The following is a 224,906-nucleotide window of genomic DNA, read 5'->3' as shown; positions in this document are numbered from 1 at the left end:
CGCCGGCTGGTGGCCGGGAGCCTGCTCGGCGGCGGCGTGGTGCTGATGCTGCTGGCCGACGTGGGCTACGAGCTGGGCTGGATCGACGACACGGCCGCGCTGGGACGCTTCGCCTTCTATGCGGGGGCGGGTCTGGCGGCGCTGCACTCCTCGATGAACTTCCTCAGCGTGCCGGCCGTCGAGCCGCCCTCCGAGCGGGGCCGCCTGCGGGTGGCGCTGCTGGCGCTGGTCGCGCCGGCCGTGCTGTTCGCGGTGGGGCCGACCGTGGTGGCGGTGCTGAGCGCGATCACGTTCCTGCTGGTGCTGCTGCGGATGGCCGGCACGATGGCGAACCACCGGCAGGCCCTGGCCCGCGAGCGTGGCCTGCGGCAGGCGTCGGCGGCGCTGGTGTCGGCGGCGGACGTGGACGCGGTGGCCGACGCGGTGCGCACGGCGGTGGGGCAGTTGCTGCCGCCGCACACCCCGCACGGGGTGGTGCTGGCGCGGGCGGTCGCGCAGGAGGGCCCGGCGGTGCGGCGGACCGCCGGCATCGTCCTGACCCGCGACCTGGATTGGGCGGTCGCGGTGCGGCTCACCCAGTTCAGCACGACGCTGCGCTGCCCGATGATCTTGGCGGACCGGCCGGTGGGCGAGCCGCTGGTGGGTGTCCTGCACGTGGGCGCGCCGGAGAAGGCGCTGCCCGGTTTGCAGCGTGCCCTCGAGGTGCTGGCGGGGCAGGCCGCGCTGGCCTTGGAGCGGATCGAGCTGGGCCAGGAGGTGACCCGCCGCGACAGCGAGACCTATTTCCGAACATTGGTGCAGAACACGGCCGATGTCATCCTAATTCTCGACGACCTCACCATCCGGTATGCCAGCCCCTCGGCGGTGCGGGTATTCGGCGGCGACCCGACCGGCGGCGTTTTGTCCGACTTGATCCACCCGGACGACCTGCGCCTGCTGTCCCACGATGGCGCCGATCTCCGCGGCCCCGGCGACATCCTGCTTGAAATGCATATGTCGGATTTGTCGGGTGAGCCGACCGTGGCCGGCATGGTGATCACGCTGCGGGACGTCACCCGGCAGCGCCGCCTCGAGCAGGAGCTCACCCACCAGGCGTTCCACGACGCGATGACCGGGCTCGCCAACCGCGTGCTGTTCCACGACCGGCTCGAGCACGCGCTGGCCCGGGGCGCCCGCGACGGCTCGGTGGTCGGCGTGCTCTTCATCGACCTGGACGACTTCAAGATCGTCAACGACACGCTCGGCCACGCGGCCGGCGACGCGCTGCTGATCGGGGTGGCCGACCGGATCGCCGGCGCGCTGCGGGCCGACGACACGGCCGCGCGGCTCGGCGGCGACGAGTTCGCGGCGCTGATCGAGAACGTGCAGGACCCGGGCGCGGTGGAGGAGACCGCCAACCGCATCCTGGCCGCGCTGGCCGAGCCGATCGTGATCGACGGCGAGACCTCGCTGAACGCGGTGGCCAGCATCGGCATCACCACGACCCCCGAGGCCGACAGCGCCGACGAGCTGCTCCGGCAGGCCGACCTCGCGCTCTACGTGGCCAAGGGCGCCGGCAAGAACCAGTGGCGGCGCTACCAGGCCCACCTGCACGGCGCGATGGTGGAGCGGCTGGAGCTGCGGTCGGCGCTGGATCACGCGGTGCACGAGGGGCACTTCCTGCTCGCGTACCAGCCGATCGTGGACCTCGGCTCGGACGAGCCGGTGGGCTTCGAGGCGCTGGTCCGCTGGTTCCACCCGACCAAGGGGATCGTCGCGCCGGCCGAGTTCATCGCGGTCGCCGAGGAGAGCGGGCTGATCGTGCCGATCGGCCGCTGGGTGCTGCAGCAGGCGCTGCACACGGTCGCGCAGTGGCGCCGCGCGCTGCCGCCGGACCGCCTGCCGTACGTGAGCGTCAACGTCTCGGTGCGGCAGTTCCGCGAGGCGGGCTTCGTCGACGAGGTTCTGCAGGCCCTGGCCTACGCCGACGTGCCGCCGGCGGCGTTGATGATCGAGCTGACCGAGACGTTGCTCGCGGGCGATCACGAAACGGTCTGGCGTGACCTCGCGCTTCTTCGAGACCATGGCGTACGGGTGGCGATCGACGACTTCGGGACGGGGTACTCGTCGCTCGGCTACCTGCACCGGCGCCCGGTCGACGTCGTGAAGATCGACAAGATGTTCGTCGACGACATGGTGGACAGCCCGCAGCAGCTGGCCCTGGTGACCGGCATCGTCGGGCTGGCGCAGACGCTCGGCCTCACGGTGATCGCCGAGGGCATCGAGTCCCCGGTCCACCGCGATCTGCTGGCCCGGCTGGGCTGCCCGTTCGGCCAGGGCTACCTCTGGTCGAGCCCGGTCGACGGCACCGAGGCCCTAGCTCAAATGTCATATGTGCAGGGTGGGCAGGCGGCGTAACGTCCGCCGGATGAACATCACTTCCCTGCGCGGTCCCCGCCGGGTCGCCGTGGCCGCCGTGGCCGTCACCGCGGCGGTCCTGGGTGGCGCCGGCGTCGGCTGGGCCGCGGCCACGAGCACCGCCCAGCCCGCGATCAAGACGATCACCCCGCGTTCCGAGAAGGACGTCACCAACATCGACGTCCTGCGTCAGCAGCTGCGCAACTACTACGGCGACCCGCTGGGCACCGGGCAGTTCGCGGCCGACGGCAACTATGCCCGCGAGGCCTCCGGCGTCGCCTCCGACGGCGCGCGCTACCTCAGCCACTACCGGGCGCACGGGCACGCCACCAAGGCGATCGTCCTCGATGTCGACGACACGACGCTGGCCACCTGGAACTACGAGGTGTTCAGCAACTGGGCGTACAACCCCACCACCAACGCCGACTACGTCAACGGCCAGAAGTTCCCGGCCGTGCCGGGCATGGTCGCGACCGTCAAGGCGGCCGAGCGCGAGGGGTACGCGATCTTCTTCCTGACCGGGCGCCCGACCTCGCAGGAGCAGGCCACGCTCGGCAACCTCACCGCAGACGGCGTGGGCGTGGACGCCGGGTACCCGAAGCCGACGGCGCTGCGCGACGGCGAGGACGGCCTGTTCACCAAGCCGGACGTGAGCGCGTACCCGGCCTACTTGAAGACGGCGTGCGCCGCCGACCCGGACGGCAAGTGCACGACGATCCACTACAAGTCGGCGACGCGGGCGCACATCGAGTCGCTCGGCTACGACATCGTGGCGAACTTCGGCGACCAGTACAGCGACCTCAAGGGTGGCTACGCCGACAAGACCTTCAAGCTCCCGAACCCGAACTACTACCTGCCCTGACGTTTCGTACCCATCGCCAGCATGACCTCGTGGACCTGCTGGGGTGACAGGGGCGCGGCCGGCAGCTCGTTCATCGCGGCTGCCGGCCGTAGCCCGTCCAGCGTGAACGCCAGCGCCCGGCGCCAGACCTCCGGCGCCGTCCCCGCCGTCGCGCGCACCACGGTCGAGGTCGTCCACAGCAGCAACGGCAGGTCCTCGGCGGTGAAATCGGCCCGCAGCCGGCCGGCCGCGTGCGCCTTGGCGATCAGCCCGCGCACCCCGTCCATCTGCGCGTCGCAGATCTCGGTGAGCCGCCGCGCGTCGGCGTAGCGCCGGCTCACCGCGTCGCCCACCGCCAGGTCGCCGGCCGTCAGCTCGCACAGCAGCGTGACGTAGAGCGCGAAGCCGTCCCACGGGTCGGCCTCGGCCTCGGCGCGGCGCATGGCGTCGCGCACCTTGGCCTCCACCACGTCGGGCATCACGGCGTCGATCAGCGCGTCCCGGCCGCCGAACCGGTTGTACAGGGTGCCGGCGCTGACCCCCGCGGCCTTCGCGATCTCCTCGAGCGGCGCGTCCAGCCCCCGCTCCCGGAAAACCTCCCCGGCGGCGGTGGTCAGGCGCTCGACATTGCGCCGGGCGTCGCGGCGCAGGGGTTGCTCCATCCCGCCAGTATAGAAAGTTGACGTCGACCTCAAGTTCTTCTAACTTGATGCCACCATCAAGTTGGGAGCGAGCGATGTCCAAGACGGTTGTGGTGTTCGGTGCCGGGACGGGCCTGGGGACGGCGGTGGCGCGGCGGTTCGCCCGGGAGGGGTATCGGGTGGCGCTGGTCGCGCGCGACGGCGGGCGGCTCTCCGGGCTGGCTTCGTCGCTCGACGGTGAAGCCGCCGCGTTTCCCTCAGACTTGCGGGATGTTTCGGGTATTCCCCCGCTGATCGCCGACATTCGCTCGCGTTTCGGGCGGATCGACGTCATCGAGTACGCCCCGATCACAACCGATTTATTCACCCGCGCGACGGAATTGACGGTCGAGAAGGAGCAGGAATACCTGAATCTGTTCCTGCTCTCGCCCATCGCGGTTGTGCGCGAAGTGCTCCCGGATATGCTGGCCCGCGGCGACGGCGGCATCCTGCTCGGCCAGGGCGTCTCGGCGATCCGCCCGATGCCGGGGCTGAGCGGTTTCGGCCCGGCCATGGCGGCGGCCCGCAACTACTTCCTGTCGCTGCACGCCGAGCTCGCCCCGCAGGGCGTCTACGCCGGCGTGCTGCACGTGGCCGCGATGATCAGCGGCAGCGCCGGCCATGCGGCAGCCGTGTCGGGCGAGGTGCCGATCGACGTCACGAAGATCCCGCTTGTCGACCCGGCCGACCTGGCCGAGGCCATGTGGACGATGCTGGCCGAGCGCGACCGCGCCGAGGACGTGGTGCCCGCCGCCTAGAACCGGGGCCGGCACCACGCTGCCTCTCAGGGCGTGAGCAACAGGGTGTCCCCGACGACGAAGGAGTTGTCGAAGGGGGCGGCCGCGTTGCCGACCAGGCGGGCCTGGGGCTGAAGCAGATCGCCGGACCGGCCCGCGGTCGCGGCGGCCGGCACCGAGAAGCTGAACAGGTTGTCCCCGGCGGCCGGCCAGTTGGCATCACCGAAGTTGCCCACGGTCTCCTGGGAGTCCAGCAACGTCGGGTTGGTGATGTCGGTCAGCGTGAGGCGGACCCGATACCTGCCGCCGGTGCCGAACAGGGTCCCGCCGACCTCGGCCCGTACCTTCAGGTTGATCGCGGTGCCGGCCGTGAAGTCGTCGTTGTCGCTCTCGATCGTGATGACGTTGACGTCGTTCTGGGCGATGGTCATCGTTGTTCTCCTTGATCGTTGGATTGTTCGCAGGCGCCTGCTGTCTCCCAGAGTCGGCGAGCGGCCCCGGCGGCGAATCGTGGAGCGCACCACGAGAATTGGCCTGACGGGTGGCCGACCGTAGCTGGACACCTCGCCGCGGCCGGAAACAGACTCACTACGTGCCACGGGATTTGCTGGACCGGCAACGGGAGATCGCCGCCCTCGAGCGGCAGATCCGCATCGTGCGAGCCGGCGCCGGGCGTCTGATCGTGGTCGAGGGCCCGGCCGGCATCGGCAAGTCGAGCCTGCTCGGCGCGGCCGTCAGAAAGACCCGGACGGCCGGCGTGCGGGTCCTGCGGGCGTGGGCCGCCCCGCTCGAGCGCGACGCCGGCTGGGCGGTCGCGCGCCAGCTCTTCTCACCCATCCGAGCCGGCCCCGAGTGGCCCGAGCTGGCCGTCGGCGCGGCCGCTCTCGCTTCGCGGGCGCTCGACCCTCCGCCGCAGCCCCGCTCGCTCTCCGGCGACGCCGCCCACGCGGGCGCCCACGGCTTGATCTCGCTGGCCTGCGCCCTGGCCGAGCGCTCACCGACCCTGCTGGTCATCGACGATGCCCATTGGACGGACGTCCGCTCGCTGCGCTGGCTGGTGCGCCTGATCCACCGCACGGCCGGCCTGCCACTGGGCGTGATCTGCACCGTCCGCTCCGGCGAGGCCCCCACCGAGCCCACCGTCTTCACCGAGCTCCTGGCCGCGGCGCCCGAGCCGCCCATCCGCCCGCGCCCATTGGACGCCGCCGCCGTCGGCACCGTCATGCGCGAGCGGATGCCCGCGGCCGGCCCCGCTTTCGCCGCCGCGGCCCACACCGCCACCGGCGGAAACCCGTTCCTCGTCGGCGCTTTGCTGGACCACCTCATCGCCGAGCGCATCGACCCGACCGACGAGCTCGCGGCGTCGCTGGCCGCCGTCGCTCCGGCCCAGGTCACGCGGAGCGTGCGAGCCCAGCTCGGCCGCCTTCCGGGTGGTGCCGACGCGCTTGCCCGGGCCTTTGCCGTCCTTGGCGGTCGCGCGCCGCTTCGCCACGCGCGTGAGGTCGCGGAGATCGGCGCCGTCGAGGCGGCGCGGCTGGCCGACCACCTGCGGGCCGCTGGGCTGATCGACGGCGAGGGCGCGAACTGTGGGCTGACGCATCCGCTCGTGGCCGGCGCGCTCTACGGCGGCATGGCGGCGGGGGAGCGGTCCCTCCGGCATGCGCGGGTGGCCGCCCTGCTGCGGCGGGAACGTGCCGACCCGGAAGCGGTCGCCGCCCATCTCGTGCACAGCGAGCCCGCGGCCGAGCCGGCGACGGTCGCGATCCTCCGGGACGCGGCATGCCGGGCCGAGCTGCGCGGGGCGCCGGAGGGTGCCCTGGCCTTCCTCCGGCGCGCCCTGGCCGAGCCGCCCGCGGATCCCGCCGTCGAGGCGGAGGCCCGCGGCGAACTGGGACTGATGCTCGCGGCCCACGGGCAGGCCGGCGCCGGCGCGTACCTGGACGGCGCGGTGCGCTCGGCCGTGACCCCGGCCCAGCGAGCCCGCATCGCCCTCGCCGGCGGACGCGCCCTTGCCCTGGACGGACAGATCGAGGAGTCGATCCGGCTCTGCCGCCTCGGCCTCACGCACTCGGCCGAGGACGACAACGAGCTGGAGGCGGAGCTCGTCGGCGCCGCGTGGCTCCGGGCGTCGACGGTGGCCGAGGCCCGCGAGCGGCTGCACAACCGCATGGCCGACCCGCGGAGGCCCGCGCTCTGGCTGGTCCACGCGGCCTGGGAGTCGGTGTGCGACGCCCGGCCCGCCACCGAGTCGAGGAGTCTGCTGGGGCCGGCCGCCGCCGATGACGCCGGCTCGATGCTCGAGACCTTCGCCACGCTCACGCTGATCGCCTGTGGAGAGTTCGAGGCCGCGTGGGCCGACGGCGGCGCGACACCTTCGGGACGCCGGTTGCCGGCTCTCGCCCATGAGCGGGCCCTCCGGGCGATGGCCGAACTGCACCTGGGCCGGATCACGGAGGCCGAGGCCGATGCGCGGTCCGCCTTCGAGCACGCGTCGTCGGGGTGGGCGCTGGTCCCGCTCGTCGACGCGCTGGTCGAGCTGGACGAGCCGGCGGCGGCCGATCTTCTGCTGGAGTCCGCCGATCCGCAGCCGGATCTCCTCACCACCGCGATGCTGCTGGAGCGGCGCGCCCGCCTGCGGCTCGCCCAGCATCGCCCGGTCGAGGCACACGACGACTGCCTCGCGGCGGCCCTCGCGTGGCGGCGGCTCGGCGTCGAGCATCCGGGCATCGCCGGCTGGCGCGTCGACGATTGCGCGGCGCTCGCGGCCCTCGACGACATCGGCGGCGCCCGCAAGCTCGCCGAGGAGCACTTGGAGCTGGCCGAGCGGGTCGGCCTGCCCGGTCCGCGCGGCGCGGGCCTGAGGGCTCTGGCGCAGACCGGCGATCGCAGCGAGGCGATCGACCTCCTGCGGCAATCGGTGGACCTGTTGGCGGAGACCCCGGCGCGGCTGGAGCACACCCGATCGTTGCTGGCGCTGGGATCCGCCCTGCGCCGGGCGAACTGCCGCGCGTCCGCCAAGGAACCGCTCCGGAAGGCGCTCGAGCTCGCCGACCGTGGCGGGATGCGGCGGCTGGCCCGCCTGGCCCGGCGCGAGCTCTACACGGCGGGCGCCCGCCCACGGCGAGCCGCGGTGTCCGGATGGGACGCGCTGACGGCGGCCGAGCAGCGGGTGGCCGAGCTGGCGGCCGCGGGCTGGAGCAACCCGCAGATCGCCGAGCGGCTCTACATCACCCGCCGGACGGTGGAGACGCACCTGACGCACGCTTTCCGCAAGCTGCGCCTGGAGACGCGGCAGGAGCTCGCGACATTCTTCCCGCTACGCGCGTCGGACGGCACGGCAGCCATCGCGCGGGACGATGCGGGCGTCGGGCCTGACCCCGGACCGTGAGGCCGGGCCGGGCGGGTTAGGGGCGGGGTTTGCGGGCGGCGCGGCCGGCGTAGAGGCGGTCGGCCAGGAACGGCATCGCGGTCGCGGCGACGATCGCGGCTCGGTATTTGAGCGGGACCACTGTGCGGCGGCGCGGGCGGCGCAGGGCGCTCTCGATCGCGGCGGCGACGATCTCGGGGCCGGGGAGGTTCTTGCGGTTGTTGAAGCCGGTGTCGATGAAGCCCGGCTCGATCAGCGTCACGCCGATGCCGGTGCCGATCAGCTCCCGCCGCACGGAGTCGTTCATGCCACGCAGGGCGAACTTCGTGGCGGAGTACGTGCCGCCCAGGCCGATCTCGCCGGCCACCGAGCCGATGTTCACGATCGAGCCGGCGCCCTGCTCCCGCATGATCGGGACGACCGCGCGCATCAGCCGGATCGGCGCCACCAGGTTGACGTCGATCATCTGGGTGACCACGTCGTCGTCGGCGAGGATCGAGGAGTCGCCGCCGATCCCGGCGTTGTTGACCAGGCCGTCGATGCGCCCGTCCACCTCGAGCGCCCGCGCGACCAGGGCCTCGATCGCCGCCGGGTCGCGCACGTCGGTGGGCACCGCGACGGCCGTGCCGATCTCCGCGGCGACCGCTTCCAATTTGTCGGTGCGCCGGGCGGCGAGCACCACGGTGTAACCGGCGCGGCCGAGCCGGATCGCGGTGGCGCGGCCGATTCCGCTCGATGCTCCGGTGACGATTACGACCGGCATGGCTCTCCCCTTTGCGAGAAAAACGGCGCCGCCGAGGATCGGGCGACGCCGTTTTATGCGGCGATGGGGATCAACCTATCGCTTGCTGTGGTACGCCTCGACGATGTGGCTCGGGATGCGACCGCGCTCCGAGACCTCGTACCCGTTCTTGTTCGCCCACTCGCGAATCGCCTGATTCTGGTCGCGGCTGGCCCGCCCGGTGCTGGCCGGCGAGCTGCGCCGGGCCGGGGAGACGACGTTGCTGCGGCCGACCCGGGTAGCCGCGTTCAGGAACGGGTCGAGCGCCTTACGCAACTTGCCGGCGTTCTTCTCGGAGAGGTCGATCGTGTAGTTCACACCGTCGAGTCCGAACTCGACGGTGCGGTCGGCCTCTCCGCCGTCGATGTCGTCGGTCAGAAGGGTTATTACCTGCTTGGCCATGGTGTGCCTGCTCCTACAACGATGTCATTTGAGTGACGACTATGCGCACGCGGCGTGGCGCCGCGAATGTCGATACGCTTTCATTCTGTCTCTCTGCAGTTCTCAGTGCAAATTGCCGCTCTGCATGTCGCAATTCTCTCGGCGCGCGGGGGCACCCAGGCGGGTTCTTCGGACGTTGTCGGTGACACCTACTTTTCAGCTTCGTCAATGTCCTGTAACGTGTCGTGGGAGCGCTCCCACCACCCGTCCCCGCGGGATCCCCTCTCAAGGAGCTTCGCAATGAGACGTGCCATCCGCGCCCTCGCGGCCCTCGGCCTTCTGGCCGGTGCGGTCGTGACGGCCTTCGCCGTCGCCGGACCAGCGGCGGCCGACACGCAGATCTGCGAGCAGTACGGCAGCACCACCATCGGCGGCCGGTACGTGGTGATGAACAACCGCTGGGGCACCTCGGCCCAGCAGTGCATCAACGTCACCAGCACCGGCTTCTCCATCCAGACCCAGCAGGGCACCGGCAACACGAGCGGCGCCCCGGTCTCCTACCCGGCGGTCTACCTGGGCTGCCACTACACCAACTGCTCGCCCGGCACCAACCTGCCGATGCAGGTCAGCGCGATCTCCAGCGCGACCAGCAGCATCAGCTACCAGTACGTCTCGGGCGCCACCTACGACGCCGCGTACGACATCTGGCTGGACCCGTCGCCCAAGAAGGACGGCGTCAACCAGCAGGAAATCATGATCTGGTTCAACCGGCAGGGCTCGATCCAGCCGATCGGCTCGGTGGTCGGCAACGCGACCATCGGCGGCCGCAACTGGGAGGTCTGGCGCGGCAGCAACGGGTCGAACGCGGTGGTCTCGTACGTGGCGCCGTCGCCGATCACGAGCTGGAGCTTCAGCGTCCTGGACTTCATCAACGACACGAAGAACCGCGGCGCCATCACCAGTTCGTGGTACCTGACGAGCATCCAGGCCGGTTTCGAGCCCTGGATCGGCGGCGCCGGCCTGGCCGTCACCAACTTCTCGGCATCGGTGAACGGCGGCGGTCCCACCGGCCCGACTACCCCGCCCACCACGCCGCCGACGACCCCGCCCACCACGCCACCGACCGGCGGCACGTCGGCCTGCCGGGTCACCTACGGCACGAACGTCTGGAATTCGGGCTTCACCGCGAATGTGACGGTGGCCAACACCGGTTCCAGCGCCATCAACGGCTGGAATCTGGGCTTCACCCTGCCGAGTGGCCAGTCCATCACGAGTTCCTGGAATGCCACGCTCACCGGATCGAGCGGCGCGATCACGGCGCGCAATGTTTCCTACAACGGCAGCATCGCCCCGGGCGCCAACACGTCCTTCGGTTTTCAAGGAACTTACTCCGGCAGTTTCGCCAACCCGCCCTCTTTCACGCTGAACGGATCGACCTGTTCCCGAGCGTGAGAGCTCAGACCCGAGCCGCCTCGTCGCCGATTCTCCGGTGCCGGGGCGGTTCGTCCAATTCAACGGAGAGCGGCCGGCGCGCCTAGCGGAACGACCGGGCTTCGGGGTGCGACCGACTCCAGTCGTTCATATTGTGAACCGAGTGGCGGGCGCTGATCCTCTTCGCCCTTGTTCGGCCAGAGGGACATCGCCCGCTCCGCCATCGCCGTGATCGTCAGGGACGGATTCACACCCAGATTCGCCGGAACGGCCGAGCCGTCGACCACGTGCAATCCGTCATACCCGTAAACGCGGTGATACGGATCCAGCACGCCGGTGTCCCAGGAATCGCCGATGGTCGCGCCGCCGAGAATGTGCGCCGTCATCGGAATGTCGAAGATGTCGCCGACCGTCCCGCCCGGGAAACCGCCGATCTTCTCGGCGATCCGGCGGACCGCCTCGTGGCCCTGTGGAATCCAGGTCGGGTTCGGCTCGCCGTGCCCGGGGGCGGTCGTCAGCCGGCCGCGCTTGGTGCGGCGCACGGTCAGCGAGTTGTCCAGCGTCTGCATGACCAGCGCGATGATCGTGCGCTCGCTCCACCGGCGCACCGAGAGCGAACGCGCCAGGACGTACGGATGCCGCAGCGCGTGACCGAGGAACTTGACCGGACGGGGCACCCGGCCGCCGCCGTCGACCAGCAGCGTGGCGAGCAGGCCCATCGCGTTGCTGCCCGGGCCGTAGCGGACCGGCTCGATGTGGGTCGTGGCGTCGGGGTGGAACGACGACGTGATCGCCACGCCCCGGGAGAACGGCTCGGCGGGCACCGCGCCGGCCTGCGCGCCGAGCAGGGCCTCCGAGTTGGTGCGGGTCAGCGAGCCGAGCCGGGCTGAGATCCCGGGGAGCACGCCGGTGTCGCGCATGGCGTGCAGCAGCCGCTGGGTGCCGAGCGCGCCGGCCGAGAGGATCACGTGATCGGCGGTGAAGACGCGGTTGCCGGCCTCGACGATCCAGCCGGTGTCGCCCGGGCGCACGGCGGTCGCCTCGGTGTCCGCGTACACGATGGCCCCGGCCTTTTCGGCGAGGTAGAGGTAGTTGACGTCGAGGCGGTTCTTCGCGCCCACCTTGCAGCCGATCATGCAGTTGCCGCATTGGGTGCAGCCGGTCCGCTCGGGGCCCGCGCCGCCGAAGAACGGGTCGGGCACGGTCTTGCCCGGCTCCCCGAAGAACACACCCACGGGCGTACGGCGGAAGGTCGCACCCACCCCCATCTCCTCCGCCACCTGCTTGATGACCACGTCGGACGGCGTCATCGTCGGCTGCTCGGTGACGCCGAGCATGCGGGAGGCCTGGTCGTAGTGGGGTGCGAGCTCGGTCGCCCAGTCGGTGATGCCGGCCCAGTGCGGGTCGTCGAAGAACGTGGCCGGCGGGCGGTACAGCGTGTTCGCGTACACGAGCGAGCCGCCGCCGACCCCCGCGGCCGACAGCACCACGATGTCCTTGAGCAGCGTGATCCGCTGGATGCCGCGCAGGCCCAGGCGCGGCGCCCAGAGGAAGTTGCGCAGGTCCCACGACGTCTTGGGAAGCGTCGCCGGGGTGAAGCGCCGGCCCGCCTCGAGCACGCCGACCCGGTAACCCTTCTCGGTGAGGCGCAGCGCGCTGACGCTCCCGCCGAAGCCGCTGCCCACGATCACGACATCGAAGTCCGCCATCGACCCACCCTGTCATTACCGATCGGTAACCGGAAGGGCCCGGGTCTCTCATTTAAGGCCGGCACGGTGACGGCATGAAGAACGAACCGCTGAGCCGGCCGGCGGTCGAGCCGCCGACCGTGACCCGCAGGGGACCGAGAACCGAGAGGGAGAACTCAGCCGCGCGCGTCAAGGAGCACCTTGATGTGCTCGCCCGAAGCCGCGTCGGCGAAGGCGGCCGCGGCCTCGTCGAGCGGGCGTACCGCGGTGACCAGGTCGGTGACGTCGACGGCCCCGGAGGTGAGCAGGTCGATCGCCTCCGTGAAGTCCTCCGGCAGGTACGTCGCGCTGCCCTGGATCCGCAGCTGGCTGTCCTGGATCATCGGCAGCGGGATCGTCACCGGGGCCGGCGGGACACCGACGACCACCACCGTGCCGCCCTTGTCGGCCATCGCGAGGGCCTGGTCCATCGTGGACTGCTCGGCGACGCAGTCGAAGACCACGTCGGCGCTCTCGCCCAGCGCGTCCCGCACGAGAGCCGCCGCGTTCGGGGCCGTCGCGTCGAGGACGGCGTCCGCGCCGAACTTGGTGGCCCGATCCCGGCTGCGCGTCGACCGCGCGGTCATCACGACCCGCGACGCGCCCTGGACGCGGGCCACCATCAGCGTGAGCAGGCCGATCGTGCCGGCGCCGAGGATCGCCACGGTCTTGCCGGACAGCCCGCCGGCGAGCCGCGACGCGTGCACCGGCGTGCCGAGGGGCTCGATGAACGCGGCCTGCCGCCAAGTGAGCGAGTCAGGGATGACGTGCAGCCGCCGCTGGTCGACGGTGAAGTAGTCGGCCATGCCGCCCTGGTCGTGGGCGCAGCCGAAGAAGCGCAGCCGCTCGCAGACGTTCTGCCGGCCGGCGCGGCACTGCTTGCACTCCCAGCAGGGCAGGAACGGCTCCATCGCGACCCGCGTGCCGACCGCGAGCGACACCCCCGGCCCGACCGCCTCGATCGTGCCGCTGACCTCGTGACCGGGCGGATAGGGGAGCGTGATGAACGGGTGTTTGCCCTGCAAGGCGTGCACGTCGGACCCACACACGCCGGCTACCGCGACGCGTACGAGAGCCTGATTTTGATCTGGCTCTGGAATCTCGGCGTCGACGACTTGCACTCCCGAAGGAGTCACGACGACCCGCCTCACGGCAGGTATCCCAGGCGGCGTGCGGTCACAATCGTCTCCATCCGTCGGTGCGTGCCCAATTTGCGCATCGCGTTGCGCAGGTAGCTCTTCACCGTCTCGGGCAGCAGGCCCAGCCTCCGCGCAGCCTCCGCGTTGCCGCATCCGACCGCCACCATCGCCAGCACGTCGAGCTCGCGCGGCGAGAGCGGGTTGATCTCGCCTGCGGCGGGCCGATGCGCGACCAGGCGGTCGGAGATCTGCTGGAGACGCGCCTTCAGGTCCGGGTCCGAGGTCTCCGCAGCCAGCGTACGGAGATCCGCGTGGGCCAACCGCACTTCCTCCCACTCGCCGGCGGTGGCGTCGGGCGCGCCCCGGACGGCGGCGGTCTCCAGCTCGGCCATCCGGCGGGCCACCTCGCGGCGGACGGTCACCTCGGTGCCGAGCCGGACCGCGACCCGGCTCATCGCCTCGAGCGCCCGGCCGCCGACGGCGATCGGCTCACGGGTTCCGGCGTAGAGAACGGCGAGCACCGACCCGCCCATCGCGACCGGGACGGCGGCGATGGCGCGCAGGCCCTCGGCGCCGACCGGCGCGTCGTATTCATGACTGATCCGCGGGTCGGCCGCGTAATCCTCGACCCGGCCGGGGCGGGCGGTGGTCACAACCCGGCCGCCGAGCCCGTGGCCGGCGCTCACGATCAGGCCGTGCAGGGCCAGCGTCGACGTGCCGGCGAAATCGGAGAGCCGCAGGTGGCGGCAGTCTGTCGCGACCACGCCGCCGAACGCGACCGGGAGGCCGGTGACCCGGCGGATCCGGCCGAGCGCGGCGGGCAGGTCGGCTGTTTCGAGCACGTGGACAGCATGTCATCGGAGCTCTACCCCCGAACAGGGGTGGCGTGATTGCCGTCACGGGGTCAAGCTGCGGAAATGTTGTCCTACGCGTCAGGCACCAGCACCGCGCCCCTGCTCGGCGAGACGATCGGGGCCAACTTCGAGCGCGCCGTCGCGCTCTTCGGCGACCGGGAGGCCCTGGTCGACGTCGCGGCCGGACGGCGGTGGACCTATGCCGAGCTCGACGCCGACGTCAACCGGCTGGCTAGGGGGCTGCTGCGGCGGGGGATCGCCAAGGGGGATCGGGTCGGGATCTGGGCGCCCAACTGCGGGGAGTGGGTGATCACGCAGTACGCGACGGCGAAGATCGGGGCGATCCTGGTCAACGTCAATCCGGCCTATCGGACGCATGAGCTCGAGTACGTCGTGAAGCAGTCCGGGCTTTCGCTGCTGATCAGCGCTGTTTCCTTCAAGAGCAGCGACTACCGTTCGATGATCTCCTCGATCGGTTTTGACGCCGTGGCCTACATCGGTCATCCCTCATTTGAGGATTTGTCTGTTTCCGGCGACATGTCGGAGATTTCCGCGCGGGCTTCCACGCTGGCCTTCGATGATCCGATCAACATTCAGTACACGTCGGGGACCACCGGCTTCCCCAAAGGCGCGACGCTCTCGCACCACAACATCCTCAACAACGGCTACTTCGTCGGCGAGCTGATCAACTACACCTCGCAGGACCGGGTCTGCCTGCCGGTGCCGCTGTACCACTGCTTCGGCATGGTGATGGGCAACCTCGGCGCGACCTCGCACGGCGCCTGCATCGTGCTGCCCGCGCCCGGCTTCGACCCCGCCTTGACCTTGGCGGCGGTTGCCGCCGAGCGGGTCACCTCGCTCTACGGCGTGCCCACGATGTTCATCGCCGAGCTCGGCCTGCCGGACTTCGCATCGTACGATCTGTCCTCTTTGCGCACGGGCATCATGGCGGGCTCGCCCTGTCCCGTCGAGGTGATGAAGCGGGTCGTCGCCGAGATGAACATGGCCGAGGTGGCGATCTGCTACGGCATGACCGAGACGTCGCCGGTCTCCACGATGACCCGCCCCGACGACAACCTGGCCCGCCGCACCGAGACCGTCGGCCGGGTGATGCCGCACCTGGAGTCGAAGGTCGTCGACCCGGCGACCGGCCTGGTCGTCCCCCGCGGCGAGCCGGGCGAGCTGTGCACGCGCGGGTATTCGGTGATGCTCGGCTACTGGGAGCAGCCGGACGCCACCGCCGACGCGATCGACGCCGCCCGCTGGATGCACACCGGTGACCTGGCCACCATGGACGAGGACGGCTACCTCAACATCGTCGGCCGCATCAAGGACCTGGTGATCCGCGGCGGCGAGAACGTCTATCCCCGCGAGGTCGAGGAGTTCCTGTACGGCCACCCCGACATCGCCGACGTCCAGGTGATCGGCGTCCCCGACGCGAAGTACGGCGAGGAGCTGATGGCCTGGATCGTGATGCGCCCGGGGACGGAGCCGCTGACCGCCGAGGCGGTCCGCGCCTACTGCAACGGCCGGCTCACGCACTACAAGATCCCGCGCTACGTGCACGTCGTCGACGGTTTCCCGATGACCGTCACCGGCAAGGTCCGCAAGGTCGAGATGCGCGAACAGGCCGTCGACATCCTGGGCTTGCAGGAGGCCGCCCGTATCCGCAACGCCTGACCCGGCTCGCGCCGCGCGACCTTGATGAGTTGGCGCGCGCCGTGAACGCCAACTCATCAACGCCGCCCGCCGCCACGCCCGCCGCCGCCCGCCGCCCGCCCGCGCCTGCCGCAGCCGCGAGCCTTGATGAGTTGGCGCGTGCTGTGAACGCCGACTCATCAACCTCGCCCGGTCGCGGGGAGGGTGCTGGCAGCTTGATGACCTGGCGCGCGCTACCGACGCCAACTCATCAGCGCCGCCCGGTCGCGTGGAGGGTGCCGGCAGCTTGATGACCTGGCGCGCGCTGTCGACGCCAACTCATCAGCGCAGCCCGGTCGCGGGCGGGTGCCCGGCGGCTTGATGAGTTGGCGCGTGCTGTGTGCGGCAAGTCATCAGGGCCCGGATGCCGTCGCTCGGCCGGGCGCGGGCTGCCGCTGGCCTTGATGAGTTGATGCGCGGTGCGAGCGCCAATTCATCAGGCTGCGCGAGTGCGCCGGGGTCAGCTGGGCATGACTCGGGCGACCTTGATCGAAGTGCTCGTGGCGCCGGCTGCGGGGTAGGCGGCGCTGCCGTCCGCGTACGGCTTGAAGGCCTGGTAGTTGTGGTCCTTGACGGCGATGGTGAGCTGTTTGCCGGACGCGGCGCCGGTGGCGGCGTCGTAGACCTGGGCGCGCATCGACGAGCCCGAGCCCCAGGCCAGCAGCATCTTGCTGGTGCCGTAGGCGACCAGGTGCGGGTGCTGAGTGGCGGCCGACGTCGTGACCGTCTTGCTGGCGGCGGAGCTGCCGGAGAAGCGCGAGAGTCTGGCCTTGCCGCCCTGGCTCCACGCGGTCCAGTAACCCGACGACTTGGCCAGGACCAGGTCGCCGCCGAAGAGGGTGCCGTCGCAGGTGCCCGCGGCCACCGTGCGATAGGGGTTGGGCTGGGCGATCCGGCAGTTGTTGTCGGTGGCGCAGACCATGGTGAACTTCTTGGCGCGCGGATCCCAGACGATGCGGGACGTCCAGGCGTGGCTGCAGCCGACCTCGAAGCTGCCGTGCCCGCCGACCAGGGCACCCGACTTGCTGACCACCTGCATGCGGTCGCCCTCGTGGATGTCGACGCAGTTGCCGTTCTGGACGGTGATGGCGACGCCGAAGTACGCGGCGTAGTTGCTCCCGTCGGAGGCGAGCCGGCCGTGGTGCTGGTACCACCAGACGAACCGGGCGCCGTCGTCGTAGCCGCCGCGGGCGCCGGTGAGGTTGGTGACCTGGCGCTCCCAGACCTGGTGGCCGGAGTTGTCGAAGCGGACCATCCACATGGTGTTGCACGGGCTGGACTCGCCGCCGCAGAGCGGGCCGGTGTGGCAGTCGCCCTTGCGGGTGACCAGCAGGACGCCGCCGGTCGCGTCGGCCTGCACGTCCTGCAGGTCGATGCCGGTGAAGCTGGTGGGGGCGCCGGCCAGCTTGTCGTCGCAGCCGAGCTTGCCGAGGTGCACCTTGCCGTCGGTGCCGAGCCAGGCCAGCCACGAGGTGCCGCCGGGGGTGCCGGCGATCGCCATCGGCAGGGGGTCGGTGTCGCCCTCGCCGCCGTAGCCCTTCACGCCGGAGCCGACGCTGACCTGCGTGACCTTGGTGACCGGGGTGGCGCCGACGGGCCGGGCGCAGGCGCCGGCGGTCTTGGGCGCGGCGGAAGCCGACGGGGAGACCGCGGCGGAGGCGGCGGCCGACGGCAAGGCCGCGGCGGCGGAGGCGGCGACAGCTCCGGCGCTCGCAGCGGAAGCCGGCGCCGGGGACGAGGACGAGGACGAAGACGAAGCCGCGAAGAGCGTGCCCGAGGGAAGGACGAGAGCCGCGATACCCACGGCGACGACCACTCCCGCGGCCACACCGATCAGGGCGAGGCGGTGCGCGGACCCCGGCCTGCGGTGACCGGCCGGGTTCGTCGGCGGAGGCAGAGCCGGAGGCATAGGCGGAGGCGGGGGCGGAGAAGTGCTCATCAGCGCGAGACGTTACTGGGCACGCTCCCACGCCGTCATGCCCAAGATCTTTGGACAGACTTAAATTCAGCGCCGATAAATGGTGATGGAGTACCCGACGTTGTCGATCTCCTGGCTGGAGTCGATGAGCTGCTTCAACTTGCCCTTCGCCAGCGCCACCCTCGAGTCCGACACCACGAGCAGCCCGCGCACCTGGTCATTAGGCACCGCAAGCGGATTTTTCCCCAAAATCCCGTAATAGGCGGGGACGCCGGCTCCCTTGTAGACCAGCCACACCGGCTGGCCTGGATATCGATCCCGCAGCCGATCCGAAAGCCGAGGCAAATCCTGCCCCCAGTCCACGTTCGAATCGTGCAGATTCCGATGCGTATGAGACGTCCCCCCGAACGCCTCATTCGAATACGGGAGATAAAACGGAAATGTCCGAACCGAGCTGACCGCCACGAACGCGACTAGCACCGCAGTAACCGCATGCGCCCACCGGAACCGGATCACCACCACGGTCCCCGCCACCACGGCCAGGAAGATCGGCATGAAGATCACGTACCGGCTGCCGTAGTCCCGGGCCCCCGTCATCGCCACCAGCAGCAGCACCCCGGCCGGCACCAGCAGATACAGCGTCGCCACCCGCAACGCCGGCTTGACCAGCATGGTGATCGTCCCTGCCAGCCACAGCGCCATCATCCCGAGCGGCGTTTTGATCAGCAGCGCCGCCGGCGCGTAGTACCAGAGCGACCCCCGATAGGCCTCCCCAAAGAGGAACCCGTTGAACGTCCGCGCCTCGAACCGGAACTGGATCAGCACCCCGTCCCGATAAGCCTTCGGGAACGGCAGCAGATCAACCGCCAGCCCTTTCAGCCCACCCGGATTCGTCGCCAGCGCCGGTGTGCTCCACCGCAGCCGAGGATCAACCGCGAGATACACGATCCAGACCATCGCCGTAGCGATCAGCCCAACCCCGATCGCCCCCACCACGCGCCAGGCCATCTTTTTCCACCAGCTGCCCGGCTTCCCCACCATAAAGGGCGACAAAAGCGCTAAGAGCATCACCATGGGTACGGCGGGAAGCACACTCATCCGCGTCGCGAGCGCCGCCCCGAGCGCCACCCCGGCCAGCGGAAGATAGAGCCGAGGCCGCCGACGGGACCGCCACAGCATCCAGAACGTCGACAGCAACAGTCCCGCCGCCGGAACGTCCAGCGTGGCCAGTGACCCGTGCGCGATCACGTCCGGCGAGAAGGCGTAGAGCGCCAGCGCCACCAGGCCAGCCCACGGCCCCGCGAGATCCCGGGCGAACCCCAGCACCACCAGCCCGAACAGCAGCGTCAGCACGATCATCGGCAACCGGGCCGCGAGCATCAGCCGGAACGGGTTGTTGCCGGTCTCGTACAGGACATGCCGGCCCAGATTGGTCTGGTTGCCGGTGAACGCCGGATCGAGGTACGGCTTCTCGAACGCCAGCCCGGCCGCCATCACCAGCTTGCCGAGCGGCGGATGCTCCGGGTTGTACTGAAGGCTGTGCTGCTGCGTGAGCACCTCGGCCGTGCCGACGTAAACCGGCTCGTCGATCGTCGGCGACTGCTGCACGGCCGTGGTGACCATGGCGAACGCCATCCCACCCAGCAATGCCACGACAACGAGCAGGTAAGCCAGGCGACCACGGGACACCGCGCAACGTTAGCCGGTGAATTCCCCCTCCGGCCGGAAGGTGGGGTCGGCGTGCTTCTCCTGTTCAGCCGCTCGTAGCTCGACACGGCGGATCTTTCCGGAGATCGTCTTCGGCAGCTCGGCGAACTCCAGGCGACGGATCCGCGCGTACGGCGGCATGTGCTCCCGCGCGTACGCGAAGATTGTCTCCGCGGTCTCGGCGGTCGCCGAAAATCCTTCCGCAAGCACGACGTAGGCCTTCGGCACGGCCAGCCGCAGCGGGTCGGGCGACGGTACGACGGCCGCCTCCACCACCGCCTCGTGCTCGATCAGCACGCTCTCCAGCTCGAACGGCGAGATCCGGTAGTCGGAGGCCTTGAACACGTCGTCGGTGCGCCCGACGTACGTGATGTAGCCGTCGTCGTCCCGGGAGGCGACGTCGCCGGTGTGGTAGTAGCCGCCGGCCATCCGCTCCGCCGTCAACGCGTCGTCGCCGTGGTAGCCGACCATCAGCCCGGTCGGCCGCGGGTCGAGCGCGACACAGATCTCCCCCTCGGTCGCGGCCTCGCCGGTCAATGGGTCGATCAGCTCGATCGTGTAGCCCGGCACCGGGCGTCCCATCGAGCCCGGCTTGACCGGCTGGCCCGGCGTGTTGGCGATCTGCACGGTCGTCTCGGTCTGCCCGAAGCCGTCCCGGATGGTCACGCCCCAAGCCTTCTGCACCTGGTCGATGACCTCGGGGTTGAGCGGCTCGCCGGCGCCCACGACCAGGCGCGGCGGGGTGCGCAGCGCGGAGAGGTCGGACTGGATCAGCATCCGCCAGACGGTCGGCGGGGCGCAGAAGCTGGTCACGCCGCACCGCTGCATCTCGGCCAGGAGGCGGCCGGCGTCGAAGCGGGTGTAGTTGAAGATGAAGACGCAGGACTCGGCGTTCCAGGGGGCGAAGACGTTGCTCCAGGCATGCTTGGCCCAGCCCGGCGAGGAGATGTTGAGGTGGACGTCGCCGGGGCGCAGGCCGATCCAGTACATCGTGGAGAGGTGGCCCACGGGGTAGGACTGGTGGGTGTGCTCGACCAGCTTGGGCCGGGCCGTCGTCCCCGACGTGAAGTAGAGCAGCAGCGTGTCGCTCGCGCGCGTAGTCCCGTCCGCCTCGAACCCGACATTTCCGGAATAGGCGTCAGAGAAGGAGTGCCAACCCTCAACCGGCTCGCCCACCGCGATCTTGGTCACGGATACGGCGTCGAACTTGGCGGCCGCCGACGACAGCGCGACCACGTGCGCCGCCCCGCCCCGGGCCACCCGGTCGGCGGCGTCGGCCGGGCCGAGCAGGGGAGTGGCGGGAATGAGCACGGCGCCGAGCTTCATCACGGCCAGGATCGTGTCCCACAGCTCGACCTGGTTGCCGAGCATCAGGACGATCCGGTCGCCGCGCCGCACGCCCTGCTCGCGCAGCCAGTTGGCCACCTGGTTCGACCGGCGGGACATCTCGGCGAACGAGAGCCGCTGCTCCGAGCCGTCCTCCTCGACGATCCACAGCGCGGGCGCTTCGTTTCCCTCGGCGATCACGTCGAACCAGTCGAGCGCCCAGTTGAACTCGTCGAGCGAGGGCCACTCGAACCCGGCCGTGGCCGTGTCATAGTCCGAGGAGTGCTCGAGCAGGAAGTCCCGCGCTGCCCGGAATGCCGCCGTCGTCATCCCCACAGCCTGCGCCTTCGTTTCCCGGACGCGCCACCCCCGGAAGGGGGTGCCTAGATGGTGACGGTCCGGGTCGCGACCAGGCCGCGCCGCACGTCACCGGTCACGCACGCCATCTCGACGGCCGCGCCCGGGTGACCCTCGAAGGAGGCCGTCCCGCTCGCCTTGGCGCAGGCGTCGGACGGTAGCAAGATCTCGGCGGCGTGCAGCGGCGACGCTTCACCCAGGGCGACGCTCGGGTAGACCTCGACGTGCAGGCGCGGCCAGGCGCCCTCGTGCGAGCCCGGGAAGACGCTGGTGAAGCGCACCCAGCCGGCCGAGTCGGCGACCTGCACCCCGCGCAGGTAGTTCTCGTTCTCCAGGCCCGGCGAGTGCAGCGAGTAGTTGCCGTCCGGGTCGCAATGCCAGAGATAGACGGCCTGCCCGACCAGGGGACGACCGGAGTTCGCGCTGGTCAGCCGCACGCGGATGTCGAGCGGCACGCCCCGGGCCACCCCGTTCGCCGTACCGAAGCCGCGCCGGATGTCCCCGCGCACGATGCCCGAGCGGGCGATCGGGCCGGCCTCCGCGCCGAGGGTCGACACCGTGATGCCGCGGGTCAGCCCCATCATCCGGCGCCGGCGCACCAGCGTGAAGTCGTTCGCCAGTCCACCGTCGCGTCGCGTCCCCAGTTCGAGCATGAATCCATTGGGCCCGTGGTGGGTTGCGCGGGTGCACCGGTCGCGGTTTCAGATCGGTTGTTTTGCCTTGTGTTCGCTTACATCCCGCTTGGTACTGTCCACCCATGGGCGGTGATCGATATCAAGCGGGGACCGACGACCCCCCGGCCGTTCACTACGACGACGAGGAGCTGCCCGCTCGCAACCTCACCGGCCGCATCGGGCTCGGCGTATCGATCGTGGCGTTCCTGGTTGCCGTGCTCGTGCTGTGGCAGGTCTTCCGCCCCCTCGCCCGGGGCAGCCAGTTCTACCTGATCATCTTTCTGGCCGGCACGTTGCCGCTGGTCTTCCTCGCGTACAAGTCTCGTCTGCCGTTCTTGAAGAAACCCGGCAGCGACCGGCCGACGCTGCCCGACTGGCTCCTGGCCGGCGCCGCCCTGATCGTCTGCCTGTACCCGGTGAACCCGCTGCGCGGCGGCTACGACGGCTTCCTCGACCGGCAGGGCCTGCTCGAGCCGATCGACATCGTCTTCGGCGCCGTGCTCCTGGTGCTCGTGGTCGAGGCCTGCCGGCGCACGACCGGGGTCGCGCTGCCGATCGTCTGTCTCGCTTTCCTCGCGTACGGGTACTACGGCGGCCTCCTGCCCCAGGACTGGCCGATCGCGCACGCCGGGCTCGACTTCTCCCAGATCATCGACGCGCTCTACAACTCGGGCAGCGGCTTCTACGGCACCCCGCTCGACGTGGCGGCGACGTACATCGTGCTGTTCACCATCTACGGCGCGGTGCTCGACCTCTCCGGCGCGAGCCGCTTCTTCGTCGACCTGTCGGTGGCCGCCTTCCGCAAGTCCCGCAGCGCCGCCGGCCGCACCGCGGTGGCCGCCGGCTTCCTGCTCGGCACCGTCTCCGGCTCGGGCACCGCCACCGCGGTCAGCGTCGGCGCGGTCACCTGGCCGATGCTGCGGCGGGCCGGATACCCCGCGGAACAGGCCGGCGGCATGCTCGCCGCGGCCGGCGTCGGCGCGATCCTCAGCCCGCCCACGCTCGGTGCGGCCGCCTTCATCGTCGCCGAGTACCTCGACGTCTCCTACCTGACCGTCCTCGGCTGGGCCACCATCCCGACGCTGCTCTACTACCTAGGCATCCTGCTCGCCGTCGAGATCGACGTGCGCCGCTTCCGGGTCCGCGCCCTCGACACGCCGCCGGCCAGCGCGTGGCGACTGCTGCTCCGCTTCGGCTACCACTTCTCCTCGCTGATCCTGATCATCGTGCTGCTGGCGCTCGACGTCAGCGCGACCCGGGCCGTCGTCTACGCCACGCTGGCCGCGTTCCTGCTGTCCTTCCTCGACCGACAGGCGTGGATGACTCCCAAGCGCCTTTTCGTCGCGTTGTCGGCCGGGGTCCGCGGCGTGCTGCCGGTCGTCGCGGTCTGCGCCGCCGCCGGCATCATCACCGCGATCACCACCAAGACCGGCCTCGGCGCGCAGCTGGCGTCGCTGCTGGTCTCCGGGGCCAAGGCGGTCACGTCCAACCCGACCGCGATCCTGGCGCTGACCGTGGTCCTGGCCGCCGTCGCGCTGGCCATCCTCGGCTTGGCCGTGCCGGTCACGGCCAGCTTCATCATCGGCTGGGTCATCATCGGGCCGGCCCTGCTCGGGCTGGGCGTCCCCGCGCCCGCCGCCGCGATGTTCGTCTTCTACTACTCGGTGCTCTCCGAGGTGACGCCGCCGACGGCGCTGGCCGCGGTGGGCGCGAGCGCGATCACCGGCGGCCGGACGATTCCGACGATGTGGCAGGCGCTCAAGTACGCGCTGCCGGCGTTCCTCGCGCCGATCGCCTTCGTGCTGACCGACAACGGCTCGTTCCTGCTGGGCCGGGGCTCGTTCGTCGGCATCGTGTGGGCCACGGCGGTCGCGATGCTCGCGGTGCTCGGGCTGGCGGTGGCCACCGGCGCGTGGTTCCCCGGGATCGGGCCGGCGCCTCTGCCGGCTCGCGTGCTGGGCGCCGCGGCCGGGTTGCTGCTGCTCTATCTGGAGCCGCTGACGATCGTGCTCGGAGTGGGCGCGCTCGCGGCGGCCGCGCTGTGGACCTTCGTGACTCGCCCTTCTCGTGAATCGGACAAATCGCCTTCTCCTCCTCCAATCAAGGAAGAAACGGGGACGACATGAGACGAACGGCATCAACCCTTGCGGCACTCGTACTCGTCGGAGGTCTTGCCTCTTGTGGCGGCCGCCAGGACGCCGCCTCCACCGACGCCGGCGGCGACGTCAATTGTGAGGTCACCAAGGACACCCGGGTCGGCATCGCCACCGGCAACGCGACCGGCGTCTACTTCGCGCTCGGCAACGCCTACGCCGAGCAGATCGGCACCGCCGGCGGCAAGCTCAAGGCCACCGCCGCCGAGACCGGCGCCTCGGTCCAGAACATCCAGCAGGTCGTCGCCGGCACCTACAACGTCGCCTTCTCCCTGGCCGACACCGCCGCCGACGCCATCAACGGCACCGGCAGCTTCACCGCCAAGCAGCCGATCGCCGCGCTGGCCCGCATCCACACCAACTACACCCACGTGATCGTCCGCTCCGGCGCCGGCATCAAGGACGTAGCCGGCATGCGCGGCAAGCGCGTCTCCACCGGCTCCCCGAAGTCCGGCACCGAGGTCATCGCCAACCGCATCCTCAAGGCGGCCGGCCTCGACCCCGCCAAGGACATCAGCGCCCAGAAGCTCGACCTCACCAAGACCGTCGACGGCATGAAGGACGGCTCGATCGACGCCATGTTCTGGTCCGGCGGCCTGCCCACCCCCGGCGTCACCGATCTGCTCACGACCGCCGCCGGCAAGGTGCAGTTCCTGGACGTCACGCCGCTGCTGCCCGACCTGCAGAAAATCAATCCCGTGTACGAGGCCGGCACGGTGCCCGCCGCCACCTACAAGACCCCCGCCGACGTCCCCACCATCATCGTGCCGAACTTCCTGCTGGTCCGCGAAGACCTCGACCCGGATGTGGCCTGCGTCCTCACCAGGGTCCTGTTCGACCGCAAGGCCCAGCTCGAACAGGCCAACGCGGCCGCCAAGGAGATCAGCCTCGACACCGCCCGCAAGACTGAGCCGGTCCCGCTGCACCGAGGCTCGGTCAAGGCCCTCGACGACCTGAACGCCCCGAAGTAGCGCCGTCGCCGCCCGGGATAATGGCTTGCCGGATCCCGGGCGCGCGGCCATCCTGATCACATGAGCATCTCTCGAAAGGGCGTGCGCGCCCTCGCGCTTTGACCGCCCCCGCGCGGCGCCCCGCCGCGCTTCCCCCGCAGCCTCCTTCGCTGCCGCCGCATACCGGCTCGCTTTCCCCGCACCACCCGTGGTCCGCCGCGCTTTCGCGGCAGCTCGGGCGACACGCCCCGCGTAGGCCGGACTACTGGCGCCAGGCCGCGGAGATCCGCCAGGAGTGGCAGGAGATCGGCCTTTCCACCGACCCGGCCGACCGTTCTGCCGCCGAGGAAGCAATCGCCTCGATCTACGCCCGGCACCGCCGCGCCCGCCCCGAGTTCCACTGGGTGGAGTCGCCCCCCGCGGCCCTGCCCTGCCTGGCCGGCTTCCCCACCCACGAAACCTTGCGATCCTGGGTGGACACCCGCCGCCCACCCGGACACCCACCCATCGCCAGCGACATCGCCGCCGGCCTGTCCCGCCTGCGGTCGGAGTTGGCCGAGGGCTTCGTCGAGCCGGCCACCGACCGCCCCTTGATGAAGCGCCCCAAGAACAAGCCGTGGCCCAGCCTCCCACCGCCCGAAGCGCTGGACGCCAGCCTGCCCTTCCAGGAGCTCCTACGGCAGGGAGTCCGCGACGCCCTGTTCCGCAGCCTGGCGGACGGCGTCTACCTCCCCATCCGCGCGGCCCTCGGCCCGATTCCCGTGGGCTGGTACGGGCATCAGGACGCCGCCTGGGTCGGGCACCTCGATGTGCTGCGCCGGCTGGGGCTGGTGCCGGGCGGGCAGCGCGCGTCCTTCGACGCGTGGGTGACGCTCGCTCGCGCCGGGGGCTGGTGGTGGCCCGGCGAGCACGTTTGCGTGCTTGTCGAGAGGCCGGCCGTTATTCGCGTCGAGCCGGTTCCTGGATCCTGGCACGGCGAGATTCGGCTGCGGCGTGATCCGGGCATCCCCGCGGTCGAATATCGCGACGGCTGGGCCATTTGATCCCGGCCTCTAAATTGCACGCGTAAAAGGATTGTCATTCGTGGCGCGCGTCGACTACTGTTTGAGGGGTCCGCAGGGAGCGCGCACGAAAGGGGATCGAGATGATGTGGCAGGCCGCCAGTCGGGTCGACCTCGCCGCGCGTGGTGCGACGTTCGATCGTGATGGCATGGCCGAGCCCTCGGGCCGGTGCATGCGACGAGCGACGAAGTGGCGCTCCCTGGGAGAGAGCTGGCGAAACGGCTGACGCCGTCACGGTTTCCGCCGCCGCCCTCCCACCTCGGGAGAGGCGGCTTTCTTCGTCTCGAAGGCCTCGCCTCTCCGCGAAGCCCCGACTCCGCGTGGGGCCTCGTTCAGGGGTCTCGTCCAGGAGCTTCGTCTCGAGGGTTCGTTTCTGGGCTCGGATGGTCCGGGTCGGGAAGGCCTCGAGGAAGGTCTGCGGAGTTCCAGAGAAGGGCGGGCGGAATTCGTGCGATATTCGACTCACGGGCGTAGCTCAATTGGTAGAGCAACGGTCTCCAAAGCCGTCTGTCGCGGGTTCGATTCCTGCCGCCCGTGCGTGCCATTGAATAGCGATTTCTGACATCCCCAAGAATGGGGCGAGGAGCGGCGGTCACGCGGGCCGGCTCGGTGGGTGAGGCGACCACCGGGCTCGCTGGACGGGAACACTTGCGCTACCCGGCCAACGCGGGCGCCGCCGCCCTCGCCCCAAGCGACCATGGCAGCCAGTCGCACGCGTTGCCGGCTCCGCGGTCCAGAGGGCTCGTAGCTCATTTGGTAGAGCGCCCGCCTTGCAAGCGGGAGGTGGCCGGTTCGAGCCCGGCCGGGTCCACGTCAAGCAGCACGTCGTCGTAGCTCAGCGGTAGAGCGCCGCCCTCATAAGGCGGAGGCCGGATGGTTCGACACCACCCGACGACACACCCCCGTGGCGCAACGGGACAGCGCGCCGGACTACGAATCCGGAGGCTGGGAGTTCGAATCTCCCCGGGGGTACTGGCAGGGTGGAGCAGCTCGGAGTGCTCGCGGGTTTCATAGGCCCGAGGTCGTGGGTTCAAATCCCACCCCTGCAACCAAAGCGAATAACCTCAAGACATGGTGTACGTGGTCAGAGCTCTCGACCCGTCGACCTGGGACGCCTTCGCCGCGCTGGTGGAGCGGAACAACGGCGTCTTCGGCGGGTGCTGGTGCGTGGGGTTCCACGGCGAGCTGTCGCGGACCGACGCGGACGTCAACCGGGCCACCAAACTGCGGCGCGTGCGGGCCGGGACGAGCCATGCCGCGCTGGTCTTCGACGGGGACGACTGTGTGGGGTGGTGTCAGTTCGGCTCGCCGGCCGAGCTGCCCGCGATCAAGAGCCGGGCCGCGTACGAGAAGGGGCGCGTCGGCGAGCTGCCGGACTGGCGGATCGCCTGCTGCTACGTGGGCAAGGGCCACCGGCGTCAAGGCGTGGCCACCGCGGCTCTGGCGGGCGCGCTCGAGTTGATCGCGGGACTGGGCGGCGGCACCGTCGAGGGTTACCCGGAGGGGGCGGACTCGGTGCCGGCGGGCTTTCTCTACAACGGGGCGCTCTCGACGTACGAGAAACTCGGTTTTGAGAAAGAGCGCCCGATCGGCAAGCATCGCTGGGTCGTGCGCAGGGTCGTCGAACCGGCCCAAGTCGCACACCCTTTCTCCGCATCTGATCCCTAACGTGCGGGGTCATGCGCGTGACGATGATCCTGCCCGCCCTCACCGAGGCGACCAGCCCGCTGTTCCGGCCGATCAAGTACTCGCTGTTCCCGCCGCTCGGGCTGGCAACCCTGGCCGCCTACCTGCGTGATGACGACGAGGTGCGGATCGTCGACGAGCATGTCGAGAGGTTCGACCCGACCGACGAGCCCGACCTGGTGGTGATCCAGGCGTATATCACCTCGGCCCGCCGCAGCTACGAGATCGCCGACCGGTACCGCGAGCGCGGCGTCTTCGTGGCGATGGGCGGCCTGCATGTGACCTCGCTGCCGGAGGAGGCCGCGCGGCACGCCGACGCGATCTTTCTGGGGCCGGGCGAGGACACGTGGCCGCGCTTCCTGGAGGACTTTCGCAAGAAAAAACCCATGCATACGTACGTGTCGGCAGAGCGCACCCTGCAGGGGCTGCCGCCGGTCCGTCGCGACCTCATCAAGCGGGAGCGGTACCTCGTACCCAATTCGATCGTCGTCTCGCGGGGGTGCCCGCACCACTGCGACTTCTGCTACAAGGACGCGTTCTTCGAGGGCGGCAAGTCCTTCTACACGCAGGTGGTGGACGACGCGCTCGCCGAGATCGATCGGCTGCCGGGCCGGCATCTCTACTTCCTCGACGACCACCTGTTCGGCAACCGGCGGTTCGCCGAGGCGCTCTTCGACGGCATGGCCGGCATGGGTCGCGTCTGGCAGGCGGCGGGCACGGTCGACACGATCCTGGCGCCCGGATTGCTGGAGAAGGCGGTCGGCGCGGGCCTGCGCAGCATGTTCGTCGGCTTCGAGACGGTCAACGCCGCGAACCTGGCCGAGCAGCGGAAACGGCAGAACGTCGGGCACAGCTACGAGGCGGTGGCGCGGCGGCTGCACGACGCGGGCGTCATGGTCAACGCGAGCTTCGTCTTCGGGATGGACGGCGACGGCCCGGACGTGTTCGAGCGGACCGTCGCGTGGGCGGTCGCCAACGGCCTCGAGACGGCGACGTTCCACATCATGACGCCCTATCCGGGGACCGCCCTCTTCAAGCGGATGGAGACGGCCGGCCGGATCGTGCACCGGGAGTGGGATCTCTACGACACGAGGCACGTCGTCTACGAGCCGCGCGGGATGACGCCCGAGCAGCTCGAGGCCGGCTACTGGCGGGCGTACCAGGATTTCTACCGGTGGGGCGCGATCTGGCGCGGCGCCCAGGGCAAGCCGCGCGCGGAGAGGTTGCGGCATCTCGCGTACGCGGGCGGGTGGAAGAAGTTCGAGCCGGTGTGGGACGCCCTGATCCGCTCGAGGCAGGTGCTGCGGGCGCTGCCGCTGCTGGAGAAGGCGCTCGCGCTCAGGTCGTGACGTTCAGCCAGCCGCCGTCGACGTAGTAGGTCGAGCCGACCGTGTACGACGCCCGGGCGGAGCACAGGAAGACGAACAGGTCGGCTACCTCCTCCGGCGTCGCGAAGCGGCCGATCGGGGCGTTGTCGTCGGCGATCTTCTGGAGGTACTGCTCCCAGGTCTGGTCCGTGCCCTCGGTGAGCAGCTTCGCCGTCTTCACCCAGTCGCCGGTCATCACCAGGCCCGGGTTGACCGCGTTGACCCGGATGTTGTCGCCGATGAGCTCGTTGGCCAGGCACTTCGAGAACATCACCAGCGCCGCCTTGGTCACGTTGTAGATCGGCTCGTAGCCGAGCGGCTGGGTCGCGCAGATCGACGCGTTGTGCAGGATCACGCCGCCGCCGCGCTCGCGCATGCCGGGCGCGAGCGCGCGGGCCAGCCGGACCGCGGCCATCACGTGCAGCTCCCAGTAGAGCTGCCAGCGCTCGTCCGGGGCGGTGAGGATCTTCTCCTCGCTGCCGGCGCCGGCGTTGTTGACCAGGATGTCCGCCCCGCCGAACTCCTCGGCCACGGCGGCGGCCAAGCGGTCGGCGCCGTCGGGGGCGGTGAGGTCGGCGGGGACGGCGATGACCCGTACGCCATGGATCTCGGACGCCGCGGACCGCAACCGCTGCTCGTCGCGTCCGCACAACACCAGATGCGTGCCCTCGGCCGCCAGGCCGTGGGCGATCGCCAGGCCGATGCCGGCGCTTCCTCCGGTGACCACCGCCACCTTTCCGGCAAGTCCGAGATCCATGACGCAACTGTCCCACGACTCGGCCGGCGGTTACGCCACCTTGGCGCGGCGCAGGTCGGCGCCGACGTCGTGCAGGTGGCGCAGGGCCTGGGCGTAGGAGTCGGTCAGGGAGGTCATCTCGTAGGACACCCCGATCTCGTCGCAGAACTGCTGGACGATCGGCTGGGCCTTGCGCAGGTTGGGCGACGGCATCGCGGGGAACAGGTGGTGCTCGATCTGGTAGTTCAGCCCGCCCAGCGCGACGTCGACCAAGTAGCCGCCGCGGACGTTGCGGGAGGTCAGCACCTGCTTGCGGAGGAAGTCCTCGTCGCCGTCGGGGTGCGGCATGCCCTTGTGGTTAGGGGCGAACGTCATGCCCAGGTACACGCCGAAGACCGCCTGGTGCACCACGAAGAAGGCCAGCGCCTGAAGCGGGCTCAACACCAGGAGCAGGGCCGACACGTACGCGACGATGTGGGTCGCCAACAGGATGCTCTCCATGCGGCGGTGCTTGACCGTGCCGTCGAGCAGCGCGCGGATGCTGTCTTTTCGCAGCGACAGGCCGAGGAGCGTCAGCAGGGGAAAGAAGAGGTACGCCTGATATCTGGTGAGAAATCCCTTGCCGCGGGCGTCTTCCCGGTTCCACACCAGCACGCCGGGGCCGACGTCGGGGTCGAGATCGTCGTGGTTCGGGTTGGCGTGGTGCTTGGTGTGCTTGTCCATCCAGTAGCCGTAGGACATGCCGATGCCCAGATTGCCCGCGATCAGGCCGGCGCGGCGGCTCGGCGCGTTCGTCCGGAAGACCTGGCGGTGGGCGAGGTCGTGGGCGACCAGCGCGAGCTGGGCGAACACCACGCCGAGCAGCACCGCCACCGCGAGCGTCCACCAGGAGGCGCCGACCAGGAAGAACGCCGCCCAGCCCCCGGCGAGGGCGGCGGCCACGAGGCTCAGCCGGACCGCGTAGTAGGCCGGCTGTCGTTGCAGGAGGCCGGCTGCGTTGATCCGCCGGCCCAGCTCCGCGAAGTCGCTCCCGGCCGCCCGCGGCCGCTCTGCCATTGTCGTCATGCCGTACAAGGCTTCCGGAACGGCGGGCCGAAGTCAGGAAAGCCAGGTCTACTTCTGGGAGTAGTGCTAGCCCTACCGCGTTCTTGGGGATGGTCGGTCACCATGGTGGTCATGGAGACCAGGGACTGGATGCGGGACGGGCTGCGGGCGGTGGCCGGCGGCGCTCTCGCCATCGTCCTGTCGATCGCCAATTTCGCACTGTTCGTGCTCTTTGTCTTCGCGCTCGTCATGACGCCCGTGCTGGGCTTCGGGCTGGTGCTGCTGCCGCTGGTCACGCGGCTGGTCCGGCTGCGCGCCGACGTCGGCCGGCACATCGGCCGCTGGTGGGACGTGCCGATCGCCCGGCCGTATCGTCCCCGGCCGGAAGGCGCGCTGCCGGTCGGCTGGGGCGCCTTCCGCTGGATCATCACCGACCCCGCCACCTGGCGCGACTTCGCGTGGCTGCTGCCGGGCGCGATCATCGGCCTGGCGCTCGGCTTCGGCTCGTTGCTCATCCCGCTCTACGGCCTGCAGGGCATCGTCCTGATTCCACTGTGGATCTGGCTGGGCACGGGGGAGTACGGCTACGGCGTGATCTGGCCGATCCAGAGCGTGAGCGAGGGCTTCCTCTCGCTCCCGCAGGGCGCCCTGATCCTGGCCATCGGCCTGGCCTCCGCGCCCTACCTGCGCCGGGTCGACGCCCAGTTCACGCGGCTGTTCCTCGCCCCCACGCGCAACGCCGAGCTGCGCCTGCGGGTCACCCAGCTGACCGTCACCCGGGCCGACACGGTCGACGCCCAGGCGGCCGAGCTGCGGCGCATCGAGCGCGACCTGCACGACGGCGCGCAGGCCCGGCTCGTCTCGCTCGGCATGACGATCGGCCTCGCCGAGGAGATGGTCGAGCGCGACCCGGCGACCGCCCGCAAGCTGCTCGCCGAGGCGCGCGAGGTGAGCACCACCGCCCTGGTCGAGCTGCGCCACCTGGTGCGCGGAATACACCCGCCGGTACTGGCCGAGCGGGGGCTCGACGGCGCGGTGCGGGCGCTCGCGCTCAACCTGCGCGTGCCCACCAGCGTCGACTCCGAGGTGACCGAGCGGCTCGACACGCCGGTCGAGTCGGCGGCGTACTTCGCGATCGCCGAGGCCCTGGCCAACGCGACCGCGCACAGCGGCGCGACCTTCGCGTACGTCATCATCAAGCGGGGCGACGACCGGCTCTTCCTCGAGGTCGGCGACGACGGTCACGGCGGCGCCGACCCGGCACACGGCACCGGCCTGCGCGGCATCCAGCGCCGCCTCGCCGCTTTCGATGGCACGATGGCGCTGTCCAGCCCGCCGGGCGGACCGACCATCGTGACCATGGAGTTGCCGTGCGTGTTGTCATCGCCGAGGACCATGCTCTCCTCCGGGACGGATTGACCCGGCTGCTGGAGGCCTTCGACTTCGAGGTGGTCGCCACCGTTGACAACGGCCCGTCACTGCTGCCGGCGCTGATCGCCCACAAACCGGACGTGGCGGTCGTCGACGTACGCCTGCCGCCGACCTTCACCGACGAGGGGCTGCAGGCCGCGATCGCCGCCCGCACCGAGATTCCCGGGCTGCCGGTGCTCGTTCTCTCCCAGCATGTCGAGCCGCTCTACGCCCGCGAGCTGCTCGGTGACCGGGTCGGCGGGGTCGGCTACCTCTTGAAGGAGCGCATTTCCAACGTCGCCCAGTTCGTCGACGCGGTCCACCAGGTGGCCGCCGGCGGAACCGTGATGGACCCCGAGGTCGTGGCCCGCCTGCTGGACCGCAGCCGGCCGCTCGACGTGCTGACCGTCCGGGAGCGGGAGGTCCTGGGGGAGATGGCCGCGGGGCGTTCCAACGCGGCGATCGCCGCCAAGCTGTTCGTCACCGAGAAGGCGGTCAGCAAGCACATCAACAACATCTTCACCAAGCTCGACCTGCCCCCGTCCGACGACGACAACCGGCGGGTGCTGGCCGTCCTCGCCTACCTCAACTCCTGACCGGCGCGAGTGCGGATGCGGCCGCCTGGCGGATGCCTCGGCTGAACGTGGCGGTCACGGCGGAGACCACGACGGCGGCGGCGAAGAGCAGGATCGCGGCGGGGGCCGACCAGGCGGCCACGACGACGCCGGCGAGGATCGGGGCGGCCGCGGCCATCGAAGTCGCCACGACCATCACGATGCTGATGACGCGGCCCTGCAAGCGGTCGGGGGTGATGGCGGCCTGGGCGCCGAAGAGCGCGGCGTTGCAGGCCGGGCCCAGGAAGACCGTGAGGCCGAGCGGGATGGCGGCGGCGACGCCCGGGACGAGCAGGGCCGAGACGGCCAGGAGCGCGGCGGCCGTCCAGCAGATCGCGCGGGTCAGGGCGGGCAGGCTCAACCGGCTCTGGATCGCCGGGGCGCAGAGGGCGCCCAGCAGGCCGCCGGCGGCGACGATCGTCTCGGTGAGGCCGATGATCGCGGGCGGTGTGCCGTTCTGCTGCAGCGCCACGATGACGGTGAACAGGATCCCGCCGACGGCGAAGTTGAGCGGCACGGCGACCAGCAGGACCGCACGCAGGAACGCGTTGGCGAACACGAACCGGAACCCCTCGGCGAACGCGGCGCCGTACGGCTGCGGCTTCTCGATCTTGCCTTGGAGCGGCTTGCGGATCAGCAGCACCGCGACCACGGACACGACGGAGGAGACGGCGTTGCCGAGGAACGGCACGGCGTGACCGAGGCCGAAGAGGAAGCCACCGAGCGGCGGTCCGGCCAGCGAGGCGCCGTACGAGCGGGCCTCGTTGCGCGCCACCGCGGCCGGCAACTGCGCGACCGGGACGATGCTGCGCAGGGCCGCGTCCTCCGCCGTACCGAACAAGGCGCCGGCGGCGGCGTCGACCACCGCGACCACGACGATCAGCAGGAAGCCGGCCCGGCCGGCGAAGACCGCCAGGGCCAGCGCCGCGAAACCGGTGAGCCGCACCAGATCGCAGGCCACCATGACGCGGCGGCGGTCGATCCGGTCGACGAGAACGCCGGCCGGGAGCCGGAAGGCCAGCCGCGCGACGTGGCTGAGCGTGCCGGCCAGACCGGCACTGACCGCGGAGCCCGTCTCGGCCGGGACGAGCAGCGCGAGTGCCAGGGACGCGACGCCGTCGCCCAGGTCGGAGAGCGACTGCGAGCCCCAGAGCAGGTTGAACTCGCGGTTGCGCCGCAGGCTCGTCATCGCAGCGGGTAGGTGTGCAGCACGACCAGCACCTTCTCCGCGTCCGGGTCGTCGGCCTCCCGGATCAGCCGCTCGATCTCGGCGTTGAGGCGCTCGAGCCGCTCGGGAGTGGTGCGGATGACGTAGTCGGAGCTCGCGGCGGCCCGCTGCCACGCGGGGCTCCACCGCTGCCGGGCGACGTCGGCGTGGTAGGTGTCGATCGCCTGATCCCAGACGGCCCGCGCGGTGCGCTGCACGACCGTCGCCGCCTCGGCGCCGCCGACGCCGAGGTCCGACCACAGTGTCGAGTCGTGGACGGCCTTCCACCAGCGTTCCCGGCCGTGGGCGCCCCGGCCCTGCTCGGGCGCTTCCTCGACGAGGCCGTAACGGGCGAGCAGGCGGAGGTGGTGGCTGGTCTGGCCGGTGTCGGTCTCGAGCCGCCGGGCCAGGATCGCCGAGGTGGCGGGGCCGTCGACCCGCAGCGAACCGACGATCCGCATGCGCAGGGGGTGGGCGAGCAGCCGCATCATGCCGGCGTCGGCGACCAGAGCATTCTCCATAGCCCGACGATAGGGGCGCTGAGATTCTACGCAACCATCTATGCATAGAACCTCTGCATTTAGCATGACGGTATGCGGATCGGGGCCTGCCAAACGCCGGAGATCTTGGGGGACGTCGATGCCTCCCTGCGCGTCATCCGGGAGTTCGCTGACGCCGGCGACGTCGACCTGCTGCTGTTCCCGGAGTGCTTCCTGCAGGGATACCTGGTCACCGAGCAGCATGTGCGCGAGCACGCGCTGGAGCTCGACTCGGCGGTGCTGACCGAGCTGGCCGGCATCCGGCCGACGGTCGTGCTGGGCATGATCGAGCGGGAGGGCGACCGCTACTTCAACACCGCGGCGGTCGTGCGCGATGGACGGGTCGTCGGGCGATACCGCAAGACGTTCCTGGTCCCGGGCGAGTCCGTGTTCACGGCCGGCGACGACTATCCGGTCTTCGAGTGCGGCGGCATGCTGTTCGGGATCAACATCTGTTACGACGCGCAGTTCCCGGCGGCCGCCGCGGGGGTCGCGGCCAACGGCGGCCAGGTGTTGCTGCTGCCGGCGCAGAACATGATGCGGCGCGACAAGGCCTTCGAGTGGCAGCACCGGCACAACGCGATCCGGGCGGAGCGCGCCCGCGAGACGGGCATGTGGCTGGCCTCCGCGGACGTCACCGGCGAGCGTGGCGACGACCGGATCGGCTTGGGGCCCACGTGCTTCCTGAACCCGGCCGGCGAGGTGATCGCCCAGGTGCCGGCCGGGAGGAGCGGCATGGTGGTAGCCGAGATCTAAATGGCCGGCTTTGACGGGGTGTAGAGCCACGCGGTGAACAGGGCGCCGAGGTCGCGGCCCGAGATGCGCTCGGCGAGGGCGATGAATTCCGCCGTGGACCCGTTGCCGTTGCGGTGGATCTGGGCCCACGAGCGAAGGATGCGGAAGAACTTGCCGTCGCCGACCGCCAGCCGCAGCGCGTGCAGCGTCATGGCGCCGCGGTTGTAGACGGCGCCGATGAAGAGGTTGGGCGGACCCGGGTCGGCGACCTTAGACTTCCACAGCGACGAGGTGGCCGGGGTGGCGTACCGCCGATCGAAGATCTGCTGCGCGGTCTCCAGGCCCTCGTGCTCGCTCCAGAGCCACTCGGCGTACGAGGCGAAGCCCTCGTTCAGCCAGATGTCCCGCCAGCGGTGCACGGCCACGCTGTCGCCGTACCACTGGTGGGCCAGCTCGTGGACCACGACGCTGTCGCCGTCCTCCTGCGAGCCGAAGTCCTGCGGCGTGTAGATCGGGCGGCCCTGATTTTCCAGCGCGTAATCCCACTCGCCGTCGGCGTCCACGATGCCGCCGGCCGCGCGGAACGGGTACGGTCCGAAGTAGCCCGACAGGAACTGGAGGATCTCCGGCTCGCGGGCGAAGGACTTGGCCACCCGGGCGTACGTCTCCGGCGGAAGCGCCGGGTCGATCGCGTCCAGGAACTGGATGCCGTTCTTCCGGTACGACTTGACGTCGAACTTGCCGATCGCCGCCATCGCCAGGTACGTCGCCATCGGCTCGGTCTGCGCCCAGCGCCACGTCGTCCAGCCTCGCGCGGTCGAGTGGCCGGCCGGGAGGCCGTTGGAGATCGCCCGCAGGTCCTGGGGGACGGTCAGCGCGATCGAGAAGGACGCCTTGTCGCTCGGGTGGTCGTTGGACGGGAACCACGCCTGCGCGACATCCGGCTCGCCCAGGATGACCACGCCGTCGTCGGTGGCGAAGGCGCCGCCGTCGCCGAGGTCGGGGTCGCGGATCACCTTGGGCACGCCGTCGTAGACGATCCGGGTGTCGAACGTGTGCCCCTTGCTCAGCGACCGGCGCGGCGTCACGGTCAGCTCGGTGCCGTTGCGGGACCACCGGGCCGGTCGTCCGTCCACCGTGACCGAGCGGATCGTCAGGCCGTCGAGGTCGAGGTTGAACGCCGAGAGGCGCTGCGTCGCCCGGGCATGGATCTTCACCACGCCGGCCAGGGCGTCCGACGCCGGCGCGTATCTGATCGCCAGGTCGTAGTGCTTGACGTCGTACCCGCCGTTGCCGTCGAGCGGGTAGTACGGGTCGCCGATGCCGGCCGAGCCGGGCGTCGCAGGAGAGTAGGCGGCGTCGGCGGGCGTGCCCGAGAGCACGACGGACGTCGAAACCGCGAGGACCAGGGCCAGGGCCAGCTTCCGCGCCATGCAGAACAAGCTATCCGTCGCGGCCGATCAATGCACGGGCGCGATCGGCGCCGCCGTGAGCCCGAGTGCCGGGTCGGTGGGCACCGGCCCGGCACTCGGCTAGCACCGCGTCAACTGCAGGCGGCGCCGTTCAGCGAGAAGCCGCTCGGGGCCGCGCTGTTTCCATTGTGGGTGGCCTGGAAGCCGATCGTTGTCGAGCCGCCCGGTGGGATCGCGCCGTTGTAACTGACGTTTGTCGCCGTCACCGCGCCGCTGGTCGGGGAGTACGAAGCGCTCCAGCCCGAGGTGATGTTCTGGCCCGATGCCAGGTTGAACTTCAGGCTCCAGCCGTTGATGGCGGACGAGCCGGTGTTCTTGATGGTGATGTTGTCGGTCAGGCCGTTGTTCCAGGCGCTCACCGAGTTGGTCACCTGGCAGGCGCCGCCACCGCCCGGGTTGGTCGGCGGGGTGGTGGGTGGCGTCGTGGGCGGGGTGGTCGGCGGGGTCGTGGGCGGGTTGGTGGGGGTCGAGCCCTCGCTCACGGTGAGGTTGGAGCTGACGTTGCTCTGGTAGCCCTCGGTCGCCATGATCTGGTAGTCGTGGCTGCCGAGGTTGAGGCCCAGGTTCTTCCACGCGTTGAAGTGGTTGGCGGTGGTGATGGTGCCGCCGGTGCGGTGTGACTGGCGGACGCTCCAGTACTGGTAGAACGTCGCGGTGCCGATGATCGACGGCTGGTTGACCCGCTGGGTGCGGTAGATGTCGTAGGTGCTGCCGTCGGTGGTGACCGAGCCCAGCCGCTGGGCGCCGGAGCTCGGGTTGTAGTTGCCGAAGTTCTCGACGACGTAGTACTCGATCAGCGGGTTGGTGGTCCAGCCGTACAGGGCCAGGTAGCAGTTGCCGCCGCAGTTGAAGGAGCCCGAGTAGTTCACCGTGTGGGCCGAGCCGGGCTTCCAGCCCTTGCCGACGACCGAGTTGTTGATGCCGTTCATCGAGACGCTGTAGCTGCCGCCGGCGCCCAGCGTCATGGTGACGTTGCCGTTGTCTTTCCAGTACGAGAAGAAGTAGCCGTTGTGCGTGCCGGTGGTGTTCGAGGTGACCGTGCGGTCGGCCTCGGCGTGGGCCACTCCGGAGACCGCGACCGAGGCGGCGGCCAGCAGGACGGCGCTGGCGGCACTGACGATTAACCGGGTGAGCCCGCGACGCTTCGGGGGAACGGGGGAATTCACGCGCGTGCATCCTTCCTGGAAAAGGGAGGAGGGAGCGCGGCCAGGGTGGAACCAGCCCGACCCTCCACGATGAAGTCCATCGATGGATGAAGTATTGGGCGGGCTGATCCGCACTGTCAACAACTTCCGGAAAGTCAGCGAAACAGTCGCCGACATATGCGCAGGTCAGCGGATCAGGAGATCGAGAGCTGCCGAAACTTGGGCCGAGCTATCGGTCACGATTCCGAAAGTTCCGGTGCTTATCCCGTACGATGAAAGGGTGTTAAATCGCGATAAAGCGCGAGTTGTCGACGGCCATGGTCCGCACCTCGTCCTCTTTGAAGCCTGCCTCGAGGAGCTTGTCGGCGAAGAGCGCGAGCCCGTCCTCGACCGGCGGATTGAACGGCTGCCCGAGGTCGCTCGACAGGATCGAATGCTCGACGCCGACCGCGCGGATGTTGTCGAAGAGGTCCTGCCACGAAACTTTTCCGGTGAACGGCGTGGTGAAGCAGCGCTCGAGCAGCGCCCCCTGCTCCGCGAGCTCCTGCTGCTGCGCGACCGTGAGCCGCTGCGACGTGAACTCGGGATGCGTGACCACGATGCGGCGCACGCCCTCCTCGCGGGCCGCGCGCACGACCGCGAGGATCTCCGGCGCCGACAGATGCCCGGTGGCCAGCACCATGTCGTGCTTCGCGATCACTCGCAGCACCTTGCGCACCTGCTCGAGCACGCTGCCGTCGCCGCCGACCACCTCGACCACGTCCGGCACGATGCCCTGCGCGTGCAGATCGGCCTGGAGCGCGCCCCACATGGCCGGCTTGCTCCCCGGGAGATCGGTGGCGGTGGTCGACCGCTGGTTGCGCGAGTCCACCGTGGGCATCCAGACGATCCGCGCGCCGAGTCGTCCGGCTATTTCGACCGCCGCCGGATTCATCCCGCCCATCGACCCGTTGAGGGTGATCGCCCCCAGCACGTCGACGCCCGGCACCGCCGCCCGCACCACGGCCGCTCGCTCCGCGGTGGTCACGTAATGGGATTTCAGGATAAATCCGGCGAGTCCGTTTTGCTGAAAAAGTCGTGCTAGCGACAAGTCGTCGATCCGCCGCTCCATCACATCCGGCGCGATGTGGACATGTGTGTCGTAAGCCCCGGCAACCAGCGAGCGCGCGGCCGACGAGGGAACGGGGTGGCTCATGACTCTCCCATGATGCGACGGTTGGTGTGTGACAAAGCTGCCTCGACGTGCCCGAGGTGGTGGCGCATCGCCTTCTCCGCGGCCTCCTCGTCGTGGCCGGCGATGGCCTCGACGATCGCCGTGTGCTCGGCCAGCGAGACCGACGCCCGCCCCGGCACGAGGATCGTGCGGAACTGGAAGCGCACCAGCTGCGCCCGCAACCCGGTGATCAGCCGGGCCGCCGTCTCGTGCCGTGCCGCCGCGATGATCGCCGCGTGCAGGGAGGCGTTGCCCTCCGAGTAGCCGAGCAGGTCGCCCTCGTCGAGCTTGCGGCTCATGCCGCCGAGGATGCGGCGGATCCCGGCGATCTCGCGCGCGGTGGCGTGCCGGGCGGCCGACCGCGCGGTCAGCGCCTCGAGCACGGCCCGCGCCTGCAGGATCTCGACCGCCTCGGCGTCGGTGACGACCCGGACGCGCGCGCCGCGGTGCGGCGTGAGGAGAACCACACCGTCCTGACCCAGGCGGACCAGCGCGGTACGCACGATCGCGCGGCTCACCTGAAGTCGCTGGGCGAGGTCGGCCTCGACCAGGCGCTCGTTCGGCATCAGCTCGCCGCTGTAGATCAGGTCGCGCAGTCGCAGGTAGGCGTCGTCGGCGGCGGGCGACGTCAAGGGAGTCCTCTCCAATACGGGAACGGATTGCTCACAATCTTGTGCACAGTCGAGCTTCTGTCAACCAGGTCTTGACCTGCGTAGATGTCCATTTCGGACGTGGAAAGGCAGTATACGGCGACCGATTTGGCAGGAAAAGAGCGCCATGACACGGCAACGAGGCTGATCTACGATCTCGTCCGGACGCAGGGCCGGACGGACGGGCGTCCATAGACGAATAGTCAACGGAGGCTTGGATGATCAGACGATCTCGTGTGCTGGCGGCGACGCTGCTGGCCGCAGTGCTCGTGACCGCGAGCGCTTGCTCGAGTTCGGACGATGACAGCAGCAAGGCAAGCGGTGGCAGCACGGGCTCGTCGGGCGAGCTGAAGAAGGTCACCTACGTGACCGCGTTCGGCGCGGTGGGCCGTGACTCCTTCGCATGGGTGGCGAAGGAGAAGGGCTACTTCAAGGACGCCGGTCTCGACGTCACGATCCAGAAGGGTGCCGGCAACGCCCAGATCCTCGGCCTGATCAAGGGCAAGCAGGCCGACTTCGCGGCCCTCGACTTCACCGGCGCCGAGATCCAGGCGGGCAAGGGCGCGTTCACCAACTGGCGCGCGATCGCCGCGATCCACCAGCAGACGCTGGTCTCGATCATGACCACCGCCGACACCGGCATCACCAAGCCGACCGACCTCAACGGCAAGACCGTCGCCACGGCGTCCGGCTCGGTGAGCGAGCTGCTCTTCCCGGCGTACGCCAAGCTGGCCGGCCTCGACCCCAAGAGCGTGAAGATCCAGGGCGCCCAGACCACCGCCCTAAACACGCTGATGGCGCAGCGCAAGGTGGACGGCCTGAGCACGTTCCTGCTGTCCAAGAAGGCGCTCGAGACGGCCTCCAAGAAGGACGTCGTCGTGATGCCGTACAGCCAGTACCTGTCGGACCTGTTCGGCAACGCGATCATCGCTCGGGACGACCTGATCAGCAGCGACAAGGACATGGTGAAGAAGTTCACCGAGGCCGCCATGAAGGGTCTGCAGTACACGATCGACCACCCCGACGAGGCGGCCGAGATCATGCACAAGGACCAGCCGACCGCGGCCGTTCCCGCCGCCGTCGGTGAGATCAACGCGATGAAGCCGTACGTGTCGCCGCCCAACGGCGCCCCGCTCGGCCACCTCGACCAGGAGCGGGTCGCGCGCAGCATCGCGATCCTGCAGGGCAACGGCCTGATGCCGGCGGGCCTGACGCCGGACAAGGTCGTCGACTTCAGCTTCATCCCAGCTAGCTGATTGATGGTGCGGGGCGGGTAGCATCCCGCCCCGCACACCAAATCGGACGGAGCAACATGACCGACATCGAGGCGGGCTCCCGCGGGGCGCGGCTGTGGTCCAACGCGGTGCTCCCCACCCTCGGCGTGGTCATCACGGTCGCCGTGTGGTGGCTGGCGACCGTGGTGTTCCACATCGACCCGTTCTACGTGCCCTCGCCCGCCGACGTCGTCGACAAGTTCATGGAGATGCCCGGCTTCCTGCTCCAGGAGTCGTGGATCACGATTCAGCGCGTCCTGATCGGATTCGTCATCGCCGTGGGCGGTGGCCTGATCATCGCGGTGACGCTGGCCGCGTCCCGCACGGTCGAGCGGATGGCGATGCCGGTCCTCGCGGCGGTCAACGCGATCCCCAAGGTCGCGCTGGCCCCGCTGCTGCTGGTCTGGCTGGGCTTCGGCGACACTCCCAAGATCGTCATGGTGGTGCTCGTCAGCTTCTTCCCGGTGATCGTCTCCACCATGGCCGGCCTCACCTCCACCCCGTCCGACCTGCGCGAGCTCGCCCGCTCGCTCAAGGCGTCGTGGTGGCAGACCTTCGTGAAGGTGCGGCTCAAGTGGGCGCTTCCGCAGATCTTCGTGGGCCTCAAGGTGGCGACCCCGCTGGCCATCATCGGCGCCGTCATCGGCGAGGTGGTCAACCCCGACCACGGCCTCGGCTCGGTCATCGCGGGCTCGAGCGCCTCCAGCGACACGACGCTGGCCTTCGTCGCGCTGGTGCTGCTGGCCGTCATCGGCGTCGTCCTGTTCTATCTGGTCGCCGGGCTCGAGCGGCTGCTCGTCCCGTGGTCCAAGGGGGTTTGAGATGATCACCATCGACGCGGTGTCGCAGACGTTCAAGGGAAAGTCCGGCCCGGTCGAGGCGATCCGGGACATCTCGCTGACCATCGGCGACGGCGAGTTCCTGACCATCATCGGCCGCTCGGGCTGCGGCAAGTCCACGTTGCTGCGCATGATCGCCGGCCTCCTCAAGCCGACCCGCGGCACGGTCACGGTGGCCGGTGAGGTCGTCCGCGCGCCCCGCCGCGACGTCGCCATGGTCTTCCAGAAGTCGGCCCTGCTCCCGTGGCGCTCGGTCGAGGACAACATCATGCTGCCGGTCGAGATCTTCGGCTGGCGCAAGTCCGAGTACCGCCCGAAGGCCGAGCACCTCCTCGAGATGACCGGCCTCACCGGTTTCCGCAAGCGCCTGCCCCACGAGCTCAGCGGCGGCATGCAGCAGCGCGTCTCCCTCTGCCGGGCGCTGATCCAGAGCCCGAAGGTCATGCTCATGGACGAGCCCTTCTCGGCCCTGGACGCCCTCACCCGCGAAGAGTTGGCGGTCGAGCTGCAGCGCATCCACATGGACCTGGGCACAACGATCGTCTTCGTGACCCACTCCATCCAGGAGGCCGTGCTGCTGGCCGACCGGGTCGCCGTCCTGAGCTCCCGCCCCGGCCAGCTACGCCGGCTGGTGGAGATCCCGATCCCACGCCCGCGCACCTTCGGCCACAACGCCCACATGGACCAGGTGGCCGGCGTTTCCGCCGAACTGCATTCCCTCCTGCTGAGCGACGAGCACCTGCCCGCGTCTCGTTAGCCGCTCACAGGCGCTCGAGCAGGTCCTTCGTTTCGTGGACGTCGCCGAAGCGGGGCAGGATGACGGTCAGCGCGTGCTCGTGCTCCACTGCGGTCATCCCGCTCATCGCGTCGGAGGCGAAGAGCACCTCGAAATCGTGGTCGGCGGCCGCCCTTGCCGTTGACTCGACGCCCATGGTCGTGGCCAGTCCGGCCATGATGACGGTGTCGATGCCGCGGTCGCGCAGACGTTCGGCCAAGCCGGTGCCGTAGAAGGCGCCGATCGTGCGCTTCACGATCACGATGTCGCCATCCTGCGGCTGCAGCTCGGGAACGAAGCCGCTGCCGGGCGGCTGCGAAGCCACCCTCGGCCGTTCGGCCCGCACCAGGACGACCGTGCCGCCGGCCCGTCGCAGGGCGGTGGCCAGCGCGACCGTCCGGGCCACCACGTCGGCGCCGCGATGCGGGCCCATATCCTGCTCCACGATGCGCGGCATCAGGTCGACGGCGATCAGGGCGGTGCTTGCGGCGACGAGGTTCATGCCGCGAGCGTACGGAAGCTTGACCTTGACCTTGGGGTAAGGCTCAGCGTGTGGTGTGCCGGTCGCGTGGCCGGCACGAGGAGGATGACACCGTGGGGCTGGTGACGATCGGGGCGTTCGCCCGCGCGGCGAAACTCACCCCCAAGGCGTTGCGGCTCTACGACGACCTGGGCCTGCTGCCGCCCGCCGCCGTCGACGCGGAGTCGGGATACCGGTTCTACGACCTGGACCAGCTGGGCCGGGCCGGGATGATCGCGCGGCTGCGGGGGATCGGGATGCCGCTGGCGGAGATCCGAGGGGTCTGCGACCTGGAACCGTCCGCGGCGGCCGAGGCGATCACCGCGTACTGGGGGAAGGTCAGCGCCGAGACGGCCGGGCGCGCCCACAACGTCGCCCTCCTCGTCGAGCACCTGTCTCAGAAGGGGGCAGTCATGTCCGACACCAGGTTTCGGTACGCCGTTCGCCGCGACGCGGGCCGGGGACGCGACACCAATGAGGACGCCGCCTATGCGAGCGATCGGCTGCTGGCGGTCGCCGACGGCACCCGCGGTAGCGGCGACGTGGCGGAGAGGGCGATCGACACCCTCCGCGCGATCGAGCTGACCGACTCGCCGGCGGCCGAGTTGCTGTCCCGCCTGGCGGCAGCCGTGGAAGACGCCAACCGGGCCGTGCGCGCCGGTCGGGTTGGGGATGCCGGGCGCTTTGGCGACGCGGGGCGGGCTGGCGACGCGGGGCGGGCTGGCGACGCGGGGCGGGCTGGGGATGCGGGCCGGGCTGGGGATGCCGGCCGGGCTGGGGATGCCGGCCGGGCTGGGGATGCCGGCCGGGCTGGGGATGCGGGGCGTGCTGGGGATGCCGGCCGGGCTGGGGATGCCGGCCAGCTGGACGCGGCCACCACGCTGACCGCGATTCTGCGACGGGGCACGCAGCTCGCTCTGGTCCACATCGGTGACACGCGGGCCTACCTGTTGCGCGGCGGTGAGCTCTCGTTGCTCACGCAGGACCACACGTGGGTGCGGAACGAGGTCGAGCACGGGCGTCTCAGCGCCGAGGAAGCCGCCGCCCATCCGCAGCGGGCACTGCTCACGCGCGCGCTCGGCATGAGCGCGCCGCTGGTGGAGGCCGATCTCGCCCTGCGCACGGCGCTGCCCGGCGACCGCTATCTGCTCTGCTCGGACGGCCTCTCCGCGGTGGTCGCGCGTGCCGAGCTGCGGGCCGCCCTGGCCGACAGCGCCGAGGTGGCCGATCCCGAGGCCGCGGCCGACCGGCTGGTCGAGCTCGCCTACGCGCAGGGCGCACCCGACAACATCGCCTGCGTCGTGGCCGACGTAATCACCGGGTGAGCGTCGGTGGCCGATGTGATCACCGGGTGGGCCTCGGCTGGTCTGCGTCGTCGCTGATGTGGTCGCCGAGTGCGCGTTGGCTGGTCTGCGTCGTCGCTGATGTGGTCGCCGAGTGCGCGTTGGCTGGTCTGCGTCGTCGCTGATGTGGTCGCCGGGTGAGCGTCGGCCGGCCTGCGTCGTCGCCGGGGTGATCACGCTATGAGCGAGTCGCCCCGGCTGGTTCGCCGGTAGAGCACCGAACGCCCGCTCCTCGCGCGGGTCACCAAGCCCGCGTCGCGCAGGACCGCGAGGTGGTCGCCGACCGCGCCCAGGCTCATGCCGAGGGTCTCGACCAGGTGGGTGGTGCTGGCCGGGTGATCGAGCGCGCGCAGCACGGTCGCCCGGGAGTGGCCGATCAGGCGGTCGAGACCGTCGGGCCGGGCCGGCTCCTCGGCGGCGGCGACGCCCTGAGCGGGGTAGAGCAGCGCCGCCGCCCGGGGCAGGTCGAGGCTGAGCCAGCTGCCGCCGAAGCTGTTCGGCACCAGGACGAGCTGCGCCCCGCCGATCTCGTACGGGCGCCACTCCCAGTCGTTGATCGAGAGCTGGCCGTCGGGCAGCCAGCGCAGGTGCGGGCGCAGGCCCTCGAGCGCGTCGGCCAGACCGTAGGTGGCGAGCCGGCCCGCTCGCTGGATGACATCCCGCTCGAGCACGGCGCGTAGCCGTCCCCACTCGGGCTCGATCACGCGCTGCCACAGACCTTCGACACCGTCCGCAATGGACGGCACCACGTCGGCTACGTCGAGTGACGCCGGCAGTGCGCCGCCGACGCTGACCATCAGGTCGCCGCGGGCGCGGATGCCGTTGGTGGCGCGCACCGCGGCGATCTCGTCGGCGAAGCGGGTCTCCACGCCGGCGGGCGGCGGCGCCACGAAGTCGGGCATCCACGTCGTTCGCCCCACCAGATCGGCGAACGCCGCGAACGTCGGGTCGGCGTCGCGGAGCGCGGCCAGCGCCGGGCGGTGGCGGGAGACCCACTCGGCCAGCCAAGGCTGAGCGGACCGCCCGGCCAGCAAGGCCAGCGCCGCGACCGTCTCGGCCAGCGGCGAGATCGCGAACCTCGTCGTGGTCTCGTGATCGACCCGGAGATTAGTCATGTTTCGCTCCTGAGCGAAACTCTAGCCTTCCGGCGCGGAAGATCCGAGGGTCGGCGTCATGACCACCTATCGGGCGCTCTTCGCGAACGGCGAGTTCCGGGCACTGTTCGCGGGCAACGCCGCCACGGTTGCCGGCGGCACCATGCAGGGCCTCGCGCTCTCCGCGCTGATCTACGCGACCACCGGATCCCCGCTGCTCTCCGCCCTGGCCTTCGCCGGCGCGCTCTTCCCGCAGGCGATCGGCGCGATGACCCTGCTGTCGCTCACCGACCGCCTGCGGCCGCGCGCCTTCCTGGCCGGCTGGACCCTGGTCAAGGCCGCGGTCGCCGCCGTTTTCGCCCTCGGCGCGCTTCCGCCGTGGGGCATGCTCGCCCTGCTCATGGCGGTCGGAGTCGTCGACTCGATCACCGGCGGGATGCGGGCCGGCATCATCGTCGACATCGCGCCGGGGAACTTTGTGCTCGGCCGCTCGGTCCTGAACGTCTCCGTCGGCCTCATGCAGATCCTCGGCTTCGCCACCGGCGGCCTCGTCATCACCGCGCTGGGCCCCGGCCGGGCGCTGGCTGTCGCGGCTGCGCTGACCGCGATATCGGCTTTGTTCTTCCGCTTCGGGCTCGCCGACCGCCCGCCCCGCGGAACCGGCCGCGCCGGCATCCGGGCGACCTGGCACGCCAACAAATCGCTGCTCGGCGACCCCGTCACCCGCCCGCTCCTGCTCGGCGCCTGGCTCCCCAACGGCCTGATCGTCGGCGCCGAGGCGATGTACGTGCCCTACGCCGGAAACCACGCCGCCGTGCTCTTCGTGGCCGCCGCCCTCGGCATGCTGACCGGCGACGTCGTGGTCGGCCGCTGGGTTCCCGCCGCCCAGCGGGCACGGCAGGTCAACGCGCTGCAGGCATTGCTGGCGTTGCCCTACCTGTTCTTCTTCCTTACGCCGAGCGTCTGGGTCGGGGCGGCGCTGGTCGCGGTGGCGAGCTTCGGCTACAGCGGCACGCTCGGACTCCAGCAGCGCCTGGTCGACGCGATCCCCGAGGGGATCCGCGGGCAGGCGCTGGGCCTGGACAGCAGCGGCCGCATGACCTTCCAGGCCGTCGGCGCGTTCGTGGTCGGCCTGATCGCCGAGGTGGCCGGCGCCCCCGGGGCGATGACCCTGGCCGCGATGGCCTCGCTCCTGGTCAGCGCGATGCTGTGGCGCCCACTGCGCAGTCACTTCACGACCGGCGCCCCGACCGCCGTCGCTGTCGGCGTCGGCGCCGGGGTCGGGGTCGGGGTCGGCCGATCATGATGAGTTGGGGTGCGGCGCGAGCGGCAAGTCATCAAGGCTGCGAGGCGCGGGCCGTGAGGGCGCGGGGCGTGAGGGCGCAGGGGCGCGAGGCGGTGATGAGTTGGCGTGCGGAGCGGGCGGCAACTTATCAAGGCCGCGCGGCGGGAAGCGGGGGGCGCGGCGGAGTTGGTGAGTTGGCGTGCGGAGCGGGCGGCACTGATCAAGGCCGCGCGGCGCGAGGCGGGGGCGCGGCGGAGTTGGTGAGTTGGCGTGCGGAGCGGGCGGCAAGTCATCAAGGCTGCGAGGCGCTCGCGGGAGCCGCGTCGGGGTTGCGGGCGACCGCCGGCGAGAGCCCGGCGGCCGCCCGGCGAGGTCAGTGCCAGGAAAGCTTGGCGACCCGGCCCTGCGCGCCCGACGCCCAGCAAGCGCCGTCCCCCGCGCACAGCACGGCGTCGAAGGTGCCCGTGTCGAACCGCTTCCAGTTGCGCCCGCCGTCATACGAGATATCGCTCCCGGTCGGCCCGACCGCCAGCGCCACCGGCCCGCGCCCCACCCAAGCGGCGCCCGACCGGTATTCGCCCGGCACGGTCCGGGCGACCTTCCAGACCCGGCCCGACAGATACGCAGCCCCGGACGGTGCCGACGTAGGCGTCACATAGTCGCCGCCCACGGCCAGCCCGTGCGACGCGTCCCGGTACGCCAGGCTGTAGATCCCCGCGCTCGGCCCGCTCGGCACCGGCGTGTCCGTCGCCGACCACCGCAGCCCGCCGTCGCGCGAGGTGAAGACCCGGGCCGACGCCCCGCCCCCGGTCGCGAAGAACGCCTTGCCGCCCGCCGAGACCAGGCACGTGCCGCTGGCCGCGAACGCGAACTCCCCCTCGAGCGCCGCCGGCATCCCCGCGGTCGGCAGCACCCGCCACGACCGGCCGCCGTCGCTGGTGCGCAGGATCCGGAACTTGCCGTCCACCGGGTCCGACAGGGCCAGCCCGTTGCGCCGGTCGAGGAACGTCATGCAGTCGTAGAACGCGTTCGCGTCCTGGTTGACGAACGCCGACCGCCAGCTGCGGCCGCCGTCCGAGGTTGTGTAGATGCGGGAGTCGGCCCCGTTCCCGATGGTCAGCGCCACCGCGTTGCGGGCGTCGAACGCCTCGATGTCGCGGAACTGCAGCGCCGCGGCGTCCGCCGGGCCGACCGAGGCCCAGTGCCGGCCGCCGTCGACGGTTCGCAGGATCGTGCCCTCGGTGCCCGCCACCCACGCGACCTTGCCGCTGACCGGCGCCAGGCCGCGGAACTGCGCGGTCACTCCGGTGTCGGTGAGCTGCCAGTGCGGCCCGTGCCCGGTGAAGCCGGCGGTGGCGGCGAGCACGGCCACCCCGGCGATCGCGATCGACAACTTTCGCTGCAACATCATGAACCGGAACGTACCGCTATCGATCGAGCAGGTCACGCAGCCGTACGGTATCGGCGGTCGTCCATCCCGGCGGCGGGGCCAGCGCCGCCCAGCCGTCGACCGTTCCGGACTTGTAGACGTGGCCGTGCCCGGTCGGCGCCTTGTTCGCGAAGATCAGGTCGACGGTGGTCTGCCAGAAGGTGATCACCGGGTACCAGTGCATCGCGGGGGTCACGTCGGGGCCGCGCTCGCCGTGCAGCCATTCCGGCCGGTGCCAGAGCAGGTTCGGGTTCACCCACACCACCGGGTCGGACGAGTTCTGCATGTAGACGACCTTGGGTGGCGGCCCGGTGCGATCGCGCAGCTCCGAGGCCTGGCTGGCGAACTCGATCGGCAGCGCCGGGTACGACGGGTCCCACACCGTGGTGCCGTCGGCCCGGTCACGGGTGAGCTGCTGGTGGATCGGGTTGGCGAAAGTCGGCCCCTCGAGCAGGATGCCGTCGGCGCCGGCGACCATCTTCTCCGCCGTGCCGAACGTGTGCTCGGTGCCGTACGTCCCCAGGCTCTCCCCGAAGATCAGCAGCTTCGGCCGGGCGGTGGCGGGCATCGCGGCCCATCGGTCGTGCACCGCCGTGATCAGGGCGGATGCCGCGTCGACGACCTGGGTGCGGCCGAAGAGGAAGCAGAGCGCGCTGGGCAGGTACGAATACTGCATCGACACCAGCGCGGTGTTTCCGCCGTACATGTACTCCAGCGAGCTGGTCACGTCGTTGTCGACCCAGCCGGTGCCGGTCGGGGTGAAAACCGCCACGACCGCCCGGTCGAACGCGCCGGTGCGATCCATCTCGCGTACCAGCAGGTCGGCCCGCTGCCGCACGTCGCCGGCCGAGGCCAGCCCGGCGTAGAGCCGGATCGGCTCGGTCGACGGCTTGCCGGTGAAGTCGGTGATCTGCTGCTGGGTCGGCGCCTTGGTCACGAAGTTGCGGCCCTGCCGGCCCAGCGAGTCCCAGCCGACCAGGGAGCCGGGCCCGCCCGAGCGCAGTGCCGACGCCGGCCGCACGACGCCGGCGCCGGTGCCGCTGTCGGTGATCGCGGCCGAGCGGTCGGCGGTGGTGTAGAGGTTGTCGACCAGCAGGCCGTCGAACGCGCCGTAGCTGAGCACGGTGACCAGCACGAAGCCGGCGCAGTAGGCGGCCGACTCGGGCACCAGGCGCTCGAGGAGCCGGGCGATGCCGTGCGCGGCGAGCCGCAGCAGCCGGGCGGTCAGCAGGAGCAGGGCGAAGGTGAGCAGGCTGACGCCGACGGTGCGCATCGCGTCGTACTCCTGCTGTGGCTCCATGCCGAGGCGGACCCGCAGGTCGCGCTGCCATCGGGTGCCGAGCCAAAGGAAGATCAGGATGAGCACCGGGACCAGCGCGAACAGCAGGCGCCAGGCGATCAGCTCGACGCGGCGGCTCGGCCACCAGCGCAGCCGTACGAGCGCGCCGATCGCGGTGCCGGCCGCGTACCCCAGCGCGGCGGTGAGACCGGCGACCACGCCCTGCAGGAACCAGGAGCGGGGGAGCAGCGAAGGGGTGAACGAAAGGCAGTAGAAGACGGCCGAGAGGCCGAAGCCGGTCACGCTGAGACCGCATCGGACGACCCGCCGCCGCGGGAGCGTGCTTTTCACCGGTGAAGGGCTGCGCCGCTGCGCAGGAATCCAGCTGCGTCGCGGCGCGGACGTGTCCGGCGGAGCCGTCACCACCAGCCTGCGCATAGGCGCTCCCCCAAGCCGCTCGGCCGAACAGATCGAAGGATCGTCCGATCCCCACGACGCCGCAACTACGTTCCGCCGTAACTCCTCCATCTTCTGCCACAGGGGCCACCACCGCACTGCCATAAATCCGTCAAGGTCGGACATTTGCGGGCGTTGCAAGGGATCTTCCCGGGGAAACCCCTAAGGAGGCGCATTTCCCTGAAGGTTTCGGCCCGGGTGCCGATGACAACCGGTGGAAGGGGTGGGACATGCGGTTGCGCAACTGGATTGCCGTGGTGGTCAGCGCGTTGCTGCTGGCCGCCGCCGGCACCATCGGCATCCTGGTCAACCGCTCGGCGCTGCGCGCGGCCGACACGGTGCACCGGGCCGACTCGCAGGCGCTCGCCGTCAACAACGGCACGCTCACCCGCCAGCTTCAGCTGCTGACGGCCGGCGAGCTCGCCGACTTCGTCACCGACCACGTGCTGCATCTGGGCAGGAATAGCGTGACCGACCGGCAGGCGCTGGCCACGCTGGTCGCCAAGAGCGAGACCTTCGCGTACGGCGCGCTGATCACCGACCTGAGCGGCAACGTGCTGACCGCGACCCGCGCCGACGGGCTGCCACCGGCCGACGACGCCGGCTGGAAGCCGCTGCGCGCCCTGCTCACCGCCGGCCAGCCCGGCTTCTCCTCGGTGATGAATGTCGACGGCGTGTTCCTGCAGGCGGTCGCGGTGCCGATCATGGTGGGCTCCAGCCCGGCCGGCATCCTGATCGGCCTGAACGCGGTCGCCTCCACCTCGCTGCAGCGCTACCTCGAGGGGCTCAAGGACAGCACCCACACGACCAGCGTGATCGACTCGACCGGCACGATCGGCGCCACCGACCAGGACAGCAACGTCGGCAAGAAGGTCGATCCGGCGATCCGGGCGGCGATCGCGCAGGCCCCGCGCAGCGGCACGTTCGTCGAGTACGACAGCGACGGCACGGCGATGCTCGCGCTGGTGGTCGGTCAGCTGCCCGGCGGCTGGGCGTACGTGCGGGTGCAGTCGAAGTCGTCGTTCGACGGCGCGGTGCACAGCAAGAGCCAGACGCTGAACCTGACCCTGCTCGCGATCATCCTGATCGGGGTGACCGCGGTGTCGATCCTCGGCTACCGCACGATGGTGCAGCGCCGCCGCAACGACGAGCGGTTCCAGGCGCTGTTCCAGCACGCCCCCGACCTGGTGTCGGTGCTCGACGCGAACGGGAAGATCGCGTACTCGAGCCCGAGCGCCGGCAAGGTGCTCGGCTTCGGCAGCGGCCATCTGGTCGGCACCAGCGTCTTCGACATCGTTCATCCCGAGGACCGGCCGTACATGCTGCACCACTTCTCGCAGCTGCTGGGCGAGCGGGACGCGGTCATGCGCCTGCAGTGCCGGGTCAGGCCGGCCAGCGGCGAGTACCGCTGGTTCGAGTTCACGGCGTCCAACCAGATGCACAACCCCGCGCTCAACGGCGTCGTGATCAACGCACGGGACATCTCGGACACCCGGGAGTTCCAGGAGCGGCTGGCCCACGAGGCGGCGCACGACGCGCTGACCGGCCTGCCGAACCGGCGGCGCATGCAGGACGCCCTGGGCGCGTCGCTGCGCGACGACGCGGTCGCGGTGCTCTTCGTCGATCTCGACGGCTTCAAGCCGGTCAACGACGCGCACGGCCATGAGGCCGGCGACGAGCTGTTGCGCCAGGTGTCGCAGCGACTGAGCTCATGCGTACGGGAGAACGACGTGCTCGCCCGGGTCGGCGGCGACGAATTCGTCGTCCTCATGCCCGGCGTGCACGACCCGGCCGACACCGAGGCCATGTGCGCCCGCATCCGCCAGGCCGTCGAGTCCCCGTTCGAGATCGACGGCGCCGAGGTACGCATCGGCGCGAGCGTCGGCGTGCACCTCGCGCCGCTCTCCTGCGACCCCGACGAGGCCCTGCGCGCCGCCGACCACGCCATGTACACGATCAAGAAGTCCCGCACCCGGCCCGCGCTCGCGAGCGCCATGCCGGGCCGCCCCGGGCGGCACCGCGCCGAGCCGTAGCCCTACGGCACACTGGAGGTCTCTGGCCCGACTCGCGAACGGCGGTGACCGCGTGTCCCGGATCCTGTCCCGGCGTGACCTCGACTTCCTTCTCTACGAGTGGCTCGACGTCGAGGCGCTGACCGCGCGGGAGCGGTTCGCCGAGCACTCGCGCGAGACGTTCGACGCGTTCCTCGACGTGTGCGCGCGGATAGCCGAGCGCGATTTCGCCCCGCACAACCGCCGCAACGACCTCGAGGAGCCGACCTTCGACGGCGAGCGGGTGCACGTCATCCCCGAGGTGGCGGCGGCGCTGAAGGCGTTCAACGAGGCCGGCCTGACCGCGGCGACGATGGATGAGCGGTACGGCGGCTCGCAGCTCCCGGTCGTGGTGGCCCGGGCCTGTTTCCTGTGGTTCCAGGCGGCCAACATCGGCACCTCGTCCTACCCGATGCTGACGATGGCCAACGCGCACCTGCTGATCACTCATGGCAGTCAAGAGCAGATCGACACGTACGTGCGGCCGATGCTCGAAGGCCGGTTCACCGGGACGATGTGCCTGTCCGAACCGCAGGCCGGCTCCTCGCTGAGCGACGTGCTGACCCGCGCCGTGAGCCAGGGCGACGGCACTTACCGGGTGACCGGCAGCAAGATGTGGATCTCGGGTGGCGACCACGAGCTGAGCGAGACGATCGTGCACCTCGTGCTGGCCCGCGTGGCCGGCGCGCCGGCCGGGGTGAAGGGCCTGTCGCTGTTCGTCGTGCCCAAGCACCTGGTCGCCGCCGACGGCACGGTCGGCGAGCGTAACGGGGTCGCGCTGGCCGGCCTCAACCACAAGATGGGCTACCGCGGCACCACCAACGCGGTCCTCTCCTTCGACGACGCCACCGGTTACCTGGTGGGGGAGGAGGGCAAGGGCCTCGCCTACATGTTCCACATGATGAACGAGGCGCGGATCGGGGTGGGCGCCGGCGCGGTGGCGCTCGGCTACACCGGGTATCTGCACGCCCTCGCCTATGCCCGCGAGCGGTCGCAGGGCCGCCCGGTCGCGGCCAAGGACCCGGCCGCCCCGCCGGTCCCGATCGTCGACCACCCCGACGTGCGCCGCATGTTGCTCGCCTCCAAGTCGTACGTCGAAGGGGGTCTCGCTCTTGTGCTCTTTGCCGCGAAACTCCTCGACGAGCCCTCGGCGGAGAACAACCTGCTGCTCGATGTGCTCACGCCGATCGTGAAGGCGTGGCCCTCGCAGTGGTGCCGGCTGGCCGACGATCACGCGATCCAGATCCACGGCGGGTACGGCTACACGAGGGAGTACCCGGTCGAGCAGTTCTACCGCGACAACCGGCTCAACTCGATCCACGAGGGCACCGACGGGATCCAGGCGCTCGACCTGCTCGGCCGCAAGGTCGTGATGCGCGACGGCGCCGGCCTGCAACTGCTCCTCTCCCGAATCCGTGAGACAGCTCTTGGCGCGCCGCAGGACCTGGGCGAGCCGGTGCTGGCCGCGGCCGACCGCCTGGCCCGCACGACCGCGAAGCTCTGGGCCGGCGGCGATCCGACCGTCGCGCTGGCCAACGCCACCGCTTACCTGGACGCCGCCGGTCACCTGGTGATCGCGTGGCTCTGGCTGTCGCAGCTGAGCGCCGCCGGCGACAAGTCGGGCGACTTCTACGAGGGCAAACGCATCGCCGCGCGCTACTTCATCACGCACGAGCTGCCGCGCACCGGCCCGCTGTTCGATCTGCTCGACTCCCGGGACACCTTGATGGTTGATCTGTTGGATGCCTGGTTGGGCTAGGTTGGGCCCATGGCGTCTCCAGCGACGCAGGTCGAGGTCGGTGACTACGAGGTCCGCGTCTCCAACCCGGGGCGGATCTACTTCCCCGATCTCGGCCTGACCAAGCTCGACCTGGTCAACTACTACCTCTCGGTCGGCGACGGCATCGTCCGGGCGCTGCGCGAGCGCCCGTGCATGCTGCACCGCTTCCCCGACGGCCTGGCCGGCGAGAAGGTGCATCAGAAACGGGTGCCGAACGGCGCGCCGCCGTGGCTCGAGACGGTCCGGGTGAAGTTCCCGCGCTACAACCGGCACGCCGACGAGCTGTGTGTCACCAAGCTGGCCGACGTGATCTGGGCGGTGCAGATGTCGACCGTCGAGTTCCATCCGTGGAACTCGCGGCGTGCCGACACCGAGCAGCCCGACGAGTGGCGCATCGACCTCGACCCGATGCCGGACTGCCCGTTCGATCGCGTCAAGCGGGTCGCGGGCGTGGCGCACGAGGTCCTCGACGAGCTCGGCATCACCGGCTATCCGAAGACGTCCGGCGGCCACGGCCTGCACATCTATGTGCGGATCCGGCCCGACTGGCCGTTCGGCGAGGTGCGGCGGGCGGCGCTGGCGTTCGCCCGCGAGGTCGAGCGGCGCGCCCCCGACGACGTGACCACCACCTGGTGGCGCAAGGACCGCGACCCGGCGAAGCTGTTCGTCGACTACAACCAGAACGCGCGCGACCACACGATCGCCAGCGCGTACTCGGTGCGCGGCGTGCCCACCGGGACGGTCTCCACCCCGATCGAGTGGTCGGAGATCCCCGACGTCGACCCGCGCGACTTCACGATCAAGACCGTGCCCGCCCGCTTCGCCGAGCTGGGCGACCTGCACAAGACCATCGACGACGAGGCGTTCTCGCTCGCCACGCTGCTGGAGTGGGCCGACCGGGACGGCCTGGACCTGTCGGAGGACGAGGCATGAGGCTGACCATCGAGCTCCAGCGCACCGGCGGCAACACCACCGGCTTCGAGATCCCGTCCGACGCGGTCGAGGAGCTGGGCGGCGGCGGCCGTCCCAAGGTCACCGCGGTGGTGAACGGCTTCACCTTCCGGTCGACGATCGCCAAGATGGGTGGCAGCTACTGGCTGGGCGTCAGCGCCGAGCGGCGGCAGGCGGGCGGCCTCGAGGGCGGCCAGGTCTACGACCTCGACATCGAGCTGGACACCGCGCCACGGGTGATCGAGACGCCCGACGACCTGCGCGCGGCGCTGGAGGGCGCCGGGGCCGGCGACGCCTGGCAGAAGCTCTCCTACTCGCACCAGCGCCAGCACGTGGAGGCGATCAACGCCGCCAAGACCCCGGCGACGCGCGAGCGCCGCATCGCCAAGGCGATCGAGATGATTTCTAGCCCGGCCGATAGGCGGTAGCCGGGTCGAGCAGCCGCACCCAAACCGGCCGCCACGCCATGGCGCGGGCCTCCATCTCCTCCTGCAGGTTGGTGCGCCACGGCCCGGAGACGCCGTCGTCGGCCCACCATTCGGGCCACGAGTCGTACCGCCGCTCGATCCGCACACCCGACGCCGTGGTCTCCACCCGCAGGAACAGCCAGCGGCCGTACCGCGGGTCGGCCTCGGCGTGCCGCAGCCGGCGCACCAGCTCGTTCAGCTCGTGGAAGGCCTGGTAGCGCTGCTCGCCGTCGCGGTCGGCCGGCGGGCGCTCGCCCGGCTGCACGCTCATGCTGGTCGCGTCGGCGTACGCCAGGACCGTGCAGCGGCCGTCGCCCGACGGTGACCGCTCGCGCATCCAGCCGGCCAGCGCGTCCAGCTCGCCGGTCGCCGGGGGAGCGGGCCGGCGCAGCTCGCCGGCGTCGTGCATCGCGGCCCACACCAGGCGGTCGTGCTCGCCGTGGCTCAGCTTGCGCACCCGGCGCATCGGCGGCCGCTCGCCCGGGGCGATGCGCGGCGGGCGGGTGCCGGAGGTGATGCCGCCCCGCCCGGCCGCGAACATCGCCGCCCGCAGGTCGAGCCGCGGCTCGGTGAGCCGGCCCAGCAGCCGCTCGAACGCGCCGCCGCCGGCCTCGCCGCGCACCGCCGCCCAGAGCAGCTGCTCGGAAGCCTCCCGCACCTCGTCCCGCTCGGCCGGGGTCTCCAGCGGGTGCTGCCCCCACTCCTCGACCACCGCGGCGAGCTCGCGCAGCGTGTTCTCGCTGCTCAGCACCGCGCCGACGACGTCGACCAGGCCGTCGGCGACGCCGTCGGCGTAGCGGCAGCGCGACCAGCGGCCCTGGTCGTGCCACACCACGAAGCCGAGCCGGTCGGCCTCGGCGAGCGAGGTCAGATCGTCCCAGGGCAGCCAGCCGGGCGCGCCGGTGAGCACGTCGATCGGCGGGTCGGCCGAGGCGGTGGCACTGTGATCGCGGTCATAGCCGAACAGCACGGCCCGGGCGCCGTCGAGCAGCGCCAGCCGGGCCCAGCTGCCGCCGTGATCGTCGTGGTGGGCGCCGCGCTCGTCGACGTACCAGACGTCGGCGAAGCCGATGCCGGTCAGCGACGCGGCGAGGGTCGCCCAGCGCGTCCACAGCAGCCCGGGCGCGGGCAGGTCCACGTCGGTCAGCATCCGTCCACTGTGCCAAACCGCCGGCCGCCGATGTCACCCGCCCGGCCCGGTTATTTGCTCAGTGCGAAAGGTTGCAGCTCGGTGGTAGCGCGCGGATCCCGGTAAGGACGGGCGGCGGCCGGGCGAAGGGACATTCGGCCCTGACCCCGACCGGAAACGGATCATGCTTACCCACGCCCTCGGCTGCCTCGGCGCCGCGCTCTCCATGTCCCTGTCCTGGCCCCAGGTCTACAAGTCCTGCGTACAGCGCCGCACCGGCGGCCTGTCATCCACCGCGAGCGCGCTCGGCGTGGCGCTGCCGCTCGGCTGGATCACCTACGGCCTGCTCAGCGGCGAGCGCATCCAGATCGTGACAAATGTGGTGACCGGCACAGCGGGCCTGGCCATCCTGGTCGCCCTGCTGGCGACGCAGCCGTCGCTGCGGTCCGGCCGCGCGCTGCGCCTGAGCGGCGGCGCTTTCGCCGGCGTCCTGACGGTGGTCCTTCTGAGCGGTCTTGCCGCTGCTCTTCCGGGTGTACGGGGTCAGCAGGTCGCCCCGCTGCTCGGGCTGGCGCTGGCCGCCGTCTCGGTGCTCTCCGCGATTCCTCAGCCGCTGTCCCTGCTGCGCGACCGCCACCAGGACCTCTCGGGCCTCTCCCCGCTCCGCTGGCGGATGGGCGCCGGCGCCTGCGCCTCCTGGTTCGCCTACGGCCTCGGCACCGCCCAGCCCGCCGTGTGGGCGTCCGCGAGCGTCGGCCTGATCAGCGCCTCGATCGTCTGCACCATCATCCACCTGCGCACCGACCGCACCGCCGCCACCGTCATCGATCACGACGCCGCCCGCTGGCGCCACTCGATCACCACCCGCAACCTCGCGATGGCCGGCATCTGACGCTAGGTTTCCTGGCGTGGTCGCGTTCCTCTTCCTGCTCGCCCTGGGGTCGATGACCGACGCCGACGACCGGTGCACGATCGCCTCGCCGGGTAGCCACCCTTCACCCGGTGGGGTGACGAGCCTGTGGCCACTGCACGACACCACCTGCGGCCCCGAGCTCGTGCCTGCCTTCACGAACCCGCTGGTGATCGCGTCGGCGGCGTTGTGCCTGGCGCTCGTCGCCGCCTCGTCCTATCGACGGTGGCGTCATGACTGAGGCGAGGATGGCGCCGGATTTCGTCGAGGCCGCCGAGCCGTTCCGGCGCGAGCTGTTCGCGCACTGCTACCGCATGCTCGGCTCGATCGAGGACGCCGAGGACGTGGTGCAGGAGACGTACCTGCGGGCCTGGCGGTCCTACGGCGGCTTCGAGGGCCGGTCCTCGGTGCGCACCTGGCTCTACCAGATCGCCACCAACCGCTGCCTGACCGAGCTGGCCAAGCGCGGCCGGCGAGTGCTGCCCTCCGGCCTCTCCGACCCGGAGCTTGACCCCGACGCGCACCTGGAAGAGGCCGGCGCCGAGGTGAGCTGGCTGCAGCCGGTGCCGGACGCGCTGGTGCTCCCGGAGTCGGCCGATCCCGCCACGATCGTCGCCGCCCGCGAAGGGGTGCGGCTGGCCCTCGTCGCCAGCCTGCAGTACCTCCCGCCGAAGCAGCGGGCGGTGCTGCTCCTGCGCGACGTGCTGGCGTTCCCGGCCACCGAGGTCGCCCAGATGCTCGGCACCACGACCGCATCGGTCAAGAGCGCGCTGCAGCGCGCCCGCGCCCGGTTCGAGGAGTTGGCCCTGGCCGACGGTCAGATCTCCGAACCGACCGCGCCGCAGGCCCGCGCGATTCTCGACCGCTACATCGCGGCGTTCGCGAACGCCGACGCCGCCGCGCTGGAGCGGCTCCTGCTGGCGGACGCCGTGCTGGAGGCGACGCCGCTGCGCACCTGGTTCGCCGGCCGCGCCGTCTGCGTGCCGTTCCTGCGCGACCACCTGCTGGGCGCGCCCGGGGACTGGCGCATGGTGGCGACCAGCGCCAACGGTCAGCCCGCCGCGGTGGCCCACCTTCGCGACCCGAACGGCATCTACCAGCCGTACGGAATCTGTGTCTTGACCGTCACCGACGCCGGCATCCGCCGGATCTCCTCTTTCGGGGATCCGGAACTGGTCGGCGTCTTCGATTCCTTTGCCGGCGGCGCGGGGTCTTCCTGGGTGTAGGCAGGCACCCGAGCTAAGGAACCGATTGCCATGCGCGCCCTTCAGCAGACATCCCTCGACGGCCCCCAGGACCTGCACCTGATCACCGACGCACCGGTGCCGACTCCGGGCCCGGGCGAGGTTCTGATCCGAGTCACCGCCGCCGGCGTCAACTTCGTCGACATCTCACAGGCCCGCGGCACCTTCGCCGGCGGCCCGCGACCGCCGTATCTGGCGGGCATCGAGGCGGCCGGAGAAGTCACCGCCGTCGGCGCCGGAGTGACCGCCCCGCGGCCCGGCGCCCACGTCGTCGGCGCCGGGATCAAGGGCGGCGCCTTCGCCGAGTACATGCTGCTGCCGGCGGCCGCCGCGGTCCCGGTGCCGGCCGGCTGGGCCGATGAGCAGGCCCTGGGCCTGGTGGTGAACTGGCCGACCGCGCTGGCCGCGGTCAAGACGCTGGGCGAGGTCACCGCCGGGCAGACCGTCCTGATCCAGGCGGCCGCCGGCGCCACCGGCCAGGCCGCCGTCCGGATCGCCAAGCACTTCGGCGCCACGGTGATCGCCGCGGCCTCGCCCGGCAAGCATGAGATCGTCCGAGCGCTGGGCGCCGACCACGTCATCGACTCCGGCGCCGACGTCCTGCGGCTGACCGAAGGCGCCGGCGTCGACCTGGTCCTGGAGTCGGTCGGCGGCGCCACCTTCGAGGCCGGCTTGGCGGCGGCCAAACGGGTCACCGGCCGGGTCGTCGTCTACGGCCTGGCCGGCGGGGCAGCCAAGATCAGCAACTGGGACCTGGTGTACAAGCACCAGATCCACCTCATCGGCCTGAACATCGGCGTCCTGATCCAGACCGTGCCGCAGATCTTCGGCGAGCTGTCCGGGCTCGTCGCGGCCGGGGTGCTCGGCCCCGGCCGGCCCACCGTCCATCCGCTCGCTGACGGCCCCAAGGCCCTCGCCGAGTTGGAGGCGCGGGCCACCGTCGGCAAGCTGGCGCTGAAGCCCTGAAACTTTTCTTTGTCGAACTGTCGATAACGCCGCGCCCGATCGTCGCCATAGTGAAAGCGGCCATCTGACATGAGGGAGACCGTCATGCGCTACCTGTTGCTGATCTACAGCGAGGAAACCACCGCCGCGCCCGACCCGGCCGAGGGCGAGAAGGTGATGAACGAGTACTGGGCGTACAGCAACGCGATCAACGAGGCCGGCGCCAGCAGCGGCGGCGAGGCCTTGCAGGACAGCAAGACGGCCACCACCGTACGGGTCAAGGACGGCGAGCGGGTCGTCACCGACGGGCCGTTCGCCGAGACCCGGGAGGTCCTCGGCGGCTACTACCTGATCGACGTGCCCGACCTGGACGCGGCGATCGACTGGGCGGCGAAGTGCCCGGGCGCGAAGTACGGATCGGTCGAAGTCCGGCCGATCATGGAATTCAACTGATCGCGGAGGTCACCGGTGGGTACGGCGGCCGACTCGGTCGAGGCGGTCTTCCGCGAGGAGTGGGGCCGCCTGCTGGCCACGCTCGTCCGTACCCTCGGTGACCTCGACCTGGCCGAGGAGGTCGCGGCGGACGCCGTCGCCGCCGCGTTGCAGCGGTGGCCGCGCGACGGCGTGCCCAACCGCCCGGCGGCGTGGCTGCTTACCACGGCCCGCCACCGGGCGGTCGACCTGCTGCGGCGGGACAAGGTGCTGGCCGCCAAGCTGGCCCTGCTCCAGGTGGAGGCGGATCGCTACGAGCCGCCCCCACCGGAGCCCGCCGACCCCGACGACGTGCCCGACGAGCGGCTGTACCTCTTCTTCACCTGCTGCCACCCGTCCCTGGCGCTCGAGGCGCAGACCGCGCTGACGCTGAACTGCCTGGGCGGCCTCACCACGCCGGAGGTCGCCCGCGCGTTCCTCACCCCGAACGCCACCATGGCCCAGCGGCTGGTGCGCGCGAAACGCAAGATCCGTGAGGCCCGCATTCCCTTCCGCGTGCCAAGGGCAAATGAGCTTCCCGTACGCCTGCCGGCCGTGCTCCGGGTGATCTATCTGATCTTCACCGAGGGCTACGCCGCGACCAGCGGCCCCGCCCTGATGCGCCCCGAACTGGCCGATGAGGCCGTTCGGCTGGCTCGGATCCTGCACCGCCTCATGCCCCGGCAGCGGGAGGCGGCCGGCCTGCTGGCCCTCATGCTGCTCATCGACGCCCGCCGCGACGCGCGCGTGGACCTCCGCGGCGACCTGGTGCTGCTCGACGACCAGGACCGCTCCCGCTGGGACGCCGCCAAGATCCAGGAGGGCCGCCGCCTGGTGGTCGAAGCGCTGACCGGGGGCCCGCCCGGCCCGTACGCGCTGCAGGCCGCCATCGCCGCCGTCCACGACGAGGCGGCCACGGTGGCGACCACCGACTGGCCGCAGATCGTCGCCCTGTACGACGTCCTGCGCACGGTCGCGCCCTCGCCGCTGGTCGACCTCAACCGGGCGGTGGCGGTCGCCATGGTCGACGGACCCGGGGCCGGGCTCGCGCTGCTGGACGCCTTGGCCGCCGACCGCCACCTGGCCGGCTATCACCTGCTGCCGGCCGCCCGCGGCGACCTCCTGCGCCGGATGGGGCGCGCGTCGGAGGCCGCCGAGGCGTACCAGCAGGCGCTGGATCTCGCCGGCAACGGGCCGGAGCGAGCGTTCCTGCAGCGCCGCCTGCGCTCGCTTTCCTGAGAACCGCTTCTGCTCAGCCGGCGCAGTACGCGTATCCGTAGGTCACGCTGCCGCCGGCGTCGCCGGGTTCCGCGTGGGCGTACGCGTAGATGGTGATCTGTCCGGCGGTCGGGGTGAAGGTCGCCTGTGCCGTTGCGGTGGCGTCGGCCGTGACCGTGCCCTCGGCGAGGAACAGGCCGTCGCCGTAGACCGCGTAGTGGAACGAGTCGACGTGGTTCATGCCGCCGTGCATGGTGAAGGTGACCGGCGTGCCGGCCGTGCACTCGCCGATGGTGACCTCGGGCGCGTTGCCGACGCCGATGTGCCGCTCCACGGCCGGTGAGAGCGTGCCGTCCTCGTACTGCGCCCGCACGCTCAGCACGTTGTCGCCCTGGTGCTGCGGCCGGAATTCGGCCACGCCCGAGCCGGTCGCGTCGGCCGGCGTCGTGATGGCAGGGCCGCCGTCAACCTGCCAGATGTACGCGGTGACGCCCTTGTCCACCGGGCTGGTGAAGGTGAGAACGCCACCCACGTCGACGCCGGCCCAGCTGTCGCCGCCGCCCGGGCTGAACACCCCGATGTCCTGGGTGACCGGGGCGAACTGGTAGTGCCGTGGGCTGCTGACCGTGCCGTCGGCGCCGACGCTCGACACCATCAGGTCGACCAGTCCGGTGTCGGCGGGCGTGTAGGTGGCCTTGCCGGTGCCGTCCGCGCCGGCCGCCACGGTCCGGACGTCGCCGCCGTTCACCGTGTAGCGGTAGCTCGCCACCCCGGACCGGCCGGGCGTGAAGGCGAGCGTGCCGGCGAGCCCGACGACCGGCGTGCCGCCGTACGGCGAGGTCGCGGTGACGAACGGCGCGTCCAGCACGTCGATCGTGACGGTCCGCGTCGGCGTCGCGGTGCCGTCGTCGAACTGCGCCCGGACCGCGATTGTCATCGGCCCGCTGTGCGTGGGCGTCACCTGGATCGAGGTCGACCAGTCGCCGGGAGTGAGGTCCTGCTCGGGGCCGCCGTCGACGCTGTACACGAAGTGGAACGGCTGCCACTGGTCCAGCGAGAAGTACACGTTGAACGGCACGCCCACACCGTCGGTGCGTGGGTCGGCGTCGGTGTCGATGTCCGTCCACACCGTCGGCCGGGTGTCGGTGATCGTGTACAGGTACTGGGTGGCTGCCGAGGTGGCGCCGTCCGCCCGCACCGACGACACCGTGAGGGTGTAGTACCCGCCGGTCTCCGCCGTCCAGTCGAGCACCGCGGTGCCGTCGGCCGCGGCGTCGATCCGCTGCTGCTTGCCGTCGCCGAAGTCGTACACGTAAGCGACGACACCCGTCTCGCGCGGGCGGAAGGTGAAGCTGCCGCTCGTACCGAATGGCTGGTCTTTGTCCCAGCTGAAGACGTCGGAGCTCACGTCGGGGGCGTTGCTGACGCCGACCTGCTGCGTCTGCTCGCCGACCAGCTTCTTGCCGTTGTAGGCGCGGATGCGCAGGGCGAAGGAGCCCGCGTGCGGGAAGACAATCGAGGTCGTGGCGATGTTGTTGGTCGCCGGGAGCCGGACCTCGTCGTCGCCGCTCTCCAGCAGATACGTGTACGAGGTGACGGTGATCCCCGTCGCGGCGGAGAAGGTCACCGGGCTCTCGATGCCGACGCCGTTCACGGTGATGGTGGCGTAGGGGCCGGTGCGCCGGACGACGTACGAGTAATCGGTTGTCGCACCCCGGTTGCCGGCGCCGTCGATCGCGGTGACGTGCAGGGTGTCGCTGCCGCCGTACTGCGGCGTGACGACCACCCGTGCCTTGCCGCCCGGGTGGTTGGTCGTCACCTGGGACGGAACCTTGGCGTAGAAGTCGTCCCGCAGCGCGAACGCCACGATGTCGCGGTCGCCGGCCGCGTCGAGCACGAACGTGCCCGGCACACCCTCGCCACCGGTGCCGACGCCGTCCGTCGAGGGCGCGTACTTGGTAGAGGTGACGATCGGCTTGGTTGCCGGCGCGGTCTTGTCGACGGTCAGGTAGCAGACCTTGCTCCACGCCGACGAGTCCTGGCTGTCGGCCGCCTGCGCCTGCCAGCCGACAACCGTGCCGTCGGCGTAGCCGTTCAGGTACGGGTTCGCGGTGGCCAGATCCTCGAAGTTGACGCTGTTCGAGTAGGTCGTCCGCTGGTCGGGCTGGTCGACCGGCCACACCGCGAAGTTGGCGGTGTTGTAGTCGTCCGGGTCCGCATCGGACACCTTGACGGTCAACTGCGGGTGCACGGCGGTGGGGTGCTTCGCGAGCGTGCCGCACGCGGTGCCGGAGGCATAACGCACCTGCGGCGTCGACACCTTGGGTACGGCGTTCGACTGCACGAAGAGCGTCAGCGGCTTGAACGTACGAGCCACCTGGGCGTCCTTCTCGGCCGAGTCGGCGATCCGCACCTCGAAGGAGAGCGTCTTCTCGTGCCGGGCAAGCGCCGCCTGGATCTGAGCGGTGACATCGGTGCCGACGTACGCGCCCGGGCAGATGATCCCCTTGCCGAGCGTGGCCTGGCGGACGAGCTCGAGCTCGGCCGGCGCCTTGTGCCAGGTGGTGGTCGCGCTGACGGCCCTCGTGCGGTAAACCTCGACCGGCGCCTGCACGTCGCAGCTCTCGACGGAGGTCTCGCTGGTGTAGAGGTTCACCAGATGCGGCACGCGCCCGGCGAGCCCGCTGATGTCGTAGGTGAAGTAGCCCCGGCGGGTGTGCCTGATCCCGGTGCCGTCCCGGAACGTGCCGACCGGCATGTTCCCGGCGGGATTCAGGACCGGCGCGTCCGGCTGCCCCGAGTCGGTGTAGGTCCACGCGATCACGGGCAGGTTGCTGCCGATAGGCGCGGCCTGGGCGGCGGTGCTGAGCCCGACGATGGCGGAGGCGAGGCCGACCGCGGCCGCAGCCACGATGCGCAGTCCTCTGGTGGAAGTTCTCATGTGACGCTCCCCGATTGACCCGCACGGAAAGCGGGCGAGCGGATCTTAGGACCGCAAATCCATCGGGAGCAATTATTTAGATAGATTCGTAAATACGTTGTCCGAGCCCGCGTTTCAGTGCTCACCCGATCCGAGTACGCCGACTCAGGCGCCGGGCCGTTCGGGCGGCGAGGCTGAGTTCCCAGTCGATGAAGAGGGGAACCAGTCGTGACGTTCGTGCGGCAATGGGCGCTTCGGGTCAGCAGCTTCGGGCTGACCTGGCTGTACGCGATCTATCGCGTCCACCCGGCGGTGTGGCGCCTGATGGCCCGCAACTACCGGCCGTGGATGGCCCGGTTCGCCCGCCTGCACGCGTGGATGACGTGCCAGTTCGCCGCCATCGACGTGCCCGCCTACGGTGACTTCCTGCGCCGCAACGGCTGGCAGTTCCGCTGGTTCGATCTGGCCTCCTACCCGCCTACCGACAAACAGTCCTATGTGAACGCGTACTCGCAGGAGCAGCGCTGCCGGCACGGCCGGTTCGAGATCGCCGGCAGCGTCGTGGACGAGTCGTCCGGGTCGTCGGGCCGGCCGTACAGCTGGGTCCGCGGCCGCCGGGAGCTGCGTACGGTGCACAAGAACCTCGCCGGCTACACGACGCTGGTCTTCCCGTCGAAGCGGCGGTTCGTCATCAACGCGTACTCGATGGGCGCCTGGGCGACCGGCACCAACACCGGCATCGCCATGGCCCGGGTCGCGATGGTCAAGAACACCGGTCCCGACCTCGACAAAATCATCGACACCCTGCGCCAGTTCGGCCCCGGCTTCGACTACATCATCACCGCGTACCCGCCGTTCCTGAAGCACTTGCTCGACCGGATGGACGCGGTCGGCTTCGACTGGGCGCCGTTCCGGCTGTCGGCGCTCGTCGGCGGCGAGGGGATGACCGAGGCGCTCCGCGACTACCTGGAGCAGCGGTTCGTGAAGGTCCGTTCCGGCTACGGCGCCAGCGACCTGACCATCGGCATGGGCGGCGAGACCGACCTCACCGTGTGGCTGCGCCGCCGCCTGCGCGCCGACGAGCGGCTGCGCGCCGCGCTGCTCGGCCCCGGCGAGCAGCGGCTACCGATGATCTTCCAATACAACCCCCTCGAGACGTACCTGGAGACCACCGCCGACAACGAGATCCTGTGCACCATCAACACCACCGCGGTGCTCAACCCCAAGGTGCGTTACAACATCGGCGACGAGGGCAAGCTGATCTCGTACGACGAATTGGCGTCGCTTGTTCACATCGGCCCCGGAAAGGCCGACCGGATGCGGCTGCCGCTGCTTTTTCTGTACGGCCGCAAAGACAGCACCATCTCGTACATGGGCGCGAACATCTACCCGCAGGACGTCGAGAACGGCTTGTATCGGGACAACCCGCTCGCGCACCAGATCGAGAGCTTCTGCCTGACCCTCGACGAGCACACCGATCTGGAAAGCCGCGCGGTGGTGCACGTCCAGCTACGCGCCGGCATTCCGCCGACCGGCGCATTCGCCGACGCCTGCCGCGGCGGCGTGGTGAGCTACCTCGCCGAGGTGAGCCGCGACTTCGCCGAGTCCCTTGCGGAGGACCCGAGCGCCGCGGACCTGCGCATCCGCCTCCACGAGCATGGGACCGGCCCGTTCGCCGGCGGCACCGGCAAAATCAAGAACGTCTACCTGGCGAGGAGCGCCGCGGCATGAGGACCACCGACTTCTCGAAAGTGCCACCGGTGGGTCAGGCGACCGCGATGTTCGTCGGCGCCACCCGGTACCGGGGCGTGCGCTCGATCGTCGCTCTCACCTTCACCTGGTTCCGCATGGTGCGGCAGATGCGGCGGCTGCCCGGTTACTGCTGGCACACCGTCTACTGGCAATGGCCGTTCACGCTCGGCACGATCGCGTTCTTCCGCGACCGGGACGCGCTGCTGAAATTCGCCCGGACCAAACACCACCGCGACCTCATGTGCTGGATCACCGACCACGGCACCCGCAACGCCACCGGCGGCTACATCCGGCTCTACAACGCCGAAGAGAGCGGCTACACCAACGGCGTCTGGCGGGCCGAGGACAACAGCATGGCCCACATCGAGACCTACACCGCCCTGTCCGGCGAAGCCGACGGCCCGAGCGTGCACCGGCGGCCCGCGCCATGACCGTACGCGTCTCCGCCGTGACCGACCGGGCCGGGCTGCGCGACTTCTGCGACCTGCCGCTGCGGCTGCATCCCGTGGACCGGTATGTGCCCCTCGCCGACTCGGTCATCGCCCAGTGGTGGCGCGGCGACGACGTCGAGCTGTTCCTCGCTCGCGACGCGGCCGGCACCGCCGTCGGGCGCACGATCCTGCACCGGAACGCCAAGTTCGACGCCAAGCTCGGCCGCCGGCACCAACTGTTCGGTCTCACCGAGTTCCGCGACGACGAGGCCGCCACCGCCCTGCTCGGCCTCGTCGCGCAGCGCGGCCGCGACGCCGAGGCGCTGTTCGGCCCGGTCGGGCTGCTTCCCAACCAGACCGGTGGCGTCATCACCTTCGGCTTCGACGAACGCGGCTTCCTCGACTCGGCCTGGAACCCCGCCCACTACCCCGGCACGTACGAGCGGCACGGCTTCGTCCGCCGCTTCGAGGCCGACACCTGGCTCTGCGACCTGCCGGACACCGACTCCGGCACGCTGTTCCCGTTCGACGACACTCGCCTGCCCGGCCTCGTCATACGGCACGGCTCACGGCGCCGGTTCGCCGCGCAGCTGCCGATCCTGCGGGCGATGCTCAACGCCTCCTTCGCGCAGCTGGGCTACTACACCGAGATCGACGCCGACGAGCTCGCCGCGCAGACCGACGGCCTGGCGTACCTGCTCGACGAGGCGCTGCTGCTGTGGCTGGAGAAGGACCGCAGGCCGGTCGCGTTCGTCGTCACCGTGCCCGACGTGTCGGAGTTCTTCATGCGGGTCCGCGGGCGGCTCGGCGTGCTCAACCAGCTGCGGCTGCTCGCGACCCGCAGCCGGTACCGCCGCGACGCGGTGCTCATCATCAAAGGCACGGTCCCCGGCGAACAGGGTCGCGGCTACCTGACCCTGCTGTCCCGGGAACTGCACCGCAACCTCCGCGCCGGCGGGTACCGCACCCTGCGAAGCACGTTCGTGGAACGCGACAACCCGGCATCGGCGTCGCAGTTCCGCCGGATGGGCGGCCGTCCGCTGCACGGCTACACCTTCTACGAGCGGGCCGTTCGATGAGCTGGGTCAATTCCTTCCGTACGCACGAGGACACCTGCCGCCGCGCCCCGAGCGCCCACAACACGCAGCCGTGGGTCCTGCGGTACGCGGACGACGCCGTCGACGTGCACTGGGATCCTTCGCGCGCGTTGCCGGGCTCGGACCCGACCCGGCGGGACCTGTTTCTCTCGCTGGGCGCCTTCATCGAGACGTGCCTGATCGTCGCCGCCTCCGCCGGTCTGCCGGTGCGCCCGGAAATCGCCGTCGAAGACACCACGCTGCGGGCCGCCCGCCTCGTCCCGGCCCCTTCGCCGTACGACACCCCGTTCACCGTCGGGTCCGTGCAGCGGCGGCGCTGTGCCCGCGGTGGCTACGCCCCCGGCCTGCTCGATCCGGCGACCCTGACCGCGCTGACCGCGTTCGGCGCCGACCTGAGACAGGTACCGGCCCGAGAGCTCGTAGCACCGCTCGCAGAGGCGGACAGATGGATGTTCGGCACGCCCGCGGTCGTCAGCGAACTCCGCGCGTGGATGCGGCTCTCGCCGAAGCATCCGCGCTACCACCTCGACGGCCTCACCGACCGGGCCATGACGCTGTCCCGGATCGAGGCCACCGGCCTGGCCGCGTTGATCGCCCCCAGCGCCTACCCGGTCACCAGCCGTCTCGGCGGCCCGGCGCTGCTAGCCGCCGCCTCGAAGGGGACGCTGCGGTACGACGGCAGCGTCCTGGTCCTCATCGGCAGCGCCGACACGCCGGAAGCGGTGATCGAGCACGGCCGCGCGCTCGTCCGCGTCTGGCTGGCGTTGTCGGAGCGTGGCCTGAGCGTCCATCCGCTCAGCCAGTTACTGGACTGCGCGACCACAGCCGCTCCGCTCGCCGCGCAGCTCGGCCTGGCCCCCGACGAGTCGCCGCTGGCGGTCTTCCGCACGGGCCGGCCCCTCGAGACCCCGACCCGCTCCGCCCGCATGCCGGCCACCCCGACCTGATCCCCGCGCAGCTCAGGAACGCAACTCCGCCAGGGTGGCTCCGGCAACGATGCGTGCGATGTTTCCGTCGTGGTCACGGTCGGCCAGTCGCCGGGCGACGTCGTCGAGGTCGGCAAAGTCGCCGTATCTCGCCCGTAGGAGAGCCCGCATCCCCTCGACGCGGCCCTGCTCCAGGCCTTGCTCCAGGCCTTGCTCCAGGCCTTGCTGTCGGTTTTCGCGGGCGATCTCGCGGCCCGTCTCCGTCTGCCTGAGAACGTCGGTCATGCCTCTCCTTCGCAGTGCGTCGAGAACCTGGGCCGCCAGGGAACCTCCCACGAGCATACCCAGCTCGATCTGGACCAGCTGTTCCTCGAGCGCACCGGTTGCGGCGATCCGATCGGCGACCCGTTCCGCGAGGTCGGGCGGTGGTTTCTGGGACCACAACGCGAGCGGCGCGAGCGGGCTGGCCAACAGCGTTCCGGGGTCGAGGTCGTCGGGCACGTTGATCGACCGGTAGTCGAGCCGGACCCGGTCACGGCTGAAACGGCCCGAATACCCGCCGCCCAGTGGCCAGAGCACGACCTGATGGATGCGATGCTCCGCCCGGCGATATTTGAGTGCCAGGGACGCCCAGTAAGCCACCATCCGCTCCTGGAAGTCCTCGGTCCGCTTGACCTGAACCTCGACGTGGTAGATGTCGGCGGGCATCCCGTCGTCATGCCGGACCAGGAACACCTTGTCGCGCTGACGGCTGCGTTGCCGCGGCTGTTCGGTCGGCCCGTCGAGGACCACCGCCTGCCCGTCGAGTCGCGCACCGCACAACAGGTGCAACGCGTCCCGGGGATGGGCCTCCAACAGCGCCTTGTACAAGCCGTCGAAGTCACGTGCCGGCGCCGACGCGACCTCGGAAGGCACACTGCCCGTCATAGTTCCTCCTTCCGCGCCTGACTTCGACGCGAAAGCAGCTTCCCCTACGGCATGACTACTAGTCAAGAGACCGGTTGTCACAAGCCCAGGGGTCAGGGAGAATGGCTTGCGGTCGGAGGGCCGGTGCCCGAACCTCGTCGTTTACGGAGTGGTGTCTGATGGCAGCGTTATCGGTGCAGACGGTGCTCGGTGAGTTCCGGCGCCCGAACGAAGGCGCCGAGTTTCAAGGTCGACTCGGTGATGTGGCAGTCGTGCTCGACGCGGACGAGGAGTTTCCGGCGGCCGAACTCGCTGAGCGCGTGAGCATGACGGTCGGTGAACTGGCAGGCTTCGCCCGGCGGATCGCGGTCGAACTGGCGGACAGTTTCTCCCCGGAAAGGCCGGGCGAGGTGGAGGTCTGGGAGAACGGCGAGACCGTCATCAGCGCCGCCGAGTTCGCCCGCCGGCTCCGTCTCGATTGCATCACCGCGGCGGGTGAGGACGACATCGAGCTCTACTTCGATGACGACGGCATGTTCGGCGGGCACAGCATTCGCGTCTGGGTCGATGACGTTGGCTCGATGACCGACGCCCAGATCGCCGGCTAGCGCTACGTCGCGGCGGTGAACAGTGCGCGGAGGTCGTCGATCGGGGTGGCGGTGTCGCCGCCGAGGGCTCTGCCCAGCACGCCCAGCCGAGGATCGACGACTGCGGGATTGTCCACCAGGCAGCGGGTCATGAGTGCAGACCAAAGCCGGCGGGTGCCGGCGGAGTCGGTGTCGCGGCGGGCGAACAGCAGCGAACGGGGACGTCGCCGCCACGGTAGTTCCGGGTCGGTCAGCACGGCGTCCAGTTCCTCGACCAGAAGGGCCGCCAACGCTGCCGAGGCCGCGGTTTCCGCCGACAGCAGGAGCACCGCCAGGGTCAGGAACATCGGCGAGGACGGCTCATCGCGCCAGTCGCCCGGTAGGTTCAGCCGGCACCAGGCCAGAAAGCGCACTGCGGCGTCGCGGGCCGGTTCGCCGAGTTCCCATGCCGAGTCGACCAGCGGCGCGAGGGAGTCCACCGGGTTGCCGTCGGCGGTCGCCGCCCGGACCAGGAGCGTGCAGGCGAACAGCCGCTGGAGGTGGCCTTGCCGGCCGGTCGGCGTTGTCCACCGGGTCAGGGCAAGGACCTCACCCGGGTTCCATTCCAGGTTGTCGGGCAGCCAGGGGCTGTGCACCAGCTCGGTCAGTTCCCGGCGATATCGCGGCACGTCGACGCCGTAGTCCGCCGCCGCGATCTCTTCGATCGCGGCGGCGTCCAGCTGCGGGGCCACCCAGGCCAGCAGCGCGCGTTCGTCCGGGCCAAGAGATGCGAACAGGTCACGGTCGGAGCCAGCCACCGGCCGATGATGCAGCCTCGAACCCATCGACGTCCACGACATATGCGCGGACGCCGGCGCTGCCCTCCTAAGCGGGCACAGCGGCGAATCTGGGCACGCCAGTGCGTTGCGGAAGGACAAGGATGGCGCGCGCAGCGGCAGCCAGAACGTGCCGGTCCTGGGGATGCCTGGCGCCCCAGGGGCCGTGACGTTCCGCCGTTGCTCTCGTGGAGCCTGACCGGAGGCTTTCGTCCGCCTCCGAGATGTCAGAAGTGTGCCATGGGCTTCGTGCCATCGCGAGGGCTGGCAGAACTTTGACATCGCTGCTTCTTGCGTCTCCGCGTATTTCCAGCGCAATCGCGTCTCGATCGGTCCGGCGGCTACAGAGTTGGAACATTCAAGAAATGTCAGAGTAATGACTCGCGGTCACTCTGCTTTCACTACCAACAGCAGCCGGCGGCACGGGGCGGGGAGCTGGACGACGGCGGCTCGCCCTGGACATTTTCATCCGCACGATCGGCCGTGCCGCGACCCCGGCGTCACGCCGCCTTCAGCAGGAACGGAGTTCTCGCATATGTTCACCACCAGTAAGCGGATGCGCGCGCTTGTGGCTACTGGCGCCATCGGGACGACCGTGGCCCTCGTGCTCGCCGGCTGTGGCGCCCGAGCCGGCGACGACACGGCCACCGCCGGGTCGTCCGCGGCAGCCAGCTGCGTCGACACCTCCGGCAGCACCATCAAGCTCGGCTTCCTCAACTCCCTTACCGGTGGCATGGCGATCTCCGAGAAGACCGTCTCCAACGTGCTGCACATGGCCACCGACGAGATCAACACCAGCGGCGGCATCCTCGGCAAGAAGATCGAGTACGTCCAGGAAGACGGCGCCACCGACTGGCCCACCTTCGCGGAGAAGACCGAGAAGCTGCTTACCCAGGACTGCGCCGCCGCGATCTTCGGCGGCTGGACCTCGTCCTCCCGCAAGGCCGTGAAGCCGGTCGTCGAGAAGCTCAACGGCCTCTTCTTCTATCCGGTGCAGTACGAGGGCCTCGAGTCGTCGCCGAACATCTACTACACCGGCGCGACCACCAACCAGCAGATCATCCCGGCGATGGACTTCCTCGCCTCCAAGGGAGTGAAGAGGCTGTTCCTCGCCGGCAGCGATTACGTCTTCCCCCGCACCGCGAACGCGATCATCAAGCTCTACGCGGCCAAGCTCGGCATCCAGATCGTCGGCGAGGAGTACGTACCCCTCGACAAGGACGACTGGACCAGCCAGGTGGCGAAGATCGTGGCGGCCAAACCCGATTTCATCTTCAACACCATCAACGGCTCGTCCAACGTCGGGTTCATCAAGGCGTACTACGACGCCGGCCTCACCCCCGCGAAGACGCCGATCATCTCGGTGTCGATCGCCGAGGAGGAGGCGCCGGCCATGGGCCACGCGGTCACCGGCAACTACGCGTCCTGGAACTACTTCCAGTCGCTCAAGACCGACACCAACCCGAAGTTCATCCAAAGCTGGAAGGCCTACCCGAACAGCAGCGGCGTCACCTCCGACCCGATGGAGGCCGCCTACATCTCGCTGTACCTGTACAAGGAGCTCGTCGAGGCGGCCGGCTCGTTCGACGTCGACGCGATCAACGCCGCGGCGAAGACGCACACCATCACGTTCGACGCGCCGGAGGGCAAGGTCACGCTCAACGGCAAGAACCACCACATCTCCAAGCCGGGCCACATCGGCGAGATCAACGCCAACAACCAGTTCGACATCGTCTGGGCCTCCGACAAGTTCATCGAGCCCGACCCGTACCTCGAGGGCTACGACTGGTTCCCGGCGGACATCCGCCAGCAGCTCGTGGACGCGGCGGGCTGATCGCCCCACCCCTACCCGGACGCCGGGTCGCATGTCGCCGAAGGCGTGCGGCCCCGCGCCCCGGACCGAATCCGCACAGAGAGCGATAGCACGTGGACGCAGTGATCCCACAGCTGCTGAACGGCAGCGCACAAGGTGCGCTGCTCCTGCTCGCCGCACTGGGCCTCTCGCTCACCTTCGGGCAGATGGGCGTGATCAACATGGCCCACGGCGAGTTCCTCATGATCGGCGCCTTCAACGCCTACCTCGTCCAGCAGGTCATCGTCGCCAGCGACCTGTCGATCCCGGTCGCGCTGCCGGTCGCGTTCGTCGTCGCCGGCCTGTTCGGCCTCCTGCTGGAGGTCACCATCATCCGGTGGATGTACCGCCGGCCGCTCGACACCCTGCTCGTCACGGTCGGTGTCAGCCTGATCCTGCAGCAGGCGGCACTGCAGATCTTCCCGTCCCAGGGCGTACCGGTGGAGAAACCCAGCTGGCTCGACGGGCAGCTGAACATCCTCGGCTACGAATGGCCGCTGCGGCAGCTGTTCACCATCCTGCTCGCGGCCGTCTGCGTCGCCGCGCTGTCGGCCTGGCTCAAGTACACCTCGTTCGGCCGCCGCATCCGGGCGACAGTGCACAACCGGGACCTCGCCGAGACCACAGGGATCTCCACCCGCACCATCGACCGTCTCACCTTCTTCGTCGGGTCGGGTCTCGCCGGGGTCGCCGGCGTGGCCGCGTCGCTCATCGGCGGCACGAACTCCCAGATGGGCGCGCAGTACATCATCCCGGCCTTCCTCGTCGTCGCCGCCGGTGGCATCGGCCAGCTCAAGGGCACCATCATCGCCGCGTGGGCGGTGGGCGTCGCTCTCTCGTTCTTCGCCTACTGGACGACCGGCAGCTTCGCGCAGGTGCTCGCCTTCATCCTCGTGATCGTCTTCCTGCAGCTACGCCCGCAGGGCCTGTTCACGGTGCGAACCAGGAGTCTGGCATGACCAAGCTGAAGCCATGGATCTCCCTCAGCGGCATCGGGGTGGTCGCCGTCCTGCTCCTCGCGGTCGCCCCCCTCGTACTCACCGATCACTGGCTCAACAACCTCGGCAAGTACTGCTGCTGGGCCATCGCCGCCGTCGGCATCGGCCTGGCCTGGGGCCGGGGCGGGATGCTCGTGATGGGGCAGGGGGTGTTCTTCGCCCTCGGCGCCTACTCGATGGCCATGCACCTCACGCTGGAGACCGCCGGTGATCGAGTCCCGGGGTTCATGGTTCTCTACGACCCGCTCGCGCCGCTCCCGATGTTCTGGGAACCGTTCCGCAGCGCAGGGTTCACCCTGCTCGCGATCGTGCTGCTTCCGGTGGTCGTGGCCGGCGTCCTCGGCTACGCGCTGTTCAAGCGCCGGGTGAAGGGCGCGTATTTCGCGATCCTGACGCAGGCGCTCGCCGTCGCGCTGGCCACCCTGATCAGCTCCACGATCCGGGAGACCGGCGGCGACACCGGGCTCAGCGACTTCAAGTACTTCTTCGGCTTCGTGCTCAACGATCCGGCGAACAAGGTCATGGTGTTCCTCATCGCGTCCGCGCTGCTCATCGTGTGCCTGCTCGCGGTGTGGCAGCTCTACCGCAGCCGCTTCGGTGAGCTCCTTGTCGCCACCCGGGACGCCGAGGAGCGCGTGCGCTTCCTCGGCTACGACCCGGCCAACGTCAAGCTCGTCGCCTTCGTCGTCTCCGCGCTGATGGCGAGCATCGGCGGAGCGATGTTCGTGCCCATCGTCGGCATCATCACCCCGGCCGAGATCGGCGCCGCCGCCTCGATCCTCATGATCGCGGGCGTTGCCTTCGGCGGCCGCGCGTCGCTCTTCGGCCCTGCGCTCGGCGCGATAGCGGTCGGATGGGGGCAGTCGAGCCTCGGCTCGACCTGGCCCGACGGCTGGACCTACATCCTCGGTCTGCTGTTCATCGTCGTCATCCTCTTCCTGCCGAACGGACTGTCGTCGCTGCCGGCCAGGTTCACGGGGTGGGCGCGCCGGAGCCCGGCCGAGCAGCCCGCCCCGGCGATTGCCGCCCCAGAGCTCGAAGAGGTGCGGTCATGACCGACGCTTCCCTCGTTGTCACGGATCTCCACGTCGAGTTCTCGGGGTTCGTCGCGGTCGGCGGGGTGTCCTTCGACGCGCACCCCGGCGAGGTCCGGTTCCTCATCGGCCCGAACGGCGCCGGCAAGACGACCTGCATCGACGCCATCACGGGGCTGACCAAGGGCACCGGGTCGGCGAGGCTCGGCGAGACAGAGCTGCTCGGCAAGCAGGTGCACAAGATCGTCCGCCTCGGGGTCGGCCGTACGTTCCAGACCGCGAGCGTCTTCGACGAGCTCACCGTGCTGCAGAACCTCGACATCGCCGCCGGGCTCCGCCGCTCCTCAGTCTCGCTGCTGCGGGCCCGGCGCGGCATCGACCCGTCGATCGAGCAGGCGCTGCAGGAGACCGGGCTCGGCGGCGAGCTCGCCACGCCGGCCGGCATCCTGTCGCATGGCCAGAAGCAGTGGCTGGAGATCGCGATGCTGCTCGTGCAGGACGCGAAGGTTCTGCTGCTCGACGAGCCCGTCGCCGGGATGAGCCACGACGAGCGCACCGCCACCGGCGACCTTCTCCAGCGCATCGCGGCAAAGCGCATCGTGCTCGCGGTCGAGCACGACATGGACTTCATGCGCCGCTTCGCCACCCGCGTGACGGTGCTGCACCAGGGCAAGGTGCTCTCGCAGGGCACGGTGGCCGAGGTTCAGGCCGATCCCAAGGTGCAGGAGGTCTACCTCGGCACCGCGGGCGCCGCCACCACGGCCGCCATGTCGGTCGTGCCCACCGTGCCGGATGACCGGCTCGCAAGCTCGCCGGACGTGGTGGCCGCGACGCTGAAGCCGACGGAGGACTGACATGCTCGAGCTCACCGACATCGAGGCCGGTTACGGGCGCACGCGGGTGCTGCACGGCGTGACGGTGCCGACCGGCAAGGTGGTCGCCGTGCTCGGCCACAACGGCGCCGGCAAGACGACCCTGCTGCGTCTCGCGATCGGCCTCATCAAGCCGTCGAAGGGCCACGTGCTGTTCGACGGCGAGGACATCGCGTCGCTTGCCCCCAACCAGCGCGTTGCTCGCGGCATGGCGTACGTGCCGCAGGGTCAGCAGGCGTTCGGCCAGCTCACGACGTTCGAGAATCTACAGCTCGTCGCCGACGGGCGCCGGCGCGGCAAGGCTCTCATCGACGCACAGATGTCCCGCTTCCCCGCCCTGCAGAGGTTCGCCACCCGGAAGGCGGGCCTGCTCTCCGGCGGGCAGCGCCAGCAGCTCGCGATCGCCCGCGCCCTCATCACCGAGCCGAAGCTGCTCATCCTGGACGAGCCGACCGAGGGCATCCAGCCCACGATCGTCGCCGAGATCGAGCAGACCATCATGCAGTTGGCCGGCGAGGGCATCGATGTGCTGCTCGTCGAGCAGCACATCGGCTTCGCCCTCGAGGCCGCCGAGCGCTACGTCGTGCTCGCCTCGGGCTTCGTCACGCAGACCGGTGATGGTGGTTCGGCGGCCGCCTCCACCGTGCGAGCCGCCATGGCGATCTGAGGCGATGTGACCCACCTCGGCAATGTCGTCGTAACACCGGACAGCGACGATTCCCCAACGCAAGGTGCCTTAGGGGATGCCACTGTGTCGACGGACAACGCGCGCGCGGCCGCAGAGGACAGCCTGGAGGACTACGCCTTCCGCTATGTGCCGCGCACGTTCCGGCGCTGGAGCGCGGCCTCCGTCGGCGCGACCGCCCTCGGGTCCATCGCGTTCCTCGCCGACTTCTCGATCGGCGCGAGCATCGGCATCGACCACGGCACCCCCAACGCCGTGCTCGGCATCGTGTTCGCGTCGGTCATCATCCTCGTCGTCGGTGTGCCCGTCGCCTACTACGCCGCCCGCTACAACCTCGACCTCGACCTCATCGCCCGCGGCTCGGGATTCGGCTACTACGGCTCCATCATCACGACCGTGATCTTCGCGGGCTTCACCTGCATCTTCTTCGCCCTGGAGGGCGCCATCATGGCGCAAGGGCTGCAACTTGCGACGGAGCTGCCGCTGTGGCTCGGCTATCTCATCTCGACCGTCGTCGTGATCCCGATCGTCATCTACGGCATGCGTGCGCTGGAGCGCCTGCAGTTCTGGACCACGCCGCTGTGGCTCGCCCTTGCCCTGCTGCCGCTGCTGTGGATTCTCGTCTCCGACCCCGAGGCAGTGCGCGCCTTCACGTCGTTCACCGGCAACTCCGACGGCTCGATCAGCTTCGGCGCCATCGTCTCGAGTGCGGCCGTGTGCTTCGCCCTCACCCCGCAGCTGGCGGAGCAGATCGACTACATCCGCGCGATGCCGCCGCGCACGCCGTCGAACGCCCGCTCGTGGTGGACGTCGTTCGTGTTCTCCGGCCCGGGCTGGGTCATCTTCAGCGGCACCAAGCAGGTGATCGGGGTGTTCCTCGCCGTTTACCTCCTCGTGAAGGTCGAACCCTCTCTCGGGCACCACGCGACCGAACCGGTCAAGCAGTTCGTCGGGATGTACCAGACCCTCGTCCCCAACTGGCTCGCGATCGTCCTCGCCGTGGTGCTCATCGTGGTCGCGCAGGTGAAGATCAACGTGACGAACGCCTACTCGGGCTCACTCGCGTGGTCGAACGTCTTCACCCGGGTGGCGAAGCACTACCCGGGCCGTACGATCTTCGTGCTGTTCAACCTCGTGATCGCGTACGCGCTCATGATGTTGGACGTCTTCACCCTCATCTCCTTCGTGCTGAGCCTCTATGCGAACGTCGTCATGGCATGGCTCGTGACGATCGCCACCGATATCGCGATCAACAAGCGGGTGCTGCACATCTCGCCGCGCTTCCCCGAGTTCCGCCGCGGCATGCTGCACGGCTGGAACCCGGTGGGGCTCGTGTCGGTAGGGCTCGCCTCGGTGCTGTCGCTGCTCGCGTTCGCCGGGTTGCTCGGCGCCGCTGTCAAGCCGTTCTCGGTGCTCATCGCGATCGGCGTCGCGTTCGTGGCCACGCCGGTCATGGCCTTCGCCACGCGGGGGCGCTACTACCTGCGCCGCCGCTCCGACGGCATCGACTCCCCCCGGTTCGACGAGCACGGCAACCCCTCCGGCGAGCGGCTCCGCTGCCATGTCACCGGCTATACGTTCGAGCGGCCGGATATGCTGGCCTCGGCCGAGAGAGGACCGCGCGGCGAGGTGCAGTACGTCTCGTCGCTGGCGCTCACGCTCGTCGATTCCGATCGCTACGTGCTCCCGCCGGAGGTCGCCAGGCCCACGCACTGGGCGACCACCCGAGGGAGGGGGACGTGATGGAGGAGCCGGTCGACACCGCGACCGCGATTCTCGCGAGCGCCGCGGTGCTGCTGCGCGAGTGCACGTTCGACGACATCTCTTATCGTGCCCTCGCCGACGAGGTCGGCATCTCGGAGCGCACGATCTACCGCCAGTACCCCACGCGCGCGCACCTGCTCGCCGCACTCTCGAACTGGATCGAGCAGACCTTCTTCCCGTTGCCGCCGTTCGTGACCGTGTCCGATTTCTGTGCCGCCGTGCACGAGCGCTTCCGCGCCTTCGACGCGTCGCCCGCGTACGCGTACGTCGGCGCGCGGGCGTCCGCGATCTCGCCGACGCTCGACATCGAGCCGGCCTACATCACGCGTGCGATCGAGGCGATGCTCGACGTGGCGGCGCCGACGCTCAACCGGCGGGATCGGCGGCGGGTCGCGGCATCCCTGCGCTACTTCTCGTCGGCGATGTTCTGGGCGCGGCTGCGCACGGGCTTCGACCTGGACGCCGGCGAAATCTGTGACGCGTTCGATCGAGCCATCGACACTGTGCTCGCCAAGCTGCCCGGCGCGACGTGGGCGCAGCCGTGACCGGGCCGACGGCCGTCCCGGCGCTGAGCGGCACGCAAGTGGCGATCCTCGCCGCCTACGCCGGACTGATCGAGGAGCTAGGCAGCGACGACGTGTCGAACCGGGTCATCGCGCGCCGGGCCGGCATCGCCGAGCGCACGGTGTTCCGCAACTACCCCACGCGGATCGACCTGCTGCTGGCGACCGCAGCGTGGATCGAGGCGACGGTGTTCGCCCGCGAGGAGTCGCACTCGATCTTCGACATCCCCCTCGCGATCCGCGACGCGATGCAACGGTACGACGCACGGCCGGAGCTCGCGCACGTCGTCGCCGAGACGGCGATGCGCGGTGTGAGCGGCGTGGCGCCGTCTCCCGGCCGGGCGCAGCTCGAGCGGCTGCTGGATGCCGAGGTGCCGTCCCTCGACGCGGCGCAGCGCACGGCGGTCATCGCGGCGCTGTCGCACCTCGACTCCGTCGGGGCCTGGGTGACGTTCCGCCGCGAGTTCGGTATGGACCGGCGAGACATCGCCGACGCCGCCGCGTGGGCGGCGGAGGCGGTGCTCGATAGCATCCGCGACCGCGTCGCCCCGTAACGGGGGCGCATAAGCCCGGCTCGCGGGGGTGTTCGCCAGCGTAGACCTCTAGTTGGCCGGTGTTGCTCGATCGGTTCTGGACAGTTCGGGCGTACCGGTCCGGAGTGCCTGTTCATGGCGTCCCGATGCCAGGACGTTTGACCGGGTCACAGATGCGCAGCGATGCGCGTTGAGTTTCGCGGCAGCCGTATTGGCGGCTCAAGCGGCATCAGATGAGCTGCTCCGGTATCGCGGGTGACCGGACCGGGGGTGCGCAAGGTTTAAGGTGGCCAGGTGGGCCGCCTGACCATCAAGGACGTTGCCCGGGCGGCTGGGGTGCATCCCGCGACCGCCTCGCGGGCGCTCAACCCTCTGCTGCCCGGGCGCATCAGCCGGGAAACGACAGAGCGGGTGGCGCGGGCGGCCGCCGAGCTCGGGTATATAGCCGACCCGGTCGGGCGTTCACTGCGTACCCAGCGGTCCGGGACGGTCGGGGTGTTGGTGCCCGACCTGCTCAACCCGTTCTATCCACCGGTGCTGCGCGGGGTACAGAACGAGTTGCGGGAGAACGGGTTCGAGGGCCTGATCGCCAGCACCGACAACGACCCTGGGCGGGAAGCGGAGCTGCTGGACGTGTTCCGCGCGCGGCGGTGCGAGGGCTATCTGATCGCTTCGGCGACCCGGCGGGACGACGCGATCTCGGCGCTGGTGGCCGAAGGCGTACCGGTCGTGTTGATCAACCGTCTTGCGGATGTCGCCGCGCCCAGCGTGACCAGCGATGACGCCGGCGGAATCGCGCAGGCCGTGCGACATCTGACGGGGCTCGGGCACCGCCGGATCGGCCATCTCACCGGCCCGGCCGGAATCTCGGTGACCGGGGCGCGCGAGACTGCCTACCGCGATGCGCTGCGCGAGGCCGATATCACGCCCGCAAGGTCCTGGATCGTGCGGGCGGGCCACTACACAGCCGCAGCCGGCGAGCGCGCCGGGAAGACGCTGCTGGACCGCGGCGAGGTTACCGCGGTCCTGGCTGGTAATGACATGCTCGCGATCGGGTGCTACGCGGCACTCGCGGAGCGGGGATTGCGCTGCCCGGAGGACGTCTCACTGGTCGGGGTCAACAACATGCCGCTGGCCGAGTGGCTGCGGCCGCCGCTGACGACCGTTGCCATCGACCAGGAGGAGTTGGGCGCGCGGGCGGCCCGGCTGGTCCTGGCCCGAATCGCCGATTTGCCGGTCGCCGACGTTGCGCTCCCTACCAGACTGATCGTCAGAGGATCCACGGGTCCAGTTCGGCCCGCAGCGCACCATCCGACCTGAGCCCGTGCACCCGATGGACCGGCTCGCCGTTGACGAACAAAATCAGAGTTGGCAGCGCGGTTACTCCGTATCGGGCGGTGCCTGCCGGGTTCGCGTCCACGTCCACCTGGACGACATGGGCCCGGTCGCCCCACCCAGCGGCCAGCCGCTCCAGGACCGGGGCCAGTTGATGGCAGGGCCCGCACCAATCGGCGCGGAAGTCCACCAGTACGGGGCCGCCCCCGCCGATCACGCTGTCGAAGTCCGCGTCGGTAACCACCTTCATGACGACACCATCGTGGCGGCGACGTCTGGTGCCAGGCCTGCGGTGTTGTCCCGGCCGAGCTCGCCGTGCTTGATGCCGAGTGTCTTGAGAAACTTCTGCTGCCCCATAGTGAGCCCGATGAAGTAGCCGAGCTCGACGATCTCCGGCTCGGTGAAATGCTCGTGCAGCTTCGCCCACACGTCGTCGTCGGCCATCTGCGGATCCCATGCGATCGCTTCGGCCAGCAGGAGGGCGGCCTTCTCCCGCTCGGTGAACCGCTCAGACTGCCGGAAGTCGATGAGGTCGTCCACCTCCCCCTCGTCGACATCGGCGAGGTGGGACCGCTGTCCGGCGCAGTAGCCGCAGTCCAACGACTTGGCCACGAAGACCCGAGCCAGTTCCTTCACCTTGTGGTCGAGTACGCCTTCGCGGAAGACCTGCTGCCAGGACTGGTTGAAGGTACGCAACACGGCCGGCACATGCGCGCGGATGGCTTGGCTCTCCAGTCGCGGTGTGCCGTACTTCCGGGAGTCGTCGAGATAGCCCACAAGCTCCGGATCGGTGACCGAATCCGGATCGACGTAGCTGATCCGAGGCACGAGATCCCTCCAGGTTGGCAATCGATTGCCAAACCATCGTGCGCCTCTCGTCCGCGCCGGTCAAGTGCGTCAGAGTGGGACCCATGATCTGTTTGAGGTCAGATTCGTCGACTCGGCTCGGCGTGGCTCGCGCAATGCCGCAATCGACCACGCGGGTCAAGCGCCCACGCTCGACTTCCGAGCAGACCCGCGCGCCCGACCATCGGTCTTTCGCCGAGGCGCAGCGTGACGGGCCCCGCCCGGCGCGCCCACCGTAACGTGGGGTCTGGGGGCGCCCCCAGGGTAAATGGAGTGGACCGGACGTTGCACCATGCGAACCGCCGCGCTGTTGTCCTGGGCGACCCGCTGGCGGATCGTTTCACCAGTTCGCGAAGCGATGGCTGAGCCGAGAGTCATCTGACGGCCGATCGCGGGGTTACCGCCGCTGGTTAGGCGGCAACGACGTAGTGGGCGCGTCCGGCGACGTCTCCAGTTCGGCCACGCGGTGAGCAAGTCGTTACGGCGCACGACTGCCATCCCGGCTACCCGGACCGTCGACCATGGTGCGGTGGCCCCAGAAATGTGACCGTCACGACGTCAGGCCGGTGACCGTCTACCAGCGTGCGAACAGTCGTATACTGCACCGATGGGTGCACTATCGCGAACGCTGGACGCGACGTTCTTCGCGCTCTCGGACCCCAAGCGGCGGGGCATTCTCGATCGCCTGGGCCGCGGTCCCGCGACACTGAGCCAGCTGGCCGGACCGTCAGGCCTGACCCTCAACGGGATCAAGAAGCACGTGGGGATCCTGGAGCTCGCCGGCCTTGTCGAGACCGAAAAGGTGGGCCGGGTGCGCGAGTGCCGGCTGGGCCCGGCCACGACGCTCGGTGAAGCGGGCGAGTGGATCGAGGCCCATCGCCGCGCCTGGGAGGGCCGGTTGGATCGGTTCGGACGCTTCGTGGAGCGCGCGCCGTGAGCCGCGAACTCCGCTACGAGCGCCTGGTCCAGGCGTCGCCAGCTCGCGTGTTCGATCTGTTCACGAGCCCAGCAGGCCAGCGCGAGTTTTACGGCAACGACGCGCCGGGCTGGGTCGTCGACTCGCGCTGCGAGGTGCGCGTCGGCGGCGCCTGGGAGATCACCTTCGGTCCGTCACGGGGCGAGCTCTACCGGCATCTGCACGTGTTCGAGGCGATCGAGCGCCCCCGCCGCCTGCTGCTGGCCACGACCGAGACCCGCCCCGATGGGTCGAGCTTCTCCTTCAGCACCGAGTTCATGTTCGCGCCCCGAGACGGGGCGACCCTGATGACGATCGTCCAGTGGGGATTCCCGTCCGACGAGCTGCGCGACGAGCACGGCCGCGGTGTGCCGCACGCGTTCGACCGGCTGGAACGGGCGCTATCCCCCTGAGGAAGGAGGCCAAGGCGATGTCCAAGGTGTGGTTCGTGACGGGAAGTTCCCGAGGTCTGGGTCGCGCGCTCGTCGAGGGCGCGCTCGACGGGGGTGATCGCGTGGTAGCGACGGCGCGTAACCCCGAGCGGTTGCAGAACCTCCTCGACAGGTACGGCGACGCGGTGCTTGTCCTGCGGCTCGACGTGACCGACTTCGACGCGGCCGCGCGTGCGGTCGCTCAGGCCCAGGAGAAGTTCGGGCGCATCGATGTCGTCGTCAACAACGCCGGGTATGCCGATCTGGCCTCGTTCGAGGACACCGCGATCGATTCGTTCCGGACGCAGATCGATACCGACTTCTACGGTGTCGTGAACGTTTCGAAGGCCGTCGTGCCGGTCCTGCGCGAGCAGGGCAATGGCCACATCTTCCAGGTCTCCTCGCTCATTGTCCGCTTGTCCGGCGCGGGCCTGACTGCCTACCAGGCGGCGAAGTGTGCCGTCGCCGGGTTCTCCTTCGGTCTCGCACAGGAGATCGCTCCATTCGGGGTGAAGGTCACTGTTCTTGAGCCGGGCGCCATGCGCACCGACTGGGGTGGCTCGTCGATGACGATCCCGCACCCCAGCGGTCCGTACCAGCCGACGATCGGAGCGTTCGCCGAGGCGCTGCGCGCATTCTCTGGTCACGAGCCGGGCAACGCCCGTCGGGTCGCTCAAGTGGTGCGGGACCTCGTCGGTCGCGAGGACGCACCTCTGCGTCTGCTGCTCGGCACCGATGCTGTCCCGCTGGCCCGGCAGGCGGCACAGGAACTCGCCGCCAGCGACGAGGCCTGGCGAGAAGTCAGTTTGAGCGTCGCCGGCGAGCATTAAATCCCCGCCGGGCCCCGAAGGGGCAATGCCTGCGTCAGACCCAACGCCACGCGGTCAGACGCTAAGGGCTGGACCCGAAGCGGCCCCATCCGTGCCGGAAACTAAGGAGATCGCAGTGAGCAAATCCGTCCTGTACATGTCGATGTCGCTCGACGGGTTCATCACCGGCCCGCACGACGGCCCGGGCAACGGGCTCGGGACCGGCGGCCTCCGGCTGCACGAGTGGCTCGGCGCGCCCGTCTCTGAGCGGCCGCACTTCGAACCGCCGGGGCTGAGCGCGCAGGTCTTCGCCGAGGCGATGGCGACGGGTGCGGTCGTCGTCGGCCGCCAGACGTTCGACTACGCCGGTCACTGGAGCGGCGACCACCACGGCGTGCCGATCTTCGTGCCCACGCGCGGCACTCCGCCGCAGCCGCAAAGCGGCTGGGTCCACTACGTGCCCGACGCCGCGACCGCGATACGCGAAGCCAAGGCGGCCGCCGGCGAGCAGGACGTGATGGTGCACGGCGCCGGGCTGGCGCAGTCGCTGCTGCGCGAGCGCTTACTCGACGAGCTGGAGATCCACCTGATCCCGGTCGTGCTGGGCGCCGGGCGGCGGCTGTTCGACGCAGACCGCATCGAACTCGAGCTGACGCGCGTGCTCGACGCGCCCGGCGTCACACACCTGCATTACCGGGTGGCGTCATGAGATGCCGGTGTCGTACCGCGAACACCGTGGCGTCGTCGCGAACATGGGAGCGCATCGCCCGGTGAGGGCAGCGAGAACAACGCCGTGCCCAGCCTCGACCGGACCGTCTAGGGCGACCATCGGACCGTGGGGCCTGGGGGGTCGCCCCCAGGCCAGTACCGTGGGGGGAACGAGACTCGAACCCCTGGCATCTGAAAGTCCAGCGCCGGTGGCGACGGGCGGGTCGCCACCGGCCGATGGAGAGCGGCGTCAAGCAGCGATCTAGCAGCTGCCGTTGCAGGCCAGCACCCTGAGCCGGTCGAGGGCGCCATTCCACTGGTTCGAGTCGCCGGCGAAGGGGCCGGTCGACGAGTACTGCCAGAACGACCATGTTGGAGCGCCGGCCGGCAGCATGCCCGGGGCGCTCGCGTAGCGGGCCAGCCACAGTGGTGAGTTGGCCCAGAAGCCGCTGTAGTTGCCGGTGCAAGTGGTCCACCAGTCGGTGGTGGTGTAGATGACTGCCCATCTGCCCGTACGGTCGTGGTAGCGGTTCAGGAAAGCTGAGATCCAGGAGCGCATGCTGGCCTGGGAAAGGCCGTAACAGGTGGCGCCGTAAGGGTTGTACTCGATGTCGAGGGCGCCGGGCAGGGTCTTGCCGTCCGCGGACCAGCCGCCGCCGTGGGCCACGAAGTAGTCGGCCTGGGTGGCGCCGCCGGCGCCGTTGGGTAGGGCGAAGTGGTAGGCGCCGCGGATCATTCCCACGTTGTACGAGCCGTTGTACTGCTGGGCGAAGTACGGGTTGGTGTACGAGGTGCCCTCGGTGGCCTTCACGTAGGCGAAGCGCGACCCGGCGCTCCACTGTGCCGACCAGTTGACGTTGCCCTGATGGCTGGACACGTCCTGGCCGTAGGTGACCGTCGCGGCCTGCGCGGGTGAGGAGATCACGAGGCTGGCCAGCAGGGCGGCCGCCACGGCCAACGACGCTGTCCGAAGAGCGCGGAATGTCACGACCGAACCTCCGTTAAGGTGGGGAGCTCGGTCGATTCATTCATAGAAGACCTTGGATATCAAGTGGTGTGGCGGAAACCCTCGTGGCTGGGTTTCCAGTCGGCGCTGTCGCGGGAGTCGGCGACCCGTCCGGCGATGGAGAAGGCGGTGATGACCAGGAAGAAGATTGCAAGCGCGATAGCCATGACACAGAGTCTTCTCGGGTTCGCTCATGGTCGACAGTGGCAGGGATGCCATACACCTTCAAAATCCTGCCAAGCGGCCGTATGCTGCGTCACATGCTTCGTAACGTCGCCGTGATCGCGCTGCCGGAGGTGGCGATCTTCGAGCTCGGGGTGCTCTGCGAGCTGTTCGGATACGACCGTACGGCGGAGGGGCTGCCGAGCTACGACTTCGCGCTGTGCTCGACCGACGGGCGGCCGGTGCGCGGGCACGCGGGCTTCGAGGTGGGCGTCCAGCACGACATCACGCGGGTCGACGACGCGGATCTGGTGGCGGTGACGCCGTACGGGTACCGCGAGCACGAGGTGCCGGAGGTGGTCATCGACGCGTTGCGCCGGGCCCACGAGCGAGGCGCGTGGGTGATGAGCGTGTGCACGGGCGCGTTCGCGCTGGGCGCGGCGGGGCTGCTCGACGAGCGGCGCTGCACGACGCATTGGCTGCACACCGCCGAGCTGGCCCGGCGGCACCCGGCGGCGAAGGTCGACCCGGACGTGCTCTACGTGCAGGACGGCAAGATCCTGACGAGCGCGGGGACGGCGGCGAGCGTCGATGCGGGGCTTCATCTCGTACGGCAGGAGCACAGCTCGGCGGTCGCGATGATGATCGCGCGCCGGATGGTCGTGCCGCCGCACCGCGACGGTGGTCAGGCGCAGTACATCGAGACCCCGGTGCAGCCGATCGAGTGCGAGACCCTGCAGCCCGTCCTCGCGCTGGTGCTGGAGACCCTCGACCGGCCGCACAGCGTCGAGACGATGGCCGGATTGGCGCACATGGCGCCCCGCACGTTCGCCCGCAAGTTCCGCAGCGAGACCGGCGCGACGCCGCACGACTGGCTCACCAACCAGCGGCTGCTGCTCGCCCGGCGGCTGCTGGAAGACTCCGATTTGGGGGTCGACGCGATCGCCGAGCGCACCGGCTTCGGCAGCGCCGCGACCCTGCGCCACCACTTCGCCCAGCGGCTGAGCACCACCCCGCAGGCCTACCGCGGGACGTTCCGGTCACACTCGGTGTGAGGCCGCCGCGGGGCGGGCAAACCCCCGGGTCATGACCGTGTTCGTGCTCTTCGGCGCCACCGGCGACCTGGCCGCCAGGATGGTGCTGCCGGCGTTCTGGACCCTCGCGAACGAGGGCCTTCTTCCCGAGAACTGGACCCTGGTCGGCAACGGCCGAGGCGACGTGTCGCACGAGAACTTTCGCTCACGCGTACGGGAAAGCCTGTCGGAATTTGCGGAAGTGCCCCCGGGCAAGGGTCCGTGGCGGGATTTCGCCAAGCGGCTGCGGTTCGCCGGCGGCGGCTTCAACAGCGACTCGCCCGGCAGTCTGCTCGACGTGATCGAGGAGGCGCGCCAGGACGCGGGCCGCAACGCACAGCTCGTGCACTACCTCGCCATCCCGCCGGTCGCGTTCCCCGAGACCACCAAGGCGCTCGGGGTGCACGGGCTCGCCAAGGGGTCGCGCGTGGTCTACGAGAAGCCGTTCGGCACGTCGCCGCCGGGGTTCCGCACGCTCAACCGGCAGGTGCACGCGGTGCTGGACGAGTCGCAGGTCTACCGGATCGACCACTTCCTCGGGAAAGAGGCGACCCAGCAGCTGCATGCGATGCGCTTCGCGAACCAGGCGCTCGCCGCGATCTGGAGCCGCGATCACGTGGAGAGCGTGCAGATCGACGTGCCCGAGACGCTGGGGGTCGCGAACCGGGCGGTGTTCTACGACGAGACCGGCGCGACGCTCGACATGCTGGTCACCCACCTGTTCCAGGTGGCGGCCGAGGTGGCGATGGAGCCGCCGGCCTCGCTCGGGGCGGCCGACCTGCAGGCGGCGCGCGAGACGGTGATCCGCAAGTTCCGCCCGATCGACCCGGCCGAGGCGGTGCTCGGGCAGTTCGCCGGCTACCGCGAGATCAAGGGCGTCGACGCGAAGTCGCGCACCGACACGTACGTGGCGGCCAAGCTCTGGATCGACTCGCCGCGCTGGCGCGGCGTCCCCTTCCTGCTGCGTACGGGCAAGCGGATGGCGGCCGGCGAGCAACGGGTCAGCCTCGTTCTGCGTACGCCCGCGAAGCCGTTCCCGAAATTGCCGCCGCAGGCGAACGTGCTGTCGTTCTCGCTGGCCGGGGACGGGGAGGTCGACCTCTCGCTGCTGGCGAAGAAGCCCGGCATCGCCGAGAACCTCGAGCCGGCCTCGGTCTCGCTGCCGCTGGCGAAGCTTCCCGAGGCGGATCCGCTCCCGCCGTACGCGCGATTGATCCACGACGTGCTGGAGGGTGACCGCGCGCTCTTCACCCGCCCGGACGGCTTGGCGGCCGCCTGGAAGGCGGTCAAGCCGCTGCTCGACGCGCCGCCGCGACCGATCTCCTACGAACCGGGCTCGTGGGGGCCGGCGAAGGCCCGCAAGCTGGCGGCGCCGCACCGGTGGCTGTTGGGCCAGTGATTAGTCAGTCAAAACTTGTCAGTCTGAACTGAAGAGTTCTAGCCTAAAAAAGTGACCCAAACTCCCGCATCGGCGATCCGGGCGGCCGGCGAGCTGCGGACGGTGTTCAGCCGCCTGCGCCGCCGGTTCCGCGAGGTCACCGACGTGGGCGACCTGACGCCGTCGCAGACGTCGGTGCTGAGCCGGCTCGCCAAGAACGGCCCGGCCACGGCCACCGAGCTGGCCGCCGCCGAGCGGGTCCGCCCGCAGTCGATGACCGCCATCCTCGTCGCGATCGAGCAGCACGGTTACCTCGAGCGCACCCCCGACCCGCACGACGGCCGCCGGCAGCTGATCTCGCTGTCCGAGGCCGGCGTCGAGCTGGTCGTGGGCACCCGCCGCGAGCGCGAGGAGTGGATCGCCCAGGCGCTCGCCACCGACTTCACCGAGCCGGAGCGGCAGACCATCCTGGCCGCGCTCGCCCTGCTCGACCGGCTGGCGGAGAAGTGACGACGGCAGTCGCCGTCAAGACCTTCGATCGGCGTCTCATCCTGCCGCTGGTTCTCGGCGCGATCCTCAACCCGGTCAACTCGTCGACGCTGGCCGTCGCGCTCGTCCCGATCGGGCTCGCGTTCCACGCGCTGCCCGCCGAGACCGCCTGGCTGGTCTCCGGGCTCTACCTGGCCACGGCCACCGGCCAGCCGGTGGTCGGCCGGCTCGTCGACCGGTACGGCGCCCGCAAGCTCTACCTGGCCGGCACCGCGCTGGTCGGCATCGCCGGCATCGTCGGCGTCCTCGCCCCCTCGCTCGGCATCCTTGTGCTGGCCCGGGTGCTGCTCGGCTTCGGCACCTGCGCCGGCTATCCGGCGGCCATGTACCTGATCCGCCGGTCCGGGGTGGAGAAGCCGGCCGGCTTGCTCACCACGCTGAACGTCTCGGCGCAGACCATCGTGGTGATCGGCCCGACCCTCGGCGGCCTGCTCATCGGCCTGGCCGGCTGGCGGGCGGTCTTCGCGGTCAACATCCCGCTCGCCCTGCTCTGCCTGGTCCTCGGCGCGATCCTGCTGCCCCGCGGCCCTCTTTCGAAGGATCACGCGCGGCTCGACTACCTGGGCATCGGCCTGTTCGCGGGCATGCTCACCGCGCTGATGCTCTACCTGCAGGAACCGTCGGTCCGGCTGATCTGGCTGCTGCCGCTCGCCGCTGCCCTCGCGGGCGGATTCGTGTGGCGCGAGCTGCGATACGCCGATCCCTTCCTCGACGTGCGGGTCTTCGGCGGAAACGGGCCGCTGATCGCGACGTACGTCCGGGCGTTGCTCGCGCAGACGGTGGCGTATGCGTACCTCTATGGCTTCACGCAGTGGCTCGAGGCCGGCCACGGCCTCAGCCCTTCGCACGCCGGCCTGCTCCTGCTCCCGATGTCGCTGGTCGCCATCGGCGTCTCCACCCTCACCGGGCGGCGCGCCGAGTTCCGCGGCAAGCTGCTGGCCGGGGCGCTGAGCCAGATCGTCGCCTGCGCTCTGATGCTCGTGCTCGACTCGGCCGGCGCGCTGTGGATCGTAGTGATCATCTCGGTCATCTTCGGGCTGCCGCAGGGCCTCAACAGCCTCGCCAACCAGAACGCGCTGTACTTCCAGGCCGACCCCGACCGGATCGGCGCCTCGGCCGGGCTGCTGCGCACGTTCTCGTACCTCGGGGCGATGGTCTCCTCGGCCGCCACCGGCATCTTCTTCAAGCACGGCGCCGACACCGCGGGCCTGCACGACCTGGCGATCTTCCTGATCGTCGTCGCGAGCCTGCTTCTCGTTCTGGTCCTCGCCGACCCCTCGCTGCGCCGCCTCGGCGCCTCCACCCCGAAAGGCACCGCATGACCGTCACCACCCTCGACCCCAAGACCGCGCTGGTCGTGATCGACCTGCAGGCCGGCATCGTGGCCGCGCCCACCGCGCCGCATCCCGCGTCCGAGGTCCTCGCCCGTACGGCCGAGCTGGCCGCCGCCTTCCGCTCCCACGGCCTGCCGGTCGTGCTGGTGCGGGTGACCGGCCTCCCCGACGGCTCCGACACGGTGGCCGGCCGGATCAACGGGGGCCCGCGCCCGTCGCGCCCCCGCCCCGAGGGCTGGGACGTCCTGGCGCCCGAGCTGACCGGCCCCGGCGACATCGTCGTGACCAAGCGGAACTGGGGCGCCTTCCACGGCACCGACCTCGACCTGCAGCTGCGCCGGCGCGGCGTCACCCAGATCGTGCTGGCCGGGATCGCCACCAGCATCGGCGTCGAGTCGACGGCGCGGGCCGCCCACGAGCACAACTACCACGTGACGCTGGCCGTCGACGCGATGAGCGACTTGGACGCCGACACCCACCGCAACAGCGTCGAGAAGATCTTCCCGCGGCTGGGCGAGACCGGGACGACGGCCGAGATCCTCGAGCTGGTCGCCAAGCTGTAGACGAGTACGTCTACGTGTGCTGCCGGGCGCGGATCACCGCGAGGCAGCCGCGCAGGAACGACCCGCCCGCCGCCGCCGGGTCACCGAGGTAGCCGGCGACCATGGCGCCGTCGCGCAGGAGCATCAGCTCATCCGCGACGGCGGCCTGGTCGGCCAGCCCGAGCGGGGCGATGAGCTGCTCGAACGTCGTTCTGTACCAGGCCCGGTGGTCGTCGACCACGCGCCGGACGGGACTCTGGGGATCGGGGTACTCCGCCGCCGCGTTGATGAACGGGCAGCCGCGGAAGCCGGGGCTGCACGCGACCGCGCCGAGCCCCTCGGAGATCAGCCGCAGCGCCGTCTCGGCGTCGCCGCCGGCCCGCGCCACGGCGCCGCCCACGCCCTCGCGCTCGATCGCGGCGCGACCCTCCAGGTACGCCACCACCAGGTCATCCTTGGTGCGGAAGTGGCGGTAGAAGGTGACCTTCGTGGTGCCGACGCGCTCGATGACCTTGTCGGCGCTCACCGCGCGCAGCCCCTGGGCGTAGAAGAGCTCGGACGCGGCCCCGATGAGTCTCTCCCGTACCGGCGATGTCACGGCCCCCATGATACGGATCGCACTTCCCTCCCACGCCGAGCGCTTGTAGAGTTACTAGTTAGTCTACCTCGCTCGAAAGGGACCACCATGACTCTCCGGCGGCTTTACTTCGTTCGCTTCGGGTTCGCCCTCGTCTGGGCCATCCTGCTGTTCGCGAGCGCGTCCGACCTGGGGCCGCTGAGCGTGCCGCTGCTGGTGCTCTACCCGATCTTCGACGTGGCTGCCGCCGTGGTCGACGCCCGCTCGTCGCGGGCGACCGGATTGGCGCGAGGCCTTTATCTGAACATCGCGATCAGCTCGCTCGCCGCCATCGGGCTGGCCGTCGCCAGCGCCTCGGGCATCCCAGCCGTCCTGCGCGTGTGGGGCGCCTGGGCCATCGCGGCCGGGCTGGTGCAGCTCGTCGTCGGCGTGGGCCGGCGCCGCCTGGGCGGCCAGTGGCCGATGATCGTCAGCGGCGCCATCTCCACCCTCGCGGGAACCTCCTTCATCCTGCAGGCGGCCAAGGACGGCGCGTCGCTGAGCAGCCTGGCCGGCTACGCCGTACTCGGTGGCATTTTCTTCCTGGTGTCGGCGCTGCGGCTGAAGCGCTAAGCCGTGGGGACGGCCGCGGCCGCCTCCAGACCCAGCTCGCGGATCGACAGTTCCCGCATCTCCGTCTTCCGGACCTTCCCGGTGACGGTCAGCGGGAACGCGTCGACCACCTTCACGTACCTGGGGATCTTGTAGCCGGCGAGGCGCCCGGCGCAGAAGTCGCGCAGCGTCGCCGCGGTCGGTGTCTCGGCGCCGGCCCGCGGGATCACCCAGGCCATCACCTGCTCGCCGTACCGCTCGTCGGGCACGCCGATCACCTGGACGTCGAGGATGCCGGGATGGGTGTGCAGGAATTCCTCGACCTCGGCGGGGTACACGTTCTCGCCGCCCCGGATCACCACGTCCTTGATCCGGCCCACGATGTTGACGTAGTCGTCCTCGTCCATCGTGGCCAGGTCGCCGGTGTGCATCCAGCGGGCCGCGTCGATCACCTCGGCGGTGCGCTCGGGCATGTCCCAGTAACCGAGCATCACCGAGTAGCCGCGGGTGCAGAACTCGCCGGGCGTCCCGCGCGGGACGGTCAAGCCGGTCGCCGGGTCGACGATCTTCACCTCCACGTGCGGGAGCGGGGTGCCGACCGTGGTCACCCGCCGCCGCACGTCGTCGTCCGGGCGGCTCTGGGTGGCCACCGGCGAGGTCTCGGTCATGCCGTAGCAGATCGTCACCTCGGTCATGCCCATGTCGGCGACCACCCGCTTCATCACCTCCACCGGGCACGGCGAGCCCGCCATCACGCCGGTGCGCAGGCTGGACAGGTCGAAACCGGTGAGCTCGAGCTCGGCGATGAACATCGTCGGCACACCGTAGAGGGTGGTGCACCGCTCGCGCTCGACAGCCTCGAGCGTGGCCCGCGCGTCGAAGGACGGCGCCGGGATCACCAGACAAGCGCCGTGGGTCATCGCCGCCAGCGTGCCGAGCACGTTGCCGAAGCAGTGGTAGAACGGCACCGGCACACAGATCCGGTCGTCCGGCGACCAGCCCTGCCGCCGCCCGACGAAGTAGGCGTTGTTGAGGATGTTGTGGTGCGAGAGCGTCGCGCCCTTGGGGAAGCCGGTCGTCCCCGACGTGTATTGGATGTTGACCGGGTCGTCCGGCGAGAGCTCCTCGTCGAAGGCATCGCCGTCCGAGTTCTCCCATTCCCCGCCAAGAAAGACCACCGTGCAGTCAGGAATCGTGCGGTTGCCGGCATCCGCGATCAGGAGACGCACTCCGGCTTGTCGCAAAACATAAACCACTTCATCCGTACGATATGAGGGGTTGATGTTGACGAGAATCGCCCCGATCCGCGCCGTCGCATATTGGGTCAGCACCCACTCCGGCCGGTTGGTCGCCCAGATCCCGACGCGGTCGCCCTTGACCACGCCGAGTCCGCGCAGCGCCCGGGCCAGCCGGTCGACCTGGTCGTCGAGCTCGCGGTAGGTCCACCGGGCGCCGCTCGGCACGTCCACCAGCGCCTCTCGGTCGCCGAACCGGCCGGCGGCCGATCGGAGCTGGGCCCCGATCGTGGTCCCGAGCAGCGGCTCGGTGGAAGTTCCGTGTGCGTACGAAAGTGTCATCGCCGCAGCGTGCGACGCCGGCCTGGAATATTTCTTACGTCACCGCGGCCAGGTCGGCCTCGACCTCGGTCGCCTCGGCCGCGTCGATCTCGCGCAGGATCCGCAGCGCGGTGCGCAGCTGGGCCGCCCCTTCGCGGGTGCGGCCCCGGGCCACCGCGCACCGCCCGAAGCCGGCCAGCGAGAGCGCCCGGTCGAACGGGCTGGAGACCTGGTCGGCCAGGGCCAGGGCCGCGCGGTGGGCGGTCAGCGCCCGGTCGATGTCGCCGGCGAGCCGGTGCAGGGCGCCCAGCTCGTTGAGGACCATGGCCTCGCCGCTCCGGTTGTGGATCTCGCGGTCGAGCGCGAGCGCTTCCTCGAGGGCGGTCGCCGCGCCGGCCAGGTCGCCCGAGCGGCGCAGGGCCGCGCCGAGGTAGAGCAGCGCGGCCGACTGGCCCACCAGGTGACCCGAGCGGCGGTGGCTGCGGAGGGCGGCGCGCAGCGAGTCGACGGCCGACGGGTAGTCGCCGAGGCCGGTGGCGGCCCGGCCCAGGTCGTTGTGGGTGAGCGCCTCGCCGAGGCGGGCGCCCAGCTCCCGGTAGAGGCCGAGCGCGCCGGTCAGCAGCTCCCGCGCGCCGGCGAAGTCGCCGACCCGGCCGTGCGCGATGCCGAGGATGCGCAGCGTGTACGCCTCGCCCGGCCGGTCGGCCAGCGAGCGGTACTGGTCGAGAGCCTGCCGCAGCAGGTCCTGCGCGCCCCGGAAGTCCGAGGTCATGCCGCGCGCGATGGCCAGCTCGACGAGGGCGCCGGTCTCGCCGGGCCGGTCGCCGAGCGAGCGGTAGATGCCGAGGGCCCGCTCGACAACGGGCATCGCATCGATGTAGCCGGCCGCCCGCGAGAGCGCCTTGGCCAGCACGATCAGCGCGTTGGCCTCGCCCAGCCGCTCGCCTGTCGCGCGGTAGCCGTTCACCGCGGTCCGGGCGTCCCCGGCCGCGCCCGGATAGTCGCCGGTGAGTCGCCGCATCGTGGCCAGATCGACGAGCGCATCGCACCGATCCGGGCCGGTCGCGTGCCGCACCGCCTCGGTGTGCAGGGCCAGCGCCGCGCTCCACGGCCCGTCCCGGCGCAGCAGCTCCGCCATCCCGGCGGTAAGCGCCACGATCCGCGCGGGCTCGCCGGTCGAGGCGAGGCAGGCGAGGAGGTTGGCCCGTTCCGTGCGCAGCCAGGCCAGCGGCTCGATCCGCTCGGCGAGAGGCGGTGTCGCGCCGGGGCGGGCCAGGCGGGCCAGGCGGGCATTCGCGGCCTTGGCGGTCGCCGCGTAGTAATCGAGGAGCCGGCCTTGCTCGTTCGATGTGGGCGAGCGCCCGCTCAGATACGACCTGATCAGGTCGTGCATCGTGTACCGGCGCCGCCCCACCTCGGTGAGCAGGTTGTCGGCGTGCAGCGCGTCCAGCTCGGCGACCGCCGTGGAGACCGGCACCCCGGCCAGCGCGGCCGCCGCGTACGGCTCGAACTCGGTGCCCGGATGCAGCGCCAGCAGGCTGAAGAAGCGCTGCCGGGTCGTCGGCAGGTGGCGGTACGACAGGTCGAAGGCGGCCGCGATGCTGGCATGCTCGGCCGTCACGTCGAGGAGCCGCTCGCGGGTCTCGCGCAGCAGGTCGGCCACCGTCCAGCCGGGATGCCGCCGCAGCAGCCGGGCCAGCAGCGCCACCGCCAGCGGCAGGTGTCCGCACGCCGCCAGGAGTTCGGCGGGGTCGTCCACCGACGTCGGGGCCAGCCGGCGGAACATCGCGCCGGCTTCGTCGTGGCCGAGCACATCGAGCGAGACGGGTACGGCGTCCGCGGGCAGATCGCCGAGGAAGCGCCGGCTCGTGATCAGCACCAGGCAGCCCGCGGCCGCCGGGAGCAGCGGTGTCACCTGGGCGCTGTCGACCGCGTTGTCGAGCACGACCAGCGCGCGCCGGCCGGCCATACGCGACCGCCACAGCGCCGACCGGGCCTCCACTCCGGACGGCAGCCGCCGCGGGTCGAGCCCGTCCGCGGTGAGCAGGGTCGCGAGCACGTCGGCCGGGTCGGCGGCGTCGCGGCCGGCGGTGTGGCCGTGCAGGTTCACGAAGACCTGCCCGTCCGGGAAGGCGTCCCGCAGCCGGTGCGCCACGTGCACGGCCAGCGCGGTCTTGCCCACCCCCGGCATGCCCGCGATCGCCTGCACGCCCGGCCCGGCCCGCAGGAGACGGTCGATCTCCCGGCGCCGGCCGGTGAAGGCGGCAGTGTCGGCCGGCAGGGAGCTGGGCGCGTATGCGGCCGGGCGCAACAGAGCCTGGTGCAGCGCCCGCAACTGCGGCCCGGGCTCCGCGCCCAGTTCGGCGACGAGGTGCCGGCGGACGGCCGCCCACTGGTCGAGAGCCTCGGCACCGCGGCCCTGCCGGTGCAGCGCCTCGATGAACAGCGCCGCCAAGGGCTCGACCAGCGGGTGCTCCTCGACGAGGGGCCGCAGCGCGTCGACCACCACCTCCGCTCGCCCGGCCGTGAGCTGCGCCCGCGCCCAGTCGGTCGTCGCGTCCAGCCGCCGCTGCGCGAGCAGGTCGCGGGTGCGCGACACCCACTCGCCGGTGAGATCGGCCAACGCCGGGCCGCGCCACAGGGCGAGCGCCGCGTCGAGCTCCTCGAGCGAGCCGCCGCGGGCCAGCCGGTCGAAGAGCAGGAGGTCGACGCACGGCGGGTCGATGTCGAGGGCGTACCCGCCGGACCGCCGGGCCAGCGCCACCCGGCCCGGCGCCACCCGCAAAGCTCGGCGCAGCCGGTTCACATAGCTGTAGACGACGCCGCGTACCTGGTCGGGCGGCGACAGGCCCCACACCCGGTCGACCAGCGTGTCGATCTGCACGGCGCGGCCGGCGTCCACGGCGAGGGCGGCCAGGACCGTACGCTGCCGCGCCGGGCCGAGCGGCACGTCCTTCCCGTCGACGTGCAGCTCCACCGTTCCCAGCAACCGCAACCGGACGTCGGTCACCCCCGGGACTCTACGACGTGCGAGAAACCTTCCAGACCGGCCGCCTACGGTCCGCCGTATGACCGACAAGAAGGCCTGGCACCGGATCGCCGTGCTGGGCGACAGCATCGCCGTCCACCGGGGCGACCCGGTCGACGGCTATCCGACACGAACCTGGGCCGAGCGTCTGGTGCTGGCCCTGGCGCCGGACGAGTACCGCAACTTCGGCGTCTCCGGCGCCCGGGCCGCCGAGATCCGCGCCCGGCAGCTCGCCCCGGCCCTGGCGTTCCGCCCCGACCTGGCGATCGTCGCGGCCGGCGCCAACGACGCCGTCCCGCGCTCCTTCCGGCCCGGCCCGGTCGAGGCCGACCTGGCCGGGATGATCGGACCGCTGAGCCGGGCCGGCGCGCTGGTGGTGACGCTCGGCTGCTTCGACCTCTCACCCACTCTGGGCGCCGAGGCGGCCGGCCGGCTGCGTGTCCTCGGCGAGCTGACCGAGCGCCTCAGCCACCAGCACGGCGGCCTGCACGTCGATTTCTCCCGGCATACCGACCAAGGCGTGATCGGCTCCGACGGACTGCACATAAACGCCCGAGGGCACGCGATCGTCGCTGCGACCTTGCTCAGTCGGTGCAAACCTGTTCCGGCCCCGGAAGCGCTCGGTCGATCAGGTAGCGGTCGATGACGGCGCGGGCGCACGGCGAGACGAGGTACGACGTGTGGCCGTCCCCGAGCCGGGTGAAGACCACGCTGCCGGGGATCTGCCCCGCGACGACGTACGCCCATTTGTAGGTGGTGTTGGCGTCGTGAGTCGCATTGACGATCAGCACCGGGGGCACCCCGCGCACGTTGAGGGTGCGCGCCGGGTTCGACGGCGGCAGCGGCCAGCCGATGCACCGGTTGATCAGCCAGCTCTGGCTCCCGCCCTGCAGATGCGGCGCCAGATAGCGGCCGAGCTGGATGCGGCGCTGCATGTCCGCGAAGGAGTGCACCTCCAGCGCGTAGTCCTGGCAGACGACCGAGAGCGAGCCGAAGACGTCCTCGGTCGGGCTCTGTGGCGGCGGCAGGGCGAACGCCGACGCGTCACCGGCCAGCGTGTCGCGGATCGCGGCGCCCAGCCGGAGCCAGCCGGAGACCGGCGCGAACACGGTCGGCTCCTTGAACTCCAGGTAGGGCGGCGTGAGCAGCCGGATGTCGTCGCCGGTGACCGGATGGTCCGCGCCCGGCACCGGCATCGGCGAGGCGTCCGCCCGCGCGACGATCTGGTCGTAGGCGCGCGCCACGTCCTGCCCCGCCATCGCACAGGCCGAGGTCGTCCGGCACCACTCGGCGAACCGGTTGAACGCGTCCTCCACGGTCGCGATCTCGTCGGCCAGCAGCCCCACACTCGTCGCGCTGTGGTCCAGCGCGCCGTCGAACGCCATCGCCCGCACCCGCCCCGGGAAGAGCTCCGCGTAGTTGGCGCCGACCTGGGTGCCGTAGGAAAGGCCCAGCCAGTTGAATTTGCTCTCGCCGAGCCCGATCCGCACCGCCTCGTGATCGCGGGCGACGCTGACGGTGTCGACATGCCCGAGCAGCGGGCCGGTGTTCTGGAGGCAGCCCCGCCCGAGAGCCCGGTTGTACCGCACCATCTGCGCGAATTGCGCCTCCGTACGCGGGAAGAGCGTGTAGCCCGGCTGCGGGTCGGGAATGCGGCAGGAGATCGGGTTGCTGCCGCCGATGCCCCGCGGGTCGACGCCGACGATGTCGAAACGCGCCACCAGCTCCGGCGAGAAGATCAGGTCAGCGTTCTCGGCGATCTCGGCGCTCTCCCCACCGGGCCCACCCGGGTTGACGAACAACGCGCCAACCCTGTGCGCGGGGTCGGTCGCCAGGTGGCGGCCCACCGCCAGCGTGATCTTCTCGCCCTTCGGGCGACCCCAATCCAGCGGCACCCTTACTGTCCCGCATTGCGCTTCCGGCCGTTCGGGGCAGGGCTTCCAGCTGATCTCGTACGGGTTGTGCCCGGCCCCCGAAGATCCCACGGCCGACGCGCTGGGCGCCCCCGCGACAACCCCGAGCGTCAGGACGAGGGCAAGCAGACGTTTCTTCACGGCGTCCCCCCAAATCGATGTCCACAGATCGATTCAGCCTCGGACGCCCCCGGCCACGACGGCATCACCCAGATCGGGTGGCGTCGCCGCCGCCGCGTCTTCCTTTCGCTGACACGGAACGCCTTGACCTCCCCAGGGGAACATCCGCAGCCCGTCCCGCATCCAGGCGTGGACGGTCACCGGCGCGATCGGCCAGATCGCTGGCGCACGCATCGTCGCCGGAGACACCTTGGCGGAGTTGCGTTCCTGAGCTGCGCGTCCGGCCGCGGTGACGCGGTCGTAGCCATGGTCAACGAGACGCCCGGGCCGCTTGTGCGGTCCGGGCGTTCGTCCGTTCGGTCGCTAGTCCCAGTTGGTGCCGTTCTCGAAGGTCGTCGTCGACTGGGTCTGTGACGTGTCGTGGGACGCTGCGGCAGCGGCCGGTTGCGCCGTCAGCAGCATGGCGGCCAGCGCGGCCGCGGCCGCGGCGATGATTCCGAGTTTCTGCATGATGTCCCCCGTTCGCCGAGTAGTGCCCGCATGGCCTACGGGCTCCCTGCCCAGCAGGGTAAGGAGTTTGTCCGGCTCGGGGTCGGCCCCACCAAAGGCGCTGGGCGAATGGAGCGACAACGGACAAGGGCGGGATCGGATCAGAGGTGGCCCGGCGTGCAGCCGGGGGTGTAGAAGCCGTTCACGACGACCCCGATGCTGGCCGCTGACCGGTTGCCGGCCGCGTCGATGGCCCGGACGGTGATCGTGTTGGCGCCGGGCTTCAAGACGTGCAGCACGCCCCACGCGCCCGAGATGTGGCCCTGGTCGGCGAGGAAGCCGATGGACACGCCGTCGGCGAACGCCTGGTAGCGGAGGTTCGGTTGGGGTGTCACGTTGTCGGTGGACCGGTTCGAGCCGATGATGACCATCAGGCACTGGAAGCCCTGGGCGTACCCGATGAGCGGCGTGGTCGGCGGGGTGGTGTCCGCGGCGGCTGAGGCGGTGCCGGCGGCCAGCGGGAACGACAGCAGCACGGCGGCTGCCACGGTGGCGGCTCGGCGGAGGGATGATCGGAGCATGCGCGCACCTCACTCGTACGTTTTAAGTAGTGAAACTTGACATGAAGCCCCGGCTACCCCGTGTGAATCGGATTTAAACAGTGGATGTTGGTGATATTTGATGGTTGGGCCGGACCGCTGGGCCGCGCTGGCGGCGCTGGCCGACTCGTCGCGCCGGGCGCTGTACGAGTACGTCCGGCGCGCCGGCCACCCGGTCGGCCGGGACGAGGCCGGCAACGCGACCGGCATCTCGCGCGGGCTGGCCGCCTTCCACCTCGACAAGCTCGTCGAGGCCGGGCTGTTACGAGCCCGGCACGAGGCGCCGGCCGGCCGGCCGCGGGGCCGGGGTAGGGCGCCCAAGGTCTACGAGCCGGCCGGCGCCGGCGTGGCGGTGGCCATCCCCGAGCGCCACTACGAGCTGATCGCGGAGATCCTCGCCGATGCCGTCGCCACCGAGCCGGCCGACGCTGCCCGGGCCGCGTCGCGGCTGGCGCACCAGCGGGGGCGGGAGATCGGCGCCCGGCTGCCCGAGACCGGCCAGGACCTGGCCGGCGCGCTGGCCGGGCTCGGCTTCGAGCCGGAGCGGGAGCCGGAGCCGGACGGGACCATCGTGCTGCACAACTGCCCGTTCCACGTGCTCGCCGTCCGCCGGACCGAGCTGGTGTGCGGGCTCAATCACGCGTTCGTCACCGGCATCCTGGACGGGCTGGGCGAGACCCGGCAGCAGGCCCGCATGGTGCGCCGGCCCGGCAGCTGCTGCGTACGCATCGGCCACTGATCCGCTTGCTGGGCAGCAATTGACAACTATCTGACCTGGAAAGTGAGCACCCGTCCGGCCGATCCTCGGGCCACATCTTTCACCGAGCCAAACGGGGATCTGAACATGAACGGACGGGCGGCCGGGCTCAGGAACTGGACTGTCAGCCTCGCCGCCACCGTGGCGTCGAGTTACACATTGGACGCCTGCGCGGCGGCGGCGGGGGTCGCCCTGGTGGCGTCCGGGCTGCTCGCGGGCGTCGACCAAACGTGGCTGCTGCTGTTACTGGTGGCCAGCTACGCTGCCTGGGGCGTCGGGCTGCGGGCCAGCCTGCGGGCGAACTGGACCCTGTTGGTGGCTACCGGGACCAGCACCAACGTCCTGTCCAAGGCGGCCTACGACCTCGCCCGTCGCTTCTCGAGCAAAACGGGCGTGTCGCGGCTGGCGGCGGCGATCGGTTACGCCGGCACTCAGGTAGCCGGGGAGGGGCTCTACTATGCCGGCGCCTTCGGCGCCGCGGCGTTCAGCGACACCGTCACCAGCACCGAGGCGCTCGGCTTCCTCGCCGGCGCCAACCTCGCCGCCGCGCTGTACGAGTACGGGCTCGCCATCATCACCGCGGGCTTGCTGCGTCGCCGCCGCCGGTACGCGTCGTTCGACATCGACTGGGAACCGGCGGAGTACCTCGCCGGCTACTACCGTGCGGTGGAACCGGACGAGGTGGCCACCGTCGCCTTCCTCGTCGAGGCGATGCGGCGTGCCGAAGCCGGCCAGCCGGTGCTGTTCTTCGGCGTCGGGCCCACCCTGCACCACGTGTTCGCCGCGGCCGAAACCGCATCCGAGATCCACCTGGGTGACTACCTGCCGGCCAACCTGGCCGAGATCCAGCGGTGGATCCGCGGCGAACCGGGAGCCCACGACTGGCGTCCGTTCGTCCGCTACACCCTGCAGTGCGAGGGCACCAGCCACCCGACCGACGAAGAGATCGCCGCACGCGAGGACCTCACCCGGACGAAGATCACCAAACTGGTCCAGGTCGACGCCCGGCACCCCCGTCCGGTCGACCGTCACTACCCGACGGTGATCAGCCCGTACTGCGCGGACTCCGCCACCGCCGACCGCGCCACCTGGTTGCTGTTCATGCGCCACATCACCGGCCTGGTCCAGCCGGGAGGCCTGTTCATCACCGCCGCCCTGCGCCGCTGCCGGGGCTACACCGTCGCCGGAAAGACCTTCCCCGGCGCCGATGTGGACGAGCACGACCTCCGTGCGGCGCTACGGCCCGAATTCGAACCTATCGACGGTTCGATCGAGGTCCGCAAGACATCGCAGGGCGACACCCACGGCTACTCGGCGATCCTGCTCTGCCACGCCCGCAGGGGCATCCAGCCGAACCAGGCCCGCCACCTCGGCGAAGACATCGTGGCGCCGCATTGACGCCTCCGGATTGGCGACCGAAAAGTAACCTCTACCCCGACCACGGCGGCTTGCCGGCCCTACCGGCGGGTGGGCTTCGCCGGCCCGGGCGGCTCGGTGAGCGACAGCGAGTTGACGAGCCGGTCGAGCTCGGCGTTCAGCTGAAGGTAGCCGGCCGTGGTGAGCGGACCGGATTCGTGCAGCTCGGTCAACTTGTTTTGGAGATCTTGCGCCTTCTTCGCCGCATCACCGGGTTTCCCGTCCTGCGTTGCTCGAGAAATGTCGTCGACCTTCTTGTACAGGTCCGGCGCGGCTGTGGGGTTGAGGTTTCCCGCGTCGACCTGCCGGCGAATGGACAACCGCATCGCCACGATGGGGTCCGTCGGTGTGGGCGACGGCGGGGTTGATCTCAGATCGGGTACCGAGCTCGAGGGAAGCGCCGACGCGATCGGGTCGTTGCCCTTGATCACCGGGCTGGTGGGCGCGTTCGGCGAGGGTGTCGCCGGCCTTCGGGCGATCGATGCCGACGGCGGGGCGGATGTGCCGTTCAGCGCTGATGGTGCGGTGCGAGCGTCCACGCCGCCGGCCGAGGGCCACCATTTGGTAATGCCGAGCGTGGCCAGCACCACGAGAGCGACCAGGAATGGGACGCCGACGACAGTCAGCAGGATCCGCCGCGACGTCGTGGCCGGCCCGCCTGCTTCTTGGGGCGGCGCTGCGGGTGGCTGGGTGACCGGCGATGTGGGCACAGCTTGAAGGGGAATTTCGGTGACCGCGAGATGCTGCGACACCGCGGCCAGCTGGCTCTTCACCTCGAGCGCGCTTGTGGGGCGCTGTTCCGGGTCCTTCTGGAGGAGCCGCCGGACCAACGCCTCCAGCTCGCCGGGAACGTCGTCGCGACCGATGGCCAAGGACGGCGGCGGTTGGGTGAGGTGTTGTTGTAGCACAGTCTGCGGATCGCCGGTGAAGGGAGGGACCCCGGCGACCATCGCATACAGGGTGCATCCGAGCGCGTAAATGTCGGTGCGGGCATCCACCGCGGAGCCGACTGCCTGCTCCGGGGCCAAATACTTGTAGCTGCCCAGCAGGGGTGTCACGCCATTGAGCGTGACGTCGTTCGCCGTGTCATGAAGACGAGCTATTCCGAAGTCGCAGATCTTCACCACACCGGAGGCCGTGATCAGCAAGTTGGCCGGCTTGATGTCACGGTGGACTATGCCCGCCGCGTGTGCGGCGGCGAGGCCGTCACAGGTCTGTGCGGCGACCGCCACCGCCGATGCCGGCGGAAGCGGCCCGTTCTCCAGGACAGCGGCGACAGAGCGCCCGTGGATCAATTCCATGACGAGGTAGGGGTGGCCGTCGTCAATGCCGGCATCGTGCAACGCGACGATGTTGGGATGGGCAAGCCGCGCCGCGGCCCGCGCCTCTCGGTCGAATCGCTGGCCGGCCAACGGCAGCGTGAGGCCCGCACCGCTCAATTCCTTCACCGCGACCGCACGGTTCAGCCGCTGGTCCCGCGCTTGCCACACCGTGCCCATGCCGCCGCTGGCCAGCAGGTGTTCCAGCTGGTAGCGGCCACCGAGCACCCGCTTGACCGTCGTCATCGGCCCGGCACCGGCACGACCCACCACCCTTCCCTTCGCCTGTCGCGTCAACCCGCCCGACCGCCGACCTTAGTCGTACGTTCGTCGATGTCCACCGGAGCGGAAATTCGTCGCGGGTGATGGAGCTGAGGCGCCGTGCGGCATCCTGGTGGCATGACTGACGCATCGCAAGGTCGTTCCGAGTCGTCCGGCGTCATCTCGGTGATGCTCATCGTTGCGGAAGCCGAAGCCGCGATCTCCTGGTACAAGACGGCGCTCGGCGCGACCGAGCTGTGGAACCTGGGTGGCGTGGCCGGCCTCGAGATTGCCGGCGCACCCTTCTTCCTCCATGAGGTCAACCCTGACAACCCGGCCGAGACCAGTCCGGACCGGGCGGGCGTGACGAGTACCCGCATCGAGCTGTTCACCGACGACCCCGACCACGTCATCGAACGCGCCGTCGCCGCCGGCGCCACCGTGCGGGCGCCCATCGAGGATCACCGCGTGCCCTGGGGCACGCATCGTCAAGGCGGCTTCACCGATCCCTTCGGCCACGAATGGTCGGTCGGCGACCGATCGCCCCTGGGCCCGCCTACGGCGTGAGAGTCACGGTGACGGTCCGCGTGTAGAAGTCTCGGGCCGCCGGGCCCTGCTCGCGGGGACCGTAGCTCGACTCCTTCTCGCCGCCGAACGGGGCGTGGAAGTCCACGCCGGTGGTCGGGGCGTTGACCTTCACCATGCCCACGTCCAATTGGTTCGCCAGGGTGAGCGCCGAGCCGAGATTCTGGGTGTACACGCCCGCGACCAGCCCGTGCCGCACCTCGTTGGCCACCCGCACCGCGGCGTCGGCGGACTCCGCGGACACCACCACGCACACCGGGCCGAAGTACTCCTCGTTCCGCAAGTCGTCGCCGGGCGACACATCCGTCAGCAGCGTCGGGGACTGGAACCATCCGTCGCCGTCGGGCTGCCGGGCGCCGGTCAGCACGCGGGCCCCGCCCGCGGTGGCGCGCTGCACCGCTGTGCGGATCGCGTCGCGCGGTGCAGCGTCGATCAGCGGGCCGACCACCGTCCCCGGGGCGGCCGGGTCGCCCACCGGCAGCGTCTCGACGGCCGCGGCCAGCCGCTCGGCGAACGGCCCGGGATCGCCGACCACGATCACCCGGCTGGTGGCGGTGCATTTCTGTCCGGCGTAGCCCATCGCCGCCGCCGCGATCGCTGCTGCGGCCGCGCTCTGGTCGGCATCCGGCAGCACGATGGCGGCGTTCTGGCCGCCCATCTCGCACTGCACCGGGATGCCACGTCCCACGGCTCGTCCGGCAACCGCCTGCCCGGCTGCCACCGAGCCCGTGAACGACACGGCGTCGGTGGTGTCGACGATCGCCTCGCCAGTGCGGCCGAGGCCGGTCAGCACCGTCAGCACGCCGTGCGGGAGTGCGCCGGCGAACAGCTCGGCCAGCCGGATCGCCACCGCGGACGACTGCGGCGCCGGTTTGAGGAGGACGGTGTTGCCGAACGCCAGGGCCGGCGCGGCCTTCCAGAGCGGGATCGCCACCGGGAAGTTCCACGGAGTGATCAGCCCGACGACGCCGTGCGGACGACGCCGGGTGTGCAGCAGCGACACGCCGTCCGCGGGCGGGAAGACCTCGCCGTCGGGACCCAGGGCCTGCTGCGCGAAGTACCGCAGGATCGCCACGCCGCGGCCGATCTCGGCGCTCGCCTCGCCGACCGGCTTGCCCACCTCGCGGACCACCAGCTCGGTCAGTTCACCGGTCGCGGCCGCAAGAGCCTCGGCGCAGGAGTGCAGAGCGGCCGCCCGCGCGTGCGCCGGTCCACGTGCCCAATCGGCGGCCGCTGTCCGGGCAACGTCGGCCGCTGCCGCCACGTTCTCCGGCGAGGTGTCGGGAACCCGTACGACGATGTCCGATGGCGCCTGCGGCGACCGGCTCTCGATCGTTGTCATTGTTGTTCCTTCCCACCGGTGGCATCGCCGATCGCGATGACAGGATTGGTCAGCGTCCCGAGTGCCGCGGAGGTGATCTCGATCGTGTCGCCGGGTCGTGCCGTGAAATCGGCGTCCGGCACGACGCCGGTGCCGGTCAGCAGCAGCACGCCGGCCGGGAAGGTCAGCGCCCGGAAGAGCCAGTCGGCCAGGTCTTCGAAGCCGCGGGCCATCGCCGAGGTCGAGGCCGTTCCGGCGTAGACCTCGCGGCCCTCGCGCAACACCCGCAACCCCAGGTGGAACGGGCCCGGGTCGACCGCCCAGCTCGGCACGATCGCCGGCCCCACCGCGCAGGAGCGGTCGTAGATCTTCGCCTGGGGCAGGTAGAGCGGGTTCTCGCCCTCGATCGACCGGCTGCTCATGTCGTTGGCCAGGGTGTAGCCGAACAGCTCGCCGGCCGCGTTGAGCACCAGCCCGACCTCGGCCTCGGGCACGTCCCATCCCGAGTCACTGCGGATCCCGACGGCGTCGCGGTCGCCGACGACCCGCCACGGGCTGGCCTTGAAGAAGATCTCGGGGCGGTCGCTCTCGTAGACGCGGTCGTAAAGGGCGCCGTACCCGGACTCCTCTTTTCTTCCGTCGCGGCTGCGCAGGTACGTCACGCCGGCGGCCCAGACCTCCTGCCGGTCGACGGGTGGGAGCATCTCGTCGCCGGGCATCTCGCCGCCGGCATCGCGGGCAGCGGCCTCGACCGCCGTCCGGGCCTGGCCGAGCGGCACGGCGAGCAGGTCGGCGAGAGTACGGTCGAGCTCGCCCCATCTGCCGTCCTGGCACACCGCCCAGCGTGTCGTGGTGCCGGAGCGCAGGTGATGTATGGAGATCGGCATTTGATCATCCTAGGTTCGCTGAAGCGTCGAAGGGACTTATCGACATGGCCCGTGTGGTACCGGCGGTCATCCGGGCGCTCGACATCCTCGAACTGTTTCTCGAACGCCCCCAACTGTCGGCCCGCGACGTCGCGGAGCGGCTGGACCTTCCCCGGACCACGGTCCACGAGCTGCTGGTCACGCTCGTCGCCCGGTCCTACCTGATCTCCGTTCCGGGTCAGCCGGTGCAGTACCGGCTCGGCATGCCCCTGTTCCAGCTCGGCGCGGCGTTCGCCGGCCGGCTGGACCTGGTCCGCGAGGCGCAGAGCGTCGCGCGGGACGTGGCCGCCGCGTGCGACGAGGCGGTCCATGTGGCCGTGCGGGACGGCGCCGACGTCGTCTACCTCGTCAAGGTCGACAGCACGCACCCGGTCCGGATGGTCTCGGGGGTCGGGCTGCGCCTGCCGGCCCACTGCACGGCGGTCGGCAAGGTCCTGCTGGCGAGCCTCGATCCGGAGAGCCTGGACGCCATCCTGGCGAAGGGCGCGCTGCCGGGCATGACGCCGGAGAGCATCACCGACGCGGACGTCTTGCGGGCACATCTCGACGGGGTACGGGCCGAGGGCGTCGCGGTCGACGTCGGCGAGTCCGACAGCGCCATGCGCTGCGTCGCGGCGGCGATCCGCGACCATTCCGGCGCGACCATCGCCGCCATGAGCGTCTCCGCGCCGATCATCCGCTGGACCGCGCAGGCGCAGGTGGACTGGGCGGACCTGGTTCGCAAGGGCGCGGCCACGCTGTCCGCGCGGATGGGGCACTCGGCTCAGCCCCAGTAAGCGGTCACATCGAAGCATTGACACCTTTCGAGGTAGTCCTCTACCGTCGCGTCCACCAACCGTACGATATCTCGAACGTCAATTCGAAATTTCGAACGACGGGGAGGCGATTGGCTATGAAGGAAAACCCGTTGTGGTCCCGGCGCGAATTTCTGGGAATGGGCGTGGGTGTGCTCGGCGCGGCCGGTCTGGCCGCGTGCGGGGGCGCCTCCGATTCGGCCCCCACAGTGCAGGCGGAGGTCCCGAAGGAGCTGGTCGACGCGGCGTCGTCGATGAAGGGCTCCGCGATGGGGGTGCTGTCGCAGAAGCTGTACTCGACCGCGGCCAACGAACAGCTCGACGCATCGATCAAGAAGTTCGCCGACGCCACCGGGACGAAGATCGAGAACAGCCTGGTCCAGGCCGACGCCGGCGATGTGGTGGCCAAGATCGACGCCGAGGTCAAGGGCGGCGTGGCGCGCGACCTGGCGTTCATGACCGATTCGCGGTTCGTGGCGCAGTTCCACGCGCTGGGCGATCTGGAGGACGTGACCGACGTCGTCACGGCGCTGACCGCCAAGTACGGCGAACCCTGCGCCGAGGCCAAGAACTTCTGCGTCTTCGACGGCAAGTGGTTCGCGATCCCGTACCACTTCATCGGTATCGGGTCGTTCCTGCGCAAGGACTGGATGCAGGAGAAGGGCATCGCGCCCAAGGACGTCTACACCTGGGAGGAGCTGCGCGATCTCTGCCTGTCGATCTCCGATCCCGGCAAGCGCCGGTTCGGCTGGGGAATGACGGTGAACCGGTCCGGTGACGGCAACGGCATGATCGAGGCGCTGATCAACTCGTACGGCGGCGCGATCGCCACCAACGACGGCAAGAAGGTCACGTTCGACTCGCCGGAGACGGTGCAGGCCGTGAACTTCCTGGGCGACATCTACACCAACCCCAAGTACAAGCCGATGTTGCCGCCGGGAGTCGCCAGCTGGACCGACACCAGCAACAACGAGAACTGGCTGGCCGGGATCCTCGGGTATACGCGCAACAGCTTCAGCGTCTACGCGGATTCCAAGACCAAGAAGAATCCCGTGTACGGCAACACGCACGTGTTCTCGGATTGCATCGGGCCGGCCACCGACAAGTCCCTGCTGCTCGGCCAGTCCCAGGGCTTCGTGGTCTTCAAAGGCGCGAAGAACCCGGCGCTCGCCAAGCTCCTGGCGCAGTACCTGGTCAGCGCGCCCGCGCTGGTCGGGGTGTCGAAGGAGGCTCCCGGCCTGGTGATGCCCGCCTGGGAGAAGGTCTGGGACGCCGACCCGTTCTTCGCCACCGGCGACCCGGCGTTTCCGATGGTGCGCACCATGTCGCAGCAGTCGCTGCCGCTGTCCACCAAGAACGGCCTGACCTTCCCGCAGAAAGCCAGCGCGGGCCAGCAGGCGGTCGTCGCGGCCTACGTCCTCACCGACATGATGCAGCAGGTCGTCCAGGGAACGGCGGCCGCTCAGGCGGTGAAGGCGGCGCACGCGAAGATGGTGCAGATCTTTGCCCAGCAGGGGCTGCCGCAGTGAGATCGGTCCGTTCGGCGCCGGCCCCGGTGACGCGGAGATCCTCGCCGCCGGGGCCCGGCTCCCTCACGCCGACCCAGCGGCGGCTGGGTCGTGACTGGCGGCTGGCCGCCCTGTTCCTGACGCCGACGGCCGTGCTGGTCGGTGTGCTCGTGCTGGTGCCGATCGTCCAGTCGATCATCACCAGCACCACGGAACGGCATGGGGCGGACAACGTGTTCGTCGGCCTGGACAACTACGCCGCCCTCCCCGGCGACGGGCAGTTCCGCGCGGGCGTGGTGAACTCGTTCGTCTTCACCGCGTACGCCGAGGTGTTCAAGGTGGTGCTGGGGCTGGCCGCGGCTCTGCTGCTGCACCAGCTGCGCCGCGGGCGGGCGCTGGTGACCGGGCTTCTCCTGGTGCCGTGGGTGGTGCCGACGGTGGTCACGGCGTTCAGCTGGCGCTCGCTGCTCGACCCGATCTTCGGCAGCGTCAACACGCTGCTCACCGCTTCGGGGATCGGGCCGCTGCTGGCCTCCGCGCATCTGGTCGACAGCTGGCCCGCGGGCTGGTTGTCCGACCCGTCCCTGGCCATGCCGTCGGTGATCCTGGTGAACGTGTGGAAGGGCGTGCCGTTCTTCACCGTCTGCTTCCTGGCGGGGTTGAAGGCCATCCCGGCCGACCAGTACGAGGCGGCGACCATCGACGGCGCCTCGGCGTGGCAGCGGTTCGCCCACGTGACGCTGCCCGGGCTGCGCCACGTGATGACCGTGACGGTGACCCTGTCGTCGATCTGGACGTTCAACAACTTCGACCTGATCTGGTTGCTGACGCAGGGTGGCCCCGGCAACGCGACCGCACCGTACGTGCTCGTCGCGTACTCGAAGGCGATCCTGCAGCTGCAGTACGGCGCCGGGGCGGCGGTCACCCTCGTCATGCTGCCGGTCATCGCGGGGCTCGTGTTCATCCTGGTCCGCGCTCTGCGCGCGGACGCGGGCACCAAGTCGGCCGGGCGGGCCCGAAAGGCGCTGCCGTGGGTTGTCGCCGCGACGGTCGCCATCCTGCTGGCCTGGGCGTCGCCGCAGATCTTCTGGAAGGCGGCGGTGGTCCTCGGGGTGATCCTGCTGATCGCGGCGGCGGTCGGCCGGGTGGTCTCGGGCCTGCAGGCCAAGGGCGGCCGCCGTGCGTCGTCGCTGGTGTCGGGCGCGGGGTCCGGCGTCGCGCTGGCCGGGTTGCTCGCCTTCGTGCTGGGCCCGGTGTACTGGATCGCCGTCACGGCCTTCAAGTCCGAGGGCCAGGTCGTCACTCGCGAACACGACCTGTGGCCGACACCGTGGACTTTGGAGCAGTTCGGCGCGCTGTTCACCAACCAGCCGTTCGGCCGGTGGTATCTCAACACCGTGCTGGTGTCCACGGCGTCCACCGCGGTGGCCCTGGTCTGCGCCGTCCTGGGCGGGTACGCGCTGGCCCGGCTGCGGTTCCGCGGGGCGCAGGGCTTCACCGTGACGGTGTTGCTCACCTACGTGATGCCGGGTGCATTGCTGTTCATCCCGCTGTACCAGCTGCTCATCGGGGTGCGGCTCACCGACTCGATGTGGTCGCTGGTGCTGACGTACCCGACCTTCACGCTTCCGTTCGCCACGTGGCTGCTGTCCGGGTACTTCGCGTCGATCCCCGCCGAGCTGGAGGAGGCCGCGCTGGTCGACGGTTGCACCCGCGTCCAGGCGTTCCGCCGGGTGGTGCTGCCGCTCGCCAAGCCGGGACTGCTGGCGGTCGCGCTGTTCACCCTGACCAACGCTTGGAACGAGTTCCTCTTCGCCTTCGTGTTCATCACCAAGGACGAGTACAAGACGCTTCCGGTGGGGATGCAGTCGATGATCGCCGGGGACGTCGTTCCGCAGGGGCAGCTCGCCGCGGCGTCGCTGCTGGTCAGCATTCCCGTGGTGGTCATGTACGCCTTCGGGCAACGCTTCCTGACCGAGGGGCTGACCGCGGGCGCGGTGAAGGGCTGAGCGGCCACCAGATCGCGTGCTGCAGCAGGGACAGGGCCAGCGTGAACGGGAGCAGGGTCCACACCCCCGCGCCCTCGGCGATCGTGCCGGCTAGCCAGGGGAACGCCGAGCCGCCGATGACCGACCCGGCGTTCATGATGCCGATCGCGGCCGGTACCAGAGGCGCGGTGGTGAGCAGGGGCGCCAGGGCCACCGTGGTGGGGAAGATCGGCCCGAGGAAGAAGCCCAGCAGGACCAGACCGGCCGTGGCGGCGGCCCGGCCCGGCAGAAGCCAGGTCAGCGCGGTGACGCAGGTGACGCCGGCCAGGCAGATCGTCATCAGGCCGGCCGCGGTGAAGCCGAGCCGGGTGGCGATCGGACTGAGCAGGAACCGGCCCGCGGTCAGCCCGAACCAGTAACCGCTGACCGCGTATCCGGCGAGCACCTCGGTCTGCCCCCGCGCCTCGACGAGGTAGCCGAACGCCCAGTTCCCCACGCCCAGCTCGAGTCCCACGTAGACGGTGAGCAACGCGGCGCCCAGCAGGACGCCCGGCTGTCGTGCGGCGAGGAGAGTCAGGCCGCGCGGGGTCGGTGAATCCGGCGTCGCCGGGGCCGGGTCGGAGCCGGCCCGCGGATAGACGATCAGAAAGCCGGCGGTGAGCGGGACGGCCGCGATCCCGAGCAGCAGCATGACCGTGGGCCAGGAGGCGGCGGCGATGATCCAGGTGGCCAGCACCGGACCGAGCAGCGCCCCGACGCCGAAGAACCCGTGCAGCCGGTTGAGCAGCGTGGTCGCGTCGGGCAGGGCCGACAGGTACGCGTTGAGCACGGACTCCAGCACCCCGACCGCATAGCCGGAGGCGACCTGGAGCACGGCGAACGCCGCGAACGCCGGTCGCGTGGCCGCGTACAGCGCGACCAGCACGTACGCGCCGCCGCCTATCGTCACGGCGATCCGGATGCCGAAACGGTGGATCAGGGCGCCCGAGGTGACACCGGCCAGCACGAACCCGGCCGAACTGGCGAAGAAGGTGAGACCGAGGGTGGACCGGGAGACGCCGTAGTCGTCGGACTGCGCGGCCAGCAGCACCCCGTTGACGCCGGCGCTCACGCCGACGAACACGAAAGCGGCGTACGCCAGGGCGACCGGCCCCCGGCCCGGTTGTCCCATCACAGTCCCCCATGGGAGTTGCGGCGCGGCAGCCGAGGCCGCCGCGCCGCCGTCAGGTCGTCAACTGGCGCTGCAGGAGACTGTCGGCCACGTCCAATTGCCGTTGGCCATGATCGTGACGCCGAAGTTGTTGCCGCTGCCGTTGGGCTTGGCGACCATCTGGTACTGGCTGGGCCAGCTGGCGCTGGTGTTCCAGGTGGAGCTGACGACGGCCGGCGAGGCCATGTTCATCGTCACGGTCCAGTTGCTGGAGCCGGAGACCGCCACGTTGAGGTTGTAGCGGTCGCTCCACTTCTGTCCGGCGGACAGGGTCGCGGTGCAGCCGCCGCCACCGCCACCGCCGCCGCCCCCGCCACCGCCGCCGCCCCCGCCACCACCGCCGCCCCCGCCACCACCGCCGGAGCCTTCGCTCACGGTGATGTTGGAGCTGACGTTGCTCTGGTAGCCCTCGGTCGCCATGATCTGGTAGTCGTGGCTGCCGAGGTTGAGGCCCAGGTTCTTCCACGCGTTGAAGTGGTTGGCGGTGGTGATGGTGCCGCCGGTGCGGTGTGACTGGCGGACGCTCCAGTACTGGTAGAACGTGGCGGTGCCGATGATCGACGGCTGGTTGACCCGCTGGGTGCGGTAGATGTCGTAGGTGCTGCCGTCGGTGGTGACCGAGCCGAGGCGGGTGGCGCCGGAGCTCGGGTTGTAGTTGCCGAAGTTCTCGACGATGTAGTACTCGATCAGCGGGTTGGTGGTCCAGCCGTACAGGGCGAGGTAGCAGTTGCCGCCGCAGTTGAAGGAGCCCGAGTAGTTCACCGTGTGGGCCGAGCCGGGCTTCCAGCCCTTGCCGACGACCGAGTTGTTGATGCCGTTCATCGAGACGCTGTAGCTGCCGCCGGCGCCCAGGTTCATGGTGACGTTGCCGTTGTCTTTCCAGTACGAGTAGAAGAAGCCGTTGTGGGTGCCGGTCGAGTTCGAGGTGATCGTGCGATCGGCCTCGGCGTGGGCGGTGCCGGCGACGGCGACCGAGGCCACGGCCATCGCCACGGTGCTGGCCATGCCGATGAGCAGCCGCATCCGGCTGCGGCCCTTCGGTCGAGCTGACGTGTCGTTCATGCTGAGTCCCTTCGGAAGGACTGCGAGGACGGGCCGGCAGCAGGACTGGAGCCGCCGAGCCAGACCGAGGCGGGTTGCGGTGGACAACCCGATCGACGGCTGTCGAACTACCGGTGGCGAAATCATGAGCCGGGGCTCGCTCACGTGTCAACAATTACCGGAAACTTACGGAAGTTTCTTCGGTGGAATTGTTGGTGATTAACCGTGATCACCCCGTTATGGATGCGCGAGTAGCTGACGAAGGCGCGTCACTTCGAGCCTCTCAGGCTCCGAAACTTTCGGCCTCCGGGGCCGGCGTTGGCGGGCGCGGAACCGTCGACACAGGACTGGGCCAGCATCTCGCCCAGCAGCGGCGCGAATTTCATCAAGTTCTCGCCGTACATGGCGAGCACCCGGCCACGGCGTACGAACTGCAGGCCGTCGCCCAGGCCCGGGTTGTGGGTGCAGTACACCCGGGCGATCGGGCGTGGCTCGACGAACGGCAGGTGCTCGGCCACATAGGCGGTCAGCGCCTCCAGGGACGCCCGTTCCGCGGCCGGCCGGCCACCCTCCCATGCCACCAGCGCCGGATCGACGTCGCCGCCGACCGCCCAGGTGCCCGGGGCGGCCAGGTGCTGGTAGGTCCCGAGCACGCCGTCGGCCGGCTCGGTGATCCAGCACGGGAAGCGGGCCGGCGCTTCCGGGCGAATCGGGAAGCTGACCCGCAGATGGTGTTCCAGCGCCGACGGGGTGTCGATGCCGACGCCGGCGGCCAGGGCGGAGGTGGCGGCGCCCGCGCAGATCACGACGGCGTCGAAGGTGTCCGAGTCGACCCGTACTCTCGATGCGGTCTCTTCGATGGCATCGACGCGAGCGTGCCGAAGACGGGTGCCGGCCGCGCCGACCAGGAAGGTGCGGATCCGGTCCACGCGGATGACGCCGCCGGCCGGGTCGATCAGTGCCGGGCCGGCAAAGGTACGGGCCGGCAGACGCAGCAGCGGGGAACCGGGCTCCACCATCTCGTGGGCCGCGCCGGCGGAGCCCATCGCGTCCGCCCATTTCCCGACCTCGGCGCCGCTGACCACCGTGCCGACCTCGTCGATCAGCTCGACGCCGGCCGCCTCGCTCCATGCGGCGAACAACGCCCCGGGACTGCGCGGCCAGCGCCACCATGTCGGGGTAGGCGTGGGCCAGCCGGAAGATGCGGGTGTCTCCGGCCGAACGCTCACCCATCGGTTCGCCGGGTTCATGACAGCGGGCGTCGACTCCTTGCCGGAGCAACGCGACGGTCGTAGACAGGCCGACGACGCCTCCACCGACCACTGCCACCTTCATAGCCGGTCGGTCAGGCCGGACCACGCTGGCTGCGCCGCAGGAGCCAGCCGGCGATCGGGATCACGATCAGGGTGCCGATGATCGCGCTCAGGATCCCGCCCCAGTCGAAGATGTCGTCGTCGCCGATGCCGAGCCCCAGCGTGAAGATGACATAGCCGACCAGCGCGCCGACCAGGCCGAGCCCGATCGAGACCAGCCACGACATGGGTCCGCTCATCTTCCGGAAAGCGTCGCCCGGCATGAGGACCCGAGCGATGACGCCCGCGACAAAGCCGAGTAGCAATGCTCCGATCATGGCCAGACCTCCTTGCCGCGCCGGGCCCGGGCGGGCATCCGCGGTTCGATCCAGCCTCGTAGGTTTCGGCCCCGGTCACATCACCCGCGCCGGGTGGTCGGCGCTTTCCGGAGCCAGGCCACCGCTTCCTCGACGGTGGCGACGGTGATGGCGGCGGGCGGGGGAGCGGGGCGGTCGACGAGCACGACCGGGATGCCGAGCTCGCGGGCGGCGACGAGCTTGGCGTCCGAGCCGCCGCTGTCCTTGCTGACCAGGACGTCGATCCGGTGGTCGTGCAGGAGCCGCAGCTCGCCGTCGACGGTGAACGGGCCGCGGTCGAGCAGCACCTCGAGCCGCGCGGGCATGGGCGGCTCGGGTGGCTCGACCGAGCGGGCGAGGAACCAGCATTCGTCGAGGCCGGCAAAAGCGGCGATTCCCTGACGGCCGGTGGTGAGAAAGACCCGGTGGCCGAGGTGGGGGAGGAGGGCGGCGGCTTGCGCCAGATCCGGTACGCGTCGCCAGTCGTCCCCAGCCTGCGGTGTCCAGCCGGGCCGGCGTAGCACGAGAAGCGGCACGCCCGTGGCGCTGGCGGCCGCGGCGGCGTTGGCGCTGATGCTCTCGGCGAACGGATGAGTGGCGTCAACGAGAACGTCGATACGGCGTTCGAGGAGGAAGGTAGCGAGGCCTTCGACACCACCGAAACCGCCGATGCGCACTTCGCCGGGAGGTAGCAGCGGCGTCCGGGTCCGGCCGGCCAGCGAGCTGATCACTTGATACCCGGAGAGGGCTGCAGCCAGTGCCCGGCCCTCAGCGGTCCCGCCGAGGATCAGGACCGGCATCGAGTGGACGAGTAGAGGTGGCTGTCGGGGAACTGATCGGCGGTCAGGGCCGGGCCGACCACGATGACCGCGGTCCGGCGGATGTCGGCTTCCCGAACCTTGGCGGCGATGTCAGCCAACGTGCCCCGCAAGACTTCCTCGTCGGGACGAGACGCCCGCGCTACCACCGCCACCGGGCAGTCGGGGCCGTAGGAAGGCAGCAGCGAAGCCACCACCGCCTCGATGCGCTGGACTGCCAGATGCAGGACCATCGTCGAGCGGCTGGCGGACAGCGTCGCGAGGTCCTCGCCCTCGGGCATGGCGGTCGCCCGCTCGGCCGTGCGCGTCAGGATCACCGTCTGGGCCACGCCGGGCACGGTCAGCTCGCGGCTCAGGGTGGCGGCCGCCGCGGCGAAAGCCGGGACGCCGGGCGTCACGTCGTAGGGGATGCCGGCGGCGTCCAGGCGGCGCATCTGCTCGGCGATCGCGCTGAAGACCGACGGGTCGCCGGAATGCAGACGGGCCACATCCAGGCCCGCGGTGTGGGCGGCGGTCAGCGCGGCGATGATCTCGTCGAGGTTCAAGCCGGCGGTGTCGATCAGGCGGGCGCCGGGCGGGCAGTGTTCGAGCAGCTCGACCGGCACCAGGCTGCCCGCGTAGAGGCAGACCGGAGACGACGCGATCAGCCGCTGCCCGCGCACGGTGATGAGGTCGGCGGCGCCCGGCCCGGCCCCGATGAAGTGCACTGTCACGTTGTCACCGACCAGATCGTCACCGGCATCATCGTTCTCCACCCCGTGAAGCCGCCCACCGGCGAGCCCCTGCTCACCGTCAACCGGGTCAGCGAACCACCCAGCCGCGCATAGGCAGCCCCGATCACGGCCTCGGATTCGACGGTCACCGCATTGGCCACAAGCCGACCACCAGACTTCAAAGACGACAAACACGCATCGAGTACGCCGGAAGCAGTCAATCCGCCGCCGATGAACACCGCGTCGGGGGCTGGCAGACCCGACAAAACCGCAGGCGCCCGACCCTCGACCACCGAGAGGCCCGGAACGCCGAGCAAAGCGGCATTTGTCCGAATTGTGGCGCACCTAGCCGGCGATGACTCCACCGTCACAGCGCGGCAGGAAGGGTGACTACGCATCCACTCGATGCCGATGCTCCCGGAGCCCCCGCCCACATCCCAGAGCAGCTCCCCGGGCACAGGCCCAAGCAAGGCAAGCGTCACCGCCCGCACTTCACGCTTGGTGAGCTGCCCATCCGTCTCGTAAGCGGAATCCGGCAACCCCGGCACGGCACTCAAGGAAGGCCCGTCGCCACACTCGACGGCGATCACGTTGAGCGGGTCACACAAAGCCGACCAGGAAGCAGCAACCCCACCCGAAACGCTCTCCCCAGGGCCGCCCAGCTCCGATAAAACCGTCATACGAGCCGATCCGTACCCCGCCGAGGTGAGCAGAGCGGCCACCGCCGCCGGCGAAGACGCGTCGCGCGACAGCACCAGCACCCGCCGCCCCGGGTTGAGGTAGCGCCGGACCTCGTCCGCCGACCCCGTCACCAGGCTGACCACGTCGAGGGAAGCCAGCGGCCACCCCATCCGCGCGGCGGCCAGCGACGCCGACGAGGGGTGCGGAATCACCCGTACGCCATCAATGCCTCTCAAACGCACCAGGGTGGCGCCGATGCCGTGGAACATCGGATCGCCGCTGGCCAGCACGCAGATCCTCTGCCCCCGGTGGGCCTCGAGCAGGCCCGGCAGCGCCGGAACCAGCGGAGACGGCCAGGGAACCCGGGACGCGGCCACCGACGAGGGCAGCAGGTCGAGCTGCCGGGAGCTGCCGAACACGACCTCCGCGTCGGCGAGCGTGCTCCGGCCCGTACCCCCAAGATCTGACCACCCGCCGGCGCCGATGCCGACCACCGTGACCAGGTCGGGGTTGTCGGCGCGCATGGCGCGACGGTACCGGGGAGCTCGCGGCGGATATTTTCCGGATCCCGTTGAGCGATGTTCGCGACCGCTGCGTATCTCATCCAGACGGCTCCCCGAGACCGGGTCGTCACGCCGGCCGCAGGGGGTGGCCGGCGCCGCGGGACGATTGCCGGACGGGTGAAGGACGATGGCGCAAGGACCGCCGATGTTCCAGACCTCTCGTGATCAGCGCTATGCGCCGGGCGAGGAGGACGCGGAGTTCTTCGCGTCGCTGCGTCCCGACAAAAGCTCGAGTGGGGAGTACCCGCAGTACGAGGAGAAGTCGCCGGTCGAGCAGCATGCCCGGTACGAGGAGTCGCGCCACTCCGCCCGCATGCCGGAGCCGATCGACCCGTGGCGGGACGAGCCGGATGATCGGGCCGGCGACGTGCGCGAGATTCCCGAGATCGACGACCGCCGGCCGCCGACCTGGGACAGCTACATCGACGATGGCCTCGACGCCGAGGACGCCTACCGCCGCAGCGACATCCTGGTCGAGTCGCAGACCGACCCCACCGGCTGGAAGGCGACCGGTCCCGCCCAGCCGCCCATCCCGGACGACCGGCCGCCGGCCGAGGCGGTCAGCGGGAATCGCCTGCTCACGATCCTGCTGTTCTTCTCGGGCCTGGCCACCAGCATCTCGCTCTGGCTCTTCGACACCCAGGCCGGCGCGGTCAACGACACCGCCACCCTGATGCTCGCGGCCGGCCGGATCACCGGGCTGACCGGTGGCTACATCCTGTTCATCCAGTTGCTGATGATGAGCCGGGTCTCGTGGCTCGAGGAGTGGGTCGGCGCTCGCGACCTGCTGCGGTGGCACCGCTGGCTGGGCACCACCCTGGTCGTCTCGGTCCTGGCCCACATCGTCTTCATTGCGTACGGGTACGCGCTCACCGCCGACACGGGCGTCGTCGACCAGACCTGGACGATCATCACCACCTTCCCCGACATGCTCAAGGCGGTCGCGGCGACGGTGATCCTCGTGGTGATCAGCCTGATCTCGATCCGGGCGGCGCGGAACAAGCTTCCGTACGAGCTCTGGCACCTGATCCACCTCACCGGCTACCTGGTGCTCCTGCTCGGGTACGGCCACCAGGTCGCCACCGGCGCCGACCTGAGCGGCCGGTTCGCCTCGGTCTTCTGGCCCGCCCTGACCGCCCTGGTGATCTCGGCGCTGGTCTGGGGCCGGCTGGTCGAGCCGCTGTGGCTGAACATCCGGCACAAGTTCGAGGTGGCCGAGGTGGTGGCCGAGGGCGCCACCAACACGTTCTCGATCTACATCGACGGCAAGAACCTGCAGAAGCTGCCGGCCCAGGCCGGGCAGTTCATGCGGTGGCGGTTCCTGACCCGCAACGGCTGGTGGCAGTCGCACCCGTTCTCGCTGTCGGCGGCGCCGAACTCGGAGTGGCTGCGGCTGACGGTCACCGCGGTCGGCGGGCACACCCAGCGCCTCGGGTTGATGAAGCCGGGCACGCCGATCTGGGCCGAGGGGCCGTTCGGCGTGTTCACGGCGCAACGCCGTACGCGTCGACGTGCTCTTTTGATCGCGGGCGGCAGCGGCATCGCGCCCATCCGGGCCCTGCTCGAGGACATGCCGCCGGACACCATCGTGATCTATCGGGCGTCGCGGCCGGACGAGCTGGTCTTCCGGGGCGAGCTGGAGGAGCTGGCCGAGCGGCGGGACGCGTGGGTCCGCTACATCGTGGGGTCGCGCACCGATCCCGGCCCGCGCCGGCTGTTCACCCCCAACGGCCTGCTGGGTCTCGTGCCGGACGTCTCCCGCCGTGACGTCTACCTGTGCGGCCCGCCCGGGCTGGTCGAGGCGGCCGTCACGACGCTGCGGGAGCTGGACGTTCCCGACAGCCAGCTGCACCTGGACCCGTTCGAGTTCTAGTTCCGTTCCGGAGGAATGATGCGACGCAGTACCGCAGCCGCGGTCGGCACGCTGACCGGCGCCGCCCTCATCGTGGGGGTGCGCCTCAGCGTCCAGCCGCCGGCGCCGCCCGCCGCCGCACCGCCCCAGGTCGATCTGGTCGACAACCCGTCGACGCCGAAGCCCACCTCCACGGGCGCCGCCTCGAAGAAGCCTTCGAGCTCCGCCTCGAAGAAGCCGGCCGAGAAGAAGGGCCCCTTCAAGGACGGCGTCTTCAAGGGCAAGGCGGTGAAGAATGTCTACGGCACCATCCAGGTCTCCATCAAGGTCGAGGACGGCAAGATCAGCGCGGCCGACGCGACCTACCCGGTCACCGGCAACAGCGCGACGATCAACCCGCCCGCGATCGCGACGCTCAAGCAGGAGACGCTGAAGGTGGAGAAGGCCGACGGGACGGTCGACGCGGTCTCCGGCGCCACCTATACCAGCGCGTCGTACAAGGAATCGCTGCAATCGGCGTTGGACTCCGCCAAGGCGTAGGGTCACTGTTCGTGCGCCACGTCGAGCAGGTGATGGGTACGGCCGTCAGTATCGAGCTCGGCGATGACCTTGCTGCGGCTTCGCTCTCCGACCTGATCGTCGAGGTGTGCGACTGGTTCCATCTCGTTGACGCCCGGTTCTCCACCTACAAGGACGACAGCGAGGTCAGCCGGATGCGCCGGGGCGAGGTGACGCTGGCCGACTGCTCGGACGACCTGCGGCACGTGCTGGACGCCTGTGCGGATCTCTGGCGGGACACCGATGGCTATTTCGACGCGTACGCCGGGGGGCCGCTCGACCCTTCCGGATACGTGAAGGGGTGGTCCGTCGAGGTGGCGTCCACCCGGCTGCTCGAGGCCGGCTCGGCCAACCACTACATCAACGCCGGCGGCGACATCCGCATGCGTGGCCACCACCCCGAGGGCGGGCCGTGGCGGGTCGGGATCCGGCACCCGTGGGAGGCCGACAAGATCAGCTGGGTGCTGGCGATGACCGACGGCGCGATCGCCACCTCGGGGACCTACGAGCGCGGCGGCCACGTGATCAACCCGCGTACCGGTCAGCCGGCCCGCGGGCTGCGGTCGGTGACCGTGGTCGGGCCCGATCTGGCGCTGGCCGACGCGTACGCGACGGCGGCGCTCGCGATGGGCGAGCCGGGCCTGACCTGGCTGGCGAAACTCGCGACCGACGGCTACGAGTCGGCGGTCGTCACCGACGACGGCCGGGCGTTCAGCTCGGCCGGCCTGCCCGCCGCCGTCTAGTGCTTCCAGGCCGCCAGGCGTTCCGCGGCTTTCCGGCCGAGCGCCACCGCGTCGCCGCGGTCGGCCGAGGTGGACTCCCAGCCCAGCACCGCGAGGAACGCGATCGCGTCGCCGACCCGCACCACCGCGCAGAATTTGCTCTGTGTCGAGCCGTCGCCGACCGGGTTGCCCTTCTCGTCGGTGGCCGGCCGGGTCTGCTCGATCAGCGCGGACTCGGCGCCCGCCCCGACGTCGCCCCGCATGATGTTGGCCACCGGGACGCCGGCCTCGTCGTTCTGTGACGCGCACCCGGTCACCGCGGCCCGCAGCGCGGTCATGAACGCCTCGGAGGCCGTTTCGCGGTAGACCAGGATCTCCTGGTAGACCTCGGCTTTAGGGGTGGACTCGGCGGGGGCGCCGGCGCTGGTGTAGCGCAGCCGGAAGGTCGCGCGCCCGGTGATGTGGTCGGTCTGCTCGTACGCGGCGCCGCAGAACCGCGGCAGCGGCCGTTCCCCGTCGGGGAGTCGCTCGGGAGTCCCCTTGATCTTTCCCGGCACATCGTCGGCGTGCAGGAAAGCGGTGTCCGGCACGAACGCCACGGAACTGGTCATGGTCGGCCTCCTTCAGTCCTCATGCGACATAGTGCCGTCCCCGCGCATGCTTCGGGGAGCGTTCTGTCGTTTTGCCGCGGCCGGCTTTACGCTCCTTCTGTTCAGGTGGCGACGATCACGTGGAGGATCGATGAGCGTCCTGTCGGACCTGGTGTCCGGAATCAGCGCCGGAACGATCGAGGTCGTCGACCTCACGGCCCCGCTGTCCAGCGAGACCCCGATCCTCAAGCTGCCGCCGCCGTTCGCCGACACGATCACGTTCAGCCTCGAGGTGATCAGCCGCTACGACGACCGCGGTCCCGCCTGGTACTGGAACAACATCCACACCGGCGAGCACACCGGCACCCACCTCGACGCGCCCATCCACTGGGTCACGGCGAAGGACGGCGACGACGTCTCCCAGATCCGCCCGCAGCGCCTGGTCGCGCCGGCCGTGGTCATCGACGTCTCCGACCGCGTGGCCGCGGACCCCGATTACCTGCTCACGATCGATGACGTCCGGAAATGGGAGACCGATCACGGCACGCTTCCGGCCGGCGGGTGGCTGCTATTGCGTACGGGATGGGACGCGCGCTCCAACGACCAGCAGCTGTTCCTGAACGCCGACGAGACCGGCCCGCACACCCCCGGCATCTCGGTGGAGGCCGCCAAATGGCTGGCCACCGAGTCGCCGGTGATCGGCGTGGGCGTGGAGACGGTGGGCACCGACGCCGGCGCCGCCCACTCCTTCGACCCGCCGTTCCCGTGCCACTCGTTCGTCCTGGGCGCCGGCAAGTACGGCCTCACCCAGCTGCAGAACCTCCGCCTGCTCCCGCCCACCGGCGCGGTGGTGATCGCCGCCCCGCTCCCGATCGTCGGCGGCTCCGGCAGCCCCACCCGCGTCCTGGCGCTAGTCGAGAGATGAACGTAGCCGAGGCCGTCGGCACCACCCTCGCCGAGCTCGGCGCCGATCACGTCTTCGGCGTCGTGGGCAGCGGAAACTTCCACGTGACCAACGCCCTGATCGCGGCCGGCGCCCGCTTCGTGGCCACCCGCCACGAGTCCGGCGCGGCCACGGCCGCCGACGCCTACGCCCGGGTCAGCGGCCGCGCCGCGGTCGTCACCGTCCACCAGGGCTGCGGCCTGACCAACGCGATGACCGGCATAGCGGAGGCCGCGAAGAGCCGCACCCCCATGCTCGTCCTGGCCGCCGAGGCCACCGCCCCGCGCTCCAACTTCCGGGTCGACCAGTCCGCCCTGGCCGTCGCGGTCGGCGCCGCCACCCTCCGCGTCCGCTCCGCCGAGACGGCGGTCGAGGACGCCGCGCAGGCCTGGCACCTGGCCGCGACCGAGCGCCGCACGGTGGTCCTGAACCTCCCGCTGGACGTCCAGGCCGCCCCTGCCGTCCTGGCCGCGCCGCCCGGTTCGCCGGCCGCCGATCGCCCGTCGGCCTCCGACGCCGCGGTGGCCACCGTCGCCACATTGCTGGCGTCCTCCACCCACCCCGTCTTCATAGCCGGCCGGGGCGCCGTCGACGCCGGCGCCGAGTTGTCGGCCCTGGCCTCCGCCTGCGGCGCCTTGCTGGCCACCTCCGCCGCGGCCAAGGGCCTGTTCGCCGGCGATCCTTGGAGCCTCGATGTCTCCGGCGGCTTCGCCACCCCCGTGGCCGCGTCGCTGATCGCCGACGCCGACGTGGTGGTCGCCTGGGGCTCGTCGCTGAACATGTGGACCACCCGCCACGGCGCCCTGATCGGGCCCGACGCTCGAGTGGTGCAGGTCGACCTGGAGGAATCAGCTCTGGCCGCCCACCATCGCGTCGACGTGGGGATCGTCGGCGACGCCGCCGCCACCGCTCGCGCCGTCCTGGCCGCCCTCTCCGGCACCAAGGTCGGCTATCGCCTGCCCGAGGTGCACTCGCGCCTGGTCTACGAGGGCCGCTGGCGAGACGTCCCGTACCAGGACGACGCCGACGAGACCCACATCGACCCGCGGACGCTCACCATCGCCCTGGACGACATCCTCCCCGCCGACCGGCTGGTAGCCGTCGACTCCGGCAACTTCATGGGCTACCCGTCGATGTTCCTCGGGGTTCCCGACCAGCGCGCGTTCTGCTTCACCCAGGCTTTCCAGTCGATCGGCTTGGGCCTGGCCAGCGCCCTCGGCGCCGCCCTCGCCTCACCCGACCGTCTCCCCGTGGCGGCCTGCGGCGACGGCGGTTTCCTGATGGCGATAGCCGAGCTCGAAACCATCCGCCGCCTGTCGCTGGGCATGCTGATAGTCGTCTACAACGACAACGCCTACGGCGCCGAGGTCCACCACTTCGGCCCCCACGGCCACCCGCTGTCCACGGTGGTCTTCCCCGAGACCGACCTGGCCGCGATAGCCCGCGGCTACGGCTGCGAGGCCGTGACGGTCCGCCACTCTTCCGACCTGGCCCCGGTCGCGGAGTGGGCGGCCGGCCCCAGGAACGTCCCCATGGTCATCGACGCGAAGGTGAACGCGAGCCGTCCTTCATGGTGGTTGGAGGAGGCATTCCGAGGCCACTGAAGCTTAAGGGGCCTCCCCGCCGCGGCGTGGGGCTTGCCGCCGGAGCTGGTCGGTGTGGGCGGTGATCGTGTCGATCTGCGCGGCGAGGTCGGGGTGGCCGGGAAGGTGCTGGTGGGCCGCGGCGAGGAGATCGGGCAGCGCGGTCGCGTCGGCGTCACCGAGGGCGTCGTGCAGTTGCGCGAGGTCGCTGGTGGCGGCTTCGCCGAGATCGGTCAGGGCGGTGATCTGGCCGGCGAGCCGGCGCAGGTCGGCGGTGTTGTCGTTGGCCCACTGGGCGACGGCGCGGCGCGCGGCGCGGCGGTCGCGCTCGGCCTGAACCCGGTCGTCGCGGGTGGCGCCCGGTCGGCCGGTGGGGGCGGAGGCGCCGCGCAGGTAGCGGCGTTCGGCGGCTTGGCGGCTGGCCACGCCCAACGCGGGCGCGAGTGCCTGCCAGGAGACGCCGGCGGCGCGGGCGGCGGCGATCAGGTGCGGCTCGAGGCCGGTCAGCTCGGTCTGGGCCCAGCGCAGCAGCACCAGGGCGTCCAGCAGTTCGTCGCCGGTCGCCGGCGGTCTCCCGGCGGTGGGCTGCCGAACCGCTCGCGCGGTGGCGGCGATCGCGGCGGCGGCCACGACGAGATCGCGATCCTCGGGCGGTTGGTCCGTGCCGGGCATTTCGCCCCTCCCGTCATGTCATCGTTTTGATGACGAAGTGCTTGTCATCGGCGCGATGACATGTTAGAAAGACGGTATCGCGCATTGACTGCCAAGTCGAGACCGCAGGAGGTGGGAGCCATGTTGATGCGCAGCGAACCCTTCACCGAGGTCAACCGGATCGCCCAGCAGCTGTTCGGTGTGCCGGTGACCGGCACCTGGTCACGGCCGACGGCGATGCCCGCCGACGCGTACCGCAACGGCGACGAGTTCGTGATCGCGTTCGACCTGCCCGGGGTGGACGCCGACGGGATCGACGTCGACGTGGAGCGCAACGTGCTGACCGTGCGCGCCGAGCGCCGCCCCATCGACCTGGGCGAGCAGGCCACGGTGCAGCTGAGCGAACGCCCGCTCGGCGTCTTTTCCCGGCAGCTGTTCCTCGGCGACGCGCTGGACACCGACCACATCGACGCCGCGTACGACAACGGCGTGCTGGTCGTGCGGATCCCGATCGCGGAGAGGGCCAAGCCCCGCAAGATCGCGGTGGGCGGCCGTGAGCACACCGAGCAAAAGGTGATCACTAGCTGACCCCTTTCCCCTGTTCGACCGGACGCGGCGGGAGGTGACCGGCGTGACCAGCAATCCATTGGCGCAGGCAGGCACCGCGTTGTCCCCGGAGTGGGACCGCGGTTTCGACGAAGCCTTCACCGAACTCATCTGCGGCGACCCCGACCTGGTCCGCACCGAGTTCGACGCCCTCATCGGCGCCAGCTTCGACGATCCGCCCCCGTCCTCGCCCTCGCCCCCTTCGCCCCCGCCGCCGGCACCTTCCGCCCCGTCCGCCACCCAGCCGGCACCTTCCCCTCCGCACCCCGGCGCCTCGCCGGCGCCAGCGACCGGGGAGGACGGCCACCATCCCGCCGCCGCCGGCAACAACCCACGATCGCCGCCCTGACATGCCGATAGCCATTGACGGCGACGACAACGCTCCGGAGGCCCGCGACTTCGGCCCCCGGAGCGTTGTCCACAGTGGTCTCACCCGGCGCGGCCGTCGGCGCGTCCATGCGGCGGACTCACGATGTCAGCACCGACTGCAAACGCCGCGCCTCCTTCAGCATCCGTGAGCCGCCCTTCTTGCCGGCCAGGTCGGCCAGTCCTTCGATCTCCTCTTTCGCGCCTACCGCGGCCGCGACCACGGAGGCCAGCTCAAGCACGTCCGGCAGGCCGCGCGGCGCTTGCGATAGCAGTGCCGGCAATGCCGCGCCGAGGACCTCCCACACCGCCGCCGACGCGCCGGCCCGGTGGGCGTCAGACAAGGACAGCACGGCGCGGTTGAGCTTTACCAACCCGCCGGCCGCGAGGGCGCCCAGGTCGCGGCCGACCGGAGGGGCGAAGGGCTCGCCCAGATCGCGGCCGACCGGAGCGGCGAAGGACTCGCTCGGGTCGCGGCTGACCGGTGCGGCGAAGGGCTCGCTCGACGTGGCCATCAGCAGGAAAGCGTCGATCGCCGCGACGCGGTCGGGCTCGTGGCGGGCGGCCAGCACGTAGGCCATCGCCAAGGACATGGCGGGGCCCAAGGGGCCGTCGCACTCGGCCAGCAAAGGCAGGATCTCGGCGCCGCCGCGCTGGTCCTGGTCGGCCAAGGCGGCCAAGCCCTGCAGGGCCCACGCGGCGCACACCTCGCGGTGGTGGGGGAGTGCCGCGGTCAGCGCGGATCCGTTGCGGACGTCGGCGAAAGCGCCGTATCGCACCGTGGGCCGGCGGCTCAGCGTGAGGATCTGCTCCTCGACCGACAGCGTGCCGGGGCGGACGGGCGTGAGGTTGACCAGGACCCGGCCGATCGCGGGCGGCGGACCGACCGGGTCGGCGTAGGTCTTGCCGCTCGGCTGCTCGATGCGGGCGCTCAGCGGATCGGGCAGGCCGCCGCCGGCCAGCCACGCGGCCAGGCGTTGGCCGGCCGGCGAGGTCAGGCCGTCGGCGACTGTGGGGGAGGTGCCGCGGGGGAGGCGCAGCAGCGCCTGCTCGAAGTCGAGCGGCCACGGCTCCCAGCCCTCGGCCTCCGCCCGCCGCAGCCGCTCGACCAGCACGGACGCGTCGAGGCTGCCGTTGACATGGGTGGGCGTGGCCAGCAGCGTCGAGATCGGGCTCTGCCGCACCAGCGTGGTGACCTCGGCGGTGCGCAGCTGCAGCAAGCGGTCGGGCGCGCCGCCCAGCTTGGGTTGCTTGCCGCCGGACCAGAGCGCCCGTACGGCGGAGACCAGTCCCTCCCAGTGCCACGCCACCCGGGGCTTCTCGGGCTCCTGCCGCTCGACGACCGCCCGGACCACCGCACCCAACGCGTAGTGCGGCGGCCACCACTCCTGATCGAACTTGTCGTGATGCCGGTCGAGCAGGTGCTGCAGCGGCGACAGGTCCGCACCGGACCGCAGCGCGACCAGCCCGGCCAGCACGCGCTCCCACCGCACGGCCGCCGGGTCGTGCAGCAGCGCTCCCACCTCTTCGGCCAGCTCCACAACGCTCCCGATCGCCGCCGGCATCTCAGCAGGCCCGAGAGGCGGCGCCGAGGAAGCAGACTCGGGAGGCGGCGCCGAGGAGACGGGCCCGGCAACCGGCGCCGGCGGCGAGACGGAAACCGGCGGCGAAGACTCGAACACCAGCGCGGCCCGCCCAGGCAGGTCGCCACCGAGTTGAGAAGCCGCCGAGCCGAGGTCGCCCAGGGCCTCAGCGTCCAACAACCCGGCGCGCCGGGCGATCAGCGTGAGCGCCCGCTCCTGGATGTCGAGCGCCGGATGCTCGAAGGCCGCCCCCATCACCTCGACCACGGCCGGCGAAGACTCCCTCCGCGCCACCCGGTCGAGCCAAGAGAGCTGCGCCTTAACCAGCGCCTTCTCCTTGCGCACCAGCGTGGGCCGGCTGGCTTCGAGCAGCATGTCGAGCTCGAGCAACCCAGCCTCGTCAACCGCCCGCAGCGCCTTCTGCGCGAGCCCGGCGATCGCCGACGGCGCATCGGGCAGCAGCCTCGCGTAGTCGGGCGCGTGCCCGGCCATCTCGCCGGCCGTGGGCGCCAGCCGGTCGTGCAGCAGAGCGAACGGCCGCAGCCAGGCGGGGCGGTCGCCGCGGACGAGACGGTCGATCGTCGCGTCGAGGATCGTCGTGCGGTCGAGGCGTCCCTCGGCGACGAGCGTGGCGACCGCCGCTGGGAAAGTGGGAGTCGACGTCTCGTGGTCCCAGCTGTAGCCGTTCAGCTCGGCGCCGATGCCGTCCATCTCGAACAGCGCCGGCATCATCAGGTCGAGATAGGGGCTGTGGCGCAGCCGGTCGGCGAACGGCCGCTGGTCGTACTGGAGCACGCCGGAGAGCCAGCCGCGAACCACCCCCTCGGTCAGCGGCGGCGCGGTGCCCGACTCGGCCAGCAGCGCCGCCACAAATTCCCAGCCGCCGGACCACGCCTCCCGCGGGTTGAGCCGCTCGGCCAGCCGGCCGCCGAGGTCGCCGACCCACGGCAGCTCGCGGGCCCGGACCACCGCCACCGCGTGCGGCACCGGGATCTGGCTCCACCGGTCGCGCATGTCGCGCCGCGCGAGCAGCGTGGCGGCTTTGGCCGCGGTCGGCGCCGTGCCGAGGATGACGAGCCCGTACGCCCCGGCGGAGCGCCACCAGTCCTCGGGGCTCAGGTCTTTCAGGCCGGTCGCGAACGAACGCCGCTCCTCCTCACCCGCTTCGAGCAGCATCTCGCGCACGCCGTCGACGTCGCCCTGCTCGGCGCGGTGCCGCAGCGCGCCCCACCCGAGGCTCATGCGAAAGCCGCCACATCGGACGTCGCCATGCGCACCGCGAGCGCGTGCTTGCACGGGCCGCGCTCGCCGCGATGCTTGGCCCACCATGGGCAGGTGCAGGAGGCGGCGTCGCGCACGTGATAGGTCTCGTCGCCGCTGCGCACCACCGCGACCGCGCTCTCGACGGTCACCGCCCCGGCCGCCACCAGCGCGCGAGCGGCGACCAGGCGCGGGTTCATCTTGGCCACCGCGGCCACGTCGTAGGGCAGTGTGCGGTGGAAATATCCGGCCTCGGCCACGTCGTAGCCCACCCGGCCGGCCGTGCCCAGCTGGGTCAGCGCGTCGCGCACCCGCTCGCGCGTCAGGCCGGAGCAGTCGGCGAGCGCGTCGACGTCGATCGTCGGATCCCACGAGAGCAGGGCGCTGAGCAGCTCGGCGTCGTCGGCCGCCTCGTCGCCGGCGAGCGACGCCAGCACCGCACCCTCGCCGGAGAACCCGCGGTACGGCTCGGGGGAGAGGGTGAGCGACAGCCGCATCGCGGGGCTGCTCAGCTCCCAGGTGCTCGCGACCGGACCCGTCCCGGGGGCGACCGGCGGCCCGTAGACGCGCAGGCTCGTCGCGTACCGGAGGAAGGGTTTGAGCGCGACCAACCGCCCGGCCCCCGGCAAGCAGATCGCCCCGGGCGCGGGCCGGGACGTGACCCGCAGGGTCCGGCCGGCCGGGACCGCCCACTGCACCGACCGGTCGCCGGCGCTGACGCGGTTGAGCAGGACCCGCGCCTCGGCCACGCCGATCTCGGCGCGCGGGTCGAAGCGGGACGTGAGCACCTGCGCCTCGGCGAAACCGCGCAGCCAGCGTGACGGCAGCGGCACCTTGCGCTCGACCACCGGCCCGTCGAAGGTGGTCACGGTCAGGTCGTCGGGGCCGATGGCGAGATGCATCGGATCGGCCTGGCCGACCCGCGTCAGCGCGCGTTGCAGCGCCACGTTGACGTCGACGTTGGTGGTGCCGTGGCCGACGATCTCGCCGTCGATGCCGGTGGGCAGCACGTCGAGGCGGGCGTAGACGCCGCAGCACCCCGAGAACGACTCGAACCGCAGCCGGTCGGAGCCGGCCGTCGCCACCGGATCGAGGCTCGCCGGGTCGAGCGGGCGGAAATATCGGCTGCGCGCCACCTCGGCCACCGCGAGCAGGCCGGACGCCGTCGCGGCCGGGCTGGTCAGGAAGCCGGTGAAGAACCGCGGATGCGCCGCCGGGCCGCCCGACGTCTGCAGGGTGAGCCCGTCGCCGGGCGCCAGCGCCGAGGACCCGAGATAGGTGTACGTAGCCATGCCGGAGAAGCTAGCGGCCCCCTACGACAGAATTCGCGAACTGGCGGTCGGAACGAGCGAGAAGCAGGGACCGGCCACCCGGCAGCCGCCCGATGCCTTGACTCATCACGAGATTGGCGCAGACCCGGGACAGCCCGTACCAGGGCAGCCGCGGCGGCAGGCCGAGGTCACGCATCGCCGCACGACCGAGCAGCCACGTGCTGACCGACAGCGCCTTCTCCCGCTCATAGACCCGCCGCCACCCGACCGCCACGTCGTCGTACATGTGGATCAGCGCGCGGGCCAGCGCCACGCTGTTCCCGTCCGGCGGCGGGTCGTAGGCGAGGAAGTGGTACAGCAGGCGGCGTCCCCGGCGCTCGTCGAGCGGGAGCCATTGCTCGTCGACGCCCATCAGCCAGCCGATGTAGGACCACAGGTGCATCACCGCCCGGCCGTCACGGCGCGTCACGCGTACGCCCAAGAGGCGCAAGTGGAGCAGAAAGCTCGTGCTGAACACGCCTAGCGTGCTGGCCTGGTCGTATTGGTTGATCGGCATGCCGCGGTGGGCCCAGTCCCAGCCGGGATCGGCCGCCAGCCGCTCGTTGACCAGCGCGTGCATCACCCGGACGTGCAGCGAGAGCCGGAACCCCTCACCGTCGGTGTCCAGGCCGCCGGGCGCGGTCACCGCGCGCCACCAGATCGACGTTTCCTTGATGCGGCGCAGCGTCTCGCCGCCGGTGAGCCGCCCGGTGCGCACCAGCGGCTCGAGAGCCGCCGCGGTGCGATAACCCCCGAGCAGGGAACCGTAGGCGAGGACCAGGCCGGCATCCATCCCGTACGCCCGGCAGGCCCGCGCCCCGCGGGCCAGCAACCGATCGTCCACCCACGACGGACGCTCCCGGACGGCGTCGAAGAAGACCTTCACCGGCTCGGGCACGTCGGCGTCGATCCCGGCGGCGAGCGCCCGGTGCAGATCCTTGATGGTGAGCGCCGGATCGTCACGCACCGCGCGCACGAGCGCGGCCGCGGTCTCGTCGCGCCGCATCAGCCCCTCGCGCAACGCGGCCAACTCCCGCTCGGTCGGCTGCGCGCCACGCCCGGCGAGCCGTCGCAGCGGCGCGGCCGCCCGCTCGCCCCAGGCCCGGTCGGCCCCGAATCGCGTAGGCATGCCCCCACCATAGGGCCCGAGGGCCGGCGCCATTTGGCGGAGCGTCCGGGCCTGTCCATCACATAGGCTCTGATCGTTTCGAGTCATTTCCCCAGAAGGGAACGACGACACGATGCGACTCCCACAACTGGCACTCTTTCTCACCGCCGCGCTGATTCCATCCTTGGCCGCGACCCCGGCGATCGCCGGATCGAGGACCACGTGCAGCACCGACCCCGCGGCCCACCTGAGCTCGGTCCCGAGCCCCGAGACGTTCCTCGGCTTCCCGCTCGGCCTCGGCCAGCAGCGGGTGGTCACCAACGGCGAGATCCGCGATTACCTGAGCGCGGTCGACAAGTCGTCCGACCGTGTGGTCACCGGCACGATGGGCACGAGCGTGCTGGGCCAGCCCCTCAAATACGCCGTGGTCGGCGGCAAGAAGGCCGATCTCGACGAGATCCGCAGTCTGCGTGACCCCCGCGATTTGCGGGCCGAGCAGGCCCGCCGGATCGCCGCCCACGAGCCGGCCATCGTCTGGATCGCCGGCAACGTCCACGGCGGCGAGACGAGCGGCGCCGACGCCTCCCTCAAGACGCTCTACGAGCTGGCCGCCGGCCTGTCCTGCGACGTGAAGAAGCGCAACGACAACCTGATCACCGTGATCCTGCCGACGCAGAACCCGGACGGCCGCGACGCGAACCGGCGGCAGAACGAGTTCGGCTTCGACCTGAACCGGGACTGGTTCGCGCGTACCCAGCCCGAGACCGACAGCAAGCTCGAGCTGCTCCGGCGCTACCCGCCGCAGGTCTTCATCGACGCGCACGAGATGGGCGGCCAGCGGTACTTCTTCCCGCCGAACGCCGACCCGATCCACCACGAGATCGCCGACGCCCCGGTCGACTGGATCAACCGGATCGGCGAGGCCAACAAGGCGGCCTTCGGCTACAACGGCGCCTGCACCGCCACGGTCACCACCGAGTGCTACTTCAACTACGACGTCTACGACCTGTTCTACATGGGCTACGGCGACACGGTGCCGGCCACCGGGTTCGGCGCGGCCGGCATGACGTACGAGAAGGGCAGTGCCTCGGCCGTCCAGGACCGAGTCCAGCAGCAGTTCAACACCCAGTGGGCCACCCTCGGCTGGGCCGCCGCCAACAAGCGCGAGGTGCTGAACAGCTACTACAAGATCTGGTCGGACGCGCTCGCCGAGGGCAGGGCCGGCGCGCTCGAGCCCAACGAGGTCGTCCAGCCGACCAACACCGTCCAGTTCCCGGTGCCCGACATCAAGATCCGGTCGTACTTCCTCATGCCCGGCCGCCAGCTCGGCGACGTCCGCCGGCTCGTCGAACGGCTGCGCCGGATGGATGTCGAGGTTTACGAGATCAAAAAGCCGTTGACCGTACGGAACGCGCGCGTCTTCGGCGGCCGCAGTGGCACCAACGTCAAGGTTCCGGCGGGTGCCTACTGGATCCCGATGGAGCAGCCGCAGAAGCACTGGATCCAAGCGACCCTGGGCGAGGACCCGTACGTCCCGTTCCCGTACTTCTATGACGTGTCGTCGTGGAGCAACCCGCTGCTGATGGGCATCGACACGCTCTACACCGGCGACGTGGTGAAGCCCAGGGCCGAGCTGGTCAAGCGCATCGAGGGCGGCCGGACGGGCACCGCGCCGCGTTACGGCTCGTACACGTACGCGCTGGACTCCGCCTCCGCCGCCCAGCTGACCTTCCAGTTGCTGGGGCAGGGCGTCGCCGTGGTCCGCTCCTCGAACGGCGCCGCGGTTCCGGCCGCCGCCGTCACGCCGGCCGTCGACCGGCTCGCCCGGTCGCTCGGCGTCAACCTGACGCCTCGTTACAGCCCCGCCAAGGGCGAGGCCGTCGCGCTGCCCGACGTCGGCCTGTTCCGGGGCACCGGCATCTCCACCACCTCCGGCTCCTACGGCGAGGCCCGGTACGTGCTGGGCCAGCGGTGGGGCCTGAACCTCACGCCGGTGACCACCGCCGACATCAACGACAACACGGCGGCCTTCACCGGCCGCACGGTCCTGCTCGTGCCGGACGGCAGCAACGCGACCGGCGGCCTCACCGCGGCCGGCCAGGCCAACCTGCGGAACTGGATCGCGCAGGGCCGCACCTACATCGGCCTGCGCAACGAGGGCACCCGGCTGGCCCGCGCGGCCGGACTGACCTCGACCACCGAGAAGCCCAAGCCGGCCGACTACCTGGTGATCGGCTCGCACCTGCGGGTGGACGTGGACACCAGCAGCGCCGTCGCGTCGGGCCGGCCCGCCGAGGACTTCGAGTTCAACAACGGCGACCCGATCCTCAACCCGAGCACCACCGGCACCAACGTCGTCACCTACCCGAGCGACGACACGTTCTGGCACAACGGCTACACCGTCCACGAGGACACCTTGAAGGGCACCTCGGTGGTCGTCGACGAGCCGACCGGCGCCGGGCACGCGGTGCTGTTCGCGTTCAATCCGCTGTTCCGGGCGTACAACGAAAGCGGTTTGCAGTTGCTGGCCAACGCGGTTCTCTCCCCGGCGGCGGCCGCGCCTTCGACGCTGCGCGCGTCCGGCGTGGACCCGGCGCGGGCGGCCGCGGCGGCCGAGCCGGCGCCGGCCAACCTCGGCGGCGAGTGGCGACCGAGCCGCCTGCAGGTGGCGGTGGGCGACCTGGCCCGGACGCAGAGCCTGGTCAGCCGCTACACCGACACCGCGACCGTCGCGATCGTCGGCGACTCGGCATACCTGACCATCCCGAACCCGGAGGGTCTGCAGTTCGACGAGCACCCGTTCCTGCGCGACCTGGTGGGCGACCTGCAAGCGGCCGCGATCCCGCTGCGCTCCATCGTCGGCTGAGTCCGTTGCCAGGTGGCGCCCCCGAGCGCCACCTGGCACCGCAGCCGTTGCGCGCGACTGGTTCGATGAGCTGATGGATGCGTGGGAAGCCGCTCTGCTCGTCATCGCCACGATCGGTTCGGTCGCGGCCGCGGCCGGGGCCTGGTTCCAGGAACGCCGCAGCTCGGCGGCCCAGCTGGCGGCCGTCCAGCGCAAGCTCGACCTGGTGATGGCGCACCTCGGCATCGCCGCGCCCGAGGAGCAGGAAATCCTCGAGCACGTGCGGAACGGGCGCACGATCGAGGCCGTCCGCGTCTACCGCAAGCAGACCGGCGCAAGCCTGCTCGAGGCGAAGCAGGCGGTGGACCGCCTCAGTACCCCGCATCGTCCAGGGCTTTGACGGCCAGCTCCCGGCCGAGGGCGACCATGTCGCCGGCCCGGTGGAAGTCCAGCACCCGGCCGGCGGTGACCGGCACCGCGATGTGCACGTCCGGCGGCAGGCCGGCCATCCGGTAGCGGGCGATCATGTCCTGCATGGCGTCCAGCGAGTTCGTGATGACGTCGGCCAGGCGAGGACCGGCCACGACCGGCGTCTCCGCCAGCTCGCCGGTGTCGGCCCGGTGCGGCATCGCCTGCCGCAGCCACGCCCGCCACTCGCCGGGACGCTGACGTTCGGCCGCGGTGCGGATCGGCGCCGCGGGCTCGTGATCCGGGCGCCGGCCCAGCAGCGAGACGGCCACGGTCAGATCGGCCGGCGCCGAGGCGGTCGGCTCGATCGGCACCGGGTTGAGCAGCCCGCCGTCGGCCAGCACCCGCCCGTCGGCGACCACCGGGGTGATCAGCCCCGGGATGGCGATCGACGCCCGGATCGCCGAGCGCAGCGAGCCCTTCTGGAACCACACCTCGCGCCGGCTGGTGATGTCGGTGGCCACCGCCGTGTACGGGATCGGCAGGTCCTCGATCTGCGTGTCGGTGAGAAAGGCGTCGAGGTGGTCGATGAGGCGATCCGCCGTGATCATGCCGGGCGCCGACCATTTGGGATCGAACAGCCGCAGCACGTCGCGCTGCTTGAGCCCGGTCACCCACTGCGTGAACTCGGTCAGCCGTCCGGCCGCCATCACCCCGCCGACCAGGGCGCCCATCGACGAGCCGGCCACCGCGACGATCTCGAAGCCGCGCTCGCCGAGCACTTCGATGACGCCGATGTGCGCGAATCCCCGCGCACCGCCCGATCCCAGAGCCAAAGCGACCCGCCGCGACACGACGCCCTCCCCTCGGTATTGACCTCACCTGCAAGATTCGTACGGTCATGGCGACGGATCAAGGAGAGGCCGCCACCCGATGCTGAGTTACCTGATGCCACTGGTCTCCTCGCCGTGGCTCTACGTGATCATCTTCCTGCTGGTGGCGGTCGACGGTTTCGTTCCCGTCGCCATGTCGGAAGCTGTTCTCATCGGATTGGCCGCCTTCTCCACGACCGGTTCCCCCGATCTCGCCGCCCTGGCGCTGGCCGCCGTCGCGGGCGGCATGGCCGGCGACCGGATGTCCTACTACGTCGGCCGCAAGGCGAGCGCCCGGATCAAGAACGGCAAGCTGGCAAAAGCAAAGGCCAAAGCAGAGCATGCTCTCGTACGGCAGGGGAGCGCGGCCCTGGTGATCGGCCGGTTCATCCCGTACGGGCGCACCGCCACCACGCTGACGGCCGGGTCGGTCTCGTTGCCGCTGCGCCCGTTCTACCTGGCCAGCGCCGTGTCGAGCCTGCTGTGGGCGGCGTACTCGATAGGCCTCGGCCGCCTGGGCGGCGTGACCTTCGCCGACTCGCCGCTCCTGGCCGCCGCCTTCGGCATAGCCCTCGGCTTCCTCCTGGCCGGCTTGCACAGCGCCGCCAAGCGCCTCCGCCGCCTGATCCTGACCCGCGTCCGTCCCCGCCGCCCGTCACCCCCGCTCGCCGCCGACGAGACCGATGCCGACGCCGATGCCGAGGCCGCGCCCGAGGCCGTGCGCCCCGATCTTGTCGAGGCCGGCTGACCGTCAGGCGTTGTCCCCGAGGGCCCACTCCACCACCACGGTCACCACCAGCTGATGCCGCCCCGGCTCGATCGGCATCGCCGAGTCCGCGGCCGCCATGCCGCCGCCCAGGGCGTAAGGGTTCCCGTAACGGGGGGTCTCCTCGCTCACCTTGAGGACCCGGCCGAGCGGCCGCCCCGCCGCGCGCGCGTACAGCTCGGCCTTCCCGCGGGCGTCGTCGAACGCCTTCTTGCGTGCTTCCATGAGCAACGCGGCGTCGTCTTCGATCGAGAACGAAGCGCCGTTCAGCCGCGCCGCGTCCCCGCCCGCCTTGATGGCCGCGGACATGACCGCGCCCGCCTGCGGCAGGTCCCGGATCTTCGCGGTGAGTCCCTCGTTGACCGTGTAGCCCGTGACGGCTTGGTGGTCATCTCGTTTCGTGCTGATGCCGACGTCGGAGGTCTGCAGGTCGGCCCGGGCCACCCCGGCGCGGACCAGCGCGTCCCGCACGCGGGTGGCCGCCGCGTCGGCGCGATCCAGGGCTCCGCCGACCGTGGCGTCGCTGACCTCCACCGCGAAGTTCGCCGTGAACAGGTCGGGCACTCCGAACACCTCGCCGGTCCCGGTGACCTGGACGCTTTCGACCGGCGGCGAGTCCGAGGCGAACGCCGGGCGGCCGCCGGCCAGCCCCAGGACGACGAGCATCGGCACAATAACCCGCAATGTTCTCATCCCTCCCATCTAAGGCACTGACCTCGGGCCCGTCCCGCATTCCGTGATCTGACACTCCCGGAGTCTCGACGGGCGGCTCCGAGGGCGCGCACGCTGGCAGGGTGGCGGCGCCGGGTCCGGCCACCGGCCGGCGCGCCGCCGAGGGACGGCGATCCGCGATGGAGCGAGCCAGGCGCGAGACGGACGCCGCCGCGGGCCGGCACGACCGGGAGGACGCGGCCGGCACGAGCCGCGGCGGCCTGTCGCCGCGGGGTGGCAATGCCGCCGTCGCGCGGTTGCTGTCCACCCGCGCGTCGGCGCCTCCGCTGCCGGTGGCGTGGCAGGTGTCGGCGGCGGGCAACGCGGCCGTCACGCGGTTGCTCGCCGGCACGCCGGTCCAGCGATGCGGGGATGTCCCCTGTGACTGCACCGATGAGGAGCGCGAGGCAGCGCCGGCGGAGGGTCCGTTCCACGCGGCCGTGGCCGGCAGCGGCGACGGCGGTTCGGTGCCCGAGTCGCTGCGGCAGCGGGCGGAGGGCTACTTCGGCGCGGATTTCGGCTCGGTGCGGCTGCACCACGACGGCGCGGCCGCGACGGCCGCCCGGCAGGTCGCGGCCCAGGCGTTCACGATCGGCCCCGACGTTTACTTCGGGGCGGGCCGGTACGCCCCGGACACCGCCGCCGGTCAGGAACTGCTCGCCCATGAGCTGACCCACGTGACGCAGCAGGTTCCGGGCCGGGCGGCCGCGGCGGGCCGGCTCAGCGACCCGGGCGATCCGGCCGAGGTCGCCGCGGCGGCGGCCGCCCGCGGGTTCATGGCGGGCGCCGCGAGCCCGGCGCCGGCGGCTCACCCGGCCGCCGTGGTGGCACGGCAGCCCGATGCGGGACCGGCGGACGCCGGAGCGGGCGAGACGCCGTACGCGATGATCGGGAATGTCATGATCTCGCACGACCCGGTGGTGGCCGGCGCCCAGCTACGGCAGTACGCGGGTGCGGCCGGCGTCGAGGCCGCCCGCCGTCTGGTCGCCGACACCGAGAGGGAGCGCGCACGATTCAGCGCCGAGGTGGCGGACACGGCCGGGGTGACCCCGGAGCTGGAGGCGGCGCGCGACGCGGTACACACCTTCGACGTCATCCTCGGCGCGTTCCGCCGGGAGATGGCCGTCTGGGACGAGTTCGTGCGGTTGTTCGAGCTGCGCGCGATCACCTTGGCCGGGCGGCTGCTCACCCTCAGCGAGGAACGAGCCAACACCGAGAAACAGCGGTACGGGCTGAGCCGGACCACCAGCACGCGGACCGTCTACCACAAGGACGACCTGGGCCCCGCCGCGCCCAGCTACGAGAGCACCACGTCGCACGGCCTCGAGTCCAACCCGAACACCCAGGCGCTGACCATGGCCGCGGACGAGCTGGCTCGGGGGATCGCCAAGGTCCGCGCGGCGATCAAGAAGCGCAACGACGAGGAGACCTTCCATCCGGGCACCGACATCGGCGACGCCGGCGAGTGGAGCATCCCGGACCAGGCGGCGTGGGACGCGGCCGACGCCGAGCTCACCCAGGCCCGGGCGGCGTACGACGTTTTGCGCCAGGAGAAGGAGGCCGAGTTCCCGGTGCTCGCCTCGTTCACGCCGTACGAGAATCTCGGCTATATCGCTTTGGATCGCACCCGCAAGCGCCTGGAACAGGTCGGTAAGGGCGTGACCGGCGGCGAGGCGACCGCCGCCCTGCTGGCCGAGGACGTCCTGCAGAAGCTCGAGAACATCGCCAAGGTGCGGGCCGCCCTCGCCGCGGGCGAGCTGAACGTGTGGGGCGCGGACAACCTCGTCGGGATCACCAAGGCTGAGATGGGCGTGGCGCCCGGCTCCGCGGAGGACCGGATCGTCACCCAGAAGGTCGCCGACGACAAGTCCGACCGCTCCCTGCGCGAGCTGCTCATCGGCGCGCTCGCGCTGGCCCTCGGGCTGGTCGCCGCCCCGCTCACCGGTGGCGGCAGCCTCGCCGCGGCGGCGGTCGGCGTCACCGCGGCCGCGGGCGGCGCCGCGCTCTCCGGCTACCTGGCGGTCGAGCACCTGCAGGAGTTCCGGTTGAAGCAAGCGCAGACCGGCACCGACTTCGACAAGGCCCGCGCGATCAGCACCGAGGAGCCGTCGCTGTTCTGGCTCGCGGTCGACATCGTGGGCGCGGTGGCCGACCTGGGCGCCGCGGTCCAGGCGTTCCGGCGGCTGGTTCCGCTGGCCCGCAAGGCGGTCGCCGCCGCCGGCGGGGCGGCCGACGAGGCGCTCGCCGCGCTGGAGAAGGCGGCCGAGGCGGAGGCGCGCGGGCTCGGCGCGACCGTCGGCCGGGCCGCCCGCGACCAGGGGCGCCGCCAGGCCGCCGAGGCGCGCGGGCTGGCCGGCCGGTGGGAGCGCGAGCAGATCGACGACGCGACCCGGGCGCTGCTGAAGGAGAAGCCGGAGGTGGCCGCGCGGTTCCGGAGCATGGACGCCGACGTGCGTCAGGTGCTCACCCGCTGCGGGAGCGTGTGCATCCCCCTCGAGGTCACCGCGGAGCAGGAGGCCCGGCTGCGCGCGCTGCTCGACCGGATCCCGGCCCGGCACCGGCACGGCCTGCAGGAGTACCTGCACGCCCACCAGGCCGCGCTCGACTCGGCCATCGCCGACCTCGAGCAGCTGTTCTCGGCCGACCTGGGCGCCGCGATCGACGAGGCGATCGACGCGCTGGAGACCGGCCGGCTGCCACAGACCGGCGAGCTGGTGTCGGGCAGCCGGCGCGGTGCGGCCGAGGCCGTGCCGGACATCGGGCGGATCCCGCGCGACCTGGTCACCCGGGTGCAGTCGGTGCTCGGCGAGACGGTCGGCGGCTGCCACCCCTCGGTGCGCGCCGCCTGGGAGCGTGCGCGGACCACGGTGCTGTCCGGGGTGAGCGGCACGCCGACGCGGGAGATGATGATCGGCGACCTGTACAACCGGACCCGCGGCGAATTCTGGAAGAACGTCCGCGGCGACACCAGCGCGAGCAAGTTCTTCACCGATCACGGCTTCGTGTTCCAGGGCGGCGAGCGCTCGGCGCCGCTGATCAGCGCGGTGAGCGACTTCCCCGGCAAGGAACGGGAGTTCCTGCTGTCGCTGGACCACATGGCCCCGAAGGCGTCGGGGGAGAACTGGCGGCTCGCGCTCGACGCGGACAACCTGCAGTTCGTCTCGTTCTGGGACAACTGGCTGCTGGCCCAGATCGAGCGCAAGCTGCCCGAATTGACCCGCTGAGTCAGCGCGAGCGGAGCTCCACGCAGCAGCGGCCGGCGTGCGGGGCCAGCACCGGCGTCGAGCCGGTCACGCCGAGCCCGTCGACCAGACCGGTGAGGAACGCGTGGTTGAGGCCGCAGACCAGCGCGGTGTGCCGGGCGGCCAGCGCGTGGAACGGGCAGTTGTGCAGGGTGACCGTCCCGGGATCGGATCTCGGCTCGAAGCCCAGGGCGCCCAGCGCGCCGACCACCTCCTGCCCCGGCGCCATCACCGCCGACAGGTCCCGCCCGCGGCGGTAGGCCAGGCGGGTGGCGGCCTCCGCAGCCGGCTGCTCGCCGCCGGCGACCGCCTCGGCCAGGATGTCGGCGATCAGCTCGTAGCGCCGCTCCGGAATGGTCACGGTCAGGCCGTCGCCGGTCGGCTCGTAGACCTTCGGCGTCCGGCCGCGGCCGCGCGGCTGGCCCTCGGGCGCGGCGTAGCGGGCCGACAGCAGGCCGGCCTCGACCAGCTTGTCCAGGTGGAACGCGGCCAGCGCGCGGGTCATCGCGGTGGCCGCCGCGGCCTCTTCCCGGTCGACCGGGTGGTCCTGGCGGCGGACGTAGTCGTACAGCGCACGCCGCGACGGCTCGGACAGGGCCGTGACGGCGTTCCACCGGTCGTCCATGCCGGCAGAATATCACCAACGACGACTCTTGAAATTTCGCGCCGTGAGGCGCAGGCTCCGTATTAACGCAAATCTGCGCTAGTGAAAATGGAGCCTGCGGATGACGACGGTGGCCGAACGCGTGTACCCGGTCCGGACGGAGCCCGACCTGCTCGCCGCCGAGCGGGCGGCCGAGGCGTTCCTGGCCGCGGTCGGCGTGGACCTCGAAGCTCCCGGCCTGGCCGGGACGCCCTTGCGGATGGCCAAGGCGTACGCCGAGATGCTCACCCCGCGAGAGTTCGCGCTCACCACGTTCGACAACGACGAGGGGTACGACGAGCTGGTCCTGGCCCGGTCGATCCCGGTGCGCTCGCTCTGCGAGCACCATCTGCTGCCGTTCGTCGGCGTCGCGCACGTCGGCTACCTGCCCGGCGATCGCATCCTCGGCCTGTCCAAGCTGGCCCGGGTGGTCGAGCTCTTCGCCCGCCGCGCCCAGGTGCAGGAACGGCTCACCAAACAGGTGGCCGACTGGCTCTGCACCCACCTGCGCCCGCGCGGTGTTGGCGTGGTGATCGAGGCCGAGCACCTGTGCATGAGCTTGCGCGGAGTCCAGGCCATCGGCGCGACGACGGTGACGTCGACGCTGCTCGGCACGCTCCGCGAGGACGCCCGCTCACGCGCCGAGTTCCTCGCCATGACAAGGAGGTCAACCCCATGAACACTCTCTCGGCCGCCGTCAGCTTGCTGCTGGTCGCCGGCCCGGCCCCGGCCCTCGGCTGGACCACCGTCGCCAGCCCCAGCGAGGTGCCGGGCGACAACTACCTGTACGGCGCCGACGCGTCCGGCGCGAGCAACGTCTGGGCCGTGGGAGGTGTCTATCTCCCGACCGGCGGCACCTCGCACAGCCTGGCGTTGCGATACGACGGGACGGCCTGGCGCTCGATCGCGCGCACCGGCCTGCCCGGAAACGACACGCTCCGCGGTGTCGACGCGGTCGCTGACGGCGACGTCTGGGCGGTCGGCGAGTATCGCAGCGGGGTGATCCGCTACGACACCCTGGTGGCCCACTGGAACGGGTCCGCGTGGACCCGGGAAGCCACCCCGAACGGCAACCCCGGCGGCATGAACAACCTCTACGGCGTCGCGGCCGCCGGCGGCACGGTCTGGGCTGTCGGCAACTACATCGACCCGAACTCGCCGGCCAACCGGCACAAGCTGATCCTGCGGCGCACCGGCGGCACCTGGCGCGTCTCCGCCGCACCGGTGGTGGCGCCGACCTACGAGAGCCTCGCCGCCGTCGACGCCACCGGCCCGTCCGACGCTTGGGCGGTCGGCGCCGCCACCGCCGCCTTCGCGCCGCTCATCCTGCGGTGGAACGGCGCCACCTGGGTCTCGATGACCGTGACGGCCCCGCCCGGCACCGGCCTGACCGGCGTCGACGCGCGGACGCCCAGTGACGTCTGGGCGGTCGGGTCGACGTCGGCCGCGGGGGGCGCGCAGCCGTACGTCGCGCACTTCGACGGCACGTCCTGGCGTCGCGTGGTCACGCCGGCCCTCCCCGGCGGCGGTCAGCTCGCCGACGTGGTGGCGCTGTCGTCGACGAGCGTCGTGGCGGTCGGCCGATCCAACGGCGCCCCGCTGATCCTGCGCTGGAACGGCACATCGTGGACCCGTGACGCCACGCCGGCGTCGTCGAACCCGTTCCTCACCGGCGCCGCGGCGGCCGGTCCCGGGTCGATCTGGGCGATCGGCTATCGCTTCGAGCTCAACGCGTACGCGAACCGCACACTGACCCTCCTCGGCAGCGCCTAGAAGCGCCTGCTCCGCTGATCGAGGCCGAGCGGGCCGTACGGATAATCGGTCGGCCGCAGGTCGCTCGCCTCCTGAAGAACGCTGGTTTCCTCATCTGTCAGGTGGAGCCCGGCGGCCCGCAAGTTGGCCTCCAACTGGTCGGTCGTCCGGGCTCCCAGGATCGTCGACGTCACGCCGGGCCGGTCGGTCACCCAGGCCAGCGCCACCTCGGCCATCGACACCCCGCGGGCCTCGGCGACGCGCTGCACCGCCTCCACCACGTCCCAGGTGCGGGCGGTGCCGCGCCGGTCCCACGCCTCCATCCCGCGCTCGGGGTTGTCGCCGAGCCGGGTCGCGCCGGTGGGCCGCTGGTCGCGCCGGTACTTCCCGGTCAGCCAGCCGCCGCCGAGCGGGCTCCACGGCAGCAGGCCCAGCCCGGCGTCGAGCGACGCCGGGACGATCTCGTACTCGATCTCGCGCACCAGCAGGCTGTACTGCGGCTGGAGGCTGACCGGGCCGGCCAGCCCGAGCGAGCGGGCCAGCAGCACCGCCTTGGTGAGCTGCCACCCGGTGAAGTTGGAGAAGCCGTAGTAACGGATCTTGCCGGCCCGCACGAAGCCGTCCATCGTGCGGAGCGTCTCCTCGAGCGGGGTGACCGGGTCCCACGCGTGCGCCTGGTAGAGGTCCACCACGTCGACACCGAGCCGGGCCAGTGACGCGTCGAGCGCGCGGGTCAGATGCCGTGCCGACAACCCGGCGCCGTTGGGGTCGGCCGCCATCGGGAAGCGTCCCTTGGTGGCGAGCACGATGGCCTCGGTCACCTCGGCCGGCCGCGACGCCAGCCAGCGCCCGATGATCCGCTCCGACTCGCCGGCCGAGTACACGTCCGCGGTGTCCACGAACGTGCCCCCGGCCTCGGCGAACATGTCGAGCTGGGCGTGCGCGACCATCTCGTCGGATTCGTTGCCGAAGGTCATGGTGCCGAGGCAGAGCGCCGAGACGGCGCACCCGCTGCGGCCGAGCGTGCGATATTCCATGACCCCAAACTAGTCCGCGATCAGTCGGTGCCGGACTCCATGGCGGCCTGGTCGAGCAGGTCGTCCTCGGTGGCGACGGCGCCGCGCGAGGCGATCTCCTCGGCGCCGCCGGCCGGCAGGGCGCCGACCAGGCCCTGAGGGCTGCCGACCATGCCGAGGCGGGCGTACTGCTCGAGCTTGGTGCGGCTGTCGGCGATGTCGAGGTTGCGCATCGTCAGCTGGCCGATCCGGTCGGCCGGTGCGAACGCCGGCGTCTCGGTCCGCTCCATCGACAGCTTCTCGGGGTGGTAGCTGAACGCCGGCCCGGTCGTGTTCAGCACCGAATAGTCGTCGCCGCGGCGCAGCCGGAGGGTGACCTCGCCGGTCACCGCGTTGCCGACCCAGCGCTGCAGGGCCTCGCGCAGCATGAGCGCCTGCGGGTCGAGCCAGCGGCCCTCGTACATGAGGCGGCCCAGCTTGCGGCCCTCGGTGTGGTAGCTGGCCACGGTGTCCTCGTTGTGGATCGCGCTGACCAGCCGCTCGTACGCGATGTGCAGCAGCGCCATGCCGGGCGCCTCGTAGATGCCCCGGCTCTTGGCCTCGATGATCCGGTTCTCGATCTGGTCGGACATGCCCAGGCCGTGGCGGCCGCCGACGGCGTTGGCCTCCAGCACCAGGTCGACCGCCGAGCCGAACTCCTTGCCGTTGACCGTGACCGGCCGGCCCTCGACGAAGCCGATGCTCACGTCCTCGGTCGCGATCGCCACGTCGGAATCCCAGAAGCGGACGCCCATGATCGGATCGACGATCTCGATGCCGGCGTCGAGGTGCTCGAGCGACTTGGCCTCGTGGGTCGCGCCCCAGATGTTGGCGTCGGTCGAGTACGCCTTCTCGGTCGAGTCCCGGTACGGCAAATCGTGGGCGAGCAGCCACTCGCTCATCTCCTTGCGCCCGCCGAGCTCGGTGACGAAGTCCTTGTCCAGCCACGGCTTGTAGATGCGCAGCGACGGGTTCGCCAGCAACCCGTACCGATAGAACCGCTCTATGTCGTTGCCTTTGAACGTCGAACCGTCGCCCCAGATCTGCACCTGGTCCTCGAGCATGGCCCGCACCAGCAGCGTGCCGGTGACGGCCCGGCCCAGCGGCGTGGTGTTGAAATAGGTGCGGCCGCCGGAGCGGATGTGGAACGCGCCGCAGGCGAGGGCGGCGAGCCCTTCCTCGACCAGGGCCGACCGGCAGTCGACCAGACGGGCGATCTCGGCGCCGTAGGCGAGGGCGCGGTCGGGCACCGAAGTCACGTCGGGCTCGTCGTACTGCCCGATCTCGGCGGTGTAGGCGCAGGGAACCGCGCCCTTCTCGCGCATCCACGCGACCGCAACCGACGTGTCGAGGCCGCCGGAGAAGGCGATGCCGACTCGTTCGCCGACCGGGAGAGAGGAGAGAACCTTGGTCACGCATAGATTATGCACCACGCCGCATTTTCATGCGAGCTGCCCACCCGTACGTGTCGGACGTCCTATCGCGCGGGGGTGCGATCCCGGTCGCGGTCGCCCGGCGTGGCCGCGCCCCGGCCCGGCTCGGGCACGCGGGTGTTGAGCCCCGGCACCGTCTGACCGATCCGGTTCAGCGAGCCGGGCACGCCGCGCGAGTGTTCCGGGACCCGGGCGTCGGCGGCCTGCTCCTTCAGCAGCTTGAGGTAGAGATCCTTCTCCGCGACGAACTCGCCGAGCTCGGCCGTCATCGAGCCGGCCGGCACCTGGATGAAGTCGGCCGGCGCCTCGCCGCGCAGGCCGACCAGGCGACCCTCGCGGATGATCATTTTCAGCCGGACCGGGGTGCCCTGGAGCACGGCGACCAGCCCCGGCGGCCCGGCCATGCGGTGCGCCTGCCCGGCCGCGTCCTGGCCGTGCGAGATGCCGACGATGTCGAAGACCTCGCCCTCGGCCGTGCCGCCGGCGAAGCGCACGCGGACCTTCTGAGTCGAGCCGCCGGCCTGCTCGGCCGGGGCGACCTCCTGGATCGCGGCGACCCGCCGCTCGACCCGCGGATCCAGGAACAGGTCGGTGTTGCGGGCGAGGACCGCGTTCTTGAACGCCATCAGCTCGCGCAGCGCGGCCTCCGCCTCGCCCGGGGGCAGGTTGCCGTAGCCGAGCCGCTCGCCCAGCGCGACGACCTCCGGCGGGATGGGCGGCAGCGGCTCGCCCGCCCGCGGCGTCGCCGGCCGGCCCAGCCAGATCACCTTGCTCGCCCCGGAGTGCGCGGCCGTCCAGGCGGCCCAGCCGGCCGTCGCGCCGCCGCCCGAGACCAGGACGACCTTGCCCCGCACCGGGGCGGAGAAGATCGCGTCGCCGTACACCAGGCGTCCCGTGTCCACCAGCACGTTCTCGTGCTCCGGCGTGACCTTGGCCTGCGGTCCGTGGCTCTCCAGCCGGGTGGCCGGGCCGGGGCCGGTCGCGAGGTTGAGGCCCTTGCGCGCATAGAAGTACTTCGGCTCCCCGGTGGTGTTGCTCCGCACCAGAACCCGGAAGGGGGTGTCGTGCGGCCAGCTGCCGTCGCCGGGATTGGCCTCCACCCGCATCTGGGTGCCGCGGTACGACACCACGCCGGACTCGTACGCCGTCATCGTCAGCGCGTCGGCGATGTCCTCGGCCCGGCCGAAGCCGGTCGCGTCGGAGGTGAACTCCTGCGGCTGCCGGGTCAGCCCGGCCGAGCCCCACTCGCCCGGCGGCTGGCCGATCCGGCCCTGCTGCAGGCCGCCGCTGGCCAGCAGCTGCTCGGCGCGGGCGCGCCACGGCTCGACCTCGCCGGCGGTGATGTTGAGGACCTTCGGCACCTCGGTGACCTCGACGCCCGGCGCGCTGCGCATGCCCCGCGCGGACGGCGTGGTCGCGCTCGCGATGATGCCGGCCGGGCCGCCGCCGAGGGTCAGCACGTCGACCTGGATGTGCTGCATGCCGTCGATGAGCTTCTGCACGGCGGTGTCCCGGACCGCCAGCCGCTCGAGCGCCGCGCTCACCTCGCGCCGGGCCGCCGCGGCCTGCTCCGGGGTCGGCGCGGCCTCGCCGATGCCGCCCGGCCGGGCGTCCAGGCCCTCGATCAGCGTCATCGGCTCGCCCCCGTCCGGGGTGACCGTGTAGAGCCGGCGACCGGTGATCACGTCGATGTCGCCCGGCTTCACCCGCGCGCCCTGGCTCTGCATCGCCTCGAGCAGGCGCGGCATCTGGCTGCGCGGCACCTCGAAGTGGCCGGAGTCGAGCTGCCGCATCAGGCCGGCCAGCTCGGCCTGACGCAGCTGAACCGCTTCCGGCCCGGTCAGCCGCTGCTGGATCTCGGCGAGCGGGATCCCCAAGTCCTCCAGCAGGTGTGGCTCCCGGGCGAGGCGCTCGTTCAGCGCGTTGTACACCTCTTGCTCGGCCTGCGTCGCCTCGTTGTCGCGGCGCAGCCCGCCATCGAGGTCCTCCTGCCGCCGGCTCGTCCGCGCCAGCTCGGCCAGCGCGATGGCCTCCCGCCGGGCCTCGAGCGCACGCCCGGCGGCCTGACCCAGCTTGCCGCCCTTGCCGGCCGCCCAATCCGTGAAGCGCTTCATGACCTTGCCGCGAGCGATCAAAGTCATTGCCACGTACGAGACGAAGCTCTGTCCCGCGATTTCTTCGACCTCCGCGGCCGACAGGCCCTTCTTCCCGCGGCTCTCCCAGAGGGCTTTGACTTCCTGCTTGGCGAGCTCGGACGCGCCCATGACGAGCATCGGGACGCCGTGCTCGGCGGCGAGGGCCTTCAGACCGCCGGCGGCCGCCCAGGCGGTCCGTTCCATCCGCGCGGCGAGCTTCGACATCGTGCCGAACAGGAACAGGTTGAACGCGAAGTCGCCGGCCAGCCCGCCGGCGGTCACCTCGTCGGAGAACATGATCGCGTTGCCCGCGGTGAAGGTCGCCGCCTCCACCGTCTGGACCGTCCAGAACGCGGCCGTGCTGCCGATCTCGAGCCCACCCACCACGCCGCGGGCGAGGGCGCCCACGCCGGAGGTCACCAGCATGAGCGCGACCATCGCGATCATCTGGCCGATGAACGCGCGGATCTGGGCGTCGTGGATCGCCTCGGCGACGCGGTGCAGCCACTCCTTCTGCCGCGGATCCGCGGCCAGGCCCTCGATGTCGCCCTTGACCGCCTGCCGGTCGCCGCTCTCCCAGCGCGTCTTGGCGTCGACCCACAGGTCCTTCCAGTGCTGGGCCTCCGCCTTGAGCTGCGCGATCTCGATGACGTCGTTGATGCTCGCGGTCAGGCGCGACCAGAAGCCGTCGCTGTCGGCCAGCGCCTTCCACATCTGCTCGACGTTGTCCAGCCCGCTGTCGATCGACACCTCGGTCTGCAGGTCCGAGACCAGCCCGAACACTTCCTCGAGCGACTGGCCGAAGGCCTGCGGGTCGGTGGCGGCCAGGGTGCGCAACTCGATCATCCGGCCGCGCAGCGCCTCCTCCCGCGCGCCCAGGCTCGACGCGCCCTGACGCCCGCCCAGCCCGCCGATGGTCGCCTGCAACCCGTGCAGGATGCCCTCCATCACGGTGACCGGGAGCAGCTTGAGGGCGAGCTGGGCGGCGGCGAGCCGCTCCTGGGCGGTGGCGACCAGCAGCGAGGCGCCGGCGGCGCCGGCCAGGCCCTCCGCCACGTCCCGGAAAGCCTGCCGGTAGTAGTCGGGCAGGTTCAGCGCGAACGGATCCGCCTTCTCGGCCGCCTTGTCCAGCAGCGCGACCAGGTGCACGAAGCCGTCGCTGACCTCGCCCAGCAGGGATTCCTGCCCCTCGGCCTGAAGCGTCCACTCCTGGATGCCGGCCGCGTCGCCGGCCGCGAGCCGCCGGCGTCGCGCCGTCAGGTCCGCCCGGGCCAGCTCCACCTCGCGCTGCGCGCCGAACCGCTTGGCCTGCTTCGCCACCGAGTCCAGGAGCAGCTCGCTGTTGTTCATCGTCACCAGGACGTGCAGCGGGGCGGCGGGCGCGACCGGGCCGAACGGCGCGCGGTCGCGCGCCTGTGCCAGCGCCGCTTCGCCGGCCGCCGGAGAGGCAAGCAGCTCGCGTACGGGATCGGGCGAACCCGACGGGGTGGTCGCGCCGGGCTGCCCGACCGGAGTCGCTCCCGGCGGGGCCGCCTTGCGCAGCTCCTCCTGCCGGGCCGGCAGCAACTGGCCGGACCAGGGGAAACCGAACAGCCGACCAGCCGCCATGAGCTGGTAGGCCATCTCGGTGGTGCCGTACAGCGCGAGGGCGACCTCCTCCCGCGTGGCGTCGAGCGGCTGCTCCACCCGTACCCAATAAGTCAGTCCCTCGGAAGCGGGGTAGCTGAGCTTCACCGGCCGCAGCGCCGCGGCCGCGGGCGCCGGGCCGCTCGCCCGGTAGGCGTCCAGGTCGACCCGCACGGCACGCCCCGACGTGAGAACGTCGGCCGCGAGCACATCGATCGGATGCGACACCAGCAGGGCGCCGGCGTCGGGCTCCGGGGCCAGCGCGGGGTCGGTGCGGGCGGCCTGCTCCCAGGCGGCGAGCTGCGCCCGGCTGCGAACGTCGAGATAGCGCGGGACCATCCGGGCGAGCGACTCCCGCAACCGTACGATCAGCACGTCGGCGAGCCCGGTGGCGACATCCGGATACCAGACCAGCGGACCGGTCGACAGCTCCCACATGGAGATGTCGTCCGGTTTGGACTCGGGCGCCATCGCCTGCTGGGTGTGCACCCGGGTCCGGTCGATGATCCGCGCGGCAGCGTCCACGGCGCCGAGCAGCCGGTCGAGCGCCTTGAGCATCTCGGGCCCGCGGGGGAGCGCCATGTCGACGGCCTCGGCGAGCGGCTGGGCGCCCGAGGTCCAGTGCAGGTGGGGGCTCGGCGAGGCCAGCTCGAACCGGCCGATCGCCGCCCCGATGCCGTCACCGATCTCGGCCGCGAAGTAGGTGCAGTACCGCTGGTAGTTGGCGGTTTCCGACGGCTGGTCACGGCTCCACAGCCCGACCGCGTTCGCCCCCGTCAGCCCGGCGCCGGACTGCACCGCGTGCGCGACCTCGTGCGCGAGCAGCCGCCGTTCACCGGGACCGCTCGCGCCGGCCACGCCACCCGGGACGTAGACGTCGGTGCCCCGCGTGGCGGCGTTGGCGCTGAGCCGGTTCAGCGCCGCGTCCGCGCCGTCGTGCACCCCGATCGTGCCGAGCAGAGGCCGCCAGGCGGGAGCGGCCTGACCGACCACGGACGCGGGCAGCCCGGATCGGCTCGGCTTGCCCGTCCCATTGTCGGCCGGCGCGGCCGGCGTGGCCTCCGCCGGCCAGTCCGGGAAGACGCGCCGGGCCAGCTGCTCGGTGCCCTCCTCCGAACCCGCGCTGTGACCACCGAGCGCACGGGCGACGGCCGCGTTCGAGACGCCAGGCGGCAGCGCCACGCCACCGCCGTCCGGCCGGCGGGAGGACGGGGTGGCGCGGGCAGCCTCCGGCTCCGCGTCGAAGGCCCGATCCTGTCCTTCCACCCCGCCAGGGTTACTCGGCGTGTCAACGGGCTCCAGCCCGCGTCGGATAGCCGACGGCAACGCCGGGGCGTTTGCATATCAAGTTTGGTCAATTCGCTGGATGGGCGCGGCTCCGTTTTGAGCCAGCCTGCTGTGGTCAGCATCCTCGAGCTTCGCGAAGGAATCTCATGCGACCGCTGCGAAGCGGCCTCTCCGGTCCTCTCCGCACTGTGTATCGCCACCGCCCTCGGCGGCACTGCCGCGCAGGCCGCGCCGCCCTCCCTCAACGTAGACGCCGACGACCCCGCCTACCTGAGCAAGATTGTCGACAAGTCCCCGCAGCGATATGCCGGGGTGGTGGTCGACGAGGCCGCCGGCATCGTCCAGGTCTATGTCCGTCCTGGTACCAGGGCTACTTCGAAAAGGGGACTTCCACCGTCCACACCACGGGGACGATGGGCACCGAAACCTCGGTGCAGTTCGGAAACAACCGGATGGACGCGGCAATCATGGCGGGCGGGTCCTACTGGAACGGCGCCGTCTACGGGGGCACTGTCGACGGGTCGGCCTGGGGCATCGGCGGCCAGCAGGCGGTGGCGGTAGGCAACAGCATCTGCGCCGACGGCTCGGTCACCAAGGAGAACTGCAGCGCGAAGATCAGCGCGATCAACGCCTGCCTGAACATGTACGACGGGGCCACCAACACCACCGTGAAGACCTGCAACCAGGCCGTCGCCGATTCCACGTCGGGTGTGATCGTGCAGGGCGGTGACAGCGGCGGACCGGTCCTGCGGCACACGAGCACGCTCGACCAGGTGGCAGGCGTGGGGTCGATCGTCGGCGGCTCCGACAACGGGCTGCACATGAGCTTCACCCAGATCCAGAACTTCTCGTCGACCTTCGGCGTCACCGTGGTGACGGGCTGGCCCTGCTGCTGACCGGCCGGGGCCGGGCCGAACGGCCCGGCCCCGTCACTCGCCGTGCTCCAGCCGTCTGCCGTTCAGCGGCTCCGGCAGCCGGACGGTGACGAGGGCGTTGTCCACCCGGCGGCTCGAGGGGCACGCGCTGCGTTCGGTGCCCCAGACCGTGACTGTGACCGTCTCTGGGGTGGACATCACCTGAGTGCCGGTGGGAGTGCGGCAGTCGGCCCCTGGCACGGCCAGGACAAGTTGTCCGGGCGGGTCGCTGCTCTGCAGTTGCCAAGGCAGGGCGACTGCGCCGGGGGCCGGCTCGGAAACCGTTGGCAATGCGGGGACGACCACCGGAGGTTCGGTTTTCCACGGCTCGCTCTTGGCGCACCCGCCCGCCATGCACACGGTGAGTGCGACGACGCTGAGACGGCTGAATGGTCTTCGCACAGTTCCCTCTTCTCTCGACGCTTGGACGGCCCGCCCCAGGAACTCCGTTCCAGGATCAACCGGACGGGCATCAAGAACTGACGTCGATCGATATGGTTACCGTATGGAGACCACGGGGGAGCTCCAGGGTTGCTGCTGCCACAAAGACCATCTGACCTTCACTCAGATCCGGATCATCGAACTGGTTGCGGCGGGCCTGTCAAACGATCAGATCGGGCTCGGCTGCATTTGAGCCGGCACACGGTCACCGCGCATTTGATCAACGCGATGCATCGGCTGGACGCCGCCAATCGCGCCGAAGTGGTGGCCCGCTGCTACGTGTTCGGTTTGCTGATCGCGGGGCAATGGCCACCTGCCGCCACAACGCGTCGATGTATCGACCGGTGACCTTTTCCGTGTCGTCCCTGCAGCCCGGTCAACGGCGCACCCGGTAGCTCAGGTGAAGCACCCGGTTGCCCTGAATCACCACGTCCGGATCCTCCAGCAGGTGCTGCGCCTGGACCGACCCGAAGAAGCGCTTGCCGGACCCGAACACGACGGGCACAACGTCCATGCGGACCTCGTCGACCAGGCCCGCGGCCAGCACCTGGCCACCGACGTCACCGGCGGCGACCTCGACGATGCGGTCACCCGCGAGCTCCTGCGCCTTGGCCATGGCCGCCTCGACCCCGTCGACGAAGTGGAATGGCGCCTCGGGGTCCCAGCCGTCGGGCGCCGGCCGGTGCGTCACGACGACCACGTGGTCGATCCCGCTCGGCGGCTTCCCGTCCCAGCCGTCCGTCATGTCGAAGACGTGCCGGCCGGCGACTGTCACCCCGATCTGGTCCCAGTACGGCCGGGTGTAGTCGTAGGACGTCTGCGACACCTTCACCATGCCGCTCTCGTCCAACGGGACGTCACCGCCGGACAACCAGTCGAACAGCGGTCCGGGCTGGTCGTTCTCATCGGCGACGAAGCCGTCCACCGACACCGAGCTGTACATGACCACCTTGCCCACGACGCTCTCCTCTGCTCTGGGGTGTCCCCAAATTAGCGTCTCGTGAGCTGGCACTCTTGTAAGAATTCAATCGGCCGGTAGTGGCCAGCCGTCGAACGCGTGGCCCGGATGTTCGCGCATGAACCGCCGCCGGACTTCGACGTACCGGGTCGGCGTGAGCCCGGTGAACTCCCGGAACTCGTGGCCGAAGTGGGCCTGGTCGAAGTAGCCCGCGCCGCCGGCGAGGCCGCCCCAGTCGATCGGCCCGGCGGGGTCGATCGCGAACACGGTGGCGGCGAAGCGGTGGGTGCGGGCCAGCCGCTTCGGCGTGACCCCGATGAGCTCCTTGAACCGCTGTGCCAGATGAGTGCTGCTGACCCCGGCCGCCACACTCAGGTCGCCGATACCCACCGCCCCGCCGGTCGCCGCGATGACACTGCTCGTATGGCTGACCAGCCCCAGGCCGGCGGTCTCGCACAGCCGTCGCATCAGCTCCTCCTCGAGCAGCGTCAGCATCGCGTGCGGCCCGTCCGCCGTGGCCAGCCGGTCTCGCAGCTCGGCAACGGCGCGCCGGCCCCAAACCTGCTCCATCGTCACCGGCCGGTCACACAGCTCGGCCGCGGGCATCGGCAGGAACGGCGCCAGCCCCCAGGGCTTGACGTGCGCGCCGACGGACCGGGTCCGGGGCGGGTAGCCGAACTCGAACGCGCGGGTGGGCGTGGTGACCACGCAGCCATCGGCGTACTCGGCCATCGCGGTGTCGGTGCCCCCGCGGATGCGGAACGGTGCCCCGAGGTTGACGATGAGCAACGCCGCCGGCATCGGCGGCAGCAGCAGCCGGGCGTACGGCGGCGCACCCTCCAGGTAGTAGAGGTCGTCGATCAGCCCGTCGAGCGGCGGTCGCGGCACTCGGGACACGTACTCCACACGCACAGCATCACCGACGCGCGCCGCGACGGTCCAGATGGACCGCGACAAGAAACGGGCGCGCACCCGCTGTGACCTGCCGCTCGGGATACCTCGATGGCGGATGCCGGCAATGCGAGCGGGCGTCGAATCACGACGGAAGCGCAGCGGCGCGCCGGTTGAGCCTTCGGCGCCGTCCCGGCCGGCCTCTACAGGATCCGTCGATGGGCGACGATCTCCTCGACGACTTCATCCGTGCGAACAATGAGCGGGATCTGGGCGTCGGTCCGGGATGTATCGGATGGACGGCCGCTACGGGCAGTACGCCATCGTCTGCCCGCAGCTGCGGGCCACCGTCACCGTCACCGCGCACTCCGAACGCGAGTTCGACCTGCTCGACGTGATACACCAGTTGGTCCTCGACCGGCTGGCGTGACGACACCCAAGGTCGGGCCCGGGCCGGTCGCGACAACCGGTTCCAGCTCACCTGCCGGTTCGTCGGGAGCCGGGTCGCCGGCCACCACGCGCGGGCCCGGAACTGCGGGGCCGGGCCGGCTGATCAGCCGGTCCGTCGACGGCGCCGGGGCTGGAGAACGACACCGAAGGCGCTGCCGGACGGGAAGACTTCGGTGGCGGCCATTGCGACGCCGCGATCTGGGCGCCCGTGACCGGCAGGGCGGGCGAGATCTGGTCGAGCAAGCGCTGCGCCACAGTGGCGTCGATCTCGAGGTCGGCGCTGATGCGAACATCGGCTGCGGTCGCCAGGTCCACGACGTCGTCGCTGGTGAACGCATCGGCTCCGAGAGTGCTCAGTCGCCGCGCGAACTCCTGGACATTGACCATTTGCAGCCTCATCGTCGGATTGTGAATGATCCACAGTAACCCCCGCCTTCGGTCGGCGGATCCCGCGCCCACCGTGCGGGCCGCCGCGGCCAACAGCCGGTGCCGGCAACTGCGCCCACTGCACGGCGGTCCACAACTCTTCGGGGAGCTGATCGCGCGGGGGGTCGGCAGAGCGGTCACGCTCTGCGCAACCCACGCTACCCGTGACCAGGGCGACCCGCCGACCGCGTTATAGCGTATGACGACTGGTCACGACGCGGCAGCGGTTCGGGCTGCTGCTCGACGAGGATGGGCGGATGGTACCCAACGGGCGCGCGGAGCCTCCGTTCGCTGTGGTCGAGGCGAAGATTCAGCGCCCGGTCCACCGCGAGGGCCTGATCGCGCGTACCAGGCTGCTGGAGGCTCTCGCCGCGACGCCCGAGCGCATCTCGCTGATCCTGGTGACCGCGCCGGCTGGTTACGGGAAGACGACCGCGCTGAGCCAGTGGGCGACTGCGGACCCCCGGGAGTTCGCCTGGGTGACGGTTGACGAGGCGGACGGGGATCCGGTCCGTCTCGCCGGCCATGTCGCGCTGGCGCTGCACCGCATCCAGCCGCTGGATCCGGCGGTGTTCCGGGCTCTCGAGGCCGGCGACAGATCCCGGCACCTGACCGCGTTGAGCCACCTTCTGACGTCATTGCGGACCTGGAACCGGCGGGGCGTCGTGGTACTCGACGACGTCCACGAGCTGCGCACCGTCGGGGCGATGAATTTCATCCGCGCGCTGGCCGCCGGTCTCCCGGCGGGCTTCCAGCTCACGGTCGGGTCCCGGCTGACGCTGGGGTTCGGCCGGCTGCGCAGCGAGGACCGCATCGTCGAGTTCGGCGTGGAGTCCCTGGCGTTCACCAAGGAGGAGGCCCGGGCGATCCTGGCCCACGCCGGTGCGGACTCCTCGGACGACACGGTCAGGACACTCGTACAGCGCACCGAGGGGTGGCCGGCCGGCGTCTATCTCGCCGCCCGGGCCATCCGGACCGCGTCGGATCCGGCCGTCGCGGCGAGACGGCTGACCGGAGACGACCCGTACATCGTCGACTACTTCCGGGACGAGTTTCTCGTCCGCGAGTCGCCGGAGATAGTCCGGTTCCTGTTGCGTACGGCCGTTCTCGGTCAGATGTCCGGCGCACTCTGCGACCACGTGCTCGGCCAGAGCGGCTCCGCCGGCCGGCTGGCGGAGGCGGCGCGACGCAACCTGTTCGTCGTCCCGCTGGATCGGCGCGGCGAGTGGTACCGCTACCACTGCCTGGTCGCCGAGATGCTGGTGTCCGAGCTCCGCCGACGTGAGCCCGCCGAGGAGTCGCAGGTGCACCGGCGCGCCGCCGACTGGTACGAGCAGCAGGGCCAGATCGAGAAGGCGATCGAGCACAGGTTGGCGGGTGCGGATACCGGCGCGGCGGCCGGTTTGATAAACCGGCACGCGCCGCAGTTCGTCGCCGCCGGCCGCCTTCAGACGGTCCGCCGATGGCTGGACGCGCTGGGCGAGGACGGCCTGGTCAGCTATCCGCCGTTGGCCATCACCGCGGCGTGGACTCTGGCGCTCATCGGAGACATGCCGGGCTCGCAGCGCTGCCTGCATGCCGCGGAGCGCGGATCGTTCGATGGCCCACTTCCGGACGGCAGCAGTTCGCTCGTCTCCGCCGTCACGGTCCTGCGGGCATCCCTGGGAGCGTTAGGCGTCGACCGGATGCTGCTGGATGCGCGGGCGGCCACGGAATATGAGCCACCGGGCAGCCCGTGGTTCCCGTCGGCGATGGCGGCGCTCGGCATCGCCCACGCGCTGAGTGGCGCCGCGGACATGGCGGTCAAGGAACTTGGTCTGGCGGCCCGGCTCGGCGCGGAGGGCCGGCCGCCCACCGCCGCCGTCGGCGCCCTGGCCGAGCTGTCACTGATCGCGGCGGACCGCGACGATTGGTCCGACGCGGAAGACAAGGCGGGCCAGGCGGTCGACCTGATCGAGACCGCCGGGATAGAGGAACACCTGTTCAGCGTCCTGGGCTACGTCGCCGCCGCGCGGGTCGCCGCCCACCAGGGCAACCAGGTGGCCGCCCAGCGGCATGCCGGCACCGTCCTGCGGATGAACACCACGTTCTCACCCGCGGTGATCCCGTGGTTGTCGGTCCAGGTGGCGATCGCGCTCGCCGAGACCTTCCTCGAGCTGGGCGACTTCGCCGCCGCGCGCTTGCAAGCGGAGGAAGCCGGACGGCAGCTGGACGGACTGCTGACCGAAGGAGCGCTGCGACAGCAACTGAGCCGGGTCCTGGCCCGCTTCGTAACCGAGGACGAGCATGTCCCGGTCCCGAGCGCGATGGCGCTGACCAGGGCCGAGATGCGGGTGCTCCAACTACTGCCGACCCATCTCTCGCTCGGTCAAATCGGCGAGGAGCTGTTCCTCTCCCGCAACACCGTGAAGGCCCACCTCGTCTCGATCCGCCGGAAACTGCAGTGCGCCAGCCGCAACGAAGTCGTCGCCCGATGCCGCGACCTCGGCCTCCTGCGGACCTAGCGACTACGGGCGCCGCTCCAACAAGCCGGCCCTGCAGCTCGGTCCGCACCGCCGGATCCACGCCTCATGCAAGGCGGCCATCGCACGGTCCGGCATCGGCGAACCAGGTCATGGCCTGGCCGTGCGGGCGGCACCAGGCCAGCGGGCGGCCGTCCAGGGCGAGCACGTTGTGGAGGGTCTCGTCGGGCGGGTTGGGCAGGCTCCCGTAGTCGAGAACGGTCGGATTCTCCACCGAGATCCAGTGACCGGGCAGATCCCGTACGAGAGAAATGAAGGTCTCGCGACGCTCGGCCGGCACCTGATAAAGCACCGAGGTATGGAAGACGACCAGCGTGGCGCCCTCGGGCGCCCGCTCGGCCAGGCCCGGCAAATCGTCGACGAGATCGCCCTGGAGGAGCAGCGGCGGATCCTGCTTCGCCCATTCCGCGGCGGCGCGCAAACGCTCGCGGCGATGGGTGTGCTCGGGCCAGATCAGCGATTCCAGCCACCGGAGATCATCCGGATCCGTGATGTCGCGCGGGGTCAGATCCAGGCCGGCGCGCCAAACGACCTCGGGCAGGTGCCGAGGCGGCTCACGGCCGGTCAGGGCGCAATCGAGAACGGGGTCGCCAGTGCCGAGGCGGAGGTCGCCATAACGGTAGGAATAGCGGTCGGAGAAAAGGTTGAGGCCGGCCGAGGCGCCGATTTCCAGCAGCGCCAGGGGCTGTTTCAGCCCAGCCAGGATCGGCAGCAGAAGGGCGCAGCGGCCAACCTCGTTGGTCTGGGTCGCGCGGGTGAGCATTTCGGCCTCGACGGCGGGCCAATGGGCGTCCGCGAATTCGAGAAAGGCATCCGGGTCGGTGACCGGGCCGTCCAGGAATCGCACCGCGGCGAACAGCAGATTCGGCTGGCGCTTGGCGGGTGGGAGGGTGTCCAGCCGGGCGATCAGGTCGCGGTCGCGGGCGACGGCAAGAGCGAGTTTCTCGTACGCGTCGGAGACGCCGCTCGCCTCTCGGGCGGCGAATTCGGCGTAGATCATCGCGGTCGGCATGCGGCTCATGATATTGAGCGGGAACCATCCGCTCGGGGTGACTTCCGTCCCGGTTTTCCGTGCGACGGTGACCCGATGGACTCGCTGCCGCGCATGAAGAACAAGGAGTACCTGCACGAGCTGCGCAGGCTGCACGGGGAGCTCGTCGCCATGCAGGAGTGGGTCAAGAGCACCGGGGCCAAGGTGTGCGTCGTCTTCGAGGGGCGCGACACGGCCGGCAAGGGCGGGACGATCAAGGCGATCACCGAGCGGGTCAGCCCGCGGACGTTCCGGGTGATCGCGCTGCCGGCGCCGAGCGAGCGCGAGAAGTCGCAGATGTACCTGCAGCGGTACGTTCCGCATCTGCCCGGCGCCGGGGACGTCGTGATCTTCGATCGGAGCTGGTACAACCGGGCCGGGGTCGAGCGGGTGCTGGGATTCTGCACGCCCGAGCAGTCCGACCAGTTCCTCAAGCTGGTGCCCGAGGTGGAACGCGCGATCGTCGAGTCGGGGGTGATCCTGCTTAAGTACTGGCTGGAGGTCAGCGCCGACGAGCAGACACGGCGGCTGGAGAGCCGGATCAACGACCCCCGCAAGGTGTGGAAGCTGTCGAAGCTGGACCTCGAGTCGTACAGCCGCTGGTACGACTACTCACGGGCGCGGGACACGATGTTCCAGGCCACCGACACGGCGTGGGCCCCCTGGTACGTCGCGAACACCGACGACAAGAAGCGCGGCCGGCTGAACGTGATCACGCATCTGCTGTCGCAGGTGCCGTACAAGCCGTTGAAACATCACGATGTCACCCTCCCGAAGCGCCAGAAAGCGGGCGGTTACCGCGAACCGGCACTGCAGGTTCGGCGCATTCCCACCCCGTACGGAAATGTGGCCTGACGCTTTTGATCCGCGGCCGGACATCGTGCCCTTCCGGGTCCTAAACGGGACAGGATGGTCTGTTAACTATTCAGCGTGGCGTTAAACGTCTTGAGGTCCGCCTCAGCTGCGGCGATGGTCGTTGGGTCGAGCCGGCCACCGGGCGAGCCGTCCGCCGTGGCGGTGGGAAACACGGGGGATCGTCCCAGCGGGGGCACGTGCGGCGGCGGCTCGACGGGCGCGGTCGCCGGCGCGGCCGCGCCCTTCTTTGTGCAGCTATAGCCTGCTTTGCGTGAGTGGGTGGTCGCCGCATGCCGGGATAAACTTCCTTGCCACAGTGCAAGGGAGCCGTCGTGTTGCGCGTCCACTTCACGCCGGAGGACATCGGCCGGGTCCGCATGGCCGGCGAACCGGACCCGATGTGGGAAACGGTGTTCACGCTGTTCCGGCTGACCCGGCCCGGGCAGACCCCGATCTTCGGGCCGTGGCGCGACCAGGTGGTCCCCGCGACGCGCCGGGCCGACCTCGACATCCTGTTGCCGCTGATCCGCGGGCCTTATTACCCCGACTTCCTCACTCCGGCGGAGGGACAACTGGGGCTCCCGTACGCGATAGAGGCGTTGCTCTCGACGCCCACCGCCCGGCTGCGGCAGGACATGCTGGAGCTGGCCCGGCTGGGTGAGCCGACGCCTTCGTGGATGAGGCGGCTGGCGGAAGGCGATCGGCCGGTGCTCGAACGGGTCGCGGGGGCGATGCGCTCGCACTATGAGGTGGCGGTGGCGCCGTTCTGGTCGGAGGCGCAGGCCCACGTGGAAGCGGATCGATCGCGCCGGGCCCGGGCGCTGCTGGACCACGGCGTGGAAGGCCTGCTCAACAGCTTCCGGCCGATGATGCAGTGGAGCTCGCCGGTGCTCGAGGTCGAGACGCCGTTCGAGCAGTCGATCGAGCTGGACGGGCGCGGCCTGATCCTGGTCCCGTCGTACTTCTCGTGGGGCGCGCCGGACGTGCTGCGCGACCCGACCCTGCCGCCGGTGCTGGTGTACCCGGTGGAGCGTGACCCGGCGGCCTTCTGGGCGGCGGGGCCGGCGGCGAACGGTGGCTCGGTGGCCGCGCTGATCGGCCAAACCCGAACGTCGGTGCTGGAGTCGATCGGCGACGGAAGCACGACGTCGGAGCTGGCGCGCCGGGTGGGCGTGAGCGCCGCATCGGTCAGCCAGCACACGTCGGTCCTGCGCGAGGCCCGCCTGATCCACACGAGCCGGGCCGGCAAGGCGGTCCTGCACACCATCACCCCGCTGGGCGCCGCGTTGCTGGGCGACCGCCCGGTCGAGCCGCCTCGCTGATCCTCCGCCGGCTCGCCTTGGGCCGCGGGCTCGCCTTGGGCCGTGGGCTCGCTTTCGGCCTTGGGCTCGCCTTCCGGCCGCCGGTTGCTGGCGCGGGCTCGTTAGGCTCGCGGGATCATGAGGCTCGTTCGCCCGCGCCGCCGCGTGCTCCTGCTCCTGGCCGCCCTCGCCGTCGCCGCGTTGCTGCTGGTCAGCACCCCTTGGGCCTGGACGGTCGCCGCCGCGCACGGCCACGTGCACGACGAGGCCGACGCACCCACCGCCGCCGTGGCGATCGTCCTCGGCACCGAGGTGACCGTCGACGGCACGCCCTCCCCGCGCCTGGCCGGCCGCCTCGAGACCGCCGCCGAGCTGGTGCGATCCGGCCGGGCCCGGGTGGTACTGGTCTCCGGCGACAGCCACGGCGGCTCCGGCGACGAGCCCGCCGCCATGGCCTCGTACCTGACCAAGCTCGGCGTCGACGCCCAGCGCATCGTCACCGACCCCTACGGCCTCGACACCTACGACACCTGCATCCGCGCCCGCGACGTCTACGGCGTCACCCGCGCCCTGGTGGTCACGCAGTCCTACCACGTGCGCCGCGCCGTGACCCTCTGCCGGCACATGGGCATCGACGCCGACGGCGTGATCTCCCGCTGCCACTGCCCCACCAAGCTGCTGGTCGAGAAGTCCGTCCGCGACTACTTCGCCAGCGGCAAGGCCGTCCTGGACGCCGTCCGTAACCGGCCACCCGCGATCTCGTCCCCCAAAGACACCTCCCTCCAGCAGGCTCTCGCCGCTCAGAAATCCGCGACCAAGTAGGGCATCTCGCGCGGGAACATCGCCCCCAGCGTCGCGACCGCCTCGGGCGGGACCTCGCCCAGCCCTCGCGTGACGACCTCGACCGGGTCGAGCACCCCGTAGAGCAGTGCGCTGAACCCGCCCACGCTGACCCTTGCCGACGGAGCCGCGGTGCCCTTGCTGACCTTCAACGCACCGTCCGCGGACTCCAGCCGCCAGACCCCGCCGGCCAGCTCGTCGTCGGGGATCTCGACGGTGATCGCACCCGGCCCGACCGCGGTGCCGTCGAGCGCCTCCATGTCCAGAACTCGCACCATCGGGCCTCCGTGACTTGGCCGGTCGACCTTGCCCTCGGTGATCACCTCGATGTCGGTGCCCCAGAGCTCGGGCACCTCATCCGTGCTGACCTTCACCACGACGCGGGACACCTGGTCGACGTGGCGGGCGAAGAACTGCAACAGCAGCGCCCGCCCGAGCGGATTCGCACAGAGCAGGTGATCGGCGACCAGGTCACCGCCATAGCTCTTGATCCGATAGCGGACCGCACCCACGACCTCGCCGCCGGACCGCGCCACCGCCACCCAGTACTTGTCGTCGCGGAACTCGGCCGCCCGCACGTCGTCGAAGACCGCGAACCCGTGCCGGTGCGTGAGCAGATGCCGGCGCTGAAGCCCGTCCCACGCGTCGAAGCCCTCGCTCATCGGCAGCCACGACACCTCGCCCGGCAGCTCGGCCCGCAGCAGGTGGCCCAGCCCCTCGGGCGCGAACGCCGCCGTCCTGTACCGCGGAATCCCCACGAACCCGAACCTTGCATAGAAGCCCGCCCGGAACGGATAAAGGGCGCTCACCGCACACCCTTCGTCCCGCATCTGGCGCAACAGCCGATTCAGCAGCTCGCGCACCAGTCCGCGACGCCGCGCCGACGGATGCGAGGAGACCGAGGCGACGCCGGCCATGTCGTGCAGGCGGCCGCGCACGTTCTGCCGCATGCGGAACGCCGCCACGGCCGCGAGCGTCTGTCCCTCCTCCTCGGCGACCAGGCTGACGGTGGACTCGAAGAACTTCATCCGCTCGCTGTTGGCCTCCGCGTCCCCGGCCGGCCAGGGCGAGGGAACGAACGCGTACGCCTGGAGGGGGAACATCGTCGCCGTGCGCTCCGCCGCGCTGATCTGCCGGAATTTCATGGACTTCATCCAACACTGGCGGCCAGCTGCCCGCTCGGAAGTTTTTCCGCCTGTGGATAACCGCGAAGCCCCAGCTCGCGACGCGCCGAGGCACCCCGGTTTGGCATGGCAAGCCGGGACAGGCTAAGGTTTCATCCGTCGCCAGGGAGTGCAAGCCCCCTGGGAGACAAGCGGACGTAGCGCAGCTGGTAGCGCATCACCTTGCCAAGGTGAGGGTCGCGGGTTCGAATCCCGTCGTCCGCTCGGAGAGGCCTTCACAGGTTAAGTGCGGGGCCGACTCGGTGGAGTGGCCGAGAGGCGAGGCAACGGCCTGCAAAGCCGTGTACACGGGTTCAAATCCCGTCTCCACCTCGGCGAAAGCCAAGGGCGATTGGCGCAGCGGGAGCGCGCTTCCTTGACACGGAAGAGGTCACTGGTTCGATCCCAGTATCGCCCACCAGCTCAGAGGCCATGTCCCACGATGGACATGGCCTCCTTTCATAGCTGGATGACTAATTGAGTGACTAGCCCTCAGGTGGTCGTCGAGGCTAAGAATCCGGTCCATGGCGTTGCGCGCGGTGGGCAGGACTCGGCCGGAGGCTGGCGTAAACAACGAGGCGGTTCTTCGCGGCGAGTTCTGCCGGGACCGTTTCGCCGGAGAGCCGGAACAGCAGGCTATAGGTATCGGCGCCCCCAGCGCCTATCCGCTTCGCAGATGGGCCCAAGATTGCGGCGGCAAACGAAGCTTCGCAGCGGTCGCCTCGGCCGTCACCGTCGAAGACGCCGTGTGGCTGGCTAGCCTGTGGAGTGCTCGGCAAGATTGGGCCGCTAGTCGACACCGTTCGGGCCGATCGCCTGTCACGCAAGCACGGCGACAGCGACGCGATGCGACCGACGTTTCAATATCGGACAGGATTCCAACGCCAAGATCAGAGAGAGGCGTACGCACTTCGAATTCAAAGCAAGTAGGATCATGGGGTGGTTGACCCGGAACCCGGCCTCAACGCGGAGCAGCTCGGTGCGTATTTCGCGCTGATGGAGGTCAGCAGCCTTCTTCAGTACGCGGTGGACGAGCACCTGCGCGCCGACGGCGACCTCAGCTTCGTGCAGTTCCAGATCCTGGCCCGGCTGGTCGACGCGCCGGAGGGCAGGTTGCGGATGACCGATCTGGCCGACGGTGTCGTGTACAGCCGCAGCGGCCTCACCTACCAGGCCGGATTGCTGGACAAGCGCGGCCTGATCACCCGCTCGCCGTCGCCGGACGACGAGCGCAGCGTCGTCGCGACGGTCACCGACGCCGGCCGGGACCTGGTCGCCCAGGTGCTTCCCGGGCATGTCGACCGCATCCGGCAACTGCTGTTCGAACCGATGGCGGGCAAGGACCTCGCCGCCTTCAGCGCCGTTCTCGGCCGGGTCCGCGACCACATGCGCGCCACCCCGCCACGCTCCGCCAAACCCCGCGCCGGGCGCAACCGAGCCGACTGAAGGGCCAGGACCTGCTGGTCTTCCTGGCGCAGCCCGGCTCGGCGAGCGAGGCGAAGCTTCAGCGCCTGATCTGAGCCCCGTTTCCGGTTCGCGCCACGCGCGATCTGTCGGCCGGCTCACACCGTCCGTCTATTGCTTCGAATTCGAAGCGGGCTATGGTTCAGGAGTGCTTCGAATACGAAGCACTTGCCAGGAAGAGATGAGGACCTGCGATGAAGGCAGTGCGTTTCCACGAGTACGGCGACCCGAGCGTCCTGCGTTTCGAGGACGTCGAGCGGCCCGTCCCCGGCGCCGGGCAGGTGCTGATCCGGGTCGCCGCGACGTCGTTCAACGGCGTCGACGGCAACATCCGCGCCGGCTTCATGCAAGGCCCGATCCCGGTGACGCTGCCGCACACGCCGGGCATCGACGTGTCCGGCACGATCGCCGCGCCGGCCGACGGCGTGGCCGGGTTCGAGGTCGGCGACCAGGTCGTCGGGTTCCTGCCGATGGCGGGTGACGGCGCGGCCGCGGAGTACGTCGTGGCTCCGGCCGAGATTCTCGCGCCGGCGCCCGCACGTGTCCCCTTGGCCGACGCCGCGGCGCTGCCGACCGTGGGCCTCACCGCGTGGCAGGCGCTGTTCGACCACGCGAAACTGGCCGCGGGCCAGCGCATACTGATCAACGGCGCGGGCGGCGCCGTCGGCGGCTACGCCGTCCAATTGGCCAAGAGAGTCGGCGCGTACGTGATCGCCACGGCCGGCCCGCGCAGCATCGGGCAGGTCAAGGCCTCCGGCGCCGACGAGATCATCGACCACACCACGACCGGGGTGACCGCCGCGGTGAGCGAGCCGGTCGACGTGGTGCTCAACCTCGCGCCGATCGACCCCGAGCAGCTGGCCGCGCTGCCCGGCCTGATCCGCCCCGGCGGCGTGCTGGTCAACACCACGGTGTGGATGCCCGCGCCTTCCGACGACGCGCGTGGCGTACGCGGCATCGACTTGTTCGTCCGCAGCGACGCGGCCCAGCTGGCGCGGCTGGTAGCGCTGATCGACGCCGGCGAGTTGCACGTCGACGTGGCCCAGCGGATCCCCCTCGCCGACCTGCCGGCCGTGCACACCCAGGCCGCCGCCGGCACCCTGCCCGGCAAGACCGTCATCGTCGCCGCGAAGGAGGACCGCTGAGTAGTGTCCGCCCTATGCGCGAGCTCCTCAGCCCCGTCATCGTCGCACCGATGGCCGGTGGGCCGACCGTTCCCGGTCTGGTCCTGGCGGCCGCCCGGGCGGGCGCGCTCGGTTTCCTCGCGGCCGGATACAAGACGCCCGCGGCGGTGGAGGACGATCTGCGGGCGGTGCGCGGCACCCCGTACGGTCTCAATGTCTTTGTCCCGACGCCCGCGCCGGCCGATCTCGAGCCCCTCGAACGGTACCGCCGGCTGTTGCAGGACGAGGCCGACCGCTACCAGGTCGATCTGCCGCCGCTGCGCCTCGACGACGACGACCACTTCGCGGCGAAGGTCGAGCTGGCGATCACGTACGAGGTGCCGCTGGTCAGCTTCACGTTCGGCGTCCCCGATCTGGCGGTCACCAGGGCGCTGCGCGAGGCCGGCAGCCGGGTCCTCATCACCGTCACCTCGGCCGGCGAGGCGCTCCAGGCTCTCGCCGCCGAGCCGAACGCGCTGATCGCCCAGGCCGGCTCGGCCGGCGGCCACGCCTCGACGACGAGCCCGTTCGGCTACCAGGGCACCTCGGTCGCCGCCGAGGTCCTCGCGGCCGTGCGCGCGGTCGCCGACATCCCGGTCATCGCGGCCGGCGGCACCGCGTCCGCGGCGGACGTGCGCGCCCTGCTCGACGCGGGCGCCGCGGCGGTCCAGTGCGGCACCTACTTCCTGCTGGCCGACGAGGCCGGGACCCGCCCGGCCCAGCGCGCCGCGATGCTCTCCGGCGACTATCGGGAGACGGTCGTGACCAGGGCCTTCACCGGCCAGCCGGCCCGCGGCCTGCGGAACCGCTTCACCGACACCTACTCGGCGGCCGCCCCGATCGGCTACCCGGCGGTGCATCACCTGACCGCCCCGATCCGGGCGGCGGCGGCGAAACAGGGCGATGCCGGCGCGCTGAACCTCTGGGCGGGCACCGGCTTCGCGGCGGCGCGGGCGCGACCGGTCGCCGGCCTCGTCGCCGAGCTGCGGGATTGACGTGCAACCTGCCGATCGGCCATCCCCGTCTGAGGGGTGATGACCCAACGGAGGGGACGGGCGATGGGGGACGGTTCGGAAGAGGACTACGTCGATTACGTCGCCGCGCGGATACCCGCGCTGCGGCGGCTCGCGTACCTCCTCACCAGCGATTCACATCGCGCCGACGATCTGGTGCAGCAGACCATCACGACGCTGTACGTGAAGTGGCGGCGGGCGCAGGCCGCCGACAACATCGACGCGTACGTGCGCACGATGCTGGTCCGGACGTTCCTGGACGAGAAGCGGCTGGCCTGGGCCCGGGTCCGCCTGTTCCGGGAGCTGCCCGAGCCGCCGCCGTTCGAGGACGGCGGCCGCGAGGACCGTCAGGTGGTGCACGCGGCCCTGCGGCGCGTGCCCCGCCGGCAACAGGCGGTGCTGGTGCTGCGGTTCTTCTACGACCTGCCGGTCGACGAGGTGGCCGCGGTGCTCGGCTGCTCGGCAGGCACGGTCAAGAGCCAGACCTCCCGAGGGCTCGCCACCTTGCGACGCCTGCTCGGCGAGCGGGACTTCGCAGGCTTTTCCGCAGTGCGATGAAGGAGCCGATAATGCCATCCGAGACCGATCTGCTGCGGTCCCTCGATCCCGAGCCGCCGCAGCCCTCGACCGTCGACATCGCCCGGGCCGTGACCGACGGGCGGCGGCGCAAGACGCGCCGCGGGGTCGGATACGCCGGGGTCGCCGCCGTGACCGCGATAGCCATCGTGGGGGTCGCCGTCGCCGTCGGCGCCAACCGCGACAACACGGGCGTCAAAACCCCCGTCGCCGCACCGAAGACGTCCGCGCCGGCCAAGCCTGCTTACACGATCCCGGGCACGACCGGGTGGGCCGCTCCGGCCGCGACCGCCCCCACCAGCTGCACGATCGAGAAGCTGCCCGTGCCGGACGGCGTCAAGATGGCGCTGGTCTCCGGCGCCGACCCGACCGGCGCCTACCAGGTCGGCCGTTCCTACCCGAAGGGCGGCTACCAGGCCGTCATCTGGCACAACGGCCAGGCCACCAAGGTCGACCTGCCCGGCGACCTCGAGGAGTCGCTGCGCGACGTCAACTCGTCCGGCACCGCGGTCGGCTGGAGCTACCAGGGCAAGACCGACGCGGACACCGGGCCGGTGCCCTACGCGTACGTGAACGGCAAGGTCGTGAAACTCCCCGGGGTGAGCCGCGGTGAGGCGACCGCGATCAACGAGGCCGGAGCGATCACCGGCCAGGCGGCCGACCGCGCGGTGGTCTGGCCGGCCGCGACCGGCGCGCCGATCTTCCTTCCCGTGCCGAAGGGCACGAAGGAGTCCACCGCCGGCGACATCGACGAGGACGGAACCGTCGTCGGCAACCTCGACCTCAAGGTCCCGTTCGTCTGGTTCGCCGACGGCACCTCCCGCGCGCTGACGCTGCCCACGGTCGAGGGGAAGAAGGCGGTCAGCGCCCGGGTCTTCTCGATCCGCAACGGCTGGGCGATCGGCGTGGCCGACCAGACCGACGACGCCGGGAAGGGCCGGGCGACCGGCAAGATGTGGGCGGTCCGGTGGAACGTGCGCACCGGCGAGGCGAAGATCTCCACCGACTGGGACATGCGGGCGGAGGAGCTCAACGCCCAGGGCTGGGAGATCGGCATCACCAAGCAGGGGCGGGCGGCTCTGCTCGCCGGCGGCAAGCAGATTGCGCTGCCGGAGCTCGCGCCGCACGACCCCGGCGCGCTCACGAACATCCCCAATGCGATCAGCGACGACGGAAAGGTCATCTCCGGGCAGTCCGACGACGCTTCCGACACGATCCGGGCGGTCGTCTGGCGGTGCGTGTAGGGCACAGGGACTCCTCAGCAGCCTCACAGAAATCCGACGCACAGTAGTAGCAGCTACTCCGTCGGTAACTGGAGGAAAGATGCTCGCCCTAGTCAGCCTGGTACTGCTGCTGCTGCAACTGATGCTGGTCGCTCGCGCGGTGCTCGACTGGTCCGTCGCGCTCGCCGGCCCGTCCACGGCCGGCTCGATCCGGTACCGATTGACCCGCGGCGTCACCGCGGTCACCGAGCCCATCCTCGCGCCGGTCCGGCGGGTCATCCCGCCGGTGCGGGTCGGGGGCCTCTCGATCGACCTGGCCTTCATCATCGTGTTCTTCGCGATCGTGCTCATCCGTTCGCTGATCGGCTGACCGGCTGATCTGCTGACCAATTGCCACGACGCTGCGCCTCATCGCCCTCGGGGGATGAGGCGCAGCGCTCTCTCCGGCCCCGATACTGGGCGAATGACCGTACAGTTCACCGCCGACGACTATGCGGCCCGGATGCGCCGCGCCGTCGAGGCCGCCACGGCCGCCGGCCTGTCCGGGGTCCTCGTCGGGATCGGGCCCGACCTCACCTGGCTCACCGCGTACAAGCCGACCGCGGTCACCGAGCGGCTCACCCTGCTGGTGCTCACCGCCGACCAGCCGCCGACCCTGGTGGTGCCCGCCCTCGAGCGCCCCGACGCGGCCGCCGCCGTGGGCGCTCCCGCGCTGACCCTGGTCGACTGGGCCGACGGCAGCGACCCGTACCAGTCGGTCGCGCCACTGCTGCGCCCCGACGGCCGTTACGGCATCTCCGACGCCACCTGGTCGATGCACCTGCTCGGCCTGCAGAAGGCGCTGCCGGGTACGTCGTACGAGGCGCTCTCGGTCTGCCAGCCGATGCTCCGCGCGGTCAAGGACGAGCACGAGCTGGCCCGGCTGGCTGCCGCCGGCGCGGCCGCCGACGCCGCCTACGGCGAGATCCTGGGCGTACGCTTCGCCGGCCGCCGCGAGACGGAGGTGGCCGCCGACCTGGCCGGGTTGCTGCGCAAGTTCGGCCACGAGCAGGTCGACTTCACCGTCGTCGGCTCCGGCCCCAACGGCGCGAACCCGCACCACGAGGCCGGCAGCCGGGTCATCCAGACCGGCGACGCGGTGGTCCTCGACTTCGGCGGCCTCCTGGAGGGCTACGGCTCCGACACCACCCGCACGGTCACCGTCGGCCCGCCGTCCGACGAGATCCGCGAGGTCCACGCGATCGTCCGCCAGGCCCAGCAGGCCGCCTTCGAGGCGGTACGCCCCGGCGTGGCCTGCGAGGAGATCGACTGGGTGGCGCGCCAGGTGATCCGCGACGCCGGCTACGGCGAGTACTTCATCCACCGCACCGGCCACGGCATCGGCGTGACCACCCACGAGCCGCCGTACATGGTCGCGGGGGAGAAGCAGCCGCTCGTGCCCGGCATGTGCTTCTCGATCGAGCCCGGCATCTACCTCCCCGGCAAGTTCGGCGTACGAATCGAGGACATCGTCACGGTGACGGAAGACGGCGGCCGCCGCTTCAACAACACCGACCACGGCCTCGGCCAGGTCGCCTGACGCCCCGGCCCGGCCGCGTACGGCCTCGAGGAGGTCGCCGGGCGAGATATTTCGGGCGCGGCCGGCCGGTGCCCGGCGGTACGGTGCGCCCGTGCCGTCCACGTATCCGCCGCTGAATCTGGCCGTTCGCACCCCACGGCTCACTCTGGCCGCCGCCACCGACGAGATGCTCGAACGGCTCGTGCCGGTGGTGCGGGCCGGGATCCTCGTCGACGGCGAGCCCCTGCCGTTCGACGATCCGATGTCGCTCTACGAGGACAGCCCCACCCGCGAATGGCGCTGGATGCGCTCGATCTGGCGTGGCCGTTCCCGGGCCGACGCCGACTTCTGGCGGCTCTACTTCGTGGTCTGCGACGACGGCGAGCCGGTCGGCATGCAGGATCTGATCGCCACCGACTTCGCGAGATTCGGCACCGTGCACTCGTTCTCGTGGCTCGCGCCGTCGGTTCGCGGTCGCGGGCTGGGCAAGGAGTCGCGGGCGGCGATCCTCCATCTCGCCTTCGAGGGGTTCGGCGCCCGCGAGGCGTCCAGCGACGCCTTCACCGACAACCACGCCTCCAACCGGGTTTCCGAGGCCCTCGGCTACACGCGCAACGGCACGAGCTGGGACACCCGGCGCGGCGATCCGGTCGAGGTGCTGCGCTGGCGGCTGACCCGCGACGCGTGGGCGGCGCGGCGCCGCGGCGACATCGAGCTGTCCGGCGTCGAGGAGTGCAAGCCGGTGCTCGGAGTGTGACGCCCGCGCCCACGCTGAACCAGCCACGACCGCGCTCTGTGATTGACTAGCACGCATGACCTCCGCCGGGCCGGCCGCCGCTACCCGCCCGCACAACCGCAAGCAGCTCATCGTCGAAGCGGCCGGTCAGGTCTTCAGCGAGCGCGGCTATCACGCGGCTTCCATGGAGGAGATCGCCGCCGGAGTGGGCATCAGCGCGGCGGCGCTCTACCGGCATTTCCCGAACAAGTACGCGTTGTTCGCCGAGGCGGCCAACGTCATGGTGGACCGGCTGGTCGCGGCGCTCGACGACGCGCCACCCGACGCGGCCCTGCGCGACGTGCTCGCGGCGATCATCCGGGTCACCGTCTCCCACCGCGCGTCCGGCGGCCTCTACCGGTGGGAGGCCCGCTACCTCGAGCGCGAGGATCGGCGGCGGCTGCGCACCAAGTTCGGGCAGCTCGTGGACCGGGTGACCGAAATGGTGGGCCGCGAGTTCCCGCTGCCCGAGCAGGGCCTGCGGGCGGCGGCGGCGCTCGGCGCGATCGGGTCGGTCACGATGCACCACACCTCGATCGCCCAGCGCCGGATAGAGGACTTGCTGCTGGAATCCGCCCTGCGCGTGGCCGCGACCGATCCGGGGTCGGCCGCCGGCAGCGCCAGCCTGGTCGAGCTGCCCGCCCAGCCGGTGCCCCGCACCCGCCGCGCCGAGATCCTGGCGGCGGCGATCCCGTTGTTCGCGCGGGACGGCTTCGCCAACGTGACGAACGCGCAGATCGCCGAGGCGGTGGGCCTCGCGCCGTCGGCCATCTACCGGCACTACCCCGGCAAGGTCGACATCCTGGTGGCCGCGTGCCTGCAAGCGGCGGGGCTGCTGGCCCAGGCCGTGGACCGCAGCCTGCAGCGGGCGGCCGGTCCCCGCGAGGCCGTGGTCGCGCTGGCGGCGGCGTACGTGGCCTACAGCTTCGAGCACAACGCGCTGACCAGCGTGGCCGAGGCCGAGGTCGCCGGGCTGCCGCCCGACCTGCAGCGGCCGGTGATCCTGGCCCAGCGCGAGCACATCGCGGTGTGGGAGCAGCAGCTGCGGCTGGCTCGCCCGGAGCTCGACCCGCGGCAGGCCCGGCTGCTGGTGCACGCCGGTTTCGGCGTGGTGGTCGAGGCCGGGCGCGCCCTGCGCTGGCAGGACGCCCCCGGCCATCGGGACGCGGTGACCGCGCTGGTGATCGGCGCCCTCGGCTAAGGCCGGTTGCCGGTCGGAATGGTGATCGGGGTGTAGGTCGCCGAGGTGCCGTGGTTGAGGAACAACATCGCCAGCGCTCGCACGAACTGGTCGAACATCGAGAACCCGTTCGGCATGATCGGCGACAGCCCCTCGCGGAAAGCCACGTACGCCGGCCAGCCGACCTCGATCAGGCCCCGGGCGATGTAGTCGCGGGGCAGCCCCAGCCAGTCACCGATCTTGTCGCTGAGCACGTAGCGCACGAACTCGTTGAGGAATCCGCGGGTGACCCCCAGGTCGATCTGCGCGGTCAGCCCGAGCAGGACCCCGGACAGGTTCTTGCCCTCGGGTGTCGGCCCGAGCAGCGGGGTCAGCGCGTACGCCGACTGCTGTTTCGCCGCCGCCCAGCTCGCCGGGATGAAGTCGTCCCGCACGCCGAGCAGATGCAGCGCGACCTGCCACTGGTGCAGGTAGGCGTCCTGTTCGGCGGCCGACATCCGGATGCCCCACTGGCTCAGCTTGCCGAACACGTACGTGCCGAGGCTGTGGAACGTGATCAGGATGTCGCCGTTGCTGATCGGGATGAAGTCCTGGTCGTCGGTGACCGCCCGCCACGACGGCGACTGCGGCAGCAGATGCCGCACCGCGGCGTGGGTCAGGCGGGTCTTGTTGGACGTGACCACGAAATGGCCGGTGGGCTGGAAGGCGTCCGCCGCGCTCAGGTCGTAGCCGTAGGTGAAGGTCTTCGCCGCGCGCGACTGCATGTCGGCGCCACCCGCCGACCAGTAGACGTTGCGGGCCTCCCGCGGGATCACGGTGCTCATGATCCCGCTGCCCAGGCCGTAGAGCAGGAACAGGTACATGCTCATGCGCTTGTTGAACTGGGCGGCGCGCGCCAGCTTGGTCTGGTCGGCCCACGACGGCAGGACGTTGACCTGGTTGAGATAGGTGACGAGATTGGCGGGCAGCCCGGCGGGCAGCGCGTCGCCGTTGTCGACCCACGCGTCGAAGGCGGTGTTGACGGCGGGGATCTGCCCGTTCTCCAGGAGCGAGGCGACGAGCGGGTCGGTCGCGTCGTCCCAGACGCCCCACGGATCGGTGACGGTGTCGGTCGCGGCGATCGAGTTGGCGGATGACCACGCCCATGCCTGGCCAGGGGCCGCCACACCCGCGACACCCAGCGCCGCACCGAGCGTCAGGACGCGCCTTCTGTTGAGATTTTGCATTCGCTTACCTCCTCCTGGAGCTGCCAGAAGTCACTGACACGAGCGTGTTGCAAAGTTCTCTGCTATGTGATTTTCCATTAACATAGCGGCCGCGCAGGTCATCGGCAAGGGTGGATGTCCGGGCGCGAGAAAGAAGCCCGCCGTGACTTTCGGTCACGGCGGGCTGTTGGTTGCGGTCGATGCTTTTCCCGTACGGCGGGGAGCTAGCTCGCCGTCTTGGGCTGGGTCAGGTCGTAGACGGTGCTGCCGCCCACCGTGGTCGAGCTGAAGTTCTGCTCCACCCACGAGCCGATCGACGAGTCACCGCCCCGGCCGCCGCCCATGCCGCCCCCGCCGATGTAGTAGCGGATCTCGCCGGCCTTCACGTAGGCCTGGAACTCCGCGAGCGTCGGCGACGGGTCGCTGCCGGTGAAGCCGCCGATCGCCATGACCGCCCGGCCGCTCGACAGCTGAAGCGGCGCCGCCTGCATCGAGCCGTTCGTGGCCGCCGCCCAGCGGGTGTTCGTGGCCTTGAGCAGCGCCGTCAGCTCGGAGTTGGCCGCCTGCCCACCGCCGAAGCTCCCGCCGCCCGTGCCGGGGAAACCGCCGCCGCTCTGGCCCGCGCCGCCGTTCTGGGTGGCGCCGCCGTTCTGAGTGGCGCCGCCCGGGAAGCCGTTCTGGTTGCTGCCGCCCGTGGAGTCGCCGCCGGGGAAGCTCGGCAGGTTGCCGCCGGGGAAGCCGCCCCGGTTGTCGCCGCCCGGGAAGCCTCCCCGGCCGCCGAAGCCGCCGCGGCCGCCGAAGCCGCCTCCGGTCGAGACGCCGGCCGGGCCGGACGTGGGCGTCGATCCGGTGTGTGCGGTGCCGGCCGTCCCGACACCCCAGGCCGCCGTCGCCGCCCCGCCGGCCACCACCGCCAGCGTCGCCACCGCGATCACTCCGGCCCGCCGCAGCACCGACCCCGGCACCAGCAGCGCCGCCGCCGCGACCAGCCCCGCGAACAGCACGAACCACCGCAGCGCCGGCGCCCACGACACCCGGCCGAGCAGCTCGAAGTCCCACACCACCGTGACCGCGACCATTGCCGCCAGCCCCACCCGGGCGAAGATGCTCTCCCGCCATCCCCACAGCGCCCGCGCCCCGATCGCCACCAGCGCCGCGATCCCGGGCGCCAGCGCGATCGCGTAGTACGGGTGCGCGATCCCGCTCATGTAGCTGAAGGTCAGCGCGGTGACCAGCGTCCACCCACCCCAGAGAATGGCCGCGGCCCGCGTGCGGTCGGTGCGCGGCGCTCTCGCCGTACCGATCAAAAGCGCGACAAGCGCGACCAAAGCACCCGGAAGAAGCCACGAGATCTCCAGGCCGAACGCGTCACCGAACATGCGTGTGATCCCTGCCGACCCACCGAACATGCCGCCCCCGCCACCGGGACCGCCGCCGTTGCCGCCGGGATTGCCGTCGCCGCCGAAGATCCGGCCGAGCCCGTTGTAGCCGATCGCCAACTCCCACAGCGTGTTGTTCGTCGAGCCGGCGATGTACGGCCGCGACGACGCCGGCCACAGCGACACCAGCAGCACGAACCACCCGCCGGACGCGACCAGCGCCGCGCCCGCGATCAGCAGGTCACGCACCCGCCGCCCGAGGCCGATCGGCGCCGCGACCAGGTAGACCAGCGCGAACCCGGGCAGCACCAGGAACGCCTGCATCATCTTGGTGAGGAAGCCGAAGCCCAGCAGCACACCGGTGAGCGCGAGCCACTTCCACGAGCCCTTCTCCACCGCTCGCACGGTGGTGTAGGCGGCCGCGGTCAGCAGCAGCACCAGCAGCGCGTCCGGGTTGTCGAAGCGGAACATCAGCACGGCGACCGGCGTGAGCGCCAGCGCCGCGCCGGCCAGCAGCCCGGCCACCGGGCCGGACCAGCGGCGCACCGCCGCGGACAGCAGCGCGACGCTGCCAACGCCCATCAGCGCCTGGGGCACGAGCAGCGCCCAGCTGTTCACCCCGAAGATCCGCATCGACAGGCCCATCACCCACATCGCCGCGGGCGGCTTGTCGACCGTGATGGCGTTGCCGGCGTCGAGCGACGCGAACAGCCACGCCTTCCACGACTGCGAGCCGGCCTGGGCGGAGGCGGCGTAGAACTCGTTCGCCCAGCCGGAAGCCGACAGGTCCCAGAGGTAGAGGACGGCAGTGGCGGCGAGCAGTGCCCACAGCGCGGGCCGGCTCCAGGCCGATGCCCGTCGCGTCGGCGGAGAACTGGCATTCTCGAGTGCCGGGGCAGGGTCGAGCGTCAACGTCATGCGGCAACTCTCGCCGCGGGTGCTACGCGGACCTTAGGCACAGGCTGTGAGCGAGCTGTAGATCTTTCCTGAGATTACGCGGGGATTACACCCGATTTGAGTACGCGTAAAGCGGCCTCGACGGTCGACGCCATCGCGGTGCGTGCCGACGCCAGATAGCGCCGCGGATCGACCAGATCGGGCTGGTCGCCGAGCGCCGAACGGACCGTCCCGGTGAAGGCGGTGTTCAGCGCCGTGCCAATATTGATCTTTGCCATCCCGCCCCGGACCGCCTCGCTCAGCTCCTCGTCGGGCACGCCGGAGGAGCCGTGCAGCACCAGCGGCACCGGCACCGCGGCGGCGAGCCGGGCGATCAGATCGTGGTCGAGCTTCGCGCTGCGGGTGATCATCGCGTGCGACGAGCCGACCGCGACCGCCAGCGCGTCGACCCCGGTCGCGGCGACGTATTCGCGGGCCTCGTCCGGGTCGGTGCGTGCCCCCTTGGCGTGCGCGCCGCCCTTGCCGCCGATCTCGCCGAGCTCGCTCTCCACCCAGAGCCCGGCGGCCCGGCATCGGGCGACGACGGCCGCCGTGGCGGCCACATTTTCCGCGTACGGCAGGCGGGACGCGTCGTACATGACCGAGCCGAACCCGTTCGACGCCGCCTGCGCGAGCAACTCATCCGACTCGACATGGTCGAGATGCAGCGCGACCGGCACGTCCGCGGCGTCGGCGATGCTGCGCGCGGCCGCCGCGATCGGCGCGAGCCGCCCGTGGTGGAAGCGCACCGCGTTCTCGCTGACCTGCAGGATCACCGGCAGCCCGGCGGCCTCGGCCCCGGCCACGATGGCCTCGGCGTGCTCGATCGTGATGACGTTGAACGCGCCGACCGCCCCCCGCTCGTTCCGGGCGGCGGCGACCAGTTCACCGGTGGGTGCGAGCACGGTTTCCTCCAAGGGGTGTGGCGGCGGCTTGCGGGGCGGCGGGTGACGCCGCGGGCTGCGGGTCGGCGGGTGACGCGCCGGCTTGCTGGCCAGCGGGTGACGCGGCGGCTTGTGGGGTGGCGGGTGACGCCGCGGCGGGCGTCGCGGTGGCGCGTGTCCGCTGGTAGACGCCGGGGTCGAAGGCGCCGGCGACCGGCGCGGCGACGGCCGCCGCGGAGAGGGCGACGGCGTCGGGGAGGAGTGCCGGCCAGGGGGTGTGGTCGCGCAGGCCGCGGGCGAGGGCGGCGACGCAGGCATCGCCGGCGCCGGTGGGGTTTCCCTCGACGGGTGCGGGTGGCGCGCATTCCCATACCTCGTCGGGCGTGACCGCGAAGAGTCCCGCCGCGCCGCGCGACACGACGACCGGCCCGGCGGCAAGGGAGCGCACCGCTTCGGCGAGCCCGCGCGGCCCGGGCCGGCGACCATTCTCAGCTCGGAGGACGTCAGTCAGCTCGTCCACATTGGGCTTGGCCATGGACGGGCCGGCGCGCAAGCCGGCCAGCAGCGCCGGGCCGCTGGTGTCGAGCACGGTGCGGACGCCGACTTCGGACGCGAGGGCGATCAATTGGGCGTACGCGTCGATGGGGACGCCGGGCGGAAGTGAACCGCTCAGCGCGACCACCGTCGCCGGTCCCAGCAGCTCGCGGAACTCGGTCACGAACAGCGACCACTCGCCGGCGCTGACGGCCGGGCCGGGCTCCCAGAAGCCGGTGGCGTCGGTGCCGTCGACGACCGCGACCGTGCGGCGGGTCTCGCCGGCGATGCGCACGAAGCTCGACGGCACGCCCTCGCCGGTGAGCAGATCGGCGACCCGGCTGCCGGTCGCGCCGCCCAGCAGGCCGGTCGCGAGGACCGGCTCGCCGAGGGTGTGCAGGACGCGGGCGACGTTGAGGCCCTTGCCGCCGGGGCGCTCGGCGACCGTGCCGACCCGGTGGGTGCCGTGCGGTACCAGGGCGTCGACCGAGTAGGTGAGATCGAGGGCCGGGTTCAGCGTGACGGTGACAATCATGCGGATGCTCCTCTGAGCGAACGCGCAGATGTCACGGGGCGATCATGCGCGTATGGTGCTCTCGGATTGCTCATATGGACAATGGAGGCGGTCGTGGCCGAGTTCGACGTTCTCGTGGTCGGGGACGCCAACCCCGACCTGCTGCTGCGCGGCGATGTGCGGCCGCGCTTCGGGCAGGCCGAGCAGCTGCTGACGGCCGCCGATCTGGTGCTGGGCGGCTCGGCGGCGATCACGGCGGCCGGCTGCGCGCGGCTCGGGTTGCGGACGGCCCTGCTCGCGGCGGTGGGTGACGACGTGTTCGGCGACCTCACCCGCAAGGAGCTCGAGAAGCGCGCCGTGACGCTGCTGGCCGCCGACGGCCGTGGGGCGCCGACCGGGATCACGGTCGTTTTGTCCGAAAAGGACGACCGGGGGATGTTGACGTTGCCGGGGACGATTCCCGCTTTGCGGCCCGCGGACATAACGCCGGAGCTGGTCGCGCGGACGAGGCACGTGCACGTCGCTTCGCTGTATTTGCAGCCTGCGCTGGCGGCCGGCTTAGCGGGAGTTTTCGGAAATATCCGGAAAGGTGGGCGGACCACCTCGCTCGACACCAACTGGGACCCGGCCGAGAAATGGGAGTCGATCGCGGAGATTCTGCGGTTCACCGACGTCTTCCTCCCTAATGCGAATGAGCTCAAGGCGATCACTGGTCTGGACAGAACGGACGAGGCGGCGGCGAGCCTGGTGGCCGGCGGCACCACCGTGGTGATGAAGGACGGCGCGCGCGGCGCCCGGGCGTGGTGGCCGGGCGGCACCTGCGCCGCCCCCGGCCGGCCGGTCGACGTGGTGGACACGACCGGCGCCGGCGACAGCTTCAACGCCGGCTTCCTGGCGGCCCGCCTCAGCGGGAAGTCCATCGAGGAGGCCATCGGCTGGGCCGCCGTCGCGGGTTCGCTGAGCACCCGGGCCGCCGGCGGAACGGCGGCCCAGGCGCGACCGGAGGACTTGGCCGTTTGAACGCGGGTGCGGCCTGGTGCACTTGACCAGCGGCGTGATGGTCACATCACCCTTTGATGCCGGTGAAGGTCATGGTGGCGATGAACTTCTTCTGCGCGACCAGGAACGCGATGATCAGCGGCATGGTGGCCAGCACGTTGCCGGCCATCAGCTGCGACCACTCGGTGCGCCGCATGCCCTGGAAGTTGGCGAGCCCGATCTGCAGCGTGAAGCGGCTGTCGTCGGAGATCGCCACCAGCGGCCAGAGCAGGTCGTTCCAGCTCCACAGCAGCGTGATGATGGCGAGCGTGGTCAGCGCCGGCTTGGCCAGCGGCAGCACGATGCTGCGGAACGTGCGCCACCGGCCGCAGCCGTCGATCAGCGCCGCCTCCTCCAGCTCGACCGGCAGGCCGAGGAAGAACTGCCGCATCAGGAAGATGCCGAACGCCGAGGCCAGCCAGGGCACGTAGGCCGCGGCGAGGGTGTCGACGATGCCGATCCGGGCGAACATCAGGTACGTCGGGATCATCAGCAGCTGGATCGGGATCATGACGGTGGCCAGGATCAGCACGAACGCGAGTCCCCGCCCGGCGAACTTGAGGCGGGCGAAGCCGTACCCGGCCATCGAGCAGAGCGCCAGGTGGGACACGACCGCGATACCCGAGACGATCACCGAGTTGAGCAGCCAGCGCAGCGCCTTGGTCTCGGAGAACAGGTGCCGATAGCCCTCGAGGTGCAGGCTCGTCGGGATCAGCTTGGGCGGGAACTGGTTGATCTCGGCGCTGCTCATGAACGAGGTGAGCACCATCTGCACGAGCGGCAGCACGAAGATCAATGCCAGCGGCATCAGCAGCAGATGCCAGGGGCTGAACGGAAGCTTCCAGCGCATGCTCAGAACACCTCCGACCCACGTCGCCGGCTGTACAGGATCACGATCAGGCTCAGCACCAGAGTCACGATGAACAACAGGTACGCCGCGGCCGCGCCGTACCCGAGCCTCTGGGTTTGAAATGCCAGCTCGTAGATGTAGTAGACGATCGTCTGGGTGCTGTTGAGCGGCCCGCCCTTGGTGGTGGTGTAGATCAGGTCGAACAACTGCATCGCGGTGATGGTCTGCCAGACCGCCGCGAAGACCGTGACCGGCCGCAGCTCCGGCAGCGTGACGTGCCGGAACACCCGCCATTTGCCGGCGCCGTCCATGGTGGCGGCCTCGACGAGGTCGCGCGGGATGTCCTGCAGTGCAGCCAGGTAGATCACCGTGGTGAAGCCGACCTCGCCCCAGAGCGCGATCACGCAGATCACGTAGATCGCCGAGTGCTGGCTCTCCAGGAACTGGCCCTGCGGCAGGCCGAGGTGGCGCAGGATGTCGTTGGCCACGCCGAACTGCGGGTTGAAGACGAAGCCGGCCAGGATGCCGGTGGCCGCGGCCGACGCCACGTAGGGCACGAAGATGCAGGTGCGGTAGAAGCCGATCAGCCGGATCTTCTGGTTGAGCGCGACCGCGATGAGGATGCCCAGGACGATCGAGCCGGGCACGAAGATCGCGGTGAGGATCAGCGTGTGCCGGGTCGCCGCGATCATGTCGGGGTCCTGGACCAGCTTCTGGTAGTTGCCCCAGCCGACCATCGTCGCCGGCGCGATGCCGTTCCACTTGGCCCGGGAGATGAAGAACGCCCAGACCGCCGGGAAGATCGAGAGCCCGACGACGATCGCGGTGGCCGGGCCGGCGAAGGCCCAGCCGGTGAGGTGCCGCCGCAGAGCGCGGCCACGAGGGCCGCGCTTCGCGGGGACCGGTGCGGATTGGGAACGCGGGGTGACCGCGAACGTGACAGCCATCAGCCGACCGCGTCCGCCGACTTCTTGGCCGCCTCGTCCAGCGCCTCCTTGGGCTGGGCCTGACCCTGCAGCACCTTGGCGATCGCGTCGCCGACGTTGCGCGACAGCACCTCGTATCCGGGCAATGTGGGCCGGGCCTGCTTGGCGTTGGCCAGGTTGGCGAAGAACTTCTCCCCGCCCGGGTACTCCTTGACGTAGTTCGCGTACTCGGGGGTGTCCTTCTCACTGCTGCGCAGCGGCAGGTTGCCGACCGCGAGGTTCCACTTCGGGTCGATCTCCTTGCTGGTCAGCCACTTCACGAAGTCGCGGGAGGCGCCGGCCCGGTTCACGTCCTGGTGGTCGAACAGCACCCACAGGTCGGGGCCGGAGACGGTCTGGTGGTCGCCGTTGTAGCCGGGCAGGTTGACCACGCCGTAGTCGAGCTTGGCCTCCTTGATCTCCAGCAGCGACCACGGGCCGGACAGCATCATCGCGACGTGCCCGCTGTTGAACAGCGGCGCGTACTTCTCGTCGGTCTGGTCCAGGTACATCGACTTGTCGTCGACGGCCATCACCCGCAGCGTCTCGAGCGCGGCCACCCCGGCGTCGGAGTTGAAGGCCGGCTTGGTGCCGTCGAGGATCTTGCCGCCGTGCTGCCAGAGCATCGGCCACAGGTGCCAGGTGGTGTCCTCGCTGCCGGAGACCGAGTACGCCGTGCCGTACGTCTTGGTGGCGTTGTTGGTCAGCTTCTTGGCCGCCGCCCGGAAGTCGTCCCACGACCAGTCGTCGGTCGGGTAGGACACGCCCGCCTGGTCGAAGAGCTTCTTGTTGTAGATCAGCGCCAGGTTGTCGACCAGGGCCGGGATGCCGATGACCTTGCCGTTGGCGGTCGCCACCTCGCGGGCCGCGGCCGGGATCTCGTCCCATTTGAAGGCAGGGTCGTTCACGTACGAGGTGAGGTCCTGCGTCTTGCCGCTGGCGCCCAGATCACCGGCCCAGTTGCCGTAGGCGTACGAGATGTCGGGGTAGCTTCCGCCGGTGAATCCCGCGGAAAGCTTGGTGAGCAGGTCGTCGGTGGTCGGCGCCCCGGACGACACCTTGATCGTCACGTTCGGGTGCGCGGTGTGGTACTCGGCCGCCAGCTGTTCGGCGACCTTCTCCTGCTCGTCCGGCTGGCCGGTCCACCAGGTGATTTCGACGTTCGCCTTCGGGTCGTAGCCCGCGGCGGCGTCCTTGCCGTCATCGGTCGTGCCGCCCATGCAGGCGGAGAGCAACAGAGCGGCCGTCGCGCCGCTCGCCAGCAACCTGAAAGTTCTCATCAATGCACCTCGATGTTCGCCGGATTAGGGGGTGAGGACGACGGATCGGGTGAGCAGTCGTGGTTTGTCGGGGTCGAGGCCGCGGTGCGCGGCCAAAGCCAGCGCGAAGCGCTGCGCCAGCACGAGCTGGGCGAGGGGATCCATGTCATTCCGGTACGCCGTGGCGCCGGCTTGTTTCGCTACGTCGTCGAGCTCGGGATCGGTGTCGCCGAAGGACCAGACGAGCGAGCGTGGTCCGCAGACCGCGACCGGGCCGTGCCGGAAGTCCTTGGCGGGGTAGGACTCGGAATACGCCTGGGCCGCCTCGCGCACTTTGAGCGCCGCTTCGTTGGCCAGGCCGTAGGTCCAGCCGGTGCCGAGGAAGACCAGGTGATCGACCTCGTCGGCCTTTTTTGGAAGATCGGCGTTTAGTGCCCGGCGCCCATCTTGGACAATTCGGTCGATATCTTCGCCGTACGCGTGACGCGCGAGCGCCAGCACGGTGGTGGGGAACCTGGTCTGCACCACGCTGCGCTCGTCGGCGAAGTCGAGCACGAGCTGCGCGTGGGTCAGGTCGTCGACCGGCTCGCCGCGGACCGCGGTGATCGCGACCGTGCGGGTCGACGCCGGGATCATCCGCAGCGCCTCGAGCACCTCGGTCGAGGTGCCCGAGCGCGTGACCGCGACGATCCGGTCGTAGTGGCGGCGGGGCCGGAACTCCGACGCGCAGACCGCGTCGGTCTCCCCGAATCCGGCGCCCTCCCGGAGCTCGGCCAGGGCCTGCGCGACGAACCAGGAGGTGCCGCAGCCGAGCACGAGCATGCGCTCGCCGGGGGCGATGAGCTCCTGCTGAGCCTGGTCGCTGAGGGCCAGGCTCCGCAGCCACACCTCCGGCTGACTAGTGATCTCGGCCTCAGTGTCATTCATGTTCGAGGATTATGCTCGTTTGTGATCGCTCCACAAGATGTGAGCATCAAACGAACAATCCAGAGTGCGCGTCTTACCTGAGTTGTTCGGGAATCAGGTCGCCGTGCGCGGCCGTGAGCTCGTCGCACAGGTCCCAGATCTGGTCGACGGTGAGCGTGGCCGCCGTGTTCGGGTCGACCATCGCGGCCTGGCGGACCATCCGCTTGTCGCCGGTGATCGCGGCCTGCACGGTGAGCTGGCCGACGCTCGCGAAGCTGCGGTTGAGCGCGGCGCACTGGGTGGGCAGGGCGCCGACCCGCTCCGGGCGCACGCCGAGCCGGTCGACCACGGCCGGCACCTCGACGGCGTAGTCCTCGGGGAGGTTGCTGATCAGGCCGTGGTTGGCGACGTTCACGTGGATGCGGCGCAGGGTGCCGGTGACCATGCTGTGGATGACCTGCGGGGCGTACTCGGTGGCCTCGCGGGTGAGGTCGAGTTTTTCGCCCTTCTGCAGTGACGCGCGCGTTTTTTCGTATTCCGCGACGTTGTCGGCGCTGATCTGGAGGTAGTCGCCGACGGGGATGCGCAGGCGGGCGATCTCCTCGTCGTGGTGCAGGTACCAGGGGACGTACTCGGAGGAGTGCTCGCTGGTCTCGGTGGGGAAGTAGCCGAGCCGCTTGTACATGTCCATCCGGACCCGCCTGCGCAGCTCCGGGTCCTTTTCGAGCAGGGCGTCGAGCTTGGGGTAGAGCGACTCGCCGCGGTGCTCGAACTTCAGCAGCCAGGCCTGGTGGTTGAGGCCGGCGCCGAGGTAGTCGATCTCGTCGAGCGGGATGTTGAGCAGCTCGGCCAGGTCGTGGACGGTCCAGAAGACCGAGTGGCAGAGCCCAACTTTGTTGACCTTGGGTGCGACGGCCTCGAGATACGCGATGTTCATGGCCATCGGGTTGGTGTAGTTCAAGAGCCAGGCGTCCGGGCAGACCTCTTGGATATCTTGCGCTATCCCGCTTAATACCGGAAATGTCCGGAGCGCTCGGAAGATGCCGCCGACGCCGAGGGTGTCGGCGATCGTCTGGCGCAGTCCGTACTTGGCCGGGATCTCGAAGTCCTTGACAGTCGCCGGGTACATGCCGACCTGGATCGAGTTGATCACGAAGTCGGCCTTCTCCAGGGCCTTTCGGCGGTCGAGGCTCGTCGTGATGGCCGGCCGGCAGCCGAGCTGGTCGGCGGTCTGCCGGGCGATCGCCTCGGCCGTCTCGAGGCGCTCGGGGTTGATGTCGTGCAAGGACAGGGTGACGTCGCGGAGCTCGTCGAACGAGAGGATGTCGGCCAGCAGCTCGCGGGTGAAGACCACGCTGCCGGCGCCGAGGAAGGCGATCACTGTCATGGCCGGATTCTTGGCGTGTTCGCCAAGAACGCGCAATAGCAACTGGTGTATCGCTTGAAAACGAACTACATTGACTGCTCGTTTGATCAATGAGGGTCGTTGGAAGAGGATCCATGAGTTCGCTGCGCCGGGCCGACCGGGTGTCGGCCATCCTCGAGCGCGTCGCCAGCCACGGTTCGGTCGACGCCGGGCACCTCGCCGACGAGTTCGCGGTCTCGCCCGCCACCATCCGCCGTGACCTGCAGGTGCTAGAGGACCAGCGGTTGCTCTCCCGCACGCACGGCGGCGCGGTCGCCGTCGACGTCGCCTACGAGCTTCCGGTCCGCTACCGGGTCGGCCAGCACCGCGAGGAGAAGGCGCTGGTCGCCAAGACCGTCGCCGAGTTGCTGCCGCGGGGGCCGCTCACGCTCGGGCTGACCGGCGGCACCACCACGCACCTGCTGGCCCGGCTGCTCGCCGAGCGGGTCGACCTGACCGTAGTGACCAACGCGCTCAACATCGCGGCCGAGCTCGCCCTGCGCCCCCGACTGAAACTGATCATGACGGGCGGCGTCTCCCGCACCCAGTCGTACGAGCTGGTCGGCCCGATCGCCGACCAGGCCCTCAAGGGGCTGAACATGGCGGTCGCGGTCGTCGGGGTCGACGGGATCAGCGCGCGGGGCGGCCTCACCACCCACGACGAGATCGAGGCGAACACCAACGCCACGATGATCCGCCGCGCCGACCGCGTGATCGTGGTGGCGGACGGCTCCAAGGTCGGCAAGGTCTGCCTGGCCGGCATCTGCGCGGTGACGGATGTGTCCACTCTGGTCACCGACTCCAGTGCCGATCCCGCCGGCGTCGAGGCGATCCGCCGCCAGGGCACCGAAGTGATCGTGGCCGGCGCATGAGTAGCCCTGTGTCAACCCGTCGCGGTTTGGTCTTGGTTGAGGAGGCGTTGGAGGGCTCGGTGCTGGTCGGGGTCGTAGGTGGTGTTGGTGGTCCAGCATTTCCAGATGATGTCGAGCCAGGCTTTGGCCAGGATGCGGACGGCGTGGGGATGGTCGTGGCCGCGGTTGCGGGCGCGGTTGTAGAGGTCGGCGGCCCAGGGGTTGGCGCGGCGGCTGTCGCCGGCGAAGTCGCAGACGGCGTCGCGCAGTTGTTTGTCGACAGCCCAGCGGAACGCGACGACGCGGGCTTTGCCGGATTGCCGGGTGGAGGGTGCGACTCCGGCGAGGCAGGCCAGCGAGGCCGCGGTGGGGAATCTGCCGCGGGCGTCACCGATCTCGGCGAGCAGCCGGGCGGCGCGGACCGTGCCCGAACGGGGCAGGCTGGTGAAGATTCGCCGGTCGGGGTGCAGGGCGAGGGCTTCGCTGATCTGCTGCGCCAGGGCCTCGATCTGAGTAGTGATCGTGTGCAGCGTGCTGAGGTAGGCGTGGGTGATGCCGGCCAGGGCGCGGCCGTGCTCACCGGCGACGCCGGCCGGCGCGGCGGTGATGCGCTGGTGCAGCACGGCGGGATCGACGCGTCCGCAGTAGCCGACGCTGCTCAGCCAGGCGGTCAGGCGTTTCGGCGAGAGCCAGTCGAGGGCGTCCTGGGTGTCGAAGCGGGTCACGAACTGCAGGCTGATCGCGGAGTCGAGGTCGCGGAACAGGTCGATGACCGCGGGCAGCGCGGTCTGCAGATGAGCGCGCAGCTGGTTGGTGACGGCGACGCGGTGGGCGACGAGATCTTTGCGTGTCCGGACCAGTTTGCGCAGCGTGGTCGTGGCCGGGCTGTCGAGCAGCAGTGGTGTCAACCGGCGCTGGTCGGTGCGCACGGTGTCGGCCAGGACGTAGGCGTCGAACCGGTCGTCCTTGTTACCGGCCGAGCCGTAACGCTGCCGCAAGGCCTTGACCTGCGACGGCGGGACCACGAAGACGGTGCGGCCGGCAGCGAGCAACGCGTCGACCACGGGTCCGTCACCGCGTTCGATACCGATCGCGTCCACACCATGGCGGTCCAGGACCGCGTTGAGCCGGGCCAGGCCGGCCTTGCTGTGAGCCACGGTGAATCGTTCGATCGGCTCGCCGTCACTGTCGATGATGCAGACGGCGTGGTTGTCCTTCGCCCAGTCGATACCGGCCGTGACCGCTCGCCTCACGCCGGGGGTGTCCTGCACACTCATTGTTGCCTCTCCGCTGCGCTACCAGTGGGGAAGCACCTGGCGGTTCCGGGACACCGCAGCCGGTTGCTCATTGAGCGGCGTTCGCAGACGCATAGCCCTGTGGCCGATCGGGGTGTCCCGGGCCGTCGGGCCTCGCAGAACTCATGCTGGACCTCGAAGGTCGAGCGAGCAGGGCGATGGCCCGAGGGTCACCGGTGCACTCGAACCAACATCAGCTCGAGTGGAACAAGGGTGCACCAATGAGCACGTCGCTGGTTCTGGTCGGCGCCGGGCAGCGCGGGGTCGGGTACGCACGTCGCGCCGTGACCACCGGATCGGGCCGGATCGTGGCCGTGGCCGAGCCTTCCGCCGATCGTCGCTCTCGTGCCGCCGCCGAGTTCGGGGCCGCTGCGTTCGCCGACTGGCGCGAGATCGACCGCAAGCTTGCCGACGCGGCGATCGTCGCCACCCAGGACCGCGATCACGAGGAGCCGGCCGTTCATCTGGCCGGGCTCGGCTACCACCTGCTGCTCGAGAAGCCGATGGCGCCCGAGGAGGAATCGGCGGCCCGGATCGCGTCGGCCGTCGATGACGCGGGGGTCATGCTGGCCGTGTGCCATGTGCTTCGCTACACGCCGTACACGAAAGTCCTGAAGTCTTTGATCGATGACGGTCGCATCGGTGACGTCGTCAGCATTCAGCACCTCGAACCGGTCGGCTGGTGGCACCAGGCGCATTCCTTCGTGCGTGGGGCCTGGCGGGACACCGCGAGCTCGTCGCCGATGCTGCTCGCCAAGTCGTGCCACGACATCGATTGGTTGCTCTACGTGGCCGGATCGCCGGCACGCAGGGTGAGCTCGTTCGGCGGCCTCGCGCACTTCAAGCCCTCGTCGAAGCCGGCGGGCGCCGCCGACCGCTGCCTCGATTGCGCGGTCGAGGCCGACTGCCCCTACTCGGCGCCGCGGATCTATCGCAACGCCGGGCCGGGCTGGCCGCTCTCCGTCGTCACGTCGTCTTTTGCGGACCTTGACGAGGCCTTGCGAAACGGGCCCTACGGTGAATGCGTCTACAACGGGCAGAACGACGTCGTCGATCACCAGGTCGTGACCATGGAGTTGGAAAGCGGCGTGACGGTCGCTTTCACGATGACGGCGTTCACGCCGTTCGAGCAGCGCAAGACCCGGATCTTCGGCACGCACGGATATCTCGACGGGGACGGCGTCGCGATCCGGCTGGTCGACTTCCGCACCGGCTCCGACACCACTCTTACCGTTTCTGATCAGCTCTCGGCCGGTCACGCGGACGGGGACGAAGCGCTGGTGGACGCGTTCCTGGCCGCCGTCGCCTCCGGTGACGCCGCGCTGATCCGCTCGGACGCCGCCGCCTCGCTGGCCGGGCACCGGGTGGTCTGGGCGGCCGAAAAAGCGCGACACACGGGAACGGTCGTCACTCTCTCCTAGGATCGACCCGTGGGGGACGGCTACGCGGCGAGACTGCCGCGGCGATGGCGCACGGTCTTCACCGTGGCGTCCGTCGCCGTCTCGCTGCCCGTTCTGTCCTTCGAGCCGCGCGGCCTGACGTGGGTTCTGCTCATCTTGCTGATCGCGGTGCAAACGGCGGGCATCTGGTGGCTCGACGAGCGGCCGCGGCTCGGCACGGCCGTCGTCCTCGTGGTGAGCGCGGCCTTGCAGATCCTGGTTCCGGATTTCGGGCCGGGGATCGCGTTCGTGGCGCTGTGCACGTACGCGTGGCTGCGGCCGGCCGCCGAGACGCTGTGGATTCTCGGGCTCGCCGTGCTCGCGGTGTGCGGTCCCGCGCTGGCGCACCAGCGGTGGGTGGCGGCGGCGCTGTGGCTGGGCGCGGTGCTGCTGGCCTGGAGCTGGGGCGCGCTGGCCCGGGCGCGGGGGGCACGGCTGGTGGCCGAGCGGCGGCAGGCGGTGCTCGAGGAGCGGGCGCGGATCGCGCGCGACCTGCACGACATCCTTGCGCACACCGTTTCGGTGATGGTGGTGCAGGCGGCCGCGGCCGACGACGTCTTCGAATCGAATCCCGCGCGAGCGCGGGAGGCCTTGCGTCGCACCGAGGAAGCGGGCCGGCAAGCGCTTGCGGAGTTGCGCGGTTTCTTGCGTACGGTGCGGGCCGACGACTCCCCGGGCGAGGGGCCGCAGCCGACGCTGGAGGATGTGGAGCGGCTCGCCGCGACGATGGGCGAATCGGGGCTGCGGGTTTCCATCCGGTCCGAGGGCGGAGGTGACGTGCCGCTCGGCGTGCAGGTCAGCGCGTACCGGATCGTGCAGGAGGCACTGACGAACACGCTGCGGCACGCGCGGGCCACGTCAGCCGAGGTGACGGTGCGGGTCGACGAGGCGGAGGTGCTGGTGCGCGTACGGGACGACGGTTCCGCCCCGGTGGCGAAACCGGGCGGGCACGGGCTGATCGGCATGCGGGAACGGGCCGAGATCCTCGGCGGCTCGTTCGCGGCCGGTCCCGCGGAGGGCGGCGGATTCGAGGTCGAGGCGCACCTGCCACTGAGGGAGAAGTCGTGACCGTCAAAGTGCTGATCGCCGACGACCAGGCGCTGGTCCGGTCGGGTTTCCGGATGATCCTGGAGTCGCGCGACGACCTCGAGGTGGTCGGCGAGGCGGGCGACGGCGAGCAGGCGATCCGGCTGGCCGCGCAGACCCGCCCCGACGTGGTGCTCATGGACGTGCGGATGCCCGGGCTCGACGGGGTCGCCGCCACGGCCCGGCTCACCGCCGCCGACAACCCGCCCAAGGTGATCATCCTGACCACGTACGACCTGGAGGAGCCGCTCTACGCGGCGTTGCGGGCCGGGGCGAGCGGCTTCCTGCTCAAGGACGTGCGGCCGGCCGACCTCGTCGACGCGATCCGGGTGGTGGCCGGCGGGGACGCGCTGCTCGCGCCGACCGCGACCCGCAAGCTGCTCGACCGGTTCCTGGTCACCGACGTGACGCCGGCCGCGCCGTCCGGTTCGCTGGACCGGCTCACCGAGCGGGAGCGGGAAGTGCTGATGCTGCTGGCCCGGGGCGCGTCGAACGCCGAGATCGCGTCGCGCCTCGTCGTCACCGAGGCGACGGTCAAGACGCACGTGTCGGCGATTCTGCGCAAGCTCGAGGTGCGTGATCGGGTGCAGGCGGTGGTGCTCGCGTACGATCTCGGCCTGGTGCGGCCCCGGCCCTCCCCTTGAGGTCCTCATCCTCTGGTATGAGACCCAAGACCAGACCCTGGTCTGACGTAACGATCTTCGCGGATCCCTAACTTCGGTGCATGACCAGTTCCCCGCAGCAGAGGGCGATCCGCCTCGTGGTGGTTCTGCTCGTCGCGAGCATCGGCGCCAGCGTCCTGTTCGCCTCTCTCGCCCTGGCCACCCACGCCGTCGCGCTGGGCCCCAACCAGGTCTTGGTCTTCCTGATCGCCATCCTGTACTTCTGGGTGATCCGTCGCTTGAGAGCCGGCTCACGGGGCGCCTACCGTCGTGTCCGCTTCGTCTCGGCGGCCGGTTTCGTAGCGGTCGCGTGGCAGCTGGCCGCAGGCTCGTACCCGTTGTGGCTACGCCCCTTCGAGGTCGCCCAACTCGCCGTGCTCGCCGCTTTGATCGCCGCGGTCAACCGCCCGATCATGCGCGCCGCGTTCCCCGCCGTCCCCGACCTGCGCCCGCGCAATCGCCGCGCCGCGTTGCTTCTCGTCCTGCTGGCCCCACTCTGCGCCGAAGTGACTCTGGGAACCGTGCCGCTCCGCATGGCGTGGGCCTGGCTGGTCTTCGCCCCCATCTACTCCGGCGGCGCCCTGTTCCTGCGCGAAATCCTCCGCCGAACCGGCGGCGGCTACGCCAACCTCTTGCTGCTCGGCGTCGCGTACGGCCTGGTAGAGGAGGGCCTGGCTCTCCAGAGCTTGACCAGCCCGCACCTGTACGGCGCGGCCGCGTGGGCGCCCCGGTTCTTCGGCGTGAACACGGCCTACACCGAGCTGAACCTCGTCTACCACGCCCTCTTCAGCATCACGATCCCGGTGATCCTGATCGAGTTCCTCTTCGCCTCCCACGGCAGGCAGCCCTACCTACGCCGCGGCGGCGTAATCACAAGCGGCATCATCGCGCTGCTGGGCGCCGGCCTGGTGCGGGTGGCCGTGCCGCCCTCCGAGGACCCGGGTTACACCATGCCACTGCTGGCAATCGCCATCGTCGCGCTGCTGGCAGCCGCCCTGATCGTGCTGGCCCTGCGGTTGCGTTTCCGCCCTTCCCGCCGTTTGGCACCGCCCGCGCTGCTTCCCATCGCCGTGGTCGCGGCCGTCGCCACCTTCGGCTTCCTCGCCCTGATCTGGCCGTTCGGCGGCGCCCGGCAGCCGTCGTTCACCCACGGCGACTGGTCACTGCTGCCGATGGCCGCTGGCGCGCTGCTCGTCGCCGCTGCCATCCATGCGGCGTGGGCCTACGCGTGGACGCCGCGCCACCTGGTCGCGGCGTCCTTCGGAGCGCTCGTCGGCCACACCGTCTTCGGCCTAGTCGGCAACGCGGACAGCCTGATCGACCGGCTCTACCTCGTGGCCGTCGCCGTAGGCATGGCGCTCGCCGGCGTCGCCCTGCTCCGCCGCCGCGCCTCGCGGCCGGGGCAAATGGACGCCGTTGCGCACGGGGCTGGCGATGTCGGCCCGCGCGGTGCCGGCCCGCAGGGTGTCGGCCTGCTCAGTGTGGCCGGCGGCGGTCAGGCGGCGGCCGAGGCGCTGGCCGGGGAGCTCGATGTATCGGTGGGCCAGCCACGACAGGCCGAAGAGCAGCGCGAGGAAGCCGGCGACCGCGACGAGCTCGATCGGCCAGCGGAGGCGCTCGCCGAGGACGGTCAGGGGCACGGCGAGCAGCCCGATCAGCGGCACGTGGATGAGGTAGGTCGAATAGCTCACCCGGCCTAGCCAGGCGAGGAAGCGTGGCGTCCGACGCCAGGCCATGCCGATCGCGAAGGAGCCGCCGATGACCAGCAGCGTGATGACCGAGCGGGCCATGTACTTCGGGGTTAGCGCGTCCAGCGAGACCAGCTCGGCGAACCAGTTGGTCAGCAGAGCGCCGGCGACCACGGTGATCGTCGCGGCGGCGTGCCGGCGGGGGATCTGGCCGTGCTCGGCCCGGTAGATCGTGGTTCCGGTGAACATCACGGCCGGGATGAGCAGCCCGTCCCAGACGTGGGACACGTCCTGGTCGGCGAAGAGCAGCGTCACGGCGACGGCGAGCATCAGCAACGCGCCCGCGATCACCACCCGGCGATGGCGAATACGGCCGGTCAGTGCGACCAAGCCGAGCGCGAGCAGCCCGGCCACCAGGATCGGCAGCATCGGCGTGGCGAGCCGGGCCGGGGTCAGAGGTGCGGTGGCGACCGCGGCGATGGCGAGGGCGACGGCCACCGCGGCGCTGGCTCGGTGCAAGCCGAGGGCGAAGAGGGCGGCGACGAGCAGGTAGAACGCCATCTCGAAGCTCAGCGTCCAGACCACCGGCGTGAGCAGGGGCGTGCCCAGCAGCTGCGGCAGCATCGTCAGGTGGGCGACCGCGCCGCTCAGGGTGAGCGGCACGGTCAGCGCGACGAGGCCGCAGACCACCAGGTACAGCGGGTAGAGCCGGGCGGCCCGGCCGATCCAGAAGCGGCGCTGGTCGCCGTGGCGTTCCAGCGACGCCGGGATGATGTAGCCGCTCACCAGGAAGAACAACATCACCCCGGCGGGGCCGGCGTGCAGCCACTCGGCGGAGAAGTCACGGGCGCCGCGAAGAAGATAGTGGCTCAGATGCGCGTACACGACGAGTAGTGCCGCGATCGCGCGCAGCGCATCGAGCCACGCCATTCTTCGCTGCGGCATCCGCGAAGGGTACTCGCGATATCAGTACCCCACCCGGAACGTGGCGTCCTGCCGCTCGGTGCTGGTGCTGATCGGGTCGATCCGCAGCACGTAGTTCGAATGCCGCAGGTACCGGTCGGGATAGTTGTACGACCGGAACGACGTCCACGAGCTGTCCGCCAGGCCGGCCGTCTTGTAGAACGTCGCGTCCTGGGCGAACTGGCTGGTGCCGTCGTTGGTGGCGAGCACCATCGCGTAGTTCGAGTGCCGCAGGTACATGCCGGGGTAGTTCACCGACTGGAACGACACCCCGGCGCCGTCGGCGAGCCCGCCCACGAGCTTCCACTGCTGGTCCTGCCACTGGTCGAACGGGTATGCGTCGATCCGCCCGACGTTGTTGTAGTGCCGGATGTAGCGCCCGGGATAGTTGTACGACTTGACCCGGTTCCACGTCGGCGAGCCCCACTTGGCGATCAGATTGTTCAGCTCGGTCGCCGTGATCGGGGTGATGCCGGGGTGCTTGGAGTTGAGCGGCTGGGTGTACGCCCGGTCGTTGAGCGCCGTCCACGATCCGCTTGACAGCGCGCTCGTCGACCACGCGAAGAACCGCCCGTTGGGGTTGTACGTGTCGCCCCACAGCGAGTACCCGGTGCCGGAGAGCGCCGGCACCAGCTCGGGCGCCTCGACCCCGCGACCGGGCGTGATCCCGGTCAGATAGGTCGTGAAGCTGCCGGGGTTCAGCGACGACGACCGTGCCGCGTTCAGCGTGCTGTTGCCCTTGAAGTAGAGGTAGTTGACGCCGTTGTACGAGGCGAGGTCACCGTCGATCACGTCGTACCCGGGGTCGAAGAAGACCGTCGGCCCGGTCGCCGTGGTGAAGTTGGTCGTGTAGTCGACCATGATCACGTTGTGGCCGCCGCTGACCGCCGAGTAGATGATCGCGTACTGGCCGCGGGACGCGTCCCAGAACGCCTCGGGCGCCCACGAGTGGGTGGCCAGCGAGTGCAGCTTGAGCCGGCGGTAGTTGCTGAACGTCCGCAGGTCGGTGGAGTCCCAGACGTGGATGTACTGGCTGTTCTGGGTCCAGTCGGTGCCGTTGAGGTCGGTGGCCAGGACCTCGAAGGTGCCGTCCTGTTTGCGCAGGATGAACGGGTCGCGCAGGCCGAGCGTGCCGGCCGTCGGGGTGGCGACCGGGTTGTTCTGGTTGAGCGGCGTCCAGTTCAGGCCGTCGGTGCTGACCGCGAGGTGCAGCCCGTAGTTGGCGGCGGACATGTTGGGGGACTCGGTGAAGTAGGCCATGGCGTAGCCGGCGTAGGTGGCAGCGGCCGCGGGGGAGGCAGCGCCGAACACGAAGGCCAGCACGGCGACGAGGGCGACGCCGCCGAGCTTCTTGAAAGACATGATGTGAACGTTAACAGTCACGTCTGTCAATTAATAGACGCGACGGTCTCCATCCCCGCGTCGTACCGCTTCCACGTTCCCTTGCCGGCCGACTTGGCCGCGTACATGGCCACGTCCGCCCGCCGGACCAGCGCGCCCGCGCCCTCGCCGGGCTCGGCGCTCGCGGCCCCGATGCTCGCGTTGGCCCGCACCTCGACGCCGGAGATCTTCACCGGGGCGAACAGCGAGCCGAGGATCCGGCGCGCGGTCTCCTCGGCCTCCGGCCCGGCGCAGTCGTGCAGCAGCACCGCGAACTCGTCGCCGCCCAGCCGGGCCGCGACGTCGCCGGCCCGCAGCGCGGCGCGCATCTTCGTGGCCACCGCGATCAGCAGCTCGTCGCCGGCGGCGTGGCCGAGCGTGTCGTTGACCGCCTTGAACCCGTCCAGGTCGACCAGCAGCACCGACACCCCGGCCGGCTCCTCGAGCGCCCGGCCCAGCTCCTCGTGGAACCGGGTGCGGTTGGCGAGCCCGGTCAGCCCGTCGGTCTCGGCCTGGCGCCGCAGCTCGGCCATCGTCGCGTCGAGCTGGTCGATCAGCGACGTGTTGTCGTGGAAGGCGACCAGCTGCCGGCCGGCCACGAGCACACAGATCACCGCAAGCCCCACCACGACGCCCCACATCTGGGCGCTCACCCCGTGCGGCATCACCGCGATCAAGGCGATAAAGGCGACGATCATTGATCCGTACGGGAGAAGGCTGTATGGCTTGCGGCGACGCTCGCCGAACGGCTCGGGGTCGAAGCGGGCGATCAGCTCCTGGATGCGTGGCCCGAGCGCGATCAGCAGCGAGGGCATGAACCGCACCAGGTAGACCGACGCGTCCAGGTGGCCGACCGCGGGCGGCGCCACGAACAGGCCGATCATGGTGAAGCCGGCCGAGACCGTCATCGGGATCGCCGCGGACCGGCGCATCGGCGCGTTCCCGCTCAGGATCATCTTCACGGCGGCGAAGCTGGAGGTCAGCGCGACCGCGCCGAGCCCGAGCGTGGCCAGCATGTCGGTGCGGGTGTACTCGCCGGGCTTCACCGCGAAGCCCCAGGCGATCACCGCGCCGCCGACCAGCACGGTCGCCGAGTCGAGCCAGAACGCCAGCCGCTCCCGCCCGGTTCGGCCCGGGTGCGGATGCGCCAGCATCGCCACCACGATCGCCACGAGGCCCACGGTGAAGAAGGCCGACTGCACGATGCCGCCGGTCGTCGACCAGGTGCCGGGCGGGCTCACGAAGGCCAGCACGGTCTGCAGCGTGTCGCCGCACAGGAAGCCGGTGACCGCGGTCGCGAGCACCAGCCAGAATCGCCGGGTGGCGCCGGTCGCGAGCCGGAAGACCCGCCAGGACGAGTACGCGAGCAGGCCGTCCAGCGGGAGCTGGAAGAACCAGAAGGTGCGCACCTGCCAGAGTGTGTTCGACGGGGTGTCGGGGGACAGCGCGACGAAGATGACCGCCGCGAGGACGGTCCACGCGACCGCGCCGATCAGGACCGGGTCGCGACGCCACGAGCGGCCCTGCCACTGCCGCCTGCGCCCGGATGCGTCCACGAGCGTTCCCATCGGCCGGTGATCACCCGGCTTGAGCGGGCGTGGGTGTGATCGGCGTAAGAAAATCGCGGCTCCGCGCATTACCTGCTGACGGCGTACCTTCCCGGACGAAGGAGCAGGAGCCCGTGACCGAACCCGAACCGGAACGCCGGTTCATCGCGATCTACGACGAACACCGGCCACAGGTGTACGCGTACGCGGTGAGCCGGGCCGGCCGCCAGCTCGCGGACGACATCGTCGGCGACACGTTCCTCGTGGCGTGGCGTCGCCTGGACGCGGTGCCGCCGGCGCCGCTGCCGTGGCTGCTCGGTGTCGCCCGCAACGTGATCCGCGAGCGCTATCGCGACGAGGCCCGCCAGGCGAGCCTCGCCGCCGAGCTACGGGCCTGGGTGACCGAGGCCGCGGACGACCCGGCCGACGGGGTCGCCGAGCGGGTTGCGGTGCTCGCCGCGCTCGGCGGCCTCGCCGAGGGCGACCGCGAGCTGATCACGCTGGTGGCCTGGCAGGGGCTGACCCCTCGGCAGGCCGCTCAGGTGGTGGGTTGCACGGTGGCCACCTACTTCGTCCGGCTGCATCGGGCCCGCAAGAGACTGCGGCACGCCCTGGACGCCCGTCTTGTCGAGATCACCCTTCCCAGCCAGGAGCGCACCCGATGAACGACGACCTCATGCAGCTGGTGGCCGACAGCCGCCCGGCCCGGCTCGACCCCGGCCGCAACCCCGGCCCGGCCGAGATCATGGCCCACCCGAGGCGGACCCCGGCGACGGCCCGGCGTCGCCGCCGTCTCGTCCTGGCCGGGGCGACGCCGGCCGTCGCGCTCGCCATCGCCGGCGCGGTGATCGTCGGGACCGGCGTGGCACAGCCGGACAACCCGGCCGCGAAGCCTCCGGCCACGACCGGCACGAAGGGCTCAAAAGCGGCAGAGGCCCCGACGACCGCTCGCGAGGTCCTCCTGGTCGCGGCGGCACAAACCAGCCACGCCCCGACAACCGGTCGGTATTGGCGTACCCAGGTAGAGAGCGGCGAACGCACCGAAGTCGGCCCGGCGGCACACCCGTACGCGATCATGCGCCGAAGCGCCCAGGACCGTTGGCTGCCCACCGGCCCGGCCACGACGGAGGTCCTCGCCGTCCGATCGCTCGGCGCCAAGCCGGCCGGCGACGCCGACGAGGCGGCCTGGAAGGCCGACGGCTCCCCGAGGCAGTGGACCCAGAAGGGTCCCGACGGCCTGCCCGACGTGGTGATCTCGATGGCGCCCGGCGAGCGGTTCGTCAAGAGGGTGCCGGCCGAGGTCGGCCTGCTGCTCGGCGGGACCGCGGTCACCCCGAAGCAGCTGGCGGCGCTGCCGGCCGATCCGGGCGCGCTGCGGGCCTGGCTTCTCGACCGCTTCGCGCACGACGGCGGCCAGGAGCCCACCGACTACCGGCTGTTCATGAGTGGCCGGGCGCTGGTCGCCGACCTGCCGGTGAGTCCGGCGGTGCGGGCGGCGGCCTTCCGGATGCTCGCCGGCGTGAACGGGGTGCGGCTGCTCGGCCCGGTCACCGATCAGCACGGCCGGTCCGGGACAGCGGTCGCCTACGTGCGCGGCGCGAACCAGAGTCGGCTGATCGTGGACGGCGGCCGCGTGCTCGCCGAGGAGTCGTGGCACGCCGGAACGCTGATGAGCTACAGCCTGGTCGCCGAGGCCGGGTTCACCGACGACAACCCGCCTTCGTAACCCTTCCTTTCGTCCCCTTAGGAAGTCCCCCATGAAACGAAGCCTGCGTGCGATCGGCGCCGCGGTCGTGCTGGCGGCGAGTGGCCTGGTCACGTTCTCCGTGCAGTCGATGTCCGCGAACGCGGCGGTCACCCTCAACAACTCCGACGTGACCGCCAACCTGTGGGAGTGGAACTGGAACTCGATCGCCACCGCCTGCACCCAGCAGCTGGGCCCGGCGGGGTACGGCGCGGTCCAGGTCGCCCCGCCGGCCGAGTCGGTCAGCCTCGCCACCAGTGACGGCGGCGCCCACCCCTGGTGGGAGGTCTACCAGCCGGTCTCGTACAAGCTGACCAGCCGCTTCGGGACCAGGGCGCAGTTCTCCTCGATGGTCACCGCGTGCCACAACGCCGGCGTCCGGGTCTATGTGGACGCCGTGGTCAACCACATGGCGGGCTACCTCAACGACCTGATCGGGCTGGGGGTCGACGGCTTCCGGGTGGACGCGGCCAAGCACGTGGCCAAGGCCGACTTCGCGTCGATCCTGGGGCAGCTCAGCAGCAAGCCCTACATCGCGCAGGAGATCTTCACGGGGGCGTTGAACAGCGAGCTGCAGCCGGCGCCCTTCGTCTACGACGGCTTCACCTTCTCCACCTCGAACACCGGGCAGTCGCCGCCGGCCGACCCGAACGGCTTCGTCAGCGACACGAGCTGCACCAACGGCGCCTGGCAGTGCATCACGCAGTCGGTCGGCGTGAAGGGGATGGTCGGCTGGCACAATGCGACCGCAGCCGTCACCACGGTCTCCGACTTCACCGCCACGGCCGCGAACATCATCGGGTTCCACCGCGGCTCGCTCGGCTGGATCGGCATCGACGGATCGGGCAGCGCCTCCACGGCCACCTACAGCACCGGCCTGGCCGACGGCGCCTACTGCGACGTGATCACCGGTGGGGCCACGGCCTCGGGCTGTGCCGGCACCCCGGTCAGCGTCTCGGGCGGCGTCGCCTCGGTGACGATCCCGGCCAACAGCGCGGTGGCCATCCACGTCAACGCCAGGTCTGGTGGCGGCACCTCCAAGACCGCACCTACTACTACACCTACTACTTCTCCGACCACGTCTCCTATTACTGTGGCGGCCACCTTCAACGAGTACGCCACGACGGCGTACGGGACGAACGTCTACGTGGTCGGCAACGTCGCGGCCCTCGGCAGCTGGAACACCGCCAACGCCGTGGCCCTCTCCGCCACCGGCTACCCGATCTGGTCCGGCACCGTGAGCCTGCCGGCCAGCACCGCCGTCGAGTACAAGTACATAAAGAAGGACTCGGCCGGCGCCGTCACCTGGGAGTCCGGGAGCAACCGGACATACACCACCGGCACGTCGTCCGCGTACACGATCAGCGACACCTGGAAGTAGGTCTGTGACCAGCCGGTCGTGGCGTCTCTCGCTTTTCTCTCGCCACGACCGGCGTGGCCTGCGGCTCAGCCGAGCGCATCAGAATTCGTGAAGCGTTATTGTGACCGCATGCGTGCACGTCTCTCGGATATCGCCCGTCAGGCGGGCGTCAGCGAGGCGACGGTTTCGCGCGTCCTCAACGACCGCCCCGGCGTCTCGGCCGACACCCGCCAGGCCGTCCTCACCGCGTTGGACGTCCTCGGGTACGAGCGACCCGAGCGTCTCCACAAGCGCAGCGCCGGTCTGGTCGGCCTGATCGTCCCCGAGCTGGAAAACCCGATCTTCCCGGCGTTCGCCCAGATCATCGAGTCGGCCCTCGCCCAGACCGGTTACACCCCGGTGCTGTGCACCCAGACCCCCGGCGGCGTCACCGAGGACGAGTACCTCGAGATGCTCCTCGACCGTCAGGTGAGCGGCATCGTCTTCGTGGCCGGCCTGCACGCCGACACCACCGCCGACCACGAGCGCTACCAGCGGCTGATCGACCGCCCGATGCCGATCGTCTTCGTCAACGGCTTCGCCGAGGGCATCTCGGCGCCGTTCATCTCGTGCGACGACAAGCAGGCCGCCGAGTCGGCGGTCGCCCATCTCGCGGCGCTCGGCCACGAGCGCATCGGGTTCGTCTCCGGGCCCGAGCGGTTCCGGGCCGTGCAGCGCAAGCTCGAGGGCTATCACAACGCGATGCGCCGCAACGTCCCCGGCTACGACCGGCACGCGCCGGACGAGCTGGTCGCCCTCACCCTCTTCGGCGTCGAGGGCGGCGAGGTCGCGGCCGGCCAGCTGCTCGACCGCGAGGTCACCGCGCTGGTCTGCGGCTCCGACCTGATGGCGCTGGGCGCGATCCGCGCCGCCCACCGCCGGGGTCTGATGGTCCCGCGCGACCTTTCCGTGGTCGGCTTCGACGACTCGCCACTGATCGCCTTCACCGACCCGCCCCTGACCACCTTGCGCCAGCCGGTCGCCGCCATGGGCAACGCCGCCGTGCGAGCCCTGGTCGACGAGATCAACGGCCACGCGGCCCCACGCTCGGAGTACGTCTTCCCCGCCGAGCTGGTGGTCCGAGGCTCCACCGCCGCGGCCCCCACGCGCCGCCTGACGAGGCCCTCCCACATCCCCGCCGCCTGACCAAGCCTTCCCACATCCCCGCCGCCTGACCCACCCGCCCGCTCATCGCCGCGCCCGCCGCCGTCGGCCGCCGCCCGCGCTCACGTCCGCGCAGATCTTGATGAGTTGGCGCGCGCAGGAGCCTGTTGCTTTTTGGCTTCGGGTGGTGGCGGGTCTGGCCTGATTGATCCATGCCTGTCACCATTTACTGGTGGCGAAACGGTATCGGCCGGTGGATCGTGATCAGGTGTTTCTGTTGCCGCCGTCGATGATGGATTGGCTGCCCGCGGATCATCTGGTGTGGTTCGTCATCGACGCGGTCGGCGAGTTGGACACGGCCGCGTTCCACGCCCGGGCCCGGCTCGGCGGGGTCGGCCGGCGTGGCTATGACCCGGAGATGCTGCTCACTCTGCTGGTGTATGCGATGGCGCACGGGGTGCGTTCGTCGCGGCAGATCGAGCGGTTGTGTCACACCGATGTCGCGTTCCGGGTCATCTGCGCGTCCGATGTGCCGGACCACACGGTCCTCGCCCGGTTCCGGCAAGACCACGAGACGGCGCTGGCTGACCTGCTGACCGCGACGCTGCTACTGGCCGCCCGCCTGGGCATGGTCCGGCTCGGGGTGGTCGCGTTCGACGGCACGAAGATCGCCGGGAACGCGGCCCGTGACGCCAACCGCAGCGAGCAGGGCTTGCGGCGCCTGGCCGAGCAGTATCTGGCCGACACCGCGGCGACCGACGCGGCCGAGGACACCGAGTTCGGCGGGGACGAGCGGGGTGATGAGCTGCCGCCGAGGCTGCGGGACCGGTCCGGGCGGGCTGCCCGGATCCGGCAGGCCCTGGCCGAGGCCGAGAAAGCGGGCGCGGCCGAGCGGGCCCGCCGGGACGCCGCCGAGCAGGCCGGCGCCGACTACGAACGCAACCTCGCCGACCCGGACCTGAGCGTGTTCGGGCCGCCGCCGAAGACCGCGGACCCGGTCGCCGCGGCCCGGGCCCGCTGGCAGCGTGAACGCGCCCGGATCCAGCGCCGCGCCGACGCCTGGCACGAACGGGCCGCACGGACCCGCGCCGCCGGGAACCAGCCCCACGGACGCCCGCCACTGCCCGCCGACCAGCACTGCCGGGTCAAAACCGCGAAAGCCGCCTACGACGCAGCAGCCGTCGACGCCGGGACCGGCGCCGCTGAGGACCCCACCACAACCGACACGCCAGGGCCACGGGTGAACCTGACCGACCCCGACTCCCGGCTACTGAAAACCCGTAACGGCTGGCTGCAGGGCTACAACTGCCAAACCGCCGTCAGCGAAGACCAGTTCTTCCTGCACGCCCAAGCCACCCAGGACGCCAACGACGTCCAGCAATTCGAACCCACCCGCACCGCCATCACCGACCTCGCCGCGCACCTGACCGCACACACCGGCCGCACCGACCTGACCATCGGCGTCATGATCGGCGACGCCGGCTACGACAGCATCAACAACCTCACCTGCCACGGCCCCGACCGGCTCATCGCCGGCACCACCAGCCGCCAACTCGGCGACCACGCCACCACCAACCCGGCCACCGGCCAGCCACCCGAACACGCCACCATCCGGCAAGCCATGAACCACCGGCTACGCACCACCGCAGGCCGCAACCTCTACAAACGCCGATCCCCACTCGTCGAAGCACCCAACAGCTGGCTCAAAGACCGCCGCGGACTCCGCCAATTCCTGCGCCGCGGCCTCACCGCCACCAACAGCGAACTCCGCTTCGCCGCCGCCGTCACCAACCTCCTACGCATCCACACCCTCACCACCGAATAACCCCAAACCCCCGGGGGCCTCCAGCCACCACCCAGGCCCAGCCCCGGGCCCGGACGTCCCGCACCGACAGCCAGCCAGCGAAAAAGCAACAGGCTCGCAGCTCGCCGGAAATCATCAGGCTGCGGTTGGTGCCGCCGGGCGGCGTCGCGATCTTGATGAGTTGGGGCGCGCAGCTCGCCGGAAATCATCAGGCTGCGGTTGGTGCCACCGGCCGGGCTCGCGATCTTGGTGAGTTGGGGCGCGCAGCTCGCCGGAAATCATCAGGCTGCGGTTGGTGCCGCCGGGCGGCCTCGCGATCTTGATGAGTTGGCGTGCGAGGCTCGCGCGAAGTCATCAGGCTGCGGTTGGTGTCGGCGCGTGGGCGGGAAGTCACCGGCTTCGGGGATGAGCGACGCCCGGTGGGGGAAGTCCGGACGTCGCCCGATCGCGGGCAGCGTGGAGCGGGTGGTGCTGGGTGAGAGGTGCCCGATGGGTCGTGCCGGAGGACGGACGGCACGAGGAGTGGCGGGGCGGCGCCACTTGGAACCTCAGGCGAAGCGGGCGGCCAACCAGGTTGCCACCGCGCCGGCCGAGAGGGTTACCGCTGAATCGTGAGTTCCGCCCGGCACCTCCGTGTAGGTGACCGGCGGGGTGTAGGCGTCGAGCTGCGGGAACAGGATGTCGCGGGTCAGCTCGACCGGAATCGTGGTGTCGGCGTCGCCCTGCACCAGCAGGACAGGCGCGGTCGTGGTGGTCTGGCCGGGCTCGTCGTACGAGGTCAGCTTGGTGACCACCGCGGCGGGAAGCGCGCCGCCGACCAGCAGTTGGCTCGCGGTCAGGGACTGGTAGGAGGCGAGGATCTCGTTGAGGCAGCCGCTGGTCAGGACGGCCTGCTTGGTCTTGGCCTGAGCGGCCAGCACCGAGTTGGGGTTGAAGGTGGGGTCCACGGCGTTGAGGCCGTAGAGACCCATGACCAGGTAACCCTGGATGGGCGTCCCGGGGATCATCTGGGCCAGCAGCGGGATGGCCGATACCGGCGCGATGCTCGAGGTGCCCTTGAGGACCAGGTTGCCGTCGTAACCGCCGGCGATCTGGTTGGCGAACAGCGCCGCGGCGCCGCCCTGGGAGTGGCCGTCCAGGACGTACTGGGTGGAGAGGGCCGCGTCGAGGTTGCGGGCGGCCTTGACGGCGTCGATGGTCGCGCGTGCCTCACTGACGCCCACCAGGTAGGGGTGGGACTGGGCGGTGCCGAGCCCGGGGTAGTCGGGAGCGGCGACGGTGAAGCCCTTGTAGAGCAGGGCCGCGATCGCGTCGCGGGCCTCGGGCCAGAAGACCGCCTGGCTGCTCGAGGGCGCGCACTTGTCGGCGAGGCCGGTCGTGCCGTGCGCCCAGCCCGCGACCCGGTTCTGCTTGCCGGTCTTGGGTGTCATGATCAGGGCGGTGGCGGTGATCAGCGCGCCGTTGACGTCGGTGGAGACGTACTGGATGCGCTTGCCGGTGGCGAGCCCGGTGAGCTCGGACGGCAGGGTTGCCGTGGCCGAGGTGAGGACCATGCCGGGCAGCGAGATGGCACTGGCCGAGCCGACCGGCGCGACCAGGAAGCCGCAGGCTGCCAGCACGGCGACGAGTAGTAAGCGAGGGCCTGTTTTCATGCGTACTCCATTCGGTGGTGCGAGCCGGCCAAAGCGTATGGCGATAACCACGGCCGGTTGAAGTACGCAGATGCGTAGTCCTTCTGGGACTGAACTCGGAGTCCAGTTCACGAAGGGGGACCGAAAAGGGGCGGCTTTAATGACCCGATAAACGGGGCACTTTCAAGATCCGGTCCACCGTGGAGTCCGATTCGGACAGGGGTCCGCACCCACCGCTAGCAGGACCGGGCCGTCCCCGGTAGATTCCTCGGGGTGGCGCGACACGCGACGCCGCCGACCACCATTGGCGGCCGGCGGCGGTGTGATCTTGAAGGCGGGGAATGCGCCCGCGGCGAGCAACTTGCACAGATAACGGGCAAGGAAGCCGTCTCGCCGATATTGGCACACTCTTTTTGGCGAACACGCATTGTGTTTGAGCCGTCACTGTTCGTACTCTGTGGTCACCGGATCATTGATCAGTGTGAGTGCGAGCAAGCGGGATTGCCGTCCCGTGGGGGAGCAGAGCATGCTTATCAAAGTTGTCGACCAGATCATCGATGAAGATCTGCACAGCGCTGCATGGCAGCTCTACCAGGATTGCTTCGAGGAGCTGAACACCCTCGCGGTCCAGCGGCACATGATGTACAAGGCCGAGTTCGACGAGGTCATGAGTGACACCCGCGTCGACAAGTACCTCGCCCTCACCGACGAAGGCACCCTGTGCGGGATCACGACGTACACCAACGACCTCGAAGCCGTTCCGTTGATCTCGCCGCAGTACTTCCAGCGCCACTGGCCCGAGCACTACGCGGCCAAGAAAATCTGGTACATCGGGTTCATTGCCGTGAGTCCCGAGTTCCAGGGTCGCGAGGCGTTCGCCCAGATGGTCGAGCAGATGTACCTCGTCGCATCGATCCAGAACGGTCTGGTCGGCCTGGACATCTGCTCCTACAACGACGATGTCCGTCACATGGCCCGGGTCTTCCGGCTCATGATCAGCCGGAACTCGGACAGCATGCGCTTCAACCGGATCGACCAGCAGTCGTACTGGTTGTACGAGTTCCCCTCCGCAGCCTAGAAAGCCTCACTCCATAGGCGGCCTCCACATACACCACAGTGGTGGCCCGTCGGGTAGCTCGATCACGGACCGGACCTGGTATCCGTGACGAAGGTAGAGGTCACGGTTGCGAGGGTCGTTCGCCTCCAGGTACGCCGGGAGGCCCGCCGCGTCGAGGCGGCGGTGATGCCGGCGCAGGAGGGTGCTTCCCAGGCCACGTCCCTGCTGATCGGGACGTACGGCCAGGTAGGCGAGGTAGTGGTGGTCGCCGGCCGGATGCTCAGCGTCGAGCGCCGCGTCCAGCTCGCACACGCGGTCGTACGCGTCGCCGGCGATCTCTTTGATCCGGTGCTCGTAGTCGAGGAGCGCCGGCAGCTCGGTCGTCATTGGTAACCAGAGGGCGGCACCGGTCAGGCGGCCGGTGCCGCCCTCCGCCGTGGTGTAGACGTCACCGCAGCGGAGGATGTGCTCGACGAAGATCGCGAAGTAGTCGGTGCTGCCGCGATGCCGGGCGACGGTGTCGGGCTGGAGCCAGGTGGCTACCAGCCCGTCCCGCATGGCCAGATCGACGACCTCGGTGATCGCGCCGGCGGAGACCGGCGCGAGATCCCGGATGACCAGATCCTTGACCTTGTACATCGGGGCCCTCTAGTAGGGATAGCCGCTTCGGGCCGCGCCGACCGGATCTGCGGCGTGCAGCGGCCGGGGGAATCCGGCGTCGGCCAGGATGCTCGTCTTGTGCTCGGTGCCGCGGCCGATCTGCGCGTAGACCTCGGGTCGCGCGGCCCGCATGATCCACGCCCAGCAGAAGCCGACGAAGGCCGTGCCGAGATAGAGCACCGGGATCAGCCACTGGAAGATCGAGTCGCCGTCGACCTGGAGCAGCTCGCCGAAGCCGATCACCGTGGCGGTGAGAACCACGGAGAGAAGGAGGAAGGAGAGGAACGGCGCCAGGTAGGCCCGCCACACGTTCTCCCGGCGGCGGCCACGGGCGAAGAAGCCGATGACCGCGGCCGACGTGGCCCACATGAGGATCAGCACGCCGAGGCCGCCGATCGTGCTCATCCAGGCGAACAGGTAGACCAGCGGGTCGGCGCCGGCCACCGCGTACATGCTCAGCACGACGATCGCGATGATGCTCTGGGTGATCGAGCCGGCCAGCGGCGCGCCGGTACGCGGGTGGGTGCGTCCGAACAGCGACGGCAGCACGCCCTCGCGGCCGAGCGCGAACTGATAGCGGGAGACGGCGGCCTGGAACGCGAGCAGCGCGGCGAACACGCTGGTCAGGAACAGCAGGTAGCCGAGGTTGACCAGGGCCGACGGCAGGTGCGCGCCGACCAGGAAGAAGACCAGGTCGGTCTGGTGCTCGGCCGCGGTCGCGGCGATGTTCTCCGGGCCCGTGTTCACGGCCATGGCCCAGGCGGAGAGGCTGCAGAGCAGCGCGGCGAGCAGAACGGCCCAGTGGGTGGCGCGGGCGATCGTGCGCTTCGGGTCTTTCGCCTCCTCGGAGAGGACGACGGTGGCCTCGAAGCCGACGAAGCCGGCGATCGCGATCACGAGCAGCGAGCCGACGACCGGGGTGAGAAGCGGCGCCGGGCTGAAGGAGGTAAAGGTGACTTCGCCACCGGCGGGGTGGCTGATCATGGTGAGGTCGTAGATGAGCACGATGCTGATCTCGGCGACCAGCAGCACGGCGAGAACCTTGCCGCTGAGGTCGACCCAGAGCACGCCGAGCACCGTGACGATGAGCCAGGCGGCGATGGCGCACACCCACCACGGGGTGATCACGCCGAACGCGGCGAGAATGCCGGACGCCGCCGAGCCGAACAGTCCGAACAGCCCGATCTGCATCGCCGAGTACGCGGGGAGGGCGACGAACGCCGCGCCCACGCCGACGACTCTGCCGAGCCCGTGACTGATGTAGGAGTAGAAAGCCCCCGAGTTGACGATGTGCCGGCTCATGGCCACGAAACCGACGGTGAACAGGGAAAGGATCCCGGCTACCGCCACGTACGCGATCGGGACCGCGGTGCTCCCGATGATCGCGTACGTGGCCGAGATCGCCCCGATGATCACTGTCAGCGGCGCGGCGCCTGCCACACCGAAGAACACCACGGACGGGACGCCGAGCCTGTTCTTGGCCAGCGCCCGTGCCACGATGTCCGGCTCGACGGGGTCCTTCTGCGTCATCAACATCCTCCCGGCCCATTGGTCGAAGTTGTTACGGCCGAGGTGGTGACGCCCGATGGCACTCACCGCCGACCGACGGTCAGCACCGAGCCCACGGAGGCTTCGGTGAATTCGATAAGGTCCCGTAGATCGCCGGGCAGTGCGCCGACGGCGCTCGGCAGGGACTGGAACGCTTGCCGGTGCATCTCGAAGTCGTAGAGCACGTGCCTGGTCAGACCGGTGGCGGCCACGAGGCCGACGAGGACCCGGTCGGTGAGGCTGAGCTCGATGCCCCGGACGAGTAGATTGGCCAACCGGGCGGGTGCCCAGGCGGCTGCATTGCGTTGTTCCGGACTGTTCGGCATGTAGACCACTTCGGTCGACAGCATCCGTCGCCGGGTGATCAGGTCTACCGCGCCGAGGCGTACCAGCCGTTCGCCGACCCGGACCTCGGCGTCCTGGGAGAGGAAGGCGAGCCAGGTGCGGACTTCGCGGTGTCGTTGCTGGGCGATCAGGAGGTCGAGGATGTCGTGCGTCAACGAGTCGGCCGGTGGATGCCGGTCGAGGATGACGATGTCACCGTCGGCGATGCCGATCCGTCCCTCCAGGATCAACTCCCCCAGCAACGCGGCGGCCAGGCCCAGTCCTGTCGCCCTTGGATGGAGTCGTGAACGGCCGGTGCGGTCCTGGTGTGCGATCAGAAAGTACTGGTCAGCCAACACGCTGCCACGCCCCTTGCGGAAGATCACTGTGCGTACATGACGTGATAACTCTCAATGTCGCCGCATCATGTACCCGACCTCAAGGTCAATGCAAGAAGTACTAGACTTCTTGTTCTGAGCTTCGGTCCATGTTGGATCATGCGCTCGGCGGTCGTAGGATCGTTTACCTGAGGAAACCTGAGGACCAAGGGGAGTCCAGGTGTCCGTTGACGAAGGCCCGACGCTGCGGCGACGCCGGCTGGGCGCGGAGCTGAAACGCTGTCGCGAGTCCGCGGGAATGACGCAGGAAAATGTCTCGCGCCATTTCGAGTGGCACGCTGCCAAGGTCACGAGGATCGAGACGGCCCGCGTCGCGGTGACCGCCCGGGACGTGCGCGATCTGCTGGATCTCTATCACGTGCGCGACGAGGCGTACCGCGAGGCGTTGATCGAGCTCGCGCGCATGTCGCGCGAGCGCACGTGGTGGAGCGACTACCGCGACGTGATCCGTCCGGGCAACTTCGTCGGGCTCGAGGCGGGTGCCGCCGCCATGCTGACCTGGGAGCCGGTGATCGTTCCCGGCCTGCTCCAGACCGAGGCGTACATCCGGGCCCTGCTGCGCACCGGGCGCCAGTCCGACCCGCAGCACGAGATCGACCGCCGGGTGCGGCTGCGGCTGACCCGCCAGGACAGGCTGACCGGGAGCCGCCCGCTGGAGTTCGCCGCGCTGATGGACGAATCGGTCGTACGGCGCGTCGTGGGCGGCCCGGAAGCGATGTCGGAACAGCTCAGACATCTAATAGAAATGGCTCAATTACCGAATGTGAGCCTGCAGATCCTCCCCTTCGGATCCGGGGAGCACGGTTTCCTCGGTGGACCGGTGGCGCTATTGGAGTTCCGGGGCGTAGACGCGCAGATGAACCATGGGATTTCGAGGCCCGAAACCACCAATCTGGGTGTTGTCTATCTTGAAGGTCTTGCGGGAGACTCTTACGAAGAGCAACCATCCGAGGTTGCCCGTTACCGGAAAGAGTTCGAGCGATTGAGCGCGAAGGCGCTCGACCATCGCCAGACAATCAAGATGATCGAGAGCCTGCTGGTCGCTTAGGGCTCCGAGACAAACCCATACTGAAGGGGGGTGCTTGAGATTGCTCACGCACCATCTCAACGGTGCTGTCTGGAAGAAGGGCAGCCGCAGCAACGGCAGTGGCGGCAACAACTGCGTCGAGGTCGCCTTCCTCGACGAAGCTGTCGCCGTCCGTGACAGCAAGGACCGGACTGGACCGGCTCTGTTGTTCACGCAGGCGGAGTGGACCGCCTTCGTGGACTCGGCCAAGGATGGCGAGTTCGACATCGTTTCTTGACCCGAGAGCCTACCGATAGGCACGCACCGATGGGAAGTGCTTACGCAAAGTCAACTTCTCGGCGGTAGGCCTACCGGATGCTGCAACGCCCCTCACGGGGCGTTGCAGCCCAGCCACAATAGGTGCCTTGAAATCGATGGCCTCAGATGGCCGAAATTAATGTGAAAATACTTTCGCGAGTGGCGTGGCGACTCGTAGGTTCCATGCTGTGGAGCTGGAGCTGCGCCACTTACGAATGGTGCTCGCCATCGCCGAGGCCGGCAGCGTCACCAAAGCCGCCGCGTCGCTCGGCCTGGCCCAGCCTGCCCTGACCACCCAACTGCAGCGCATCGAGCGGATGCTCGGTGGCGCGCTGTTCACCCGTGACCGTCGCGGCGTCCTGCCGACCCCGCTCGGCGATCTCGTGCTGGCCCGCGCCCGGGTGCTGATCCCGGCCGTGACCGGGCTGCACGACGAGGCCAGCGAGCTGATCACGGCGGGCGGGACGGCCCGGTACCGCGTCGGCGCCACCAACGGCCCGATCGTGGCCGGGCTCGTGCGCCGGCTCACCGACGCGCATCCCGGCGGGCCCGTCTCGATCCACTCCACCTGGTCGGAGAACGAGGTCGCCCAGATGACGGTCGACGGGCGGCTCGACTACGCCCTGGTCGGCGCGTGCTCGACCCCGCCGGCCGGGCTGCCCACCGGACTCATCTGGCAGGTGGTCTCGGTCGACGCCGTCTGGGTGCTGCTCAACGAGCGACATCCCTTGGCCGGCCGCGACGAGGTCGGCCTGGGCGAGCTCGCCGGCGAGCAATGGATCACCGCGCCCGGTGACGGATGTTTCCTCGAGTGCTTCGCGGCCGCCTGCGCCCGCGAGGGCTTCTCGCCGCGCACGCCCACCTCCATCGATGCCAGCAGCGCCTTCGACCTCGTCGTCGCGGGCGGTGCGATCGCGCTGTGCCAGGGTCTGGTGCGATCGGTGCCGGGCGCGGTCGCGGTCCCGCTGCGCGGGGCGCCGCTGCGCTGGCGCCATCTGCTCGGCTGGGATCCGGACGGTCCGGCGGCGGCGCGGGCGAGCGAGCTTTACGGGTACGCGGTGGAGGCGTACCTGGAGATCGTGACGCAACGACCACGCTACGCCCGCTGGCTCATCGGGCACTCCGATCTCGGTGTGCAGCAGGCGATCTCATTGTTACCAAAACCGAGCCGCCCCGGCCTGGCCGGCCGGAGCGACCCGATGATCGCCTAGTCCTAACAGGTGCCGAGCATGCTCGTCAGGGCCGACTTCTCGGCGCTCGTGACGGTGAGCGCCCAGACGTACTTGACCCGTACCCAGGCCTTGGCGTAGTTGCAGTAGTAGCCGCTCAGCGGCGGCTTCCAGGAGTCCGGCGACTGGTCGCTCTTGGACTGGTTGACGTTGTCGGTAACCGCCCACAGCTGCGGGTTGCTGAGATCGTTGGCGAACGACTCGCGCTTGCTCGTGGTCCACGCCCAGGCGCCCGAGATCCAGGCGTTCTTCAGCGGCACCATGTGGTCGATGTCGACGTCGGACGCCGCGGTCCAGGTCGCGCCGTCGTACGGGCTGTACCACCGGCCCGAGGTGGCGGTGCAGGCCGAGTTGACCACGACGCTCGTGCCGTCCCGCTTGAGCACGGTCTCCCGGGTGTTGCAGGTGCCGGAGATCGTGTCCCAGGTCGGGAAGAGGTCGCGGTCGTAGGTGGTGGTGTGCGTCCAGGCGGCCACGGTCAGCGCCGCGAGCTGAGTCTTGGCGGCCGAGGTCGTCGGGATGCCGGGCGGTGTGGCGTATGCGGGGGCGCCGAAGCCGAGCTGGGCCAGCGTGGCCAGCAGGACGACGACCAGGGCGGTCGAGAGCAGACGGTTCCGCAAGGGGGCCTCCGAGTCGCGAGTGCGGCTGTTGCCCCGAAGTCTCAGGCCCCCGGGCGATCCCCGGCTAATGCCAAAACATCCATAGATGTACGACTATGGAAAGCGCTGGTGTACATAGACTGTGATGCATGCAGGCAGCTGGCATTCCGGCGCTGGCGATCAGCCTCGTCGCCTTGGCGGTCTCCCTCTACGGCATCGCCGAGCGGAGCAGCGCGACCCGCCGGGCGGAGCGGCTCCGGTTCCTCACGCTCATCGACGACCTCAATCGCCTGCTCACCGACAATCCGCGCCCCTTCGACACGCAGGTCGAGATCCTCGCCCTGCAGGCCTTCGGGCTGCAGAAGCGCTTCACCGACGTCACCAGCCCGGAGTACCGGACCCTCGCCGACGCGCTCGGCCGCTCCGGCCTGCCCGCCGAGGCCGACCAGCTGTGGCGCGCCGCCATCGACGCGTCCGAGGACGAGGGGCCCACCCAGGCGCTGTTCGCCCGTCGCGGCTACGCGCTCTTCCTGTTCTCGGCCGGGCGGCGGGAAAAGGGCCGGGACCAGATGGGGCTGGCCCTCGAGGCGATCGGGTCCGCGGACGACACCGCCCGCCTGCATCAGATCCGGACCTTCAAGACCTGGGCCGACGACGAGCGTTTCGCCGACCCGACCGGTGGGCGGGCGGCCGAGCTGCTGAAACGCGCCGAACAGGCGGTGACGCTGCTGGAGAGCGAGCACGCGCGACGCCGTATGCGGGCCTTTCTCGAAAACGCCGACAGCTGACGGCTCGCGGCCTGGTGGGTGACCGCGCCGGCGGCGACCGTCGTCTTCTCGATCGCGGCGAATGCATTCTCTACTGTGGTCGCCTTCGTGGCGCCCGACCACCGCCACAGCCGGCAACCAGCGCGACGGTCAAAAGAGTCAGCGAGGACAAACCGGGGCGGCGCACAACCGTATTCTGAGGGTCCTCCCAGACTAGGCGGGCGCCATGCACTTCCTCGGTCATCGGTACTTCCGGGAGCTGTTGTCGCTGCGTATGCCGCCTGCGGACTTCGTGATCTGCGGTAGTGGGCCGCTGTATGCGCGCGGGTGGATCGACGACCCGACCGGCCTGGACATTGTCGCTCGCGGGGAGGCCTGGAAGATCGCGGCGGAGCTCGGGCCGATCGAGGCGGCGCCCTATTCGGCGGCCCGGCGGGTGCCGTTGTTCGGCGGGGATCTGGACGTCTTCGACGATTGGTTTCCGGAAATCGGAACGGTCGACGAGCTCATCGAGCGGGCCGACATTATCGACGGGCTGCGGTTCGTGACGCTGGACGTGGTGGCGACCACGAAACTGATGATGGGGCGCGACCGGGATCGCGCCCATCTGGCGGTGTTGCGGGCGCACGGTCACCCGGCGCCGTGAATCCACCAATCGGCGGCGACCAATTCGGCGACCAGGGTCTCGGCCGCCAGGCGTACGCGTAAATCGTCATCGTGGCGGAAGCGGACCGCCTGGGCCGCGCCACCCACCTCGCCGCCCACCGCGACCACGGTGGATCCGCGCTGGTGAAGCCATTCGAGGGCCTGGTCGTCGTAGCGGGAACCGGGGAAGAACAGGGCGCGGTAGTCGAGGGTCTTGGTGAGGTAGACGTCGACGTGCGACCAGTCGCCGGTCTCGCAGCCGTCGGCGGGAACGCGGGGGCCCTCGCGGAACATCAGCGCCGACTGGAGGGCCGAGGAGAGGCGCTCGACCGGGGCGATGGGGAAGACGCCGTCGCCTTTGAGCAGCTCACCGCACCGGGGAAGCCACTGCGGGCGCCGGTCGAGGAGGTCCTCGGTGGCCTCGGCGACAAGGCGGATCGGGAGGGGGTCCCGGCCGGTCAGGTGGGAGACCAGCGCGTCGAGCAGGATCTGGGTGTGCTGGAAGGAGCGGCAGGCGACGCCGCCACGTTCCACGCCGGCGTGCAGCTCGACGACCCGGGCGGCCTGCTTGGCCAGCGGGGAAAGGGGGTCGTTGGTGAGCGCGACGAAGCTCGGCGCGTCGGCCGCGGCGTCCAGGGTCTCGCGGCTGGCGCCGGTGGCCGAGATGGCGACGACCAGGGTGTCGTCGCCGTACGGGAAGAAGCCCTCGGCGGAGGCGTACTCGGCGGACGCGTCGAGGCCGGCGGCGCGCAGGCGACGGGCGGCCACCTGGGCGGCGTAGCGGGAGCTGCCCATGCCCAGGAAGATCACCCGCCGGACCGGGCCGGCGAACGACCAGGGATTGCCGGCGGGCAGGGCGCGCAGGGCGGCGGGCTTCTCCTCGAGGTCGGCGAGGAACAGGGCCGGATCCAAGGTGATCACCCGTACCAGGATCGGAGGACACCCATCGGCGCGTAGCGCCAGCGGGGGAGGAAGCGGGCGGCGTAGATCAGCTCGCGGCACTCCTGCTCGACCTCGAAGGGGCGCAGGAGCTTCTCGTCGAGCAGGTGGCTCTGGCCGTGGGTGGCCAGGGTGGAACGGTAGGCGGTCAGGAGATCGTCGGCGGCCTGCCGGCCCCACGCCCGCAGGATTTCGCGGTGGGCGCCGTCGGTGCGGCGGTTCGCGATTTCGGCCACGTGCAGGACGCTGGTGCGGAGCTGGGCCAGGTCGCGGGCGGCCGGCTCGGGGCGGGGGTCGAGCGTGGGGTTGCCGTCGAAATCGGTCACGGCGAGGCCGTCGCGCCAGCGCAGGATCTGGCCGACGTGGAGGTCGCCGTGCAGATGCAGCGCCGGGGATGACGACAAATAACTCGATAAAAGCGAAATGTCGGATGCGATGCGTGGGGCAGCCTCGCGGAGCCAGGGGTCGCTGTCGGCGGCGAGGGCTTCGGCGAGCGTGACCGGCGCGGCAGCCGGCGACGGGGCGGGACGGGGTGCGCCGGGCGAGGTGGTTGCGGGCGGGGGTGCGGGATGCAGCGGGTTCGGGCACACGCGCGAGGGGGTGGCCAGGGCGGCGTGGAGGTCGGCGGCCAAGGTGCCGATGGCGGGGGCGAAGTCGGCGGGTGGGCCGCCGTCCAGCCAGGACAGCAGGTCGTTGGTGCACCAGTCCCAGCCGTCCTCCGCGTCGGGGAGGAAAGCGGTGACCAGGGCGATCAAGGCGCCGTCGCGGAAGGCGGCGGCGTGCGGGGTGGGCATACGGGTGAAGCTGGTGGCGGCCAGGTGGGCCAGCAGGCGCGGAGCTCGGGCGTCGCCGGGGGAGCGCATCCACTTGACGACGGCGCGTTCGCCGACGACCACCGAGACGTTCGTCTGGTCGACGGTGATCGGGCGCTCCTCGCGGCGGCCGGGCGCGAGGGGAACGAAGATACGCAGGTCGAGGCCGTCGGGGGAACGACCGGCCACGACCGCATCGACGAGAGCGGCGGACTCTCCTGGAGAGACCTTCACGCGGGCACCTGCAGGGGGTTCGAGGTGGCCTGGCGGGCGTAGGCGAGGATCAGCTCCGCGGCCGTGGCGGGCGTCAAGGTGGGATGACGGGCGACTATGCGGTAGCCGTACGCGTCCTCAAGCGCCACCAAGTTGCGGGCGACCGTGAGCGAATCGCTGGTGAGGGCGAAGGTGCGCAGCGCCGAGCCCGTGTCGAGGATCGTGCGGTACATCGACACCTGCCGGTCGTAGAGCGACGTCAACAACGCGGCGTAGACGCGGTTGCGGCCGGCCGAACCGCCCAGCTCGCAGAGCAGGCGCACGTCGGCGTCGTCGGCATCGGTGGGCAGGCCCGAACGGATCGTCACCACCAGCTGCTCCGCCGGGTCGGTGAGACCCTCGAGCCGGCGCATCCGGGCCTCGTAGAAGCGCTCCATCCCGGCCTGGTTGGCCTCGAGCAGCAGGTCGGAGAGATCCGGATAGTGGTAGAGCACCGCGCCCGAGGTGAGGCCGGCTTGCTCGGCGACCTGGTTGAGCAGGACGCCGTCGGGGCCGTGCCGGAGCATGGCGCGCCGGGCCGCCTCGATCAGGTCGGCGCGTCGCTCGGACCGGGACTTCCGCGTCGCCATAACTCACCTCCTCCTCAACAGCGCCGCATAACCATAGGCTCTGCGTATTGACTGTGCGCAAGGGCGCTTGTTGAATCTGTCTTCAACAGAGGAGTGCCCATGGCCCTGACGGTTCTGTTCATGCCCGAGAGCGCGTACGGGCCGACCAACAACTGCATCGGCATCGGCGACGTGCTGCGGCGCCGGGGGCACCGGGTGGTGTTCGCGGCCGAGGCGTCCTGGGACGGCAAGCTGGCCGCTCTCGGCTTCGAGGAAGACCTCGTGAGCCTGGCGCCGGCGCCGGACGAGCCGCAGGACGCCGGACAGTTCTGGAAGGACTTCATCCGGGACACCGCGCCGGAGTTCCGCAAGCCGACGATCGACCAGCTCGAGACGTGGGTGAAGCCGGTCTGGCGGGAGCTGATCGACGGCGCCCGCTACTGCCAGCCGCAGCTGCTGGAGATCATCGCCCGCGTCCGGCCCGACGTGATCGTCGAGGACAATGTGGTCGCGTTCCCGGCGCTGAACACGGCGGGCGTGCCGTTCGTGCGGATCGTGTCGTGCAACCCGCTCGAGGTGAAGGGGCCGGACATCGCGCCGGTCTTCTCGGGTTATCCGTTCGACGACCGCACCGAGTGGGCTGATTTCCTGGCCGAGTACGACCGGACCCACCGTCCGATGTGGGAGCAGTTCAACGACTGGGTGGTGGAGCAGGGCGCGCCGGCGCTGCCCGACCTCGAGTTCATCCATGAGGGCGACCTCAACCTGTACGTCTACCCGGGCGCGCTCGACTACACCGACGCGCGCCGGCTCGGGCCGAACTGGCGGCGGCTGGAGTCGTCGGTGCGGGAGACGGACGACTCGTGGGAGCTGCCCGACGGCTTCGCGGACGGGCACAAGCTGATCTATTTCAGTCTTGGCTCGCTCGGTTCGGCCGACGTCTCGCTGATGCGGCGGGTCATCGCGGCGCTGGCGGCCACCGACCACCGGTACATCGTGTCGAAGGGGCCGCTGCACGAGGAGATCGAGCTGGCCGCCAACATGATCGGCGCCGAGTTCCTGCCGCAGACGACGATCCTGCCGCTGGTCGACCTGGTGATCACGCACGGCGGCAACAACACGACCACCGAGGCCATGCACTTCGGGAAGCCGATGATCGTGCTGCCGCTGTTCTGGGACCAGTACGACAACGCGCAGCGGGTGCACGAGCGGGGTTACGGGAAACGGCTCGACACGTACGGCTTCACCGACGCCCAGCTGCACGAAGCGATCGACCGGCTGCTCGGGGATGCCGCGCTGCGGGAACGCCTGGAGAAGGACTCGGCCGCGATCCGGGCGGCCGACGGACTGCGCGTAGCGGCCGACGCGATCGAGAAGGCCGCACAGTGACGACGCTGGTCAACCCCGCGTCAGGTGCCCCCATCGCGGAGATTCCGGACGGTGACGTCGGAAAGGCCGTGGAGCAGGCTCGGGCCGCCTTCGAGCAGTGGCGGGAGGCCACCCCGGGGGAGCGGGCGAAGGTGCTGCTCAAGGTGGCCGATCTGGTGGAGCGCGACGCCCCGTCGTTGGTGCGTGACGAGGTCGAGGAGACCGGGAAGCCGCTGGCTGTGATGCGGGACGGGGAGCTTCCGTTCAGCGTGGACAACCTGCGGTTCTTCGCGGGGGCGGCGCGGTCGCTCGACGGGACGGGCGCGGGGGTGCTGTCGGCCGGCTACACGTCGATGCTGATCCGGCGGCCGATCGGCGTGGTCGGATCGATCGCGCCGTGGAACTTCCCGCTGGTGATGGCGGTGTGGAAGATCGGGCCGGCGGTCGCGGCGGGGAACGCCGTGGTGATCAAGCCGGCGGCGCAGACGCCGCGGAGCACGATGGCGCTGGCGCGCCTCTTCGAGGAGGCGGGGGCGCCGCGCGGGCTGGTCGGCGTGGTGACGGGTGGTGCGGCGACAGGTTCCGCCCTCGTACGGGATCCGGGCGTCGACATGGTGAGCGTGACCGGGTCCACGGCTACCGGCCGTGAGGTCATGCGCGGCGCGGTGGACGGTCTGAAGCGGGTGCATCTGGAGCTGGGTGGCAAAGCCCCGGCGCTGGTCTTCACCGACGCCGACCTATCCGAGATGTCGGGCGGCGTGGCGATGGGCGCGACCTACAACTCCGGCCAGGACTGCACGGCCGCGACCCGCGTTTATGTCGAAAAATCGGTCTATAACGACGCGGTGGCGGCGCTGGCCGAGGCGCTTGGCCGGATCCGGGCGGGCGATCCAACTTCTGACAAATCGGACATCGGTCCCTTGATCTCCGCGGCGCACCGCGACCGGGTGGCCGGGTTTGTCGCCCGGGCCGTGACGGCGGGAGCGAGGATCGCGGTGGGCGGAAAGCCGTTGGACGGGCCGGGCTTCTACTTCCCGCCGACGCTCGTGCTCGACGCCGATCAGCGGAGCGAGATCGTGCAGGACGAGATCTTCGGCCCGGTCGTGGTCGTCGTGCCGTTCGACGGCGAGGACGAGGGAGTGCGACTCGCCAACGACACCCGGTACGGGCTGGCCTCGTCGATCTGGACGCGGGACGTGTCGCGTGCGCTGCGCGTGGCGCACCGGCTCGACGTGGGCGTGACCTGGATCAACGATCATCTGCCGATCGCGTCGGAGGCGCCGCACGGCGGGGTGAAGGGCTCCGGCTTCGGCAAGGACATGAGCCAGGAGGCGGTCGCCGAGTACTCGGTGACCCGCCACCTGATGATCAAACACGCGGCCCCGGCGGCGCGGGACTCGTTCCGCCCCGCCTGATCAGGTGTGGTGGCCTGCGCCCGCCAGCGCAGGCCACCATCCTTCGAGGGGTCAGGAGCGGCCGAAGTCCTGGGTCCAGTACGCGGCGCCGCTCTTGTTGTAGGCCAGGCCGACGCCCACCGCGACGCTGCCGCAGTTGAGGATGTTGGCGCGGTGGCCGGGGCTGTTCATCCAGCCGGTGACGACGTCCTTCGGGGCGGGGTAGCCCCACGCGATGTTCTCGGCGCTCGCGCCGCGGCTCGGGTAGCCGGCCGCCGCCTCGCGGGCGACGAAGTTGCTGCCGTTCGAGCCGGTGTGGCTGAAGAAGTTGCGCGTGACCATGTCGGTGCTGTGCGCGCGGGCGGCCGTGCGCAGGCGCTCGTCGATGCGCAGGGCCTTGCAGCCCTTCGCGGTGCGCTGCACGTTGGTCAGGCGCACGACCTCGTTCTCGTACCCCGTCATGACCTCGGCCGACGGCGTCGCGGACGCCTTCCTGGGGGCCTCGGCCGCGAAGGCCGGCGCGGCGAACAGGGTCGGGATGGCGGCGAGGGCGGCGATGGCAACGAGACGCTTCAAGTGTTTTCCTCCTGGCGATCGGTGACGTGAGTACCGATCGGGGAGGAGCGGCGGGCGATGAGCGGATCAACCGCCCTGCACCCCGCGCGACCCGACCCGCTACTTGTCGACGGTGGGCTTCGACGGGCAGCCGTGCTTCTGCTGCCAGGCCTTCACCGCCGCCACCGGGGACTTCTGTCCCTTCGTGCGCCAGGAGTCCAGGTACGGCCAGGGGTAGAGAGTGCCTCGCTGGTTCCACCAGTCGCCGGTCTTCGCGCACGGCGGCGAGATCCCGAAGTGCAGGTGGCAGGCGCTCGCGTCGCCGGTGTCGCCGGTCTTGCCGAGAGTTTGGCCGCTCTTGACCCGTACGCCGGGATTGATGGCTTTATCGACCGACGAGAGGTGCGATCCGTAGTAGCGCACGCCGTCGTCGCCCAGGATCGAGACGGACAGGCCGCCCCGGGTGGCGCCCGCGTTGACCTTGGGCGACCACGTGTCCTTCTTGCTGACGGCCAGGACGACGCCGCCGGTCACGGCCACGAAGCGGTTGCCGCAGGCGGTCATGACGTCGGTGGCCTGGTAGTCGTGGTGGGTGTGCGCGTAGGAGCTCTTGCCGACCACCGGGAAGGTGTACGTGATCTTCACGGCCGCGGCGGCCTTGGGTTTGACCGCGCTCGGTGACGGCGCCGCCGACGGAGTCTCCAGAGTCTTTACCGAGCCCACCCAGGCCGGGTCGGCCTGGGGTGAGGAGGAGCAGGCCGCGACGGCGGCGATGCTCAAGCCGGCAAGAACGAGTTTCCGGAGCGAAGGCACGCGCCCCAACATAACAGCCCGGCCGCGACCGCGACCGGGCTGTCTGCGGGCGGCTCTCAGGCCACGGACTTGGGGTTGATCGGGGCGACGGCGGTGCCCGGCTGCGGGTGCAGGCCGCCGCGGATCGTCTCGAGCATGGTCATGCCCTGCGCGGCCAGCGACGCCACCACGCTGTTCAGCCCCTCGGCGCCGTCCAGGACCGTGACGTTCGCGCCCTGCAGGCCCTCGGCCGCGGCCCGCAGCATGTCCGGCAGCTTGTCGATGATCGCCTGGTCGAGGGCGATCCGGTCCTGGGCCGCCGCGGCCTCGGCGGAGAGCTTCGTGGCGTCGGCCTCGGCCCGGGCCAGCGCCCGGATCCGCTCGGCCTCGGCCTCGGCGGGCCGGATCACCTCGGCGATCAGCTCCGCCTCGCGCAGCTCCGCGTTCTGCTGGGCGACCAGCGCCCGCTCCTTGATCACGTCCTGGGCGGCGCGGGCCGCCGCGAGCGGGCCGGCCTGGGCGGAGGTCTGCTGGGCCTGGTCGATCTCGGCCTGGTACTGGGCCTGGGCGATCGCGGTCTGCCGCGCGTACTCGGCCTGGTGCCGGATGCTCTCCTGCTGCGCCATCGCGCTCTCCCGGTCGGCGGCGGCCTGCGCGACCTTCGCCTCCTGGTTGACCCGGGCCTGGTGCGGCGCGGCGAGCGCCCGGATGTAGCCGACGCCCTTGTCGTCGATGCTGCTGATCTGCAGCGAGTCGACGGCCAGGCCGATCCGGGCCATCTCGGTCTTGCTGGCGTCGACGATCGCGTCGGCGAGCGTCTGCTGCTCGCGGATGATCGCCTCGACCGTCATGCTGCCGATGATGCTGCGCAGGTGGCCCGAGAAGATCCGGCCGACCAGCGTCGGCATCTGACCCTGGTCGCCCTGGAACCGGCGGGCGGCCGCGGCGATCGACTCGTGGTCGTCGCCGACCTTGAAGGCGATGATCGCCTCGACGGACAGCGTGAGGCCCTGTTTGGTGTAACAGTCCTCGGCGACCTCGGCCTCCTGCATGGCCAGGGTGAGCCGGGTGGCCTTGGAGAAGATGGGCGCGACGAAGACGCCGTGCCCTGTGACGATCTTGAACGGCAACGCGTCCGCACCCCGCTGCTTGCGACCACTGATCAGCAACGCCTCGTTGGGGGCGGGCACCCGATAACCGAACACTTCTACAGCCCTTCTTCGATGGGCCATGGCTCGACGTCGATCTGGCGTGCGCCACGGTTGTTGATGACGAGAACCTCGGACCCGGTCGGGACCGGTGTGGCGGCGTACGCGAGGTAGTAGTGCGCTATGCCCTCGACCAGCAGGCGTACCTCTCCGGCGCGCTCGCCGCCGCGGATCGCGGTGATCACCGTGCCGACCCGGCCGACCAGCGTCTCACTCGTCACGCCTGCATTGTGCTCCTGCCGGACCAGCCCGATGACGAGACGCAGGTCACGCTCGGCGGGTCTCACATCGGCCCGGTTTGTTTCGTCAGCCGGACATGATGAAGACAGATTTGCGGGGAGAGATCCTGGAGCCCGGGACCGAGGAGTACGCGGCGGCGAGCGGCTCGCTGTTCGCCTCCGGAAGCCCCGCCTTCGTGGTGCGTCCGGGTAGCGTCGCGGACGTGCGGGCGGCCGTCACGTTCGCGGCCAGCTGGAAACTCAAGCTTTCGGTGCGCGGCGGAGGGCACGCGTTCGCCGGTTTCGGCACCAACGACGGCGGGATCGTGGTCGACCTCAGTCGCCTGGCCGAGGTCGCTTTGACCGACAAAGACCGTCACATCGTACGGATCGGGGGCGGCGCGACGTGGGGGCAGGTCGCGACGGCGCTGGCCCCGCACGGCCTGGCGATCTCGTCGGGCGACACGAGGAGTGTGGGGGTCGGCGGGCTCACCCTCTCCGGGGGCATCGGCTGGAAGGTCCGCAAGTACGGGCTGGCGCTGGACAGCCTGGTCGCCGCCGAGGTGGTGACGGCCAATGGCGAGTTCGTGCGGGCGAGCGACGAGGAGAACCCGGAGCTGTTCTGGGCGCTGCGCGGGGGTGGCGGCAACTTCGGAGTCGTGACCGCGTTCGAGTTCGCGGCGCACCCGACGACCGACGTCTTCCACGGCCGGATCGCCTTCCCCGCGGCCGAGGCCGGCGCCGTGCTGCCGGGGTGGGCCGACTACATGCGGACGGCGCCGGACGAGCTCACCTCGATCGCGTCGTTCGCCAACCCGTTCGCCGGTGGCGCGCAGGCGCCGGTCGAGGTCCACGTCGCGTTCGACGGGGACGACGCGGCGCGCGTCGCCCGGGCGCTCGACCCGATCCGACGCCTCGGCACGGTGCTGGACGACAACGTCGCCCGCAAGGCGTACGGCGATGTGCTCGTCGACGGCCTGGTCCCGCCGCCCGGGTTCCGGTTCGTCAGCCGGGGCGCCTTTGTGGACAAGGAGTCGGTGCCCGACGCCCTGCGGGTGCTGATCGAGCTCGGCGCGTCGGGACGGTCGCCGGCCATCGCGGTGCGCAGCGTCGGCGGCGCGGTGTCCCGGGTTCCCGGCGACGCCACCGCGTACGCGCATCGCCAGGCGGAGCTGATGGTCACCACCGCCACCGTGAACCAGGAGCAGACCGAGACCTGGGAGCGGCTCGGCCCGTACGTGAACGGCGCCTATGCCAATTTCCTCAGCTCTGCCACCGCCGAGGACGTCACCGCCATCTACCCGCCCGAGACCTACCGGCGGCTGGCCGCGGTCAAGCGCCAGTACGACCCGGACAACCTGTTCGCCGGCAACCACAACATCCAGGCGTGAGGGAAGGGCCGGCGCCTCTCGGCGCCGGCCCTCCGGTGGTTGCCCGGCCTCAGCTGGTGGTGAGGGCGGTGTCGTCGATCTGGAAGGACGTCTGGAGCGAGGAGTCCTCGACGCCGCTGAAGGAGATCGTCACGGTCTGTCCCTTGAGGCTGGACACGTTGAACGACTTCAGGGCGTAGGCACCCTTGTTGAGGTTGGAGTAGGTGGCGAGCGTCGTCGAGCCGGCCTTGACGGTCAGCTTGTCGTACGCCGTCGACGTGGTGGTCTCGGCCGTGGTGATCTTCAGGTAGAAGCTCAGCGTGGCGCTGGAGACGCTGGACGGGATCGTCACCGACTGGCTCAGCGTGTCGGTGTGGGTCGAGCCGTAACCGTCCAACCAGGCGAAGTAGCTGCCGGTCCGCGGGACGTTGGTGCCGGAGGCCGTCGAGATGACGCCCGAGGTCTGCGACCAGGTGGTCGCGCCGCTCTCGAAGCCGGGGTTGCCGAGCAGGTTGGAGCCGGTCGGCGGGGTCGTCGGCGGGGTGGTCGGCGGGGTGGTCGGCGGCGTGGTGCCGCCGGTGCAGGTCGGGTCGGCCGACTGGGCCGGCACGCTGACCGCGTCCCAGGCCGCCTTGACCGTGTTGAACTCGGTGCAGCTACCCGGGTACAGGTTCTTGGCCGCGGTGAGCGTCCAGGTCCGGTACTTCAGGTACGACGAGCTCGAGGTCTTCAGCAGCATCGCGTTGTACATGATGGTGATGGCCTTCTGGATGCCGAGGCCGGTCACCGTGCTGCTGTTGCAGGTCGAGCTGGCGGGCTGGCCGTTGCCGCTGGTGCCCTGCGCGAGCAGGTAGAACCAGTGGTTGCCGGGACCGGCCGCGGCGTGCACCTCCTGCGACGGGACGCTCGAGGAGTAGCAGTTCGAGTCGCCCAGCGCCGACGGGTTGTACATGTTGCGGATCGGGCCGCTGCCGACCAGGTTCACCTCTTCGCCGACCGTGTAGTCCGGCGGGTCGTTCGGGTTGTTGATGTACCACTCGGTCGCGGCGCCGAAGGTGTCGGCCACGAACTCCTGGGTGTTGCCGTTCGAGATGCCGCCCGGCGTGTTGTCGTCGATGCCGTGGCCGAGCTCGTGGCCCACCACGTCCGCCGACGAGATCCACTGACCGGCGGTGTTCTTGCCGATCTGCACCTGGGTGCCGTCGTAGTACGCGTTCTGGTCGTTCAGGCCGACCCGCAGCGGCCATGCGGCGCCGGAGCCGTTCTGCCCGTTACGGCCCAGCCACGCGGAGAGCATCGCGGTCTGCTTCTCGCCCACGTAGAGGGCGTCGACGCAGCCGGTCTCCTTGTTGGTGCCGGTGCCGTTGCCCCACACGTTGTCGGAGCCCGAGAAGGTCGTGTTGGTCGAGGCGTCCTGGCAGCGCATCGTCGACTGCGTCGAGGACTGCATCGAGTACGTCGAACCGGACTGGGTGGTGTCGATGGTGACCGACCCGTTGATCCAGCCGGTGCCGGTGCCGGACACGTCGGTCACGTGCTCCTGGGTGCTGAGCACCGCGCCGGTGAGGGCGTCGACGTTCACCGAGAGCCGGCTGACGCCGTCGGCGCCGATGCCGTTCACCGTCGTCTGCCAGGCCAGCTTCGCGGCCGCGCCCTCGGGGGCCACCACGATCAGCCTCGTGCCCTCCACGCTGGACACCGACTTGAGCTGCTTCTTGGCGATCGCCGCGGCGTCCGTGGCGGCCAGCTTCGGCGTGACGGACAGTTCGCCGATCGGGCTCGTCTGCGCGACCGAGGTGTACTTGGTCGCCCCGTTGGCGTCGGTCATCACGACGAAGTCGCCGCCGAAGACCGGAAGACCCTTGTAGGAGCGGAGGTAGGGGACGTAGTTGAGCCCGTGCGACGAGATCACCTTCTGCTGCTGGAAGGTGTCGTAGCTGCTCGCCTGCAGGACCGACGGCTTGCTCGCGACGAGCGCGTCGGCCTTGGTGGCCGCCGTCTTCGCGGCGACGGCCGGGTCGACCGGCGTTGCGGTGGCCGGTTGGGCCACCGCGACCAACGCGGATGCCGCGGCCGTGCCGGCCGCGATCGCGATGATCATGGGGGTTCGACGTTTCACGCGGGTGCTCCTTTCCCGCCCGGGGGTCTGGGCGGGCTCAAGGTCCGGTGGACGATGGGTCACACCAGGACGACTTGAAGTGAGACGCTAGGCATCGACGAGCATCTTTGGAAATAGGGAAAACCCTTGCGCCTTCCCGTTCGGCCATACGACTTAGGTCGTACTTGCGATGCCTACCGGCGTCGGATGCGCTCGCGTAGCCGTACGCGAAAGGATCCTTGTCATGACTGAGCGTAAGTTTCGCTTCGGCGTCGTCGCCGGAAAGGCGCCGTCAGGCGCGGAATGGGCCGCGACCGCGCGGCGGGCCGAGGAGCTGGGCTACGACACCCTGCTCATCCCCGACACCCTGCACACCTTCGCGCCGTTCGCGGCGCTGGCCGCGGCCGCCGCCGTGACCCGCACCCTACGCCTGGGGACGTACGTGCTGAGCGCGCCCAACCGTTCTGCCGGCCTGGTGGCCTGGGAGACCGAGACGTTGCAGCAGCTCAGCGAGGGTCGCTTCGAGCTGGGAATCGGCGGCGGCCGGCCCGGCGCCGCTTCCGACGCCTCCGAGCTGGGAGGCTCGTTCGGCTCACCGGCCGCGCGGATCGAGCGGGTGGCCGAGACGATCGCGGCGGTCCGCAAGCTTTCGGACGCGCCGCCGGTGCTGGTCGCGGCGAGTCGCCCGCGGATGTTCCGGCTGGCCGCCGCCGAGGCCGACATCGTGGCGCTGGGCCTGCCGCCGCAATCCACCGAGCCCGAGCTGGCCCGCGCGGTGCAGACGCTGCGTGACGGCGGCGACCGCTTCGACGAGATCGAGCTGCATCTCAACGTGGCGGCCGTGGCCTCGTCGATCGACGAGATCCCGCCATGGCTGTCGCGGATGGTCGGCGGCGATCCGCGCGAGATGGCGGCGGCCGGCGGGATCTCGTTCCTCACCGGCCCGGCCGAGCGGATCGCCGATCTGCTCTGCCGGCGCCGGGAGGAGTTCGACGTCTCCTACATCGGGGTGAGCGGCCTGTTCATGGAGCAGTTCGCCCCGGTGATCGAGATCCTCAGGAATGCGTGACGGTCAGCGCGTAGAACTTCACCTTCGCGCCGTTGGTCGTGCTTTCCGAGGACGACTGGTTGTAGGAGCCGGCCTTGAAGTACTCCTTGTACGGGTTGAAGCTCGCCGGGATCGAGTAGCTGGTCTTCGAGCCGTTGACCGTCAGGTTGATCTTGTTGCCGGTCACGTTGATGACGTAGGTCCACTTCACCCCGAGCGCCACGTTGCCGACCTTGTGCAGCGTCTGCCCGCCGGCCGGCGAGTTCTCGGTGCCGAGGTAGATGTCGCCGTTCGGCCGGTAGTACAGCTCCAGCAGCGGCTTGGTCGACGTGCCGCCCGAGCCGAGGTGCACCTGGCCGACGCAGACGTTCTTGGTGACCGACGGGATGCGCAGCTGGGCGCTCATCGTGTGGTTGCCGGCCAGCGGCCACTCGGCCGTCTCGCGCAGCTCGGTCCGGGCGTAGTTGGAGTTCGGGGTGGTGACGCCCTTTTCCGGGGCCCAGAAGGTCATCGACCCGTCGTTCTTGTCGGTCCAGAAGTAGGCCGGGTTGCTGTACCCGTTCGCGCCCTTGAGCTGGGCCGGCTGGATCGTGTCGGGCTTGCCGGGGGAGCCGGTGGGCAGCTGCAGCTGCCAGATCGCCAGGTTGAAGTTGCCGCCGGGCGGGAGTGAGGGGTCGAGCGTGGCGGCCGACGCGCTGGTGACGCCGAGGACGCCGAGGGTGCCGACCACCGCGGCGGACATGGCGATCGCGAGCAGCTTCCGCTTCTTCATGGGGATACCTCTGTTGCCGTCTAGGGGGTTGCCGTCGGGGAATTGGCAAGTCGGCTAACAGTAGGCGTCTTTATCGACGTTTGTCCTTAAACAACCTTAAATCCGCGTACGGCCCACGCCCCCGCGATCAGCGCGATCGAGCCGTCCGGATCCCGGGGTAGGCGGGCGTCGAGCAGGGCGCGAATCGCCTCCTGCTTTTCCGGTGACAGGCGGGCCAGATAGGCGGGCGCGGCGCCCTGGCCGCCCAGGAACGGCTGCCAGTAGTCGTCGAAGTCCTTGAAGACCGTGGAGATCTCGATCGGCCGGGTCTCGACGTCGCGCAGGCCGGCCTCGATCCAGGCGCGCGTCAGCGCGGCGGGGTGACAGATCGGGAAGCGCGGTCCTTCGTCCTGCTCGGCGGCGGCCGGGTCGACCTCGAGCGACGCGTCCCAGAAATGGCGCATCATCTGCATGCCGGTCGTGTAGTCCCAGACGTAGACGGCCACGGTCGCGCCCGGGGCGGCCACCCGGGCGAACTCGTCGACCGCCCGCTGCGGGTCGGGGACGAAATTCAGGGCCAGGCCGCTGACCACGGCATCGAAGCCGGCTTGGGCTATCGGCAGGGCCGACGCGTCGCCGGCCACGAAGCTCACGTCGGGGTGGTGGGTGCGGGCCTCGGCGAGGAATCCGCGGGACATGTCGACGCCCACGACCCGCGCCGGGGCGGCGGCGGTGATGACCGTGCCGGTCAGTGCGCCGGTGCCGCAGCCCGCGTCCAGCCAGCGGCCGCCGGGCGCGACCCCCGGCCGCTCGTCACCCGGGACCGTCAACCAGCGGAGAAACTTGGCGGCCACCGGGCGGCTCCATCGACCGACGTATGCCTCGTACGCGTTGCCGACCGCCCATACGTCTCCCATGACCTTCCAGGATATGTGGGCCGGCCACACTGTCTAGGGGCTTCGGCGGTGGGAAGCTGCGGCGATGGAAGAGGTAACGGTCGCCGTCCGCGGCATTTCGCTCAACGTCCTCGTCGCCGGGCCCGCCGGTGGCACGCCGGTGCTGCTCGTGCACGGCAACTGCTCATCCGCCGACTTCTGGCGGCCGCTCCTGCGCCACCTGCCGCCCAACCTGCGGATCGTCGCGCCCGACCTGCGCGGATACGGCCGCTCCGAGACCGCCCCGGTCGACGCCACCCGCGGCCTGCGCGACTTCTCCGACGACGTGGCGGCCCTGCTCGACGAGCTGTATCCCGGCGGGGAAGCGGTCACGGTCGCGGCGCACTCGATGGGGTGCGGCGTCGCCATGCAACTGCTGGTCGACCACCCGTCGCGGGTGGCGGCGCTGCTGCTCGAGGCGCCGCTGAGCCCGTACGGTTTCGGCGGCACCCGCGACCTCGACGGCAACCTCACCACGCCCGACTTCGCCGGCACCGGCGGTGGCGGCGCCAACCCCGACTTCGTGCGCCGGATCGCCGAGGGCGACCGCAACGACGACGGCCCGACCAGCCCGCTCGCCGTGCTGCGCACCGCCTACGTGGCCGACCCGGCGTCGCTCGGCTCCGACGAGCAGCTGCTGCTCGACACGGTGCTGTCCACGGCGATCGGCGACGACAACTACCCCGGCGACAGCAAGCCCAGCGAGAACTGGCCCGGCATCGCCCCCGGCGACCGCGGCGTGCTCAACACGATGGCCCCGAACCACTTCAACATCGCCGCCGACCTGGTCGCGGTCACCCCCAAGCCGCCGATCACCTGGGTGCGCGGCGACAAGGACGCCATCGTCTCCGACACGTCGTTCTTCGACCTGGCGTTCCTCGGCTCGCTCGGCGTGGTCCCCGGCTGGCCGGGCGCCGAGGAGTGCCCGCCCCAGCCGATGGTCGGCCAGACCCGGGCAGTCCTCGACCGCTACGCGGCGGCGGGTGGGGCTTACACCGAGGTCGTCTACGAGAACTGCGGCCATTCCCCGCACGTGGAGCGCCCCACCGAGGTGGCAGCCGAGCTCCTGAACCTCCTCTGACCGCCGGGGCAACTCATCAACGATGAGTTGCCGCCCCAAGCGCGCGCCAACTCATCAGGCTTTCACGCCCGGCACGCGGGCCCGAGCGACCTTGATGAGTTGCGGCGCGGAGCGCACGCCAAGTCATCGACGCTGAGCGGCGCCGCGGCGTGGGTGGTCGGCCTCGCGACCTTGATGAGTTGCGGCGCGGAGCGGACGCCAAGTCATCAGCGATGAGGTGCCGTTCGGAGCGCGCGGCAAGTCATCAACGGTGAGTTGCGGCGGCGCGGCGTGGGCGGCTGCGCGAGCTTGATGAGTTGGGGTGCGGAGCGGACGCCAAGTCATCAACGGTGAGTTGCGGTGCGGAGCGCGCGGCAAGTCATCAACGGTGAGTTGGGGCGCGGAGCGCGCGGTAAGTCATCAAGATCGCGCGGGCGGGGGTGGGTTGCGGCGCGATGATGATGATGAGCTGGCGTTGGGTGCGCGACAACTCATCAAGGCGAAGTGGCGCGGGTCAGACCTGGCGGTTGCGGCCGGCGGCCATGCCGGCTATGCCCTGGGGGATCATCAGGACGATCATGAGGGCCAGCGGGACGCGCCAGCCGTTGGTGTGGTCGTGCAGGATGCCTACCAGGATCGGGCCCGGGATGGCCAGCAAGTAGCCGACGCCCTGGGCGAAAGCGGACAACCGCACCACCGTGGCGGGGGTGCTGCCGCGTAGGCCGATCATGGTGAGGACCAGGGGGAACGCGGTGTTCACGATGCCCAGAAGCACCGCCCACAGCCATGGCGCGGCGGCGGGGTCCCACCACAGGCCCGCGTAGCCGGCTACGCCGAAGACCGCTAGCGCGGCGGCTATCCAGCTCTGGCTGCGTACCCTGCCGGCGAAAGACGACAGGGCCATGCCCAGCGGCACGCCTAGCAGGGACGTGGCGGCGAACAGCAGGCCGGCCTCGTCCGCCGACAGACCCGCGTCGCGGTAAATCTGGGGGAGCCAGCCGATGATCACGTAGGCGGAGGTGGACTGGAGGCCGAAGTACAGGGCGAGCGCCCACGCGACCGGGTGCCTGCTCACCCGTACGAGATCGGGGGTTGAGGTCTGGGTGTTGACCTTGTGGTCGTGGC

Annotated in this window: 203 protein-coding genes and 8 tRNA genes (2 of these 211 cut by a window edge); 118 read left to right on the top strand and 93 right to left on the bottom strand. The window is 70.5% G+C overall.

Features of this window, described 5'->3' with window-relative positions; all coding sequences use genetic code 11:
- Positions 1 to 2,397 carry the 3' portion of an EAL domain-containing protein gene (locus tag ACQPZX_RS41060; protein WP_433368178.1) on the top strand. It extends 468 nt beyond the left edge of the window, so the window shows 2,397 of its 2,865 coding nt (coding positions 469-2,865); its start codon lies off the left edge, out of view; it ends in the stop codon at positions 2,395 to 2,397.
- Between the two features lie 10 nt (positions 2,398 to 2,407).
- Positions 2,408 to 3,259, top strand: a complete 852-nt coding sequence (locus ACQPZX_RS41055; RefSeq protein ID WP_433368175.1) for an HAD family acid phosphatase — start codon at positions 2,408 to 2,410, stop codon at positions 3,257 to 3,259.
- On the opposite strand, the gene ACQPZX_RS41050 is transcribed toward ACQPZX_RS41055, so the two are convergent.
- Positions 3,247 to 3,900 (bottom strand): TetR/AcrR family transcriptional regulator, encoded by a 654-nt coding sequence (locus tag ACQPZX_RS41050; RefSeq protein ID WP_433368173.1) that lies wholly within the window; start codon positions 3,898 to 3,900, stop codon positions 3,247 to 3,249. The two genes, ACQPZX_RS41055 and ACQPZX_RS41050, sit on opposite strands and share 13 nt — an antisense overlap.
- Positions 3,901 to 3,947: 47 nt before the next feature.
- Here ACQPZX_RS41050 and ACQPZX_RS41045 point away from each other — a divergent pair, with 47 nt between their 5' ends.
- Positions 3,948 to 4,676, top strand: coding sequence for an SDR family NAD(P)-dependent oxidoreductase (locus tag ACQPZX_RS41045; protein WP_433385745.1), 729 nt, complete (start codon positions 3,948 to 3,950; stop codon positions 4,674 to 4,676).
- A gap of 26 nt (positions 4,677 to 4,702) precedes the next feature.
- Here ACQPZX_RS41045 and ACQPZX_RS41040 read toward each other — a convergent pair whose 3' ends face one another.
- Positions 4,703 to 5,086, bottom strand: a complete 384-nt coding sequence (locus ACQPZX_RS41040; RefSeq protein ID WP_433368170.1) for a hypothetical protein — start codon at positions 5,084 to 5,086, stop codon at positions 4,703 to 4,705.
- A 161-nt stretch (positions 5,087 to 5,247) separates the two neighbouring features.
- On the opposite strand from ACQPZX_RS41040, the gene ACQPZX_RS41035 reads away from it, so the two are divergent.
- Complete coding sequence (locus ACQPZX_RS41035) at positions 5,248 to 8,043, top strand: ATP-binding protein (protein ID WP_433368167.1); 2,796 nt, start codon at positions 5,248 to 5,250, stop codon at positions 8,041 to 8,043.
- Between the two features lie 16 nt (positions 8,044 to 8,059).
- Here the strand turns inward: ACQPZX_RS41035 and ACQPZX_RS41030 are convergent, their stop codons facing one another.
- Positions 8,060 to 8,785, bottom strand: a complete 726-nt coding sequence (locus ACQPZX_RS41030) for an SDR family NAD(P)-dependent oxidoreductase (protein WP_433368164.1) — start codon at positions 8,783 to 8,785, stop codon at positions 8,060 to 8,062.
- Between the two features lie 75 nt (positions 8,786 to 8,860).
- Positions 8,861 to 9,205 carry a histone-like nucleoid-structuring protein Lsr2 gene (locus ACQPZX_RS41025; protein ID WP_433368162.1) on the bottom strand — a complete coding sequence of 115 codons (345 nt, stop codon included), beginning with the start codon at positions 9,203 to 9,205 and terminating at the stop codon, positions 8,861 to 8,863.
- Between the two features lie 279 nt (positions 9,206 to 9,484).
- Between ACQPZX_RS41025 and ACQPZX_RS41020 the strand changes: the two genes are divergently transcribed.
- On the top strand, positions 9,485 to 10,636 hold the full coding sequence (locus tag ACQPZX_RS41020) for a GH12 family glycosyl hydrolase domain-containing protein (RefSeq protein ID WP_433368159.1): 1,152 nt from the start codon (positions 9,485 to 9,487) through the stop codon (positions 10,634 to 10,636).
- Positions 10,637 to 10,695: 59 nt separating this feature from the next.
- Here the strand turns inward: ACQPZX_RS41020 and ACQPZX_RS41015 are convergent, their stop codons facing one another.
- The 3 genes from ACQPZX_RS41015 to ACQPZX_RS41005 form a co-directional block, all read right to left on the bottom strand.
- Positions 10,696 to 12,324 (bottom strand): GMC oxidoreductase, encoded by a 1,629-nt coding sequence (locus ACQPZX_RS41015; protein WP_433368157.1) that lies wholly within the window; start codon positions 12,322 to 12,324, stop codon positions 10,696 to 10,698.
- A 155-nt stretch (positions 12,325 to 12,479) separates the two neighbouring features.
- On the bottom strand, positions 12,480 to 13,493 hold the full coding sequence (locus ACQPZX_RS41010) for a zinc-dependent alcohol dehydrogenase (protein ID WP_433368154.1): 1,014 nt from the start codon (positions 13,491 to 13,493) through the stop codon (positions 12,480 to 12,482).
- Positions 13,490 to 14,323, bottom strand: a complete 834-nt coding sequence (locus tag ACQPZX_RS41005; RefSeq protein ID WP_433368151.1) for a LuxR C-terminal-related transcriptional regulator — start codon at positions 14,321 to 14,323, stop codon at positions 13,490 to 13,492. The genes ACQPZX_RS41010 and ACQPZX_RS41005 overlap by 4 nt, the downstream gene beginning before the upstream one ends.
- A gap of 75 nt (positions 14,324 to 14,398) precedes the next feature.
- On the opposite strand from ACQPZX_RS41005, the gene ACQPZX_RS41000 reads away from it, so the two are divergent.
- Complete coding sequence (locus ACQPZX_RS41000; RefSeq protein WP_433368148.1) at positions 14,399 to 16,015, top strand: AMP-binding protein; 1,617 nt, start codon at positions 14,399 to 14,401, stop codon at positions 16,013 to 16,015.
- 478 nt (positions 16,016 to 16,493) lie between these two features.
- Here ACQPZX_RS41000 and ACQPZX_RS40995 read toward each other — a convergent pair whose 3' ends face one another.
- From ACQPZX_RS40995 to ACQPZX_RS40980, 4 genes are all read right to left on the bottom strand, one after another.
- Entirely contained in the window at positions 16,494 to 17,942 is a 1,449-nt protein-coding gene (locus tag ACQPZX_RS40995) for a hypothetical protein (RefSeq protein ID WP_433368146.1), read from the bottom strand.
- Positions 17,943 to 18,038: 96 nt separating this feature from the next.
- On the bottom strand, positions 18,039 to 19,604 hold the full coding sequence (locus ACQPZX_RS40990) for an ArnT family glycosyltransferase (protein ID WP_433368143.1): 1,566 nt from the start codon (positions 19,602 to 19,604) through the stop codon (positions 18,039 to 18,041).
- A gap of 45 nt (positions 19,605 to 19,649) precedes the next feature.
- Complete coding sequence (locus tag ACQPZX_RS40985) at positions 19,650 to 21,314, bottom strand: AMP-binding protein (RefSeq protein WP_433368140.1); 1,665 nt, start codon at positions 21,312 to 21,314, stop codon at positions 19,650 to 19,652.
- Between the two features lie 53 nt (positions 21,315 to 21,367).
- Complete coding sequence (locus tag ACQPZX_RS40980) at positions 21,368 to 21,994, bottom strand: hypothetical protein (RefSeq protein ID WP_433368137.1); 627 nt, start codon at positions 21,992 to 21,994, stop codon at positions 21,368 to 21,370.
- Between the two features lie 104 nt (positions 21,995 to 22,098).
- Between ACQPZX_RS40980 and ACQPZX_RS40975 the strand changes: the two genes are divergently transcribed.
- From ACQPZX_RS40975 to ACQPZX_RS40930, 10 genes are all read left to right on the top strand, one after another.
- Positions 22,099 to 24,141 carry a TRAP transporter permease gene (locus ACQPZX_RS40975; RefSeq protein ID WP_433368135.1) on the top strand — a complete coding sequence of 681 codons (2,043 nt, stop codon included), beginning with the start codon at positions 22,099 to 22,101 and terminating at the stop codon, positions 24,139 to 24,141.
- Positions 24,138 to 25,139 (top strand): TAXI family TRAP transporter solute-binding subunit, encoded by a 1,002-nt coding sequence (locus ACQPZX_RS40970; RefSeq protein ID WP_433368132.1) that lies wholly within the window; start codon positions 24,138 to 24,140, stop codon positions 25,137 to 25,139. The genes ACQPZX_RS40975 and ACQPZX_RS40970 overlap by 4 nt, the downstream gene beginning before the upstream one ends.
- 98 nt (positions 25,140 to 25,237) lie before the next feature.
- Positions 25,238 to 26,161, top strand: a complete 924-nt coding sequence (locus ACQPZX_RS40965; protein ID WP_433368129.1) for a DUF6745 domain-containing protein — start codon at positions 25,238 to 25,240, stop codon at positions 26,159 to 26,161.
- Between the two features lie 483 nt (positions 26,162 to 26,644).
- Positions 26,645 to 26,717, top strand: a tRNA-Trp gene (locus ACQPZX_RS40960).
- A gap of 201 nt (positions 26,718 to 26,918) precedes the next feature.
- A tRNA-Ala gene (locus tag ACQPZX_RS40955) sits at positions 26,919 to 26,991 on the top strand.
- Positions 26,992 to 27,004: 13 nt separating this feature from the next.
- Positions 27,005 to 27,077, top strand: a tRNA-Met gene (locus ACQPZX_RS40950).
- Between the two features lies 1 nt (position 27,078).
- A tRNA-Arg gene (locus ACQPZX_RS40945) sits at positions 27,079 to 27,152 on the top strand.
- Between the two features lies 1 nt (position 27,153).
- Positions 27,154 to 27,232 (top strand) — tRNA-Met (locus ACQPZX_RS40940).
- A gap of 19 nt (positions 27,233 to 27,251) precedes the next feature.
- The gene (locus ACQPZX_RS40935; protein ID WP_433368126.1) at positions 27,252 to 27,848 is read left to right on the top strand and encodes a GNAT family N-acetyltransferase; all 597 of its coding nucleotides are present in this window, start codon (positions 27,252 to 27,254) and stop codon (positions 27,846 to 27,848) included.
- Between the two features lie 11 nt (positions 27,849 to 27,859).
- Positions 27,860 to 29,215: a B12-binding domain-containing radical SAM protein gene (locus ACQPZX_RS40930; protein WP_433368123.1), complete on the top strand. Its 1,356-nt coding sequence runs from the start codon at positions 27,860 to 27,862 to the stop codon at positions 29,213 to 29,215.
- On the opposite strand, the gene ACQPZX_RS40925 is transcribed toward ACQPZX_RS40930, so the two are convergent.
- Both ACQPZX_RS40925 and ACQPZX_RS40920 read right to left on the bottom strand, forming a co-directional pair.
- Positions 29,205 to 29,990, bottom strand: a complete 786-nt coding sequence (locus tag ACQPZX_RS40925) for an SDR family NAD(P)-dependent oxidoreductase (protein ID WP_433368121.1) — start codon at positions 29,988 to 29,990, stop codon at positions 29,205 to 29,207. The two genes, ACQPZX_RS40930 and ACQPZX_RS40925, sit on opposite strands and share 11 nt — an antisense overlap.
- 30 nt (positions 29,991 to 30,020) lie before the next feature.
- Positions 30,021 to 31,034 carry a fatty acid desaturase family protein gene (locus tag ACQPZX_RS40920; protein WP_433368118.1) on the bottom strand — a complete coding sequence of 338 codons (1,014 nt, stop codon included), beginning with the start codon at positions 31,032 to 31,034 and terminating at the stop codon, positions 30,021 to 30,023.
- A gap of 111 nt (positions 31,035 to 31,145) precedes the next feature.
- Between ACQPZX_RS40920 and ACQPZX_RS40915 the strand changes: the two genes are divergently transcribed.
- Together ACQPZX_RS40915 and ACQPZX_RS40910 are read left to right on the top strand one after the other, a co-directional pair.
- Positions 31,146 to 32,432: a sensor histidine kinase gene (locus ACQPZX_RS40915; RefSeq protein ID WP_433368115.1), complete on the top strand. Its 1,287-nt coding sequence runs from the start codon at positions 31,146 to 31,148 to the stop codon at positions 32,430 to 32,432.
- The gene (locus tag ACQPZX_RS40910; RefSeq protein ID WP_433368112.1) at positions 32,384 to 33,019 is read left to right on the top strand and encodes a response regulator transcription factor; all 636 of its coding nucleotides are present in this window, start codon (positions 32,384 to 32,386) and stop codon (positions 33,017 to 33,019) included. Before ACQPZX_RS40915 ends, ACQPZX_RS40910 begins: the two co-directional genes overlap by 49 nt.
- Here the strand turns inward: ACQPZX_RS40910 and ACQPZX_RS40905 are convergent.
- Together ACQPZX_RS40905 and ACQPZX_RS40900 are read right to left on the bottom strand one after the other, a co-directional pair.
- On the bottom strand, positions 33,009 to 34,226 hold the full coding sequence (locus ACQPZX_RS40905) for an MFS transporter (protein WP_433368109.1): 1,218 nt from the start codon (positions 34,224 to 34,226) through the stop codon (positions 33,009 to 33,011). The genes ACQPZX_RS40910 and ACQPZX_RS40905 overlap by 11 nt on opposite strands.
- On the bottom strand, positions 34,223 to 34,765 hold the full coding sequence (locus tag ACQPZX_RS40900) for a winged helix-turn-helix domain-containing protein (RefSeq protein WP_433368107.1): 543 nt from the start codon (positions 34,763 to 34,765) through the stop codon (positions 34,223 to 34,225). Before ACQPZX_RS40900 ends, ACQPZX_RS40905 begins: the two co-directional genes overlap by 4 nt.
- A gap of 72 nt (positions 34,766 to 34,837) precedes the next feature.
- Here ACQPZX_RS40900 and ACQPZX_RS40895 point away from each other — a divergent pair, with 72 nt between their 5' ends.
- Positions 34,838 to 35,539, top strand: coding sequence for a carbon-nitrogen hydrolase family protein (locus tag ACQPZX_RS40895; protein ID WP_433368104.1), 702 nt, complete (start codon positions 34,838 to 34,840; stop codon positions 35,537 to 35,539).
- On the opposite strand, the gene ACQPZX_RS40890 is transcribed toward ACQPZX_RS40895, so the two are convergent.
- From ACQPZX_RS40890 to ACQPZX_RS40875, 4 genes are all read right to left on the bottom strand, one after another.
- Positions 35,536 to 36,951: a M1 family metallopeptidase gene (locus ACQPZX_RS40890; protein WP_433368101.1), complete on the bottom strand. Its 1,416-nt coding sequence runs from the start codon at positions 36,949 to 36,951 to the stop codon at positions 35,536 to 35,538. The genes ACQPZX_RS40895 and ACQPZX_RS40890 overlap by 4 nt on opposite strands.
- A 110-nt stretch (positions 36,952 to 37,061) precedes the next feature.
- Positions 37,062 to 38,156 (bottom strand): glycoside hydrolase family 11 protein, encoded by a 1,095-nt coding sequence (locus tag ACQPZX_RS40885; RefSeq protein ID WP_433368098.1) that lies wholly within the window; start codon positions 38,154 to 38,156, stop codon positions 37,062 to 37,064.
- A 262-nt stretch (positions 38,157 to 38,418) separates the two neighbouring features.
- Positions 38,419 to 39,330: a DUF6282 family protein gene (locus ACQPZX_RS40880; RefSeq protein WP_433368095.1), complete on the bottom strand. Its 912-nt coding sequence runs from the start codon at positions 39,328 to 39,330 to the stop codon at positions 38,419 to 38,421.
- Positions 39,327 to 39,980, bottom strand: coding sequence for a GntR family transcriptional regulator (locus ACQPZX_RS40875; RefSeq protein WP_433368092.1), 654 nt, complete (start codon positions 39,978 to 39,980; stop codon positions 39,327 to 39,329). The genes ACQPZX_RS40880 and ACQPZX_RS40875 overlap by 4 nt, the downstream gene beginning before the upstream one ends.
- Positions 39,981 to 40,216: 236 nt before the next feature.
- On the opposite strand from ACQPZX_RS40875, the gene ACQPZX_RS40870 reads away from it, so the two are divergent.
- From ACQPZX_RS40870 to ACQPZX_RS40860, 3 genes are read left to right on the top strand one after another with little or no spacing between them, the layout of a single operon-like run.
- Entirely contained in the window at positions 40,217 to 41,254 is a 1,038-nt protein-coding gene (locus tag ACQPZX_RS40870; RefSeq protein ID WP_433368089.1) for an ABC transporter substrate-binding protein, read from the top strand.
- Positions 41,255 to 41,310: 56 nt separating this feature from the next.
- Positions 41,311 to 42,093 carry an ABC transporter permease gene (locus tag ACQPZX_RS40865; RefSeq protein ID WP_433368086.1) on the top strand — a complete coding sequence of 261 codons (783 nt, stop codon included), beginning with the start codon at positions 41,311 to 41,313 and terminating at the stop codon, positions 42,091 to 42,093.
- 1 nt (position 42,094) lies between these two features.
- On the top strand, positions 42,095 to 42,868 hold the full coding sequence (locus tag ACQPZX_RS40860) for an ABC transporter ATP-binding protein (RefSeq protein ID WP_433368083.1): 774 nt from the start codon (positions 42,095 to 42,097) through the stop codon (positions 42,866 to 42,868).
- Positions 42,869 to 42,872: 4 nt separating this feature from the next.
- Here ACQPZX_RS40860 and ACQPZX_RS40855 read toward each other — a convergent pair whose 3' ends face one another.
- Positions 42,873 to 43,388, bottom strand: coding sequence for an isochorismatase family protein (locus tag ACQPZX_RS40855; protein WP_433368080.1), 516 nt, complete (start codon positions 43,386 to 43,388; stop codon positions 42,873 to 42,875).
- Positions 43,389 to 43,480: 92 nt separating this feature from the next.
- On the opposite strand from ACQPZX_RS40855, the gene ACQPZX_RS40850 reads away from it, so the two are divergent.
- Positions 43,481 to 44,731: a MerR family transcriptional regulator gene (locus tag ACQPZX_RS40850; protein WP_433368077.1), complete on the top strand. Its 1,251-nt coding sequence runs from the start codon at positions 43,481 to 43,483 to the stop codon at positions 44,729 to 44,731.
- 191 nt (positions 44,732 to 44,922) lie between these two features.
- On the opposite strand, the gene ACQPZX_RS40845 is transcribed toward ACQPZX_RS40850, so the two are convergent.
- Positions 44,923 to 45,864 carry an ArsR/SmtB family transcription factor gene (locus ACQPZX_RS40845; RefSeq protein ID WP_433368075.1) on the bottom strand — a complete coding sequence of 314 codons (942 nt, stop codon included), beginning with the start codon at positions 45,862 to 45,864 and terminating at the stop codon, positions 44,923 to 44,925.
- Positions 45,865 to 45,922: 58 nt separating this feature from the next.
- Between ACQPZX_RS40845 and ACQPZX_RS40840 the strand changes: the two genes are divergently transcribed.
- The gene (locus tag ACQPZX_RS40840) at positions 45,923 to 47,149 is read left to right on the top strand and encodes an MFS transporter (RefSeq protein WP_433368072.1); all 1,227 of its coding nucleotides are present in this window, start codon (positions 45,923 to 45,925) and stop codon (positions 47,147 to 47,149) included.
- 352 nt (positions 47,150 to 47,501) lie between these two features.
- Here ACQPZX_RS40840 and ACQPZX_RS40835 read toward each other — a convergent pair whose 3' ends face one another.
- Together ACQPZX_RS40835 and ACQPZX_RS40830 are read right to left on the bottom strand one after the other, a co-directional pair.
- On the bottom strand, positions 47,502 to 48,539 hold the full coding sequence (locus ACQPZX_RS40835) for an oxidoreductase (protein ID WP_433368069.1): 1,038 nt from the start codon (positions 48,537 to 48,539) through the stop codon (positions 47,502 to 47,504).
- 16 nt (positions 48,540 to 48,555) lie between these two features.
- Complete coding sequence (locus ACQPZX_RS40830) at positions 48,556 to 50,139, bottom strand: alpha/beta hydrolase (protein WP_433368066.1); 1,584 nt, start codon at positions 50,137 to 50,139, stop codon at positions 48,556 to 48,558.
- A 383-nt stretch (positions 50,140 to 50,522) separates the two neighbouring features.
- Here ACQPZX_RS40830 and ACQPZX_RS40825 point away from each other — a divergent pair, with 383 nt between their 5' ends.
- The 4 genes from ACQPZX_RS40825 to ACQPZX_RS40810 are packed head-to-tail and all read left to right on the top strand — an operon-like array spanning position 50,523 to position 55,502.
- Positions 50,523 to 52,325 carry a diguanylate cyclase domain-containing protein gene (locus tag ACQPZX_RS40825; protein WP_433368064.1) on the top strand — a complete coding sequence of 601 codons (1,803 nt, stop codon included), beginning with the start codon at positions 50,523 to 50,525 and terminating at the stop codon, positions 52,323 to 52,325.
- 52 nt (positions 52,326 to 52,377) lie between these two features.
- On the top strand, positions 52,378 to 54,102 hold the full coding sequence (locus tag ACQPZX_RS40820) for an acyl-CoA dehydrogenase (RefSeq protein ID WP_433368061.1): 1,725 nt from the start codon (positions 52,378 to 52,380) through the stop codon (positions 54,100 to 54,102).
- A gap of 9 nt (positions 54,103 to 54,111) precedes the next feature.
- Complete coding sequence (gene ligD / locus ACQPZX_RS40815; protein ID WP_433368059.1) at positions 54,112 to 55,056, top strand: non-homologous end-joining DNA ligase; 945 nt, start codon at positions 54,112 to 54,114, stop codon at positions 55,054 to 55,056.
- Entirely contained in the window at positions 55,053 to 55,502 is a 450-nt protein-coding gene (locus ACQPZX_RS40810) for a YdeI/OmpD-associated family protein (protein ID WP_433368056.1), read from the top strand. The genes ligD and ACQPZX_RS40810 overlap by 4 nt, the downstream gene beginning before the upstream one ends.
- Here ACQPZX_RS40810 and ACQPZX_RS40805 read toward each other — a convergent pair.
- Positions 55,480 to 56,691: a hypothetical protein gene (locus tag ACQPZX_RS40805; RefSeq protein ID WP_433368053.1), complete on the bottom strand. Its 1,212-nt coding sequence runs from the start codon at positions 56,689 to 56,691 to the stop codon at positions 55,480 to 55,482. The genes ACQPZX_RS40810 and ACQPZX_RS40805 overlap by 23 nt on opposite strands.
- 163 nt (positions 56,692 to 56,854) lie before the next feature.
- On the opposite strand from ACQPZX_RS40805, the gene ACQPZX_RS40800 reads away from it, so the two are divergent.
- The 6 genes from ACQPZX_RS40800 to ACQPZX_RS40775 all read left to right on the top strand — a co-directional run bounded on the left by ACQPZX_RS40800 (position 56,855) and on the right by ACQPZX_RS40775 (position 61,479).
- Complete coding sequence (locus tag ACQPZX_RS40800; protein ID WP_433368051.1) at positions 56,855 to 57,562, top strand: SemiSWEET transporter; 708 nt, start codon at positions 56,855 to 56,857, stop codon at positions 57,560 to 57,562.
- A 16-nt stretch (positions 57,563 to 57,578) separates the two neighbouring features.
- Positions 57,579 to 57,821, top strand: coding sequence for a hypothetical protein (locus tag ACQPZX_RS40795; RefSeq protein WP_433368048.1), 243 nt, complete (start codon positions 57,579 to 57,581; stop codon positions 57,819 to 57,821).
- A complete protein-coding gene (locus ACQPZX_RS40790; protein ID WP_433368045.1) occupies positions 57,814 to 58,806 on the top strand; it encodes an RNA polymerase subunit sigma-70 in 993 nt (330 codons plus the stop codon). The genes ACQPZX_RS40795 and ACQPZX_RS40790 overlap by 8 nt, the downstream gene beginning before the upstream one ends.
- Before the next feature lie 30 nt (positions 58,807 to 58,836).
- A complete protein-coding gene (locus ACQPZX_RS40785) occupies positions 58,837 to 59,790 on the top strand; it encodes a zinc-binding dehydrogenase (RefSeq protein WP_433368043.1) in 954 nt (317 codons plus the stop codon).
- 84 nt (positions 59,791 to 59,874) lie between these two features.
- Positions 59,875 to 60,222: a YciI family protein gene (locus tag ACQPZX_RS40780; RefSeq protein ID WP_433368040.1), complete on the top strand. Its 348-nt coding sequence runs from the start codon at positions 59,875 to 59,877 to the stop codon at positions 60,220 to 60,222.
- Between the two features lie 15 nt (positions 60,223 to 60,237).
- The gene (locus tag ACQPZX_RS40775) at positions 60,238 to 61,479 is read left to right on the top strand and encodes an RNA polymerase sigma factor (RefSeq protein WP_433368037.1); all 1,242 of its coding nucleotides are present in this window, start codon (positions 60,238 to 60,240) and stop codon (positions 61,477 to 61,479) included.
- A 13-nt stretch (positions 61,480 to 61,492) separates the two neighbouring features.
- Here the strand turns inward: ACQPZX_RS40775 and ACQPZX_RS40770 are convergent, their stop codons facing one another.
- Complete coding sequence (locus tag ACQPZX_RS40770; RefSeq protein ID WP_433368034.1) at positions 61,493 to 64,399, bottom strand: hypothetical protein; 2,907 nt, start codon at positions 64,397 to 64,399, stop codon at positions 61,493 to 61,495.
- A gap of 207 nt (positions 64,400 to 64,606) precedes the next feature.
- Here ACQPZX_RS40770 and ACQPZX_RS40765 point away from each other — a divergent pair, with 207 nt between their 5' ends.
- From ACQPZX_RS40765 to ACQPZX_RS40750, 4 genes are read left to right on the top strand one after another with little or no spacing between them, the layout of a single operon-like run.
- On the top strand, positions 64,607 to 66,109 hold the full coding sequence (locus ACQPZX_RS40765; protein ID WP_433368031.1) for a phenylacetate--CoA ligase family protein: 1,503 nt from the start codon (positions 64,607 to 64,609) through the stop codon (positions 66,107 to 66,109).
- A complete protein-coding gene (locus ACQPZX_RS40760) occupies positions 66,106 to 66,561 on the top strand; it encodes a DUF4188 domain-containing protein (protein ID WP_433368028.1) in 456 nt (151 codons plus the stop codon). Before ACQPZX_RS40765 ends, ACQPZX_RS40760 begins: the two co-directional genes overlap by 4 nt.
- Positions 66,558 to 67,640, top strand: a complete 1,083-nt coding sequence (locus ACQPZX_RS40755) for a hypothetical protein (RefSeq protein WP_433368026.1) — start codon at positions 66,558 to 66,560, stop codon at positions 67,638 to 67,640. The genes ACQPZX_RS40760 and ACQPZX_RS40755 overlap by 4 nt, the downstream gene beginning before the upstream one ends.
- Positions 67,637 to 68,605 (top strand): hypothetical protein, encoded by a 969-nt coding sequence (locus tag ACQPZX_RS40750; protein ID WP_433368023.1) that lies wholly within the window; start codon positions 67,637 to 67,639, stop codon positions 68,603 to 68,605. The genes ACQPZX_RS40755 and ACQPZX_RS40750 overlap by 4 nt, the downstream gene beginning before the upstream one ends.
- A gap of 12 nt (positions 68,606 to 68,617) precedes the next feature.
- Here ACQPZX_RS40750 and ACQPZX_RS40745 read toward each other — a convergent pair whose 3' ends face one another.
- The gene (locus ACQPZX_RS40745; protein WP_433368021.1) at positions 68,618 to 69,511 is read right to left on the bottom strand and encodes a hypothetical protein; all 894 of its coding nucleotides are present in this window, start codon (positions 69,509 to 69,511) and stop codon (positions 68,618 to 68,620) included.
- Positions 69,512 to 69,669: 158 nt separating this feature from the next.
- On the opposite strand from ACQPZX_RS40745, the gene ACQPZX_RS40740 reads away from it, so the two are divergent.
- Entirely contained in the window at positions 69,670 to 70,098 is a 429-nt protein-coding gene (locus ACQPZX_RS40740; protein WP_433368018.1) for a DUF2262 domain-containing protein, read from the top strand.
- Positions 70,099 to 70,100: 2 nt separating this feature from the next.
- Here ACQPZX_RS40740 and ACQPZX_RS40735 read toward each other — a convergent pair whose 3' ends face one another.
- Positions 70,101 to 70,874, bottom strand: a complete 774-nt coding sequence (locus tag ACQPZX_RS40735; RefSeq protein WP_433368015.1) for a hypothetical protein — start codon at positions 70,872 to 70,874, stop codon at positions 70,101 to 70,103.
- Between the two features lie 553 nt (positions 70,875 to 71,427).
- Between ACQPZX_RS40735 and urtA the strand changes: the two genes are divergently transcribed.
- The 9 genes from urtA to ACQPZX_RS40690 all read left to right on the top strand — a co-directional run bounded on the left by urtA (position 71,428) and on the right by ACQPZX_RS40690 (position 80,513).
- Positions 71,428 to 72,726 (top strand): urea ABC transporter substrate-binding protein, encoded by a 1,299-nt coding sequence (urtA, locus tag ACQPZX_RS40730; RefSeq protein WP_433368012.1) that lies wholly within the window; start codon positions 71,428 to 71,430, stop codon positions 72,724 to 72,726.
- A 92-nt stretch (positions 72,727 to 72,818) separates the two neighbouring features.
- Positions 72,819 to 73,703, top strand: coding sequence for an urea ABC transporter permease subunit UrtB (urtB, locus tag ACQPZX_RS40725; RefSeq protein ID WP_433368009.1), 885 nt, complete (start codon positions 72,819 to 72,821; stop codon positions 73,701 to 73,703).
- Positions 73,700 to 74,797, top strand: coding sequence for an urea ABC transporter permease subunit UrtC (gene urtC / locus ACQPZX_RS40720; protein WP_433368006.1), 1,098 nt, complete (start codon positions 73,700 to 73,702; stop codon positions 74,795 to 74,797). The genes urtB and urtC overlap by 4 nt, the downstream gene beginning before the upstream one ends.
- Complete coding sequence (gene urtD, locus ACQPZX_RS40715; protein WP_433368004.1) at positions 74,794 to 75,630, top strand: urea ABC transporter ATP-binding protein UrtD; 837 nt, start codon at positions 74,794 to 74,796, stop codon at positions 75,628 to 75,630. Before urtC ends, urtD begins: the two co-directional genes overlap by 4 nt.
- 1 nt (position 75,631) lies before the next feature.
- Entirely contained in the window at positions 75,632 to 76,315 is a 684-nt protein-coding gene (locus ACQPZX_RS40710; protein WP_433368001.1) for an ATP-binding cassette domain-containing protein, read from the top strand.
- An 84-nt stretch (positions 76,316 to 76,399) separates the two neighbouring features.
- Positions 76,400 to 78,076 (top strand): purine-cytosine permease family protein, encoded by a 1,677-nt coding sequence (locus tag ACQPZX_RS40705; RefSeq protein WP_433367998.1) that lies wholly within the window; start codon positions 76,400 to 76,402, stop codon positions 78,074 to 78,076.
- On the top strand, positions 78,076 to 78,642 hold the full coding sequence (locus ACQPZX_RS40700) for a TetR/AcrR family transcriptional regulator (RefSeq protein WP_433385742.1): 567 nt from the start codon (positions 78,076 to 78,078) through the stop codon (positions 78,640 to 78,642). The genes ACQPZX_RS40705 and ACQPZX_RS40700 overlap by 1 nt, the downstream gene beginning before the upstream one ends.
- Entirely contained in the window at positions 78,627 to 79,214 is a 588-nt protein-coding gene (locus tag ACQPZX_RS40695) for a TetR/AcrR family transcriptional regulator (protein ID WP_433367996.1), read from the top strand. Before ACQPZX_RS40700 ends, ACQPZX_RS40695 begins: the two co-directional genes overlap by 16 nt.
- Positions 79,215 to 79,487: 273 nt before the next feature.
- Positions 79,488 to 80,513 carry a LacI family DNA-binding transcriptional regulator gene (locus tag ACQPZX_RS40690; protein WP_433367993.1) on the top strand — a complete coding sequence of 342 codons (1,026 nt, stop codon included), beginning with the start codon at positions 79,488 to 79,490 and terminating at the stop codon, positions 80,511 to 80,513.
- Here the strand turns inward: ACQPZX_RS40690 and ACQPZX_RS40685 are convergent.
- On the bottom strand, positions 80,464 to 80,778 hold the full coding sequence (locus ACQPZX_RS40685; RefSeq protein ID WP_433367990.1) for a thioredoxin family protein: 315 nt from the start codon (positions 80,776 to 80,778) through the stop codon (positions 80,464 to 80,466). The genes ACQPZX_RS40690 and ACQPZX_RS40685 overlap by 50 nt on opposite strands.
- Positions 80,775 to 81,356, bottom strand: a complete 582-nt coding sequence (locus tag ACQPZX_RS40680) for a carboxymuconolactone decarboxylase family protein (protein ID WP_433367987.1) — start codon at positions 81,354 to 81,356, stop codon at positions 80,775 to 80,777. Before ACQPZX_RS40680 ends, ACQPZX_RS40685 begins: the two co-directional genes overlap by 4 nt.
- 625 nt (positions 81,357 to 81,981) lie before the next feature.
- Between ACQPZX_RS40680 and ACQPZX_RS40675 the strand changes: the two genes are divergently transcribed.
- From ACQPZX_RS40675 to ACQPZX_RS40660, 4 genes are all read left to right on the top strand, one after another.
- Positions 81,982 to 82,311, top strand: coding sequence for an ArsR/SmtB family transcription factor (locus tag ACQPZX_RS40675; RefSeq protein ID WP_433367984.1), 330 nt, complete (start codon positions 81,982 to 81,984; stop codon positions 82,309 to 82,311).
- Entirely contained in the window at positions 82,308 to 82,742 is a 435-nt protein-coding gene (locus ACQPZX_RS40670; RefSeq protein ID WP_433367981.1) for an SRPBCC family protein, read from the top strand. The genes ACQPZX_RS40675 and ACQPZX_RS40670 overlap by 4 nt, the downstream gene beginning before the upstream one ends.
- 17 nt (positions 82,743 to 82,759) lie before the next feature.
- Complete coding sequence (locus tag ACQPZX_RS40665; RefSeq protein ID WP_433367978.1) at positions 82,760 to 83,590, top strand: SDR family NAD(P)-dependent oxidoreductase; 831 nt, start codon at positions 82,760 to 82,762, stop codon at positions 83,588 to 83,590.
- Positions 83,591 to 83,705: 115 nt separating this feature from the next.
- Entirely contained in the window at positions 83,706 to 84,278 is a 573-nt protein-coding gene (locus tag ACQPZX_RS40660; RefSeq protein WP_433367976.1) for a dihydrofolate reductase family protein, read from the top strand.
- 261 nt (positions 84,279 to 84,539) lie between these two features.
- On the opposite strand, the gene ACQPZX_RS40655 is transcribed toward ACQPZX_RS40660, so the two are convergent.
- Both ACQPZX_RS40655 and ACQPZX_RS40650 read right to left on the bottom strand, forming a co-directional pair.
- Positions 84,540 to 85,265 (bottom strand): lysozyme, encoded by a 726-nt coding sequence (locus ACQPZX_RS40655; protein WP_433367973.1) that lies wholly within the window; start codon positions 85,263 to 85,265, stop codon positions 84,540 to 84,542.
- Positions 85,266 to 85,324: 59 nt separating this feature from the next.
- The gene (locus ACQPZX_RS40650) at positions 85,325 to 85,450 is read right to left on the bottom strand and encodes a hypothetical protein (protein WP_433367970.1); all 126 of its coding nucleotides are present in this window, start codon (positions 85,448 to 85,450) and stop codon (positions 85,325 to 85,327) included.
- A 93-nt stretch (positions 85,451 to 85,543) separates the two neighbouring features.
- Between ACQPZX_RS40650 and ACQPZX_RS40645 the strand changes: the two genes are divergently transcribed.
- The 5 genes from ACQPZX_RS40645 to ACQPZX_RS40625 are packed head-to-tail and all read left to right on the top strand — an operon-like array spanning position 85,544 to position 90,342.
- Positions 85,544 to 86,500: a GlxA family transcriptional regulator gene (locus tag ACQPZX_RS40645; RefSeq protein ID WP_433367968.1), complete on the top strand. Its 957-nt coding sequence runs from the start codon at positions 85,544 to 85,546 to the stop codon at positions 86,498 to 86,500.
- Positions 86,501 to 86,531: 31 nt separating this feature from the next.
- Complete coding sequence (locus ACQPZX_RS40640) at positions 86,532 to 87,917, top strand: glucose-6-phosphate dehydrogenase (protein WP_433367965.1); 1,386 nt, start codon at positions 86,532 to 86,534, stop codon at positions 87,915 to 87,917.
- A gap of 51 nt (positions 87,918 to 87,968) precedes the next feature.
- The gene (locus ACQPZX_RS40635) at positions 87,969 to 88,406 is read left to right on the top strand and encodes a MarR family winged helix-turn-helix transcriptional regulator (RefSeq protein WP_433367963.1); all 438 of its coding nucleotides are present in this window, start codon (positions 87,969 to 87,971) and stop codon (positions 88,404 to 88,406) included.
- A complete protein-coding gene (locus ACQPZX_RS40630) occupies positions 88,403 to 89,767 on the top strand; it encodes an MFS transporter (RefSeq protein WP_433367960.1) in 1,365 nt (454 codons plus the stop codon). Before ACQPZX_RS40635 ends, ACQPZX_RS40630 begins: the two co-directional genes overlap by 4 nt.
- Positions 89,764 to 90,342, top strand: a complete 579-nt coding sequence (locus ACQPZX_RS40625; protein WP_433367958.1) for an isochorismatase family protein — start codon at positions 89,764 to 89,766, stop codon at positions 90,340 to 90,342. Before ACQPZX_RS40630 ends, ACQPZX_RS40625 begins: the two co-directional genes overlap by 4 nt.
- A gap of 10 nt (positions 90,343 to 90,352) precedes the next feature.
- On the opposite strand, the gene ACQPZX_RS40620 is transcribed toward ACQPZX_RS40625, so the two are convergent.
- Positions 90,353 to 90,919 carry a TetR/AcrR family transcriptional regulator gene (locus ACQPZX_RS40620; protein WP_433367955.1) on the bottom strand — a complete coding sequence of 189 codons (567 nt, stop codon included), beginning with the start codon at positions 90,917 to 90,919 and terminating at the stop codon, positions 90,353 to 90,355.
- A gap of 87 nt (positions 90,920 to 91,006) precedes the next feature.
- On the opposite strand from ACQPZX_RS40620, the gene ACQPZX_RS40615 reads away from it, so the two are divergent.
- Entirely contained in the window at positions 91,007 to 91,510 is a 504-nt protein-coding gene (locus ACQPZX_RS40615; RefSeq protein WP_433367952.1) for a hypothetical protein, read from the top strand.
- On the opposite strand, the gene ACQPZX_RS40610 is transcribed toward ACQPZX_RS40615, so the two are convergent.
- Complete coding sequence (locus ACQPZX_RS40610; RefSeq protein WP_433367949.1) at positions 91,507 to 93,066, bottom strand: AMP-binding protein; 1,560 nt, start codon at positions 93,064 to 93,066, stop codon at positions 91,507 to 91,509. The two genes, ACQPZX_RS40615 and ACQPZX_RS40610, sit on opposite strands and share 4 nt — an antisense overlap.
- A 34-nt stretch (positions 93,067 to 93,100) precedes the next feature.
- Positions 93,101 to 96,055, bottom strand: coding sequence for a BTAD domain-containing putative transcriptional regulator (locus ACQPZX_RS40605; protein ID WP_433367946.1), 2,955 nt, complete (start codon positions 96,053 to 96,055; stop codon positions 93,101 to 93,103).
- 58 nt (positions 96,056 to 96,113) lie between these two features.
- Between ACQPZX_RS40605 and ACQPZX_RS40600 the strand changes: the two genes are divergently transcribed.
- On the top strand, positions 96,114 to 96,719 hold the full coding sequence (locus tag ACQPZX_RS40600) for an SGNH/GDSL hydrolase family protein (RefSeq protein ID WP_433367943.1): 606 nt from the start codon (positions 96,114 to 96,116) through the stop codon (positions 96,717 to 96,719).
- Here the strand turns inward: ACQPZX_RS40600 and ACQPZX_RS40595 are convergent.
- The 3 genes from ACQPZX_RS40595 to ACQPZX_RS40585 form a co-directional block, all read right to left on the bottom strand.
- Positions 96,658 to 98,127 (bottom strand): alpha/beta hydrolase, encoded by a 1,470-nt coding sequence (locus ACQPZX_RS40595; RefSeq protein WP_433367940.1) that lies wholly within the window; start codon positions 98,125 to 98,127, stop codon positions 96,658 to 96,660. The genes ACQPZX_RS40600 and ACQPZX_RS40595 overlap by 62 nt on opposite strands.
- A gap of 342 nt (positions 98,128 to 98,469) precedes the next feature.
- A complete protein-coding gene (locus ACQPZX_RS40590; RefSeq protein WP_433367937.1) occupies positions 98,470 to 98,616 on the bottom strand; it encodes a hypothetical protein in 147 nt (48 codons plus the stop codon).
- Between the two features lie 140 nt (positions 98,617 to 98,756).
- Positions 98,757 to 99,176, bottom strand: coding sequence for a hypothetical protein (locus ACQPZX_RS40585; protein ID WP_433367934.1), 420 nt, complete (start codon positions 99,174 to 99,176; stop codon positions 98,757 to 98,759).
- 100 nt (positions 99,177 to 99,276) lie between these two features.
- Here ACQPZX_RS40585 and ACQPZX_RS40580 point away from each other — a divergent pair, with 100 nt between their 5' ends.
- Both ACQPZX_RS40580 and gntF read left to right on the top strand, forming a co-directional pair.
- Positions 99,277 to 99,933, top strand: a complete 657-nt coding sequence (locus ACQPZX_RS40580; RefSeq protein ID WP_433367931.1) for a helix-turn-helix transcriptional regulator — start codon at positions 99,277 to 99,279, stop codon at positions 99,931 to 99,933.
- 105 nt (positions 99,934 to 100,038) lie between these two features.
- Positions 100,039 to 101,349, top strand: a complete 1,311-nt coding sequence (gene gntF, locus ACQPZX_RS40575; RefSeq protein WP_433367928.1) for a guanitoxin biosynthesis pre-guanitoxin forming N-methyltransferase GntF — start codon at positions 100,039 to 100,041, stop codon at positions 101,347 to 101,349.
- Positions 101,350 to 101,408: 59 nt separating this feature from the next.
- Here the strand turns inward: gntF and ACQPZX_RS40570 are convergent, their stop codons facing one another.
- Entirely contained in the window at positions 101,409 to 102,932 is a 1,524-nt protein-coding gene (locus tag ACQPZX_RS40570; RefSeq protein ID WP_433367925.1) for a protein kinase domain-containing protein, read from the bottom strand.
- Between the two features lie 153 nt (positions 102,933 to 103,085).
- Between ACQPZX_RS40570 and ACQPZX_RS40565 the strand changes: the two genes are divergently transcribed.
- Positions 103,086 to 103,514: a VOC family protein gene (locus ACQPZX_RS40565; RefSeq protein WP_433367923.1), complete on the top strand. Its 429-nt coding sequence runs from the start codon at positions 103,086 to 103,088 to the stop codon at positions 103,512 to 103,514.
- Here ACQPZX_RS40565 and ACQPZX_RS40560 read toward each other — a convergent pair.
- Together ACQPZX_RS40560 and ACQPZX_RS40555 are read right to left on the bottom strand one after the other, a co-directional pair.
- Positions 103,504 to 104,874: an aldehyde dehydrogenase family protein gene (locus ACQPZX_RS40560; protein ID WP_433367921.1), complete on the bottom strand. Its 1,371-nt coding sequence runs from the start codon at positions 104,872 to 104,874 to the stop codon at positions 103,504 to 103,506. The genes ACQPZX_RS40565 and ACQPZX_RS40560 overlap by 11 nt on opposite strands.
- Positions 104,871 to 105,740 (bottom strand): fumarylacetoacetate hydrolase family protein, encoded by an 870-nt coding sequence (locus ACQPZX_RS40555; protein WP_433367919.1) that lies wholly within the window; start codon positions 105,738 to 105,740, stop codon positions 104,871 to 104,873. Before ACQPZX_RS40555 ends, ACQPZX_RS40560 begins: the two co-directional genes overlap by 4 nt.
- Positions 105,741 to 105,784: 44 nt before the next feature.
- Between ACQPZX_RS40555 and ACQPZX_RS40550 the strand changes: the two genes are divergently transcribed.
- The 3 genes from ACQPZX_RS40550 (at position 105,785) to ACQPZX_RS40540 (ending at position 110,090) form a co-directional block, all read left to right on the top strand.
- Positions 105,785 to 106,555: an IclR family transcriptional regulator gene (locus tag ACQPZX_RS40550; protein WP_433367916.1), complete on the top strand. Its 771-nt coding sequence runs from the start codon at positions 105,785 to 105,787 to the stop codon at positions 106,553 to 106,555.
- 116 nt (positions 106,556 to 106,671) lie between these two features.
- Entirely contained in the window at positions 106,672 to 108,102 is a 1,431-nt protein-coding gene (locus tag ACQPZX_RS40545) for an extracellular solute-binding protein (RefSeq protein WP_433367913.1), read from the top strand.
- On the top strand, positions 108,099 to 110,090 hold the full coding sequence (locus tag ACQPZX_RS40540) for an ABC transporter permease subunit (protein WP_433367910.1): 1,992 nt from the start codon (positions 108,099 to 108,101) through the stop codon (positions 110,088 to 110,090). Before ACQPZX_RS40545 ends, ACQPZX_RS40540 begins: the two co-directional genes overlap by 4 nt.
- Here ACQPZX_RS40540 and ACQPZX_RS40535 read toward each other — a convergent pair.
- The 7 genes from ACQPZX_RS40535 to cbiE all read right to left on the bottom strand — a co-directional run bounded on the left by ACQPZX_RS40535 (position 110,026) and on the right by cbiE (position 116,704).
- Entirely contained in the window at positions 110,026 to 111,240 is a 1,215-nt protein-coding gene (locus ACQPZX_RS40535) for an MFS transporter (protein ID WP_433385740.1), read from the bottom strand. The two genes, ACQPZX_RS40540 and ACQPZX_RS40535, sit on opposite strands and share 65 nt — an antisense overlap.
- A gap of 60 nt (positions 111,241 to 111,300) precedes the next feature.
- Positions 111,301 to 112,341, bottom strand: coding sequence for a glycoside hydrolase family 11 protein (locus tag ACQPZX_RS40530; protein ID WP_433367907.1), 1,041 nt, complete (start codon positions 112,339 to 112,341; stop codon positions 111,301 to 111,303).
- A gap of 248 nt (positions 112,342 to 112,589) precedes the next feature.
- Positions 112,590 to 113,462 carry an FAD-dependent oxidoreductase gene (locus tag ACQPZX_RS40525; protein ID WP_433367904.1) on the bottom strand — a complete coding sequence of 291 codons (873 nt, stop codon included), beginning with the start codon at positions 113,460 to 113,462 and terminating at the stop codon, positions 112,590 to 112,592.
- 203 nt (positions 113,463 to 113,665) lie between these two features.
- Complete coding sequence (locus tag ACQPZX_RS40520) at positions 113,666 to 113,950, bottom strand: GlsB/YeaQ/YmgE family stress response membrane protein (protein WP_433367901.1); 285 nt, start codon at positions 113,948 to 113,950, stop codon at positions 113,666 to 113,668.
- A gap of 80 nt (positions 113,951 to 114,030) precedes the next feature.
- A complete protein-coding gene (locus tag ACQPZX_RS40515; protein WP_433367899.1) occupies positions 114,031 to 114,768 on the bottom strand; it encodes a cobalt-precorrin-6A reductase in 738 nt (245 codons plus the stop codon).
- Entirely contained in the window at positions 114,756 to 115,499 is a 744-nt protein-coding gene (gene cobM, locus ACQPZX_RS40510) for a precorrin-4 C(11)-methyltransferase (protein WP_433367896.1), read from the bottom strand. Before cobM ends, ACQPZX_RS40515 begins: the two co-directional genes overlap by 13 nt.
- A complete protein-coding gene (gene cbiE / locus ACQPZX_RS40505; protein WP_433367894.1) occupies positions 115,496 to 116,704 on the bottom strand; it encodes a precorrin-6y C5,15-methyltransferase (decarboxylating) subunit CbiE in 1,209 nt (402 codons plus the stop codon). Before cbiE ends, cobM begins: the two co-directional genes overlap by 4 nt.
- Positions 116,705 to 116,888: 184 nt before the next feature.
- Between cbiE and ACQPZX_RS40500 the strand changes: the two genes are divergently transcribed.
- The 3 genes from ACQPZX_RS40500 to ACQPZX_RS40490 are packed head-to-tail and all read left to right on the top strand — an operon-like array spanning position 116,889 to position 119,896.
- On the top strand, positions 116,889 to 118,616 hold the full coding sequence (locus ACQPZX_RS40500) for a ferredoxin reductase family protein (protein WP_433367891.1): 1,728 nt from the start codon (positions 116,889 to 116,891) through the stop codon (positions 118,614 to 118,616).
- A gap of 18 nt (positions 118,617 to 118,634) precedes the next feature.
- Entirely contained in the window at positions 118,635 to 119,135 is a 501-nt protein-coding gene (locus ACQPZX_RS40495) for an FMN-binding protein (protein WP_433367888.1), read from the top strand.
- A 32-nt stretch (positions 119,136 to 119,167) separates the two neighbouring features.
- Complete coding sequence (locus ACQPZX_RS40490; protein WP_433385737.1) at positions 119,168 to 119,896, top strand: FAD:protein FMN transferase; 729 nt, start codon at positions 119,168 to 119,170, stop codon at positions 119,894 to 119,896.
- On the opposite strand, the gene ACQPZX_RS40485 is transcribed toward ACQPZX_RS40490, so the two are convergent.
- Positions 119,893 to 120,486 carry a hypothetical protein gene (locus ACQPZX_RS40485; RefSeq protein ID WP_433367885.1) on the bottom strand — a complete coding sequence of 198 codons (594 nt, stop codon included), beginning with the start codon at positions 120,484 to 120,486 and terminating at the stop codon, positions 119,893 to 119,895. The two genes, ACQPZX_RS40490 and ACQPZX_RS40485, sit on opposite strands and share 4 nt — an antisense overlap.
- Before the next feature lie 130 nt (positions 120,487 to 120,616).
- On the opposite strand from ACQPZX_RS40485, the gene ACQPZX_RS40480 reads away from it, so the two are divergent.
- Positions 120,617 to 121,390, top strand: a complete 774-nt coding sequence (locus ACQPZX_RS40480) for a cyclase family protein (protein ID WP_433367882.1) — start codon at positions 120,617 to 120,619, stop codon at positions 121,388 to 121,390.
- Positions 121,387 to 123,012: a thiamine pyrophosphate-binding protein gene (locus ACQPZX_RS40475; protein ID WP_433367879.1), complete on the top strand. Its 1,626-nt coding sequence runs from the start codon at positions 121,387 to 121,389 to the stop codon at positions 123,010 to 123,012. The genes ACQPZX_RS40480 and ACQPZX_RS40475 overlap by 4 nt, the downstream gene beginning before the upstream one ends.
- 3 nt (positions 123,013 to 123,015) lie before the next feature.
- Here the strand turns inward: ACQPZX_RS40475 and ACQPZX_RS40470 are convergent, their stop codons facing one another.
- Entirely contained in the window at positions 123,016 to 123,663 is a 648-nt protein-coding gene (locus tag ACQPZX_RS40470; RefSeq protein ID WP_433367876.1) for a hypothetical protein, read from the bottom strand.
- 120 nt (positions 123,664 to 123,783) lie between these two features.
- Between ACQPZX_RS40470 and ACQPZX_RS40465 the strand changes: the two genes are divergently transcribed.
- Positions 123,784 to 124,230: an Hsp20/alpha crystallin family protein gene (locus ACQPZX_RS40465; protein WP_433367873.1), complete on the top strand. Its 447-nt coding sequence runs from the start codon at positions 123,784 to 123,786 to the stop codon at positions 124,228 to 124,230.
- Positions 124,231 to 124,273: 43 nt separating this feature from the next.
- Positions 124,274 to 124,597, top strand: coding sequence for a hypothetical protein (locus ACQPZX_RS40460; RefSeq protein WP_433367870.1), 324 nt, complete (start codon positions 124,274 to 124,276; stop codon positions 124,595 to 124,597).
- A gap of 118 nt (positions 124,598 to 124,715) precedes the next feature.
- Here ACQPZX_RS40460 and ACQPZX_RS40455 read toward each other — a convergent pair whose 3' ends face one another.
- From ACQPZX_RS40455 to ACQPZX_RS40445, 3 genes are read right to left on the bottom strand one after another with little or no spacing between them, the layout of a single operon-like run.
- Positions 124,716 to 127,439 carry a DUF6493 family protein gene (locus ACQPZX_RS40455; protein WP_433367868.1) on the bottom strand — a complete coding sequence of 908 codons (2,724 nt, stop codon included), beginning with the start codon at positions 127,437 to 127,439 and terminating at the stop codon, positions 124,716 to 124,718.
- Complete coding sequence (locus ACQPZX_RS40450) at positions 127,436 to 128,749, bottom strand: SWIM zinc finger family protein (protein ID WP_433367865.1); 1,314 nt, start codon at positions 128,747 to 128,749, stop codon at positions 127,436 to 127,438. The genes ACQPZX_RS40455 and ACQPZX_RS40450 overlap by 4 nt, the downstream gene beginning before the upstream one ends.
- 10 nt (positions 128,750 to 128,759) lie before the next feature.
- A complete protein-coding gene (locus tag ACQPZX_RS40445; protein ID WP_433367862.1) occupies positions 128,760 to 129,896 on the bottom strand; it encodes an oxygenase MpaB family protein in 1,137 nt (378 codons plus the stop codon).
- A gap of 112 nt (positions 129,897 to 130,008) precedes the next feature.
- Between ACQPZX_RS40445 and ACQPZX_RS40440 the strand changes: the two genes are divergently transcribed.
- Positions 130,009 to 132,741, top strand: coding sequence for a M14 family zinc carboxypeptidase (locus ACQPZX_RS40440; RefSeq protein WP_433367859.1), 2,733 nt, complete (start codon positions 130,009 to 130,011; stop codon positions 132,739 to 132,741).
- A gap of 73 nt (positions 132,742 to 132,814) precedes the next feature.
- Positions 132,815 to 133,120 (top strand): hypothetical protein, encoded by a 306-nt coding sequence (locus ACQPZX_RS40435; protein ID WP_433367856.1) that lies wholly within the window; start codon positions 132,815 to 132,817, stop codon positions 133,118 to 133,120.
- Here the strand turns inward: ACQPZX_RS40435 and ACQPZX_RS40430 are convergent.
- On the bottom strand, positions 133,092 to 133,982 hold the full coding sequence (locus ACQPZX_RS40430) for a patatin-like phospholipase family protein (RefSeq protein ID WP_433367853.1): 891 nt from the start codon (positions 133,980 to 133,982) through the stop codon (positions 133,092 to 133,094). The genes ACQPZX_RS40435 and ACQPZX_RS40430 overlap by 29 nt on opposite strands.
- Positions 133,983 to 134,061: 79 nt before the next feature.
- Between ACQPZX_RS40430 and ACQPZX_RS40425 the strand changes: the two genes are divergently transcribed.
- A complete protein-coding gene (locus ACQPZX_RS40425; protein ID WP_433367850.1) occupies positions 134,062 to 134,748 on the top strand; it encodes a DedA family protein in 687 nt (228 codons plus the stop codon).
- A 3-nt stretch (positions 134,749 to 134,751) separates the two neighbouring features.
- Here the strand turns inward: ACQPZX_RS40425 and ACQPZX_RS40420 are convergent, their stop codons facing one another.
- Entirely contained in the window at positions 134,752 to 135,432 is a 681-nt protein-coding gene (locus tag ACQPZX_RS40420) for an SIMPL domain-containing protein (protein WP_433367847.1), read from the bottom strand.
- A 185-nt stretch (positions 135,433 to 135,617) separates the two neighbouring features.
- On the opposite strand from ACQPZX_RS40420, the gene ACQPZX_RS40415 reads away from it, so the two are divergent.
- A complete protein-coding gene (locus tag ACQPZX_RS40415; RefSeq protein WP_433367845.1) occupies positions 135,618 to 138,701 on the top strand; it encodes an eCIS core domain-containing protein in 3,084 nt (1,027 codons plus the stop codon).
- Position 138,702: 1 nt separating this feature from the next.
- Here ACQPZX_RS40415 and ACQPZX_RS40410 read toward each other — a convergent pair whose 3' ends face one another.
- A complete protein-coding gene (locus ACQPZX_RS40410; protein WP_433367842.1) occupies positions 138,703 to 139,344 on the bottom strand; it encodes a helix-turn-helix transcriptional regulator in 642 nt (213 codons plus the stop codon).
- A gap of 100 nt (positions 139,345 to 139,444) precedes the next feature.
- On the opposite strand from ACQPZX_RS40410, the gene folE reads away from it, so the two are divergent.
- Entirely contained in the window at positions 139,445 to 140,041 is a 597-nt protein-coding gene (folE, locus tag ACQPZX_RS40405; protein WP_433367840.1) for a GTP cyclohydrolase I FolE, read from the top strand.
- Positions 140,038 to 141,135 carry a hypothetical protein gene (locus tag ACQPZX_RS40400; protein WP_433367837.1) on the top strand — a complete coding sequence of 366 codons (1,098 nt, stop codon included), beginning with the start codon at positions 140,038 to 140,040 and terminating at the stop codon, positions 141,133 to 141,135. The genes folE and ACQPZX_RS40400 overlap by 4 nt, the downstream gene beginning before the upstream one ends.
- Here the strand turns inward: ACQPZX_RS40400 and ACQPZX_RS40395 are convergent.
- From ACQPZX_RS40395 to ACQPZX_RS40385, 3 genes are all read right to left on the bottom strand, one after another.
- Positions 141,132 to 142,151 (bottom strand): aldo/keto reductase, encoded by a 1,020-nt coding sequence (locus ACQPZX_RS40395; RefSeq protein WP_433367835.1) that lies wholly within the window; start codon positions 142,149 to 142,151, stop codon positions 141,132 to 141,134. The genes ACQPZX_RS40400 and ACQPZX_RS40395 overlap by 4 nt on opposite strands.
- 20 nt (positions 142,152 to 142,171) lie before the next feature.
- Positions 142,172 to 143,584, bottom strand: a complete 1,413-nt coding sequence (gene argG, locus ACQPZX_RS40390; RefSeq protein WP_433367832.1) for an argininosuccinate synthase — start codon at positions 143,582 to 143,584, stop codon at positions 142,172 to 142,174.
- Between the two features lie 62 nt (positions 143,585 to 143,646).
- Positions 143,647 to 148,629, bottom strand: coding sequence for an eCIS core domain-containing protein (locus tag ACQPZX_RS40385; RefSeq protein ID WP_433367829.1), 4,983 nt, complete (start codon positions 148,627 to 148,629; stop codon positions 143,647 to 143,649).
- A 434-nt stretch (positions 148,630 to 149,063) separates the two neighbouring features.
- Between ACQPZX_RS40385 and ACQPZX_RS40380 the strand changes: the two genes are divergently transcribed.
- Positions 149,064 to 149,546 carry a hypothetical protein gene (locus tag ACQPZX_RS40380; protein ID WP_433367826.1) on the top strand — a complete coding sequence of 161 codons (483 nt, stop codon included), beginning with the start codon at positions 149,064 to 149,066 and terminating at the stop codon, positions 149,544 to 149,546.
- 33 nt (positions 149,547 to 149,579) lie between these two features.
- On the opposite strand, the gene ACQPZX_RS40375 is transcribed toward ACQPZX_RS40380, so the two are convergent.
- Positions 149,580 to 149,723 (bottom strand): hypothetical protein, encoded by a 144-nt coding sequence (locus ACQPZX_RS40375; protein ID WP_433367823.1) that lies wholly within the window; start codon positions 149,721 to 149,723, stop codon positions 149,580 to 149,582.
- 346 nt (positions 149,724 to 150,069) lie between these two features.
- Here ACQPZX_RS40375 and ACQPZX_RS40370 point away from each other — a divergent pair, with 346 nt between their 5' ends.
- The gene (locus ACQPZX_RS40370; protein ID WP_433367820.1) at positions 150,070 to 150,198 is read left to right on the top strand and encodes a hypothetical protein; all 129 of its coding nucleotides are present in this window, start codon (positions 150,070 to 150,072) and stop codon (positions 150,196 to 150,198) included.
- Positions 150,199 to 150,381: 183 nt separating this feature from the next.
- On the opposite strand, the gene ACQPZX_RS40365 is transcribed toward ACQPZX_RS40370, so the two are convergent.
- Entirely contained in the window at positions 150,382 to 150,963 is a 582-nt protein-coding gene (locus ACQPZX_RS40365; RefSeq protein WP_433367817.1) for a dihydrofolate reductase family protein, read from the bottom strand.
- Between the two features lie 66 nt (positions 150,964 to 151,029).
- Complete coding sequence (locus ACQPZX_RS40360) at positions 151,030 to 151,869, bottom strand: helix-turn-helix domain-containing protein (RefSeq protein ID WP_433367815.1); 840 nt, start codon at positions 151,867 to 151,869, stop codon at positions 151,030 to 151,032.
- A gap of 280 nt (positions 151,870 to 152,149) precedes the next feature.
- Between ACQPZX_RS40360 and ACQPZX_RS40355 the strand changes: the two genes are divergently transcribed.
- Positions 152,150 to 152,284, top strand: a complete 135-nt coding sequence (locus ACQPZX_RS40355) for a hypothetical protein (protein WP_433367812.1) — start codon at positions 152,150 to 152,152, stop codon at positions 152,282 to 152,284.
- A gap of 47 nt (positions 152,285 to 152,331) precedes the next feature.
- On the opposite strand, the gene ACQPZX_RS40350 is transcribed toward ACQPZX_RS40355, so the two are convergent.
- Entirely contained in the window at positions 152,332 to 152,691 is a 360-nt protein-coding gene (locus ACQPZX_RS40350) for a hypothetical protein (protein WP_433367809.1), read from the bottom strand.
- A 296-nt stretch (positions 152,692 to 152,987) separates the two neighbouring features.
- Here ACQPZX_RS40350 and ACQPZX_RS40345 point away from each other — a divergent pair, with 296 nt between their 5' ends.
- Positions 152,988 to 155,234: a LuxR C-terminal-related transcriptional regulator gene (locus tag ACQPZX_RS40345; protein WP_433367806.1), complete on the top strand. Its 2,247-nt coding sequence runs from the start codon at positions 152,988 to 152,990 to the stop codon at positions 155,232 to 155,234.
- Positions 155,235 to 155,298: 64 nt separating this feature from the next.
- Here the strand turns inward: ACQPZX_RS40345 and ACQPZX_RS40340 are convergent, their stop codons facing one another.
- Positions 155,299 to 156,264, bottom strand: a complete 966-nt coding sequence (locus ACQPZX_RS40340; protein WP_433367803.1) for a DUF2332 domain-containing protein — start codon at positions 156,262 to 156,264, stop codon at positions 155,299 to 155,301.
- 75 nt (positions 156,265 to 156,339) lie between these two features.
- On the opposite strand from ACQPZX_RS40340, the gene ppk2 reads away from it, so the two are divergent.
- From ppk2 to ACQPZX_RS40325, 3 genes are all read left to right on the top strand, one after another.
- A complete protein-coding gene (gene ppk2, locus ACQPZX_RS40335; RefSeq protein ID WP_433367801.1) occupies positions 156,340 to 157,137 on the top strand; it encodes a polyphosphate kinase 2 in 798 nt (265 codons plus the stop codon).
- Between the two features lie 332 nt (positions 157,138 to 157,469).
- Positions 157,470 to 158,459 (top strand): ArsR/SmtB family transcription factor, encoded by a 990-nt coding sequence (locus ACQPZX_RS40330; protein WP_433367799.1) that lies wholly within the window; start codon positions 157,470 to 157,472, stop codon positions 158,457 to 158,459.
- A 117-nt stretch (positions 158,460 to 158,576) separates the two neighbouring features.
- Positions 158,577 to 159,260, top strand: a complete 684-nt coding sequence (locus ACQPZX_RS40325) for a SanA/YdcF family protein (protein ID WP_433367797.1) — start codon at positions 158,577 to 158,579, stop codon at positions 159,258 to 159,260.
- Here the strand turns inward: ACQPZX_RS40325 and ACQPZX_RS40320 are convergent.
- The gene (locus ACQPZX_RS40320; RefSeq protein WP_433367794.1) at positions 159,239 to 160,423 is read right to left on the bottom strand and encodes a GNAT family N-acetyltransferase; all 1,185 of its coding nucleotides are present in this window, start codon (positions 160,421 to 160,423) and stop codon (positions 159,239 to 159,241) included. The two genes, ACQPZX_RS40325 and ACQPZX_RS40320, sit on opposite strands and share 22 nt — an antisense overlap.
- Before the next feature lie 170 nt (positions 160,424 to 160,593).
- Between ACQPZX_RS40320 and ACQPZX_RS40315 the strand changes: the two genes are divergently transcribed.
- The 12 genes from ACQPZX_RS40315 to ACQPZX_RS40260 all read left to right on the top strand — a co-directional run bounded on the left by ACQPZX_RS40315 (position 160,594) and on the right by ACQPZX_RS40260 (position 169,414).
- Positions 160,594 to 160,666 (top strand) — tRNA-Gly (locus ACQPZX_RS40315).
- Positions 160,667 to 160,703: 37 nt separating this feature from the next.
- Positions 160,704 to 160,774 (top strand) — tRNA-Cys (locus ACQPZX_RS40310).
- A gap of 13 nt (positions 160,775 to 160,787) precedes the next feature.
- Positions 160,788 to 160,862: transfer RNA gene (locus tag ACQPZX_RS40305), tRNA-Val, on the top strand.
- Between the two features lie 518 nt (positions 160,863 to 161,380).
- A complete protein-coding gene (locus ACQPZX_RS40300) occupies positions 161,381 to 161,887 on the top strand; it encodes a MarR family winged helix-turn-helix transcriptional regulator (protein ID WP_433367791.1) in 507 nt (168 codons plus the stop codon).
- 212 nt (positions 161,888 to 162,099) lie between these two features.
- Complete coding sequence (locus ACQPZX_RS40295; RefSeq protein ID WP_433367788.1) at positions 162,100 to 163,050, top strand: NADP-dependent oxidoreductase; 951 nt, start codon at positions 162,100 to 162,102, stop codon at positions 163,048 to 163,050.
- 14 nt (positions 163,051 to 163,064) lie between these two features.
- Entirely contained in the window at positions 163,065 to 164,063 is a 999-nt protein-coding gene (locus ACQPZX_RS40290) for a nitronate monooxygenase (protein WP_433367785.1), read from the top strand.
- A 63-nt stretch (positions 164,064 to 164,126) separates the two neighbouring features.
- On the top strand, positions 164,127 to 164,639 hold the full coding sequence (locus ACQPZX_RS40285; RefSeq protein ID WP_433367782.1) for a SigE family RNA polymerase sigma factor: 513 nt from the start codon (positions 164,127 to 164,129) through the stop codon (positions 164,637 to 164,639).
- 11 nt (positions 164,640 to 164,650) lie between these two features.
- Entirely contained in the window at positions 164,651 to 165,901 is a 1,251-nt protein-coding gene (locus tag ACQPZX_RS40280; protein WP_433367779.1) for a hypothetical protein, read from the top strand.
- A gap of 79 nt (positions 165,902 to 165,980) precedes the next feature.
- The gene (locus ACQPZX_RS40275; protein ID WP_433367777.1) at positions 165,981 to 166,250 is read left to right on the top strand and encodes a YggT family protein; all 270 of its coding nucleotides are present in this window, start codon (positions 165,981 to 165,983) and stop codon (positions 166,248 to 166,250) included.
- Positions 166,251 to 166,343: 93 nt separating this feature from the next.
- Positions 166,344 to 167,459, top strand: coding sequence for a M24 family metallopeptidase (locus ACQPZX_RS40270; RefSeq protein WP_433367774.1), 1,116 nt, complete (start codon positions 166,344 to 166,346; stop codon positions 167,457 to 167,459).
- A 91-nt stretch (positions 167,460 to 167,550) separates the two neighbouring features.
- Positions 167,551 to 168,195: a GNAT family N-acetyltransferase gene (locus ACQPZX_RS40265; RefSeq protein WP_433367771.1), complete on the top strand. Its 645-nt coding sequence runs from the start codon at positions 167,551 to 167,553 to the stop codon at positions 168,193 to 168,195.
- Between the two features lie 55 nt (positions 168,196 to 168,250).
- Entirely contained in the window at positions 168,251 to 169,414 is a 1,164-nt protein-coding gene (locus ACQPZX_RS40260) for a TetR/AcrR family transcriptional regulator (RefSeq protein WP_433367768.1), read from the top strand.
- On the opposite strand, the gene ACQPZX_RS40255 is transcribed toward ACQPZX_RS40260, so the two are convergent.
- From ACQPZX_RS40255 to ACQPZX_RS40240, 4 genes are all read right to left on the bottom strand, one after another.
- Positions 169,411 to 170,619, bottom strand: a complete 1,209-nt coding sequence (locus ACQPZX_RS40255) for an oxygenase MpaB family protein (protein WP_433367766.1) — start codon at positions 170,617 to 170,619, stop codon at positions 169,411 to 169,413. The genes ACQPZX_RS40260 and ACQPZX_RS40255 overlap by 4 nt on opposite strands.
- Positions 170,620 to 170,822: 203 nt before the next feature.
- Positions 170,823 to 172,895, bottom strand: a complete 2,073-nt coding sequence (locus ACQPZX_RS40250; RefSeq protein ID WP_433367763.1) for a glycosyltransferase family 39 protein — start codon at positions 172,893 to 172,895, stop codon at positions 170,823 to 170,825.
- Positions 172,896 to 172,969: 74 nt separating this feature from the next.
- On the bottom strand, positions 172,970 to 173,818 hold the full coding sequence (locus ACQPZX_RS40245; RefSeq protein WP_433367761.1) for a class II fructose-bisphosphate aldolase: 849 nt from the start codon (positions 173,816 to 173,818) through the stop codon (positions 172,970 to 172,972).
- Positions 173,799 to 174,866 carry a 1-phosphofructokinase family hexose kinase gene (locus ACQPZX_RS40240; protein WP_433367759.1) on the bottom strand — a complete coding sequence of 356 codons (1,068 nt, stop codon included), beginning with the start codon at positions 174,864 to 174,866 and terminating at the stop codon, positions 173,799 to 173,801. Before ACQPZX_RS40240 ends, ACQPZX_RS40245 begins: the two co-directional genes overlap by 20 nt.
- 93 nt (positions 174,867 to 174,959) lie before the next feature.
- Here ACQPZX_RS40240 and ACQPZX_RS40235 point away from each other — a divergent pair, with 93 nt between their 5' ends.
- On the top strand, positions 174,960 to 175,865 hold the full coding sequence (locus ACQPZX_RS40235; RefSeq protein WP_433367756.1) for a carbohydrate kinase family protein: 906 nt from the start codon (positions 174,960 to 174,962) through the stop codon (positions 175,863 to 175,865).
- 46 nt (positions 175,866 to 175,911) lie between these two features.
- Here ACQPZX_RS40235 and ACQPZX_RS40230 read toward each other — a convergent pair whose 3' ends face one another.
- The 5 genes from ACQPZX_RS40230 to ACQPZX_RS40210 all read right to left on the bottom strand — a co-directional run bounded on the left by ACQPZX_RS40230 (position 175,912) and on the right by ACQPZX_RS40210 (position 181,250).
- Positions 175,912 to 176,733, bottom strand: coding sequence for a carbohydrate ABC transporter permease (locus ACQPZX_RS40230; RefSeq protein WP_433367754.1), 822 nt, complete (start codon positions 176,731 to 176,733; stop codon positions 175,912 to 175,914).
- 2 nt (positions 176,734 to 176,735) lie between these two features.
- Complete coding sequence (locus ACQPZX_RS40225) at positions 176,736 to 177,680, bottom strand: carbohydrate ABC transporter permease (RefSeq protein ID WP_433367751.1); 945 nt, start codon at positions 177,678 to 177,680, stop codon at positions 176,736 to 176,738.
- Positions 177,680 to 178,978 carry an ABC transporter substrate-binding protein gene (locus ACQPZX_RS40220; protein ID WP_433367748.1) on the bottom strand — a complete coding sequence of 433 codons (1,299 nt, stop codon included), beginning with the start codon at positions 178,976 to 178,978 and terminating at the stop codon, positions 177,680 to 177,682. Before ACQPZX_RS40220 ends, ACQPZX_RS40225 begins: the two co-directional genes overlap by 1 nt.
- Positions 178,979 to 179,002: 24 nt before the next feature.
- Entirely contained in the window at positions 179,003 to 179,884 is an 882-nt protein-coding gene (locus tag ACQPZX_RS40215) for an SIS domain-containing protein (protein ID WP_433367745.1), read from the bottom strand.
- A gap of 73 nt (positions 179,885 to 179,957) precedes the next feature.
- A complete protein-coding gene (locus ACQPZX_RS40210) occupies positions 179,958 to 181,250 on the bottom strand; it encodes an alpha-glucosidase/alpha-galactosidase (protein ID WP_433367742.1) in 1,293 nt (430 codons plus the stop codon).
- Positions 181,251 to 181,363: 113 nt separating this feature from the next.
- Here ACQPZX_RS40210 and ACQPZX_RS40205 point away from each other — a divergent pair, with 113 nt between their 5' ends.
- Complete coding sequence (locus ACQPZX_RS40205) at positions 181,364 to 182,140, top strand: DeoR/GlpR family DNA-binding transcription regulator (RefSeq protein WP_433367739.1); 777 nt, start codon at positions 181,364 to 181,366, stop codon at positions 182,138 to 182,140.
- A gap of 11 nt (positions 182,141 to 182,151) precedes the next feature.
- Here ACQPZX_RS40205 and ACQPZX_RS40200 read toward each other — a convergent pair whose 3' ends face one another.
- On the bottom strand, positions 182,152 to 183,396 hold the full coding sequence (locus tag ACQPZX_RS40200; protein WP_433359721.1) for an IS110 family transposase: 1,245 nt from the start codon (positions 183,394 to 183,396) through the stop codon (positions 182,152 to 182,154).
- Positions 183,397 to 183,635: 239 nt separating this feature from the next.
- On the opposite strand from ACQPZX_RS40200, the gene ACQPZX_RS40195 reads away from it, so the two are divergent.
- Genes ACQPZX_RS40195 through ACQPZX_RS40185 form a run of 3 tightly spaced genes read left to right on the top strand, consistent with a single transcriptional unit; the run spans position 183,636 to position 186,583 of the window.
- Positions 183,636 to 184,835 (top strand): Gfo/Idh/MocA family protein, encoded by a 1,200-nt coding sequence (locus ACQPZX_RS40195; protein WP_433367737.1) that lies wholly within the window; start codon positions 183,636 to 183,638, stop codon positions 184,833 to 184,835.
- 9 nt (positions 184,836 to 184,844) lie between these two features.
- Positions 184,845 to 185,921 carry a sensor histidine kinase gene (locus ACQPZX_RS40190; RefSeq protein ID WP_433367734.1) on the top strand — a complete coding sequence of 359 codons (1,077 nt, stop codon included), beginning with the start codon at positions 184,845 to 184,847 and terminating at the stop codon, positions 185,919 to 185,921.
- Positions 185,918 to 186,583: a response regulator gene (locus ACQPZX_RS40185; RefSeq protein WP_433367731.1), complete on the top strand. Its 666-nt coding sequence runs from the start codon at positions 185,918 to 185,920 to the stop codon at positions 186,581 to 186,583. Before ACQPZX_RS40190 ends, ACQPZX_RS40185 begins: the two co-directional genes overlap by 4 nt.
- Positions 186,584 to 187,893: 1,310 nt before the next feature.
- On the opposite strand, the gene ACQPZX_RS40180 is transcribed toward ACQPZX_RS40185, so the two are convergent.
- The 3 genes from ACQPZX_RS40180 to ACQPZX_RS40170 are packed head-to-tail and all read right to left on the bottom strand — an operon-like array spanning position 187,894 to position 192,200.
- Positions 187,894 to 189,234: an acyltransferase family protein gene (locus ACQPZX_RS40180; RefSeq protein ID WP_433367729.1), complete on the bottom strand. Its 1,341-nt coding sequence runs from the start codon at positions 189,232 to 189,234 to the stop codon at positions 187,894 to 187,896.
- Between the two features lie 21 nt (positions 189,235 to 189,255).
- Positions 189,256 to 190,614 carry a glycoside hydrolase family 43 protein gene (locus ACQPZX_RS40175; protein WP_433367726.1) on the bottom strand — a complete coding sequence of 453 codons (1,359 nt, stop codon included), beginning with the start codon at positions 190,612 to 190,614 and terminating at the stop codon, positions 189,256 to 189,258.
- Between the two features lie 26 nt (positions 190,615 to 190,640).
- Positions 190,641 to 192,200 (bottom strand): diguanylate cyclase domain-containing protein, encoded by a 1,560-nt coding sequence (locus ACQPZX_RS40170; protein ID WP_433367724.1) that lies wholly within the window; start codon positions 192,198 to 192,200, stop codon positions 190,641 to 190,643.
- Between the two features lie 113 nt (positions 192,201 to 192,313).
- Between ACQPZX_RS40170 and ACQPZX_RS40165 the strand changes: the two genes are divergently transcribed.
- The 5 genes from ACQPZX_RS40165 to ACQPZX_RS40145 all read left to right on the top strand — a co-directional run bounded on the left by ACQPZX_RS40165 (position 192,314) and on the right by ACQPZX_RS40145 (position 198,251).
- Positions 192,314 to 192,844, top strand: a complete 531-nt coding sequence (locus tag ACQPZX_RS40165; RefSeq protein ID WP_433367721.1) for an RNA polymerase sigma factor — start codon at positions 192,314 to 192,316, stop codon at positions 192,842 to 192,844.
- The gene (locus tag ACQPZX_RS40160; protein WP_433367720.1) at positions 192,841 to 193,905 is read left to right on the top strand and encodes a CU044_5270 family protein; all 1,065 of its coding nucleotides are present in this window, start codon (positions 192,841 to 192,843) and stop codon (positions 193,903 to 193,905) included. The genes ACQPZX_RS40165 and ACQPZX_RS40160 overlap by 4 nt, the downstream gene beginning before the upstream one ends.
- A gap of 31 nt (positions 193,906 to 193,936) precedes the next feature.
- Positions 193,937 to 195,304 (top strand): carbohydrate-binding module family 20 domain-containing protein, encoded by a 1,368-nt coding sequence (locus ACQPZX_RS40155; RefSeq protein WP_433367717.1) that lies wholly within the window; start codon positions 193,937 to 193,939, stop codon positions 195,302 to 195,304.
- 108 nt (positions 195,305 to 195,412) lie between these two features.
- Positions 195,413 to 196,468, top strand: a complete 1,056-nt coding sequence (locus tag ACQPZX_RS40150; protein WP_433367715.1) for a LacI family DNA-binding transcriptional regulator — start codon at positions 195,413 to 195,415, stop codon at positions 196,466 to 196,468.
- A gap of 190 nt (positions 196,469 to 196,658) precedes the next feature.
- Positions 196,659 to 198,251 (top strand): transposase, encoded by a 1,593-nt coding sequence (locus tag ACQPZX_RS40145; protein WP_433366032.1) that lies wholly within the window; start codon positions 196,659 to 196,661, stop codon positions 198,249 to 198,251.
- A 527-nt stretch (positions 198,252 to 198,778) separates the two neighbouring features.
- Here the strand turns inward: ACQPZX_RS40145 and ACQPZX_RS40140 are convergent.
- The gene (locus ACQPZX_RS40140) at positions 198,779 to 199,882 is read right to left on the bottom strand and encodes an alpha/beta fold hydrolase (RefSeq protein ID WP_433367712.1); all 1,104 of its coding nucleotides are present in this window, start codon (positions 199,880 to 199,882) and stop codon (positions 198,779 to 198,781) included.
- 505 nt (positions 199,883 to 200,387) lie between these two features.
- Here ACQPZX_RS40140 and ACQPZX_RS40135 point away from each other — a divergent pair.
- A complete protein-coding gene (locus ACQPZX_RS40135; RefSeq protein ID WP_378968311.1) occupies positions 200,388 to 200,939 on the top strand; it encodes a hypothetical protein in 552 nt (183 codons plus the stop codon).
- 6 nt (positions 200,940 to 200,945) lie between these two features.
- On the opposite strand, the gene ACQPZX_RS40130 is transcribed toward ACQPZX_RS40135, so the two are convergent.
- The 3 genes from ACQPZX_RS40130 to ACQPZX_RS40120 form a co-directional block, all read right to left on the bottom strand.
- Entirely contained in the window at positions 200,946 to 201,557 is a 612-nt protein-coding gene (locus ACQPZX_RS40130; RefSeq protein WP_433367708.1) for a GNAT family N-acetyltransferase, read from the bottom strand.
- 9 nt (positions 201,558 to 201,566) lie between these two features.
- Positions 201,567 to 203,108 (bottom strand): APC family permease, encoded by a 1,542-nt coding sequence (locus tag ACQPZX_RS40125; protein WP_433367705.1) that lies wholly within the window; start codon positions 203,106 to 203,108, stop codon positions 201,567 to 201,569.
- 62 nt (positions 203,109 to 203,170) lie between these two features.
- Positions 203,171 to 203,809 (bottom strand): GOLPH3/VPS74 family protein, encoded by a 639-nt coding sequence (locus tag ACQPZX_RS40120; RefSeq protein WP_433385734.1) that lies wholly within the window; start codon positions 203,807 to 203,809, stop codon positions 203,171 to 203,173.
- 199 nt (positions 203,810 to 204,008) lie between these two features.
- On the opposite strand from ACQPZX_RS40120, the gene ACQPZX_RS40115 reads away from it, so the two are divergent.
- From ACQPZX_RS40115 to ACQPZX_RS40105, 3 genes are all read left to right on the top strand, one after another.
- A complete protein-coding gene (locus ACQPZX_RS40115; RefSeq protein WP_433367702.1) occupies positions 204,009 to 204,896 on the top strand; it encodes a helix-turn-helix domain-containing protein in 888 nt (295 codons plus the stop codon).
- Between the two features lie 40 nt (positions 204,897 to 204,936).
- A complete protein-coding gene (locus tag ACQPZX_RS40110) occupies positions 204,937 to 205,152 on the top strand; it encodes a DUF397 domain-containing protein (protein ID WP_433385731.1) in 216 nt (71 codons plus the stop codon).
- Between the two features lie 208 nt (positions 205,153 to 205,360).
- On the top strand, positions 205,361 to 206,383 hold the full coding sequence (locus tag ACQPZX_RS40105; RefSeq protein WP_433367699.1) for a LysR family transcriptional regulator: 1,023 nt from the start codon (positions 205,361 to 205,363) through the stop codon (positions 206,381 to 206,383).
- 2 nt (positions 206,384 to 206,385) lie between these two features.
- Here the strand turns inward: ACQPZX_RS40105 and ACQPZX_RS40100 are convergent, their stop codons facing one another.
- A complete protein-coding gene (locus ACQPZX_RS40100) occupies positions 206,386 to 207,021 on the bottom strand; it encodes an HNH endonuclease family protein (RefSeq protein ID WP_433367696.1) in 636 nt (211 codons plus the stop codon).
- 128 nt (positions 207,022 to 207,149) lie between these two features.
- Between ACQPZX_RS40100 and ACQPZX_RS40095 the strand changes: the two genes are divergently transcribed.
- Both ACQPZX_RS40095 and ACQPZX_RS40090 read left to right on the top strand, forming a co-directional pair.
- Positions 207,150 to 207,788, top strand: a complete 639-nt coding sequence (locus ACQPZX_RS40095) for a hypothetical protein (protein WP_433367693.1) — start codon at positions 207,150 to 207,152, stop codon at positions 207,786 to 207,788.
- Between the two features lie 205 nt (positions 207,789 to 207,993).
- Entirely contained in the window at positions 207,994 to 208,413 is a 420-nt protein-coding gene (locus ACQPZX_RS40090; RefSeq protein WP_433367690.1) for a hypothetical protein, read from the top strand.
- Here the strand turns inward: ACQPZX_RS40090 and ACQPZX_RS40085 are convergent.
- Genes ACQPZX_RS40085 through ACQPZX_RS40075 form a run of 3 tightly spaced genes read right to left on the bottom strand, consistent with a single transcriptional unit; the run spans position 208,398 to position 211,005 of the window.
- Positions 208,398 to 209,333 carry an SIS domain-containing protein gene (locus tag ACQPZX_RS40085; RefSeq protein ID WP_433367687.1) on the bottom strand — a complete coding sequence of 312 codons (936 nt, stop codon included), beginning with the start codon at positions 209,331 to 209,333 and terminating at the stop codon, positions 208,398 to 208,400. The genes ACQPZX_RS40090 and ACQPZX_RS40085 overlap by 16 nt on opposite strands.
- Positions 209,330 to 210,397, bottom strand: a complete 1,068-nt coding sequence (locus ACQPZX_RS40080; protein ID WP_433367684.1) for a hypothetical protein — start codon at positions 210,395 to 210,397, stop codon at positions 209,330 to 209,332. Before ACQPZX_RS40080 ends, ACQPZX_RS40085 begins: the two co-directional genes overlap by 4 nt.
- On the bottom strand, positions 210,394 to 211,005 hold the full coding sequence (locus ACQPZX_RS40075; RefSeq protein ID WP_433367681.1) for a TetR/AcrR family transcriptional regulator: 612 nt from the start codon (positions 211,003 to 211,005) through the stop codon (positions 210,394 to 210,396). The genes ACQPZX_RS40080 and ACQPZX_RS40075 overlap by 4 nt, the downstream gene beginning before the upstream one ends.
- 99 nt (positions 211,006 to 211,104) lie before the next feature.
- Here ACQPZX_RS40075 and ACQPZX_RS40070 point away from each other — a divergent pair, with 99 nt between their 5' ends.
- Both ACQPZX_RS40070 and ACQPZX_RS40065 read left to right on the top strand, forming a co-directional pair.
- Positions 211,105 to 212,373: a glycosyltransferase gene (locus ACQPZX_RS40070; protein WP_433367678.1), complete on the top strand. Its 1,269-nt coding sequence runs from the start codon at positions 211,105 to 211,107 to the stop codon at positions 212,371 to 212,373.
- Positions 212,370 to 213,767 (top strand): aminobutyraldehyde dehydrogenase, encoded by a 1,398-nt coding sequence (locus tag ACQPZX_RS40065; protein WP_433367675.1) that lies wholly within the window; start codon positions 212,370 to 212,372, stop codon positions 213,765 to 213,767. The genes ACQPZX_RS40070 and ACQPZX_RS40065 overlap by 4 nt, the downstream gene beginning before the upstream one ends.
- Positions 213,768 to 213,818: 51 nt before the next feature.
- Here the strand turns inward: ACQPZX_RS40065 and ACQPZX_RS40060 are convergent, their stop codons facing one another.
- The 4 genes from ACQPZX_RS40060 to ACQPZX_RS40045 all read right to left on the bottom strand — a co-directional run bounded on the left by ACQPZX_RS40060 (position 213,819) and on the right by ACQPZX_RS40045 (position 216,522).
- Complete coding sequence (locus ACQPZX_RS40060; RefSeq protein WP_433367672.1) at positions 213,819 to 214,322, bottom strand: CAP domain-containing protein; 504 nt, start codon at positions 214,320 to 214,322, stop codon at positions 213,819 to 213,821.
- 99 nt (positions 214,323 to 214,421) lie between these two features.
- Complete coding sequence (locus tag ACQPZX_RS40055) at positions 214,422 to 215,114, bottom strand: M23 family metallopeptidase (protein ID WP_433367669.1); 693 nt, start codon at positions 215,112 to 215,114, stop codon at positions 214,422 to 214,424.
- A gap of 56 nt (positions 215,115 to 215,170) precedes the next feature.
- Positions 215,171 to 216,298, bottom strand: a complete 1,128-nt coding sequence (locus tag ACQPZX_RS40050; protein ID WP_433367667.1) for an SPFH domain-containing protein — start codon at positions 216,296 to 216,298, stop codon at positions 215,171 to 215,173.
- Between the two features lie 2 nt (positions 216,299 to 216,300).
- Positions 216,301 to 216,522: a hypothetical protein gene (locus ACQPZX_RS40045; protein ID WP_433367664.1), complete on the bottom strand. Its 222-nt coding sequence runs from the start codon at positions 216,520 to 216,522 to the stop codon at positions 216,301 to 216,303.
- Between the two features lie 95 nt (positions 216,523 to 216,617).
- Between ACQPZX_RS40045 and ACQPZX_RS40040 the strand changes: the two genes are divergently transcribed.
- Complete coding sequence (locus ACQPZX_RS40040) at positions 216,618 to 217,910, top strand: FAD-binding oxidoreductase (RefSeq protein ID WP_433367662.1); 1,293 nt, start codon at positions 216,618 to 216,620, stop codon at positions 217,908 to 217,910.
- 49 nt (positions 217,911 to 217,959) lie between these two features.
- Here the strand turns inward: ACQPZX_RS40040 and ACQPZX_RS40035 are convergent, their stop codons facing one another.
- Positions 217,960 to 219,990: a M4 family metallopeptidase gene (locus ACQPZX_RS40035; RefSeq protein WP_433385728.1), complete on the bottom strand. Its 2,031-nt coding sequence runs from the start codon at positions 219,988 to 219,990 to the stop codon at positions 217,960 to 217,962.
- A 241-nt stretch (positions 219,991 to 220,231) separates the two neighbouring features.
- Between ACQPZX_RS40035 and ACQPZX_RS40030 the strand changes: the two genes are divergently transcribed.
- The gene (locus ACQPZX_RS40030; RefSeq protein ID WP_433367660.1) at positions 220,232 to 221,056 is read left to right on the top strand and encodes an LLM class flavin-dependent oxidoreductase; all 825 of its coding nucleotides are present in this window, start codon (positions 220,232 to 220,234) and stop codon (positions 221,054 to 221,056) included.
- Here the strand turns inward: ACQPZX_RS40030 and ACQPZX_RS40025 are convergent.
- Both ACQPZX_RS40025 and ACQPZX_RS40020 read right to left on the bottom strand, forming a co-directional pair.
- Entirely contained in the window at positions 221,043 to 221,807 is a 765-nt protein-coding gene (locus ACQPZX_RS40025) for a polysaccharide lyase family 7 protein (RefSeq protein WP_433367657.1), read from the bottom strand. The two genes, ACQPZX_RS40030 and ACQPZX_RS40025, sit on opposite strands and share 14 nt — an antisense overlap.
- A gap of 86 nt (positions 221,808 to 221,893) precedes the next feature.
- Positions 221,894 to 222,703, bottom strand: coding sequence for a class I SAM-dependent methyltransferase (locus tag ACQPZX_RS40020; RefSeq protein ID WP_433367654.1), 810 nt, complete (start codon positions 222,701 to 222,703; stop codon positions 221,894 to 221,896).
- A gap of 64 nt (positions 222,704 to 222,767) precedes the next feature.
- Here ACQPZX_RS40020 and ACQPZX_RS40015 point away from each other — a divergent pair, with 64 nt between their 5' ends.
- The gene (locus tag ACQPZX_RS40015; protein WP_433367651.1) at positions 222,768 to 223,802 is read left to right on the top strand and encodes an alpha/beta fold hydrolase; all 1,035 of its coding nucleotides are present in this window, start codon (positions 222,768 to 222,770) and stop codon (positions 223,800 to 223,802) included.
- Between the two features lie 493 nt (positions 223,803 to 224,295).
- On the opposite strand, the gene ACQPZX_RS40010 is transcribed toward ACQPZX_RS40015, so the two are convergent.
- A protein-coding gene (locus ACQPZX_RS40010; protein ID WP_433367648.1) for a CynX/NimT family MFS transporter crosses the window boundary here: on the bottom strand, positions 224,296 to 224,906 show its 3' portion. 589 nt of this gene lie beyond the right edge of the window; the window shows 611 of its 1,200 coding nt (coding positions 590-1,200); its start codon lies off the right edge, out of view; its stop codon occupies positions 224,296 to 224,298.

It is taken from the genome of Actinoplanes sp. CA-142083, from assembly GCF_050942195.1.
GTDB lineage: Bacteria > Actinomycetota > Actinomycetes > Mycobacteriales > Micromonosporaceae > Actinoplanes.
Note: the sequence above shows the minus strand (reverse complement) of the source record. Positions and strands in the feature narration are given on the sequence as shown.

Excerpts from the sequence above, each read along its gene's own strand:
- ACQPZX_RS40515 (WP_433367899.1), bottom strand. The coding sequence starts at position 114,768 with ATGCCGGTCCTGATCCTCGGCGGGACCGCTGAGGGCCGGGCACTGGCT.
- ACQPZX_RS40125 (WP_433367705.1), bottom strand. The coding sequence starts at position 203,108 with ATGACGCAGAAGGACCCCGTCGAGCCGGACATCGTGGCACGGGCGCTG.
- ACQPZX_RS40445 (WP_433367862.1), bottom strand. The coding sequence starts at position 129,896 with ATGCCTACGCGATTCGGGGCCGACCGGGCCTGGGGCGAGCGGGCGGCC.
- ACQPZX_RS41000 (WP_433368148.1), top strand. The coding sequence starts at position 14,399 with ATGTTGTCCTACGCGTCAGGCACCAGCACCGCGCCCCTGCTCGGCGAG.
- ACQPZX_RS40800 (WP_433368051.1), top strand. The coding sequence starts at position 56,855 with ATGCTTACCCACGCCCTCGGCTGCCTCGGCGCCGCGCTCTCCATGTCC.
- urtA (WP_433368012.1), top strand. The coding sequence starts at position 71,428 with ATGTTCACCACCAGTAAGCGGATGCGCGCGCTTGTGGCTACTGGCGCC.
- ACQPZX_RS40295 (WP_433367788.1), top strand. The coding sequence starts at position 162,100 with ATGAAGGCAGTGCGTTTCCACGAGTACGGCGACCCGAGCGTCCTGCGT.
- ACQPZX_RS40290 (WP_433367785.1), top strand. The coding sequence starts at position 163,065 with ATGCGCGAGCTCCTCAGCCCCGTCATCGTCGCACCGATGGCCGGTGGG.
- ACQPZX_RS40025 (WP_433367657.1), bottom strand. The coding sequence starts at position 221,807 with ATGAAGAAGCGGAAGCTGCTCGCGATCGCCATGTCCGCCGCGGTGGTC.
- ACQPZX_RS40780 (WP_433368040.1), top strand. The coding sequence starts at position 59,875 with ATGCGCTACCTGTTGCTGATCTACAGCGAGGAAACCACCGCCGCGCCC.
- ACQPZX_RS40770 (WP_433368034.1), bottom strand. The coding sequence starts at position 64,399 with ATGAGAACTTCCACCAGAGGACTGCGCATCGTGGCTGCGGCCGCGGTC.
- ACQPZX_RS40860 (WP_433368083.1), top strand. The coding sequence starts at position 42,095 with ATGATCACCATCGACGCGGTGTCGCAGACGTTCAAGGGAAAGTCCGGC.
- ACQPZX_RS40470 (WP_433367876.1), bottom strand. The coding sequence starts at position 123,663 with ATGCCCGGCACGGACCAACCGCCCGAGGATCGCGATCTCGTCGTGGCC.
- ACQPZX_RS40030 (WP_433367660.1), top strand. The coding sequence starts at position 220,232 with ATGACTGAGCGTAAGTTTCGCTTCGGCGTCGTCGCCGGAAAGGCGCCG.
- ACQPZX_RS40855 (WP_433368080.1), bottom strand. The coding sequence starts at position 43,388 with ATGAACCTCGTCGCCGCAAGCACCGCCCTGATCGCCGTCGACCTGATG.
- ACQPZX_RS40675 (WP_433367984.1), top strand. The coding sequence starts at position 81,982 with ATGGGTGCACTATCGCGAACGCTGGACGCGACGTTCTTCGCGCTCTCG.
- ACQPZX_RS40175 (WP_433367726.1), bottom strand. The coding sequence starts at position 190,614 with ATGTCTTTCAAGAAGCTCGGCGGCGTCGCCCTCGTCGCCGTGCTGGCC.
- ACQPZX_RS40840 (WP_433368072.1), top strand. The coding sequence starts at position 45,923 with ATGACCACCTATCGGGCGCTCTTCGCGAACGGCGAGTTCCGGGCACTG.
- ACQPZX_RS41055 (WP_433368175.1), top strand. The coding sequence starts at position 2,408 with ATGAACATCACTTCCCTGCGCGGTCCCCGCCGGGTCGCCGTGGCCGCC.
- ACQPZX_RS41040 (WP_433368170.1), bottom strand. The coding sequence starts at position 5,086 with ATGACCATCGCCCAGAACGACGTCAACGTCATCACGATCGAGAGCGAC.
- ACQPZX_RS40825 (WP_433368064.1), top strand. The coding sequence starts at position 50,523 with ATGCGGTTGCGCAACTGGATTGCCGTGGTGGTCAGCGCGTTGCTGCTG.
- ACQPZX_RS40805 (WP_433368053.1), bottom strand. The coding sequence starts at position 56,691 with ATGCTGACCGACGTGGACCTGCCCGCGCCCGGGCTGCTGTGGACGCGC.
- ACQPZX_RS40170 (WP_433367724.1), bottom strand. The coding sequence starts at position 192,200 with ATGGGAACGCTCGTGGACGCATCCGGGCGCAGGCGGCAGTGGCAGGGC.
- ACQPZX_RS40925 (WP_433368121.1), bottom strand. The coding sequence starts at position 29,990 with ATGGATCTCGGACTTGCCGGAAAGGTGGCGGTGGTCACCGGAGGAAGC.
- cbiE (WP_433367894.1), bottom strand. The coding sequence starts at position 116,704 with ATGCGCGCCGACAACCCCGACCTGGTCACGGTGGTCGGCATCGGCGCC.
- ACQPZX_RS40440 (WP_433367859.1), top strand. The coding sequence starts at position 130,009 with ATGCGACTCCCACAACTGGCACTCTTTCTCACCGCCGCGCTGATTCCA.
- ACQPZX_RS40560 (WP_433367921.1), bottom strand. The coding sequence starts at position 104,874 with ATGACAACGATCGAGAGCCGGTCGCCGCAGGCGCCATCGGACATCGTC.
- ACQPZX_RS40015 (WP_433367651.1), top strand. The coding sequence starts at position 222,768 with ATGGAAGAGGTAACGGTCGCCGTCCGCGGCATTTCGCTCAACGTCCTC.
- ACQPZX_RS40870 (WP_433368089.1), top strand. The coding sequence starts at position 40,217 with ATGATCAGACGATCTCGTGTGCTGGCGGCGACGCTGCTGGCCGCAGTG.
- ACQPZX_RS40865 (WP_433368086.1), top strand. The coding sequence starts at position 41,311 with ATGACCGACATCGAGGCGGGCTCCCGCGGGGCGCGGCTGTGGTCCAAC.
- ACQPZX_RS40215 (WP_433367745.1), bottom strand. The coding sequence starts at position 179,884 with ATGAATGACACTGAGGCCGAGATCACTAGTCAGCCGGAGGTGTGGCTG.
- ACQPZX_RS40270 (WP_433367774.1), top strand. The coding sequence starts at position 166,344 with ATGACCGTACAGTTCACCGCCGACGACTATGCGGCCCGGATGCGCCGC.
- ACQPZX_RS41030 (WP_433368164.1), bottom strand. The coding sequence starts at position 8,785 with ATGCCGGTCGTAATCGTCACCGGAGCATCGAGCGGAATCGGCCGCGCC.
- ACQPZX_RS40600 (WP_433367943.1), top strand. The coding sequence starts at position 96,114 with ATGACCGACAAGAAGGCCTGGCACCGGATCGCCGTGCTGGGCGACAGC.
- ACQPZX_RS40710 (WP_433368001.1), top strand. The coding sequence starts at position 75,632 with ATGCTCGAGCTCACCGACATCGAGGCCGGTTACGGGCGCACGCGGGTG.
- ACQPZX_RS40985 (WP_433368140.1), bottom strand. The coding sequence starts at position 21,314 with ATGACGACGGCGGCATTCCGGGCAGCGCGGGACTTCCTGCTCGAGCAC.
- ACQPZX_RS41025 (WP_433368162.1), bottom strand. The coding sequence starts at position 9,205 with ATGGCCAAGCAGGTAATAACCCTTCTGACCGACGACATCGACGGCGGA.
- ACQPZX_RS40835 (WP_433368069.1), bottom strand. The coding sequence starts at position 48,539 with ATGATGTTGCAGCGAAAGTTGTCGATCGCGATCGCCGGGGTGGCCGTG.
- ACQPZX_RS40370 (WP_433367820.1), top strand. The coding sequence starts at position 150,070 with ATGGAGACCACGGGGGAGCTCCAGGGTTGCTGCTGCCACAAAGACCAT.
- ACQPZX_RS40160 (WP_433367720.1), top strand. The coding sequence starts at position 192,841 with ATGAACGACGACCTCATGCAGCTGGTGGCCGACAGCCGCCCGGCCCGG.
- ACQPZX_RS40320 (WP_433367794.1), bottom strand. The coding sequence starts at position 160,423 with ATGAAATTCCGGCAGATCAGCGCGGCGGAGCGCACGGCGACGATGTTC.
- ACQPZX_RS41045 (WP_433385745.1), top strand. The coding sequence starts at position 3,948 with ATGCCACCATCAAGTTGGGAGCGAGCGATGTCCAAGACGGTTGTGGTG.
- ACQPZX_RS40615 (WP_433367952.1), top strand. The coding sequence starts at position 91,007 with ATGACTCTCCGGCGGCTTTACTTCGTTCGCTTCGGGTTCGCCCTCGTC.
- ACQPZX_RS40530 (WP_433367907.1), bottom strand. The coding sequence starts at position 112,341 with ATGAACGACACGTCAGCTCGACCGAAGGGCCGCAGCCGGATGCGGCTG.
- ACQPZX_RS40890 (WP_433368101.1), bottom strand. The coding sequence starts at position 36,951 with ATGGCGCGGAAGCTGGCCCTGGCCCTGGTCCTCGCGGTTTCGACGTCC.
- folE (WP_433367840.1), top strand. The coding sequence starts at position 139,445 with ATGACGACGGTGGCCGAACGCGTGTACCCGGTCCGGACGGAGCCCGAC.
- ACQPZX_RS40495 (WP_433367888.1), top strand. The coding sequence starts at position 118,635 with ATGCGACGCAGTACCGCAGCCGCGGTCGGCACGCTGACCGGCGCCGCC.
- ACQPZX_RS40665 (WP_433367978.1), top strand. The coding sequence starts at position 82,760 with ATGTCCAAGGTGTGGTTCGTGACGGGAAGTTCCCGAGGTCTGGGTCGC.
- ACQPZX_RS40555 (WP_433367919.1), bottom strand. The coding sequence starts at position 105,740 with ATGCCGATCTCCATACATCACCTGCGCTCCGGCACCACGACACGCTGG.
- ACQPZX_RS40760 (WP_433368028.1), top strand. The coding sequence starts at position 66,106 with ATGAGGACCACCGACTTCTCGAAAGTGCCACCGGTGGGTCAGGCGACC.
- ACQPZX_RS40135 (WP_378968311.1), top strand. The coding sequence starts at position 200,388 with ATGCTTATCAAAGTTGTCGACCAGATCATCGATGAAGATCTGCACAGC.
- ACQPZX_RS40180 (WP_433367729.1), bottom strand. The coding sequence starts at position 189,234 with ATGCCGCAGCGAAGAATGGCGTGGCTCGATGCGCTGCGCGCGATCGCG.
- ACQPZX_RS41020 (WP_433368159.1), top strand. The coding sequence starts at position 9,485 with ATGAGACGTGCCATCCGCGCCCTCGCGGCCCTCGGCCTTCTGGCCGGT.
- ACQPZX_RS40280 (WP_433367779.1), top strand. The coding sequence starts at position 164,651 with ATGCCATCCGAGACCGATCTGCTGCGGTCCCTCGATCCCGAGCCGCCG.
- ACQPZX_RS40435 (WP_433367856.1), top strand. The coding sequence starts at position 132,815 with ATGGATGCGTGGGAAGCCGCTCTGCTCGTCATCGCCACGATCGGTTCG.
- ACQPZX_RS40285 (WP_433367782.1), top strand. The coding sequence starts at position 164,127 with ATGGGGGACGGTTCGGAAGAGGACTACGTCGATTACGTCGCCGCGCGG.
- ACQPZX_RS40520 (WP_433367901.1), bottom strand. The coding sequence starts at position 113,950 with ATGATCGGAGCATTGCTACTCGGCTTTGTCGCGGGCGTCATCGCTCGG.
- ACQPZX_RS40355 (WP_433367812.1), top strand. The coding sequence starts at position 152,150 with ATGGACGGCCGCTACGGGCAGTACGCCATCGTCTGCCCGCAGCTGCGG.
- ACQPZX_RS40130 (WP_433367708.1), bottom strand. The coding sequence starts at position 201,557 with ATGTACAAGGTCAAGGATCTGGTCATCCGGGATCTCGCGCCGGTCTCC.
- ACQPZX_RS40685 (WP_433367990.1), bottom strand. The coding sequence starts at position 80,778 with ATGAAGGTGGTTACCGACGCGGACTTCGACAGCGTGATCGGCGGGGGC.
- ACQPZX_RS40995 (WP_433368146.1), bottom strand. The coding sequence starts at position 17,942 with ATGCCTCCGGCTCTGCCTCCGCCGACGAACCCGGCCGGTCACCGCAGG.
- ACQPZX_RS40410 (WP_433367842.1), bottom strand. The coding sequence starts at position 139,344 with ATGGACGACCGGTGGAACGCCGTCACGGCCCTGTCCGAGCCGTCGCGG.
- ACQPZX_RS40260 (WP_433367768.1), top strand. The coding sequence starts at position 168,251 with ATGACCTCCGCCGGGCCGGCCGCCGCTACCCGCCCGCACAACCGCAAG.
- ACQPZX_RS40565 (WP_433367923.1), top strand. The coding sequence starts at position 103,086 with ATGACTGACGCATCGCAAGGTCGTTCCGAGTCGTCCGGCGTCATCTCG.
- ACQPZX_RS41050 (WP_433368173.1), bottom strand. The coding sequence starts at position 3,900 with ATGGAGCAACCCCTGCGCCGCGACGCCCGGCGCAATGTCGAGCGCCTG.
- ACQPZX_RS40415 (WP_433367845.1), top strand. The coding sequence starts at position 135,618 with ATGGAGCGAGCCAGGCGCGAGACGGACGCCGCCGCGGGCCGGCACGAC.
- ACQPZX_RS40095 (WP_433367693.1), top strand. The coding sequence starts at position 207,150 with ATGCAGGCAGCTGGCATTCCGGCGCTGGCGATCAGCCTCGTCGCCTTG.
- ACQPZX_RS40475 (WP_433367879.1), top strand. The coding sequence starts at position 121,387 with ATGAACGTAGCCGAGGCCGTCGGCACCACCCTCGCCGAGCTCGGCGCC.
- ACQPZX_RS40610 (WP_433367949.1), bottom strand. The coding sequence starts at position 93,066 with ATGACACTTTCGTACGCACACGGAACTTCCACCGAGCCGCTGCTCGGG.
- ACQPZX_RS40810 (WP_433368056.1), top strand. The coding sequence starts at position 55,053 with ATGAGGCTGACCATCGAGCTCCAGCGCACCGGCGGCAACACCACCGGC.
- gntF (WP_433367928.1), top strand. The coding sequence starts at position 100,039 with ATGAACGGACGGGCGGCCGGGCTCAGGAACTGGACTGTCAGCCTCGCC.
- ACQPZX_RS40650 (WP_433367970.1), bottom strand. The coding sequence starts at position 85,450 with ATGGCTATCGCGCTTGCAATCTTCTTCCTGGTCATCACCGCCTTCTCC.
- ACQPZX_RS41015 (WP_433368157.1), bottom strand. The coding sequence starts at position 12,324 with ATGGCGGACTTCGATGTCGTGATCGTGGGCAGCGGCTTCGGCGGGAGC.
- ACQPZX_RS40205 (WP_433367739.1), top strand. The coding sequence starts at position 181,364 with ATGAGTTCGCTGCGCCGGGCCGACCGGGTGTCGGCCATCCTCGAGCGC.
- urtC (WP_433368006.1), top strand. The coding sequence starts at position 73,700 with ATGACCAAGCTGAAGCCATGGATCTCCCTCAGCGGCATCGGGGTGGTC.
- ACQPZX_RS40750 (WP_433368023.1), top strand. The coding sequence starts at position 67,637 with ATGAGCTGGGTCAATTCCTTCCGTACGCACGAGGACACCTGCCGCCGC.
- ACQPZX_RS40845 (WP_433368075.1), bottom strand. The coding sequence starts at position 45,864 with ATGACTAATCTCCGGGTCGATCACGAGACCACGACGAGGTTCGCGATC.
- ACQPZX_RS40040 (WP_433367662.1), top strand. The coding sequence starts at position 216,618 with ATGATGAAGACAGATTTGCGGGGAGAGATCCTGGAGCCCGGGACCGAG.
- ACQPZX_RS40200 (WP_433359721.1), bottom strand. The coding sequence starts at position 183,396 with ATGAGTGTGCAGGACACCCCCGGCGTGAGGCGAGCGGTCACGGCCGGT.
- ACQPZX_RS40935 (WP_433368126.1), top strand. The coding sequence starts at position 27,252 with ATGGTGTACGTGGTCAGAGCTCTCGACCCGTCGACCTGGGACGCCTTC.
- ACQPZX_RS40745 (WP_433368021.1), bottom strand. The coding sequence starts at position 69,511 with ATGACGGGCAGTGTGCCTTCCGAGGTCGCGTCGGCGCCGGCACGTGAC.
- ACQPZX_RS40580 (WP_433367931.1), top strand. The coding sequence starts at position 99,277 with ATGGTTGGGCCGGACCGCTGGGCCGCGCTGGCGGCGCTGGCCGACTCG.
- ligD (WP_433368059.1), top strand. The coding sequence starts at position 54,112 with ATGGCGTCTCCAGCGACGCAGGTCGAGGTCGGTGACTACGAGGTCCGC.
- ACQPZX_RS40550 (WP_433367916.1), top strand. The coding sequence starts at position 105,785 with ATGGCCCGTGTGGTACCGGCGGTCATCCGGGCGCTCGACATCCTCGAA.
- ACQPZX_RS40380 (WP_433367826.1), top strand. The coding sequence starts at position 149,064 with ATGGGCACCGAAACCTCGGTGCAGTTCGGAAACAACCGGATGGACGCG.
- ACQPZX_RS40150 (WP_433367715.1), top strand. The coding sequence starts at position 195,413 with ATGCGTGCACGTCTCTCGGATATCGCCCGTCAGGCGGGCGTCAGCGAG.
- ACQPZX_RS40915 (WP_433368115.1), top strand. The coding sequence starts at position 31,146 with ATGGAGACCAGGGACTGGATGCGGGACGGGCTGCGGGCGGTGGCCGGC.
- ACQPZX_RS40785 (WP_433368043.1), top strand. The coding sequence starts at position 58,837 with ATGCGCGCCCTTCAGCAGACATCCCTCGACGGCCCCCAGGACCTGCAC.
- ACQPZX_RS40275 (WP_433367777.1), top strand. The coding sequence starts at position 165,981 with ATGCTCGCCCTAGTCAGCCTGGTACTGCTGCTGCTGCAACTGATGCTG.
- ACQPZX_RS40155 (WP_433367717.1), top strand. The coding sequence starts at position 193,937 with ATGAAACGAAGCCTGCGTGCGATCGGCGCCGCGGTCGTGCTGGCGGCG.
- ACQPZX_RS40490 (WP_433385737.1), top strand. The coding sequence starts at position 119,168 with ATGGGTACGGCCGTCAGTATCGAGCTCGGCGATGACCTTGCTGCGGCT.
- ACQPZX_RS40545 (WP_433367913.1), top strand. The coding sequence starts at position 106,672 with ATGAAGGAAAACCCGTTGTGGTCCCGGCGCGAATTTCTGGGAATGGGC.
- ACQPZX_RS40585 (WP_433367934.1), bottom strand. The coding sequence starts at position 99,176 with ATGCTCCGATCATCCCTCCGCCGAGCCGCCACCGTGGCAGCCGCCGTG.
- ACQPZX_RS40395 (WP_433367835.1), bottom strand. The coding sequence starts at position 142,151 with ATGGAATATCGCACGCTCGGCCGCAGCGGGTGCGCCGTCTCGGCGCTC.
- ACQPZX_RS40240 (WP_433367759.1), bottom strand. The coding sequence starts at position 174,866 with ATGATTGTCACCGTCACGCTGAACCCGGCCCTCGATCTCACCTACTCG.
- ACQPZX_RS40340 (WP_433367803.1), bottom strand. The coding sequence starts at position 156,264 with ATGCCGACCGCGATGATCTACGCCGAATTCGCCGCCCGAGAGGCGAGC.
- ACQPZX_RS40220 (WP_433367748.1), bottom strand. The coding sequence starts at position 178,978 with ATGAGAACTTTCAGGTTGCTGGCGAGCGGCGCGACGGCCGCTCTGTTG.
- ACQPZX_RS40140 (WP_433367712.1), bottom strand. The coding sequence starts at position 199,882 with ATGAAAACAGGCCCTCGCTTACTACTCGTCGCCGTGCTGGCAGCCTGC.
- ACQPZX_RS40485 (WP_433367885.1), bottom strand. The coding sequence starts at position 120,486 with ATGACCAGTTCCGTGGCGTTCGTGCCGGACACCGCTTTCCTGCACGCC.
- ACQPZX_RS40420 (WP_433367847.1), bottom strand. The coding sequence starts at position 135,432 with ATGCTCGTCGTCCTGGGGCTGGCCGGCGGCCGCCCGGCGTTCGCCTCG.
- ACQPZX_RS40535 (WP_433385740.1), bottom strand. The coding sequence starts at position 111,240 with ATGGGACAACCGGGCCGGGGGCCGGTCGCCCTGGCGTACGCCGCTTTC.
- ACQPZX_RS40970 (WP_433368132.1), top strand. The coding sequence starts at position 24,138 with ATGAGACGAACGGCATCAACCCTTGCGGCACTCGTACTCGTCGGAGGT.
- ACQPZX_RS40375 (WP_433367823.1), bottom strand. The coding sequence starts at position 149,723 with ATGTCCACCCCAGAGACGGTCACAGTCACGGTCTGGGGCACCGAACGC.
- ACQPZX_RS40070 (WP_433367678.1), top strand. The coding sequence starts at position 211,105 with ATGGCCCTGACGGTTCTGTTCATGCCCGAGAGCGCGTACGGGCCGACC.
- ACQPZX_RS40640 (WP_433367965.1), top strand. The coding sequence starts at position 86,532 with ATGACCGTGTTCGTGCTCTTCGGCGCCACCGGCGACCTGGCCGCCAGG.
- ACQPZX_RS40975 (WP_433368135.1), top strand. The coding sequence starts at position 22,099 with ATGGGCGGTGATCGATATCAAGCGGGGACCGACGACCCCCCGGCCGTT.
- ACQPZX_RS40090 (WP_433367690.1), top strand. The coding sequence starts at position 207,994 with ATGCACTTCCTCGGTCATCGGTACTTCCGGGAGCTGTTGTCGCTGCGT.
- ACQPZX_RS40455 (WP_433367868.1), bottom strand. The coding sequence starts at position 127,439 with ATGAGCCTCGGGTGGGGCGCGCTGCGGCACCGCGCCGAGCAGGGCGAC.
- ACQPZX_RS40345 (WP_433367806.1), top strand. The coding sequence starts at position 152,988 with ATGGTACCCAACGGGCGCGCGGAGCCTCCGTTCGCTGTGGTCGAGGCG.
- ACQPZX_RS40570 (WP_433367925.1), bottom strand. The coding sequence starts at position 102,932 with ATGACGACGGTCAAGCGGGTGCTCGGTGGCCGCTACCAGCTGGAACAC.
- ACQPZX_RS40740 (WP_433368018.1), top strand. The coding sequence starts at position 69,670 with ATGGCAGCGTTATCGGTGCAGACGGTGCTCGGTGAGTTCCGGCGCCCG.
- ACQPZX_RS40255 (WP_433367766.1), bottom strand. The coding sequence starts at position 170,619 with ATGCAAAATCTCAACAGAAGGCGCGTCCTGACGCTCGGTGCGGCGCTG.
- ACQPZX_RS40880 (WP_433368095.1), bottom strand. The coding sequence starts at position 39,330 with ATGAGCCACCCCGTTCCCTCGTCGGCCGCGCGCTCGCTGGTTGCCGGG.
- ACQPZX_RS40400 (WP_433367837.1), top strand. The coding sequence starts at position 140,038 with ATGAACACTCTCTCGGCCGCCGTCAGCTTGCTGCTGGTCGCCGGCCCG.
- ACQPZX_RS40020 (WP_433367654.1), bottom strand. The coding sequence starts at position 222,703 with ATGGGAGACGTATGGGCGGTCGGCAACGCGTACGAGGCATACGTCGGT.
- ACQPZX_RS40210 (WP_433367742.1), bottom strand. The coding sequence starts at position 181,250 with ATGACAGTGATCGCCTTCCTCGGCGCCGGCAGCGTGGTCTTCACCCGC.
- ACQPZX_RS40905 (WP_433368109.1), bottom strand. The coding sequence starts at position 34,226 with ATGACGAGCCTGCGGCGCAACCGCGAGTTCAACCTGCTCTGGGGCTCG.
- urtD (WP_433368004.1), top strand. The coding sequence starts at position 74,794 with ATGACCGACGCTTCCCTCGTTGTCACGGATCTCCACGTCGAGTTCTCG.
- ACQPZX_RS40225 (WP_433367751.1), bottom strand. The coding sequence starts at position 177,680 with ATGGCTGTCACGTTCGCGGTCACCCCGCGTTCCCAATCCGCACCGGTC.
- ACQPZX_RS40895 (WP_433368104.1), top strand. The coding sequence starts at position 34,838 with ATGCGGATCGGGGCCTGCCAAACGCCGGAGATCTTGGGGGACGTCGAT.
- ACQPZX_RS40325 (WP_433367797.1), top strand. The coding sequence starts at position 158,577 with ATGAGGCTCGTTCGCCCGCGCCGCCGCGTGCTCCTGCTCCTGGCCGCC.
- ACQPZX_RS40035 (WP_433385728.1), bottom strand. The coding sequence starts at position 219,990 with ATGATCATCGCGATCGCGGCCGGCACGGCCGCGGCATCCGCGTTGGTC.
- ACQPZX_RS40250 (WP_433367763.1), bottom strand. The coding sequence starts at position 172,895 with ATGACGTTGACGCTCGACCCTGCCCCGGCACTCGAGAATGCCAGTTCT.
- ACQPZX_RS40900 (WP_433368107.1), bottom strand. The coding sequence starts at position 34,765 with ATGGAGAATGCTCTGGTCGCCGACGCCGGCATGATGCGGCTGCTCGCC.
- ACQPZX_RS40450 (WP_433367865.1), bottom strand. The coding sequence starts at position 128,749 with ATGGCTACGTACACCTATCTCGGGTCCTCGGCGCTGGCGCCCGGCGAC.
- ACQPZX_RS40980 (WP_433368137.1), bottom strand. The coding sequence starts at position 21,994 with ATGCTCGAACTGGGGACGCGACGCGACGGTGGACTGGCGAACGACTTC.
- ACQPZX_RS40920 (WP_433368118.1), bottom strand. The coding sequence starts at position 31,034 with ATGACGACAATGGCAGAGCGGCCGCGGGCGGCCGGGAGCGACTTCGCG.
- ACQPZX_RS40645 (WP_433367968.1), top strand. The coding sequence starts at position 85,544 with ATGCTTCGTAACGTCGCCGTGATCGCGCTGCCGGAGGTGGCGATCTTC.
- ACQPZX_RS40500 (WP_433367891.1), top strand. The coding sequence starts at position 116,889 with ATGTTCCAGACCTCTCGTGATCAGCGCTATGCGCCGGGCGAGGAGGAC.
- ACQPZX_RS40590 (WP_433367937.1), bottom strand. The coding sequence starts at position 98,616 with ATGCAGAAACTCGGAATCATCGCCGCGGCCGCGGCCGCGCTGGCCGCC.
- ACQPZX_RS40350 (WP_433367809.1), bottom strand. The coding sequence starts at position 152,691 with ATGGTCAATGTCCAGGAGTTCGCGCGGCGACTGAGCACTCTCGGAGCC.
- ACQPZX_RS40480 (WP_433367882.1), top strand. The coding sequence starts at position 120,617 with ATGAGCGTCCTGTCGGACCTGGTGTCCGGAATCAGCGCCGGAACGATC.
- ACQPZX_RS40230 (WP_433367754.1), bottom strand. The coding sequence starts at position 176,733 with ATGCGCTGGAAGCTTCCGTTCAGCCCCTGGCATCTGCTGCTGATGCCG.
- ACQPZX_RS40425 (WP_433367850.1), top strand. The coding sequence starts at position 134,062 with ATGCTGAGTTACCTGATGCCACTGGTCTCCTCGCCGTGGCTCTACGTG.
- ACQPZX_RS40930 (WP_433368123.1), top strand. The coding sequence starts at position 27,860 with ATGCGCGTGACGATGATCCTGCCCGCCCTCACCGAGGCGACCAGCCCG.
- ACQPZX_RS40625 (WP_433367958.1), top strand. The coding sequence starts at position 89,764 with ATGACCGTCACCACCCTCGACCCCAAGACCGCGCTGGTCGTGATCGAC.
- ACQPZX_RS40465 (WP_433367873.1), top strand. The coding sequence starts at position 123,784 with ATGTTGATGCGCAGCGAACCCTTCACCGAGGTCAACCGGATCGCCCAG.
- ACQPZX_RS40790 (WP_433368045.1), top strand. The coding sequence starts at position 57,814 with ATGACTGAGGCGAGGATGGCGCCGGATTTCGTCGAGGCCGCCGAGCCG.
- ACQPZX_RS40755 (WP_433368026.1), top strand. The coding sequence starts at position 66,558 with ATGACCGTACGCGTCTCCGCCGTGACCGACCGGGCCGGGCTGCGCGAC.
- ppk2 (WP_433367801.1), top strand. The coding sequence starts at position 156,340 with ATGGACTCGCTGCCGCGCATGAAGAACAAGGAGTACCTGCACGAGCTG.
- ACQPZX_RS40195 (WP_433367737.1), top strand. The coding sequence starts at position 183,636 with ATGAGCACGTCGCTGGTTCTGGTCGGCGCCGGGCAGCGCGGGGTCGGG.
- ACQPZX_RS40700 (WP_433385742.1), top strand. The coding sequence starts at position 78,076 with ATGGAGGAGCCGGTCGACACCGCGACCGCGATTCTCGCGAGCGCCGCG.
- ACQPZX_RS40075 (WP_433367681.1), bottom strand. The coding sequence starts at position 211,005 with ATGGCGACGCGGAAGTCCCGGTCCGAGCGACGCGCCGACCTGATCGAG.